This window comes from Kitasatospora sp. NPDC001664 (assembly GCF_053596675.1).
Map to the genome: position 1 here is coordinate 1 of NZ_JBSFGS010000014.1, position 223,812 is coordinate 223,812.

The following is a 223,812-nucleotide window of genomic DNA, read 5'->3' on the forward strand; positions in this document are numbered from 1 at the left end:
CCTTGCCGCCCTCGGGCCGCCCGGAGGGCGGTCAGGGGCGCGAGGAACTGCGCGAGACGGAAGAAGCAGACCCGTGTGCCGGGTACGGAGATCCACTTGCACGTGAGCCTCCGTACCCGGCACACGGGCCGGTACCTCCCGCAGCGCGCAGTTCCCCGCGCCCCCGGTATGACCACTTTCCGATCACGACCGGAGGTACGTCAGCACCGCGAGCACCCGCCGGTGGTCCTCCGGGCTCTGCCCCAGGCCCAGCTTCAGGAAGATGTTGCTGACGTGCTTCTCCACCGCCCCGTCGGAGACCACCAGCTGCCGGGCGACCGCCGCGTTGGTGCGCCCCTCGGCCATCAGCCCGAGCACCTCCCGCTCCCTCGGCGTCAGCCCCGCCAGCGCGTCGCCCTTGCGGCTGCGCATCAGCAGCTGCTGCACCACCTCCGGGTCCAGCGCCGTCCCGCCCCCGGCCACCCGCACCACCGCGTCGACGAACTCCCGCACCTCCGCCACCCGGTCCTTCAACAGGTACCCCACCCCCCGGGTGGACCCGGCCAGCAGCTCCCCCGCGTACTTCTCCTCGACGTACTGGGAGAGCACCAGCACCCCCAGCTCGGGGTACAGCCCGCGCAGCGCCACGCACGCCCGCACCCCCTCGTCGGTGTGCGTCGGCGGCATCCGCACGTCGGCGACCACCACGTCCGGCAGGGCGTCCTCCGCCGCGAGCCGCTGGACGGTGCGCAGCAGCGCCTCGCCGTCACCGACCCCGGCCACCACCTCCAGGCCCCGGTCGGTGAGGAGCCGGGTGAGGCCCTCGCGGAGCAGTACGGAGTCCTCGGCGATGACGACGCGCAGCATGACGGCCCTTCGGACGACGGCGACAGGTTTCGAACCCCAGTCTCCCCCACCCTGACAGCCCGTCAGCCCACAGGCGGAGGCCTGGCCGGGCCACGGCATACCGCGGGATGACCCCGGATCGTGCCTCGTGCCGTCTCCGGTCCGCCGCCCCGCTCCTAGCGTGGAAGCACGACCACGAGAGGGGGCGGCCGCCATGGCTTCGCTGGGGCGTTACACCGTCAAGGAGTTCCTGGGCCAGGCCCGCCAGCTGGTGCTGACCGGGGTGGCGGTGGCGGTCGGGGTGGCGTTCCTGGTGCTGTCGGTGGGGGCGAGCGGCGCCCTGGTGGACTCGTTCACGCAGACCGCCGCCACCGAGGTCGGCCCGGGCGCGGTGCAGGTGACCGCCGCCGAGGGCCGGGCCCGGGACGGCCTGCCGGCGGACGCGGCCCGCCGGGCCGCCCGAGTGCCGGGGGTGGCCGCGGTGGCCGAGCGGCTGACCGGCCGCGGCACGGTGCTCACCGCCTCGGGCCGCCCGCTGGACGAGGCCGCCGTGGTGACCTCGGTGGCCGCCGACCCGGCGCTGCGCTGGCAGCGGCTGGCGGAGGGCTCCTGGCCGTCCCGGGACGGTGAGCTGCTGCTGGACGGGGCCACCGCCGATCGCCTCGGCGTCTCCCCGGGCGGGCAGGTCACGGTGCTCCGGGCCGACGGCTCCTCCGGCCGGGCCACCCTGACCGGCCTGCTGGACACCGGAGGCTCGCCGACCCTGTCCGGCCACCCGGTGCTCGGCCTGCCGCACGACGCGGCCGCCGCCTGGGCGGCCCGCCTGACGGTCGCTCAGCTCGACCTGGCCCTGTCCCCCGGCACCGATCCGGCCGCCGCCGCGAAGGCGGTCGGGCAGGCGCTCGGCGACGGCGCGGCGGCCCGTACCCGGGCGGCCTCGGTGGAGGAGGCGAGGAGCGGCAGCAGGGCGATGTACTCGGTGGTACTGGCGGCCGCGCTCTCCTTCGTGCTGATCGCCCTGGCGGTGGCCCGGATGGTGGTCACCAACACCTTCTCCGTGGTGCTGGCCCAGCGCGCCCGGCAGTTGGCGCTGCTGCGCTGCGTGGGCGCCTCGCGGCGGCAGGTGCGGCGGATGATCCTGGTGCAGGGGCTGATGCTCGGGGTGCTGGCCTCGGCGGCCGGGCTGGTGGCCGGTGCGCTGGCCTGCCTGCTGGGCACCGGGGTGCTGGCCCTGCTCGACCTCGGGCCCGTCTCGGTCTCGCTGCTGCCGTCCTGGCCGGTCTTCCTGACGGCGGGTCTGTTCGGACTGCTGCTGACCGCGCTGGCGGTGCGGCGCCCGGCGAGGCTGGCCTCCGCGGTACCGCCGGTGGCGGCGCTCTCCGAGTCCGGCGCGGCCCTGCCCGAGCTCGGCAACAGGTACCTGCGCGGGGCGGTCTCGGCGCTGCTGCTCGGCTTCGGCGTGCTGATGCTGGTGATCGGCGGTCAGGGCGGTTCGGCCGTCGCCCTGCTGGCCGTCACGGTGGGCGCGGTCTCCAGCTTCTTCGGCGTCCTGCGGCTGGCCCGCTTCCTGCTGCCGCCGGTGGTCTCGCTGCTCGGCCTGCCGGCCCGCCGGGCCTTCGGCACCACCGGGCGGCTGGCCGCCCAGCAGCTGCGCGCCAACCCCGGCCGCACCGGCTCGGCCGCCTCGGCGCTGCTGGTCGGGGTCACGGTGGCGGTCTCGGCGGCCACCGCCATCTCGGTGGCGGGCGGCTCGCTGGAGGAGATGCTGAGCGCCCGTCAGCCCGGGGCCTTCGCCCTGGCCACCGACGACGGCCGGATCCCGGCCGGCACGCTGGCGGCCCTGGAGCGCCGGCCCGAACTGTCCGTCACCTCCGTGCTCGCCGCCACCGTCCGGCTCGGCGGCAAGGACACCGTGGTGGCCGCCGCCGACCCGGCCCGGCTGAACGGCTCCTCCGAGGGCGTCGGCGAGGCCCGCGCCCTGCGCGACGGCGAGGCCCTCGCCACCGGCCCCGCCGCGGCGCTCCGGCTCCCGGACGGCACCTCCTGGCAGACCCGCCCCGGCCCCTCGGCCCTCCCGTACGCCCTGCTCCCCGAGGCCACCGTGTACGTCACCCCGGCCACCCTGGCGAAGGCCGCGCCCGACGCCGCCGTGGCCACCGCCTGGGTCTCCGCCGCCGGCTCCGCCGACCGCGCCGCGGCCCGCCGCGCGGTGGACGAGGCCCTGGCCGGCTTCCCCTCCGTCCGGGTCGCCGACTCCGCCTCCGAGGCGGCGTACGTCCGGGACGTGCTGGACACCATGCTGACGGTCTCCACCGCGCTGCTCGGCTTCTCGATGGTGATCGCCGCGATCGGGGTGGCCGCCACCCTGACCCTCTCGGTGGACGAGCGCACCCGGGAGCTCGGCATGCTGCGGGCGATCGGCCTGACCGGGGAGCAGCTGCGCTCCCTGCTCACCCTGGAGGCCGCCCTGCTGGCCCTCGGCGGCGCCGTCGCGGGCACCGCCCTGGGCGGCCTCTACGGGGTCCTGGCGGCCCGCTCGGTGACCGGTGAGGGCCTCTCCCTGGCCTTCCTCCCCTACGGCACCGTCACCCTGGTCCTGGCTGCCGCGGCCCTCCTCGGCGTGGCGGCCTCGGTGCTCCCGGCCCGCCGCGTCCGGCGCATGCGCATCGTCCAGGCCCTGCACGCGCCCTGACCGGCCGGGCCTCGGGGCCGAAGGCCCCGGGGGCGCGAGGAACTGCGCGAATCGGAAGTCGGCCCAGCGTGAGATCGGGGCACGTCAGCCAGTTGCACGTGCTGCCGTACCCCCGCGCGCCCCGCGGCGGAGCCGCAGATCAGCAGGGCCTCGCGCCCCGGAGGTCGCTGCAACTGAACGTCGCGGCACCTACATGGTGCGGATGGCCACCGCGTCGCAGAGCCCCTGGAGGGCGGCCTTGGCCGGGCAGTCCGGCAGCGGGGCCAGCAGGGCGCGGGCCTCCTCCGCGTAGCCGAGGGTCTCGCGGCGGGCCCGCTCCAGCGCGGGGTGCCGCCGCAGCAGCCGCAGCGCCTCCGCGTGCAGCTCGTCGTCCTCGGCGAGGTCGAGCTCCAGCAGCTCCCGCAGCCGGACGTCCTCCGGATCGCCCTCCTCCACCGGCATCTGACGCAGCAGCAGGATCGGCAGCGTCGGCACGCCCTCGCGCAGGTCGGTCCCGGGGGTCTTGCCGGACTCGTGGCCGTCGCTGGCGATGTCCAGCACGTCGTCGGCGAGTTGGAAGGCGGTGCCCATCCGCTCGCCGTACTGCCGGAGGATCTCGACCGTCTCCGGCGTGGCCCCGGCCATCAGCGCGCCGAGGTGACAGGCGACGGCGACCAGGGAGCCGGTCTTGCCCGCGATCACGTCGAGGTAGTGCCGCAGCGGGTCGTCCCCGGGCCGCGGCCCGGCGGTCTCCAGGATCTGACCGGTCACCAGGCGCTCGAAGGCGTCGGCCTGGATGCGGACCGCCTCCGGCCCGAGGTCGGCCAGCACCTGGGAGGCGCGGGAGAACAGGAAGTCGCCGGTCAGGATGGCCACCGAGTTGTCCCAGCGGGAGTTGGCGCTCGGGGCGCCGCGCCGCACGGGCGCCTCGTCCATCACGTCGTCGTGGTACAGCGTCGCCAGGTGGGTCAGCTCGACCACCACCGCGGACGGGACCACCCCCGGCGCGTACGGGTCGCCGAACTGCGCTGCCAGCATCACCAGCAGCGGGCGGAAGCGCTTGCCGCCGGCCTCGATCAGGTGGCTCGCGGTGACCGTGATGAACGGCACCTCGCTCTTGGCGGCCTCCAGCAGCGAGGTCTCGACCGCGTCCATCCCGGCCTGGACGTCGCTGGTCAGATCGCGGTCCTGCACGGTCAGCCCGAAGGGCCCCACGACGGTCACGCAGACCACTCCTGTCCCTGGTCGATTAGCGGCCCGGTCCCTGAGTGCCGCCGCTGGCCTACTAGGAGGGTATCCGGTCGCGAGTCGATCACTGCACGGGCGTGCGGACCAACAGTCGACCGTGCACGGAACGGGGCCCGTAGCCAGCGGCTACGGGCCCCAGGGTGGTTCCTCAACGGGTGAAGACGGAGGCCGAGGAGGCCAGGTCGAGGAAGTACTGCGGGGCCAGGCCCAGGACCAGGGTGACCACCACGCCGAGGGCGATGGCGGTGCTGGTCATCACCGAGGGGACGGCCACGGCGGGGCCGCCGGGGCGCGGGTCGGAGAAGAACATCAGGACGATGACCTTGATGTAGAAGAAGGCGGCCACCGCGGAGGAGAGCACGCCGACGATCACCAGCGGGGTGGCTCCGCCGGCCGCCGCCGCCTGGAAGACGGCGAACTTGCCGGTGAAGCCGGAGGTGAGCGGGATGCCGGCGAAGGCCAGCAGGAAGAGGGCGAAGACGGCTGCCAGGAGCGGGGAGCGGCGGCCGAGGCCGGCCCAGCTGGAGAGGTGGGTGGCCTCGCCCTTGGAGTCGCGGACCAGGGTCACCACGGCGAAGGCGCCGAGGGTGACGAAGGAGTACGCCGCGAGGTAGAAGAGCACCGCCCCGACGCCCTGCTTGTTGGAGGCGATCACGCCGGTCAGGATGAAGCCGGCGTGGGCGATCGAGGAGTAGGCCAGCAGCCGCTTGACGTCCTGCTGGGTGACGGCCAGCACCGCGCCGACCACCATGGTCAGGATCGCCACGCCCCACATGACGGGCCGCCAGTCCCAGCGCAGGCCGGGGAAGGCGACGTAGAACAGCCGCAGGAAGGCGCCGAAGGCGGCGGTCTTGGTGGCGGCGGCCATGAAGCCGGTGACCGGGGTCGGGGCTCCCTGGTAGACGTCCGGGGTCCAGGAGTGGAACGGCACCGCGCCGACCTTGAAGAGCAGGCCGACCGAGAGGATCGCGAGGCCGATCAGCAGCAGCGCGTCGTTCTGGGTGGTGTTCGCCAGTGCGGGGGTGACCTGGGCGACGCCGGACACCACGTCGGCGATGCCGGACAGCCGGACCGTCCCGGCGTAGCCGTAGAGCAGTGCGGTGCCGAACAGGAAGAAGGCCGAGGCGAAGGCGCCGAGCAGGAAGTACTTGACGGCGGCCTCCTGGGAGAGCAGCCGCCGGCGCCGGGCCAGCGCGCAGAGCAGGTAGAGCGGGAGGGAGAAGACCTCCAGCGCGATGAACATGGTCAGCAGGTCGTTGGCCGCCGGGAAGAGCAGCATGCCGCCGACCGCGAAGAGCGTGAGCGGGTAGACCTCGGTGGAGGTGAAGCCGGCCTTGGTGGCCTGCCGCTCCTGCTCGCTGCCGGGCACCGTGGCGCCCTGGGCCGCGAAGGCGTCCACCCCGTGGCCGTTCAGGCGCGGCTCCAACCGCCGCTCGGCGTAGGTGAGGACGGCCATCACGGCGGTCAGCAGGATGACGCCCTGGAGGAAGAGCGCGGGGCCGTCGATGGCGACCGCGCCCATGGCCAGCAGCCCGGACTCGGTGGTGGCGTGGCCCTGGGCGGCCAGCACCACCACCGCCGCGAAGGAGGCCGCGAGGCCGAGCAGCGCGATGGTGACCTGGGCGCCGTAGCGGGCCCGCCGGGGCAGGAAGGCCTCGGCGAGGATGCCGAGCAGGGCCGCCCCGAGCACGATCAGCATCGGGGAGAGCTGGCCGTACTCGACGTGCGGGGCCGGGATGCTGGGGCTGTTGCCGCCGGCCGCTGTGAGCCAACCGGTCACTTGTGCTCACCTCCGGTGGTGGCGGCGACCGGGTGGGCCGGTGCCGGGTCGGTCTGGTGGACCTGGGAGAGCGTGGCGTCCACCGCCGGGTTGACCAGGTCGGTGAGCGGCTTGGGGTAGACGCCCAGGAGGATGGTCAGGGCCACCAGCGGTGCCACCACGGCGAGTTCGCGGACCTTCAGGTCCGGCATGCCCTCGACCTGGGGGGTGACCGGGCCGGTCATGGTGCGCTGGTAGAGCAGCAGCGCGTACAGCGCGGCCAGCACGATGCCGAGGGTGGCCACGATGCCCACCGCCGGGTACTTGGCGAAGGTGCCGACCAGCACCAGGAACTCGCTGACGAACGGGGCGAGCCCGGGCAGCGAGAGGGTGGCCAGGCCGCCGATCAGGAAGGTGCCGGCCAGCACCGGGGCCACCTTCTGCACGCCGCCGAAGTCGGCGATCAGGCGCGAGCCCCGGCGGGAGATCAGGAAGCCGGCCACCAGCATCCAGGCGGCGGTGGAGATGCCGTGGTTGACCATGTAGAGCGTGGCACCGCTCTGCGCCTGGCTGGTGAAGGCGAAGACGCCCATGATGATGAAGCCGAAGTGCGAGATGGAGGCGTACGCCACCAGCCGCTTGATGTCCTTCTGCCCCACCGCGAGCAGCGCGCCGTAGACGATCCCGATCAGCGAGAGCACCAGGATCGCCGGCCCGAAGTCCTTGGAGGCCTCCGGGAAGAGGCCCAGGCAGAACCGGAGCATCGCGAAGGTGCCGACCTTGTCGACGACCGCCGTGATCAGCACGGCCGTTCCGGCGGTGGCCTCGCCCATCGCGTTCGGCAGCCAGGTGTGCAGCGGCCAGAGCGGGGCCTTCACCGCGAAGGCGAAGAAGAAGCCGAGGAAGAGCGCCTTCTCGGCGGCCGGGTCGATGTTCAGCTTGCCGTCGGCGATGGCCGAGCTCAGCGTCGGCAGGTCGAAGGTGGGCAGGCCCTGGTCGGCGGCGACCACGTAGAGCCCGATCACGGCGGCCAGCATGACCAGCCCGCCGAGCAGGTTGTAGAGCAGGAACTTGACGGCCGCGTACGAGCGTTGGGCGCTGGCGTCCGGGCCGCCCGCGCGGTCGCCGAAGCCGCCGATCAGGAAGTACATCGGGATCAGCATGGCTTCGAAGAAGACGTAGAACACGAAGACGTCGGTGGCCAGGAAGGAGACCAGGACCATCGCCTCGACCGCCAGCACCAGGGCGAAGAAGCCCTGGGTGCGGCGCAGGTTCTCGAAGGTGCCGTCCGGGTTCTGGATCGGCTCGGCGTCGTGCCAGGAGGCCAGCATCACGATCGGCACCAGCACCGCGGTGAGCAGCACCAGCACCGCGCCGATGCCGTCGACGCCGAGCGAGAAGGTGATCCCGAAGGACTTGATCCAGCTGTACGACTCGGTCAACTGGTAACGGGCGCCGCCCGGTTCGAACTCGGTGACGACCAGTGCGGCCAGTGCGAGGGCGGCCAGCGAGACCAGCAGCGCGGTGACCTTGGCGGTCCGCCGGCGGGCCTCGGTGGAGCCGCCGGGCAGCGCCGCGGTGAGCACCGCCCCGACGGCCGGGACGGCACAGGTGGCGGTCAGCAGATAGCTCATCGCCTTACCTCCCAAGCGAATTCACGATCCATCACACGGACCTCATCAGGAGAGTGGTGGCGACCAGCACCAACGTGCCGCCGAACATGGAGAGCGCGTAGCTGCGCACGAAGCCGGTCTGGGTGCGGCGCAGCCGGGCGGAGATCCCGCCGATCGCGGCGGCCACGCCGTTCACCGTGCCGTCCACCACCTTGCTGTCCGCGTAGACCAGCGAGGCGGTGAGCGCGGAGCCGGGGCGGACCAGGACGGCGTGGTTGAAGTCGTCCTGGAGCAGGTCGCGGCGGGCCGCCCGGGTGAGCAGCGAGCCGACCGGCGGGGTGACCGGCACCGATCCGCGGCCGTACATCAGCCAGGAGACCAGCACGCCGCCGGCCACGCAGACCGAGGTGAGCACGGTGACGGTGGTGGCGTTCAGCGGCGAGTGGCCGTGGGCCAGGCCGGTGACGGGCTCCAGCCAGCCGACGAAGGACTCGTTCAGCGCGAAGATCCCACCGGCGAAGACCGAGCCGAAGGCCAGCACGACCATCGGCAGGGTCATGCTGGCCGGGGACTCGTGCGGGTGCGGCTCGTGGCCCTCGGCGTCGGGCTGCCAGCGCTTCTCGCCGAAGAAGGTCAGGATCATCACCCGGGTCATGTAGAACGCGGTGACGGCGGCGCCGACCAGGGTGCAGACGCCGAGGATCCAGCCCTCGGTGCCGCCCTTGGCGAAGGCCGCCTCGATGATCAGGTCCTTGGAGAAGAAGCCGGACAGGCCGGGGAAGCCGATGATCGCCAGGTAGCCGAGGCCGAAGGTCACGAAGGTGACCGGCATCTTCTTGCGCAGGCCGCCGTAGTGACGCATGTTCACCTCGTCGTTCATGCCGTGCATGACCGATCCGGCGCCGAGGAAGAGCCCGGCCTTGAAGAAGCCGTGGGTCACCAGGTGCATGATGGCGAAGGCGTAGCCGATCGGGCCGAGGCCCGCGGCCAGCACCATGTAGCCGATCTGCGACATGGTCGAGCCGGCCAGCGCCTTCTTGATGTCGTCCTTGGCGCAACCGACGATCGCACCGAACAGCAGGGTGACCGCACCGACCACCACGACCACGGTCTGGGCGTCCGGGGCCAGGTCGAAGATGGCCGAGGAGCGGGTGATCAGGTAGACCCCGGCGGTCACCATGGTGGCCGCGTGGATCAGGGCGGAGACCGGGGTCGGGCCCTCCATCGCGTCCCCGAGCCAGGACTGCAGCGGCACCTGGGCGGACTTGCCGCAGGCGGCCAGCAGCAGCATCAGGGCGATCGCGGTGAGCTTGCCCTCGCTCGCCTGGTCGGCGGTGCCGAACACCCCGGTGAAGGAGAGGTCGCCGAACTCGACGAACATCAGCATGATGCCGATCGACAGCCCGAGGTCGCCGACCCGGTTGACCAGGAAGGCCTTCTTGGCCGCCACGGCCGCGCTGGGCTTGTGCTGCCAGAAGCCGATCAGCAGGTACGAGGCCAGGCCGACTCCCTCCCAACCCGCGTACAGCAGCAGGTAGTTGTCCGCCAGCACCAGGAGCAGCATGGCGGCCAGGAAGAGGTTGAGGTAGGCGAAGAAGCGGCGGCGGCGCTCGTCGTGCGCCATGTACCCCATCGAGTAGATGTGGATGAGCGTGCCGACGCCGGAGATCAACAGGACGAAGGTGACCGAGAGTTGGTCCAGCTGGAAGGCCAGGTCGGCCTTGAAGCCGCCCACCTCGATCCAGGTGAAGAGCTTGGAGGTCAGCGTCCGGTGCTCGGCGTCCTTGCCGAGCAGGTCGAGGAAGAGCGTCAGGCCGAGGCCGAAGGAGGCGGCGGCTAGCGCGGTGGCCAGCCAGTGACCGAAGCGGTCGAGGAGCCGGCCGCCGAGCAGCAGCAGGGCGGCACCGGCCAGCGGCGCTGCCACCAGCAGCGGAATGAGTGAGTTCACCGTGGGCCCTCCGCCTACAGCTTCATCAGGTTGCTGTCATCGACCGAAGCCGAGTGCCTGGACCGGAAGATGGACACGATGATGGCGAGGCCGACCACGACCTCGGCCGCCGCGACCACCATGGTGAAGAACGCGATGATCTGGCCGTCCAGGTTGCCGTGCAGCCGGGAGAAGGTGACCAGGGCCAGGTTCGAGGCGTTGAGCATCAGCTCGACGCACATGAAGAGCACGATCGCGTTGCGCCGGATCAGCACGCCGGAGGCGCCGATGGTGAACAACAGGGCGGAGAGGTAGAGGTAGTTGACGGGGTTCACTCCGCCTCCTCCTTGCTCAGGACGGGCGTGACGGCCTTGCGCGGGCCGGCCACCGCGGGCCGGGCCGACGGGGCGCGGCCCAGGTACTCGGCGGTGCGGCCCTCCAGCTCGGCCATCCGCTCCAGCATGTCGTGGCTGACGTCGCGGATCTGGCCGCGCTCGCGCAGCGTGCCCATCACCGAGTCCTCGCTGATGGTGCCGTCCGGCAGCAGGGCCGGGATGTCCACCGCGTTGTGCCGGGCGTACACGCCGGGGGCGGGCAGCGGCGGCACCTGGATGTTGTCGCGGACCCGCTGGTCGGCCAACTGCCGCTGGGTGAGCGGTGCTTCGACGTGCTCGCGGTGGGTCAGCACCATCGCGCCGATGGCCGCGGTGATCAGCAGCGCACCGGTGAGCTCGAAGGCCCAGACGTAGTCGGTGAACAGCAGCCGGGCCAGGCCCTGGACGTTCCCCTCGGCGTTGGCCTCGGCCAGTCCGCTGAAGGAGGAGAGCTTGGCGTTGGAGATGCCGGCGATCAGCAGCACGCCGAAGCCGAGGCCGCAGAGCACCGCGGCGATCCGCTGGCCCTTGAGCTGCTCCTTCAGCGAGTCGGCGCTCGTCACGCCGACCAGCATCAGCACGAACAGGAAGAGCATCATGATCGCGCCGGTGTAGACGACGATCTGCACCACGCCCAGGAAGACCGCGCCCTGGGCCAGGTAGCAGACCGCCAGGGCCATCATGGTGGCGGCCAGGCAGAGCGCGCTGTGCACCGCCTTCTTGAGCAGCAGCATGCCGAGCGCACCGCCGACGGCGATCACGGCGAGGATCCAGAACTGGACCGCCTCTCCGGTGGAGGTCATGACTGCGCCTCCTTCTCCCGGTCGGTGCGCTCCTGCTGGACGGTGCCGGGAGCGGCCGCGGTGATCTCGCCCCGGTAGTACGCGCCCTCGTCGGCACCCGGGTAGTAGGCGTGCGGCGCCTCGACCATGCCCTCGGTGAGCCCCACCAGCAGCTGCTCCTTGGTGAAGATCAGGTCGGCCCGGGAGGAGTCGGCCAGCTCGTACTCGTTGGTCATGGTGAGCGCCCGGGTCGGGCAGGCCTCGATGCAGAGCCCGCAGAGGATGCAGCGGGCGTAGTTGATCTGGTAGACCGCGCCGTAGCGCTCACCCGGCGAGTAGCGCTCCTCGTCGGTGTTGTCCGCGCCCTCGACGTAGATCGCGTCGGCCGGACAGGCCCAGGCGCAGAGCTCGCAGCCGACGCACTTCTCCAGGCCGTCCGGGTGCCGGTTCAGCTGGTGCCGGCCGTGGAAGCGGGGAGCGGTGGGCTTCTTCTGCTCCGGGTACTGCTCGGTGAGCCGCTTCTTGAACATGGCCTTGAAGGTCACGCCGAAGCCAGCGGCCGGGCCGAGGATGGACGGCTTCTCAGCCTTCTCGTCCGACATCGTCTCAGCTCCCTTCCGCGGAGTTGGAGTTGGCGCCGTTCAGGGCGTCCTGGAGTTGCGGGGCCCGGCTGCGACGGCGGGGCACCGGGGGGAGCTGCTGACCGGGCAGCGGCGGGACGGGGTAGCCGCCCGCCATCGGGTCGAACTCGGTCTCGGCGGCGGCCGGCTGCTCCGGCTCCTTGGCCTTGACCACGTCGCGGAGCAGGAACAGCAGCAGCACCACCAGCACCGGTGCGCCGACGTACAGCACCACCTGGCCGAAGTCGTAGCCCTCGTTGCGCAGCGCGCGGACGGTGGCCACCATCACCAGCCAGACCAGCGAGACCGGGATCAGCACCTTCCAGCCCAGCTTCATGAACTGGTCGTAGCGGAACCGGGGCAGGGTGCCGCGCAGCCAGATGAAGAAGAACAGCAGCAGCTGGATCTTCAGGGTGATCCAGAGCATCGGCCACCAACCGTGGTTGGCGCCCTCCCAGAAGGTGGAGATCGGGTACGGGGCCCGCCAGCCGCCCAGGAAGAGGGTGGAGGCGACCGCCGAGACGGTGACCATGTTGACGTACTCGGCCAGCATGAACATCGCGAACTTCAGCGAGGAGTACTCGGTGTTGAAGCCGCCGACCAGCTCGCCCTCGGCCTCGGGGAGGTCGAACGGGGCGCGGTTGGTCTCACCGACCATCGCGATGATGTAGACGATGAACGACACCGGCAGCAGCACCGCGAACCAGGTCGGCTGCTGGGAGGCGACGATCTCCGAGGTGGACATCGAGCCGGAGTAGATGAAGACCGCCGCGAAGGACAGGCCCATCGCGATCTCGTAGGAGATCATCTGCGCCGAGGAGCGCAGCCCGCCGAGCAGCGGGTAGGTCGAGCCGGAGGACCAGCCCGCCAGCACGATCCCGTAGATGCCGACCGAGGCCACCGCCAGGATGTAGAGCAGGGCGATCGGCAGGTCGGTCAGCTGCATCGGGGTGCGGGTGCCGAAGATGGAGACCTCGTTGCCGGCCGGGCCGAACGGGATCACCGCGAAGGCCATGAAGGCCGGGATCGCGGCGACGATCGGTGCCAGGACGTAGACCACCTTGTCGGCGCCGGTGACCACCAGGTCTTCCTTCAGCGCCAGCTTCACGCCGTCGGCCAGCGACTGCAGCATGCCCCAGGGGCCGTGCCGGTTGGGGCCGATGCGCAGCTGCATCCAGGCCACGACCTTGCGCTCCCAGACGATCGCGATCAGCACGGTGCCGACCAGGAAGGCGAAGACGAACACCGCCTTGATCAGCACCAGCCACCACGGGTCGCGCCCGAAGAAGCCGAGGGTCTCGTATGCGGCCAGCGTCATGACTCCTCCGCCGGGGCGATGGTCACCAGGTGTCCGGTGGTGGTGCCGAGGGTGCGGAAGGCGCCGCCCGGCGTGGAGTTGAGGGGCAGCCAGACGGTGCGGTCGGGCTGCTCGGGGTTGAGCTCCAGCGGCAGGGTGAGCGAGCCGCCGGGGCCGGTGATCCGCAGCGCCTCCTCCGCGCCGATCTCGGCGGCGGTGGCGGGCGAGATCCGGGCCACCGCGGCGTGCCGGGTGCCGGCCAGGTGCTCGTCACCGGTCTGCAGGGTGCCGTTGTCCAGCAGCATCCGGTGGCCGGCCAGCACGGCCTGGCCGGTGGCCGGGCGGGGCAGCGGGGCGGGGGCGGCGTTCGGAGCGGAGGGCAGGTCGCCCTCCCACGGGGCGAAACGGTCCAGCTCCAGCCGGGCGGCCCGGACGTCGCCGAGGGCGATCGGGCGGCCCAGGGCGTCGGCCAGCATGCTCAGCACCCGGACGTCCGGGTGCAGTTGGCGGGCCATCAGCTGGTCGGGCTTGAGCGCGGCCTCGAACATCCGCACCCGGCCCTCCCAGTCGAGGAAAGTGCCCGCCTTCTCGGTGACCGCGGCCACCGGCAGCACCACGTCGGCCTGCGCCGTGACGGCGGAGGGGCGCAGCTCCAGCGAGACCGTGAACCGGACCCGGGCCAGCGCCTCGTCGGCCAGCGCCGGGTCGGCCAGGTCGTCCGGGTCGAGCCCGCCGATCACCAGCGCGTCCAGGTCGCCGTGGGCGGCGGCCGCCAGGATCTGGTCGGTGTCCCGGCCGAGGCGGGCCGGGAGTTCGGCCGCGCCCCAGATGCCGGCTGTCTCGGACCGGGCGTCGGTGGAGCTGACCGGACGGCCGCCGGGCAGCAGGCCGGGCAGCGCACCGGCCTCCACCGCACCGCGCTCACCGGCCCGGCGCGGCACCCAGGCCAGCCGGGCGCCGGTGGCGGCGGCCAGCCGCAGCGCGGCGGTCAGCCCGCCGGGCACGGTGGCGAGGCGCTCGCCGACCAGGATCACCGCACCGTCCTGGCGCAGGAGTTGACCCGCGCGGCCGGCGTCGTCGCCGAGCGCGGTGTCCTCCGCGAGGGCGGTCAGCCACTCGGCCTCGGTGCCGGGCGCGGCCGGGAGCAGCGCGCCGTGCAGCTTGGCCAGGCCCCGGCTGCGGTGCGAGGCGACCGAGAAGACCTGGAGCCCCTTGGCCCGGTTCGCCTTGCGCAGCCGCAGGAAGACGATCGGCGACTCCTCCTCGGGCTCGAAGCCCGCGAGCAGCACGGCCGGTGCGGCCTCCAGTGCCTCGTACGAGACGCCTTCGCCGTCCAGGTCCACGCCGGTGCCGGCCACCTCGGAGGCCAGGAAGTCGGCCTCCTCGGCGGAGAGCGGGCGGGCCCGGAAGTCGACGTCGTTGGTGCCGAGCGCGACCCGGGCGAACTTGCCGTAGCCGTAGGCGTCCTCGACCGTGACGCGGCCGCCCGCCAGGACGGCGGCCTTGGCGCCGCGCAGCCCCTCGGCGGCGAAGGCCAGTGCCTCCGGCCAGGAGACGGCGACGAGTTCGCCGTCCTTGCGGACCATCGGGCTGGTCAGCCGGTCCCGCTGCTGGGCGTAGCGGAAGGCGAAGCGGCCCTTGTCGCAGTTCCACTCCTCGTTCACCGCCGGGTCGTCCCCGGCCAGCCGGCGGAGCACCTTGCCGCGGCGGTGGTCGGTGCGCTGGGCGCAGCCGGAGGAGCAGTGCTCGCAGACGCTGGGCGAGGAGACCAGGTCGAACGGGCGGGAGCGGAAGCGGTAGGCGGCCGAGGTGAGCGCGCCGACCGGGCAGATCTGGATGGTGTTGCCGGAGAAGTAGGACTCGAAGTCGTCCCCGGCCCCGGTGCCGACCTGCTGGTTGGCGCCGCGCTCCAGCAGGTCGATGAACGGGTCACCGGCCACCTGCTCGGAGAAGCGGGTGCAGCGGGCGCAGAGCACGCAGCGCTCGCGGTCCAGCAGCACCTGGGTGGAGACCGGCAGCGGCTTGGGGTAGGTGCGCTTCATCCCGTCGAAGCGGGTGTCGCTCTCGCCGGTGGACATCGCCTGGTTCTGCAGGGGGCACTCGCCGCCCTTGTCGCAGACCGGGCAGTCCAGCGGGTGGTTGATCAGCAGCAGCTCCATCACACCGCGCTGGGCCTTCTCCGCCACCGGGGAGCTGACCTGGGTGCGGACCACCATGCCCTCGGCCACCGGGATGGTGCAGGAGGCGACCGGCTTGCGCTGGCCCTCGACCTCCACGATGCACTGGCGGCAGGCCCCGGCCGGGGCGAGCAGCGGGTGGTCGCAGAAGCGCGGGATCTGGGTGCCGATCTGCTCGGCGGCCCGGATCACCAAGGTCCCCTTGGGGACCTGGAGTTCGACCCCGTCGATGGTGAGCGTGACGAGGTCGGTGCTGGTCTTCGGCGGCTCGGTCACGGTCATGCGTGCACCTCCCTCTCGGTGGTGTGGTCGTGGGCGGTGCGGTCGGCCCAGACGGTGGAGGCGGAGTGGTCGAACGGGCAGCGCCGCTCGGTCAGGTGCCGCTCGTACTCCTCGCGGAAGTACTGGAGCGAGGAGACGATCGGGCTGGCCGCGCCGTCGCCGAGCGCGCAGAAGGACTTGCCGTTGATGTTGTCGGCGATGTCCAGCAGCTTCTCCAGGTCGCCGTCGGTGCCCTCGCCGGCCTCGATCCGCTTGAGCAGCTGCACCAGCCAGTAGGTGCCCTCGCGGCACGGGGTGCACTTGCCGCAGGACTCGTGGGCGTAGAACTCGGTCCACCGGGTGACCGCCCGCACCACGCAGGTGGTCTCGTCGAAGACCTGCAGCGCCTTGGTGCCGAGCATCGAGCCGGCCGCGCCGACGCCCTCGTAGTCCAGCGGCACGTCCAGGTGCTCGTCGGTGAACATCGGGGTCGAACTGCCGCCCGGGGTCCAGAACTTCAGGCGGTGCCCGGCCCGGATGCCGCCGCTGATGTCGAGCAGCTGACGGAGCGTGATGCCGAGCGGGGCCTCGTACTGGCCGGGGTTGGTGACGTGCCCGGAGAGCGAGTAGAGGGTGAAGCCGGGGGACTTCTCGGTGCCCAGCGACTTGAACCACTCGTTGCCCCTGGCCAGGATCGGCGGCACCGAGGCGATCGACTCGACGTTGTTCACCACCGTCGGGCAGGCGTACAGGCCGGCGATCGCCGGGAACGGCGGGCGCAGCCGGGGCTGGCCGCGGCGGCCCTCCAGCGAGTCCAGCAGCGCCGTCTCCTCGCCGCAGATGTACGCCCCGGCGCCCGCGTGCACGGTGATGTCCAGGTCGATCCCGGAGCCGAGGATGTTCTTGCCGAGGTACCCGGCCTCGTACGCCTCGGCGACCGCCGCGTGCAGCCGGCGCAGCACCGGGACGACCTCGCCGCGCAGGTAGATGAAGGCGTGCTCGCAGCGGATCGCGTAGGACGCGATGACCATGCCCTCGATCAGCGAGTGCGGGTTGGCGAACAGCAGCGGGATGTCCTTGCAGGTGCCCGGCTCGGACTCGTCGGCGTTCACCACCAGGTAGTGCGGCTTGCCGTCGTTCTGCGGGATGAACTGCCACTTCATGCCGGTCGGGAAGCCGGCCCCGCCGCGGCCGCGCAGGCCGGAGTCCTTGACCTGGGCGATCACCTCGTCGGGCGCCATCGCCAGGGCGTTGCGCAGGCCGACGTAGCCCTCGTGGCGGCGGTAGGTGTCGAGGCTCCAGGGGCGGTGGTCGCCCCAGGAGGCGGACAGCACGGGCGAGAGCAGCTTCTCGGCCGGCTCTGCGGAGGTCATCACGCTTCGGTCCCTTCGTGCCTCGGAGCCACGACCTTGGTGCCGGGGGTGCCGGGCAGCGCCTCGCCCTTGGCGAGCCGCAGGCCGGCCAGCGAGGGCGCGCCGCCCGCGCCGGAGGCGTCCACCGCGCCGGGGCGCTCGTCCGGGAAGCCGGCCAGGATGCGGGAGGTCTCCTTGAAGGAGCAGAGCCGGGCGCCGCGGGTCGGCCGCACCTCCTGGCCGTCCTTCAGCTGGTCGACCAACTCCCGTGCGCTCTGCGGGGTCTGGTTGTCGAAGAACTCCCAGTTGACCATCACCACGGGGGCGTAGTCGCAGGCCGCGTTGCATTCGATCCGCTCGATCGAGACCTTGCCGTCCGGGGTGGTCTGGTTGTTCTCCACGCCCAGGTGCTGCTTGAGCTCGTCGAAGATCTCGTCGCCGCCGAGCACCGCGCAGAGCGTGTTGGTGCAGACGCCGACGTGGTACTCGCCGGCCGGGCGGCGCCGGTACATGGTGTAGAAGGTGGCCACCGCGGTCACCTCGGCCGTGGTCAGGTCCAACTGCTCGGCGCAGAACCGGATACCGGTCGGCGTCACGCAGCCCTCCTCCGCCTGCACCAGGTGCAGCAGCGGAAGCAGGGCGGACCGGGCCACCGGGTAGCGGCCGATCAACTCCTTGGCGTCCTCGGCCAGTCGGGCCTCGACCTCGGCCGGGTACGGCTTGGCGGGGAGGGCCGGCATCCCCAGTTGGACGTCGCTGCTCACCGGTCCACTCCTCCCATCACCGGGTCGATCCCGGCCACCGCGACGATCACGTCGGCGACCTGGCCGCCCTCGCACATCGCCGCCATCGTCTGCAGGTTGGTGAAGGACGGGTCCCGGAAGTGCACCCGGTACGGGCGGGTCCCGCCGTCGCTCACCACGTGCACGCCGAGCTCGCCCTTCGGGGACTCGACGGCCGCGTAGGCCTGGCCGACCGGCACCCGGAAGCCCTCGGTGACCAGCTTGAAGTGGTGGATCAGGGCCTCCATCGAGGTGCCCATGATCTTCCGGATGTGGTCCAGCGAGTTGCCCATCCCGTCGGGGCCGACGGCCAGTTGGGCGGGCCAGGCGATCTTCTTGTCGGCCACCATCACCGGGCCGGGCTTGAGCCGGTCCAGGCACTGCTCGACGATCCGCAGCGACTGGTGCATCTCCTCCAGCCGGATCAGGAACCGGCCGTAGGAGTCCGCGGTGTCCGCGGTGGCGACCTCGAAGTCGTAGTCCTCGTACCCGCAGTACGGGTCGGTCTTGCGCAGGTCGTGCGGCAGTCCGGTGGCCCGCAGGATCGGGCCGGTGGCGCCGAGCGCCAGGCAGCCGGGCAGGTCCAGGAAGCCGACGTCGACCAGACGGGCCTTGAAGACCGGGTTCCCGGTGGCCAGCTTGTCGTACTCGTGCATCCGCGAGCGGAGCGTCTTCACCGCCTCGCGGATCTGGTCCACCGCGCCGGGCGGCAGGTCCTGGGCGAGGCCGCCCGGGCGGACGTACGCGTGGTTCATCCGCAGGCCGGTGACCAACTCGAAGACGTCCAGGATGAGTTCGCGGTCCCGGAAGCCGTAGATCATCAGTGTGGTGGAGCCGATCTCCATACCGCCGGTGGCCAGGCAGACCAGGTGGGAGGAGATCCGGTTGAGCTCCATCATCAGCACCCGGATCACGCTGGCGCGGTCCGGGATCTGCTCGGTGATGCCGAGCAGCTTCTCGACCGCGAGGCAGTACGCGGTCTCGTTGAACATCGGGGTCAGGTAGTCCATCCGGGTCACGAAGGTGGTGCCCTGGACCCAGTTCCGGAACTCCATGTTCTTCTCGATGCCGGTGTGCAGGTAGCCGATCCCGCACCGGGCCTCGGTCACCGTCTCGCCGTCGATCTCCAGGATCAGGCGCAACACCCCGTGGGTGGACGGGTGCTGGGGGCCCATGTTGACGATGATGCGCTCGTCGTCGGCCCGGCCGACGGCCTCGACCACCTCGCCCCAGTCGCCACCGGTGACGGTGAAGACCCGTCCCTCGGTGGTCTCCCGTGCTTCCTCGTAGTGAGTGGTCATCAGCTGTACGACCTCCGCTGGTCGGGCGCCGGGATCTGGGCGCCCTTGTACTCGACGGGGATGCCGCCGAGCGGGTAGTCCTTGCGCTGCGGGTGCCCGGTCCAGTCGTCCGGCATCATGATCCGGGTCAGTGCCGGGTGGCCGTCGAAGACCAGGCCGAAGAAGTCCCAGGCCTCGCGCTCGTGCCAGTCGTTGGTCGGGTAGACGCTGACCACCGAGGGGATCACCGGGTCGGCGTCCGGCGCGGTGACCTCGATCCGGAGCAGCCGGCCGTGGGTGATCGAGCGCAGCGGGTAGACCGCGTGCAACTCCCGTCCGGTGTCGCCCGGGTAGTGCACGCCGTTGACGCCGAGGCAGAGCTCGTAGCGCAGCGCCGGGTCGTCGCGCAGCGTGCGGACGGCCTTCAGCAGGTGCTCGCGGGCGATGTGGAAGGTGAGCTCGCCGCGGTCCACCACGGTCTTCTCGATCACCTCGGCCGGGTCGAGCCCCTGCTCCTCCAGCGCACCCTCGAACTCGTCGGCGACCTCGTCGAAGCCGTGCCCGTAGGGGCGGCTGCTGGCCGGCGGCATCACGATCGGGGCGGCCAGGCCGCCGAAGCCGGAGGTGTCGCCGGTGCCCTTGGCACCGAACATGCCCTGCCGCTTGCCGATCACCTCGACGGGGATCTCCTTGCGGGTGGCGGGGACCGGGCTCTCGCCGCTCGTCTGCTCGCTCATCGCAGCAGCCCCCGCATCTCGCTGGTCGGGGTGGCCTCCAGGGCCAGCTCCTCCGCCAACTCCTCGGCCCGGAGCCGGTTCACGCCCAGCGGCTCGTGCTGGATCTTCTCGTGCAGCTTGATGATCGCGTCCATCAGCATCTCCGGGCGGGGCGGACAGCCCGGCAGGTAGATGTCCACCGGGACGATGTGGTCCACGCCCTGGACGATCGCGTAGTTGTTGAACATCCCGCCGGAGGAGGCGCAGACGCCCATCGAGATGACCCACTTCGGATTGGCCATCTGGTCGTACACCTGGCGCAACACCGGCGCCATCTTCTGGCTCACCCGACCGGCCACGATCATGAGGTCGGCCTGCCGGGGCGAGCCGCGGAAGACCTCCATGCCGAACCGGGCCAGGTCGTAGCGGCCGGCGCCGGTGGTCATCATCTCGATCGCGCAGCAGGCCAGCCCGAAGGTCGCCGGGAAGAGCGACGCCTTGCGCACCCACCCCGCCGCGGCCTCCACGCTGGTGAGCAGAAAGCCGCTCGGCAGCTTCTCCTCGATACCCATCAGTTCCCTCTCAGTCCCTCAAGTCCGGTGGCTTGCCCCCGTGTTCACAAGCGGCCCGCACCGTCACGGGGAGCCGCCCGACCGGGGCGTTCAGTCCCACTCGAGACCGCCGCGACGCCAGACGTAGGCGTAGGCGACGAAGACGGTGGCGATGAACAGGAGCATCTCGACCAACCCGAAGATCCCCAGGGCGTCGAAGCTGACCGCCCAGGGATAGAGGAAGACGATCTCGATGTCGAAGACGATGAACAGCATCGCCGTGAGGTAGTACTTGATCGGGAACCGACCGCCGCCCACCGGCTGCGGGGTCGGTTCGATGCCGCACTCGTACGCCTCCAACTTGGCCCGGTTGTAACGCTTCGGGCCGGTCAGTGAGGCCATCACGACGGAGCCGACCGCGAACGCCGCCGCGATGGCACCGAGTACGAGGATCGGCGCGTAGGCATTCATAGCCCCCGCTCCCTCCGTCCAGTCTTCCGTGACTGCAGATCGGAACTGCCGGATCACGCTCCGCGCGACCCGCTTCCAGCCCGTGAGATCCACCTATGTGAGGCAGTTCACAAGGCTTGGAACGAGCGCATCCTATGCCCGTCGGCTTGTGACGTGCGACACGCGGTTCTGAACGATCTTTGTGATCTACGCCACCTCGCAAAGGATCACGGAGGGGCGGAAGGCGTGATCAATCAACCCAGTGCAGGCAAGTGGTCACAAACCGTCGCAATCGCCTGTGAAGTGACTGGTCAGCGAGCCATGCGCATATCAACTCAGCTGGTGATCATGCAAATTTCTGACCGCGCGGTTGACGTGATAAAGGGACCACCCGGGAGGGTGGCCCCTTCGGAACGGCCGCTTGACCCTTCGTTCACAAGCGCACGAACGCCCGGTTCCGCTACCGGCGTTCGCCCCAGACGTGGGCGGCGACGCCGACCCGGTTCCGGACGCCGAGCTTGCGCTGGATGTTGGCGAGGTGGTTCTTCACCGTGCCCGGCGAGATGAACAGCCGGGCGGCCACCGCCGCGTTGGTCGCCCCGTCCGCCACCAGGGCGGCGATCTCGGCCTCCCGGGGCGTGAGGTGCTCCACCGCCGCCTGTGCCGCTGCCGGAGATGGAGGCGGAGGCGGTCCGGCCGGCTCCGGCGGAGCGATCATCCGCAGCAGACGGACCGTCACCTCCGGGCTGATCAACGCGTCCCCCGCCACCGCCGACCGGACCGCCTCCACCAGCAGCGCCGGGCCGGAGCGCTTGAGCAGGAAGCCGGCCGCGCCGCTCCGCAGCGCGGCGTGCACGTACTCGTCCAGGTCGAAGGTGGTCACCACGACCACCCGCAGCGGGTCCGGCACCCCCGGCCCGGCCAGCCGCCTGGTCAGCTCCAGCCCGTCCAGCCCGGGCATCCGGATGTCCGCCAGCACCACGTCCGGCCGCAGCCGCCGGGCCAGTTCCAGCGCCCGCTCCCCGTCGGCCGCCTCGGCCACCACGGTCAGGTCGGGCTGCGCGTCCAGGATGATCCGGTACGCCGTGCGGATGTCGGCGTGGTCGTCCGCCAACAGGACGGTGATCGTCACAACTCCCCCTCGATCGGCGGCAGGTACGCCCTGACCCGCCATCCCGCTCCGGTCCGGGACGCCTCCAGCGTCCCGTCCACCGCCTCCACCCGGGCGGCCAGCCCGCGCAGCCCGTGGCCGCCGCGGCGGCGGGTCCGGGCCGGGGCGGCCCCGCCGTCGTCGGTGACCAGCACCTCCAGGCCGCCCCCCGGCCCCGGCCGGACCGCCACCTCCACCAGGGTGGCGTCCGGCGCGTGCCGCCGGACGTTGGTCAGCGCCTCCACCACGATCCGGTGCACGGTCGCCCCGGCCTCCCGGCCGACGGCTCCGTCCGGCAGCTCCAGCCGGACGTCCGCCGGGCCGGAGGCGGCGAACCGCTCGACCACGCCGGTGAGTTCGGCCAGGCCGGGCTGCGGCTCCCGCCGCGCTGCCTCCTCGGTGCGGAGCAGATGCACCGTACGGTCCAGCGCGGCCAGCGCCTGCTGCCCGGCCTCCTCGATCCGCCGGAACAGCTCCTGCTGACCCTCCGTCACGAGGCCGCCCGCCTGCGCCAGCGCCACCATCCCGCTCACGTCATGGGCCACGAAGTCGTGCAGATCGTGCGCGAGTTCGACCCGCTGGGCGTGCCGGGCCGCCTCCACCTCGCGCCGCCGCCGCTCGTCCAGTGCCCCCAGGTACAGCCCGACCGCCCCTGCCAACAGACCTGCCAGCAGCCCGAATCCGAGCAGACCGGCCAGCTCCGGCAGCCGTTCCGGCACGGTGTACCGGAGCGGCCAGAGCACCGCCGCCAGGGCTGCCGCCACCGCCGTCGGCCAGGCCCTGCCTCGCACCGCGGCCGCCACCAGGCCGAGCAGGCCCAGCAGTTCGACCACCACCAGCACCCCGACGGCCCGGCCCGCCTCCCCGAGCCCGCCCAGCCACCACCCGACGGCCGTCACCGCCAGTGACGCCGGCGCCCCCGCGCTCCCCCACCTCACGATCATCCGATCACCCTACGGGCCCGCTGCCGGTGACCACCCGTGCCGAACGGCACATGACGGCCCGTCCGAACCTCCCGTTCGGCATCTGCCGCCGCTCCCCCAGCCCCGGGAGGCTTGAGCCGTTCCCGAGCGACCCACCACGAAAGGCAGCCCGATGCCCACCACCCTTCTCGCCGGCACCCCCGCCCCCACCCTCGCCGTCGTCCGTCCGCCCGCTCCGTGGGCCGTCCGCGCCGCCCGGCTCGCCGCCCTGACCGCCCTCCCCTCCGGCCTCTGGCGGATCGCCCTCGGCGTCGGCATCCCGGTCGGCTTCTCCGGCACCCTGGAGGCCCAGATGACCGCCCACATGCCGGGCTGGGGCACCGTCTACGTGCTCGCCCTCTCCGCCCTCGCCGAGGCACTCGCCTTCCTCACCCTCGGCCTGGTCCGCCCCTGGGGCCAACGCGCCCCCCACTGGCTCCCGTTCATCGGCGGCCGCCGCATCGCCCCGGCCACCGCCGCCGTCCCGGCCGCCCTCGGGGCCCTCGCCGTCACCCTGATCACCCTCTACGGCGCCACCACCTGGTACGACCCCGCCGCCATGGGCAACCCCGAAGCCCCGCACGGCCTGGCCGGCTTCCTGATGACCGCCGCCTACACCCCGCTCCTCCTCTGGGGCCCGCTCCTCGCCGTCGTCACCGCCGACTTCTGGCGCCGCTCGCGGCGGTGATGTTGGTAATGTGGAGATGCTGCCAACATCACCACCATCGGAGGCTCTGATGAGCGTGACGCAGATCGACATCGACGACGAGGCACTGGCCGCCGCGATGCAACTCATGGGCACCACCACCAAGAAGGACACGGTGAACACCGCCCTCCGTGAGTACACCCAGCGGATACGGCGGTTGGAGGCTGCCGAGCGGCTCGCAGCCCGCGGTGCCCGCGGCGAGTTCGACGAGGCGGCGACCGCCCACGCGGCCGGAAAGCGGGCCCGCCGCGAGGCCGCCGGGTGATCGGCTACCTGGTCGACACCTCCGCCCTGTGGCAGCTCTTCCGCAGACCGGAGACGTTCGCCGCCTGGGAGGGGCACATCGCCGAGGGCGCCCTGCACCTCTGTGAGCCGAGCCGGGCCGAGTTCCTCTACTCCGCGACCGGCCCGGCCCACCGGGACGAGCTGGCGGCGGACCTGGACACCGTCCTTCGGCCCGTCGCCGTCCCGAAGGGCGCCTGGCGGTGGGTCGACAGCGCGCAGTACAGGCTCACCCAGCAGGGGCAGCACCGATCGGCCGGTGCGATCGACCTGTTGGTCTGCGCGACCGCCGTCCACCACGACCTGACCGTGCTTCACCTGGACAACGACTTCAGCACCGTGGCCTCCGTACTCACCGACCTCCGAGCTCGGGACATCCGGGCCTGACGGTCAGACGGGCTCGGGCTGCACGACCGGCGGCGCCTTGCCTTCCGACACCGCCGCCGGGGCGGCGGTGCGGCGGCCCCACTCGGTGCCGGCCAGGACGCAGAGGGCGCCGAGCAGGCCGAGCGTGCCGAGGTGGTCACCGGCGAGGGTGATGCCGAAGACGGCGGCCCAGAGCGGCTCGGTGCCGAGCAGCAGCGAGACCCGGGAGGGCGAGGTGGTCCGGACCGCCCACATCTGGACCACGAAGGCGAAGATCGTGCAGACCAGCGAGAGGTGCAGCAGCACGGCCCAGTCGGCGGCGCCGTAGGAGGCCGCCAGGGTCAGCGGGGAGGTGCCGGTGAACGGCGCGATCACCGCGAACACCAGGGTGGCGGTGGCCAGTTGGACCCAGGTCAGGGCCCCCGAGTCGGCCTCCCGGATGGACTTCAGCCGGGCCATGGTGAGCACGTGCGCCGTCCGCACCAGCGCTGCCCCCAGCACCAGCAGGTCACCGAGCCCCGGCATCCGGAGGCCGCCGCCCCCGGTCAGCAGCGCCACCCCGAGCACCGAGAGTCCGGCCGCCGCGACGAACGGCCGGGGCAGCGTGGTCCGGGCCAGCGCGCTCTCCGCGAGCGGGGTGAAGACCATGGTGAGGCTGATGACCAGTCCGGCGTTGGTCGCCGAGGTGTGCACCGCCCCGTAGGTCTCCAGCAGGAAGACCGCCCCGAGCACCAGCCCCAGCGAGGCCCCGCCCAGCCACTGCCTCGGCCCGAAGCGGCGCAGCCCGCGCCAGGTGAACAGCGCCAGCAGCGGCAGCGCCACCCCGAAGCGCAGCACCAGCATGGCCACCACGCTCTGGTCGGTGGCCACGTTCTTGACCGCCAGGAAGCTGGACCCCCAGGCCACCGCCACCCCGAGCACGGGCAGGTCACGGACGAACGGGCCGAACGGGGCGAGGGACGGAGCACGCATGCGGTCTCCTCCGAGGAGCGGGAGCGGGAGCCGTGCGACGCCGAACGGTCTGGTCGCGGGCATCGTCCCGCACGCCCGCGCAGGCGATCAACACCATTCCACCCACCGGTCAACCGGCAGCTTCACGAAGCAACCTGACGACGTGCATACCGAACGGGCGTCCGGGCATTGATGATTGCGCCATGCCAACTCCCCGCCGCTCCCCGGAGGCACCTCAAGTGCTGCGCAAACACTGGGCCCTGCTCACCGCCGCCACCACCCTGCCGCTCGCCCTCACCACCTCGGTCGGCGTCGCGGACGCCGCCCCCGTGGCCACCGCCAGCTGCACCTACACACCGGCCGTGCCCGCCGACAACTTCAAGGGCATCCCGGTCTTCGACGCCAAGAAGGCGGCCCAGCCCTACAGCGCCACCCTGAGGACCACTCAGGGCACCATCACCTTCCAGGCCTTGACCGACAAGGCGCCGTGCACCACCTTCTCGTTCCGCTTCCTCGCCGAACGGGACTACTTCGACAGGAGCCACTGCCACCGGCTCACCACCGAGCGGATCTTCGTCCTCCAGTGCGGCGACCCCACCGGCACCGGCAGCGGCGGCCCCGGCTACTCCTTCCCCGACGAGAACCTCACCGGCGCCACCTACCCCGCCGGCACCGTCGCGATGGCCAACGCCGGCCCGAACACCAACGGCAGCCAGTTCTTCTTCACCTGGAAGGACACCAAGCTCTCCCCCGCCTACACCCCCTTCGGCCGGGTCACCGCCGGCCTCGACGTCCTCCAGAAGATCGCCGCCGCCGGCTCCGACTCCCAGAACAACCCCGGCGACGGCTACCCCAACCTCGTCCCCACCTTCAAGAACGTCAAGATCACCAAGCGCTGACCCCCGCCCGCTCCCGTCCGGCACGGCCCCCGCCCGCCGGACGGGAGCATTGCCGTCCGCCGACGCCCCCAGCAGAATCCGGGGCACCGCGAGGGCTGCCCTGGAGCAGGCCAGGACGACGGCCGCGGCGCAGCGGGCGCAGCGGGCCTCCGGCCGGGCCTTCCACCTCCTGGAGGCGGCCGTCCACGACACCGAGCGCGCCGGCCAACTCGACCGCGCCGTCATCGAGTTCTGGGACGCGGTGTCGGCCTTCGCCACCACGGCCCGCACCGCCCTGCATCCCTGATCGGTACGGGCCCGGCGAGAGTCAGGCGTTGGGGGCGACCTTGGCGAGGCCGTTGATGATGCGGTCCATGGCGTCGCCGCCCTGGGGGTCGGTGAGGTTGGCGAGCATCTTGAGGACGAACTTCATCAGGACCGGGTGGGTGAGGCCGCGCTGGGTGGCGAGCTGCATCACCTTGGGGTTGCCGATGAGCTTCACGAAGCCGCGGCCGAGGGTGTAGTAGCCGCCGTAGACGTCCTTGAGGATGCGCGGGTAGGCCTGGAGGGCGCGCTCGCGGCCCTCGGGGGTGATCCGGGCGTGGGCCTGGACGATGACGCCGGCCGCGATCTGGCCGGACTCCATGGCGTAGGCGATGCCCTCGCCGTTGAAGGGGTTGACCATGCCGCCCGCGTCGCCGACCAGCAGCAGGCCCCGGGTGTAGTGCGGCTGGCGGTTGAAGGCCATCGGGAGGGCGGCGCCGCGGATCGGGTCGGTCATGTTCTCGGGGGTGTAGCCCCACTCGGCGGGCATCGAGGCGCACCAGGCCTTGAGCACCTCGCGCCAGTCCAACTCCCCGAACGCGGGCGAGGAGTTGAGGATGCCGAGGCCGACGTTGGAGGTGCCGTCGCCCATGCCGAAGACCCAGCCGTAGCCGGGCAGCAGCTTCTTCTCGCCGCCCCGGGTGTCCCAGAGCTCCAGCCAGGACTCGAGGTAGTCGTCGTCGTGCCGGGGCGAGGTGAAGTAGGTGCGGTAGGCGACGCCCATCGGGCGGTCCTCGCGGCGGTGCAGGCCCATCGCCAGCGAGAGCCGGGTGGAGTTGCCGTCGGCCGCGACCACCAGCGGGGCGCGGAAGACCACCGGGCGCTTCTCGTCGCCCAACTTGGCGGTGACGCCCACGATCCGGCCGCTGCGGTCGTCCAGCACCGGGCCGGTCACGTTGCACTTCTCGTACAGCCGGGCGCCGGCCTTCTGGGCCTGACGGGCCAGCAGCTCGTCGAAGTCGGCGCGCTTGCGGACCAGGCCGTAGTCCGGGTACGCGGAGAGCTCCGGCCAGTCCAGCTCCAGCCGGACGCCGCCGCCGATGATCCGCAGGCCCTTGTTGTGCAGCCAGCCGTTGGAGGTGGAGACGTCGATGCCCATGTCCACCAACTGCTTGGTGGCGCGCGGGGTCAGACCGTCGCCGCAGACCTTCTCGCGCGGGAACTCGGTCTTCTCCAGCAGCAGGACGTCCAGCCCCGCCTGGGCCAGGTAGTAAGCGGTGGTGGCCCCGGCCGGGCCGGCCCCGACCACGATCACGTCGGCGGTGCTCTCCACCGTCTCGCTGGACTCGCTGCTCAGGTCAACTGCGGTGTCGGACACGGCTGGGCACACTCCACTACGTCAAGACTGCGGGCTCGGTCGAGTCTAGTCAGGCCTTACGCCTTGAAGCCCCGGTGCAGCGCGACGATGCCGCCGGTGAGGTTGCGCCAGGCGACGCGCTGCCAGCCGGCCTGCTGCAGGCGGGTGGCCAGGGCGGGCTGGTCCGGCCAGGAGCGGATGGACTCGGCGAGGTAGACGTAGGCGTCCGGGTTGGAGCTGACGGCGGTCGCCACCGGGGGCAGGGCGCGCATCAGGTACTCGGTGTAGACGGTCCGGAACGGCGTCCAGGTGGGGGTGGAGAACTCGCAGATCACCACCTTGCCGCCGGGCTTGGTGACCCGGTGCAGCTCGCGCAGCGCGGCGTCGGTGTCCTGCACGTTGCGCAGGGCGAAGGAGATGGTGGTGGCGTCGAAGCTGTCGTCGGCGAACGGCAGCTTGGTGGCGTCGCCCGCGGTCAGCGCCAGCTCGGGGTGGCGCTTCTTGCCCTCGCCCAGCATCCCGATCGAGAAGTCGCAGGGCACGACCTCGGCCCCGGCCTCGGCGAAAGGCAGCGAGGACGTCCCCGTGCCGGCCCCCAGGTCGAGCACCCGCTGCCCGGGCCCGGCACCCACCGCCTCGGCCACCGCGCGGCGCCAGGCCCGCGCCTGGCCGAGGGAGAGCACGTCGTTCGTACGGTCGTACTTCGCGGCGACGTCGTCGAACATCGCGGCGACTTCGTGCGGCTGCTTGTCCAGGGAGGCTCGGGTCACGACCCCATTGTTCACCACCGGCGCGCGGACCTGGGAGGAGGTCCGGCGGCGGGGCGGTGAAGGCTGCCCCGAGGGGCGCTGCCGGACGGCCGACGGACGACCGCGAAGCGTCCGACAGCGGGTCAGCGCAGCGCGCGGCGGCCGGACTTGCGGCGCCGCCGGGAGCGCTTGCCGTGGCTGATCGCGGGCATCCCGGTCCCGAAGGACTCGGAGGCGAAGGCGACCGTGGTGCGCGGCCGGCTGCGCCGCGACCGGGCGGCTCCCCGGCGGTGCAGCCAGATCCGGTGGCAGCTGAAGGCGAGCAGCAGCAGCGCGACCGGGACGCTGATCCGGGCCAGTCCGACCCCGGCGGGCTGCGGGTAGCGCTTGCCGCAGGCGCGGACCGCGCCCGGGTCCTCGCCCGCGTACTCCAGGCAGATCCGGTCGCCGACCCGGGCGTCCTCGGGGAGCCCGAGGTCGGTGGCGGTCAGGGTGCGGCCCGCGGCCTGGTAGTTGACGGAGCTGTAGGTGCCGGTGCCGGCGGCGAGCTGGGTGACGGTGCCCTGCACCTTCACCGGGTCCGCGTTGATCCGGTCCGCCTGGTCGGCCTGGCGCCAGCCGAGCAGGCACATGCCGGTCGCGAGCACCGCGCTGAGCACGGCGGCGAGGTACCAGCCTCGACCGAGGCGCGAGCTGCGCGGGTGGGTTGCGGTCGGGGGTCGCATGGTTCCTGTCGGGGCTTGCCGGACCGGGTTGGGGACGACCCGGTGCTCAGGATGGTAACCGCTGACGGTCCCTCCGGTCACGACGAGGGACCATCAGTTCACGTGGACGAAGCGAGGGTTGGTGCGGTTATGTCCAGTTGACGGCCCGTCGAACGACGCCCCACCTGACGGAGTTCCGCCGGCCCCGTGGCAGACCGCTGGACGTCGCTCAGCGGCGGCGGTAGAGCAGCCGCCCGCCCAGGACGGTGGCCAGGCAGGCCGCCCCGCCGCGCTCCAGCTCGGCGACGGACGGCACGTCGAAGACCGCGAAGTCGGCCGGCCCGCCGACCACCAGCGGCCGGTGCACGGCCCGGGCGAGCGGACGGTCCGTCAGGGGGTCGAGACCGCCCCTGGCCCCGTCCCCCGGCACCGCGTGCAGCCCGGAGCGGGCCACCGCCGTCCGCACGGCGGGCAGCGCGAACGGCCCGGCCACCGCCGTCACCCCGTGCCCCAGCAGCCGCTGCAGCCCCAGCCGGGCGCTCGGCCCGCGCCGCTCCGGCGCCACCTCCGGCAGCTCCAGCGGCTCGCTCCCCAGCCCCTCGCGCGGGTCCGGGTGGTACGCGGTCCCCAGCAGCCACCCGGCGTACGGGTTGAGCAGACCGGGCGTCAGCAGCCCGCCCCACAGCCGCTCCCGGGCGCCTTCGCGGGCGAGGGGGGCGAGGGAGCCGTACGGGCCGAGCGCCAGCACCGTGCCGCCGTCGACCAGCACCGCCCCGTCGGGGACCGGCGGGGCGGTGGGGTCGGCCGGGTCGGCCAGCAGGAGGGCCGCACGGTGCAGCGTGCGCATCAGGTGGTGACCCCGGCTCAGGTGGTGGAGAGGATCTTCAGCTCGGGGTGCGCGGTGCCGCCCTCGATCGCCGTGGAGGCGATGTGCGAGGCCACCCGCGGGTCGACCGGGTCGTTGGCCGGGTCGTCCAGCACCCGCAGGTGCTGGTAGGTGGTGGAGCGCTGGGCCGGAGTGCGGTCGGCGGTGCGGATCAGGTGGATCAGCTCGGTCAGGTTGGACCGGTGCTTCGCCCCGGCGGCCGAGACCACGTTCTCCTCCAGCATCACCGAACCGAGGTCGTCCGCCCCGTAGTGCAGCGACAGCTGGCCGGCCTCCTTGCCGGTGGTGAGCCAGGAGCCCTGGATGTGCGCCACGTTGTCGAGGAACAGGCGGGCGATCGAGATCATCCGCAGGTACTCGAACACGGTGGCCTGGGTCCGGCCCTTGAGGTGGTTGTTCTGCGGCTGGTAGGTGTACGGGATGAACGCCCGGAACCCGCCGGTGCGGTCCTGCACCTCGCGGATCATCCGCAGGTGCTCGATCCGCTCCGCGTTGGTCTCGCCGGTGCCCATCAGCATGGTGGAGGTGGACTCCACGCCCAGGTTGTGGGCGGCCTCCATGATCTCCAGCCAACGCTCGCCCGACTCCTTCAGCGGGGCGATCGCCTTGCGCGGACGCTCCGGCAGGAGCTCGGCGCCGGCCCCCGCGAAGGAGTCCAGACCCGCCTTGTGGATCCGGGTGATGGCCTCCTCGATCGAGACCTTCGAGATCCGCGCCATGTGCTCGACCTCGGAGGCGCCGAGGGAGTGGATCACCAGCTGCGGGAAGTCCTTCTTGATCGCGGCGAACGCGGTCTCGTAGTACTCCACCCCGTAGTCCGGGTGGTGGCCGCCCTGGAACATCACCTGGGTGCCGCCCAGTTCGACGGTCTCGGCGCAGCGGCGCAGGATCTCGTCGAGGTCGCGGGACCAGCCCTTGTCGCTCTTCGGCGCCACGTAGAAGGCGCAGAACTTGCAGGCCGTCACGCAGACGTTGGTGTAGTTGATGTTCCGCTCGATGATGTACGTCGCGATGTGCTCGGTACCCGCGTAACGGCGGCGGCGGACGGTGTCGGCGGCGGAGCCGAGCGCGTGCAGCGGGGCCGACCGGTAGAGGTCCAGCGCCTCTTCCGGGGTGATCCGGCCACCGGCGGCCGCACGGTCGAGGACGGCCTGCAGGTCAGTGGCGGAAAGGTTGGTCTCGGACACCTTCGCTGGCCCTTCTTAATCTCCGACGTCGGACCGGCCCAGCCTACGCCAGCACCTGCGGACGGCCGGGCCCGGGAGGACGTGGTGCCGGGGGCGCGGGTTGGTGGTCATGCCGGGGGCGCGGGGAACTGCGCGCGGGGGAACGGCAGCACCTGCAACCGGCTGACGTGCCCTCAGTCGCAGGTGGACCGCCTTCCGACTCGCGCAGTTCCCCGCGCCCCCGGGTCGCTGCCCTGCCGAGCGCCGGCCGTCAGACGGTCTGGAGGAGCGTCAGCTGGACGTCCGGGGCGAAGCCGGAGTCGTGGCCGACCCGGCGGGCGAACTCGGCGATGCCGGCCAGTTGGCGCTCGCCCAGGGAGAAGTCGAGGGCCTCGGTGAAGTAGCGCTCCAGCAGCGGGGCGTCGAACTCCTCCCACCGCGCCGCCTGTTCGGCGACCAGCGGAGCCTCCGTCAGCGAGAGGTCCCGCGACTCCAGGAAGGCCCGGTGCACGGCGGCCACCACCTCGGGGTGGCTCTCCGCGTACTCCCGCCGCGCGGCCCAGACCGCGAAGACGAACGGCAGCCCGGTCCACTCCTTCCACATCTCGCCGAGGTCGTGCACCGCGAGGCCCTGCTGCGGCGCCTGCTCCAGCGAGGCCCGCAGCGCCGGGTCGCCGATCAGCACGGCGGCGTCCGCGTCGGCGAGCATCAGCTCCAGGTCCGGCGGGCAGGAGAAGTACTCGGGCCGGACGCCCTCGCGCTCCTCCAGCAGCAGCCGGGCCAGCCGCACCGAGGTCCGGGAGGTGGAGCCGAGGGCGACGCGCTTGCCGTCCAGCTCGTGCAGCGGAAGCCTGCTGACGATCACGCAGGACATCACCGGGCCGTCGCTGCCGACCGCGATGTCGGGGAGGACGACCAGCTGGTCGGCGTGCCGCAGGTACTCCACGCAGGTGATCGGGCCGATGTCGAGCGCTCCGTTCACCAACTGGTCGCTCAGCTTCTCGGGGGTGTCCTTGCTGAGGTCGAGGTCGAGCAGGTTGCCGGTTCTCGCCAGGCCCCAGTACAGGGGAAGACAGTTGAGGAACTGGATATGTCCCACTCGGGGCCTTACCGCGACGGTCACGTTGATCCTTCCGAGCTGCCCGTTTGAAGCACTGTTCGCAGGGTATGCCTGCCCGGCTCCGCACCGGTCACCGGGCACCCACGACACACACGCGACACACACCTGACGTGGCTTTGGTCACCCCTGGTCGGGGCCGCCTCTGCGTGCTACGGTTCCACTCAGTTGCAGTTTGATTCCCCTTGCAGTACTTGAAGCCTGCGGAGCATGTAACCGCGGGCTTTTTGTAGTTTTTCAGCTTTATCGAAAAACTCCGGACCCACTCCGGAGGCGGGGCGATCAGCGCAGCGGACCGGATGCCACACGGTGTGGTCTCCGAAACGTCCCTCGCAAGGAGAACGGCATGGCTCAGGGAACCGTCAAGTGGTTCAACGCTGAGAAGGGCTTCGGCTTCATCGCCCAGGATGGCGGCGGCCCCGACGTCTTCGTCCACTACTCCGCCATCAACGCGAACGGTTTCCGCTCGCTGGAGGAGAACCAGGCGGTCTCGTTCGACGTCACCCAGGGCCCGAAGGGCCCGCAGGCGGAGAACGTCACCGCTATCTGATTCATCCTCCCGATGATCTGATCGCTCTGGACCCCTGTTTGGGTCCGGCAACGGCCCGACGGGCCGTCAAGCAAGAGCATGACGAGCAGTACCAAGGGGGCCCACCGCGTCTTCGGACCCGGCCGGGCCCCCTGCCTTTTCCCGACGCGGCCTCAGGACCGGGCGAACGGCGTCCCGGTGGCCAGCCCGCGCAGCACCAGGACCGCCGACTCCCCCAGGAAGCTGACCCCGAGGCCGAGTTCGGTCGGCCGGGCCTCGTGGTGCAGACCGAGGCGGGTGGCGAGCACGCCGTAGCCGGCCATCGTGGCGGCGGAGAGCAGCAGCACCGCGAAGGTGCGGACGGTGTAGTGCTGGTGCAGCACCCCGTTCCTGACGGAGAGCCGGACGGTGGCGCCGCGCAGCGCGCCGGAGCCGAGGCCGAGCAGCAGGCCCGGGACGGCCAGGGCGTAGTCGGCGGCCGTGAGCCCCTCGGCCCGGACCAGCGAGGCGAGACCGAGGGCGGTCAGGACGGCGGGCACCGCCACCAGGCCCCGCAGGTCCAGCACTTCACCGCGCACCCGCCGCACCGACACGACCACCACCCCGGCGAGCACCAGCGCAGCCACCAGCCAACCGTTCACGTCACACCCCCGTTTTCGTAGCACGACCGTGCCACGAAGAAGGAATGTAGCTCACCCGTGCTATAACGACAACATGCCGAAGATCGTGGACCCGGACGAGCGCCGCGCCGCCGTCGCCGCGGCCGTCCTCCGGGTCGCCGCCCGGGACGGCCTGGCCGCCGCCTCGCTGCGCAACGTCGCCGAGGAGGCCGGGCTGGCGATCGGCTCGGTCCGGCACTACTTCGCCGACCACGACGAGCTGATCCTGTTCACCATGCGGGAGTTGGTCGGCCGGATCGACGCCCGGGTCACCGCCGCCGTCCGCCGGCTGCTGGCCGACGCGGGCACGGACCACCGGCTACGGGCCGAGGCCCTGCTCGCGGAGTTCCTGCCGCTGGACGCCACCCGCCGCGAGGAGGCCGAGCTCTGGCTCGCCTTCACCACCGCCGGCCACACCCGCCCCCACCTGCGGCCCTACGCCCGCGAGCTCCAGGACTCCCTGCGCACCGTGCTGGCCAAGGTCCTGACGGGCGGCATCGCCTCCGGCGCCCTCCCCGCCTCGCTGGACGTCGAGTTGGAGGCGCACCGCCTCTCCGCCCTCCTCGACGGCCTCACCTTCCAGGCCGTCCTGGAGCCGGACCGCGTCACCCCCGCCCTGATGCGCCGCGTCCTGCACTCCCACCTGCGCTTCGGCTGACCGCCTGCTGACGGGCCGCCGGCGGCCACAGCACGACGGCCCGCCTCCCCGGTGGGGAGACGGGCCGTCAGGCGAGGGAGCGTCAGGCCGCGACGGCGACCTTCTCGCGCGGGGCGTCCTCGGTGAGGAGGTCGCCCGTCGGGTTGTTGTAGGCGGTGAGGTCGAGGGTCTTCTCGCGGGCGGAGACCAGGATCGGGACGACCGACTGACCGGCCACGTTGGTGGCGGTGCGGATCATGTCGAGGATCGGGTCGATGGCCAGCAGCAGGCCGACGCCCTCCAGCGGGAGGCCCAGGGTGGAGAGGGTGAGGGTCAGCATCACGATCGCGCCGGTGAGGCCGGCGGTGGCCGCGGAGCCGATGACCGAGACGAAGGCGATCAGCAGGTAGTCGCCGATGCCGAGGTCGATGCCGTAGACCTGGGCGACGAAGATCGCGGCCAGCGACGGGTAGATCGAGGCGCAGCCGTCCATCTTGGTGGTGGCGCCGAAGGGGACGGCGAAGGAGGCGTACTCGCTCGGGACGCCGAGCCGCTCGGTGACCCGGCGGGTGACCGGCAGGGTGCCGACGGAGGAGCGGGAGACGAAGGCCAGCTGGATCGCGGGCCAGGCGCCGCGGAAGAAGTTGACCGGGTTGAGGCCGCCGGCGAAGCGCAGCAGCAGCGAGTAGACGCCGAACAGGACGATCGCGCAGCCGACGTAGATGTCGATGGTCAGCGTGGCGAACGGGCCGAGCAGGTCCCAGCCGTACTTGGCGACGGACTTGCCGATCAGGCCGAGGGTGCCGAGCGGGGCGAGCCGGATGACCCACCACAGGGCGGTCTGGGTGAGGTCGAGGACGGACTCGCTGAGCTTGCGGACCGGCTCGGCCTTCTCGCCGATCTTCAGGATGGCGGCGCCGACCACCACGCCGAGGAAGACGATCTGGAGGACGTTCACCTCCAGGAAGGCGTCGGCGATGTTGGTCGGGACGATGCCGGTCAGGAAGTCGACCCAGGTGCCCGCGTCCTTGGGGGCCTTGAGGCCCTCGGTGGAGAGCGAGGCGCCCTTGCCCGGGTCGGTGAGCAGGCCGAGGCCGAGGCCGACGCCGACCGCGATCAGCGAGGTGATCAGGAACCAGAGCAGGGTGCGGCCGGCCAGCCGGGCGGCGTTGGTGACGTTGCGCAGGTTGGCGACCGAGACCACGATCGCGGTGAAGACCAGCGGCGGGACGGCCAGCTTGAGCAGCTGGACGAAGGTCTTGCCGATGGTGTCCAGGGTGGTGGTCAGCCAGGACACGTCCTGGACCCGGGCGACGTAGCCCAGGAGGAGGCCGAGGACCAGGCCGCCGACGATCTGCACCCAGAACGGGGTCTTGCGGACCTTCTGCAGGAAGGAGGGCGCGGGGGCTGCTGTGGACATGGGAATGCGGCTCCGGGGGGAGTGGGGTGGGGAGAGTGACCTGGGGCGACGGGCGACACGGCTGTACGGAGAGCGGGTAGGAGCTCAGGCGCGACGTGCCGCCGGGATACAGCTGACGCAGCGACAGCCGTTGTCCACAGCGGTGAGCAGGCACGCGGAGGGCGCGAGCGGGGTGCTCGCGTCACGCATCCGGAAGGCGCCTGGGGTGGTCATGGCCAGTACAGTAGCAACAAACCTTTGAGATGTTCAAAGTACTACTTTCAAATGTGACCACGAACCACCCAGGGACGGTCAGGTCCGCTCGTCCACTACCTCAGGTAGGCCTGGGTCATGGCCTTGGTCACCGGGCCCGCCAGCCCGCCGCCGGTGATCTCGTCCCGGTCCTTGGAGCCGTTGAGCACCACGGCCGCCGTGGCGATCTTCTTGCCCTTGCCGTCCTCCGCGTAGGAGGTGAACCAGGCGTACGGGATGCCGGAGTTGTCCACGCCGTTCTGCGCGGTGCCGGTCTTGCCTCCGACGGTGAGGCCGGGGACCCGGGCCGCCCTGCCGGTGCCCTGCTCGACCACGGTGGCCATCGCCGAGCGCAGCTGCTCCGCCGTCCGCGCGCTCATCGCCTGCGACTGCCGCTCGGGGTCGAACTGCTGGACGGTGCGGCCGGAGTGGTCGGTGAGGCGGTCCACCTCGAAGGGCTTCATCAGCACCCCGTCGTTGGCGATCGCCGCCGAGACCATGGCCATCTGCAGCGGGGTGGCCGTCACCGAGAACTGCCCGATGCCGGTGAGCGCCACCTGCGAGGGCTCCATGCCCGAGGGGTAGACGCTGGTGGCGGCCCGCACCGGGACGTCCTGCTTGGTCAGGTTGAAGCCCAACTTCTTTGCCTGGTCGGTGAGTTTCCCCTCGCCGAGGTCGGCCGCCGCCTTGGCGAAGACGTTGTTGCAGGAGTACTGCAGCGCGGTCCGCAGGGTGGCGTTCAGACAGGGCGCGGAGGCGTTCTCGTTGGTCAGCACGGTGCGGGTGTTCGGCAGGGTGTACGGGTTGGGGCTGTCGGTCGGGGTGTCCACGTCCCGGTAGAGGCCGTTCTCCAGCGCGGCCGCGGCCACCACCAGCTTGAAGGTGGAGCCGGGGGCCAGCGTGGTGCGCAGCGCGCCGTTGACCATCGCCTTCCCCTGGTCCGCACTGAGCCGCTGCCACTCCCGCCCGGCCGCCCCGTCCCGCCCGGTGATCCCTGACGGGTCGTAGGACGGGGTGGAGACCAGCGCCAGGATGCGGCCGGTCGCCGGGTCGATCGCCACCGCCGCGCCCTGCTTGCCGCCGAGCGCGTCCCAGGCGGCCTTCTGCACCGCCGGGTCGATGGTGGTCACCACGTCGCCGCCGGCCGGGCGGGTCCGGGTCAGCTGGTCGGTGAGCCGGTCGACGGGGCCGGCCAGCCGGGGGTCGGAGCCGTCGAGCAGGTCGGCGTAGAGGTTCTCCAGCTGGTTGCTGCCGTAGGCCTGGGAGGTGTAGCCGGTGACGGGGGCGTAGAGCGGGCCGTCCGTGTAGCTGCGCTTGTGGGCCAGCGTGCCGTCGGTGGCGGTCGAGCCGGTGACGGGCTGCCCGCCGACCAGGATGTTGCCGAGCGGCTGGGAGTAGCGGTCGATCGTCGTCCGCGCATTGGCCGGACTGCCCGCGTACTCGTCGGCCTTGGCCACCGCGAGCCAGGTGGCGCGGGCCATCAGGGCCAGCACCAGCAGCAGGCAGAACAGCGAGGCCCGCCGCAGCGGGGTGGCCATCGAATCCCGGCTCGCGCTCTTCTTCATCCGTTCCGTCCCGCCGCCCGGCCGCGGCTTCCCTTCCGCGCGGCGGCTGGTCGCGGCCGGTGTCCCTGGCGGCCTGGTGCGTCATCAGCTGTCGGGTTGTCAGACGACGAACGACCGGGCCCGGTTCCCGGCCGGGGGCCGGGGCTCGATTGACCGCAGTGTGGTTATACGTATAACTTGAGGGCTCACCACCCCTTGCCACCCCCGTGCCCACGCCTGCCCCGGGAGACCGAATCCGATGGGCTACCTCGCCCTGCTCCGCGCCCCCCACGTCACCCGTCTCCTGGGCGGCACCCTGCTCGGCCGCCTCCCCGCCGGGATGACCGCCCTGGTGATCGCCCTCGCCCTGCGCGAGGCCGGCACCCCGTACAGCCGGATCGGGCTGGCCACCGCCGCGTACGCGATCGCCGCCGCGATCGGCGGGCCGGTGCTCGGCCGGATCGTCGACCGGACCGGGCAGCCCCGGGTGCTGCTGGCCTCCGCCGTGGTGGCCGGCGGCGGCTACGCGCTGCTCGCCCTGGCCCCCGGCTCGGCCTGGGCCGCCCCGCTCGGAGCAGCGGTGGCCGGGCTGGCGATGCCGCCGCTGGAGCCCTGCCTGCGCTCGCTCTGGCCCGAGGTGGTGACGGAGGACCAGCTCGACACCGCCTACGCCTTCGACTCCGCCACCCAGCAACTGCTCTACGTGGCGGGCCCGTTGGCCGTCGCCGGGATCGCCGCCGGGGCCTCCCCCACCGTCGCCCTGTGGACCGCCGCCGGGCTCGGCCTGCTCGGCGCCCTGGTGGTCGCCACCTCCGCCCCCTCCCGCGCCTGGCGCGCCCCGGCCCGGCACGCCTCCTCCGGCCTGCTCGGCCCGCTGCGCTCCCCCGGCCTGGTCCTGCTCCTGCTCGGCCTGGCCGGCGCCGGCTGGGCGGTCGGCGCGCAGAACGTGCTCTTCATCGCCTACGCCGAGCAGCACCCCGGCGCACTCCCCGGCGGCGCCGGGACCCTGCTGGCGCTGGCCGCCCTCGGCGGGCTGCTCGGCGCCCTCGGCTACGGCGCCGTGAAGTGGCGCAGCTCCACCGCGACCCGCACCTGGGTGCTCGCCCTGGCCATGGCCGCCTCCTACCTGCCGCTGCTGCTGCTCCCCTCCCCCGGCGTGATGGCGGCGCTGGCGCTGCTCTCCGGGATCGGGCTCGCCCCGCTGCTGGCGGCCGCCTTCGTACTGATCGCCGAGCTGGCGCCGACCGGCACCGTGACCGAGGCCTTCGCCTGGCTGATCACGCTGTTCGCCACCGGCAACGCGGCGGGCTACGCCGTCTCCGGCGCGCTGGCCGAATCCGCCCTGGCCGGCGTCGCCCTCTGCGCGGCCGGCGGCATCGCCCTCGGCGGCCTCCTCCTACTGGCCGCCCGCCGCCTCTTCCACCCGATGCCGGCTCCCGCGCTGGTCGCGGCCGCATGACGAGAGTGGTCACACCGGGGGCGCGAGGCTCTGCTGATCTGCGGCTCCGCCGCGGGGCGCGCGGGGGAACGGCAGCAGCTGCAACTGGCTGACGGAGCCTCAGCTGCAGGTGAGCCGCCTTCCGATTCGCGCAGTTCCTCGCGCCCCTGGTGGCGCAGCCTCGTGTGCCCCTTCGGGTGCGTCAGCCGTGGCGGCCCCGGCGGGGGGTCAGGCGACCGGCCGGGTGGAGCTCCGTTCGACCAGCCGGGTGGCCAACGGCGGTACGGGCTCGGCCGGCTCGCCCCGCAGCAGCGCGGCCAGCGCGGCGGCCCCGGCCCGGCCCAGCTCCTCGCCGGGCAGGTCCACGGTGGTCAGCGGCGGGGCCAGCAGGTCGGCCACCGGGATGTTGTCCATGCCGACCACCGAGACGTCGTCGGGGATCCGCAGGCCCAGCTCGGCCGCCGCCTGGTACAGCCCGGAGGCCACCACGTCGTCGTCGCAGACCACCGCGTGCGGTCGGTCCGGCCGGGAGAGCAGCTCGCGCGCGACCGCCCGGGCGGCCCGCTGACCGTCGTTCAGGGTGACGCCCAGCTCGATCACCTCCAGCCCCCGGGCGGCCTGCTCGAAGGCGGCCTGGCGGACCCGGAAGGTGTACGCGGAGTGGGTCGAGCGCAGGTGGCCGATCCGCCGGTGGCCGAGCCCGGCCAGGTGCTCCACGGCCGCCCGCATGCCGCTCGCCACGTCCAGCTCCACGGTCGGCCGGGTGCGGCCGGTCTCCGGATCGGCCAGTGCCGGGTCCGCGTCCAGGAAGACCACGGGGGTGCCGGAGGGCAGCGCGCCCAGTTGGCTGTCGTCCGGCGAGCAGACCAGCAGGCCGTCGAAGCGGCTGGTGGTGGCGGCCTCGGCCAGCGTCGCGCTCCCCCAGCCCGAGCTGACCACCACGGCCAGCCCGTGCCGGCCGGCCTCCTCGTGCACCCCGACCAGCACCCGGCCGAAGAACGGGCCGAGCATGTTCGGCACCGCCAGCAGGATCATCCCGCTGCGGCCCAGCCGCAGCTGACGGCCCGCCGCCTGCGGGCGGTAGCCCAGCTCCCGGGCCGCCTCGCGGACCCGCTCCCGGGTCGCCGGGGAGACCCGCTGCCCCGCCTCCGAACCCGAGAACACCAACGAGACCGTGGCCTGCGACACCCCGGCCAGCCGGGCCACGTCCCGCCCGGTCGGACGGCGCGGCGCGGCGCGGGGTTCGGGGGCCGGCTCGGGGATCGGCCCGGACGGGGGCACGGCGGTGGTCATCGGGCGGACGGGAGCGGTCAGTTGGCGGCGGTGCTGCGGGCCGCCTCGGCGGCGCGGGCCGCGTCGTCGGCCGCGTCCTCCTGCGCCGCGACGGCGGCCGAGCGGGCCCGGCGGGCCGCCACCTTGTCGGCCAGCTGCGCCGACATCGCGTCCCGCTGCTTGCTGAGCAGGATGTAGCTGAGCGGCGCCGAGACCACACCGGCGATCAGCACCAGGAAGACCACACCGGTGTTCCCGGTCACCGGGATGATCCCGTAGTGGCCGAGCACCAGGGAGATCAGCAGGCAGGAGAGGAAGATGCTGACCCGCATCGAGGTGTAGCGGAGCGTGGCGTGCTTCTGGCTGCTCACGGTGGTGTCCTTCACGGCGGGGGTACGGCTGGCACGGCAGTCCAGTGAAACACGACCTGACGGCCCGGAACCGCCAGGGTCCCGTGGCGGCCACCGTTCAGGCGAGCGGCAGCCACATCGTCACGTCGTCGCGGTCGTCGCCGGGCCCGACCCGGATCGCCCCGGGCACCCGGCCGACCTCGGTGTATCCGCAGCTGCCGTAGAACGCCTCCAGCCCGTGCCCGCCGCGCAGGGTCAGCCGAAGGCCCGTCAGCCCCCAGCCGGTGGCCACCCGGGCCGCCTCGCCGAGCAGCTCCGCCCCGTACCCGCGCCCCTGGAAGTCGGGGTGCACCATGACGCGCTTGAGCATCCGCCAGTGCTCCATCAGGTCGAAGCGCATCGACTCGAAGAAGAGCAGGGCCGCCAGCCGTCCGCCCTCCGGCTCGCGGCCGATCAGCAGCACGTCCGGCTGCCCCGGGCCGGTGCCGCCGAACTGCTTCTCGGCCGTCACCCAGACCTGGTCCTCCGTCACCGGCGGCACGAAGCCGACCGCGCCGCCCGCGTTGGTGACGTCCGTCCAGAGCGTGATGACCTCGGCGCGCAGCTCGGGCGTCAGCTCGGGGGCCAGGGTGAAGGAGAGCGTCATGATCCCCGAGCCTAGTCGGCGGCGACGGCCGCCTTGGGGGTGGCCTCGGCGTGTGCGTCGTGCACGTCGTGGTGGGCCTCGTGGTGCGCGTCGGCCGGGGCGGCGGGCTTGGAGATGCCGGGGCCGAGGGCCAGGCAGAGCACCACGGCCACCGCGCAGAGACCGCCCGCGGCGTACCAGGTCAGGTCGTAGTTCCCGAAGCTGTCGCGGGCCAGGCCGGCGAGGCCGGCCACCACCGCGGCGCCGATCTGGTGGCAGGCCAGCACCCAGCCGAACACCACCGGGGCGTCCGCGCCGAACTCGCGGCGGCAGAGCGCGATGGTCGGCGGCACGGTGGCCACCCAGTCCAGGCCGTAGAAGATGATGAAGGCCAGGATCGGCGGCTGGAGCGAACCGGCGAACAGCTGCGGCAGCAGGAGCAGCGAGACGCCGCGCAGACCGTAGTAACTGACCAGCAGCACCCGGGAGTCGAAGCGGTCCGTGAACCAGCCGCTGGCCACCGTCCCGACCACGTCGAAGACCCCGACCAGGGCGAGCAGGCTCGCCGCCGTGGTGACCGGCATGCCGTGGTCGTGCGCGGCCGGGATGAAGTGGGTCCCGACCAGCCCGGCGGTGGTCGCCCCGCAGATCGCGAACGAGCTCCCCAGCAGCCAGAACGCCCGGTCGGTGAGGGCGTTGCGCAGCACCCGCAGGCTGCGCAGGATCGCGCTGCCCTCCACCTTCTGAACCTCGGGCGCCTCGGTCGCGCCGTACGGCAGCAGGCCGAGGTCGGACGGGCGCTCGCGCATCAGCAGCAGCACCGGGACGGCGACGACGGTCGCGCTGATCGAGACCACCACGACGGCGGTGCGCCACCCCTGGGTCTGCACCATCCAGGCGAGCAGCGGCATGAAGACCAGGTTGCCCGCGGCCCCGGCGGCCGTCAGCACACCGGTGACCAGGCCCTGCCGGGCGGCGAACCAGCGGCCGGTGACGGTGGTGGCGAAGGCCCCCGCCATCGAGCCGGAGCCCAGGCCGACCATGACGCCCCAGCAGAGGATCAGCTGCCAGCTCTCGGTCATCATGATGGTGAGGCCTGCCCCGACCGAGATCGTCAGCAGGGCGCAGACCACCACCAGGCGGACGCCGAAACGGTCCATCAGGGCGGCGGCGAACGGGGCGGTCAGGCCGAACAGGGTGAGGTTCACCGAGACGGCGCTGGCCACGGTGGCGTGGGACCAGCCGAACTCCGCGTGCAGCGCGTCCATCATCAGACCGGGCGTGGACCGGAATCCGGCCGAGCCGACCAGCACCAGGAGGGCGACCGCCGCCACCACCCAGGCGTAGTGGAGACGTGGGGCGCGGGTGCGTTCACCGGTTCTGGTCACGGCCGACAGCGTAGGGAGCGTCGTCCGCGACGTACACGGGATATCCGTTCAACGTGCAGTCCACGACCGGTTTCCCCGGGGCGCGAGGAACTGCGCGCAGGGGAACGGCAGCACCTGCAACTGACTGACGGCGCATGAGTTGCGGGTGGGCCGCCTTCCGATTCGCGCAGCCCCTAGGCCACTCGCCGTAGCTTTCGCACCGGGCGTGCCAGCAGGAGCGCCGCGACGGTCAGGAGGGCGACCAGGATGCCGAGTTCGAGGGTGCGGGTGGTGCCGAAGGCGGTCGTGGCCGGGCCGGCGAGGGCGCTGCCGACGGGGAACATGCAGACGGAGCCCGCCACCTCGTAGGCGTGGATGCGGTTGAGGACCTCGCCCGGGACCTGGGTCTGGACGCTGGTGGCCCACATGACGCTCCAGAAGGTGAGGCCGACGCCCACCACGAACTGGGCCACGCCGAGCAGCCAGACCGGCCAGCCGGCCACCAGGCCGATGGGGTAGAGCGGGAACACGGCCATCGCCACCGCCCCTGCCGCGAGCGGCCGTTCGGGCTTGTAGCGGATGGCCAGCAGCCCGCCGGCCACGGTGCCCGCACCGAGGGCGCAGTTGAGCACGCCGAACACGGTGGAGCCGTGCGCGGGCACCACCAGCCCGGCCGAGATCGGCTGCAGCGGCCCCCAGGAGAAGACCGTGAAGGCCATCCAGATCAGGATCACGCCCCAGAGCCAGCTGCGGGAGCGGAACTCGTGCCAGCCGACCACCAGGTTGCGCCAGAGGCTGTCCCCGGGCGGCGGGGCCGGGACGGGGCCGAGCCGGAGGAGGAAGAGGCAGATCGCGCTGATGCCGAAGGTGACGGCGGCGATCACCATCACCCAGCCGGTGGCGGCGGCACCGACCAGGACGCCGGCCAGGGCCGGGCCGATCAGGGTGGTGAGGGCCTCGGCGGTGCGGAGCACGCCGTTGGCGCCCTGGACGTCGCGGGCCACCAGCGGGACGGTGGAGGCGGCGCCCGGCTGGAACATCGCGGCGGCGGTGCCGGCCAGCGCGAGCAGCACGTAGAGGTGCCAGAGCTGGTCGATGCCGCGGAAGAAGAGGACCGCGAGCAGCGCGCGGGTGGTGAGGTTGGTGAGGTCGGCGGCGATCATCATCCGCCGGGCGGTGAAGCGGTCGGCCAGTACGCCGCCGAAGAGCACGAAGCCGGCGAACGGGGCGAACAGGAAGGCCAGCGCGAAGCCGACGGTACCGAGGCCGTGGCCTGCACCGATCAGTCCGGCGGAGACCGCGACGGGGAGCATCGCGTCACCGAGCAGGCCGGAGCTGCGGGCGGTGAAGTAGTAGCGGAAGTTCCGGGACCAGATGGCGGGTTGGTCATCGGCGGGCGGGGCGGCGACGGCGGGGGCCTGTGTTTCGGGGAGCGTCACCCCAGCAGTTTTGGTCCAGACCACTTCGACACGCCAGCGATTTAGGGTCACGATCCCGCAGCTTCGGAGGCCGGGCGGCGGCCGCTGTTCCGCCGCCGCCCGACCGTGGGCGCGGGCCCTGAATCCCGCGCTCCGAGCGCTCCGTGCTCGCCGAGGAAGGGCCGACCGGGCGCTCGGCAGCTGCTGATCCCCCATGCTGACCGCACCCGGTGATCCCTCGGCGTCCCCTCACGACGGAGAACTGCACCCAAGAGTGATCAGTCGGATACGTCACGTCAATGGGTTGTCGGAAATTCGGAATGGTTGCGGAGCATTTACCGGGCGCGGGGGGCGCACTCCCGGTCGCTAAGCGATCAGTGCGCCCCCGGGGCCGCCCGCGCCCTCCAGCGCCGGAAGGCCCGCCGAGCAGCCCGCGATCTCGCACCAGACCCGCTTGCCGGAGCCGTCGGGGTACCAGCCCCAGCTCTCGCAGAGCAGCTCGACCAGCTCCAGCCCGCGCCCGTTGGTGGCGTCCCCGGAGGCGTGGCGCGGCACCGGGGCGCTGGTGCTGCCGTCGGCCACCTCGACCCGGACCCGGCTCGGCGCCGACGCACCGTCACCTTCGGCCAGCGGCACGGAGAGCCGGAGCACCGCCGGGGACCCGGTGTGCACCACCGCGTTGGTGACCAGCTCGGAGACCACCAGGACCAGCGTCTCGGCCAACGGGGCGTCCGGATCGAGCCCGTGGCCCTGGAACCGCGACCGCACCCACCGGCGGGCGCGCCCGACCTCGGCCGGGTCGGCCCGCACCGCCAGCTGGACCTGAAGTACCTGCACCGCTCACCACCCGCACTCGCAGTTCGAGGCCCGGTCGGACCGGCCTCGGCCCCGTCACGAATACGCCTCAGAATGGTCCGGCCGGACATTCGCAGCAAGCGCTTCGGGCATATTCCAGCGTCAGAGGGACAGAGCAGTGCATACTGTCCCGCTCACCCTGGCGACCGTCGCACCGACGGTCGTCCGGCCACCCGTGCCCACCTGCTCGTCGCAGGGTGCCCCGGGCATGACGAAAGGTACCGCGCGGTGGCTCGGATCTGACGGCCGCCACGAGCGAACCACCCTTCCTACATGTGTCCACCACCACTCGAACATCGAATGGCGGTACGACCGCCACCAACTGACGAATCGAAACTTCTTCGTACGATTCCCCCCACCGGTCCACGGCTACGGGCTACCGTGGCCCGGTGGACAGCGCCGCACCGCCCCCGAGCTGGGACGAGCGGATCCAGTGGCGCCTCGCCCGCGGCGAGGAGACCGCCCTGGCCGAGCTCTACGACCGGACCGCCCCACTGGTGCACGGCCTGGCCGGCCGCATCCTGGCCGACCAAGACGCCGCCGAGCGGCTCACCCGCGAGGTCTTCGCCCACCTCTGGGAGCACCCCGAGGCCTTCGACCCGGGCCGGGGATCGCTGCGGGCCTGGCTGGCGGCGCTCACCCGGCGGCGGGCACTGGACCGCTTGCGGCTGGAGCAGGGGCCCGAGGGGCCGCCACCGCGCGGCCTGGCCTCCGGCCTGGTCGAGCTGCTCCCCGGCGAACTGCGCGAGACCGTCGCCCTGGCCTGGCTGGAGGGCCACGACTACCGCGAGACGGCCCGCCGCCTGGGCATCGACGAAGCCACCGCCAAGGACCGCCTCCGGCTGGCCCTGCAGCAGCTGAGCGGTGATGACGTACGTGGTGATGCCTTCGGGGGCGCAGCCTCGTGCACCCCCGCGACGAGTGGTGATCCCGCGGCGAGTGGTGATCCCGCGGCGAGTGGTGATCCCGCGGCGAGTGGTGATCCCGGGGGCGCGGGGAACTGCGCGAATCGGGAGGCGGACCAGCGTGAGGTCGGGGCACGTGAGCCAGTTGCACGTGCTGCCGTTCCCCCGCGCGCAGTTCCCCGCGCCCCCGGAGGCGTAGCCACCTTCCCCGAGGCGTCCACGTGACTGTCGGAGACCGGCCGCACGAGGAGTACCGGTCCCTGCTCGGGGCCTGGGCCCTGGAGGCGTGTCCGCGGCGGGAGGCGGCGGCGGTGGGCCGCCACCTGGCGGGGTGTCCGGAGTGCGCCGAGGAGGCGGCGCGGCTGCGGGAGGCCGCCGGGCGGCTGGCCGCGGAGGATCCGCTGGAGCCGTCCGAGACGCTCCGTCAGCAGGTGCTGGACTGGTGCCTGGCCCGCCGCGCGCCCGAACTCCCGGTCCCCGCCTGGGCGGCGCCCTACGCGGCGGAGACGGCCAAGCTGGACGCCCTGCTGCGCGACCTCGGCCCGCTGGAGTGGCTGGAGGTGGCCGAACTCCCGTGGCACGGCGGGGTGGAGCGCTGGCGCCCGGCCGAGGTGCTGGCCCACCTGACGGCGGTGGACGGCTATCTGGCCCCGGCGCTCGGCCTGCCCGATCCCGTCCCCCGGGCGGAGCCGCCGAGGGTCCCCGCCCAGCGCTCCCCCGCGGTGGCCGTGCTGGAGCGCACCGAGCGGCTGCTGGCCGCCCGGCCGGCGCGGGAGGCGGTCGCCGTCCGGGCCCGCTGGCGGGAGCAGGGCCACGCGTTGGTGCGCGCGGCCGCGCTGCGGCCACGGGGTTCGGCCGCGGTGGACTTCGGCTTCGCCCGGCTGCCGCTGCGGGACGCCTTCGTGGACCGCGCCTTCGAGACCTGGGTGCACGGCGAGGACGTCGCCCGCGCGGTGGACTACCCCTACCCGCCGCCACTGGCCCGGCACTTGCGGCTGATGGTGGACCTGGCGGCCCGGATGCTGCCGCTGGCCCTGGCCGCCGCCAACCCGTCGGACGGCCCGCCGCAGGACGGCCGGCCCGGTCGGGTGGTCCGCCTGGTGATCGACGGACCGGCCGCCGGGGAGTGGCTGGTGCCGCTGGACGGGACGGTGCCCGAGGGGCCGCCGGTGGCCGAACTGGTGCTGGACGGGCTGGAGTTCTGCTCCCTGGCGGCCGCCCACCGGAGCCCGGAGCGGATCCCCGCCGGGCAGCACGGGGACCGCGGCGCGATCGCCGAACTGCTCAGGGCCGCGCCGCTGCTCTCCCGTCCGTGAAGCCGCGGGCCCCGGGCCGACGGGCCGTCAGGCGAAGACCACCGTGCGGCTGCCGTTGAGCAGCACCCGGCGCTCGCTGTGCCACTTGACCGCCCGGGCCAGGGCCTGGCACTCCACGTCCCGGCCGAGCGCGACCAGCTGGTCCGGCGTCACGTCGTGGGTGACCCGGGCCACCTCCTGCTCGATGATCGGGCCCTCGTCCAGGTCGGCGGTGACGTAGTGGGCGGTGGCCCCGATCAGCTTCACGCCCCGGGTGTGCGCCTGGTGGTAGGGCTTGGCGCCCTTGAAGCTCGGCAGGAAGGAGTGGTGGATGTTGATGACCCGTCCGGCCAGCGCCTTGCAGAGGTCGTCCGAGAGCACCTGCATGTAGCGGGCCAGCACCACCAGGTCGACCTGCTCGGCGGCGACCAGGTCGAGCAGCTGCTGCTCGGCCTCGGCCTTGTTCTCCCGGTTCACCGGCAGGTGGTGGAAGGGGATGCCGTAGGACTCGGTGAGCTCGCGGAAGTCGGTGTGGTTGGAGACCACCGCGGCGATCTCCACCGGCAGCGCGCCGATCCTGGTGCGGAACAGCAGGTCGTTCAGGCAGTGGCCGAACTTGGAGACCATCAGGACCACCCGCATCCGCTCGCTGCTCGGGGTGATCTGCCAGTCCATCCGGAACGAGGCGCCGATCGCGGCGAAACTGGCGCGCAGCTTCTCGGTGCTGACGGGGTGTTCGGCGGCGAAGTGCACCCGCATGAAGAACAGCCCGCTGTCGGCGTCGCCGAACTGCTGGCTGTCGATGATGTTGCATCCCGTCATGAACAGGTAGCTGGAGACCGCGTGCACGATCCCCTGCTTGTCCGGGCAGGACAGCGTGAGGACGTACTGGGCGCTGGCGGTCTGCTGGTCCACGGGACGTTCCGTTCTTCGGTCGCGGGGCGGGTCGTCCAGGCTTTCACATTCCGGACGCGCCCCGCCCCGCTGACCGCACTCCGGACGCCACGCCGACGGGGTTCCGCTCAGCCGACCCGGGTCAGGATCCGCAGCACCTCCAGCGAGCGCGGCGGCTCGGCCGGGTCCTCGCCGTCCGCCAGCGTCAGCCGAACGTGTGCCTCGCGGGCGGCCGCCACTGCGGCCGGCCAGCCGGGGTGGCCGAGGTAGGCGCCGGCCGGGGCGTCCGCACCGACCTCGTGCAGCACCCGGAGCACCGCCAGCACGGCGGCGTCCACCAGGGCGGCCTCCTCAGCGTCCCGCAGGACGCAGCCCACGTACTTCTCGGCCGGCCAGCGGTCCAGCCAGCTGTCCTCGACCAGGCGGTAGACGGCGTCGGTCACGTCGCCGTAGCCCTCCTGGCCGACCAGCCAGGTGCGCTGCTGGAAGTCGTGGTCGGCGAGCATGTGGAGGGCCGAGCGGATCCGGGCGCGCCAGCGCCACCACGGCAGGTCGTTGATCGGCATGCCGCCCATGGTGCTGGAGCCGTGCCCGGTCCGAGAAGGGGTTCGGGCCGAACGATGCGAAGAACTTGTACTCGCGGACATGGGGATCGATGCTACGTGCCCGGACATTGCACGTTCTACCCGCGTCGCGCAACGAAAGCTCCCGGAGTTCCGTCCCCGTTTGCCGGTCGTTCGCTTTTCATCCCCTCCTGCGCACCCTGACCGGTCGAGTCTGAACCGGGGCCGACCAGGCCTGCACGTCCGAGGAGGGGCAGAGCATCATGAGGCGCAGCGGATCGCCCGACCACACGCCGTCGACCGGCACCGCAGGTCCGGGCGGCCGGGGCCGCCGGACCGCCGCCGCGGTCACCGCCGCGCTGCTGCTGCCAGCCCTGCTCTCCGCCTGCGGCGGCCCCGCCGACGCGGCCGGCACCGAGGAGGTGACGGTGATGACCTGGGCCCCCTCCGGCACCGGCACCACCGACCGCCCCGGCATGACCCTGCTGGCCGAGGCGATCGGCCGCGAGCTCAACTCCACCGGCGGCCTGTTCGGCCGCAAGGTCAGGGTGCTCACCTGCAACGAGCAGAACTCCGCCGACGGCGCGGCCGCCTGCGCCGAGCAGGCGGTGGCCGAGCACGCGCTGGCCGTGGTCGGCTCGTACAGCCAGTACGGCGACAGCTACATCCCGGTGCTGGAGAAGGCCGGCATCCCGTACATCGGCGGGTACGGGCTCTCCACCCCGGAGTTCAGCAGCCCGCTCTCCTACCCCGTCTCCGGCGGCACCCCCGCGCTGATCGCCGGCAGCGGCAAGCAGCTGACCGAGGCGGGCTGCAAGAACATCGCGCTGATCCGCCCCGACACCCGGGCCGGCGACACCCTGCTCGGCTACCTGGCCGGGGCGCTCAAGGGCTCGGGCATCAAGATCAGCGACATCAAGGCGCCGGAGCGGTCGAACGACTACACCGGCATCGCCAAGAAGGCCATCGGCGACGACCGGGCCGGCGGCTGCGTGGTCGCCGCGCTCGGCGCCGAGCCGACCGCCAACCTGCTCGACCCGTTCCGCCGCCTGGAGCCCAAGCGCACCCAGCTGGCCTCGGTGATCGGCAGCTTCCAGCAGTCCGTGGTCGACTCCACCGGCGGCGACAGCGGCCCGCTGGGCGGCGCCTACGCCACCGGCTGGTACCCGCCGGAGTCCTCGCACGTCTGGAACGTGCTGCGGACCACCGTGCGGCAGCAGGCCAACGGGGCCGTGATCGACGTCTCCGACCCCGGCGTGCAGACCACCTGGGTCGCCTACGAGGTCCTGCGGACGGCGGTCGAGCGGGCCGGCAACGAGAAGCAGCTGACCTCGAAGGCGCTGCGCAACGTGCTGGACAGCGGCGAGCCGATCGAGACCGGCGGCGCCACCCCGGCCCTCAGCTGGGGCATGACCAACATGCTCCCCAGCGCCGACTCGCCCCGCCTGGTCAACACCTCCGTCACCTTCCAGCGCGTCCAGGGCGGCCGCCTCACCCTCCAGCGCGAGGGCTTCGTCGACGTCCGCACCACCCTCGCGGGCTGACGGGCATCCGCCCGGGGCAACGACAACACACGTGGTGACCCCGGGACGCCAGGAACGCACGCGGTGACCCCGGGACGCCAGGAACGCACGCGGTGACCCCGGGGCACCAGGAACGCACGTGATGATCCCGGGGCGCCAGGAACGCACGCGGTGACCCCGGGGGCGCGAGGAACTGCGCGAGTCGGAAGGCGGCCCACCTGCAACTGAGGGCACGTCAGCCAGTTGCAGGTGCTGCCGTTCCCCTGCGCGCAGTTCCCCGCGCCCCTGCGGGGCCTTCGGCCCCGGGGCGCGCTGCCCTGCCGGGCCGGAGTGCCTAGAGCTCGATGGCGGACTTCGTCGGGAGGCCGGTCTGGGCGGCGATCGCGTTCCAGAGGGTGCTGGCCTGGTTCTTGGCGGTGGTGGCGGTGCCGCTCGCCGCGTCGCCGTTCTTCAGGTGCTGGTTGTCCTTCTTGGCCGGGTCGCAGGCGGCGATCGAGTCGGCCGCCCAGAGGGCGTACTCGCTGTCGGCGGTGGCCGAGGCCTCCCAGGCCTTCTTCAGCTGCTCGGCCAGCGCCGCCCCGCTCGGCAGCTGGTCGACCTTGAGCGCGGCCAGCCCGTTGACCAGCTTGGTGCGCTGCTGGGCCGCCTGGTCCAGTGCGGCCTGGGACTCCGGGAGCTTCTCGCACTTGCGCACCGACGCGACGGCGTTGACCACCGCCGTGCGGCTGGCGTTGGCGTCGCCGAGCAGGGCGGAGAGCGCCTCGGCCTGGGCCTTGGTCTCCGGGCTGACGGCCGCGCCGGAGCCCGCGGAGGCACCGGAGCTGGGCTTGGCGGAGGAGGAGGCCGCGGCCTTCTTGTCGCCCGCCCCGCCCTTGTCCTCGTCACCGCCGCCGGACAGCGCGATCACGATGCCCACGACGGCCAGCGCGGCCACCACGCCGCCGCCGATGACCACCCGCTTGTCGAGCCCGCGGCGCCCGGGCTCGGGGGCCTGGGCCCCGTAGGACGGCGCCGCCGGGTACTGCTGGGTCGCGGCGGCCGCAGGGAAGCCCTGCTGCCCGCCGAAGCCCTGACCGCCGTAGGACGGCTGCGGCTCGCCGTACTGCTGCGGCTGCTGCTGGGGCTCGCCGAACTGCTGGGCGTCACCGAACTGCTGCGGCGCGCCGAACCCCTGCCCGCCGTACGTCTGCTGACCCTGCATCGGCTGACCGCCCGCCGGCTGGGAGGTCGGGTACGGCGGCAGGTACTGGGTGGCCTGGGAGGCGTCGGCCGGGGCCGCCGGGGCCGCCGCCTGCGGCGGGACCCCGTACGTCGGCGCGGCGTACTCCGGGCCGCCCTGGAACTGCCCCGTCGGGAAGCCCTGCTGGACCGGCGGCGCGGACTGCTGAGCCGCCTGCTGAGCCTCCTGCTGGGCGGCGTCGGGCTCCGGACGGAACAGATCGTCCAGGTTGAAGTCGCCGGAGTTGTTGTACGAGCGGCGCTGGCTCAACGGGTTTCCTCACCTGTGCACGGCCTGCGTCCGCACCGCGGGCCTCTCTCGGTCTACCGCGCGCTCGCTGTGCCCCTGACCGCGCCGGAACGCCGACTATCGGCCCCAACCTACCCCGTACCCCTCAGCCGTGACTACGCGCCCCGGCACCTCTCACGCGGCCTCCACCTCGATCCTGGCCTGGAACTCCCGCACCGCGCGGTGGCTGCGGTACGGCTCCAGACGGCGGCGGAACTCGTCCAGGTACTCCACGCCCCGGTTGGAGCGCAGCCCGCTGAGCAGCCGGACGGCCTGGGTGCCGGTCTCGCAGGCCCGCTCCACGTCCCGCTGCTGGAGCTGGGCGGTGGCCAGCAGCACCAGGTCGACGGCGCGGCGCCGGACCCGGGTGGGCGGGTGCAGCTCCAGGGCGGTGCGGGCGTACTTCTCGGCCTGCACGGCCTGCTCCAGGTCCCGGTGGCAGTGCGCCAACTCGTCGGCCAGGTAGGCCTCGTCGAAGTGCACGATCCAGTCCGGGTCGTCCTCGGGGTTGCGCTGCTCCATGGCGGCCAGCGCCTTGGCGGCCACCGCCTCGCAGGAGCGGACGTCGCCGAGCAGGGCGTGGCCGCGGGCCTCGGCCGCGTAGAACATCGCCATCGCCGTCGGGGTGGCCACCGAGCGGGCGCCCTCCTGGGCGGCGCGGGCGAGTTGGGCGATCTCGCGCGGGTTGCCGAGCGCGGCGGCCAGGTGGCTCATGGAGGCGGCCAGCACGTATCCGCCGTAGCCGCGGTCGTCGGCGGCCTGGGCCAGCCGCAGGGCCTGGATGTAGTAGCGCTGGGCCAGCCCGGGCTGGCCGGTGTCCACCGCCATGTAGCCGGCGAGCTCGGTCAAGCGCGCGACCGCGGCGAAGAGTTGACGGCCGGTCTGCTCCCGGTAGGCGCCGCCGAGCAGGCCGGAGACCACGCTGTTGAGGTAGTGCACGACCACGGGGCGGACGTGGCCGCTGCCGAAGCGGTGGTCGAGGTCGACCAGCATCTGGGTGGTGGCCCGGATCGCCGCCACGTCGGCCGGGCCGACCCGGGGGCCGCCGGCCCGGGCCACCGAGGGGTCGGGCGGGGTGATCAGCCAGTCCCGGCTGGGCTCGACCAGGGCGGAGGCGGCCACGGTGGCGCCGGAGAGGAACTCCCGGCGGCCGACGTCGCTGCGCCAGAGCTCGCAGACCTGGTCCAGTGCCCCGCTGAGGGTGGCGGCGAACTGCAGCCCGATGCCCGAGCTGAGGTTCTTGCCGTCGGCCATGCCGATCTCCTCGACCGTGACGCTGCGGCCGAGCTTGCGGCCGAGCGCCTCGGCGATGACCGCCGGGGCCTGGCCGCGCGGCTGCTGGCCGCGTAGCCAGCGGGCGACCGAGGTCTTGTCGTAGCGCAGGTCGAGCCCGTGCTCGGCGCCACAGAGGTTCACCCGGCGGGCGAGGCCCGCGTTCGAGCAGCTCGCCTCCTGGATCAGCTGCTGCAGACGCTCGTTGGGCTGCCGTGCGACGAGTGCTCTTGCGGCCATGGGCTTCGCCTCCCCACGCCCCCGGCCCTGACCGGCGGGCGACGATTATGCTGCTCGGTTGCCGACGTGCCGACCGGTTAAGGCATCTGAGTGCAGGTTAGCGATCAGCAACGCCAGCGGGATACCCACGGTGACTGGCCCGACCCCCACGCGCCCTGCCAAATGCCCCTGTGCGCCCCCTGTTGCGCCGTCAGGAGCCTGTTCCACCTCTACCCCGCCCCGAACGCCCGGAACCCAAGCGGCAGTTGCGTTCCGGCGCGGACTCCGCCGTGCGCCGGTCCCGGCGCGTCACCGGTTGGGGTGACATCGGGGCCGGAGCGAAACCGGGCCCGGCACAGCCCGTAACCCCACTCACGGACGGTAGTTGAGCAGCACGTGGAAGAGACCCCTCAAACGCCCAGGTCGGGCCTGCCCCCGCTGCTCATCGAGGCCGTCAGCTACGTCGAGGACCGGCACTGGGAGGTGGCGCAGGGCTGCTGGCTGATCGAGGGCGACGGCCCGGCGCGCTGCTCCTGCGGCGACCCGCGCTGCGAGCTGCCCGGCGCCCACCCGACCGGCCCGGAGTGGCGGCGCAAGGCCAGCGCGGGCCCCGGGATCGTCCGCAAGTGGTGGACGGAGAACCCGGAGGGCTCGATCCTGCTGCCCACGGGCAGGTTCTTCGACGTGCTGGACGTGCCGGAGATGGCGGGCTGCCTGGCGCTGGCCCGGATGGAGCGGCTCAGCCTCCAGCTCGGTCCGGTGGTCTCCACCCCGGCCACCACCGGCACCACCGGGCGGCGGCTGCTCTTCCTGGTGCTGCCCGGCGTGGTCGCCAAGCTGCCCGACATGCTCCGCCGGCTGGGCTGGGGCCCGGGGCGGCTGGACATGGTGGCGCGCGGCGAGGGCGACTGGATCGTCGGCCCGTCCTCCCGGGTCGGCCTGTTCAGCTCGGCCCGCTGGGCCCGGCCGCCGTCCGAGATGAACCGCTGGCTGCCGGACGCCCAGGACCTGATCAGTCCGCTGGCGTACGCCTGCGGCCGGGAGGCGGCCCCCCTGCGGCCGCAGGGCGCCCCGGCCACCGCTGGCCGCTGACGGTCCGTCGGCCCGGCGCCGCTCGAACTGCCGTCCCGCACCCATCTGGTGGGGGGCGCGCACCGCGCGGGACCACCGCGCACCGCTGACGGGCTCCGTCCCCCACCGGGGGCGGGGCCCGTCACGCGTCGGTGCAGGTGGGGAGGCGGACGAGAGAGCGGATAAGACACCGGTCTACCCGGTGATCACCCGGGGAAGCCGCTCGTACGAGTGACGACGCTCAAGGATTGCCGGGATCTGCCGAGGGGAGGAACTCCTCCGAGAGGAACGCCGGAGGGGCGCTCGGACGGGGAAGCCGAGTGTGGCGGATCGGGGGGGGCTCTCGAGGGAGGGGCCGGGGGACCGGAGGGGAAGCGGGGGGCAGAGGGCCCGGTGCGAAGGGGACGCACCGGGCTCACGAGCTTCCCGGGCCGGCCGGCCCGCCGCCGGGATCAGGCCTCGGCGACGAAGAGGTGGGCGGTGATGTCCTTGGGGAGCTCGGCCGCGTCCTCCCCCGTGCCGACCAGCAGGCCGCCGACGCCGGCCGAGACCCTGACCGTGCTGCCCGGGCGGATGCCGGCCCGGCGCAGGGTGAGCATCAGGCCCTCGTCGTTCTGGATCGGCTCGCCGATCCGGCGGACCACCACATCCACACCGGCCTCACCGGGGCGGACGGCGTCCAGGGCCACCAGCGAGGCGTCGTGGCCCTCGCCCTCGGCCCGGGTGTCGCCGAGCTCGTCCAGACCGGGGATCGGGTTCCCGTACGGGGACTGGGTGGGGTGGCCGAGCATGGCGAGCACCTTGCGCTCGACCGTCTCGCTCATCACGTGCTCCCAGCGACAGGCCTCCTCGTGCACCTGCTCCCACTCCAGGCCGATCACGTCGACCAGCAGGCACTCGGCGATGCGGTGCTTGCGCATCACCCGGACCGCCAGCAGGCGGCCCTCCTCGGTCAGCTCCAGGTGGCGGTCGCCCGCGACCTGGAGCAGGCCGTCGCGCTCCATCCGGCCGACGGTCTGACTGACCGTCGGGCCGCTCTGCTCCAGCCGCTCCGCGATCCGGGCCCGCATCGGGACGATGCCCTCTTCCTCCAGCTCCAGAATGGTGCGGAGGTACATCTCTGTGGTGTCGATCAGCCCAGACATCGCCGCTGGCTCCCGTTCTTCGGTGTCCTCACCGACAATTCTGACGTACCCCGGCGACAACGACGGCCGCCGGACCCCATGTTCCCGGGCCTTTCCGTAACACCTGCGGCGATTTCGTCACTGTTGACAGCCGCCGCCCCCAGGCCGCACCGTGCTCGCCGTAGCTTTCTCCCAAACTGCGGTCTGGACCACGGGCCGCCCCCACGGTACGGAGATCTGATGAGCGACCTGGTCGGGCAGTACTTCGACGCGGCGGTGGAGCACCTGCACCGGATCCGGACGGAGGAGGCGGACGCCATCGACCGGGCCGCCGCACTGCTGGCCGAGGCGGTCGAGGACGGCCGCCGGATCTTCGCCTTCGGGGCCGGGCACTCCTCGCTGGCCGCCCAGGACGTGGTCTACCGGGCCGGCGGCCTGGTGGTGGTCAACCTGCTGAACGTGCCCGGCATGACCGGGGTGAACGTGATGCCGGCCAACCTGGGCAGCGCCCTGGAGCGGGTGTCCGGCCTGGCCACCACCACCCTGGACCTCACCCCGGCCCGCTCGGGGGACCTGCTCTTCGTGATCTCGCTCTCCGGCCGCCAGGTGATGCCGGTGGAGCTGGCCCAGCACGCCCGGGCCCGCGGCCTCTCGGTGATCGGCGTGACCTCGCTGGCCTATCCGGCCGAGGTGACCTCCAACCACCCCACCGGCACCTACCTCAAGGACCACTGCGACGTGGTCCTGGACAGCAAGATCGCGGTCGGCGACGGCGAGCTCACCCACCCCGGCGCCGGCACCACCTTCGGCTCCGTCTCCACCATCGTCACCAGCGCGCTGATGCAGTCCGTGGTGGCCTCGGCGGTCGGCAAGCTGGCCGACCGGGGCGTCACTCCCCCGCTCTTCCGCTCCGGGAACGTCGACGGCGGCACCGAGTGGAACGTCAAGGTGATGGCGGACAACGCGGAGCGCATCTACTACAGCTTCTGACCCCCTCGATTCGCCACCTCCCTTGTGATCATCGGGAGTTGAGCCCCCCGACGGGCGTAGCGGGGCTCCGCCCGGGGCAGTAGGTAGAGAGGGGAAGACGCGAGCGACGGGGGTCCGGATGGCGGTGGCCGGTGGCGGGCGGTCGATGGGCTGGGTCCGGGAGGACGAGCTGCTGCCCGAGCTGTTCTGGACGGCGGACTCCTCCTCGCTCCAGGGGCAGCGGCGGGCCGTCTCGCTCTCCCGCTGGGGGCTGGTGCTCCTGGTGGTGGCCGCCTTCGCCGGCTCCGCCGACGGCACCCTGCCGGCCTGGCTGGCGGCGGCCGCCTACCTGTTCACGGTGGCGCTGGCCGCCGTGGCCGGGCGGCAGAACCCGCAGGGGCTCTGGTACGAGGGCCGGGCCGCCGCCGAGTCGGTCAAGACGCTCTCCTGGAAGTACGCGGTGCGGGCCGACGCCTACCAGCCGCCGCCGAAGACCCTGCCCGATGCCGAGCGGCTCTACGACGTCCAACTCGGCGGCATCCTCGGCCAGTTCGGCACCAGCCGGGCGATCCCCCAACTGGCCCGGGTGCAGGCCGAGCTGCAGAGCTGGCGCGGACCGCTGGCCGGCCGGCCGGCCCGGCACCCGCAGATCACCGACAGCATGCGGCAGCTGCGCGAGCAGCCGCTCTCGGTCCGTCGCGAGGTCTACATCAGGGAGCGGGTGAAGACCCAGCGCGAGTGGTACCGGGCCAAGGCCCGCTCCTGCACCAACGCCACCCGCTGGGCCGACCTGCTGGGCGTGGTGCTGCCGCTGGGCGGCCTGGTGCTGGCGGTGCTGCGGGCGCTCGGCGAGTTCAGCTTCGACGCGCTCGGCGCGGTCTCCGCGGTGGCCGCCTCGGTGGCCGCCTGGGCCCAGCTGCGCCAGTACCGGCCGCAGGCCGCCGCCTACTCCATCGCCGCCTCCGAACTCGCGGTGATCGAGGCCCAGTTGAGCCAGCTCCCGCTGGACACCCCGGACGCCGAGGAGACCTGGGCCCGGCTGGCCCGGGACGCCGAGGACGCGATCTCCCGGGAGCACACCACCTGGCAGGCCCGCCGCGAGGTGCGCACCACCGACCCGTTGGGGATGTGACACCGGCGGGCGCCCACCACCGGACGCCCGAGGGCGTCCCCGACCCCGAGGAGCCCGATGGCGTCGTCACAGCTGGTGCAGGTGGGGGACGGTCGCACACTGGCGGTGGAGACCTGGGGCGACCCGGACGGCAGACCCGTCTTCCTGCTGCACGGCACCCCCGGCAGCCGGGTCGGCCCCAGCCCGCGCAGCTCGGTGCTGTACCGGCTCGGCGTCCACCTGATCTCCTTCGACCGGCCCGGCTACGGCGAGTCCACCCGGCTGCCCGGCCGCAAGGTCGCCTCGGCGGCGGCCGACGTGGAGGCGATCGCCGACGCGCTGGGGATCGACGGCTTCGCGGTGCTCGGCCGCTCCGGCGGCGGGCCGCACGCGCTGGCCTGCGCGGCGCTGCTGGCCGGACGGGTGCGGCGGGCCGCGGTGCTGGTCAGCCTGGCCCCGCGGAACGCGGACGGCCTGGACTGGTACGCCGGGATGACCGCCTCCAACGAGCGCGCCTACCACGAGGCCGAGCTCGGCCCGCACCGCTTCGCCGCCTCCTTCCAGGCCAAGTCCCGCCGGATGAAGGCCGACCCGGCCGCCGTGATCGACGGCCTGGTGCCCGAACTCCCGCTCACCGACCGGGTGGTGGTGACCGATTCGGGCATCCGGCGCCGCCTGCTCTCCACCTACGCGGCCGCCTTCCACTACAGCGCGGACGGCTGGATCGACGACGCCCTGGCCTTCACCACCGACTGGGGCTTCAAGGTCGAGGACATCACGGTGCCGGTCCGCCTGTGGCACGGCGCGGACGACCAGTTCTCCCCGGTGGAGCACTCCCGCTGGCTGGCCGAGCACATCCCCGGCGCCGAGCTCTACCTGGAGCCCGGCGCCGCCCACTTCGGCGCGCTGGCGGTGCTGACCGAGGCGTTGCGGTGGGCGGCGGGCTGAGGCGCCGTCAGGCCACCGGAGTGACGGGGGCCTTGCCGTTCAGCACCGCGAGCACGTTGTCGACGGCGAGGTCACCCATGGCGCGGCGGGTCCGGACGGTGGCGCTGCCGAGGTGCGGGGCCAGCACGGCGGTGGGCTGCGCCAGCAGCTCGGCCGGGACGGCCGGCTCGCGCTCGAAGTTGTCCACAGCGGCGGCGGACAGGTGACCGGAGGCGAGCGCGGCGGCGAGGGCGAGCTCGTCGACGATCCCGGCCACCACGCTCACCAGTACCGCGCCGGGCGGGAGTTGGGCGATGCTGGTGGCGTCGAGGAGGTGCCGGGTCGCCTCGGAGAGCGGGCAGGTGACCACCAACACGTCGGAGGTGGCGAGGAGTTCGTCGAGGCCGACCCAGCGGGCGCCGTGCTCCTGCTCCGCCGGGAGCCGGGAGCGGTTGTGGTACGCCAGCTCCATCCCGAAGCCGACCGCCCGTCGGGCCACCGCCTGGCCGATCCGGCCCATGCCGAGGATGCCCAGGCGGGCGCCGCTGAGCTCGGTGCCGAGCATGAAGGTGGGCGCCCAGGCCCAGGGCTCGCCGGAGCGGATCAGGCGCTCGCCCTCGGCGAGGCGGCGGGTGGCGGCGAGCAGCAGCGCCCAGGTGAAGTCCGCGGTCGCCTCGGTGAGCACACCGGGGGTGTTGGTGACGGTCACCCCACGGGCGGCACAGGCGGCCGTGTCGACGTTGTGGAACCCCACCGCGTGGTTGGCCACCACCCTCAGCCCCGGCCCGGCGGCGTCCAGGAACTCCCCGTCCACCACGTCGTCCAGCGTGGTGACCACGGCCGCCTTGCCCGCGACCGCCGCCAGCAGCTCCGCCCGGGCCATCGGCGTCTCGCTGTCGTGCTGCTCCACCCGGCAGTACGGCGCCAGCCGCTCCACCACACCGTCGACGAGCCGCCGCGTCACCAGTACCTGATCCATGCCGCGAGGCTACCCCTTTGGAAATTGGTCACTCCAGGGGCGCGGGGAACTGCGCGCGGGGGAACGGCAGCACCTGCGACTGGCTGACGGTGCTTCAGCTGCAGGTGAGCCGCCTTCCGACTCGCGCAGTTCCCCGCGCCCCTGCCGGGGCGCAGCCACCTTCGTCAGACGGGCTGGGGTTCGAGGTCGCGGTTGATGCGCTTCCAGCCGCGGCAGGCCACGGTGTTGGGGTGTTCCTCGCCGAAGAGCCTGAGCAGTTCGGTGAGGGCGTGTTCGCGCAGTTCCGCCGCCTGGCCGGGGTTGGACTTGCGGAGGGTGACCGCCAGGTTGGACTCGCAGGCGATGGCGTCGGGGTGGCCGGGGCCGTAGCGGTTCACCAGGCCCGCGTAGGCGGCCCGTTCGAGCTCCTCGGCCTTCGCCGCCTGGCCGGCGTCGCCGTACGCGTTGGCCAGGTTGATCATCGCGTTGAGGGTGTAGTGGTGGTCGGGCCCCAGCACGGACCGCAGGGCGTCCACGGTGTGGCTGCCCCGGCGGATCGCGGCCTCGACGTCACCGCTGCCGCGCAGGTAGATGCCGAGGTTGTTCTCGCAGGCCAGGGTGAAGGGGTGCTCGTCGCCGAACAGGCGCTGGTGGCCCTCGTAGACGGCGGTGGCCAGGTCGCGGGCGGCCTCCTTGTCGCCGGAGGCGCTGTGGTCGGCGGCCAGGTTGAGCGCGCAGGCCAGCGTCTCGGCGGCCTCGGAGCCGTAGCGGTCGAGGTAGCGCTCGTAGGTCTGCATGGTGAGCTGGCGGGCCTCCCGGAGGTGGCCCTCCCGGCGCAGCGATACGGCCAGCGACTTGGCGTTGCGCAGGTTCTCCGGGAGGTCGGGCTGGAGGACGTCGGCCAGTTCCTCCGTCACCTCCCGCAGCAGCTCGATGGAGCCCTTGTAGTCGCCGATCTCGCGCAGGTCGCGGGCCAGGTTGGACTTGCTGGAGAGGGTGTAGGGGTGGCGGGGGCCGAGCACGGCCTGGCGGCGGTCGAAGGTGTCCTGGTCGAGGTCGCGGGCGGCGGAGGAGTCGCCGACCAGGCGGTAGTCGATGGCGAGGTTGTTGGCGGCCGAGAGCGTGCGGGCGTTCTCCTCGCCGAAGAGTTCGCGGAACTGGCCGTAGGTCTCCAGGTCGAGGTCGAGCGCCTCCTGGAAGCGGCCGAGCGCGCGCAGGTCGGCGCCGAGCGAGCCGGCCGTCATCAGGGTGTAGGGGTTGTGCTCGCCGAGCAGCTCCTTCTGCCCGGCCAGGGTGCGCTCGTCGAGCGCCCGGGCGTCGGCGAAGTTGCCCTGGGAGCGGACCACGTTGGCGAGTTGGAAGTTGAGGCTGAGCACCTGGCGGCGCAGGTGCCGGGCCTCGAGTTCGTTGGCCTCGCCGGCCAGCCGGGTGGTCCAGGTGAGGTCGAGCTGTTCGGCCAGGGCGCGGGCGCGGTCCAGGTCGGAGCGCTTCCAGAGGTAGCGGACGCGGTCGATCATCAGCTCGCGGGTCTCGCGCTCGTCGCAGTCCTGGGCCCGGGAGGGGACCAGGTGCGGCCAGATCTTCTCGAAGCGGGGCCAGTTGGCGGGGTTGTCGGTGTCACCGAGCACGGGGCGGGCGCCGACCAGGATGCGGTGCACCTCGTGCATCGCGGCCTCCCGGGCGGGGTCGTCCATCTCGGAGCGGACCACCGCCTGCACCAGCCGGTGCACCTGGAAGGAGTTGGAGCCGGCGTCCACCTTGGCCAGTGCGTACCGGCCGACCGCCTGGATCACCTTGCCGAGCATGAAGGTGTCGCTGAGGTCCTCGTCGTAGCGGACCAGCGAGCGGATCATCTGGTCGCTGTAGAACAGGTCCATGGAGATCGGCTCGGGGGCCATGAAGGCGCACAGCTGGAGGAGGCGCACCGCCGCCGGGGACTGCTCGCGCAGGCGGGCGATGGAGACGTTCCAGGTCGCGCCGACCGGGGTCGGGTAGTCGGCGGGGCGGCCGACGGCGAGGGCCCGGGTGGCCTCCTGGTGGAGCTGGGCGACGTAGGTGTCGACGGGGGTGCGGGTGGTGTCGAGCCAGGCGGCGGCGACCTCGACGGCCAGCGGGAGGTCGCCGACGGCCTCGGCGACCCGGTCGGCGTCGGCCCGGGACAGGCCGCGGGTGCGGCGGGTGAGGTGCTCGATGGACTCGCCGCGGGTGAAGACGTCGACCCCGAGCACGCCGGCCTGGCCGGACCAGGCCTGGTTGCGCGAGGTGACCAGGACGTGGCCGGAGCCGCCGGGGAAGAACCGGCGGATCTCCGACGGTTCGTCGGCGTTGTCGAAGATCAGCAGCCAGCGCGGGGTCGGGGTGCCCTTGCGCAGCGCCTCCCGGGCCGCCTCCGCCGCCTCGTTGACGGAGTCGCCGACCCGCAGGCCGAGCCGGTTGGCGAGCTCGGCCAGCGCGGTGGAGATCAGGTCGGTCTGCTCGGCGTCGATCCACCAGACCAGGTCGTAGTGGGACATGTAGCGGTGGGCGTACTCCATGGCCAGCTGGGTCTTGCCGACGCCGCCGAGGCCGTAGAGGGTCTGCGGGGTGGGCAGCACCACCATCGGACCGCCGACCAGGCTGTCCCGCAGCTCCTCCAGCACCCGCGCCCGGCCGGTGAAGGAGGGGTTGCGCTGGGGCACCGACCAGTAGGCCGGCTTGGTGCCGGGGAAGCGCGGGATCACCACCTCGGGGTCGGCCTCGGTCTCGGCCCGGCCGAGGGCGCGCAGCAGGATGGCGGCGGCCTGGGTCTCGTCGCGGCCGACCAGGTCGATCGGGTTGCGGCCGCTGAACGGGGCGGTGAGGCGGACGTCGCCGACCCGGACCGGGACGATCTGACGGCGGGTGCCGGAGGGGTCGAAGCCGCCCATCGAGTCCCACAGCGCCCGGGCCTGAGGGGCCCTCAGGTAGCCGGCCGAGAGCACCGCGACGGTCCGGGAGGCGGCGTCGATGCCGCGTTCGGTCTCCAGCCGGGAGTCGGCCCCGGCGCCGATGTCCCGGGGCACCACCCGGAAGCCGGCGCTCTCCAGGACGGCGGCGATCCAGTCGGCCCAGATCCGGTCCTCGGGGACGAAGGAGAGGTAGAGGTCGGCGGGCGCGGTCGGGCGGCGCCGGGTGTAGGCGTCCACCCAGTGCAGCCGGACCTCCTCGTCCATCGGCGGCAGCGCGGAGATCCGGCCCCGGGTGAGCACGGTGGTGAGCCGCTCGCAGGCGGCCAGCATCGAGGTGGGGGTGCCGGGCTGGTCGCCGAAGGTGGCCAGGATCTCCTCGTAGGCGTAGAAGGGCCGGTACGGGATCTCCACCGAGCCCCAGTAGTGGGACAGGTCCTCGTCGGCCAGGCCCTCGGGCAGTCCGGCGAAGCGCAGCCGGGCCAGCGCGCGACCGGCGTCCGCCTTCTCCTTCTCGCCCTCGTCGATGCGCATCGGCACCGGCAGGATGCGGATGCCGCGCTCGCGGTAGCGGTCGTTGATGTGCTGGGCGATCTTGGAGGCGCCCTCGATGCTCTGGTCGCTGAGGGTGAAGCAGACCACCAGGTCGTCCGGCATCTGCACGGTGCAGATCTCGGCGATGTCGGAGAGGCCGGTGCGGCTGTCGATCAGCACGTAGTCGTAGCGGCGGCTCATGTCGCGCTTGAGGGCGTCGAAGAACTGGCCGCCGTCGAAGCGGTCGTAGAAGAGGTCCCAGTCGAGCCGGCCGACCACCTCGGAGTAGTCCCGGTTCAGCTGCCCGGCGGAGAGGAAGTCCAGGCTGCCGCCGGCCGGGAAGCCCGGCCAGGAGAGCGAGAGCACGTGCGGGTGGACGCGGGCGAAGTCCCGGTGCCAGCCCGGCGGGTGGTCGACCTCGCGCAGGGCCTCCTCCCGGTAGTCGGTGATCAGGTCCATCATCCCGGTGGTGCCGGCCAGGGCGCCCTGGTCAAGGAAGGGGCGGAAGAACTTGGCCAGGCCCGGGGCCTCCAGGTCCCAGTCCACGGTGAGCACCCGGAAGCCGTTGGCGGCCAGGATCCAGGCGGTGTTGGCGAGCGCCATGGTGCGGCCGGTGCCGCCCTTGTAGGAGTAGAACGTCACCACCCGGCCCTGGCGGTCCTCGCCGCCGGCGGGCCGGGCCTCCTCGGCCGGGGCGGCTGCCTGGCCCGGCAGTCGCAGCTTCCTGGTCGGGTTGTCGGTCATCGGTGTCCTCCCCCGAAGCGGCCCGGCTGGGGCCCCTCCTCCTCGTCGTCCGGCGGCTCGTCGTGCGGGTCGTACGAAGGTCTTCCGCGGTCCCTCGGCGGGTCCTGGTCGAAGGCCTCCCTCAGGCGGGGGCGGAAGCGGCCCGAATCCCGTTGCTGCCCGGGCGGGGTGGTCTCCGCGGCGGTGCGGTCCTCGAAGGCGTACTTGGCCCGCATCACCGCGCGCGGCAGGGCCTCCTCGAAGTCGGCCAGCGAGCTCAACTCGCCCGATCCGTCCCGGAAGCTGGGCTTGGACTCCCGGCGCTTGTACCGCAGGGTGCGGGCGCTCAGCTCGGTCAGCGGCCGGTCCTCGGCCACGCAGTCCGGGTCGTCGGCGTTCCAGGGCTCCAGCACGCTGACCCAGGGCGGGTTGCGCTGGTCGAAGCGGGCCACCGCCTGCCGGCGCTCGTCGTCCTTGAGCGCCCAGCGGTCCAGCAGCACCAGGCCGGGCGCGTTGGGCGGGGCGCCGGCGAGCAGCTCGGCCTCGTCCTCCTCGAACTCGTGCACGGTCGGCTCGAAGCCCAACTGCCGTGCCACCCTGGCCGCGTGCTCGGCCACCGGCCGGGCGGAGGCCGGCTGGTACGGGTGCCAGTCCTGCCGCCGGGTTCCGTAGTAGTCCGGATTGCGACCCTCGGGGAGCTCGGACTGCGCGTACGAGTAGACCGAGATCCGCAGCTGCTTGGTGCGCGGCATCGGGAAGGCGCTCGGCTGGGCGTTGAAGTCCAGCGCGCGGCCGGGCGGGATGACGGTGTTCTCGGCCACCTCGACGATCCGCCGGGCCAGCCGGAAGACGGCCAGCTCGTAGGCCTTGCGGAAGTAGCCCAGGCGCATCAGCGCGTACAGGCCCTCGTCCTCGTACTCACGGCCGAACCCCCGGTGGTTGAACTGGAGTTGGCGGGCCACCTCGGGGAGCTGACGGTCGCTCATCGGCACCCAGAGCACCGGCACGATGCCACTGGTGCGCTCGGAGGTCTGCCGCGCCGGGAAGACCGGACGCTGGGTGAAGGAGTGCCACTCCTGGCCGCAGGCCAGGCTGGAGAAGTAGCGGGGCGAGTAGAGCGGGACGAACACCCGGCAGGTGGCCAGCTCCTGGGACAGCCGCTTGGCCCAGAGCTGGCCCTGGTGCATGGACTGGTCCATGAAGCCGACCGGGCGGCCGGAGCGGTAGTCGGTCAGGGCCAGGACCGCCTCGCAGAGGTCCTCGTAGAGCTGGCTGACCCACTGGTTCGGGTCGCCGGCGCCCTTGGTCCTGGCCCGCGGTACGTGGGCGTAGCTCAGGAAGAAGTACGGCCGCTCCGCTCCCTCGTCCCACCCACCAGATTCCTCGTCGTACACACGCGCCTCCCCCGAGACATCCGGTGTGTTCTCTCTCCCAGGTGTGCCGTTCCCCCACAGAGGGCCTTCAGTGTAGGAAGGGCTGGTTCTCCAATGGAATAGGGCCGTCAGCCGCGCAGGTGCCGGTCGGCCACCGCCACGCCGTCCGCGACGTCCATCAGGAAGCAGTCCGCCTCGCCCAGCGGGCCCGTGACCAGGCTCGGCATCCGCTCCAACGCGCCGGTCATGCCGGGGAAGTGTTCGTCCCTCAGGTGCACCGCCTCGAAGGAGGTCCAGTTCCCGTCCGGCAGCACGCAGCCGTAGGTCTGCATCGGGGGGTCGGGCTGGAGGTACTCGGCCAGGTGCAGCGCGGTGCAGCACCAGACCGGGACGCCGATCAGCAGCGCCCTGGACCGCCAGGCCCGCAGCCGCCCGACCGGCGAGCCCTCGCCCAGGTGGCTGTCGAGCGGGTGACCCTCCGTCAGTTCGACGGCCCGGCGGCCGAGGGCGGCGAAGGAGGTCTGGGGGTGGTGGCTGCGGACGGCGCCCGGGGCCAGCCGGACCACCTCGGAGAAGTGGCCCAGGATGCGGGAGGTGGGGGTGGTGTCGGGGTTGAACGGGGGGCGTGTGCGCCAGTGCTCCCGCTTCTGCTCGTCCGTCATGCCCAGGGTGGGGGCGAGCGCCAGCCGGGAGGTGTTGGAGTTCTCCGGGGTCGCCGTGTAGACCACCAGGGTGCCGCTCTCGCCGAGCACCGCGAGCAGCGCCTTGAGCAGCGCCTCGGGGCCGCCGTCCAGCTCGCCCAGCGAGCGGAGCGAGGACTGCACCAGCAGGGTCTCGCCCTCCTCGACGCCGAGCTCCCGCAGGCCCCGCTCCAGCTCCGCCGCGCCGATCACCCGACGGCCGCCGACCGCTCGGCGGCGGCCCGCTCGGCCGCCCGGCCGGCCTCGACCGCCAGCCAGGGCTCCACGGTGGCCCGCATCCCGTCCGCGAACCGCAGCCCGAGGGCGGTCAGCGAGCCGGAGCCGGCCAGCGTCTCCACCGCCCGGGCGGTGTGCGCGCGCCAGGTGGCCAGCTGCACCCGGGCGTGCTCGGCCGCCGCGCTGGCCAGGCCGTCGTAGGCGCGCACCCGGGTGCCCCAGTACGCCGTCACCGCGAGGTGGGCGTAGGTGCCCTGGAGCAGGCCCTCCAGCGGGCGCGGATCCGGCCGCCAGGGGGCGTGGTAGGTGCGCTCGTCGGCCGGGTCGTACAGCTCGTGGAAGTCCAGCACCGCACCCAGCTTGACGTGCTGGAACTCGTGGGCGAGCAGCAGCGCCAGGGTCGGGGCGGTGGCCGGGCGGGCGATCCCGACCGCGCCGAAGGCCTGCCGGGCGGCCGCGCTGACGTCCCGTCCGTCCGGGCCGGGCCGCAGCGGGGTGACGGTGGACAGCCCGGCCGGCAGGCCCTCGGCGTACTCCGGCAGGTCCCGCCGGAGCAGCTCCCAGGCCTCCCGCAGGGCGCCCGTCCAGCCCAGCAGTTCGTCCTCGGGCAGCCGCCCGGCCACCGGCCACTGGTGGGCGTCCCGCTGCGGGTCGGTGTCCTCCAGGGCGAGCGTCGGGCCGCCGGGCAGCTCCACCCGGCGCACCGGCTGCCAGGCCGCGCTCCCCGGCGCGTCCCAGCCGACCGTCACCCCGCGCACCGCGAAGCCGTCGGCGGTGCCCTGCAGCACCGCCTCGCCGCCTCCGCCGACCAGGACCCGGCCGAGGGTGGGCAGGTGCACCGCCCCGTCCCGGACCGGCACCGGGAGTGCGAACTCCCGCCCGGCCCGCAGCGCGGCCGCCGCCGCCAGCTCGGCGAAGCCGCCGAGGTCGCCGCCGGGCTCGCGCTCCAGGCAGCGCACCGCCCAGGACCGGGCGTACGGGTGGGCCAGCACCGCGTCCAGCGCCCGAGGCGCGTCGGTGTCCAACTCGGCCAGCAGCGCCCAGGGTTCGGGAGCGCCGGCCGAGAGGGCGGCCAGCAGCCTCCTGGTCAGCCCGAGTTGGGCGGCGGCCAGCGCGCGGACGGTGCCGGCGCCGCCCAGGCCGTGCGCCAGCTCGTCCAACTGAGCCTCGGTCAGCGGCCGTTCGGCCGAGCCGGGCTGGGCCGGGACGGCGGCCACGGGGGTGATCCGGTCCCGGATGGTGGTGATCAGCTTCATCAAGTCCCCGCAGAAGACGGAGGGGTTGTCGAATCCGCGGCCGCTCCGGTAGCGGTGGGCGTACAGGCCCCCGCCGCAGGAGCGGACCACGGGGCAGGCCCGGCACTGCTCGCTCAGCCCGGCCAGGCCCGACTGGCGCTCCCGCATGCCCGGGTGGTCGGCCACCTGGTCCAGGGTGTGCGCGAAGACGTCGAAGCCGGTCTCGGGCGCACCGTCGAAGGCGGTCTTCAGGCTGTCGGCCTGCTCCAGGGTGCCGTCGGTCTCCACCACCACCAGGTCGGCCGGGTCCAGGCCGAGCGACTCGGTCAGGCTGGAGCGCCCGCGCAGGGTGCGGTACACCGAGTCGAAGACCCGCACCGGCACCGGGCGGCCGTGCGCCGTCCAGCGCTCGTGCACGGCCAGCAGCCAGTCCGCGTAGGGGGTCGGCCCGAGCGCCTCCGGGCGCTTGGGCGGCTCGTCGTGGGTGGCGTGCGGGAGCAGGAAGTCGATCCGGGGCGGGGCGAGGGCGACCAGCGCGTCGTAGACGGCGACGGGGTCGTTCTCCACGTCGACGGTGCAGAGCAGCCCGGCGTACAGGTGGCGGAAGGCGGGGCGGCGGAGCAGCTCGACGGCGGCCAGCACCTTGGCGTGGCTGGAGCGGCCGTCGGCGTAGCGGCGGTGGCGGTCGTTGGCGGCCCGGTCCCCGTCGAGGGAGACGCCGACCTTGATGCCGAGCTCGTCGAAGAGTTCGCAGAACTCCTCGGTCAGCCGGACGCCGTTGGTGTGGATGCGCAGGTCCAGCGCGCAGCCCTCGGGGAGCGCGGCGGCCAGCAGTTCGGCCGCCCGGCGCAGCACGGCGGGGCCCGCGAGCAGCGGCTCCCCGCCGTGCAGCACGACGTGGACGGCCGTCAGCCGGTGGGCCAGGGCGTGCTCCCCGATCCTGGCCGCCGCAGCTGCCAGCACGGGCTCCGAGACGGTGCGCGGCTTGCCACGCCAACTGGTGTCGGCGTGCTCGTACACGTAGCAGTGGTCACAGGCCAGGTCGCAGCGGCTGTGCACCTTGAGGACGAACTGCGTGAACGGGACCTGCGGCGGGGCGGGGGGCATGACCGGGCTTCGACTGTGCGGCGACCGTCAGATGGACGAGTTGAAGGCCGCCACGGCGACCTGGCCGGTGTCCCCGCCGGGCAGCGCCCGGTGCAGATCGGCGGTGAGACGGTCGGTTCCCAGGGCGGCGAGGGCGGCGAGCGAGGCCCGTGGGGCGGGCTCCTCGACGGAGTCGCGGTCAGCAGGCCGGATGGCGAGTGCGGTGACCATTGCAGTCTCGTTTCTGCGCATGAAACGCGGGGGAAGCGGGGAAACCCGCGGGGGCGGGCCCACCCGATTACCGCCAAGTGAAGCAGCAGGACACCCCCGCGCACCGTGCAAATGGCCAGAAATCCATCACTTCAGGCTAGTTGCCGCTACTGCGATTGACGTAGGGTCAGCGCACGCACGATCAGGGGCAGAGCCGCTCCACCCGCCAGCCGCCCGGACCGGCCGCGTAGCGCAGCCGGTCGTGCAGCCGGTTCTCCCTGCCCTGCCAGAACTCGACGGTGTCCGGCACCACCCGGTACCCGCCCCAGAACGGCGGCACCGGCACCCCCTCGCCCTCCGGGTAGCGCCGCTCCAGCTCGGCGTAGCGCTGCTCCAGCACCTCGCGGGAGCTCACCGGACTGGACTGCTCGCTGGCCCAGGCACCCAGCTGCGAACCGTGCGGGCGGGTGCGGAAGTAGGCCGCCGTCTCGTCCCGGCCGACCTTCTCCACCCTTCCGCTGACGATGACCTGACGGGAGATCACGATCCACGGGAAGAGCAGCGAGGCCCACGGGTTGGCGGCCAGCTCGGTGCCCTTGCGGGAGCCGTAGTTGGTGAAGAAGACGAAGCCGCGGTGGTCGTACCCCTTGAGCAGCACCGTGCGCGAGCTCGGCCGCCCCTGCCCGTCGGCGGTGGAGAGCACCATCGCGTTGGGCTCCGGCACGCCCGATTCGTCGGCCTGCTGGAACCACTCGGTGAACTGCGCCACCGGGTCGGCCGCGAGCTGCTTCTCGCCGAGCCCCTCGTGCTGGTAATGCCGGCGCATCACGCTCGGGTCCGGCGCGGGCCGGGGCTCGGCCGGGGTTCCGGCGGTCGGCTTGGTCGGAGGGGTCGGGTGACGATCCGCGGTAGGCACGGCAACATCATCCCGTACGACAAGCGTCGGATACCGCTACGTCCCGGCAAACCCGGGTGGGAGATAAGGTGTCTCGCCACCGCTCCGCCCCTGGTCGGCCGGAGTAACCTCCGGTTCCGTCCGGAAATGCCCAGATGGTCCGTCAGCGCCGCCGGACCCGGCAGGAGCGTCCGCAGGGAACATCACCGTGGTGGTGTCTGGCGCAATGCACTCCGTGCCTGCCACTCTGACACCGAGTGCCAATCCACCAACGGTCACCGGCGCGGCCGCCCCACCATCGGCGGCCCGTCCAACGGATCACTGAAGGAGCCGTCCATGTCCGACTTCGTACCCGGGCTCGAGGGAGTCGTCGCGTTCGAGAGCGAGATCGCCGAACCCGACCGGGAGGGCGGCGCACTCCGCTACCGCGGTGTGGACATCGACGAGCTGGTGGGCAGCGTCTCGTTCGGCCACGTCTGGGGCCTGCTGGTGGACGGCAAGTTCAACCCCGGCCTGCCCGCCGCCGAGCCGTTCCCGATCCCGGTGCACTCCGGTGACATCCGGGTCGACGTGCAGTCCGCGCTCGCCATGCTCGCCCCGGTCTGGGGCCTCAAGCCGCTGCTCGACATCTCCGCCGAGCAGGCCCGTGACGACCTCGCCCGGGCCGCCGTGATGGCGCTCTCCTACGTGGCCCAGTCGGCCCGCGGCCAGGGCCTGCCGATGGTCCCGCAGAGCGAGATCGACAAGGCCGAGACCGTGGTCGAGCGCTTCATGATCCGCTGGCGCGGCGAGCCGGACCCGAAGCACGTCAAGGCGATCGACGCCTACTGGACCTCGGCCGCCGAGCACGGCATGAACGCCTCCACCTTCACCGCCCGGGTGATCGCCTCCACCGGCGCCGACGTGGCGGCCGCGCTCTCCGGCGCGGTCGGCGCGATGTCCGGCCCGCTGCACGGCGGCGCCCCGTCCCGCGTGCTCGGCATGATCGAGGAGATCGAGCGCACCGGCGACGCCAAGGCCTGGGTCAAGAACGCGCTGGACAAGGGCGAGCGCCTGATGGGCTTCGGCCACCGCGTCTACCGCGCCGAGGACCCGCGCGCCCGCGTGCTGCGCCGCACCGCCAAGGAGCTCGGCGCACCGCGCTTCGAGATCGCCGAGGCGCTGGAGAAGGCCGCACTGGAGGAGCTGCACAACCGCCGCCCCGACCGCGTGCTGGCCACCAACGTGGAGTTCTGGGCCGCCATCATGCTGGACTTCGCCGAGGTCCCGGCGCACATGTTCACCTCGATGTTCACCTGCGCCCGCACGGCCGGCTGGTCCGCGCACATCCTGGAGCAGAAGCGCACCGGCCGCCTGGTCCGCCCGGCCGCCCGCTACATCGGCCCCGGCCCGCGCAGCCCGCGCGAGGTCGAGGGCTACGAGTCGATCGCGCACTGACGCGCAGTCACTCTTTCGAGCGGGCCCGGCGGCTGTCGCCGGGCCCGCTCCGCACCTGCGTCACTCCCCCACCCCTCCACCCCGCCCCCGCCGGAGGCGGCTTCCGCCTGCCCGGGCCGGGCCGGCCGCAGGCCGCTGAGCGGGGAAGATCACATCTCAGCGGGCGGACGGCGGTGCCCAGTTGACGAGCCCGGGCAGTAGGCTGCGGGCGTGGCTCAGATCCAGATCCCCGCTGACATCAAGCCCGCCGACGGCCGTTTCGGCTGCGGCCCTTCGAAGGTGCGGCCCGAGGCCCTGAAGGCCCTCGCCGACACCGGTACCTCCCTGCTCGGCACCTCCCACCGGCAGGCGCCGGTGAAGAACGTGGTGAAGCGCGTCCGCGAGGGCGTGTCCTCCCTGTTCTCCCTCCCCGAGGGCTACGAGGTCGTGCTGGGCAACGGCGGCTCCACCGCCTTCTGGGACATCGCCGCCTTCGGGCTGGTGCGCGAGAAGTCCCAGCACCTCAACTTCGGTGAGTTCTCCAGCAAGTTCGCGTCCTCCGTCAAGGCCGCGCCCTGGCTGGCCGACCCCTCGGTGATCAAGACCGAGCCGGGCACCCACCCGCTCCCGGTCGCCGAGGCCGGCGTGGACGTCTACGCGCTCACCCACAACGAGACCTCCACCGGCGTGGCGATGCCGATCGCCCGCCCCGCGGGCGCGGACGCGGGCTCGCTGGTGCTGGTGGACGCGACCTCGGGCGCCGGCGGCCTGCCGGTGGACATCACCGAGACCGACGTCTACTACTTCGCGCCGCAGAAGTCCTTCGCCTCCGAGGGCGGCCTCTGGCTGGCCACCTTCTCCCCGGCCGCCCTGGAGCGCGCCGCCGAGATCGCGGCGTCCGGCCGGTACATCCCGCCGTTCTTCGACCTGCCGACCGCGATCGACAACTCCTCGAAGGACCAGACCTACAACACCCCCTCGATCGCCACCCTCTTCCTGCTGGCCGACCAGCTGGAGTGGATCAACGGTCAGGGCGGTCTGGACTGGGCGACGGCCCGCACCGCCGACTCGGCCGCGCGGCTGTACGGCTGGGCCGAGAAGTCCTCCTTCGCCAGCCCCTTCGTGGCCAAGCCCGAGGAGCGCTCGCAGGTCGTCGGCACCATCGACTTCGACGAGTCGATCGACGCCGCCGCGATCGCCAAGGCGCTGCGCGCCAACGGCATCGTGGACACCGAGCCCTACCGCAAGCTGGGCCGCAACCAGCTGCGGATCGCGATGTTCCCGGCCGTCGACCCGGCCGACGTCGAGGCGCTCACCGCCTGCGTCGACTACGTGGTCGAGCAGCTCTAGGCACGACACCGCGAAGACCCCCGGGGCACTGCCCCGGGGGTCTTCGCGTTCCGCCGCGTCAGCGCCGCAGCAGGGCGCTGACGATCACCACGGCCAGCAGCAGCGCCAGCGCGCCGCTCACGATTCGCATTCGGGTCTTGGGGTCCACGGTCATCGAGGTTACCCGGTGGCCCGGCCCGGCCCCCCGGTGGCCCGCTCCCGCCGCTCCGCCCCGCCCAGCTGGGCACCGCCCCGGTACTGCTGGGCGCGGAAGGCCGAGGGCGCCATCCCGACCCGGCGGGTGAAGATCCGGGTGAAGTAGGCCGGGTCCTGGTAGCCGACCCGGCGGGCCACCGCCGCGACCGGCAGCCCGCTGGCCGCGAGCAGCTGCTTGGCCTCGTTCAGACGGACCGTCAGCAGGTACTCCTTGGGCCCGACCGCGCCCACCGAGCGTACCGCGCGCCGCAGTTCGGCCACCGACAGGCCGGCCCGCCGGGCGTGCTGGGCGATCGACAGCGGCAGGCAGGCGTCCCGCCGGAGCACCTCCAGCACCGGCTCCCCCGCCACGTCCACGTCGGCCCGGTGCCGGCGCAGCTCGACCAGCAGCTGGTGCACCTCGGCCGAGCTCTCCACGTCCACCAGCGGGCCGCCCCGGCGGCAGGCCGCGGCGATCCGGGACACCACCCGCTGGGCCGGCTCGGCGGTGGTCAGCGGGGTGACCCGCAGCGGCGGCAGCAGGCCCAGCTCGGCGTAGCCGGCCAGCCCGGAGCCGGTGAAGTCCACGAAGCACTCCGACCAGCCCTCCGCGTCCGGCGCGTAGTGGTGCGGCTCACCGGGGCGCAGCCAGAGCACGGCCGGGGCGGCCACCGGATGCCGGGCGCCGTCCGGGCTCTCGTACCACCCGCGGCCGCTGGTGACCACCACCGCCACCCAGTGGTCCAGGGTGCGCGGCCCCACCGTCGGCAGCACCCCGCTCTGCAGGCCCACCCCGAGGCAGGCCAGCCCGGTCGCCAGCTGGGCCGGAGCGGGCGTCAGGTACCACCACCACTGCTCCACCGTCACCTCCTCGCGCCGTGCGCGGCACGGGACCGCCGCCGGACTCCGACAGTCCAACACACCCAGGGGTTTGTCCATGGCTTCGACCTGCCGCTCTGGGGCAGGCTGGAGTGCATGCTCACCTACGACTCCACCGGCTTCCGTCTCGACGGCGGTCCGCTGCGCATCCTGTCCGGCGCAGTGCACTACTTCCGCACCCGCCCCGAGCAGTGGCCGGCCCGGCTGGCCGCCCTGCGCGCGATGGGCCTGAACACGGTCGAGACGTACGTCCCGTGGAACCTGCACGAGCCCCGCCCCGGCGAGTACCAGCGGCTGGACGAGCTGCCCGCCTTCCTGGACGAGGCGGCCCGCCAGGGCCTGTGGGCGATCGTCCGCCCCGGCCCGTACATCTGCGCCGAATGGGACAACGGCGGGCTGCCGGGCTGGCTGACCGCCCGGGTCGGCCGCCGGGCCCGCACCTCGGACCCGGAGTACCTGGCCGCGGTCGACCGCTTCTTCGACGCGCTGCTGCCGGCGGTGGTGGAGCGTCAGACCACCCGGGGCGGGAACGTCCTGATGGTCCAGGTGGAGAACGAGTACGGCTCCTACGGCAGCGACGCCGCCTACCTGCGCCACCTCGCCGACGGGCTGTCGGCCCGGGGTGTCGACGTCCCGCTGTTCACCTCGGACGGCCCCGAGGACCACATGCTCACCGGCGGCACCCTGCCCGGCGTGCTGGCCACCGTGAACTTCGGCTCCGACCCCGAGGGCGCCTTCGAGGTGCTGCACCGGCACCGCCCCGAGGACCCGCCGTTCTGCATGGAGTACTGGAACGGCTGGTTCGACCACTGGGGCAAGCCGCACCACAGCCGGGACGCGGCCGACGCCGCCGACACCCTGCGCCGCATCCTGGCCGCCGGAGGCTCCGTCAACCTCTACATGGCGCACGGCGGCACCAACTTCGGCACCGGCGCCGGAGCCAACCACGCCGACCCGCCGTTCAACTCCACCGACTGGACCGACTCGCCGTACCAGCCCGTCACCACCTCCTACGACTACGACGCCCCGCTGGACGAGCGCGGCGCCCCGGCCGCCAAGTACGCCCTCTTCGCCGAGGTGCTGGCCGAGTTCGCCGCCGCCCATCCCGAGCAGGCCCGGTTCCTGGGCGAGGCGCTGCCGTACGAGCTGCCGCCGGTGCTCGCGCCGCGCACGGTCGAGCTCACCGGGCGGGCGCCGATCCCGTTCGGACCGGCCGCCGCGCACCCGGTGCCGCCGAGCTTCGAGGAGCTGGGCCTGGAGCACGGGGTGGTCCGCTACGTCTTCCGGGTCCCCGCCGAGCGGCCCGAACTCCCGCTCACCGTCGAGGGCCTGCACGACCGCGCGGAGCTGCGGGTGGACGGCAAGCGGGTCGCCGAGCTGCGCCGGGGCGCGGCGGACGAGCCGGTCGTGGTGCCCGGCGGGGTGGAGCTGGAGCTGCTGGTGAGCTCGCTCGGCCGGGTCAACTACGGCCCGCTGACCGGGGACTCGAAGGGGATCACCGGCGGGGTGCGGCACGAGCGGCAGTACCTGCACGGCTGCGAGGTGGCCGCCTTCGACCTCCACGCCCCGCTGCCCGCCCTGGAGTTCACCGGCGAGGGCCCCTTCGCCCGGGGCACGCTCACCCTCGACGCCACCGGCGACACCTGGCTGGCCGTCCCCGAGGGCCGCCACGGCTACCTCTGGGTCAACGGCTTCCTCCTCGGCCGCTACGACGCCCGGGGCCCGCAGACCGCCCTCTTCTGCCCCCAGCCCCTCCTCCGCCCCGGCGCCAACACCCTCCTCCTCCTCGAACTCGGCGACGCCACCCCGACCACGGTCGACCTCCTGGACGCCCCTGCGCTGTGAAGGTGCGGTGCGCCCCGTAGGGGCGCGAGGAACTGCGCGAGTTCGGAAGGCGGACCAGCGTGGGATCGGGGCACGTCAGCCAGTTGCACGTGCTGCCGTTCCCCTGCACGCAGTTCCTCGCGCCCCTGCGGGCGCAACCACGTGCGCCGGCCCGCCTACCGGCGGGCGCGCCAGGCGGTGTAGGAGGGGCTGCGGCCGGCCGCCTCGGTGTGGGCGCGCCGCGCGTAGCGGGTGACCTCGGCGGCCGTGCCCGCCTCGGCCGACTCCGGGTGCCAGCCGAGGAGGTGGCGCCAGGTGAGCGGGTCCCCCGCGAGGGGGACCGTCACCACGCCGGAGGTGGGCGGGAAGGTGGCCCGGGCCAGGCCGACCGCGCGGCCGACCTGGACCAGGTGGACGCAGGAGGCGGTGTCCGTCTCGTACATCGCCGCCGGGGCGAAGCCGGCCCGGCTGCAGGCCGCCGAGAAGCAGTCGGCGAAGCAGCCCTCCCCCGGCACCACCGCCCACTGCTCCCGCGCCAGCTCCTCCAGCCCCAACTCCGCGCGCCCGGCCAGCGGATGCCCCTCCCCGAGCATGGCGAACACCGGGTCGGTGCCCACCTCCCGCCAGGCGAGCTGCGCCGCCCCCGCCGGACGGCTCTGCCCGCAGACCCCCACCAGGGCGTAGTCCAGCCGTCCGCTGGCCACCTGGCCGGTCAGCTCCTGGGTCGACCAGGAGGTCGCGGTGTTCACGGCCGCTCCCGGGTACTCGGCCACCAGCCGGTCCACCAGGGCGCCGAGCAGCGGCCCGTGGGTCGCTCCCAGTCGGAAGCGGCGCCGTCCGCCGTCCGCGTTGGCGAACCGGACCGCCTCCTCCTGCAGCTCCTGCGCCGCCGGGAGCAGCACCTTGGCCCGGTCCAGCACCAGCTCACCGAGCGGGGTCGGCCGTACTCCGCTCCGACCGCGCTCGAACAGCTGGCCTCCCAACAAGCGCTCTATCCGCTTGAGTTGAGTACTCAGAGCGGGTTGGGCCAATCCCATGGCCACCGAGGCCTTGGTCAGACTGCCCGCCTCGGCGATGGCCCGGACGGTCCGCAGGTGACGCAGCTCCAACTCCATGGCGACGAACGTAAGGGCGTCGACGGATTCTCCACAAGAGATGGTCACCGGCTCCAGTTGGCCAGATTCCACCGGCGCAGCACCGTGTACCGCGCCGGGCCGTGGTCCAACTCGCTGCGCATCAGGCAGAGTTCGTCCGCCTGCCAGTCACTGCCGCGGAAGCCGTCCAGGGCGGTGGCCAGGGCCCGGAGGTCGGCGGCGTCGGTGCGGCGGTCCGCGCGTCGGCGGCCGTGCGAGGAGCCGGCCCGGGCCAGCGTCAGATGCGGATGGAACCCGAACTGGTCACTCTCGCCTCCGAGTTGGCCCACCGCCTCGCGGACGCCCTCGGCCAGCCGGCGGAGCGCCCACACCTCGCCGTCCACCCCCGCCCACAGCACCCGGTCCCCGAAGCACCCGCCACCGGCCAGCCGCAGCCGGTGCGCCCCGTGCTCGCCCGCCACCCGCCCGAGCGCCTCCTCCAGGGCGGGCACCTCGGTGACCGGCACCTCCCCCAGGAAGGCCAGCGTCAGGTGCCACCCCGCCACCTCGCTCCACCGCAGCCGCCCCGCCCCGGGGGCCTCCCGCAACGGCGCCGCCGCGTCGACCAGTTCCCGCACCGCCACCGCCGGCGGGTTCACCGCCACGAAGAGCCTCATGGTCCCCATGATCCACGCTGTCGGCGGGACTCTGGTAGAACGGCCGGCATGGAGATACGTACCGGAACCACCGCCGACGCCCCCGGGGTCGTCGCCCTGCTGGACCGGACCATGGGCTGGCTGATCGACCAGGGGCGGACCGGGCAGTGGGGTGACCGACTCTGGAGCGAGCGGCCGGAGTTGGTCGAGCGGATCGAACGCTACCTCGGCACCATGCACGCCCGGGTGGCGGTGGCCGGGGACGGATCCCCGCTGGGGATCTGCGTGGTGGACGAGGAGGGGCCGCAGTACGCGCTGCCGGCGCCCGGGCCGGAGCTGTACCTGCGGTTCCTGGCGACCGAGCGCGCCGCGAGCGGCACCGGGGTCGGCGCCGCGCTGGTCGCCGACGCGCTCGCGGAGACCGCGCGGCGCGGGCTGCCGACCCTGCGGGTGGACTGCTACGGGGGCGACGACCGCCGGCTGGTGGGCCAGTACCTGAAGCTGGGGTTCACCCCGTGCGGAACCTTCGCCGTCCCCCGGCCCGACGGCAGCGAGTGGCCCGGGCAGTTCCTGGAGATCAGGCTCTGACCGGGCCGCCCGCCGGGCGTCAACAGGCCGTCAGCAGGCCGTCGCCAGGGCCCGCTCGCGCAGCGGGGTGCGCGGCACCAGTGCGACCACCCGGCTGCCCCGGTGCAGGTCCACCCGGACCTTGAGGTCGGCGACCCGGGCCAGCACCAGGCCGACCACCACGGCCGCCACCGCGGAGACCGCCCCGCAGGCCAGCAGCCCGAACCGGGGCCCGTACTCGGCCGTGACCCAGCCGACCACCGGGGCGCCGATCGGCGTGCCGCCGGTGAAGACCAGCACCAGCAGGCCCATCACCCGGCCGCGCAGCGCGGGGTCGGTGGCCAGCTGGATCGCCGAGTTGACCGAGGTGTTGAAGGTCAGGCCGAACATGCCGACCACGGTCAGCAGCGCGGCGAAGGTCCAGTACCCGGGCGCGAACGCGGCCAGCACCTGGAGCGCGCCGAAGGCCAGCGCGGCACCGACCAGCCGGCGCAGACGCGGTGCCCCGCGCCGGGCGGCGATCAGCGCACCGGCCAGCGAGCCGACCGCCATCGCGGTGTTGAGCAGGCCGTACTGGCCCGCCCCGACGTGGAAGGTGTCGTAGGCGAAACCCGACAGCAGGGTCGGGAAGTTGAACCCGAAGGTGCCGATGAATCCGGCCAGCACCATCGGCCACAGCAGCTCCGGACGCTCCTTCACGTACCGCAGCCCCTCCCGGAGTTGGCCCTTCTCGCGGGCCACCGGGGTGATCGGCCGCAGCTCGGACTCGCGCATCGCGAGCAGGCCGCCGATCACCGCCACGAAGGAGAGCGCGTTGACCGCGAAGGCCCAGCCGCTGCCCACCGCGGCGATCAGCAGACCGGCGACCGCCGGGCCGACCAGCCGGGCGGTCTGGAAGTTGGCCGCGTTCAGGCTGACCGCGTTGGCCAGGTCCCCGGCCGGGACCATCTCGCTGACGAAGGCCTGCCGGGTCGGGTTGTCGACCACCGTCACCAGGCCGAGCAGCAGGGCGAAGACGTACACGAAGCCGGCGGTGGCGGCCCCGGTGACGGTGAGCACCGCGAGGCCGGCGGCCAGCAGGCCCATCGCGCCCTGGGTGGCGATCAGCAGCCGCCGCTTGGGCAGCCGGTCGGCGAGCACGCCGCCCCAGAGGCCGAGCAGCAGCATCGGGAGGAACTGCATCGCGGTGGTGATGCCGACCGCGAGCGGGCTGCCGGTGAGGCTGAGCACCAGCCAGTCCTGGGCGATCCGCTGCATCCAGGTGCCGGTGTTGCTGACGACCTGTCCGGCGAAGTAGTAGCGGTAGTTGCGGATCCGCAGCGAGGAGAACATCCCGCCGGGCCGGGTGAAGCGGGCCCCGGTGGGGCCGTCCCCGCGAGGCGGGGCGGATGCGGCGGGGAGCTCCGCCGCGGTGCGTTCGTCGGGGTCGTCGTCGCCGGTGCCCGGCAGGCCCACGGGGGTGGGCTCGGGGCTCTCGACGGCGGCGGCGCCGGGCGCCGCGAGGTCGGTGGTGGAGTCGTCGGTACGGATGGCGGCGCTGACGGCGGCCGACGGTGTCAAGGTGGGCTCCCCTCCTGGCGCGACCGTGGTGCGTCCCCCGGTCGCGCTGCTGGTGTGTCGTGTCGGTCCTGCGGTGATGCGGTGCTCCTTCTCTCGATGCCTCGATGCGCTGACGGGTCGTCGGCTACAGGTGGGCCAGCTTGTAGAGGACCGGTGCGGCCTCCTTGAGCTGCGCCCACTCCTCCTCGGTCAGCCCTTCGGCCAGTTCGGCCAGCCAGACGTTCCGACGGCGGCGGCTCTCCTCGAGGATGGCCTCGGCCTCCTCGGTGGAGCTGACCACCACCTGCCGGCGGTCCTCGGGGTGCGGCTCGCGCCGCACCAACCCCTTCTCCTCCAGCATCGCGATGATCCTGGTCATCGACGGCGGCTGGACGTGTTCCTTCCTGGCGAGCTCACCAGGGGTGGCCTTGCCGCAGCGGGCCAGGGTGCCGAGCACCCCGATCTCGGTGGGGCTCAGCGATTCCTCGACCCGCTGGTGTCGCAACCGGCGGGCGAGGCGCATCGCGGCCGACCTGAGCTGACTGACGGCAGCGAGGTCGGCCTCGGACATCTCGGGCATGTTCTTAGCCTATCTCATTACTCTCGCTAACAAAAACGGGTATCGGCGGGATTGGTGAGCGTGTCTTGCACCGCCCGTGAAGGACCACCCCTGGCCTGCGACTTCACAGAAACCACCGTGGTTGCCCACGTTCCGTCAGGGGTGGTTGGGTCGTGTTGTCAGGAACACAGCATGCCTAGGAGCTCTCTTGGGTCACATCGACCACACGGTCCACGGCTGGGTCACCCCGGCGATCTCGTACCTGGCCGCCTGCCTGGGCGCCCTGCTCGCCCTGCGCTCCACCCGCTGGGCCCTGCTCACCGAGGGCCGCACCCGGCGCAACTGGCTGTTCTTCGCCTCGGTCTCGCTCGGCGTCGGCATCTGGAGCATGCACTTCATCGCCATGCTCGGCTTCGCGGTCCAGGGCGCGGAGATCCGCTACGACGTACCGCTCACCGTGGTCAGCCTCCTCACCGCCATCGGCGTGGTGGGCGTCGGCATCTTCACCGTCGGGTACAGCCGCCGGCGCAACGCCTCCCTGCTGGCCGGCGGGGTGGCCACCGGACTCGGGGTGGCGGCCATGCACTACCTGGGGATGGCCGCGATGCGGATCAACGGGACGCTGGTCTACGACCGCGCGACGGTGGCCGCCTCGGTGGGCATCGCGGTGTTCGCGGCGACGGCGGCGCTCTGGGCCGCGCTCAACGTCCGGGCCACGGGCGCGGTCCTGGCCGCTGCGCCGGTGATGGGCGTCGCGGTCTGCGCCATGCACTACACCGGCATGGCCGCCGTCCAGGTCGAGCTCTCCGGGGTCCGCACCACCCCGCCGGGCGTGGTCGCCCTCCAGTTCGTCTTCCCCCTCGCGGTCGGCCTCGGCTGCTACGTCTTCTCCAGCGCCCTCGCCTTCGCCGTCGCCCCCGACAAGGTCACCGTCCGCCCGGCTTGACGTACGTGGCTACGCCTCTGGGGGCGCGGGGAACTGCGCGATTCGGAAGGCGGCTCACCTGCAACTCATGCACCGTCAGCCAGTTGCACCTGCTGTTCCCCCTCGCGCAGTTCCCCGCACCCCCGGTGTGACCACTATCCGCGGATGTGCGCCGGGGTCTCGGTGGGGCAGGTCTTGTGGACGAAGGCGCGGCGCAGGGCGTGGTAGGGCTCCTCGGGGGCGAGGAAGTTGTGCCGCATGTGGGCCAACTCCTCGGCGCGGTAGGCCGCCAGCGGCTTGGCCGCCTCGTCCGCGCCGCGCCGCCGCTTCTTCTCCACCAGCCAGTCCTCCAACTCCCCGGAGCGGGCCAGCTGTTCGGCCTCGTGGTCGACCCAGCGGCGGAAGCCGGTGGAGTCGCCCCCGGCCACCCGGTCGGCCAGGCCGATGGCCAGCGCCTCGCGGGCGCCGATCGGGAGCGCGGCCGTGGTGAGCCGCGCGGCCTGGTCGGTGCCGACGCGGCGGGGCAGCGTGTAGGTCCAGTACTCCGAGCCGTACAGACCCATCAGCCGGTAGTGCGGGTTGAGGACCGCGGAGGCCCGGCACCACACCTCGTCCGCCGCGAGGGCCAGCATCAGGCCGCCGGCCGCCGCGTTGCCGGCCAGCGCCGAGACCACGTAGGTGTCCGTGGTGGTGAGGACGGCCTCGACCAGGTCGTCCATCGCGTTGATGTTGGCCCAGGACTCGGCGGCCGGGTCGGCGGCGGCCTCGATGACGTTGAGGTGGATGCCGTTGGAGAAGAAGTCCCGGGACGGCCCGAGCACCAGCACCCGGACCGGCCGGGCCACCGCCGCCCGGTAGGCGCGGAGCAGGCGGCGGCACTGCGCGGTGCTCATCGCCCCGCCGGGGAAGGCGAATTCGAGGTGACCGACCTCGCCGTGCTCCCGGTAGCGGATCTCCGACCAGGTCTCCCGCCCGGCGGCCTCCTGCGGGGTGACGGGCACCTCGGGCACCCCGGCCAGGGTCAGCTGGGGCCCGAGCACGGTGGCCGCGGGCAGTTTGTAGGTGGCGGGGCCGCCCGGCGTCCGACGCGGCCTCAGCTGCGATATCCAGACCGCCCCGTCCACCGTGGCCCGGCAGACGGCGCCGTCCCGGCTCGCGATCAGCTCACCGGGGCGCCCGCGCAGCCGGTCCTCGGCGCAGCCGCCGTGCAGGTAGTACGCGCGGCCGTACAGCTCGTCCAGCACGCCGGGCTGGCTGTCCGCCGCGCGGAGCTTGCGCAGCACCGTCGCGGTGGTGTCCACCGCCCAGTCGATCCGGCGGAACTCCTGGGCGTGATAAGGGCGTTCGCGTCCGATCCGGCCGGCCGCCAGATCCGGGGCGTACCAGCCGCCGGCGAACCGCTCGACCGCCTGGAGCACCGCCTCGACGGCGGCGTCCGCCACCTCGTTGCGGTAGACCTCGCTCTTGCCGCCGGCCCGGAGCGGGAACGGCACGCTGGCCCAGACCGGGCCGGCGTCCAGCTCGGCCACCGCCTGGAGCACCGTCACGCCCCACTCGGCGGCACCGTCGTGGATCGCCCAGTCCAGCGAGGACGGGCCGCGGTCCCCGGCCGGGCCGGGGTGCACGATGAGGACCGGGTACGTCCGCCAGACGTCCTCCGGGACCGTCCGGGTGAGCATCGGCGCCACGATCAGGTCGGGCCGGAACCGGGCCGCCCCGGCCCGCAGGGCCTCGTCCCCCAGCGCGAGTTCGACCCCGACGTGGTGGCCGCGTTCGCGCAGCTCCACGTGGACCCGCTGGGTCAGACTGTTGAAAGCGCTGGCGACCAGCAGTACGCGCAAGGTGCCCTCCGACGGCATGTCAGTGCGGTGACCCCCCGTGAATCGGGATCATCCAAACACGGTCATGCGCACGTCAGAGGTTTCCCCGCACGACCCTCACCCAGCCCACCCGGGCCGTCGACGAAACCTCCCGATCGGCCCCGCCGACCCCACCGGCCGCCCCACCGGTCACCCCGCCGGTCACCCCGCCGCGCGGCGTTCCAGCAGCCGGTACGCCGGGGCCGTGGCGGCCGTGGTGAGCACCGCCATCAGCACCAGCACGGTGGCGCCGAGGTCGTTCACCAGCCCGGCCTGGTAGCCGATGGTGATCACCACCAGCTCGGTGACGCCCCGGCAGTTCATCAGCACCCCGAGCCGCAGCCCCTCGGCCCGCGGCGTCCCCGCCACCGCGGTGCCCAGCACCGCACCCAGCAGCTTCCCGCCGACCGCCACGGCCAGCACCGCGAGCAGCAGCAGCCAGCCCACCGGATCGCCGAGCACCGCCCCGGCCGAGGTCCGCAGCCCGACGCCGACGAAGAACAGCGGCAGCAGCACCGCCGAGGTGAAGCCCTCCAGCTGCCGGCAGATCCGCCGCACCGCCGGGTGCCCGCCCGGGGTGGCCGCGCCGAACAGCAGCGCGCCGACCACCGGGTGCAGCCCGAGCCACTGGGTGAGCGCCGCCAGGCCGAGCAGTCCGGCCAGCAGCGCGGAGAGCAACTGGCCGTTCCGGGACTCCGGTTCGCGCTCGGCCCAGTCGACCAGGGCGGCCAGCGCGGGCCGCAGCCCGTACCGGACGGCGGGCAGCAGCACGACCAGGGCGGCCAGCGTGAGCGGGGCGCCACCGGCCCGGCCGCCGGTCAGGGCCAGCAGGACGGTCAGCGCGCCCCAGCCCACGCCGTCGCCCAGCGCGGCGGCGCCGAGGGCGAGTTGGCCGTGCGGGCGGTCGGTGAGGCGGAGCTCGGTGAGGATCCGGGCCAGCACCGGGAGGGCGGTGACGGAGAGGGCCAGACCGAGGAAGAGGGCCTCGGCGGCCGGGCGGGTGCCGCTCGCGAGGCGGTCACCGAGGAGCAGGGCCAGACCCAGGCCGCCCACGAAGGGTGCCAGCAGGCTGCCCACGCCGAGGCCGAGCAGGGCGCCGCCGCGGGCCCCGAGCTCCTCGGGGCGGATCCGGCATCCGACCAGGAACATGAACACCGCCAGGCCCAGGTCGGCGGCGGAGCCCAGGCCCTGACGGACCGGCGCGGTGAACAGCCACTGCTGCCCGGCCGGCCAGAGCAGGCCGAGGGCGGACGGACCGAGCAGCAGCCCGCCGACCACCTCGCCGACCACCTGGGGCTGCCCGAAGCGCCGGAACAGCGCGCCCAGCAGATGCGCCGTCAGCACCACCACCGCCGCAGCGACCAGGAACCGCGCCAGCGGATCGTTCACCCCGTCCCGGGCCCACGCCGCCCCGCCCAGCGCCACCACCGACACGGCGCCCACCACCCCGCGCCACCGCGACCGCGGCACGGCCGCACTGATCACCATCGACGAACCTTTCGTGATGCCGGGGGCGCGAGGAACTGCGCGAGTACGGAAGGCGGACCAGCGCGAGATCGGGGCAGGCGAGCCAGTTGCACGCGCTGCCGTTCCCCCGCGCGCCGTTCCCCGCGCCCCCGGGGTGACCACGTACGTTCCTCGCGGCCGGCGCCTCAGAGCAGGTTGCCCTCGGGGACGACGATGCGGGGGCGGCCCTGGCTGAGGACCTTCGCGGCCTGGCGTTCGGCGAAGACCGGGCCCTCGATGGTGGCGATGCGGTAGTTCTCGGCGGTCTGCCGGGCGATGGCCTTCCAGCTGTAGTCGCGGATGACCATCTCCCGGGCCCGCTGCGCCATCTCCAGGGCGTTGTCGCGGTCGCTGAGCAGACCCGAGACGGCCTGCGCGAGCGAGCGCGGGTCGCCGGCGTTGAAGGTGGCGCCGGTGCGGCCGGGCCGGATGATCTCCATCATGCCGCCGGTGGAGGCCACCGCGACCGGGGTGCCCGCCGCCGCCACCTCGAGGGCGATCATGCCGAAGGGCTCGTACCGCGAGGGCAGCGCCATCACGTCGCAGGCGGCGATCATCGTGGAGAGCTCGCGGTCCAGGAAGCCGGTGAACTGGACCCGGTCGCCGACCCCCAGGTCCCGGGTCAGCGCCTCCAGTTCCTGCCGGTAGGGCCCGTCGCCGGCGATCATCACCTTGGTGCCGGGGTGCCGTGCGGAGAGCTCCGGCACGGCCATGATCAGGTCCTGGACGCCCTTCTCGTAGACCAGCCGCCCGGCGAAGCCGACCAGCGGGCCCTCGGCGTGGTGCCGGCGGCGGAAGTTCTGCACCTGCTCCGGATCGGTCTCCCAGCGGTGCGGCTCCACGCCGTTGGCCACCACCTCCATGCGCCGGTAGGGCACGCTCATCAGGCGGTTGACCTCCCAGGCCATGTACTGGGAGCAGACCACCAGGCGGCAGGCCTCGTGCGCGAGCCACCACTCCACCGAGTGGATGGACTTGTTCATGTTCTCGGGCAGCCAGCCCTGGTGGCGTCCGGCCTCGGTGGCGTGGATGGTGGCGATCAGCGGGACGTTGAGCTGCTCCTTGAGCGTGACCGCGGCGTGCGCCACCAGCCAGTCGTGGGCGTGCACCACGTCGAAGTCGTGGCCGATCGAGGCCCGCAGGGCGGCCCGGGTGAGGGTGTGGTTGAAGGCCATCGTCCAGGCCAGGAAGCTGTCCTGGGACTCGGCGAACAGCGGCGGGTCCTCCATGGCGTGCACGACCCGGACGCCCTCCTGCCACTCCTCCAGCGGGTGGCCGGGCGCGTAGCGGGTGACCACGGTGATCTCGTGGCCCTCCTTGACCAGTGAGGTCGCCAGGGCGTGCACGTGCCGCCCCAAGCCGCCGACCAGCACCGGCGGATACTCCCAGGACAGCATCAGGATCTTCATGGACCGTCTCCCCCGTCGTCTCTCGGTTCAGTGGTGCGTTGGTACTCGCCGGGACCGGCGGGGTGCCGGAGCAGACCGAGCATCGTGATGTCGTCGAACTGCTCACCCACACCGGCGTGTTCGGCCACCGCCTTGCGCATCCGCTCGATCACGGTGGCCGCCCGGCCGGGGTCGGCCAGCATGGCCAGCATCCGGCCCTCTCCGAGGAACTCCCCTGCCGGATTGCGCGCCTCCGGCACTCCGTCGGTGTAGAGGTAGAGCAGGTCGCCCCGCTCCAGGGTGGCGAACCCCAGGTCGAAGTGGGCGTCCCGCATCAGCCCGAGGGCCGGGCCGGTGGGCAGCAGCGAGAGCTGCTCGCCCGTCGCGCGCTGCACGACCGGTGCGTTGTGGCCGCAGTTGATGTAGATCAGCTCACCGGTCCTGGTGTCCACGACCCCGAAGAACAGGGTGGCGAAGTACGCCTGGTGCAGGTGATTGGTGGTCAGGTAGTCGTTGGTGGTGCGGACGGCGCGCAGCGCCAGTGCCGCGCCGGGGAGCGGCCGCCCGGCCGAGCCGACCGGCTCGGGGACGGCGGTCAGGCCCTCGTCGGCCACCGCGGCCTGCCGGAGCAGGCTGCGGATCAGGGCCATGAACAGGGCGGCCCCGATGCCCTTGTCGCAGACGTCCGCGATGGCGAAGGCGAGGAAGTCGCCGTTGATCACGTCGTACGCGTCGTAGAAGTCGCCGCTGACCTCTCGGGCCGGCTCGAAGTAGGCCGCGATGTCCCACTCGTCCAGCTCCGGCAGGTTCTCCGGCAGGAAGCCGCGCTGGATCTCCCGGCCGATCTGGAGCTCCCGCTCGAAGCGGCTCTCGTCCACGGCCGAGTGCATCTCGTCCAGCACGTAGGCGAGGTCGCGGTTCTGCCGGCACATGTCCAGCCGCTTGCGGACCAGGTAGGGCAGGAAGGGCTCGGACAGGAAGTCCAGCCCCTCCTTGAGGTGCTGCTCGATCTGGCGAACGTCGCCGCTGCTGAAGGCCACCACGGCGGGCGGGCGGCCGGTCTTGCGGCTGAGTTCGCGGATCAGCCGGCGGACCGTCTCGACGTCGAGCGCGGCGTCCACCAGCAGCAGGTCACAGGCGGGGGCGTCCGGCCAGCGCGCCGCCAGTACCGAGGAGGGGTAGGACACCGTCGCCGGGATCCCGACCTCCGCCAGGGTCTGCCACAGCTCCAGCGCCGCCGCGCTGGGGCTGGGTTGACTGACGATCAGTGCTTTCTCGGACACGCTCGACCCGCCCATCGTATTCCGGTGCGATCCGCCGCATGGCGATCGTGGTGTGGTTCGCACCGTGCACGTACTCGTGAAACGACCTGTCCACCGCGTGGTTGACCAGATAGAGCCCCAGTGAGCCCGGCTCGCGCTCGTGCAGGGGGAGGTCGAGACCACGCGGTGGCCGGGCCGTGAACGGGTTGAACGGTGGTGCGGTGTCCGTCAGCCGGATCGAGACCTCCGTGTCGGTGACCACCCCTTCGAGCCCGATCCGGCCCCGTCCGGAGCCGGAGTACCCGTGCACCACGATGTTGACGACCAGCTCCTCGGTCGCCAAGCGGAGCAGGTGGGACCGGGCCGGAGTGAGCCCGGCCTCGGTCGCGAGGTCCTCCACCAGGGAGTTGACCAGCTCCAGGGAGCTGACGTCCGCCGACACGTCGATCTTCTTCATGGCATGCCTACGCCGGGATCGAGTCTGCGAAGGTGACGCTCTGGTCGAAGCCGACGAGCCGGATGGTCTGCTCCACGGCGCTGTTGACGCCCACCAGGACGACGCGGACGTCGTCGTCCATCTTCTGGCGGGTGTAGACGATCTGGCGCAGGCCGGCCGAGGAGATGTAGTCGACCTTGCTCATCTCCAGGACGAGCTCCTTCGGGCGGGCCTCGATGACCGACTCGGCGGCCTTCTGGAAGGCCGGCGCGCTGGCCGCGTCGAGGTCACCGCCGATGGTCACGACCGCCGTGGTGCCGCGGAAATCCACTGAGACGTCAAAACTCATTTGGTCCACTCCTGGTCAGTTGCCTCGGCGACGCGTTGCCGAATGAGCATTGCGACGCCCTCGGAACAACTCTCGACAATATGGAAGAGGCGGAGGAAGCCGGTCACCCGGAGCGCATTCCGAAGATGCGACGAAAGACCGGCGAGAGCCACCTCGACCTCGGCGCCCTGAGCCCGCCGGTGCACCATGAGCAGCACCCGCAGACCGGCGCTGGAGATGAACGGGACCCCTGAGAGGTCCAGCAGCAGCGGCGTTCCCTGCGGCATGACGTCCACGATCCCGCTGAACACGCCCTGCGCCGATCTGGCGTCCAGGTCACCGGTCAGTTCGACACAGGTGACGCCGTCGGCCATGCGCGTGACGACCTCCATTGCCGGGCCCCTCGGTCGAAATTGCTCCAGATTCCCTTTCCCCTGCTATTTTCCGGGGGGTGGTGAGGGACCGTCAATGAACTGTCCGCCCAGGGGAATCCACGTTCGAGTCGCGGATCGGAGTCCGTCAAGTCCCTGTGTCAGGTCGGTGCGCGGGGCGTGGAAATGCCGATGGCCGGCCCCGGGGAAGGGGGCCGGCCATCGGCTCGGAAACGGGGCGGCTACTCAGCCGGCTGGGCGCGCCGCAGGCGCTGCGGCACCCGCACCAGCGGCAGCGAGCGGTGGGTCTCCACGATGAAGGCCTCCGCCCCGTTGACGGCCGCCAGCACCAGCAGCACCACGACGGCGGTGACCAGTTGGGGCAGCAGCGGGGCCAGCGCGGACAGCACGGCCAGCGCGACGGCACCGGAGAACCGGGGCACCGCGGCCGCGCCGAACATCCGCCAGCGGGCGTAGCAGAACCCGAGCAGGTAGAGGCCGGCTCCGGGAGCGAGCATCAACTGCGGCAGTTCGTGCGGCACTTGTGTCGGATGGGCGATCAGCTCCTCCAGGCCGACCGCCATCAGGATGATGGCGACGGCGTACAGCAGGTGCGCGTAGCTGAACACGTCGCGGACGATCCTGGCCTGCACCGGGTCGCTGCCCAGGCTGTGCCGGGCCGCCGGTGCCCCGTAGTGGAAGTACGCCCACCAGAGCAGCACGATCAGCACGAAGGCCAGGCCCAGCGTGCTCAGGGTGAGTGCGTCCATCACATGGGCGCCGGTGACGTGGCTGCCGGCCGCGATGACCGTCTCGCCCAGCGCCATGATGACGAACAGGCCGAAGCGCTCCGGGAGGTGGGAGGTCTCGAAGCGGGCCTGGTCGAGCTTCTTGCCCAGCACCGCGGTGCCCAGCACCTCGATCACCGCACCGACCGCCCACAGGACGTGGCGCGGCTCGCTGTCCAGGAAGCTGCCGACCAGGAAGAGCGGCCCGCTGGCCAGCAGGCTGACCGAGAACGGCTCGATCCGCAGCCCGCCGAAGCTGGGCCAGCGCCGCATCCGCTGCCACAGGATCAACCGCAGCAGCACGTAGCAGACGCCGTACAGCGGCCCGCTGGTCCCGAAGGCGTCCGGCACGGCCACCGCCATGCCCAGGCCGCAGGCGGCCAGCCCGAAGACCAGCACCCGGCCGTGCACCCCGTCGAGGTTCTCGCCGCTGGTGTTGCCCAGCAGCGCGGCGCCCACCCAGCCCATCCAGAGCGGCAGGAAGAGCAGGATCGCGGCGCCGGCGTCCACCAGCGAGTGCGAGTGGGCCAGCAGGACCGAGATCTGGGTGATGGCGAACACCCAGACCAGGTCGAAGAACAACTCGGCCCAGGTGACCCGCTGTTCCTGGGTCTCCGTGGCCTCCGCGTCCGCGGTCATGCGCCGTCCCCGCCCTCGATGTGGCGGTGGGCGCCCACCTCGAGGCCGTCGGTCAGACGGCCGGCCTCGCCGTAGACGAAGCCCTTCATGGACTTGATGAAGTCGGCCGGGAAGCCGAGCGGCACCTCGCTGGCGCGGTTGAGCCGGGCGACCGCCTCGTCCGGGAGCCGGACGTCGACGGCGGCCAGGTTGTCCTCCAGCTGCTCCAGCTTGCGGGCGCCGACCACCGGGTGGACGTGCGGGCCGTGCTGCATGACCCAGGCCAGCGCCACCTGGGAGGAGGAGACGCCGAGTTCGTCCGCGACGGCGTCCACCTCCTTGGCGACCGCGAGGTCCCGGGCCGAGATGTCCCGCTGGTTCACCCGGGTGTGGCCGGTGGCCCGGCCGCGGCTGAACTTGCCGGAGAGCAGGCCCCCGGAGAGCGGCGACCAGGCCGCCACCGAGAGGCCCATCGCGTCGACCATCGGCATGATCTCCCGGTCGGCGTCCCGCTTGACCAGGCTGAACGGCACCTGGACGCCCACGAAGGGGGTCCAACCGCGCCACTCCGCAAGGGTGTTGGCCCGTGCGACCACCCAGCCCGGGGAGTCCGAGATGCCGATGTACTGCACCTTGCCGGCCCGGACCTGGTCGTCCAGGGCCCGCATGGTCTCCTCGATCGGCGTGCCCGGGTCCCAGATGTGCACCCAGAGCAGGTCGATCCGGTCGGTGTTCAGCCGCTTGAGGCTCTGGTCCAGCGAACGGACCAGGTTCTTGCGGTGGTTGCCCGAGGCGTTCGGGTCGGTGCCGTCATCGGTGAGGGTGTACTTGGTGGCCAGCACGAAGCGGTCGCGGTCCGCGCCGAGCAGCTCGCCGAGGATCTTCTCGCTGGTGCCCTCGGTGTAGCGGTTGGCGGTGTCGATCACGTTCCCGCCGGCCTCGGCGTAGGCCTCGAAGAGCTTGCGGCTCTCCTCGACCGAGGCACCGAAGCCCCAGTCCTCGCCGAAGGTCATGGTGCCGAGGAACAGCTCGGACACCCTCAGACCACTGCGTCCCAGAAGTCGGTAACGCATCTGGTAATCCCTCCCCTGATGATGGCCCGTCGCGGCCGGGTCAGTGCGCGTGGGTGTGCGCGTGGGCCGACGGATCGTCCCGGTACCCCTCGCTGACCTCGACCACCACGCCGTCCGGGTCGGTCAGCCAGACGCTGCGCCACCCGGGGATGAAGTCGTCGAAGGAGAGCGGGCCCAGGGAGACCGGCACGTCCTCGTCCAGCCCGGACAGGAACTCTGTCAGGTTCTCGGTCTGGAAAGCGAGGTGTCTCACCGTTCCGGGGGTGGAAGGGCCGTCCTTCGTTACGTCGAGCGGCTCGCCGGCCCCCGCCGCGAACAGTTCCAGGTAGACCTGACCCTGCTTCACGAAGACGATCTGCTGGTCGCCCAGGTCCACCGTGCGGGCCCGCTCGAAGCCGAACCAGCGGTGGTAGAACTCCTCGGTCACCTTCTGGTCGGCGCAGTTGAGCGCGGCGTGCGACCAGCGCAGCTCCAGCCCGCTCACGCCGCACCGCCCTGCGCGGCCTTGCGGTCGACCAGGATGTCGATGATCTGACGGGCGAACAGATGGGCGTGCTGCCCGGTCCGGCCGGTCACCAGGTCGTCGCCGTCCAGCACCACGTCGGAGTCCACGTACTCGGCGCCCATGTTCCGGACGTCGCCCACCAGGTTGTTGTGGCAGACCACCTTGCGTCCCCGGATGGTCTCCGGGACGGTGGCCAGCAGCCAGAAGCCGTGGCAGATGATGCCCTTGAGCACCGAGGGCTGGTCGAAGGCGCGCTTGACGAACTCGGCCGCCGGGGCCAGCACCTCCACGTCCTCGGTGTAGCGCAGCCGGTCCGAGACCATGCCGGAGGGCACGATGACCGCGGCGTAGGAGCGCAGCTCCTCGTCGCTCAGGCCCTCGAAGGACTCGGTCGCGGTGAACGGCACCCGCCACTCGTGGCCGGTGAAGGTGATCGCGTCCTGGCCCCAGAGCCGGGTGAGGAAGTGGACCTCGGCGCCCTCCTCGGCGAAGCGGCGCTGGTAGTAGTGGATCTCGGGCTCGAAGTAGTCGCTCTCGATCAGCACGGCGATCTTCGTGCCGGTCAGCGGGCCCTCGCGGAGCACCAGGTCACCCACGGCGCGCCTCCTTGATCAGGTCGGACGCGCGCTCGGCGATGGCGACGATCGCGCTGTGGCAGTTGCCGGACGGGACGGCCGGCATCACGCTGGCGTCCACCACGCGGACGCCCTCGACGCCGCGCACCCGCAGCTGCGGGTCGACCACGGCCAGGTCGTCGATGCCCATCCGGCAGGAGCCGGCCTGGTGGTGGTAGCAGTCCGCGCGGTCGCGGACGAACTGCTCGATCTCCTTGTCGGTGCGCACGTCCGGGCCGGGCAGCAGCTCGCCCTTGAGGTGGCCCTTGAACTCCGGGGCGGCGAAGATGTCGCGGGCCAGCTTGAAGCCCTGGACCATCCGGTCCACGTCCGACCGGTCCCCCAGGTAGTTGGGGTCGACCAGCGGCTTGGCGAAGGGGTCGTCGCTGGCCAGGCGGATCGAGCCGCGCGAGGTCGGGCGGACCACGCCGGGCAGGATGGAGACCGCGTTCGGGTGGCCGGCGCCCACGATGATGTCGAACGACACGTGCACGAAGGCGAGTTGCAGGTCCGGCGCGATCATGCCGGGCTGCGAGACCGCGAACAGCGCGGACTCGGAGAGGTTCTGGTGGCCCTCCCGGGGCGGATCGACGGTCTCCGCGATCAGGCCGGTGAGGACGTGGTTGTGGAAGTTCTCGCCCACGCCCGGCAGGTCGGCGACGACCGGGATGCCGTGCTCGGCCAGCAGCTTGGCCGGGCCGAGCCCGGAGAGCTGGAGCAGCTTGGGCGACTCGATGGCGCCCTGGCAGACGATCACCTCGCGGGTGGCCCGCACGGTGTGCACGCCGGGCTCCGCCTGGGTGGCGGCGGAGAGCAGGCGGCCCTCGCCCTCGGCGGGCTTCTCGGCCTCCTGGCGGTACGTCACGCCGACGCAGCGGGTGCCCTCGAAGACCAGGTTCATCGCCGTGGCCGAGGTGCGCAGGGTCAGGTTGGGGCGGGGCAGGGCCGGCTCCAGGAAGGACTGGAGGGCGCCCTTGCGGCGGCCGTTCTCCACGTCGATGTGGTGCCAGCCGGTGCCGATCATCTCGGGGCCGTTGAAGTCGTCCACCTCGCGGTGGCCGAGCCCCTTGGCGGCGTCGATGAAGGTCCGGGACAGCGGGTGGGGGTTCCCGTCGGCCGCGGAGGTGACGGTCTGGAGCTCCTTGAGCTTGGCGAAGTACGGCTTGAGGTCCGCGTAGGACCAGCCGGCCGCGCCCTGGTAGGCCCAGTTGTCGAAGTCCGAGGGGTGACCCTCGATGTGCATCATGATGTAGAGGTTGCTGGAGCCGCCGGGCAGCTTGCCGCGCGGCTCGTAGACCGTCCGGCCGTTCAACCCCGCCTGTGGCACGGTCTGGTAGCCCCAGTCCACCGGGGACCCGAGCAGTGTGTACCACAGTGGTGCGGTGTCCACGTTGGCCGGGACGAACGCGCCGCCGGCCTCCAGCACCAGGACCTTGACGTCCGGGTCCTCGGACAGCCGGTTGGCGACCACCGACCCGGCGGTGCCACCACCGACGACGATGTAGTCGTACTCCACCGGGGCGCTCATGACGCACCGTCCGGGGAGCCGAGGACGGCGCGGAAGGGCACCGTGTCGTGGAAGTTGGCCATGTAGGTGATCAGGCCGTCCACCACCTGGAAGTAGTTGACGACGTTCGCCTCGACCCGGCCGCCGGCCGGCGTCTCGGCGGTGATCTTCGAGACCACGGCCGCCTGCTCGCCGTCCACCACGAAGTGGGCGGGAACGTTCTGGAACGAGGCGTACATCTCCGGGAAGCCCTTCATCATCTCCCGGAGCGTCTCCCGCCCCTCGACGTGCCCTGCGAGCTGCTCGTCCATCACCTGGTCCACCGCGAACAGGTCGCACCAGGCGTCCCAGTTCCCGGCGTTCGCAAGCTGGTAGTACGAGGTCACTACTTCCCTGGTGTCCACCACGGTGCCCTTCCGCATCTGTGTGAGCCCGAACCGGGCCTGTGCTACCCGGCGCTCAGACGCGCACGGCGTTGGTCGCGAGCTGCGACCAGAACTGGTTGAACTGGGTGGTGCCGTCGCCGAAGATGGCGCCGCGGCCCTCGACGACCTTGCCGTTCTCCCACTTGAGCAGGTGGATGACGTCGATCTCCAGGCGGTCGTACGGGGAGAGGCTCCCCTCCTCCGCGGTGACCCGGGTGCCCAGGTTGTAGGAGACGTCGGCCGACCAGCCGGGAGCGGTGCAGATGGCGCTCCGGGTCATGATGAAGCTGCCGCCGGAGAGCTCCCCGACGCGCGTCATGAAGTCGAAGAAGCCGTCCAGGCCCTCCCACCAGCCGGCCAGCTGGTGGTTGCCGGGGACCAGCCAGCGCATGGACTCGTCCCAGTACTTCTCGATCTGGCCGCGGTCGCCCGTGGCGAGCGCCTCGTAGGCCGCGTTGACCAGCTCGGGGGTGACGTCGTCGGCCATGGCTCAGCCCGCCAGACGGGCGGCGATGCCCTTGAGCTGGAAGCGGCTCCACATGTAGCGGTCCACGCCGTGCTGGTCGGCGGTGTGCACCTGGACCTCGCGGATCTTGCCGTCCTCGATGCCGTAGGTGGTGCAGGTCGGGAAGAGGTACTGGACGCCCTCGGACTCGCCGTGGCCGCTGTGCTTCTCCACGACGGTGCCGTTGTCCAGCTCGCCGAAGTGCACGTTGTCGACCGAGATGCCGGCCTGGAAGAGGTCCGCGAAGAAGGCGATGACCTCGTCGGCGCCCTTCATCGAACCGGACAGCGGGTGGTGGCCCGGCATGTTCCAGACGATCTCCTCGTGGAAGAGCTCGCTCTTGATCTTGTCCATGTCGCCGGTGCCGAAGTACTCGTACATCTTCAGGATGATGTCGGTGTTGGACATGTGACTGCCTCTCGGTTCGGTGGTGCGATAAGGGAGTTGGAGCGAGGAGGGACTCTCAGAGCGAGGCCGAGCCCGGCATCGGGTCGAGGGAGTCCACGATGTAGATCTTGATCTGCGGGGCGCCGTCCGGGCCGGCCGAGACCACCCAGGTCTGGTAGGCGTCGAAGCCCAGCCAGGCGCTCTTGGGGCCCGGGGCGTCCCAGATCTTGGCCTGCCAGTTGACGACCACCTTGACGTCGGCGGAGGTCTCGGTCAGGTTGCTCACCTCGGTCGAGGTGACGGTGTGCACCTCGTCGAAGAAGCGGTTGGTGACGGCCTTGTACCAGTCGGCGAAGCCGGCGTGGCCCCGGGAGGTGGTCTCCGGGAAGCGCATCTCCAGGCCCTCGTCGACCAGGTAGGTCAGCGCGGTCTCCAGCGGAACGTGCTGGTCCAGCGCGCGGTACCAGTCGGCGACCATGGTCTTGATCGCCGTCTCGGTCAGTGCCATTTCTTCTCCTGCTGCGAAGGACTGCCGGTCAGCGGGTGACGGTCAGCGGGTGTCGTCGGTGAGCAGCTCGACCAGCAGCGGCCGACGGGTCGTCAGCATCCGCTCCACCACGTCGTCGATCTGGTCCGGCTTGTCCAGCCGGACGGCGTCGGCGCCCAGCGAGCGGGCCAGGCCGACGAAGTCGATCTCCGGGTGGGAGAGGTCGAAGGAGTGCGGGAACTCGTGCTTCTCGATGTCCCGCTCGACCCAGTACTGGTCGATGTTCTTGTTCAGCAGCTCGTACCGGTGGTTGTTGCAGACCACGAAGACGGCCGGCACCTCGTGCCGGGCGGCGGTCCACAGCGCCTGGTAGGTGTACATCGAGCCGCCGTCGCCGGTGAAGCCGACCACGGTCTTCTCCGGGTGGGCGATCTTCATGCCCACCGCGCCCGGGATGCCGACGCCCAGCGAACCGCCACGGGTGGCGAAGTAGTGCCCGGGCAGGCGCGGGTTGAGGTACCGGGTGATGTACGGCGAGGCGGTCAGCGCCTCGTCGAAGACCATCAGGTCCTCCGGGGCCCGCTCGCCCAGCTTCGCCAGGAAGGCACCGATCAGGGTGTCGTCCGGCGCCGCCGCGCGCTCGGCCTGCTCGGCCCGCCGGCGCTCGATGAACTCACGTGCCGCCGCGTCCTGTTCGGGCGTTCGCAGCCCGTCCAGCGCGGTGGCCAGGGCGTCCAGGGTGAGCTTCGGGTCAGCGACCAGGCCCAGCGTGACGGGGTGGTTCTTGGCGATCTCGTAGTCGTCGAGGTCGACGTGCACGATGGCCGCGCCCTCGGCGAACGGGGTGACCAGGTCCGGGAAGACCTCCGGGAACACGTACGTCCCCACGATCAGCACCGCGTCCGCCTCGCGCACCGCCGCCCGGCTGACCATGCCGAACATGTGGCCGATGGCACCGCGGGCCAGCGGGTGGTCGGCCGGCAGGTGCGCCTCCGAGGAGTCCACGAACCACACGTCGGCGCCCAACTTCTCGGCGACGCGCAGCAGTTCGGGCTCGGCCCCGGAGACGGAGACGCCGTCGCCGACCAGCAGCAGCGGACGCTTCGCCGGCGCCAGCAGCGCCGCCGCCTCGGCCACCAGGGCCGGGGCCGGCAGCGTCCGACGGTCGGGGATGACCGTCGGGACGACCGGCTCGTCGTTCGGGGCGTCCAGGATGTCCATCGGCAGCGAGACGAAGACCGGGCCGCGCGGCTCGGTCATCGCGGTCTTGATCGCGCGACGGAGCACCCGCAGCAGGGACCGCGGATCGACCACCCTGGTCGCCCACTTGGTCACCGGCCTGGCCATAGCGACCAGGTCGGCGGCCATCTGGGCGTCCATCGAGTCGTACTCGATGCCCGACTCGCCGGCGATGACCACCAGCGGCGCGTGACCGCGCTTGGACTGGTACATCATCCCGATGCCGTTGCCGAGGCCGACCCCGCTGTGCAGCTGGAGCAGCGCCGGGCCACCGGTCGCCCGGGCGAACCCGTCGGCGATGCCGGCCGCCACCGTCTCCTGCAGCGTCAGGATGTACTGGAAGTCGGGGTACTCCTCCAGGGCGTCGAGGAAGCCCTGCTCCACCGTGCCCGGGTTGCCGAACATGTGGGTGATGCCGTCGGCGAGCAGCTGCTCGATGATGGCGTTCTTGCCGAGCCTGGTCACAGGAACTCCCTTACCAGCCGTAGCGGGTCAGGCCGTCTTCCAGGACCTCGACCATCTTCTCGCCGGTGCGGTAGGAGTCCGGGGTCGAACGGCCCGTGATGAACGGGTAGTCGACGATCACCGAGATCTCCTTGCCGAAGTTGCCGTGGTAGCGGCCCTCGGGGGCGGTGGCGTCGCGGAGGATGTACTCCAGCGGGTACGGCGGCGGGCCCATCACGAAGTCGGTGCCGAGGAAGCCGGTGCCGTCCTTGTAGTCGTACTCCTTGCAGTGCCCGGTGACGTGCTTGCCGGAGATGATGCTCTTCCGGTCCTCCCAGTCACGGGCGAACGCGAGGCAGGCCACGCCGTAGCACTCGGCGCCGATCGGCTTGTCCGCGCGCAGGAAGTTCAGGATGACGTCGTGCACCCGGCCGTTGTTGGCGAGGTCCACGATCGGGCCGCTGCCGCCGACGATGAGCAGCGCGTCGTACTCGGCCAGACGCTCCGTCAGCTCGTCGCCGACCGCGTTGTTGTAGGCCTCCAGCTTGCGGAGGTAGTCCTCGTCGCTGGTGTACGGGCGGGTCGGGATCCAGGAGGACAGGTCCTCCGGGCTGTCCAGACGGTCCGAGGCCTCCAGGTCCACGACCACCTTGGCGACCTCGGCGGAGACCACGCTGCGGCCCAGCGGCGGGTCGACGAAACCCGGGTCCATGCTCGGCGGCAGGGCGTGCGCCCGCTTGCCGGTGGGGGTCGCGAAGGTCACCTCGTAACCCTGCTTGTCGAATGCGTACAGCGGGCCGACGAGTTCCTCGCCCCAATAGCCGTACTCCGAGAGGAGTACGAGAACTTTCTTCGTCATGGCTACTCCGTTTTCGAGGCTTGTCACTGCCTGCCCTCAGAGACTGGGGCAGGCCGGGGGCAGGGTCAACGGCCGTGCGGGCCGGTCGGCACTCCCCCCGGAATGGGCCCGCACATTACGTCAAGTCCCGTGCGCCGCATTGTCGGAGTGCACTTTTTCCACTCGGAAAACTCCCCAAGGAATGCCCTGGGCTGCGACAATTCCGAGGTGTCGCCGACCAAAGGAATTGCCGTGCTTCAGTCAATCGCCGCGTCCGCGGAGGCGCCCGCGGAGCTGCCGGCTTCCGGGCCCGGCCCGCTCGACCTGCACCTGCTCGCCGAGGGGAAGCACCAACGCCTCTGGGAGGTGCTCGGCGCCCACCCCGGCGCCGACGCGTCCGGCCGGCCCGGGGTCTCCTTCACCCTCTGGGCCCCGCGCGCGCACGAGGTCGCGGTGGCCGGCCAGGTGACCGGCGGCCGGGCCCCGGTCCCGCTGCGCCGGATCGGCACCACCGACTACTGGACGGTCTTCGTCCCCGGCGCCGAGGCCGGCCAGCGCTACCGCTTCGAGCTCCTCGGCGCCGACGGCGTCCGCCGCGCCAAGGCCGACCCGTGCGCCCGGTCCGCCCCGCTGCCCCCCGGCCCGGACAGCGTGGTGCACGCCTCCGACCACCGCTGGGGCGACCGCGAGTGGATGATCCGCCGGGCCGCGGCCGACCCGCGCCGCCGCCCGCTCAGCGTCTACGAGGTCCACCTCGGCTCCTGGCGACCCGGCCTGAGCTACCGTCAGCTCGCCGTCGAGCTCACCGCCTACGTCCGCGAGCAGGGCTTCACCCACGTCGAGCTGCTCCCCGTCATGGAGCACCCCTACGGCGGCTCCTGGGGCTACCAGGTCACCGGCTTCTACGCCCCCAGCTCCCGCTTCGGCTCCCCCGACGACTTCCGGTACCTGGTCGACTCGCTGCACCGGGCCGGGATCGGCGTCATCCTCGACTGGGTCCCCGCCCACTTCCCCCGCGACGACTTCGCGCTCGGCCGCTTCGACGGCCACCCGCTCTACGAGCACCCCGACCCGCGCCGCGGCGAACACCCCGACTGGGGCACCCTCGTCTTCGACTACGGCCGCCCCGAGGTCGCCAACTTCCTGATCGCCAACGCCCTCTACTGGTGCGAGGAGTTCCACGTCGACGGCCTGCGGGTGGACGCGGTCGCGTCCATGCTCTACCTCGACTACTCCCGCCCGCACGGCCAGTGGGAGCCCAACCAGGAGGGCGGCCGGGAGAACCTGGAGGCCGTCGCCTTCCTGCGCTCCCTCAACGAGGCGGTGCACGGCCGCTTCCCCGGCGTCCTCACCATCGCCGAGGAGTCCACCACCTGGCCCGGCGTCACCGCCCCGCTGCGCGACGGCGGCCTCGGTTTCGACTTCAAGTGGAACCTCGGCTGGATGCACGACACCCTCGACTACTTCCAGCAGGACCCGGTCTACCGCGAGCACCACCACCACGGCATCACCTTCTCCACCACCTACGCCTGGACGGAGAACTTCGTCCTGCCGCTCAGCCACGACGAGGTGGTGCACGGCAAGGGCTCGCTGCGCAGCCGGATGCCCGGCGACGAGGCCGCCCAACTCGCCAACGTACGGGCCATGTTCGGGCTGATGTGGGCGCTGCCCGGGAAGAACCTGCTCTTCATGGGCGGCGAGAACGGCGACCAGGGCGAGTGGAGCGAGGCCTACGGCCTCCAGTGGCCCGGCCCCGAGGAGGCCGGCCGGCTCGGCGTCCGGCAGCTGGTCTCCTCGCTCAACCGCGCCTACCGCGACACCCCCGCCCTCTGGGCCCAGGACCCGGTGCCCGAGGGCTTCCAGTGGCTCGACGCCGACGACGCCGGCCACAACGTCTACGCCTTCCTCCGCCGCGCCCCCGACGGCACCCCGCTGGTCTGCGTCGCCAACCTCTCCGGCGCCACCTGGGACTCCCTCCGCATCGGCCTCCCCCGCCCCGGCCGCTGGCACGTCCTCCTCGACACCGACCCCACCACCGCCCGCCCCACCTCCCTCCGCGCCACCGCAACCCCTCACCACGGCCAACCCTGGTCCGCAGAGCTGTACTTGCCCGCCCTCTCCACCTGCTGGCTGGTGGCCGGCGCCCGGAAGGGCAGCGACCCAGGGGCGCGAGACTCTGCTGATCTGCGGCTCCGCCGCGCGGGCGCGCTGGGGGACGGCGGTACGACCGGGTAGCCGTCGAAGGTGGTCACCCCGGGGGCGCGAGGAACTGCGCGCCGGGGGACGGCAACTCCTGCAACTGGCTCACATGCCCCGATCTAACACTGGTCCGCCTTCCGAACTCGCGCAGTTCCCCGCGCCCCCAGAGGCGTAACCACTATCCACAAAGGAGTGACCGCAAGATGAAGCGCATCCTCGTCACCGGCTCCGCCGACGGCATCGGCCGTCAGACCGCCACCATGCTCGTCGCCCAGGGCCACGAAGTGGTCCTGCACGCCCGGAACGCCCAGCGCGCCGAGGACGCCCGCCGCGCCGTCCCCGGTGCCGCGGACGTGGTGGTCGGCGACCTCGCGTCCCTCTCCCAGACCGTCGAACTCGCCAAGCAGGCAACCGCCGTGGGCCCCTTCGACGCCGTGATCCACAACGCCGGGATCTCCCGCACCGGCAGCCCCCGCCAGGCCTCCGAGGACGGCCTGGAGACCACCTTCCAGGTGAACGTCCTCGCCCCGTACGTGCTCACCGCGCTGATCCCGCTGCCGCAACGCCTGGTCTACCTCTCCTCCGGGATGTCCGACGGCGGCACCATCGACCTCTCCGACCTCCAGCGCACCCGCCGCCGCTGGGACGGCACCTCCGCCTACTGCGACTCCAAGCTGGCCGATCTGGCGCTGGCCTTCGCGGTGGCCCGCCGCCACCCCGAGGTGCACAGCAACGCCGTCTGCCCGGGCTGGGTGCGCTCCCGGATGGGCGGCAGCTCCGCCCCCACCGACCTGGCCACCGGCGCGGCCACCCAGGTCTGGCTGGCCGGCTCGGACGACCCGGCGGCCCAGGTCTCCGGCAGCTACCTTCGCCACATGCGCTTCCTCGACGAGGCCAAGCCGGAGACCGAGGACCCGGAGGTCCAGGAGGCCCTGCTCGCCGCCTGCGCCGAGCTGAGCGGCATCCGACTCCCCTGAGAGGCAACGGAGAAGGGCCCCGGTACCGAGGTACCGGGGCCCTTCTCGTGACGCCTCGTCAGGCCGCCGCCTCGCCGTCGTGGTCGGTGAGCTCCAGGCCGCGCTGGAAGCCGGCCAGCCGGAGCGTGCGCCCGACGGGCTCCTGCACGCCCGCGAGCGCGATCGACACCGGCTCCGGGAAGCGCTGGCGCAGGTAGAGCAGCGAGCGCAGCCCCGCCGAGGAGAGGTAGCGGACGGTGCTCAGGTCGAGCACCAGCCGTCCTATCTCGCGGCGTTGGGCCAGGGTGTCGAGCTGGCGGCGGAAGCCCGGCGTGCCGAGCGCGTCCAGTTCACCGCCGACCCGGATCTTCACCGTGCTGCCGCCGTGCCGTCTCGGACCGGCCGCATCACCGTTCATCGTGGTCATGGTCATCCCCCTTCTCCCCCCTCGCCGCGCTCAGCCGTCGTTCCGGCGTCCGACCAGGACCACCGCGGAGCGCGGGCCGATCGGGAAGCGCAGCTGGTCCTCCAGTGCGGGCTCGGCGCCCGGCGCGCTGATGTCCTCGGGCTCCTCGGCCGAGGTGTCGACCGCCCGGTGCCAGCGCATGTCGCCCGGCAGGTCCGGGAGTTCGAGCTCCAGGCCCTCCCAGTGGGCGTTGGCGGCGACGTAGACGAAGTCGGCCGAGCCGTCCTCGTGCTCGCCGCAGCGCATCACGGCCAGCACCCGGTCGCCCTCGGACCAGTCCGGCTGCCAGGCCCGGGTGCCGTGCCAGCTCACGTCCGGGTAGCCCGGGATGGCGTCGGCGCCGGTCGGGTGGGTGGCCCGGCGGAGCACCTCGTGCTCCTGCCGGAGGCGGATCAACTGGGTGGTGAAGCGCCGGAGTTCGTCGGCCTCGTCGGTCTTGGGCCAGGTCAGCCAGGAGATCTCGCTGTCCTGGCAGTAGGCGTTGTTGTTGCCGCCCTGGGTGTTCCCGAACTCGTCGCCGGCCAGGATCATCGGGATGCCCTGGCTGGTGAGCAGCAGCACCATCGCGTTCTTGGCCTGCCGCCGCCGCAGCGCCAGCACCTCCTGGTCGTCGGTCGGGCCCTCGGCCCCCGAGTTCCAGGAGTCGTTGTCGCTGTTGCCGTCCCGGTTGTACTCGCCGTTGGCCTCGTTGTGCCGCTCGTTGTACGAGAACAGGTCGTTGAGGGTGAAGCCGTCGTGGCAGGTGACGAAGTTGACCGAGGCGGTGGTGCCGCGGCTGCCGTAGAGGTCGGGCGAGCCGACCAGGCGGGTGGCCAGCTCGCCGACGGTGCCGGGCTCGCCCTTGAGGAAGCGGCGCAGCACGTCGCGGTACTTGCCGTTCCACTCGGCCCAGCGGCCGTAGTTGGGGAAGGCGCCGACCTGGTAGAGGCCGCCGGCGTCCCAGGCCTCGGCGATCAGCACGCAGTCCTTGAGCAGCGGGTCGTAGGAGAGCGCCTCCAGCAGCGGCGGGTTCTCCAGCGGCGCGCCGTCCTCGCCGCGGTCCAGGATGGAGGCCAGGTCGAAGCGGAAGCCGTCGACGTGGTACTCGCTGGCCCAGTACCGCAGGCAGGACAGGATGTAGTCGCGGACCACCGGGTTGTTGCAGTTGAAGGTGTTCCCGGTGCCGCTGAAGTTCTGGTAGTAGCCCTCGGGGGTGAGCTGGTAGTAGGTGCTGTTGTCCAGCCCCCGGAAGTGGATCGTCGGGCCGTGCTCGTTGCCCTCGGCGGTGTGGTTGAAGACCACGTCCAGGATCACCTGGATGCCGTTGGCGTGCAGGTCCCGGACCAGCTCCTTGAACTCCTCGCGCTGGCGGCCGGCGGCGCCGCCGGCCGCGTAGCCGGCCTTGGGGGCGAAGAAGCCCACCGTGGAGTAGCCCCAGTAGTTGAGCAGCAGGTCGCCGGTGGTCGGGCTGGTCCGGCTGTTCTCGAACTCGTCGAACTCGAAGACCGGCATCAACTCGACGCAGTTGATGCCGAGTTCCTTGAGGTAGGGGATCTTCTCGCGCAGGCCGGCGAAGGTGCCGGGCTCGGCCACCCCGGCCGACTCGTGCTTGGTGAAGCCGCGCACGTGCAGCTCGTAGACCACCAGGTCCTTGGCGGGCAGCCGGAGCGGGTGGTCGCCCTGCCAGTCGAAGTGGTCGGCGGTCAGCCGGGCCCGGTACTGGTTGGGGTTGTTCCAGTCCGGCTCCTCGCCCCAGGTGTCCCGGCCGGTGACGGCCTTGGCGTAGGGGTCGAGCAGCACGGCGGCCGGGTCGAAGCGGTCGCCGGGGGCCGGCTGCGGCGGGCCGAAGACCCGGTAGCCGTAGTCCACGTCGCCCTCGCCGATGCCCAGCACCGTGATCGCCCAGACCCCGCCGACCCGGTACTCGTCCGGGATCGGGATCTCGGCGACCGGTACCGGGTCGCCCGGCTTGAAGAGCACCAGCGAGACGTCGTCCGCCCGGCTGGAGTAGACCGAGAAGTTCACCCCGCCCGGCACGTAGGTCGCGCCGAAGGGGTAGGGGGTGCCGGGGCGTACGTCGTACCCCGCGATCCGATCGGTGGCGAACTCCTCCGCCGCCACCGTGCCTCTGTCTTCCGTTGCCACGTCGGTCCCTCCCAGAGCCGTGTGTCGCGTCGCGTCCGCCGTGCGCGCCCGTCGTGCCTGTTGTCGTGTCGTGTCCCCGTCGAAAAGTCCCGGGGAAGCGTCAGGGGCTGTCGTTCCCGGGGCCCGCATGCCCCGGGAGCGACAGCCCCTGACGAGTACTCAGCCGACCGGGGTCAGCTCCACCTTCACCGTGAGCGAGTAGGCCGAGTCGGGCAGGTCGACGGTGAGGTTCTTGGCGTCGAACTTGTCCCACTCCTTGCCCTCGATCTCGACCCGGGTCAGCTCGACCCGGCCGGCCGGCAGCAGGTCCGGCGACACCCGCAGGGTGCGGTCGGCGTCGGGCCGCGGCTTGAACCAGAGGTTCAGCGGCTGACCGGTGTTGAGCAGGTTGGTGTACACCGCGGCGAGGTAGCAGAGCTCCGCCGAGTGGTACATGCTCATCGAGTGGCTGCCCTTGAGGCGCTCGGTGCCGAGCAGGTAGGGCAGGCCGTTGGCCAGCACGTTGAAGTAGACCGCGCCCTCGTCGTGGTCGAGGAAGTTGGTGTTGTAGAAGCCGGTCGCCTGGCGGGCCTCCTCGCGGTAGGCGTCACCGCCGACCGTGCCGCTCAGGATCAGGTAGGCCAGGATGGCCTGCTCCTGCTGCCACCAGGCCTTGCGGTCGTGCCACGCGAAGCGGTGGAACTCCTGGCCGTCGGCCAGCTTGCGCTCGACCACGTCGTACCAGCCGCCGCGCTGCTGGTCGCTGCCGACCGCCGGCATGATCTGGCCGATCTTCTCGGCGAGCTCCTTGTAGGAGTCCTTGTCCTTGTAGGAGTTCATCCGCATCAGGTTCCAGGCGATCTTCAGGTTGTGCCCGACGACCGCGCGGTCCTGCTGCCAGGTGTGGCCGAGGTCCTGGGACCAGTCGGTGTTGAACCGCTCGTTGACGAACGGGCTGGCCTGGTAGTCCGGGAAGTGCTCGACGATGGTGTCGAAGGTGCGCTCCAGCATTTCCGCGTGGCGCTCGTCGCCGGTCGCCAGCAGGAGGTTGATCAGGTACGCCGGGGCGTGGTCGCCGACCGAGTTCCAGTTCTTCCGCGACTTGTTGAACTTCAGCGAGTCGTGGTGGGGGGAGAGCAGGACCGGGTCGATGTGCGAGAAGTAGCCGCCGCCCTCGTAGTCGCGGTAGTACTGCTCGAACAGGCGCATGGTGGAGTCGATGTCCGAGGCGATCCGGCGGTCACCGGTGACGCGGAAGGTCTGGGTGGGGCCGGCCAGCGCGTAGATCTGCTCGTACATCGGGATCGCGTCGTAGTCGTCGTCGAACTCCGAGGTGAGCAGCTTCTTCTCGTAGTCGCCCTCGACCTTGATGCCGTGGTACCAGTACACGACGTTGGAGTCGCGGTCCACGAAGCGCATGTGGTCGCGCAGGTACTTGGTGCCGAGCTCGGCGACCTCGAGGTAGTCCTCGTTGCCGGTCAGCATGTAGGCCGAGGCCATGCCGTAGACCATCCGGGAGATCGTGTCGGTCTCCTGGACGTGGCTGGCGGCCTTGTCGCCGCCGAGGCGGATGTTGGTGCGGTAGTCCTTGTAGTCGATCTTGCCGTCGCCGAACTGCGCACGCCGGTAGAACCGGGCCAGCGAGTCGATCTGGTTGATCCACCAGTTGGACTTCTCGAAGTTGTAGTCCTCCGGGCCGCGGCCGACGAAGGTCAGCTTCTTGGCCTCGTAGTTGTACTCGCCGCCCTCGGGGTAGAAGACGCCGTAGACGAAGACCTGGGCACCGGGCTGGAGCAGGTCGTCGACGTGGCCGCCGGCGTCCGCGTAGGGCTCGTCCAGGTTGCGCAGGAGCTCCGCCGACATCCCGTCACTGAGCTTGACGTCGAAATCACGGCCGTCGATGGTCTTCAGCTTGAAGATCCGGTCCTCGGACCGGAATTCGACGACTCGTCCGGCGATGGCGTCCATGAACGTGAAACGCATGACCTCGGACTTCACGTGCAACCTCCATGTCGATGGCACCGGGATACCGGCGGACAGCTTGACCGAATTCATCATCCCCATCGGAATTCTGTTCGGTCAATCACGTTGCGAGCCCGGGGAATTCACCCCGGACTCGCACGTGAATGTCCGTCAAGTCGCCTTCGCTACTCCATTGGCTGCGGCGAAGTCGAGCAGGTCCACCAGCGTGAAGCCGTCCCCGGAGGAGGGCAGCGTGGGCTGCCAGCCCGGGTCCGCCGAGAGGTAGGACTCGGCGTCGGCGCGCAGCAGGCCGATCAGCACCTCGCCGACGATCCGGCCGCCCACCTCGCCGAGGCGGTCGCCCTCGTGGCGCACCTGCGCCTCCTTGAGGATGTAGAGCCACAGCGGCGTGCCGCCGGCCCACTCCGGCCCGACCTCCTCCGGCGTGAGCACCTGTGCGCCGAACTGCTCGGCCACCGACTCCCCGGAGGGCAGCGCGGTGGCCTGTCCGCGCAGCAGGTCGCGGACGGCCAGCGAGCGCAGCTCGGCCTGGTCCACCTCGCCGGTGATGTCCTCCGGCAGCGAGATCAGACTGGTCGGCAGCCCGCCGTCGATCCGCTTGGCCCGCTGGGCGGGCGGCTGGCCGGGGACGTCGAAGAGCATCGACCAGTCCACCACGTGCTCCGGCGGGATCGGCCCGTGGCCGAACAGGTGCGGGAACAGCGGGTACTGCAGCCCGTCCCTGGTCATCCGGTACCGGTGCCGGATCTGGCCGTGCCCGTAGCGGAACGCGGCGTCCGCGAACTCCAGCGGGATGAAGGCCTCGCCCGGCGCGGGCGCGAAGAACTTCGGCCCGGCGTCCAGGATCTGCGCCGTCAGCTCGGCGCCGATCAGCCGCGGCAGGTAGTCGTGGACGACGATCCACTGGTAGTGCCAGGTGAGCGCGCGGCGGGCCTCGTCGAACAGCTCGGCCTCCGGCGCGCCGTCCTCGCGGAGCCGGTCCACCAGCCCGTTGTGCGCGTTCAGGAACGCCAGGTGGAGCTGGGCGGCGAAGCGGTGCACGTCGTTGCGCGGGTCGCCGATCAGCGCGGTGCCCTGCCAGTTGCGCGGCACGTCGGTGCCGTCCTGGGAGGTGATCAGCTTCGACGGGTCGGCCGCGTCGTACAGGTACGGCGAGCCCACCGGGCCGTCCGCGTGCACCAGTTCGAGGTTGAGCTTGGGCGAGCGGACGTTGCGCAGCGCCGCCACGTCCGCCTGCGCCGAGATCGGCGAGCGGTCGGCGGTGATGTCGTGCGCGATGAACTGCCCGAAGAACGGCCAGCCGGCCGCGCCGACCGCGTCGTCCACCCCGGCCCGCAGCGGGAAACGGGCGGCGTCGCAGACGCCGCCCGGGGAGCCGGCCCGGAAAAGCTCCTCCGGACGGGAGTTGAGCGCGGGGAGCTCCGGCAGCATCCTGCTGTACCGGGCGCCGCTCGGCGGCGCGTCCACCGGACGGCCCGGCGCGAGGCAGTGGTCCCTGACCACCTGGTGCTTGCTCATGCCAGCTCGGCGGGGAGCAGGAAGAGCGAGTCGGGGTAGCACCAGGCCCAGTCCTCGTCCGGCTGGAACGAACGGACCAGCGGGTGCTTGGTGGCGTGCCAGTGCGCGGTGGCGTGCCGGCGCGGCGACTGGTCGCAGCAGCCGACGTGGCCGCAGACCAGGCACTCCCGCAGGTGCAGCCAGCGGGTGCCCTCGCGCAGGCAGTCCTCACAGCCCTCCAGGGTCGAGGGCTTGACGTCGGCCGCCTCGCCCAGGTGCCCACAGGTGGCGGTGGTGGGGTAGCCGTTGGAGTCCCCCACCACGGTCCAGTCGGTCATCTCGGTTTCCTTCCGCATCACTTGAGCCGGCCACCCGGAATCGGGTGGCCGGTCGTACGTACGTCGTCCGGTGGCTGACGTGCCGTCAGTCCGCCTTGAGCTCCGGCGGGTACAGGAAGTAGTTGGCCGCCGAGGCCGCCTGGGCGCCCTCGTGGACGGCGGCGGTCACCTGGTGGGAGTGCAGCGCGGTGACGTCACCGGCCGCGTACACCCCGGCCACCGAGGTCTTCTGCTCGGTGTCCACGGCGATGTAGCCGCTGGGGGCGAAGTCGATGCCGAGCTGGTGGGCCAGCTTGGTCTCCGGGTTGGCGCCCTGGATGGAGAAGAGCGCGTCCAGCGGGAGGCGGCGGCCGCCCTTGGTGAAGACCGCGGTCATCTGGCCGTCCTCGCCCTCGACCTTGTCGATCCGGTCGTCGATCACCGGGATGCCGGCCGCGGCCAGCCGTGCGGCGAACTTCGGGCTGATGTCGTTGCTGTTGCTGTTCAGCAGCAGCTGGACCTGGTCGGTCAGGCCGTGCAGCTGCATCGCCTCGCCGGCCGCCGCGTCGGTGTGGCCGACCACCAGGATGCGCTTGCCGCGGTTCTCGTAGCCGTCGCAGGTGATGCACCAGAACATCGACCGGCCGACGTACTCCTCCCAGCCCTCGAAGTGCGGGAAGTGGTCGAGCACCCCGGTGGCCAGCACGATCACCTTGCCGTGCCAACTGCCGCCCTGCGCCTTGACGGTGAAGCCGATGTCGCCGTTGCCGGAGACCTCGTTGATGGTGTGGTGGACGATCCGCACCTGCTCGTACGGCTCCAGCTGGCGCCGCGCCAGCTCGCGCAGCTCGACGGTGGCGATGCCCTTCGGGAAGCCGAGGTAGTTGTGGTTGGTCTGGTGGTGGGTCGACCGGCCGTGACCGCTGTCGAAGACCAGCACCGAGCGGTTGTAGCGCGCCAGGTACAGCGCGGCCGAGAGCCCGGCGGGCCCGCCGCCGACCACGATGGCGTCGGCGGTGTGTGCGGGACCTGTCATTGAAAACCTCCCGTGTGGCACGGCTCCGCACGCCGTCCCAGTCGAAATGCGGCTAGTCCAGAGCGCAGGCTAGTCAGCGCTCCGCGCCCCTATACGGGGCCGAACATCCACCTGACGCACTGCGTCAGGTCAACGGACGAGTTCGGTGAGCTCGGGGCCCGGACTCTCCTCGAATTCGTCCCGGCCCAGGTGGGCACCGTTGAGAATGTCGTAATCCAGTGCGGCGCTCACCATCGTGGCGTGGTGGTGCCAGCCGTTGAACGTGCGGCCCTCGTAGTCGAACAGGCCGTAACCGGAAGCGAGTTCCGCCGCTTGCGGGGTCGCGGTGGACACTTGTTTGGCCAACCGGACCAATTCGCGCAGCGAGGCGCCCCGGATGTTGGTGAGCCAGTATCCCCGCGGACTCGGCTTGCCGAGCGGCCATTCCACGATGAGCAGCCGATTGGCCAGCAGGGCCTTGCTCCCGGCCGGGCGGCCGCTGCCGACCAGCACCTGGACCGGAATGACCAGGAATTGGGAGCGCAGCGTGTGACCGCCGGCGTCCCGCCAGTAGAGCGTCTCGGGCGTGACGTTGCCGACGCTCGCCGCGATGTCGGCCACCGTCCGGGCCCGGGCGCGGGCGCCCTGGCTGTTGACGATCCGTCCGCTGCCGCGGGCCCAGCTCGCGTCGGCCGGCTGCACCAGTTCGTTCGGGCTCACCTGGGCCAGGTAGGTCTGGGCGCGCATCTCCAGCGCGGCCAGGTACCACTCCAGCGGGCGGTGCCGGGCGTCCAGCAGGATCGGCGCCTCGGGAACGCCCCAGTCCAGGGCCATGTCGTCGAGGAGTTCGACGTGGTACTGCCAGTAGGGGCGGGGCAGCTCGCTGTCGGGCACCTTCGCCCGGGAGCGCCGCTCGTCGTCCTGCCCCCACTGCTCGGGGATGGTCAGGCTCCAGTTCACCGGGACGGTGACTCCGCCGACCTGCATGCCGACCATGATCGCCAGCTGGCAGTTGCGGACCCGTCCGTGCGAGTGGACGTACTGCCGCTCCACCGCCGCCGAGTACCGGCCGTGCTTCGGGAAGGCCAGCTCGCCGACCACCCAGGCCTCCGGCCGGAAATCGCGGACCATGCGTTCCGCCAGCCATTTCCGGACCGGCCCGTGCTCCCAGGGGCTCTGATTGATGAACTGCTGGAGCGACTGCTCGCTCCGGCCGGGCGATGCCACCGCGAGGCGCGGGATCGTCTTCCGTCCGTCGCAGTTCAGCAGGCCCCGGACGTAGGTCTCCGCCGCGTTCCTCTGGTCCGCCCGGCCGAGTGAGGCGAAGGCCTCCGAGCAGAATTCCGGCAGCCCCGTGCAGTCCACTTGGCCGACTCGTTCCTGTGCCATTCTTCCATCCCCCGTCCGGGTCCGTTTCAGGTCAGCAACAGCCGGGGTCACCCGGGTCCGCGAGATAAACCGGCGCCTTGACCTCGAGTCCGTCATAAGAAGCGGCCCACATGGCGCCAACGGCGATTATCAACATGCAAATGAGCGCACTGAACCGAAGGCCGAAGCGGGCCATTTTTATCCCCCAGGAAAGTGACGAATCTGCGTTCGTTCTCTGTCAGATTCAATGGTGCCTTCCCTGGTCACACGGAGGCAACGAAACCCGGGGACATGATCACGCCCTGTCGCAAAGACGACACGTTGGGCGGCGGGTCCTCGCCGGAGCACGGTCAAAGCCTAATCTGATCTATCGTCAGACGGGAGTCATTCCCAAGAATTCCCCATGGAATAGTAAAATGACCATGCACGGTCAATATCCCCCTGGCTACCTCACCGGGTCCATTCGCACAGGTGGATGAGTACGCGGGCCGGAGCACCGGCCCGTGGGCGGCGGCCCCACCGCCGGGCTACGGTCCCGGCCATGACCACACCCCGCAGAGGAATCAGCAAGGCGGTCATCCCCGCCGCCGGGCTGGGCACCCGCTTCCTGCCCGCCACCAAGGCCACCCCCAAGGAGATGCTGCCGGTCGTGGACCGGCCCGCGATCCAGTACGTGGTGGAGGAGGTGGTGGACGCCGGCATCCAGGACGTCCTGATGATCACGGGCCGGAACAAGCGCCCGCTGGAGGACCACTTCGACCGCAACTGGGAGCTGGAGGAGGCCCTCCGGCAGAAGGGCGACCTCGGCCGGCTCGCCCAGGTCCAGCGCGCCACCTCCCCCGCCGCCATCCACTACGTCCGCCAGGGCGACCCGCGGGGCCTCGGCCACGCCGTCCTCTGCGCCCAGCCGCACGTGGGGAACGAGCCCTTCGCCGTCCTGCTCGGCGACGACCTGATCGACCCGAGGGACCCGCTGCTCAGCAGGATGATCGACATCCAGGCCGAGCACGGCGGCAGCGTGGTGGCCCTGATGGAGGTGGACGCGAGCCAGATCGGCCTCTACGGCTGCGCCGCCGTCAGCTCCACCGGCCAGGCCGACGTGCTCCGGGTGGAGGGCCTGGTGGAGAAGCCGGCCCCCGGCGAGGCCCCCAGCAACTACGCGGTGATCGGCCGCTACGTGCTCGACCCGGCCGTCTTCGACGTGCTGGCCAGGACCGAGCCCGGCCGCGGCGGCGAGGTGCAGCTCACCGACGCCCTGCAGCAGCTGGCCACCGACCCCACGATCGGCGGCCCGGTGCACGGCGTCGTCTTCCGCGGCCGCCGCTACGACACCGGCGACCGGCTGGAGTACCTCCGGGCCGTCGTCCAACTCGCCTGCGAGCGGGACGACTTGGGCGACCCGTTCCGCCGCTGGCTGCAGGAGTACGTCACCGCCTCGATGCCCTTCTATGCGGACGACGCCGTGCCGGTTTAGCCCCAGAAGAGCGCATTCCGACGCCCTGGCGCTATTTGCGGCAGCTCACCCCGGGATAGGAACCCGTCAGATTTTCTCGTCACCTAGGCATATCCCTCGGACACTCTCCGTCGCGCTATCCTGACCGACGGGAGGACGATAGAGACTGGGGGAACGGTGAATACGGAGTCGATCAGGGAGAAGAGCGGCAGGGCCACGCGGAGCGGCAGAACCGACAAGGAAATCGCCGCGAGCATTTACGGCGCCATGGAGCAGCGCGGCTCCTGGCAGATCCAGCAGGCCGCCGAGGCGGTCGGCCTGGAGCCGGAGGACGCCCGCCGCGGGATCGACTACCTGGCCTCGCTCGGACTGGTGGAATTCCCGTCCGACGAGACCCCCGAGTTCGTGCTGCTCGGCTCGCAGGTCGCCGCGATGCGGCTGATCAACGACGCGGAACGCGAACTGGCCGCCAACCTCGAACAGATGGCAGCCGCCCGGGCCGGTCTGGCCGAGATCCTCAGCAGCTTCATGCCGCTGAACTTCTGGTCACCCGGCCCGGTCGCGGTCGAGATGCTGACCGACCTGCGCAGCGTCGCGGTCTACCTCAACAAGGCCACCGAACTGGCCCGCGAGCAGATCCTCACCATGCACCCCGCCCCGGCCATGGCCCCGGCCCAGTCCGCCGAGGCGGCCGCCCGGACGAAGAGCCTGGTCGACCGCGGGCTGGACCTGCGGACCATCTACCAGCAGAGCCTGGCCAGCGTGCCGAGGATCGCCAAGCACCTGACCGACATCCGGATGGCCGGCTACGAGGTGCGGCTCTCCCCCACCGTGCCGTTCCGGATGATCATCTTCGACCGGCGCCGGGTGATCATCCCGATCGACCCGAACAACGGCAAGGCCGGCGCGATGGCCATCGAGGGCGAGGCCCTGGTCCGCGCCCTGATCTCGGTCTTCGAGTACTGCTGGCAGCACTCCAGCTACGAGGAGTCCAGCACCCTGACCACCGAGCTCAACCTCGGCCCCCAGGAGCAGGCGGTGCTCCGGATGCTGGCCACCGGCGCCACCGACGAGACCATCGCGCGCAACCTCACCGTCTCGCTGCGCACGGTCAACCGGGTGGTCTGCCGGATCATGAAGGCCATCGGGGCCGACAGCCGCTTCCAGGCCGGAATGATCGCAGCCCGGCTCGGCCTCATCCACTGAGGCGGAGCCGGGCTGTGGTCCGAGCGGCCCGAAGGGCCCCTGACGGGCCGTCAGCCGAGGCCGAGGGCCGGCATCAGGTAGTAGAAGGCGAAGACGCCGGCCACCACGTAGAGCGCCACCGGCACCTCGCGGCCGCGGCCGGTCGCCGCGCGCAGCACGCAGAAGGCGATGAAGCCGAAGCCGATCCCGTTGGTGATGCTGTAGGTGAACGGCATCATGATCATGGTCAGGAAGGCCGGGATCGCGAGGGTGAAGTCCGACCAGTCGATGTCCCGGACCGAGTTGGCCAGGATCAGGAAACCGACCGTGACCAGCGCGGGGGTGGCCGCCTGGGCCGGGACCATGGTGGCCAGCGGGGTCAGGAAGAGCGCCACCAGGAAGAGCGCGCCGGTGACGATCGAGGCGAAGCCGGTCCGGGCCCCCTCGCCGACGCCCGCGGTGGACTCGACGAAGCAGGTGTTGGCCGAGGAGGAGGTCGCACCGCCGGCCGCGGTGGCGATGCCGTCCACCATCAGGACCTTGTTGATGCCGGGCAGGTCGCCCTTCTCGTCCAGCAGGTGGGCCTCGTCGGCCACGCCGAGGATGGTGCCCATCGCGTCGAAGAAGCAGGACATCAGCACGGTGAAGACGAACAGACAGCCCGTCAGGACGCCGACCTTCGAGAAGCCGCCGAACAGGCTGACCTGACCGACCAGCCCGAAGTCGGGCGCCGCCACCGGGTTGCCCGGCCAGCTCGGCACCGTCAGGCCCCAGTTCATCGGGGCGATGGTGGCCGCCTCGTTGATGATCACGGCCAGGCCGGTCATCACCACGATGGAGATCAGGATGGCGCCCGGCACCTTGCGGACCACCAGCACCAGGGTGAGCAGCAGGCCGAGGATGAAGACCAGCACCGGCCAGCCGTTGAGGTGGCCGTTGCTCCCCAGCTGGAGCGGGACGGTGGTGTGCGCGGCGTCCGGGATCCGGCTGACGAAGCCGGCGTCCACCAGGCCGACCAGGCTGATGAAGAGGCCGATGCCGATCGCGATGGCCTTGCGCAGGCCGAGCGGCACCGCGTTCATCACCCGCTCGCGCAGGCCGGTGGCGACCAGGATCATGATCGCGAAGCCCGCCAGCACCACCATGCCCATGGCGTCCGGCCAGGTCATCCGGGGGGCCAGCTGGAGGGCCACGATGGTGTTCACCCCGAGGCCGGCCGCCAGGCCGATCGGCACGTTGCCGATCACGCCCATCAGCAGGGTGGTGAGACCCGCGGTCAGCGCGGTCGCGGTGACCAGCTGGGCGCTGTCGAGGTGCGTCCCGTTCATGTCCACGGCGCTGGCCAGGATGATCGGGTTGAGCACCAGGATGTAGGCCATCGTGAAGAAGGTGGCGACGCCGCCACGGACCTCGCGGGCGAGCGTGGAGCCGCGCTCGGAGATCTTGAAGAAACGGTCCAGCGGTCCGCCGGGCTGCGGCGACGTGGACGGCTCGGGCGACACGGAGGTCGGCTGGGCCTGCGGAGACATCGGGGGGCCTCGTCAGATGTGGGGGAGGTGAGGAGGGCACAAGTATGTGTTTCTCGGTCGTGCACGCGCCATCTCCGCGCGTAGAAAACGACCATTACGAGCAGCCTGCGACGGCTTCCGCTTGGAGCTTCCTCCAGGCGCGGACCCGGAGCGGGGCGCACCCCTTACCCTGGGCCGCATGCCGAAGACCGCTGTCCGCCCCTCTCCCCCGCCCCTGGAAGCCAACGACGTCGCGATCGTCGGCGGCGGCACGGCGCTCTGGTTCCTCGCCTTCCTGGTGCTCGTCCCCTTCCACTCGACGCTGGAGCAGAACGGGCACGGGCGCTGGCCGTGGATCTGCCTGGCCGGCGCCGGTCTCGGGCTGATCGGCCTCTGGTACTGCCGGGCCCGCCGCGACGCGATCCGCCGGGCCCGGGCCGCCGAGGCCGCCGGGGCCGACGGGGCGTCCGCGACCGAGGGCTGACACCCCGCCACTCGGACGGACCGAATAGCACCTCAGGAGGGCGCACCGGACAAATCGCCCACCTAGAGTCGGTCCCATGACCCATCCCGCGGAGAACACGGCGACCGACCCCGACGGGGACGCCCGGCCTGAAGGTGCGTCAGCGATCGGCGGCGGACCGGCCCGCCGGGGCGGGCTGAGCTCCGCCGAGGTCGCCGAACGGGTGGCCCGCGGTCAGGTCAACGACGTGCCGGTGCGCTCCAGCCGGTCCGTCAAGGAGATCGTCCGGGCCAACGTCTTCACCCGGTTCAACGCGATCATCGGGATCATGTTCGGCATCATCCTGGTGGTGGGGCCGATCCAGGACGGTCTGTTCGGCCTGGTCATCGTGGCCAACACGGCGATCGGCATCATCCAGGAGCTGCGCGCCAAGAAGACCCTCGACGGGCTGGCGCTGATCGGCGAGGCCAAGCCGCAGGTCCGCCGGGACGGCACCGCCCAGCAGGTCCCGGTGGCCGGGATCGTGCTGGACGACACCGTGCTGCTCGGCATCGGCGACAAGGTGATCGTCGACGGCGTGGTCACCGAGGCGGACGGCCTGGAGATCGACGAGTCGCTGCTCACCGGCGAGCCCGACCCGGTGCTCAAGCACCCCGGCGCCCAGGTGATGTCCGGCAGCTTCGTGGTCGCCGGGGCCGGCGCCTTCACCGCCACCAAGGTCGGCCGGGAGGCCTACGCGGCCCAGCTGGCCGAGGAGGCCAGCCGGTTCACCCTGGTCAAGTCGGAGCTGCGCAGCGGCATCGACTCCATCCTCAAGTTCATCACCTGGCTGCTGGTGCCGACCGCGATCGGCCTGATCGTCAGTCAGCTCGCGGTGGAGAAGAACGACTGGCGCGAGGCGGTCCGCCGGATGGTGGCCGGCATCGTGCCGATGGTCCCCGAGGGGCTGGTGCTGCTCACCTCGGTGGCCTTCGCCATCGGCGTGATCCGGCTCGGCCGCAAGCAGTGCCTGGTGCAGGAGCTGCCCGCGATCGAGGGGCTGGCCCGGGTGGACACCGTCTGCCTGGACAAGACCGGCACCCTCACCGAGGGCGGCATGGACGTGGTCGAGCTGCGCACCCTGGACGGTGCCGACCCGCACCTGAGCCCCGAGGCCCCGCTCGCCAACCACCTGCTGAACGACCCGGACGTGCTCCGGCAGGCGCTCGGCGCGATGGGCGGCGCGGACGCCCGGCCCAACCCCAGCATGCAGGCGGTCATCGACGCCTACGGCAACGGCGCGGGCGAGCGCTGGCGGGTGCTGGAGGCCGTTCCGTTCTCCTCCGCCCGCAAGTGGAGCGGGGTGCGGATGCTGGAGCCGGCCGGCACCGAGGCCAGCTGGCTGCTCGGCGCCCCGGACGTGCTGCTGCCCGCCGGGCACCCGGCGCTCACCGAGGTGGACGAGCTGGGATCGCGCGGACTGCGGGTGCTGCTGCTCGGCCGCAGCGAGAGCGCGCTGGACGAGGACCCGGCCGCCGCCCTGCAGCCGCTCGGCCTGGTGGTGCTCCAGCAGCGGCTGCGCGGCGACGCCGCCGACACCCTGCGGTACTTCGAGAGCCAGAAGGTCGAGGCCAAGGTCATCTCCGGCGACAGCGCCGTCTCGGTCGGCGCGGTCGCCGCCCACCTCGGACTCCCGGGCGCGGAGCGGCCGTTGGACGCCCGGACACTGCCGACCGACCCGGAGGAACTGGCCGAGGTCGCCGAGAACACCACCGTCTACGGCCGGGTGACGCCCCAGCAGAAACGCGAGCTGGTCGGCGCGATGCAGTCCCGCGGCCGCACCGTGGCGATGACCGGCGACGGCGTCAACGACGTCCTGGCGCTCAAGGACGCCGACATCGGCGTGGCGATGGGCTCCGGCAGCGAGGCCACCCGGGCGGTGGCCCAGATCGTGCTGCTGAACGACTCCTTCGCCACCCTGCCCTCGGTGGTGGCCGAGGGCCGCCGGGTGATCGGCAACATCGAGCGGGTGGCCAACCTCTTCCTGGTGAAGACGGTCTACTCGGTGCTGCTCGCCCTGCTGGTGGTCTTCACCCACGTGCCGTACCCGTTCCTGCCGCGGCACTCCACCGTGCTCTCCTCGCTGACCATCGGCATCCCGGCCTTCTTCCTGGCGCTGGCCCCCAACAACGAGCGGGCCAGGACCGGCTTCGTCCGCCGGGTGCTGCGGCTCGCCGTCCCGGGCGGGGCGATCGCCGGGACGGCCACCTTCACCGCCTACATGCTGGCCCGGGCCAACCACGCCACCGACCTCAAGGCCGACACCAGCGTGGCCACCCTGACCCTCTTCCTGGTCGCCATCTGGGTGCTGGCCATCGTGGCCCGCCCCTACACCTGGTGGCGGCTGGCCCTGATCGGCACCATGGGCGGCGCCTTCGCCCTCGTCCTGTGGGTGCCGTGGCTCTCCGACTTCTTCCAGCTCTCGCTGGCCGGCACCCGCGACCCGTGGATCGGCGTCGCCATCGCGGTGGCGGCCGGGCTGCTGCTGGAGGTGGTCTGGCGGGTGATCGTCAAGCGCACCGGCGAGGCGGGCTAGCCGCCGGCCAGTACGGAGGCGAGCTTCTCCTGTTCTCCCAACCGGCCTGCCAGGTCGGTGAGTTCGGCCACCGCGGCGGCCCGCGTCTCCGGCTCGGCCGCCGCCGCGTGCCGCCGGTAGGCCGAGCAGAGCGCCCGGAAGGCCGCCCGGTCGTCGTTCTTGAACTCGACCAGGATCCGGGCGTTGTCCAAGGCCTTTGCCAGGCCGGTGAGTTCGGACGATCCGCCGTACTCCAGCTCCATCGGCTCGTCCCGCTGGATGAAGATCAGCGAGTTGCCGGACGGGTCCACCAGGGTGAACCGGCTGGCGCCCTCCCGGTAGCGGGTGATCCGGGGCCGGCCGGTGGAGGGCACCCGGCCGTAGTGCGCCTTCAGCCCGGCCTTGAAATCCGCGTGGTACGGGGCCACCCGGTCGACGAACACCAGGCAGGCGCCGCCGTCCTCGGCGGCGGGGTCGTGGCCCACCGGCGGCTTGGCGTAGTGCAGGTGGACTCCGCCGCGCTCGAAGGCCAGGTAGAGGTAGGGGCGGGTCTGGCGGTACGTCACCTCGAAGCCGAGGGCTTCCAGGAACTCCACCGTCTCGTCGACGGCGGCACAGGGGAGGACGGGGACGGTCGTCTCGTTCGCGCTCGTCATGCCCGCGAAGCTAGCCGAACCGTCCCCCTCCGCGCACATGAAGGTTCGTGTGCGCACCCCTCTCACTCGTAGTCGCGCGCCGCCAGCAGCTCGTACGCGCGCTCCGGCTCGGTGAGCGCGGCCAGCACCTCGAAGCGGCGGTGCCACTGGCCGACCGACCAGGCCAGGCCGGCCGCCAGCCCCTCGGGGGTGGCGGCGTGCAGCAGACCGGGCACCGGCGGGACCTCGAACTCGTCGTCCTCGTCGCCGGCTTCGGCCTCCTCCGGGTCGTAGGGCAGCTCGGGCGCCTGGCCCGCGCCGTCCCAGCGCCAGGCCACCGCCGCCTCGCCGCCGTCCGGGCCGACCACCAGGAGCTCCTCGTGCTCCTCGTAGACGGCCGGGCAGCCGGGCAGCAACTCCCGCACCACCGGCGGGGTCCGGTGCAGGGTGCCCTCGGAGAGCACCCGGCCGCCGGCCACCTCGCTGGCCAGCGAGACGTGCAGCCGCTCGGCCAACTCCGGTGCCAGCGAAGGGTCCACCGGCAGCAGCGGGTGGTCGTGCAGCAGCTCCACCAAGTCCGGGGCGTCCGCCACCACCGCCTCGGTGGCGTCCACCAGCACGGTCTCGTCCGGGCGGCGGCCGGTCTCCGGATCCATCGGCGGCACGGCCCGCACGGTGTCCAGCGGCTCGATCCGCTCGGCCGCCACCGACGCCAACGCCGTGTGGATGCCGTGCAGCTGACGGTGGCTCACGAAGGAGGCCGGATCGGTCAGCCGGTCCAGCAGCTCCTCCGGACCGTGCGGCTCGGCCAGCAGCGCGGCCAGCGTGGTGCGCACCCCGAGCGCGTGCAGGAAGGTCTCGTCCAGCGTGGTGCGGGCCTCGTCGTACAGGCCCCGCAGCAGCGGGTCGGCCCCGGCCGCGCGCAGCCCGGCGGGCTCCCGGCCGTCCAGCACCGGGTGGTCGCGCAGCCACCAGGCGGTGTACGGCGGGAGGTCCACGTACCGGCCGTCCGGCAGCAGGGTCCGTACGGGGGTGACCACCGCGTCCCGGTACGGCGGGCGGGCCAGCAGGGCCAGCGCCTCGGGCCAGGCGGCGTCGTCCACCAGGTCCAGGTCGCGCACCGCGAGCAGCTCGGCGGCCACCGGCGGCACGCCCAACTCCCCGCTGTCGTCGGCATGCAGGGACTCCAGAGCGTCCTCGCACCACTCGGCCAGACCGTCCGGGGCCTCGTCCAGCAGGCCGGTCGGACGGCCACCCGCCGCGCGGTCGGCGGGGGCGGTCGGGTCGAGGCGCTCCAGGTCGTCCGGGTCGAGCACCACGTCCTCGGCCCGCACCAGCACGAAGGCGCTCAACGCGCCCGCCGCGGCCAGGACTTCGGGGCCCCAGCGCTCCAGCAGGTCCTCGTCCACGTACCCGGCGTCCTCCTCCCGGGCCAGCGCGGCGAGCGGGGAGTCGGGCAGGATCAGCTCACCGGCGCGGGACAGCTCGCCCTCGTCGTCCGGCAGCGCCAGCCGGGCCAGCCACGGGTGCTCGCCCGCGGTGGCCCCGGCCGCCTTCACCAGGGCCAGCACCGCGTCGGCCAGGTCCACCGCGGCCTCGAAGTCGTCCTCGCCGAGCTCCAGCGAACGGGCCACCGCGGCCCGCACCTCGGGGGTGTCCAGCACCCCGGCCGGGGTGGCCGTGCCCGCGCCGAGCTTGGCCAGCAGCGGGTGCGCGGCCTCCGGGTGGGCCAGTCGCAGGTCCAGCAGCCCGAGCGCCTCGGCCAGGCTCTCGGGGTAGCCCTCGTAGCCCTCCCAGTCGGACGGCTCCGAGGGCAGCAGCACCCGGCGCGGCCCGGTCACCGTCCGGCCGTCCGCCAGCGGCACCGGCAGCGCGCCCAGCGCCTCGGGATCGGCCCCGCCGAGCGCCGCGTAGAGGTTGCGCCACCAGGCCGGCTCGCGCTCCAGGCCGCCGAGCTGGTCGACCACCTCGGCCAGCGGCACCCGGCGCACCTCCAGCACCCGCAGCTCGGTCCGCCGCTCCAGGCCGGCCGGCAGCAGGCCCGGGAAGATCGGCGCCAGCGCCTCCACCACACTGCGGTCGGCACCCTCCAGCACCGTCGCGTCACGCGGGCGCAGCGCCGGGGTGCCCTCCTCCACCGGGGCCGGGTGCGGCAGGAACGGGGTGCCCGGCAGCCGCCGCAGGATCGCGGCGCGCAGCCCGTTGTCCAGCGCGCCCCCGCCCAGCGGGCCCGGCACCAGGCCGAGCGACCCGAGGTCCGCGCCGCGGGCCCGGAGCAGGTCCGCGTAGGCGTCGGCGGCCCGCTCGGTCAGGAAGTCGGTGAGCGGGCCGGGCGCGACGTGCCGGCGGGTGGAGTCCAACGGGTACCCGGCGATCAGCAGCGCCGGCACGCCGAGCGGCTCGTCGCTGGGCGTCGGCGCGTGCACCACCGGCGCGGTGGTCAGCGGCTGCGGGACGCCCGCCGCGTCCACCGGCACCGCCCAGGTCACCGACCAGAACGGGCGGGCCCGCTCCTCGGTCGGACGGTCCGTCAGCAGCTCGGCGGCCGTGGCGCCCGACAGGGTGACGGTCTGCCAGGTGGTGGTCCGGTCGCCGTCGGTCAGGGTGACGGTGCCGATACCCTCCGGCTGCTGCCCGTCGGCCTCCCTGGTCAGGCTGCGGACGCCCTCCGGCGTCTCCACGGTGACCTCGCCCAGACCGGGCAGGGTGAGCAGCAGCGCGTCGTCGATCCCGGCCAGCAGGCGGCGGGTCAGGTCCTCGGCGGCGGCGTCCCGCAGCGGCAGCACCACCACCGTGTCGTACCCGGACGGCGCAGCCCCCTCGGCCGGGAACGGCAGCCGCAGCAACGGGACGTGGCCCTCCCGGCGGCGCAGCTCCTCCGCCAGCTCGGGCCGGGCCTCGGTGAGCGCCTGCGCCTCCGCGAGGTCCCAGCGGACGCCGCCGTGCGAACCCAGCACCGCCGGCTCGTCGGTGACGGCCAGCACCGCCGAGAACCCGACGCCGAACCGGCCGACGGTCGGCGCCCCGTCCGAGCGCTTGGAGGAGGCCCGCAGGGTGGAGAGCGACTCCACCGCGGCGGCGTCCAGCGGGGCGCCGGTGTTGGCCGCGGCGAGCACGCCGTCCCGCAGCGTCAGCCGCAGCCGGCCGGGGCCGGTGCCGGCCCGGGCCGCCGCGTCGGCGGCGTTCTGCGCCAACTCCACGATCAGCCGGTCCCGGTAGCCGCCGAGCGCCAGCTCCTCCTCGGCGTTGGCGTCCTCCCGGAACCGGGCCGGGGCGTCCGTCCAGGCGTCCAGCACCCGGCGCCGCAGGGTGGCCGTGTCGAAGGGATCGGCCGCCTGACCGTCACTACCGCTGCCGATGATCCGAGGCTCCACTGCACTGCCGCCTTCCCCTGGACTGCTGAGGGAGGCATTCTCCCCCGCCGGGGAGGCGCGGCCGCACACGGAGCTGGCTACGCGCGGGAGAACGTGATGCCGGGGGCACGGGGAACTGCGCGCTTCGGGAGGCGGCTCACCTGCAACTGAACCATCGTCAGCCAGTTGCAGGTGCTGCCGTTCCCCCGCGCGCAGTTCCCCGCGCCCCTGCGGGGCGCAACCCGGTGCGGCCGGTCAGGAGTGGCCGAGCTCCTCGGTGGGGGCGTCGGGTTCGACGGAGCCGCTGGTGCGGTCGGGGTGGAGGTGGAGGGGTTCGACCTGGAGCTCGTCGAGGATGAGCTCGGCCGGGGCGGGCGGGGCCGGGATGACGGCCGCCTCGGAGTGGCCGCCGCAGCCGTAGGCGAGGGAGACGACCTGGCCGTCGGCGGGGCCGAACTCGTTGCCGCAGATGCCGAAGGCCTGCCCGAGCGAGCCGCCGATCGGGATCAGGAAGCCGCAGCTGGTGCAGTTCGCGGGGGCGGCCTGCGCCATCGGGGTCTGCGGGCCGTGGGCGGTCTCCCAGCGGTCGGCCGCCTGGTGCAGGCCGATCCGGGAGAGCACCCGGGAGCGGCCGAGGCCGAGCTCCTCGGCGAGCGCGCCGATGCTGCCGCGGGCGGGGGTGACCGCGCTGTCGGCGGCGGCGACCACCAGGTCCTCGGCGGCGTCGAGGGCGGCCACCGAGTTGGGGGCCGGCTCGTCCTCGCCCGTCCAGCCCGGCTCCAGCCGGAGGTCGTCCGCGTCGGTGGGCAGCAGGTCGCCCGGCCCCATGTCGCCGGGCCGCAGCCGCTCGCTCCACGGCACCCACTGCGGGGCGAGCACCGCGTCGGGGCCGGGCAGCAGCACGGTCTCGTCCAGGGTGACGTTCTTGGCGCGCGGGGCGCGGGCCACCGTCACGGCCCAGTGCCAGCCGCGGTAGGCCGCGTCCAGGCACTCGAAGGTGTGGGTGACGACCCGCTCGCCGTCGGCGCGGGCACCCAGGTGGGCCCCGACGCTCTCCTGGCCGACCGTCTCGACGGCGGACTGACGGGCGAGTTCGACGGCCTCGGCACAGAGCCGGTCGGGGGTACGGCTTCGCATCGCAGCACTCACGGCGTCGATTCTCTCCCAAGTTCGGTGGCCTGCGGCCCATTTGCCCACGGTCTGTCGGCGCCGCCCCGTACGGGTCGGCCTGCCGGGAGACCCGGCCGCACGGGCACCGTCACCCCTATTCTGCGCGACCCGCTTCCTTCCGGTGACCGGCCGCGCCGCCCACCGGGCAGTGCACGCGCGTAGTGCAGGCTACCCGCCGGTCGGCCACCCGGGACAGTCCGGCTCCGCGACCGGACCCGACGGAGCTCCGCGTCCGGACCCGACGGAGCCCCGTGGATCTCCGCGCCGTCCCGCGTCACCGGGCCCTTTCTCGGGCAGGATGGGCTGTGTGGCGGACGAGACCCCACCGATACCCGTCCCGCCGACCGGCGACGACGGGTCGCCGTCGGAGGGCGGCAGGACGCCGCCCCGACGCGGTCTGCTGCTGCGCGGCGCCTCCGCCGCCGGGTCCAGGACCGGCAAGGTGGTGCACGGCACCGGGCGGCGGATCCGCCGGGCCACCTCCGCCGAGGGCGCGGGCGAGTCGGGCCTGGCCAAGCTGATCGAGCTGCACGCCCTGAACTCCTTCGGCGACATGCTGATCGCCATCGCGCTGGCCTCCACCGTCTTCTTCTCGGTGCCGACCGGCGAGGCCCGCGGCCGGGTGGCCCTCTACCTGCTGGTCACCATGGCCCCGTTCGCGCTGCTGGCCCCGGTGATCGGGCCGCTGCTGGACCGGATGCCGCACGGCCGGCGGTCCGCGGTGGCGATGTCGATGCTGGCCCGGGCGGTGCTCTCGTGGACCATGGCCGGGCCGGTGATCAGCGGGAGCCTCACCCTCTACCCCGCCGCGCTCGGGGTGCTGGTCGCCTCCAAGGCGTACGGGGTGGTGCGCAGCGTGGTGGTGCCCCGCCTGCAGCCACCGGGCCTGTCCCTGGTGAAGGCCAACTCCCGGGTGACCCTGGCCGGGCTGATGGCCGGGATGCTGGGCGCCGGGGTGGGCGGGCTGCTCCACCTGATCGGACCGGCCTGGCCGCTGCGCGGGGCCTTCCTGGTCTTCGTGGCGGGCACCCTGATGGCCTTTCACCTCCCGCACCAGGTGGACTCGGCCAAGGGCGAGCAGCGGGCCGTGCTGCACACCCCCGAGCACGCCCCGGGCCGGGCCCGGCTGCGCACGGTCGGCCCCTCGGTGATCCTGGCGCTGCGCGCGGTCTCCTCGCTGCGGGCGCTGGTCGGATTCCTGGTGATGTTCCTGGCCTTCCTGCTGCGCAGCGATCCGGTGGCCGGGCTGCGGCCGACGGTGGCGATCGGCGTGGTGGCGGCCTGCGCCGGGCTGGGGAACGCGCTCGGTTCGGCGCTCGGGTCCTGGCTGCGCACCCGGCGCTCGGAGGCGATCGTCACCGTCGCGCTGCTGCTGGCCACCGCGGCGGCCTTCGCGGCGGCCCTCTGGTACGGGCTGCTGACGGTGGCCCTGGTCGCGGCCACCGCCGGGGCGGCCGCCTCGCTGGGCAAGCTGGCGCTGGACGCGCTGATCCAGCGGGACGTCCCGGAGGCGGTCCGGACCTCGGCGTTCGCCCGGTCGGAGACGCTGCTCCAGCTCAGCTGGGTGGCGGGCGGCGCGCTGGGCATCACCCTTCCGCTGGACGGCTCGCTCGGGCTGGGGGTGGCGGCCGCGCTGCTGACGGTCGCACTGCTCTGGACGCTCTGGTCGCTGCTGCGCCTGAAGGGGTCCTCGCCGCGCCCGTCGGCACGGCCGCGCTCGGTGGGCTGACGGTCCGGCAGACGGCGGCGCGTTCCTGATGTTGTGCTCGCCGTTCGGGCGACCCGGACGTTCGCGGGGAGGGTGTGGCCGGTAGTCTTCGGGCCATGAGCCTCAGCACCCGTGTCATCGCCGCCCTCGGCGCCGTGGTCGTGATCGGCGCCGGCACGGTCGGCGGTTCCATCGCCTACGCCTCCGGGAAGGACGAGCCGTCCGCCCCCAAGGCCACCCTGGTGGTCGGCCGCTCCTCGATCGAGGCCGCGCCGCTCTGCTACAACGACGGCAAGCCGCTGGACGAGGCCGCGCAGACCAAGTGCCAGGCCGCCGCCCTGAAGGCCAAGGCCAAGGGCGAGCTGCCGGTCTCGGACGTCACCGTCTCCGACAAGATCGGCGTCGGCGTCGACCCGGAGGTGGCCGAGAAGGGCTGGTTCGCCTTCACCGACGGCGGCCAGCAGCAGCGCGCCACCCTGTCGGCGACCCGCACCGGCTCCACCTACTCCGGCTCGCTGCCGGCCATCGGCCTGCTCGCCTCCGGCGAGAAGACCCTGGTCACCGTCGTCGAGGCGAACGAGAAGACCGGCGACATCCTGGGCGTCTGGTACTTCCAGCTCAAGAACAAGGACGCCGCGGGCGCCCCGGCCGGCGGCGGCGCCGAGCAGCCGGGCGCCGGCACCGAGCAGTGACGAGTCCTCAGGAAGACGGCGGCCAGCGGCCGGGAACCCCCCGGCTGCTGGTCGCCGTCGCCGTTGCGGCGGAGGCCGAGGCGGTGCTGCGCGGCCTGCGCGACGGCGCCCGGCCGATCCCCCTGGAGGGCCCCGCGGCCGCCGGGGAGCTGCGCCGCAGCGAACACGCGAGCGGCACCGAGGTGGACGTGCTGGTGGCCGGGGTCGGCCCGGTCGCGGCCGCCGTCTCGGTGGCCGCCGTGCTGGCCGCGCACCCGTACGACCTGGTGGTCTCGGCCGGGATCGCCGGCGGCTTCGCGCCCCGGGCCCCGATCGGCTCGACCGTGCTGGCCGAGGAGATCGTGGCCGGCGACCTGGGCGCCGAGACCCCGGAGGGCTTCCGCAGCGTCGCCGAGCTGGGCTTCGGCGCCGTCCGGCACGTGCCCCCGGCGGGCGCCGTCCGGCTGGCCGCCGACGCGCTGGACGCCGCCACCGGCACCGTGCTGACCGTCTCCACCGTGACCGGCACCGCCGAGCGGGCCGCCGCACTGACCGCCCGTCACCCGCACGCGGTGGCCGAGGCGATGGAGGGCCACGGGGTGGCCGAGGCCGCCGCCCGCTACGGGGTGCCGGTGCTGGAGCTGCGCACCGTCTCCAACGCGGTCGGCCCCCGGGACCGCGACGCCTGGCGGATCGGCGAGGCGCTCGGCGCCCTGGAGCGCGCCTTCCTGCACCTGCCGTACCGCGCCCTGATCGAGGAGGCCTCCCGGTGACCCTGCGCGTCGCGTACTCGCCCTGCCCGAACGACACCTTCGTCTTCCACGCCTGGGCCCACGGCCTGGTGCCGGGCGCCGAGGCGCCCGAGGTGACCTTCGCGGACATCGACGTGACCAACGGGATGGCCGAGCGCGGGGAGCTGGACCTGCTGAAGATCAGCTACGGCCAGCTGCCCTGGGTGCTGGACGAGTACGCCCTGCTGCCCTGCGGCGGGGCGCTGGGCCGGGGCTGCGGCCCGCTGGTGCTCACCTCCGGGGAGCTGACGCCGGAGCAGCTGACGGGCCGTACGGTGGCGGTGCCGAGCGAGCGCTCGACCGCCTACCTGCTGTTCCGCCTCTGGGCCGCGCAGGCGGTGCCCGGCGGCTTCGGCGAGATCGTGGTGCTGCCCTTCCACGAGATCATGCCCGCCGTCCGGGACGGCAAGGTGGACGCCGGCCTGGTGATCCACGAGGCCCGCTTCACGTACCGGAACTACGGGCTGCACAAGCTGGCCGACATGGGCGAGGCCTGGGAGCTGGCCACCGGCCTGCCGATCCCGCTGGGCGCCATCGTGGCCCGCCGCTCGCTCGGCGCGGAGCGGCTGGCGGAGCTGGCGGAACAGATCCGCACCTCGGTCCGGATGGCCTGGGAGGACCCGGAGGCCTCCCGGGAGTACGTGCTGGCGCACGCGCAGGAGATGGACCCGGCGGTGGCGGACCAGCACATCGGGCTCTACGTCAACGAGTTCACCGCCGACCTGGGCGAGGCCGGCTACGCGGCGGTGCGCGGCCTGCTCACCCGGGCCGCCGCCGAGGGGCTGGTGCCCGCCATCGGCCCGGGTGCGCTGGACTTCTGACCGCTGCTCGCGGGTCGGACGCCTACACGTCGAACTGGTCGGCCACCGCGCGCAGCAGCACGGCCAGCTTCTGGCCGGTCGGCTTGGCCGGGTAGCGGCCGTGCTGGAGGCCGGGCAGCACCGCGTCGAGGGTGGTGATCAGGTCCTGCACGATCGGGGCCATGTCGTCCGCGCTCTTGCGCTGGGCCGCGGCCACCGAGGGCAGCGCCTCCAGCAGCTGGACGGCCATGGCCTGGTCACCCCGGTGACCGGCCACCACGCCGAACTCGACCCGCTGCCCCGGCCGGAGCGCGGTCACCCCGGCGGGGAGCGCCTTGGTGTGGACGAACACGTCCCCGCCGTCGTCGCGCGACAGGAAGCCGAAGCCCTTCGTCTCGTTGAACCACTTCACCTGGCCGGTGGGCATCTCGAAAAGTCCTCATGTGGGTACGGGGAGGCCCCGGCGAACGCCGGGGTCCCTGGGTGGATGGCGGGCCGACCGCGCCGAACGCGTCAGGCGTGCCCGGTCAGCATGCTAATGATCCGTCAGCTGCTCAGCGGCGCGCAGCCGGTTTCCGGTACACGGCTCTGACGGTGACCACGCCGGGCCTGGCACGGCCAGGGCGCGACTCGGCGCTCTCCACTGGCGGACACCCCCGGTCGGGACGGCGGGGCGCCGGACCGGCCCCGTGCGAGTCCTGCATACCCGGCCCACCAGCGGCCCGAAACACTCCGTCCCCGAGGAACTCCGCTGGGTGACGGGCCGTCAGGTCGCGGACGACCCTCCCCCGCCCGGGGCCGAGCTCCGGCGGCTGCCACACTGGGGAGGTCCGCCGGCCGCACCCGTCGAGGAGTCCCCCGTGAACAGCAGCACCACCGAGCGCGGAGACGTGCTGGTCAAGACCGGCGCCGTCGTCTTCCTGATCGGCGCGGCGGCCACCCTGGCGACCTTCGTACCGCTCTTCCTCCACCTCACCCCGCTGCCGACGGCCGCCTACTGGATCTCGATGCTGATGCCGCTCGGCCTGGGCCTCGCCCTGACCGGCATGTTCCGCCAGGCCCGGGCGAAGCGGCCCGCGAAGTCCTAGCGGACGGCCCCTAGCCGAGGTGGGCGGCCAGCCACTCCGGGAAGGCCGTCAGGTCCTCCAGGACCACGTCCGCCCCGGCCGCGCCCAGCTCGGCCGCCGTGTACGGGCCGGTGGCGACGGCCACCGCCACCGCGCCGGCCGCCCGGGCGCCCCGGATGTCGCCGTAGTGGTCGCCGACGTAGACGCTCGCTCCGTGCTCGCGCAGCGCGTCGCCCTTGGTCTCGGCCCAGGTGTCGCCGACCAGCACGTCGACGGTCAGGCCGACGTGGTCCAGCTGGAGCCGGGCGTTGGGCTCGTACTTCCCGGTGACCACCGCCACCCGGCCGCCCGCCGCCCGGACCGCCGCCAGCGACTCGTTCGCGCCCGGCAGGACCAGGGTGCCGGGCAGCGCGTGCTCCCGGTACAGGCGGCGGTAGAGCGTGGCCGTCTCGGCGACCGCCTCGGCGGGGAACCAGTTGGCGATCTCCCGCTCCAGCGGCGGGCCGAGCCTGCTGACCACCAGGTCGCTGTCGATCGCCACGCCGGTCATCGCCGACAGGACGTCGTAGGTGGCCTTGATGCCCGGCCGCGTGTCCAGCAGCGTCATGTCGAGGTCGAACCCCACGGTGAGTGCCATGCCTCCACCCTAGGCACTGCCGTCGACCGCCCCGTGAACCGCCCGGCACGCTTGCGGACTGACGGCCTTTCACCGCCATCAATACCGGCAATTCGGACATAATCGGCTGCGACCCCCGCCGCCGCCCCGCCCGAGGTGCCCCGATGCCACGTCAGCTCACCCGCCGCGCCGCCCTCGCCGGGCTCGGCGCGGTCCTGCTGACCGGCTGCACCGACCAGCGGCCGGACACCCGCGCCACCGACCCCGTGATCGAGATCTCCCCCTCCCCCACCCCGTCCGTCACCGTGGACACCCCGAACGGCCCGGTCCAGGTGCCCGGCGGGCCGACCCGGCTGGTGGTCCTGGACACCGCGGAGCTCGACTCCGCCTTCACCCTCGGCATCCCCCCGCTCGCCGCCTCCCGCCCCGCGGCCGACCCCGGCCTTCCCGACTACTTCCCGGCCGCCTGGCTGGCACCCGTCCGCTCCGCCGGGACGGTCGGCAGCCCCGACTACGCGGCGATCCGGGCCGAACGCCCCGAGCTGCTGCTCGGCAACCAGACCCGGGACGCCGCCCACTACGAGGACCTGCGGGCCATCGGCCCCACCGTCCTCACCGCCACCACCGGGTACCCGTGGAAGGACAACTTCCGGGTGCACGCCCGCGCCCTCGGCCGCGAACAGCAGGCCGACGCCGTCACCGCCGAGTACGGGCGGCACATCGGCCGGGCCGCCCAGGCGATCGGCGCGGCGGGGAACGGCGGCGCCCGGATCAGCCTGGTCCGCTTCGTCGAGGGCTCGCCGACCGTCCGGCTCTACGGGCGGCAGAACTTCCCCGGCACCCTGCTCGCCGACCTCCGGCTCGGGCGGCCCCCGGAGCAGGACGTGGACGCCTTCGACGTGGAGGTGACGCCCGACCAGATCGGCCGGGCCGACGGCGACTTCCTGCTCTACGCCACCTACGGCGACCCCGCCCGGGCCGGCACCGACGCCGTCCTGGCCTCCCCCGCCTGGCAGTCCCTCGGCGCCGTCCGGGCCCACCGCGCCTTCCCCGTCGACGACCGCCTCTGGTACCAGGGCATCGGCTACACCGGCGCCAACCTGATCGTCGCCGAACTCCAACGCCTCCTCACCGGCTGACGCCGGATCCGTGTGGCAGGGGGCGCACCGCACCAGGTGGTGATCCCGGGGCGCGAGGCTCTGCTGATCTGCGGCTCCGCCGCGCGGGCGCGCACGGGCAGCAAGACCCGAGGGCTGGGCACGTGGTCACACCAGGGGCGCGAGGAACTGCGCGCGGGGGAACGGCAGCACCTGCAACTGGCTGACGTGCCCTCAGTTGCAGGTGAGCCGCCTTCCGACTCGCGCAGTTCCTCGCGCCCCCGGGGTGGCCTCCGGCGTCACGCCTCTGCCGCGGGCTTGCGGCGGCGCAGGGTGACCACCAGCAGGAAGACCGCCGTGAGGGCACCGGCCAGGCGCAGGACTCCCGGGGCGCCGTCCCAGACGGCGCGGCCCAGCTCCTCGGCCGGCGCCGGTTCGCCCCAGCGGCCCTGGGTGCGGCCCCACTGCCAGACCGAGGAGGCCGTCATGGTGCCCAGCGGGATCACCAGGGCGGCGAACTTGCGGGTGAGCGGGCCCAGGCGCGGGGCGATGTAGGCCAGCCCCCAGCCCGCGAGCAGGGCCAGCAGCTGCCCGGTGACGACTCCGGCGACCAGCACCGCGGCGGCCAGCAGCACCAGCGGCGAGGGCCGACGCCCCGTCAGGAACGAGCGTCGGGGGGCCGGAGAAGCCCCGGCACCGTCCGCATCGGCCGCCGCCGAGGGCTCCGGCTCCGCCGTCCGCTGCTCCGGGACCACCGGGGCGGGCGCGGCGGCCCGCTCGTCCGGGAAGTCGAAGACCACGCTGTCCCAGCCGGGGAAGTCCGCCGCGGACAGCGGCGGGCCACCGCGCTCGGCCCGGGCGATCAGGAAGGCGCTCTGCCCCGGCGGCACGGACGGCACGGACGGCACGGACGGCTCGGGGGACGCGGACGGCGCGGGCGGTTCCGAGGGACGCGGCGGCACCGCCGGAGGCGTCACCGGCGCGGCCGGCGCCGGCACCTCGGGCGCGTACACCGAATCGGACACCCCGTCAGGACCCGCCGCCCCGGCCGGCTCCCCGGCCGGCTCCCCCGAGCGCTGTCCGCCGAGCACCCGCCAGGGCCCGTCCACCCGCCACCACTCACCATCCGCCACACGGCAGACCGTACCCCCGGCACCACCGATCAGTCAGCGGGTCGGCCACCCGGTCGGGATTGTCCCCAGCCTGTGGACGGAGCCCGCCGCCGCACGGCCCCGCACCGGCCGTGCGACCGCCGTTTCTGTCCTCTTAACCCTGCGGCGACTAGTCTGGGTCGGATGACCGGTCAGCAGAGCAAGGCGCCCCGCACCCTCGCCGAAGAGCTGCGCGCCCGCAGCGACGAGGCGCTGGCCACGCTGCTGCACGCCCGCCCCGACCTGCTCAACCCGGTGCCCACCGACCTCACCCAGCTGTCCGCCCGGCTCTCCTCCCGGGCCTCCGCGCTGCGCGCGCTGGAGCGGCTGGACCGCTTCACCCTGCAGACGGCCGAGGCGCTGGCCGCCGCGCCCGACGGCTGCCCGGAGGCGACGCTCCGTCAGCTGCTGGCCGGCCCGGCCCGGGTGAAGCCGCATCCGGGCGCCGCCCCGGCCGACCGCGCCGCGATCACCGCCGCGCTGCCCGCGGCCCTGGAGACGCTGCGCTCCCAGGCCCTGCTCTGGGGCCCGGACTCGGCGCTGCGCCTGGTGATCGCGGTCCGCGAGGCCCTCGCCCCCTCCGCCGCCAACCCCGGCCGCACGGGCCTGGGCCCGACCCTGGCCGACGCCACCGCCGGGATGTCCCCGGCCCGGCTGCAGCAGCTGCTGCACGGCGCCGGGCTGCCGGCCACCCCCGATCCGGTCACCGCCGTGGCCGCGCTCACCGCGCTGCTCCAGGACCGCAAGCGCTGCACCGCCCTGCTGGAGCAGGCACCGGCCGGTGCGCTCGCCCTGCTGGAGAAGCTGGTCTGGGGGCCGCCCTCCGGCACCGTGCCGGACGCGGCCCGGCAGGTCACCGCCGAGGAGGCCCGCAGCCCGGTGGAGTGGCTGCTGGCCCGCGGCCTGCTGCTGCCGAGCAGCCCCGGATCGGTGGTGCTGCCACGGGAGTTGGCGCTGCACCTGCGCGGTGGCCGCAGCCACCGCGAGGTCGAGCCCGCCCCGCCGGTGCTCACTCCCACCGCCGAGCGCGATCCGCTGGCCGTGGACTCCACCGCCGCCGGGCAGGCGTACACCGCCGTGCGCACGGTCGAGGAGCTGCTGGAGGCCTGGGGCCTGCAGCCGCCGCCCACCCTGCGCGCCGGAGGCCTAGGCGTCCGGGACCTCAAGCGGGCCGCGCTGCTACTGGACTGCCCCGAGCCCACCGCCGCCTTCTGGCTCGAACTCGCCTACACCTCAGGCCTGTTGGCTCCTGACGGGGAGGCGGACGAGCGCTGGGCACCGACCCCCGCCTACGACCTCTGGCTCCAGCAGCCGACGCCCGAGCGCTGGGCCCTGCTGGCCCGCAGCTGGCTGGCCGCCACCCGGGTGGCCGGGCTGACCGGCACCCCCGACGGCAAGGGCAAGACCCGGGCCGCGCTCGGCCCCGAGCTGGACCGCACCCTGGCCCCCTCGGTGCGCCGGGCCGCCCTCACCGCGCTGGCCTCGCTGCCGCCCGGCTCGGCGGCCGACGCCGGGGCCCTGCTGCCGCTGCTGCGCTGGCAGCGCCCGCTGCGCGGCGGCCCGGCGGGCCCCGACGGCCGGGACTTCCGCGACCACCTGACCGAGTGGGCGCTCCAGGAGGCCGAGTCGCTCGGCGTCACCGGCCGGGGCGCGCTCGCCTCCCCCGCCCGCGCGCTGCTCACCGGGGCCGATCCGGAGCCCGTCCTGGAACCGCTGCTGCCGCAGCCGCTGGACCACGTCATCCTCCAGCCCGACCTGACCGCGATCGCCCCCGGCCCGCTGCTCACCCCGCTGGCCCAGGCGCTGGCGCTGTGCGCCGAGATCGAGTCCAAGGGCGGCGCCACCGTCTACCGCTTCACCACCGACTCGGTCCGCCGCGCCCTGGACGCCGGGCGGACGGCGGGCGACCTGCACGCCTTCCTGGCGCAGCACTCCCGCACCCCGGTGCCGCAGCCGCTGAGCTACCTGATCGACGACGTGGCCCGGCGGCACGGCGTGCTCCGGGTCGGCGCCGCCTCCTCCTACCTGCGCTGCGACGACCCCGGCCTGCTCGCCGAGGTGCTGGCCGACCGGCGGGCCGGGGAGCTCCGGCTGCGGCTGCTGGCCCCCACCGTGCTGGCCGCCCAGGCCGGGCCGGAGACACTGCTCTCGGTGCTCCGCTCGATGGGCTACGCCCCGACCGCCGAATCGGCCGAGGGCGACGTGCTGCTGACCCACCCCGACAGCCACCGCACCCCGCCGCGCTCCGCGCCCGTACCGGTGCCGGACGGCCCGCCGGTGCCGGACGAGGTGCTGCTCGCCGCCGCCGTCCGGGCCGTCCGGGCGGGGGACCTGGCCGCCACCGCCGTCCGCCGCGAGACCGTCGCGGGGCCGGCCGCGGACCGGCCGCAGACCGGTCCGGCCCGCACCGACCTGCGCCAACTCCCGCGCACCGCCGCGGCGGACACGCTGGCCGCGCTGCAGACCGCGGTGCTGCTGGGCGAGCGGATGTGGATCGGCTACGTCAACGCCGAGGGCCTGGCCTCCCAGCGGGTGGTCGACCCGGTCAAGGTCGAGGGCGGCTTCGTCACCGTGTACGACCACCTCAGCGACGAGGTGCGCACCTTCGCCCTGCACCGGATCACCGGCGTGGCCGAACTCGCCGACCAGTAGACCGCCCTCCAGCCCTAGGAGCCCAGCCATGGAGCAGCTCGCACCCGGTATCCGGTACGCCGTGATGGACCGTCACGGCGGGGTGAGCCGGGCCCCGTTCGACTCCCGCAACCTCGGCGGCCGCACCGCCGACGACCCGGAGAACGTCCGCCGCAACCGCGAGCTGACCGCCCGCGAGCTCGGCCTGGACCCGGCCCGGGTGGTGATGATGCGCCAGGTGCACGGCACCGAGGTCGCCTACGTCACCGAGCCCTACGACCCGCGCACCGCACCGCCGTTGGACGGCATCGTCACCGACCGGCCGGGCCTCGGCCTGGTCGCGCTGGCGGCCGACTGCGCGCCGGTGCTGATCGGCGACCCGGTCCGCCGCCTGGTCGGCGCCGCGCACTCCGGCCGGGCCGGGACGGTGGCGGGCATGGCGCCCGCGCTGGTCGCCGCGATGACGGCCCGCGGCAGCGAACCCGCCGACCTGGTCGCCCTGGTCGGCCCGCTCGCCTGCGGCCGCTGCTACGAGGTGCCGCAGGCGATGCAGGACGAGGCCTGCGAGGCGCTCCCCGAGCTGCGCTCGACCACCCGCCGGGGCACCCCCGCCCTGGACGTCCGGGCCGGCATCACCGCCCAGCTCACCCGGGCCGGGGTCGGGGAGATCCGGCACGACGACCGCTGCACCATCGAGGACGAGGACTTCTTCTCGCACCGCCGGGAGCAGGAGACCGGCCGGTTCGCCGCCTACGTCTGGCTCGACTGACCTACTTCTGCTGCTGCTTCTTCGCAGCCTCTTCCTGCTGCTGCTTCTTCGCCTGCTCCATCAGCGTCTCCGGGTCCGGCGGGGTCGGGTCGACACCGGTCAGCAGCTCGGCCCCGGTGAACGCCACCAGCCCGAACACCCCGCCGGCCTTGGAGACGTCCGGCATCCCGGCGGGCGCCGCCGCCGAGGCGGGAGCGGCGGCGGCGGCCAGCGCGGCCCCGGAGAGCGCGACGGCGGCGAACAGACGATTCGTCTTCTTCATGCCCTGCCCAACGACGGTTCCGGGCACCCGTCACCCTTTTCCACCCGCATGCGGGACACTGGAAGGTCTGCGCCCGAGAACCGGAGGACTTCCCGCGTGAACGACGGACCGCTCATCGTCCAGAGCGACAAGACGCTGCTGCTGGAGATCGACCACCCGAAGGCCGCCGACTGCCGACGGGCCATCGCGCCGTTCGCGGAGCTCGAGCGGGCGCCGGAGCACGTGCACACCTACCGGGTGACGCCGCTCGGCCTGTGGAACGCGCGGGCCGCCGGGCACGACGCCGAGCAGGTGGTGGACGCCCTGGTGAACTACTCGCGCTACCCGGTGCCGCACGCCCTGCTGGTGGACGTGGCCGACACCATGGCCCGGTACGGGCGGCTGCAGCTGTCCAAGCACCCGGTGCACGGCCTGGTGCTGACCACCACCGACCGGCCGGTGCTGGAGGAGGTGCTGCGGTCGAAGAAGATCGTGCCGCTGGTCGGCCAGCGGATCGACCCGGACACCGTGGTCGTGCACCCCTCGGAGCGCGGCCAGATCAAGCAGGTGCTGCTGAAGCTGGGCTGGCCGGCCGAGGACCACGCCGGGTACGTGGACGGCGAGGCGCACCCGATCGAGCTGGACCAGGACGGCTGGCAGCTGCGGCCGTACCAGCAGCAGGCGGTGGAGGGCTTCTGGCACGGCGGCAGCGGCGTCGTGGTGCTGCCCTGCGGCGCGGGCAAGACGCTGGTGGGCGCGGCGGCGATGGCCGAGGCCAAGTCGACCACGCTGATCCTGGTGACCAACACCGTCTCGGCCCGGCAGTGGAAGCACGAGCTGGTGAAGCGCACCTCGCTGACCGAGGACGAGATCGGCGAGTACAGCGGGACGAAGAAGGAGATCCGCCCGGTCACCATCGCCACGTACCAGGTGATGACGACCAAGCGGAAGGGCGTGTACGCGCACCTGGAGCTGTTCGACGCGCGGAACTGGGGCCTGGTGGTCTACGACGAGGTGCACCTGCTGCCCGCGCCGGTCTTCAAGTTCACCGCCGACCTGCAGGCCCGGCGCCGGCTCGGGCTGACCGCCACCCTGGTCCGCGAGGACGGCCGGGAGGGCGACGTGTTCTCGCTGATCGGGCCGAAGCGCTTCGACGCCCCGTGGAAGGAGATCGAGGCGCAGGGCTACATCGCCCCGGCCGACTGCTGCGAGGTCCGGGTGACGCTCACCGACTCGGAGCGGCTGGCGTACGCGACCGCCGAGCCCGAGGAGCGGTACCGCTTCTGCGCCACCACCGCGACCAAGCGGCGGGTGGTGGAGGCGCTGGTCAAGAAGCACGAGAAGGACCAGACCCTGATCATCGGTCAGTACATCGACCAGCTGGACGAGTTGGGCGAGGTGCTCGGGGCGCCGGTGATCAAGGGCGAGACCAGCAACGCGCAGCGGGAGAAGCTGTTCGACGCGTTCCGGTCCAAGGAGATCAGCGTGCTGGTGGTCTCCAAGGTGGCCAACTTCTCCATCGACCTGCCGGAGGCGACCGTCGCCATCCAGGTCTCCGGGACCTTCGGCTCCCGGCAGGAGGAGGCCCAGCGGCTGGGCCGGGTGCTGCGGCCGAAGGCGGACGGGCACTCCGCGCACTTCTACTCGGTGGTGGCGCGGGACACCGTGGACCAGGACTTCGCGGCGCACCGCCAGCGCTTCCTGGCCGAGCAGGGCTACGCGTACCGGATCGTGGACGCGGACGACGTGCTCTGAGGCTCTGACCGGTCGTCAGTACTTGACGCCGTCGCGGCCGAGGAAGACCACGCGGGCGGCGGTGTCGAGGGCGATCCCGACGTTGCGGACGGCCGCGGCGAACGGGCTGCGGCGGCGGCCGGGGGCGACGGGGCGGTGGGTGTGCCGGGTGCTGTTCATGCCTCCACGGTAGGGACCGCCCGGCGCCCCGGGCGTCAGCCCGCAGGGCGCTCCGCTCTCGTCCTTCCGGCGTACCGGCCCCCGACCTCGGGGGGACCGGGCTCCGGGTGAACCCCGAGCAAATGATTGGCATCGCGGCCGGGGGCGGGTCTAGGATCTCCGGTCTTGCCCCCTCCCGAACCGTGGTGCCGTCGTCGCGGCAGCCGTGGGAGCCCGTCCCGGTCGGAAACCGGGCGGCCCACCGTGAGCCAACGACGATCCGCCACCACGAGGTGGCCGGGAAGGTTTGCCGTGCACACCGCCGCTTCTCCCGGGGCCGCTCCCCTCGGGGCCGATCCGCTCCAGCTCGAACGCGACCACCTGGCCTCCTCCCGCGCGGCCCTGCGCGCGATGCGCGAGGACGCCGAATCGCTGGACCTGCGGGACGTGACGGGGACCTGGGTCTCCGCCGCGGTCCTCCAGCGCCAGGTGGAGCAGCGCATCGCCGCGCTCGCCGACATGGCGCACACCCCGCTGTTCTTCGGCCGCCTGGACTACCTGCACGCGATCAGCGAGGAGCTGGCCGAGGGCGGCAAGGGCGAGCGCTTCTACATCGGGCGCCGGCACGTGCACGACGCCGGGGGCGACCCGATGGTGATCGACTGGCGCGCGCCGGTCTCCCAGCCCTTCTACCGGGCCAGCCGCACCGAGCCGCTGGACGTCGAGAAGCGCCGCCGGTTCGGTTACACCGGCGGGGAGTTGACCGCCTACGAGGACGAGAACCTGTCCGACCCGGCGGAGACCGACACCGCCTCCGCCCTGCTCGCGGCCGAGATCGAGAAGCCCCGCGTCGGCCCGATGCGCGACATCGTGGCCACCATCCAGCCCGAGCAGGACGAGATCGTCCGGGCCGAGATCGGCGGCACCATCTGCGTCCAGGGGGCGCCCGGCACCGGGAAGACCGCCGTCGGCCTGCACCGGGTGGCGTACCTGCTCTACGCGCACCGCGAGCGCCTCGCCAAGTCCGGCACCCTGGTGGTCGGGCCGAACAGCTCCTTCCTGCACTACATCGAGCAGGTCCTGCCCGCCCTGGGCGAGTTGGACGTCGCCCAGGCCACCGTGCAGGAGCTGGTGAAGCACGTCGAGGTGCGCGGCGAGGACTCCGCCGAGGCGGCCTCGGTCAAGGGCGACGCCCGGATGGCCGAGGTGCTGCGGCGGGCCGTGCGCTCCGGCATCACCCTGCCCACCGAGCCGCTGGTGGTGCAGCGCGGCTCCCGGCGCTGGCGGCTGCCGACGTACGAACTGGCGGAGATCGTCGAGGAGTTGACCGGCCGGGAGATCCGCTACGGGGCGGCCGGCGAGGCGCTGCCGCAGCGGATCGCGCACGCGGTGCTGCTCAAGATGGAGCAGGGCGGCGAGGCCCCCGACGACCGGGTGCAGGACGCGGTGGCCCGCAACCCGCAGGTGAAGGCGGCGGTCAAGGCCTGCTGGCCCCCGGTGGACCCGGCCAAGCTGGTGCACCGGCTGCTCTCCGACGCCGCCTTCCTGGCCGCCTGCGCGGAGGGGATCCTCACCGAGGAGGAGCAGGCGGTGGTGCTCTGGCCCAAGCCGGGACGCTCGGTGCGGACCGCCCCGTGGACCGCCGCCGACGCGGTGCTGGTCGACGAGACCACCGACCTGGTGCGGCGCACCCCCTCGCTCGGCCACGTGGTGCTGGACGAGGCGCAGGACCTCTCCCCCATGCAGTACCGGGCGGTCGGGCGCCGCTGCTCCACCGGCTCGGCCACCGTGCTGGGGGACCTCGCGCAGGGCACCACCCCCTGGGCGACCGGGAGTTGGGCCGAGGCCCTGCACCACCTGGGCAAGGAGGGCGCCCACGTGGAGGAGCTCACCAAGGGCTTCCGGGTGCCGGAGGAGGTCATCGCCTACGCCTCCCGGCTGCTGCCCGCCATCGCCCCCGGCCTGGCCCCCGCCACCTCGGTCCGCGACGCCCCCGGCTCGCTGACCATCGCCCGGGTCTCCCCCGAGGCGCTGGACCCCGCCGTGGTCGAGGCCTGCCGGGCCGCCCTGGAACGGGAGGGATCCACCGGCCTGATCGCCGCCGACGCCCGGATCGACGCCCTCGGCGAGCTGCTCACCGAGGCCGGCCTCCCCTTCCTCGACCCCGGCACCGAGACCAGCGCCGAGGCCCGCCTCACCCTCGTCCCGGCCTCGCTGGCCAAGGGCCTGGAGTACGACTACGTGGTCCTGGAGGAGCCCGCCGCCGTGGTGGCCGGCGAGCCCGACCTGCGCACCGGGCTGCGCCGCCTGTACGTCGCGCTCACCCGCGCCGTCTCCGGGCTCGCGGTGGTGCACGCCGAACCGCTGCCGGCCGAACTCGGCTGAGGCGCACGCGAGAGGGCCCGGAGCGCAGCACTCCGGGCCCTCGTCGATCAGGGGTGGTTCAGCCGTCGATCAGGGCGCGCCACTCGGCGACCTTCGCCGGGTCGACCGGGGTGTCCCAGCCGTTCGCCCGGACCGGGCCGCCGACGTGGAAGGCGTCGAAACCGGCCGCGCGCAGGCCCGGGACGTGCTCGGCCCGCAGGCCGCCGCCGATCAGGATCCGCTGGCGGTAGCCCGGGTCACCGGCCTTGGCGAGCTCGCCGGCCAGCACCTCCTGACCGTCCGTCACACCGGTGGCGGCACCGGAGGTGAGGAAGGTGTCCAGGCCGGGCAGGTCGGCGACGGCGGCGCGCAGGGCGTCCCGGTCGGCGCTGTGGTCGATCGCGCGGTGGAAGGTCCAACGGCACCCGGCCACCGCCTCCGCCACGGCCGTGGTGGCGGCCAGGTCGACCGCGCCCTCGGCGTCCAGGAAGCCGAGCACGAACTCCTCGGCGCCCTCGGCGCGCAGCGCGGCGGCACGCTCGCGCAGCTCGTCCACGCTGCCGGGGGTGAAGCCGTCGCGGATCCGGAGCATCACCCGCAGCGGGATGGAGACGGCGGCGCGGATGGCGGCGAAGTCGGCCAGGGCGGGCGTCAGACCGTCCGCGGCCATGTCGGCGACCAGTTCGAGCCGGTCGGCCCCGCCCGCCTCGGCCGCCTGGGCGTCCTGCACCGTCAGGGCGATCACTTCGAACATTGGTCTAGACATATCGCTAACCCTGCCACATCCGGAGGCCACTGGGCGAGCCCCCTGCACGGTAAACGGAAGGGCCCGCCGGGCGGCGGACCTGGACTCCCAGCATCCGCACCGCCCGGCGGGCCCGCATCCCGCGTCCGTCCGTCCGCCGGGTCAGAGCACCGGCACCCCGGCTCGTCGCCCGCCCGCGAGCAGCCGGGCCGCCAGGAGCAGGGTGGCCCCGACCAGCAGCGCCGCCGGAGCCAGCCGCCACACGCCGCCGACCTGCTCCCAGAGCGAGAACAGGCTGAACGCGGCGGTCAGCGGCAGCACCGCCAGACCCACGGCCGCGGGCAGCAGCCTGTCCCGGGCGGCGAACAGCAGCAGCACCAACGGGACCAGCAGGAGCGCCACCGGCCACCAACCATCCATCAGGTTGCGGGTGCTGTAACCCCCCTGGGCCCGGGTCACGGCGAACCCGGCGGCGGCCCCGGCCAGGATCAGCAGCCGGTCGGCCCGGCCCCGTCCGTCCAGCAGCGCGGCCGGGGCCGCGGCCACCATCGCCCCGCCCACCAGATGGGGCACCACCGCGGTGGCGCCGTAGCAGAAGAACCAGGCGTCCCAGCCGTCCGGCCCCCACAGCCCGGCCGCGAGATCACCGAGCCGGACCACCGCGAGCAGCGCGACCACCACGCCCAGCGTCCGGGCCGCCCGCCAGGCACCGGTGGCGGCGGCCAGCGCCAGCAGCACCGGGACGACGGCCAGACCCAGCAGCGCGAGGTTCCCGGTCAGCTCGCCCCAGGGGGCGTGCAGACCCGACCGGGCCGCCTGCCCCATCCGGAACGCCCGCTCGTCGCCGATCCCCGGCAGCACGCTCAGACCGACCAGCGCCCCCGCCAGCAGCGGGGCGCCCGCCGCGAGCAGCCGGCCGCCGAGCGCGGTGTCGGTCAGACCCGTCCGCATCCGCAGACCGTAGGCCGCCAGGTCGAACGCCTCCCGGGCCGTGGCCAGCCGGCCGGCCCCCGCCGTGACGTCGGCGAACACCTCGGCCAGCTCGTCCCCCCGGTCCCGGCGGTAGCGGGCGGGGTAGAGCGCGAGGGCGGTGCGCAGCGCGACGCTCATGCCGTCGCCCCCTTCGGCGCGGCGACGCCCCCGAGGCGGCGGCGCGCCTCCGTCGCGACGGTGTGCAGCCGCTCGGCCTCGGCGGCCAGCACGCCGCGCCCGCCGTCGGTGAGGGCGTAGGTGCGGCGGGCCCGGCCGTCGACGACCTCCTCCGCGGAGACCTCGATCAGGCCCTGCTGGAGCAGGCGGTCCAGCGCTCCGTAGAGGGTCCCGGTGCGCATCTTCACCCGGCCCCCGGAGATCGCGTCGATCTCCTGGATCAGCGCGTATCCGTGCCGGGGGGCGTCGGCGAGGGCGGTGAGCAGCAGCAGCGTGGGCTCCTGCATGGCACGTTCGGTCATGCACCTACATATATCGCCGGACTGCCTATCCGCGCCACCCCTGCCGCAGCGGGAGGCCGGTGGCCCCGCAGGGGCCTCAGGGGCGCGAGGAACTGCGCGCGGGGGAACGGCAGCACCTGCAACTGGCTGACGTGCCCTCAGTTGCAGGTGAGCCGCCTTCCGTACTCGCGCAGTTCCTCGCGCCCCCAGGGTGACCACTTTCGGCTGCCGGAGGGTCAGGCGTCGCGGCGCGCTGCTCCGAGGAGTCCCGCCAGCAGCGGGAGCGCCAGGGCCAGGAGGGCGATGCTCGTCCACGGGACGTCGGACGGGCTGAGGACCGGCGGTGCGCCCATCACCCCCGCCACCCGGGAGCGCAGCAGGGCGTACGCCGGGACGAAGCCGCTGACCGTACCGAGCAGTGCGCCGAGCAGCACGATCAGTCCGGCCTGGAGGCCGGCGACGGTCCGCCGGGTGCGGGGCCGGGCCCCGACCGCCGAGAGCACCGCGCGCTCGCGCCGCGCGTCCGCCGCGGCCAGCGCGGTGGAGACCAGCGCGGCGCCGAGCACCACGACCGCCGCGAAGCCGGCGATCGCGATCTGCATCACGCCGTCCTTGGCCCGGAAGCCGCGTTCCACCACGAACTCGGAGTGCGGGGCGAGCCGGGCGACGGTGGCGGCGGCCCGCTGCTCGGCGCGCTCGGTGACCGGTCCGGCAGGCCGCCAGATCACCCCGGCGGGCGCGACGGCCAGGCCGAGCTGACGGACCGTCCGTTCGCCGATCACCAGCGGCACGTAGCGCTGTCCGGCGGGGAGGTCGACCAGGACGGCGTCCACCGGAACGGTCTTGTACTCCATGGCGGCGCCCTGCATCTGGAGCTCGGCCTTGCCGTCGTGCAGGTACGCCGGATCGGTCACCACCGCCTTGCCCGCCGCCAGCGCGGCCTCGGCGGCCGGGTCGTGCAGGGCCAGCAGGTTGCGCAGCACGGCGGCGTCGCCGACCACCGCCCGGTCGAGCCCGCCCCGGCCGAAGCGATCGGGGCCCTTGGCCTGCACGACGGAGCTGCAGGTGTCGCAGAACCTGTACTCGGCCTGGAAGAGGTCCGCCCGCTCCCCCAACTCGGGGAGGTCCTGGGGCAGAGCGGTGCGCAGCTGCGGCATCGCGTCCTGGTCGCCGTAGAGGTTGACCCGGACCGAGTTGGCCGGCTGGAGCATCCGGTAGCCGGCCCGGTCCTGGGCCTCGGCGCCCGAGGTGTGCACACCGACCGCGACGGCGCCGGCCACCGCGGCGAGCACCGCGGCGACGGCCGGGGCGGTCCGCGAGCGGTGCCGGGAGGCGTCCCGCAGGGCCAGCCGGGGGCCGACCGGGAACCAGCGGGCCAGCTTCCCGAGCCCGGCCAGCAGCAGCGGGGTGACGAGCAGCAGCCCGAGCTCGGCCAGCACGCCGCCGCCCAGCACCGTGAGGGTCCGGACCGACAGCCCGGCCAGCACCGGCATCCCGCCGACCGGCGCGAGCACCGCCCCGCCGATCGCCAGTGCGGCCCCGGCCACGCCCAGGGCCAGGCCCGCCAGCGGCACCCAACGGCCGGAGCGGCGCACCGGGTCACGGTCGGCCAGCCCGGCCAGCACCTCGCGGCGTCCGGCCTGGAGGGCGGGTTGCAGGGCGGCGGCCAGGGCGGTGACCACGCCGACCAGCAGGATCAGCAGCAGGTCGGACGGACGGATCGTCAAGGTGCCGAAGCGGCTGCCGCCCCAGGCCTCGATCTGCGGGCGGAGCGCGGAGACCAGCAGGATGCCGAGCACCCCGCCGGCCGCGGCGCCGACCGCGCCGAGCACCAGACCGCCGCCGAGCACCACGGTGCGGACGTGACCGGGGCGACCGCCGGCCGCGCCCAGCAGGGCGAGTTGGCGGCGGGCCCGGCGGGCGCCGACCGCGAAGGCCGGGCCGGCCAGCAGGGCGACCTCCAGCAGCGCCATCGCGGCGGTGACGGCGATGGTCATCACCCGGCGCTCGCGCTCGCCCTGGGCGTCGACCGCCTCCTCCTGGGCCATCGCGGCGGCGGGCGGGTCGGCCGCCACCTGACGGCTCGCCATGGTGTAGCCGTGCCGGTTGAGTTCGGTGACCCGGTCCCAGCCCAGGGTGGCCCCGGCGGGCAGCGTGACCAGCCAGGCGGCCTTCCGGGCGGCGGCCTGCTCGGCGCTCTCGGTCTTCGGGGCGACCCCTGCGGCGGCCAGGGCGGCGTCCAGCGGCTGGTACAACTCGCCCGGGCGGGCGACGAGTTCGGTCTTGTTCAGGTCGCCGGGGTGCTCCACGGTGCCGGTCAGCACGAACGGCGTGGACTCCAGTCCGCGCACCGTCACGGTGTCGCCGATCCGCTTGCCGGTGGCCGCCAGGAAGCCCTCGGTGGCGGCCGCCTCGTGGGCGGCGGCGGGCGCCCGGCCGGAGACCAGGTCCAGCCGGCCCTGCCAGAGCCGCCCGGTCAGATCGGCCTCGAAGGTCTCGACCGAGGCCATCCCGTCCTTGCTCCCGACCACCGCGACCGGGCCGGTCCTGGCCGGGGTCAGCACGCTGCCCTTGGGGAGCAACTCGCCCAGCAGCTCGGTCGGTTCGGCGGACACGGCCCGCTTCTGCTCGGGGGTCGACGGCACATCCGGCCGCTGCGGCAGCACCCGCACGCCGTCCGCCGGGAACACCGCCTGCTCGACCACGCGCCCGAGGTCGTACGCGCCGATCAGCGCGTCGGCCCGGCCCATCAGCCGGTCGGACCGCTCGGCGGCGGTCAGCTGGGTGGAGCGGTGGACCACGTCCACCCCGGTCGCGCCGAGCACCGGCAGCGCGATCATCGCCGCCACCAGCGCACTGCGACCCTTGGCCCGCAGCGCGTCCCGGCGGGCCATCCTGAGCAGCGGACGCCAGGAGCTCATCGGGCCGCTCCCGCCGACTGCGGGGCGCGCACGGCCTCGTCGACGATCCGGCCGTCGCGCAGCGAGACCACCCGGTCCGCCCAGGCCGCGTGCGAGGGGTCGTGGGTCACCATCACGGCCGCCGCCCCCGCGTCGCAGCGGGCCCGCAGCAGGGCGAGCACGGCGTCCCCGGTCGCGGTGTCCAGCGCACCGGTCGGCTCGTCGGCCAGCACCAGCCGGCGCTCGCCGGCCAGCGCCCGGCCGATCGCCACCCGCTGCTGCTGACCACCCGACATCTCCTCCGGGAAGCGGTCCGCCAGCTCGGCGATGCCCAGCTCCTCCAGCGCGACCAGCGCCTCGGCGCGGGCCGTGCGGGCCGGGATGCCGTCCAACTCCCGTGGCAGCGCGATGTTCTCGGCCGCCGTCAGGGACGGGATCAGGTTGTACGACTGGAACACGTAACCCACCGAACGGCGGCGGACGTCGGCCAGCCCGGCCCGGCTCAGGCCCTCCAAGGGCGTGCCCTCGACCAGCACCCGGCCGGTGGACGGCCGGTCCAGGCCGCCGGCCAGCGCGAGCAGCGTCGACTTGCCGGAGCCGGACGGCCCCATCACGGCCAGGAACTCCCCGGCGCGCACCTCGAGGTCGATCGGGTGCAGCGCGTGCACCTCGGCGGCGCCCTTGCCGTGCACGCGGCCGACGCCCTCCAGCCGCAGCACGGCCCCTGCGTGTGATCCGGATCCGGACATGGCCCCCCCTCGGGACGACGGAACGTCTTGCATACCGAGTATGTATAGCCGCCGCGCGCCGATGACTCAAGTGTGCGACATAAGTCGGTGAACGGCATATAGTCTGGATCACACCGGCCGGAGAGGAGCAGAATGACCGTCATGACCGCCTCGCTGTCCGCCCGCTGGCACGACCTGCTCACCCGCTGCGGCGCCACCGCCGACCCCGGCCCGTACGCCGAGGACCTGCTCGGCCGCTGGGCCGAACCCCAGCGCCGCTACCACACCACCGCCCACCTGGCGGCGGTGCTGGACGTGGTCGACGAGCTGGCCGGGCACGCGGAGGACGCCGACGCCGTCCGGCTGGCCGCCTGGTTCCACGACGCGGTGTACCGGCCGGACCGCTCCGAGAACGAGGAGCGCTCCGCGGCACTGGCCGTCCGCGCCCTGCGGGAGGCGGGCCTGGGCGGGGAGTTGGTCGAGGAGGTGGCCCGCCTGGTCCGCCTGACGGTCGGCCACCACCCGGCCGAGGGCGACCGCAACGGCGAGGTCCTCTGCGACGCCGACCTCGCGGTGCTCGGCGGCACCCCCGAGCAGTACGCCGCCTACGCCGCCGCCGTCCGCGAGGAGTACGCGTTCGTCCCCGAGGACGCCTTCCGGGCCGGCCGGGCGGCGATCCTGCGCCAACTCCTCGACCTGCCCGCGCTCTACCGCACCCCCGAGGCCCGCGAACGCTACGACGCCGCCGCCCGCCGCAACCTCGGGGGCGAACTGCTGCTGCTCGGCGGCTGACGCCGGGCCGGCCGGCCGCCGGCCGCGCGGACCAGGACCCGGCGAGAGCCGGTGCCCCCGGGGTGCGGGCCGTCGCCGGCCGTCGGACGGGGCGGGGCCGCCGGAGAGGTCCGGCGAACCTCTGGGCCGGCCGCGCCGACCGAGCCGTCGGCAGGCCGGTCCGACGGGCCGTCAGGCCGGGCGCGGGCCCCGGACGTCCGCCTTGCGGCGGCGCAGGCCCGCCGCGCTGAGGCGGGCGACCAGCTCCTTGCTGCCGACCGGCTCCGCGCCGAGGGCCACCGCCTTCTCGTACCAGTGCGCCGGGATGTCGTAGTGGTCCCGCTCGAAGCCCCTCGCGGGGGCGCCCAGCCGCTCCGCGAAGGCGTGCAGCTCCGCGTACGAGACGTCGCTCACCAGGTGCGACCAGTACTTCCCGTGCCCCGGCCAGGTGGGCGGGTCGACCAGGATCACGTCAGCGACCCCACCGGGGCCACCGCCACGCCCTCCTTGCCGCACACCCAGTGCGGCTCCGGCCCCAACTCCGGCTCCACGCCCAGCGCGTGCGGATCCCCCTCGGCCGCGCACGACCGGCACACCGGCCACCGTCCGTACCCCTCCAGCAGCGCGTCCTGCACGTCCTGCGCCACCAGCCCCGCCAGGTACTCCACCCCGTCCGGCCACTGCTCCACCCACCACCGCCGCTTGGTGAGCACCTCCTCCACCAGCGACACCACCTGCGGATCGGCCACGTCACGCGCCGTCAGATCGGCCAGGATCAACGCCCGCGCCGCGTGCAGCGCACTCTCGATGCCATCGGAACTCATCCCCCCATTGTCCCCTCCCCCACCCGCCGCAGGAACCGGACCGGGCGAGTGACCGGGCGGCTCTCCGTCAGGTCCGTCCGGCCGCCACCGCGGTCCCCCGGGTCGGTGAAACGCCGCAGGGCGGCCTCCCCGGTGAGGGGAGACCGCCCTGACGGACGTTCCGGAGCTTGCCGATCCTCGGGAGGATCAGAAGTCCATGTCACCGCCCGGCATGCCGCCGCCGGCGGCCGCGGCGGCCTTCTCCGGCTTGTCGGCGATGACGGCCTCGGTGGTGAGGAAGAGCGCCGCGATGGAGGCGGCGTTCTGGAGGGCGGAGCGGGTGACCTTGGCCGGGTCGATGATGCCGGCGGCGATCAGGTCGACGTACTCGTTGGTCGCGGCGTTGAGGCCCCAACCGGACTCGAGGTTGCGGACCTTCTCCACGACGACGCCACCCTCGAGGCCGGCGTTGGTGGCGATCTGCTTGATCGGGGCCTCGAGCGCGACGCGCACGATGTTGGCACCGGTGGCCTCGTCGCCGGTCAGCTCCAGCTTGTCGAAGGCGACACCGGCCTGCAGCAGCGCGACGCCACCACCGGCGACGATGCCCTCCTCGACGGCGGCCTTCGCGTTGCGGACGGCGTCCTCGATGCGGTGCTTGCGCTCCTTGAGCTCGACCTCGGTCGCGGCACCGGCCTTGATGACGGCGACGCCACCGGCGAGCTTGGCCAGGCGCTCCTGGAGCTTCTCGCGGTCGTAGTCCGAGTCGGAGTTCTCGATCTCGGCGCGGATCTGGTTCACGCGGCCGGCGACCTGGTCGCTGTCGCCGCCACCGTCGACGATGGTGGTCTCGTCCTTGGTGATGACCACCTTGCGGGCGGTGCCCAGCAGGTCGAGACCGGCGTTCTCCAGCTTGAGGCCGACCTCCTCGGAGATGACGGTGCCACCGGTGAGGATGGCGATGTCGCCGAGCATGGCCTTGCGGCGGTCACCGAAGCCCGGGGCCTTGACGGCGACGGACTTGAAGGTGCCACGGATCTTGTTCACGACCAGGGTCGACAGGGCCTCGCCCTCGACGTCCTCGGCGATGATGACGAGCGGCTTGCCGCTCTGCATGACCTTCTCCAGCAGCGGGAGCAGGTCCTTGACCGAGCCGATCTTGGAGTTGGCGATCAGGATGTACGGGTCCTCGAAGGAGGACTCCATCCGCTCCAGGTCGGTGGCGAAGTAGGCGGAGATGTAGCCCTTGTCGAAGCGCATGCCCTCGGTGAGCTCGAGCTCCAGACCGAAGGTGTTGCTCTCCTCGACGGTGATGACGCCTTCCTTGCCGACCTTGTCCATCGCCTCGGCGATGAGCTCGCCGATCTGGGTGTCGGCGGCGGAGATGGAGGCGGTGGAGGCGATCTGCTCCTTGGTCTCCACGTCCTTGGCCTGGGCCAGCAGCTGGTCGGAGACGGCCTGGACGGCCTTCTCGATGCCGCGCTTCAGGGCCATCGGGTTGGCGCCGGCGGCGACGTTGCGCAGACCCTCGCGGACGAGCGCCTGGGCGAGCACGGTGGCGGTGGTGGTGCCGTCACCCGCGACGTCGTCGGTCTTCTTGGCGACCTCCTTGACGAGCTCCGCGCCGATCTTCTCGTACGGGTCCTCGAGCTCGATCTCCTTGGCGATGGAGACGCCGTCGTTGGTGATCGTGGGGGCGCCCCACTTCTTCTCAAGGACGACGTTGCGGCCCTTGGGGCCCAGCGTCACCTTGACGGCGTCGGCAAGCTGGTTCATGCCGCGCTCGAGTCCGCGGCGAGCTTCCTCGTCAAAAGCGATGATCTTGGCCATCGGAAGTGGTCCTCCAGGACACGTCGACTGCGCCGGACCGGAGGGCGCCCGCGACGGACGGCCCTGGTGTGCGGGGGTCTTGTCCCCTACCGCTCCCGGGGGCCTCACCGACCCGGTCCGTTGTCACTCTCATGCTGTGAGTGCTAACGCCAATGATTAGCACTCTCGGGTATCGAGTGCAAGCCCAATCGTGATACGGGCACCCGCGCCGCCGCCCCGCGCGCACACGACGACAGGCCCGTACGACGTGGTGTCGTACGGGCCTGCCGGCGAAGCGTGGAGACTGCCAGCCCGAAGCCGAGCCGAGGTCCGCAGGTGCGGAAGGTCAGACCGCCGCGCGGACCATGTCCGCCTGCGGGCCCTTCTGCCCCTGGGAGATCTCGAACTCGACCCGCTGGCCCTCCTCGAGGGTGCGGTAGCCGTCCATCTGGATCGCGCTGTAGTGGACGAACACGTCCGCACCACCGTCGACCGCGATGAAGCCGTAGCCCTTCTCCGCGTTGAACCACTTGACGGTGCCCTGAGCCATTCCGAACTCCCCTTGTGCTGTGCTGGCCCTTCGCGGGTCCACAGGATGCGGACCCAGGTCTGTACCGGCACACGCCCGAGGGAACCCCCCCTGGGCGTAGCCGCGGTCATTGCTTGAACGCGCCGACCGCCGCTGAATGTATCCGGACAGACGCCCTCTGCAACAGGGTCAACTTCGCCGAATTCACCGTGTGACGAAAGGGATGTGACGGGAGGAAAGCCTCAGGGAGCGGCAATTCGCTCCGGGCATAGCGGACCAATCGGGAGGAGACGCTGTCAGATTCCTGACGCTGGCCTGACACTTCCCGTCCCACCGCGGGCGCCCGACGTCTCAACCGACGGACGGGCCCTGCGTGCACGACTCAGCCGTACCGCCGGACGGGATTCGAAACCTCCGATCCGACTCCGCACTCTACCCCCTGGCACCTGACGGAAATTCACCGCGACATGCGGCGGGCCGCCACCGAATAACCGGAATCATTCGTTCCGGTCGCGGTGACGGCCCGTCGATTGCGCCGTACTGCGGAGCAGCCGGTTCAGCAGCCCCCGGCCACGGCCGGAATGATCGAGATGCTGGTGCCGTCCTTGATCTCGGTCTCCAGGCCCTCGGCGAAGCGCACGTCGTCGTCGTTCACGTAGACGTTCACGAAGCGGCGCAGCTTGCCGGCGTCGTCCAGCACCCGGGCGGCGATGCCGGGGTGGTTGGCGTCCAGGTCGGCGATCACGGCGGCCAGGGTGGCGCCCTCGGCGGCCACCTCGGCGGCGCCGCCGGTGTAGGTGCGCAGGATGGTCGGGATGCGGACGGTGGCGCTCATGGGGGTACTCCTAAACCGGTGCTGAGGGGGGATCAGGCGGAGGCCAGGCCGGCCGCGCGGAAGGACTCCAGGGTCGGGCGGATGGTGGCGGTCAGACCGGCGTCGGAGACGGCGTCCAGGGTCTTCAGGCCGTCACCGGTGTTGATCGCCACGGTCTCCTTGGCCGGGTCGAGCTGCCCGGTCTCCACCAGCTTCTTCAGCACGCCGATGGTCACGCCGCCCGCGGTCTCGGCGAAGATGCCCTCGGTGCGGGCCAGCAGCTTGATGGCCTCGACCACCTCGGCGTCGGTGACGTCCTCCACCGCACCGCCGGTGCGGCGGGCGATGTCCAGCACGTACGGGCCGTCGGCCGGGTTGCCGATCGCCAGCGACTTGGCGATGGTGTCGGGCTTGACCGGCTTGATCACGTCGCGGCCGGCCTTGAAGGCGGCGGAGACCGGGGAGCAGCCCTCGGCCTGGGCGCCGAAGATCTTGTAGGGCCGGTCCTCGACCAGGCCGAGCTTGATCAGCTCCTGCAGACCCTTGTCGATCTTGGTGAGCTGGGAGCCCGAGGCGATCGGGATGACGATCTGCTCCGGCAGGCGCCAGCCGAGCTGCTCGCAGATCTCGTACGCCAGGGTCTTGGAGCCCTCGCCGTAGTACGGGCGGAGGTTGACGTTGACGAAGCCCCAGCCCTCGCCGGCCGGGTCGCCGATCAGCTCGGAGCAGAAGCGGTTCACGTCGTCGTAGTTGCCCTCGATGCCGACCAGCTCGCCGCCGTAGACACCGGCCATCACGACCTTGCCCTGCTCCAGGTCGTGCGGGATGAACACGCAGGACTTGAAGCCGGCCCGGGCCGCCGCCGCGCCCACCGCACCGGCCAGGTTGCCGGTGGAGGAGCAGGACAGGGTGGTGAAGTTGAACGCGCGCGCCGCCTCGATGGCGCAGGCCACCACGCGGTCCTTGAAGGAGTGGGTCGGGTTGCCCGAGTCGTCCTTGACGTGCAGCTGGGCGGTGAAGCCGAGCTCGCGGCCGAGGTTGTCGGCCTTCACCAGCGGGGTCCAGCCCGGGTTGAGGTTGGGCTTGGAGGCCACGTCGGCCGGGACGGGCAGCAGCGGGGCGTAGCGCCAGATGGAGGCCGGGCCGGCCTCGATCCGCTTGCGCAGCGCCTCGGCGTCCGCGGAGCCGAAGTCGTAGGCGATCTCCAGCGGGCCGAAGCACTCGAGGCAGGCGAAGCTGGGGCCGAGCGGGAACTTGGTGCCGCACTCGCGACAGGACAGCTGGTCGGCGGGCCCGAGGTCGACGGTGGGTGCGGCGGAAACAGCGGTAGCCATGGTGGCGGAGGCCTCTCTCCTCATCTTCCCCGTGACGCGGTCGCGCCACAGGCCGGAATTGGCACCTGTCCCGCCGTGGCCGCAGATGGGCCTGATCGCGCGAGAAGGTTGCCGGGACGTCAACGGGCCGTTCCCTCAGTCCCTCTGGATGAGCTCTGTGAAGTTGTGGTCCTGCTCTCCGGCCGACCCCGACGTGCGAAGGTCTGACCGCAGTACGAAGACTGTATCCGAAGGCGCCGGAGCGGGAACCGGCCGTCCGAGGTACGAGATGCGAAGCGCGAGGAGACGAGACAGTGCCCGACCAGCCTCAGCCGTCCGACCCTGCCGAGGAGTTGCTGCCGGAGGTGTCCGACTGGCTGTGCCGGCGCTCCTGGAGCGCCGGCGACCGGCCGTTGGAGGCACTGCTGGCGGCCAAGCGGGCGGCGGGGCCGGCCGGGACGATCAGCGTGGTGCTGCCGGCCCTGGACGAGGAGTCGACCGTCGGCGGGATCGTCCGGGTGATCCGCCGCGAGCTGATGGAGCGTCTGCCGCTGGTGGACGAGCTGGTGGTGGTGGACTCCGGCTCGGCCGACGGCACGGCCCGGATCGCGGCGGAGGCCGGCGCCCGGGTGGTGCACCGGGACGAGGTGCTGCCCCGGCTGCCGGCGGTGGCGGGCAAGGGCGAGGTGCTCTGGCGCTCGCTGCTGGCCACCTCCGGGGAGATCGTCTGCTTCGTGGACGCGGACCTGCGCGAGTTCGACCCGGCCTTCGTCTCCGGGATCGTCGGGCCGCTGCTGACCGACCCGTCGATCCACCTGGTGAAGGCGATGTACGACCGGCCCCTGGAGACCGACGGGGCCGTCGTCCCGGCCGGCGGCGGGCGGGTCACCGAGCTGGTGGCGCGCCCCCTGCTGAACCTCCACTGGCCCCAACTGGCCGGATTCGTCCAGCCCTTGGGCGGCGAGTACGCGGCCCGCCGGTCCCTGCTGGAGCGGCTGCCCTTCCCCACCGGCTACGGGGTGGAGCTCGGCCTGCTGGTGGACGCGCTGGAGCTGGCCGGGCTGGACGCGCTGGCCCAGGTGGACGTCGGGGTGCGGCACCACCGGCACCAGGACGGCCAGGCCCTCGGGCGGATGGCGGCGACGATCTACCGCACCGCGCTGGAGCGGCTGGACCGGACCGACCGGCTGAAGAGCACGCAGGACCTGGTCCGTCCGCTGCTCACCCAGTTCACCCGGGACCCGGCCAGCCGGGAGTTCACCGCCCACACCCATCCGGTCGGCGCACTGGAGCGGCCGCCGATGGTGACCGTGCCGGAGTACCACCGACGGTGAGCCCCCGTGTGCCGACTGGTTTGCCCCCGGGGGTGCGAGGCAAGGTTGGTGACATGGCCGATCTCGCGACCGAACGTTCGAATCAGACCGGGGCCGCCCCCATCCTGGTGGCCTCCAACCGGGGGCCGGTGTCCTTCACCGCCGAGGACGACGGGTCGCTGACGCTGCGCAGAGGCGGCGGCGGGCTGGTCTCCGGGCTCTCCGCGATCGACGACCCGTCCGCCGTCTGGGTGTGCGCCGCCCTCTCCGAGGCGGACCGCACCGCCGCCCGGCAGGCCCCCGACGGCCGGCTCGACCTGGCCGGGCACCAGGTCGGCGGTCAGGCCGTCCGGATGCTCGACATCGACCCCGGCACATTCGCCCGGGCGTACAACGGGGTGGCCAACTCCACCCTCTGGTTCGTCCACCACCTGCTGTACGAGACCCCGGTGGCACCGGTCTTCGACGACCGCTTCCGCCGCGAGTGGGACTCCTACCGGGCCTACAACACCGCCTTCGCCGAGGCCCTGGCCGCCGAGGCCGCACCGGACGCCGCGGTCCTGGTGCAGGACTACCACCTCTCGCTCGCCCCCGCCCTGCTCCGCGAGCTGCGGCCGGACCTGAGGATCGGTCACTTCTCGCACACCCCGTGGGCCCCGCCCGAGTACTACCGGCTGCTGCCGGACGACGTGGCGGCCGACGTGCTCACCGGCATCCTCGGCGCGGACCGGGCCGGCTTCCTCACCCGGCGCTGGGCGCTGGCCTTCGCGGACTGCTGCGAGGCGGTGCTGGGCGCCGTCGTGGACCGCGCGGCACTCACCGTCACCCACGCCGGGCGGACCACCGCACTGGGGGTGCACGGGCTGGGCGCGGACGCCGACTTCCTCCGCGAGCGGGCCCACCAGCCGGACGTGGACGCCAGGTTGGCCACCCTCCGGGAGGCCGTCGGCGACCGTCGGACCATCGTCCGGGTGGACCGCACCGAGCTCAGCAAGAACATCGTCCGCGGTCTGCTGGCCTACCGGCACCTGCTGCGCACCCGCCCCGAGTGGCAGGACCGGGTGGTGCACGTCGCCTTCGCCTACCCCTCCCGGCACGACCTGCCGGAGTACCGCGAGTACACCGCCGCCGTGCAGCGGACCGCCCAGGAGATCAACGACGAGTTCGGGACGGCGGGTTGGCAGCCGCTGATCCTGCACGTGAACGACGACTTCCCGCGCTCGCTGGCCGCCTACCGGCTGGCCGACGTGGCCCTGGTCAACCCGATCCGGGACGGGATGAACCTGGTCGCCAAGGAGGTCCCGGTGGTCTCCGACGCGGGCTGCGCCCTGGTGCTCTCCCGGGAGGCCGGCGCCCACGCCGAGCTGGGCGAGGACTCGGTGGTGGTGAACCCCTACGACGTGATCGCCACCGCCGAGGCGCTGCACCGCGCCCTCACCATGCCGGAGGCCGAACGGGCCGACCGCACCAAGCGGTTGGCCGCCGCGGCCACCGCGCTGCCGCCGCAGCAGTGGTTCCTGGACCAGCTGCACGCGCTGCGCGGCGAGTGAGCGGGCCGTCCGGGCCGGTGGGGGGCTGATCCCCACCGGCCCGGACGGGTCGTCAGACCGCGACCGAGACCGTCTGCCCCGCCGCCACCTTGACGGTGAGGTAGGTGTAGGTGACCCCGTGCTCGACCTTGGTCCGCGCCTTGCGCGCCACCCCGTCCACGCTCAGCGTCGGGTGGCTGCCGGCGAACCGGGCCTCCCAGGTGTAGGTGCGGCTCGCCGAGTGGTTGGTCAGGGTGGAGCGGTTGACCCCGTCCTGACGCAGGCCGATCCGGTCCTTGCCGACCGGGATGTCGTCCACCTGCAGCCAGTCCATCCCGGCGGGCAGCCGGGACTGCGTGGTGAGCCTGCGGTTCGGGGCGTCCGGCTCCAGGCCGAGCAGGCCGGAGACGGTCTGGCCGACCAGGGTGAAGGAGACCTCGGGGTAGTCGCCGTTCGGGCCCTGCGAGGCGTTCACGTGCTGCACGTCGCGCTGGTCGTAGACGTACTTCATCCACTTCCAGGCGGCGTCGTTGCGGTTGTTGGCGAAGAAGGTGTCCGGCAGGTAGGTGAAGGCCTCGATGTTGGACGGGCCGTCGGGGCCGGCCGCCTGGGTGTCCACGTAGTCCAGGTAGGCCTCGTTGCGCGGGCCGGCCTCGATGATCCGCTTCATCGGCATGAACCAGCTGTTCTCCAGCCCCCAGCCCTTGAACGCGGTGCCGTCCAGTGAGTACGCCCGGACCATGTCCGCGCCCGAACCGGCGCCGCTCCACTCGGAGTTGAAGTACTGCTTGAGGGCGGCGGCCTGCTGCTCGGCCCTGGCGGCCAGCGCCGTGTCGCCCTTGCCCCGGGCCAGCGCGGCCAGGCCGAGGTAGGCCTGGTACTGGGCGGCTATGCCGTCACCGGCCTCGGCCAGCTTCTCGTTGCCCTGCTCGTTGTAGCTGGCGGTGCCGGAGAAGATGCCCTTGCCGGTGCCCTCCGCGACGGCCACCCCGCCGTTCGGCTTCGCCTGGTTGTGCAGGGCGACGAACTCCTCCGTGGTGTGCCGGTAGAAGTCCCAGAACACCTCGTCCTCGACGTAGGCCTTGTCCCCGCTCCAGCGGTACGCCTGGGCCGCCTTCTCCACCAGCTCGAACGGGGCCGGCACCTCGCGGACGAAGAGGTCGGGGCGGCGGTAGTCGATGCTCAGGTAGGTGCCGGTGTCGAAGTTGTGCGCCCAGACCGGGTAGTACTTGTGCGCCTCGGTGGCCGAGGCCGCGAACGAGCGCAGCATGGTGCGGTTCTCGGCGGTCAGCCCGAGCACCTGGGCGCCGACCACCTGGTGGGCCATGTCGCGGGAGTAGTAGCCGCTGCGGTTGGCGTAGCCCGCCCAGTACGAGGGGCCGTAGACGGCGGCGCCGGTGCCGAAGCGGTTGTTCTCGTCGACGTTCACCGGGCCGGTCGAACCGGCGAGCAGCACCCAGGAGTTGGCCTTGCGCTTGGCCCAGTCGAACATCTCCACGACCCGCGGGTCGGAGGAGGTGGCGACCGGGTCGGCCGGGGCCGCCGGGGAGATCATCACGTCGTCGATGTTGAGCCAGGCGTCGCCGGACTCGAAGGCGATCTCCAGCTTGTCGCCCTTGTGCACCCCGACCCGGCTGACGGTGTGCCGGGCGTACTCGAAGCGGGCCGGAACGGTGACCGATCCGGCCTCCGCGCCGTTGACCTTCACCGCGAAGCGGCCACCCTGGCCGCCGGCCGCGATCCAGGCCGAGATGTCGTACCGGCCGTCCACCGGGGCGGTCAGCGTCTGGCTGATCCGGAACCCGGGGCCGCCGTCGAGGTAGGCGAGCTTGGCGCCGCCGTGCGGGTAGTTGGTGGCCACTCCGGAGCCGGAGGTGAAGTTCCAGCCCCGGGTGCCGAGTTCGAAACCGGGGTTGACCACGGTCGGCACCTTGGCGGTGGCGGCTTCGGCCACCGCGAAGGTCTGTGGGGCGAGCGGTGCGAGCAGTGCGAGAGCAGTGAGCAGCGTCGTTGAGGCGCGTCGCATCAGGGTCTCCTGGGTCGCCTGTAGAGGGTGCAGCGAAGCTAACAGCCCGCGCTAAGGCTTTCAATCCTCTTGCACACCGGCGAAGAAAGTTTTCATCACGCCATTGCAAGTCTGCTGGCAGCGTTGCTAACGTCCAGCCGTCACCCACCCTCGAAAGGCAGACACCATGGACCTCGACAGACGCGGACTGCTCAGACTCGGCGGCGCCATCACCGTGGGCGCCGGGCTGACCGGCCTCACCACCGCGTGCTCCGGCACCGGCGCCGGCACCGACGCCAAGGGCGGCGGCGCGGGCGACGCCAAGAAGGGCGAGATCTCGGTCTGGAGCTGGCAGGGCCCCGCCGCCCAGCTCAAGGCGCTCCTGCCGGAGTTCAACAAGGCGTACCCGGACATCAAGGTCACCGTCCAGGACATCGGCAACCCCGCCATCTGGGACAAGATCACCACCGGCATGGCGGCCGGCGGCGCCGGCCTGGCCGACGTCCTGCACATCGGCGTCGACTACCTGCCGAGCTACGTCGAGAAGTTCCCGAACGGCCTGGCCGACCTCGGCCCGCTCGGCGCCACCAAGTACCAGAACGCCTTCGCCGCCGGCCTGTGGGAGACCGTGGCGCCCAAGGGCCGGGTCAACGCCCTGCCGTGGGAGGCCAACTCGGGCGGCTTCTGGTACCGCGCCGACCTGTTCGAGCAGGCCGGGGTGGACGTCGAGGGGCTGCAGACCTGGGACGAGGTCATCGAGGCGGGCAAGAAGCTCAAGGAAAAGACCGGCAAGTACCTGCTGGGCATCGACAAGCCCGCCTCGCAGGCCGACGCCGCCAACTTCTTCCAGCTGCTGCTCCAGCTCCAGGGCGCCTTCTACTTCAACATGGACGGCGCGATCACCCTGGACTCGCCGCAGGCGGTCACCGCGATGACCATCATCAAGAAGCTGAACGACGCGGGCCTGGTCGCCGACCTGTCCGGCGGCTGGAGCGCGCTGGAGAACTCCATCAAGGACACCACCTCCGCGGTGCTGCCCTGGCCGACCTGGTTCGGCGGGATCATCGAGGGCCTGGTACCGCAGGAGGCCGGCAAGTGGAAGGTCCGGCTCCCCCCGGCCGTCCGCCAGGGCGGCACCAACGCGGCCACCGTGAACTCGACCCACCTGGCCGTCTCCGGTTCCAGCAAGCAGCAGGCCGCCGCCTGGAGCTTCATCGAGTTCGTGCTGACCCGCCCGGCCTCCCAGGTCGCCATCTACAAGGGCAAGGGCATCGCGCCGGCCCTGATGTCCGCCTACGAGGACTCGGCCTTCCACACCCCGTCGCCGTTCTTCAGCGGCCAGAAGCAGGGCGAGATCTTCCTCAAGGCCCTGCAGACGCCGTCGCCGGCCACCAACTACTCGGCCGACTACGCCCGTGCCCTCAAGGTGGTGACGGACGCTCAGACCAAGGTCCTGCTCAAGGGTGCCGACCCGGCCGAGGTCCTGAAGCAGGCCGCCGACCAGCTCGCCCAGCAGACCGGGCGCAAGGTCGTTCGATGACCCCGGCGAGGCGGCGTGCGCTGCCGTACCTGTTCGTCCTCCCGGCGCTGCTGTTGTTCGCGGCTTTCAAGGTCTACCCGATCGCCGCCTCGTTCCGGCTCAGCCTGTACCGCTCCACCGGAGGCACCGAGACCTTCGCCGGCCTGGACAACTACGCCAGGCTGCTCGACGACCCGCTGTTCTGGACCTCCCTCGGGAACAGCGCGGTCATCCTGGCGATCCAGGTGCCGCTCATGCTGACCCTCGCGACCGGCCTCGCAGTGGCGCTCAACTCCTCGCTGCTGCGGGCCCGGTCCGTGTTCCGGCTCGGCTTCTTCCTGCCGATGATCACCGGCCTGGTGGCCTACGGGATCATCTTCTCCGTCCTGCTCAACCAGCAGTACGGCCTGGTCAACTGGCTGCTCGGGGCGGACGTCCCCTGGCTGACCGACCCGCTCTGGGCGAAGATCTCGCTCGGGCTGGCACTGACCTGGCACTACACCGGTTACAACGCGGTCATCCTGCTCGCCCGCCTGCAGTCCGTCCCCGCCGAGCTGTACGACGCGGCCGCGGTGGACGGGGCGGGCGCCTGGAAGGCGTTCCGGCACGTGACCCTGCCCGGCATCAAGCCGGCCCTGCTGCTCACCACGGTGCTCTCCACCATCGGCACCCTGCAGATCTTCGACGAGCCGTACGTCCTCACCGGCGGCGGGCCCGACAACGCGACCCTGACCATCGGCATGTACCTGTACCAGAACGCCTTCAAGTACTTCGACTTCGGCTACGCCTCGGCGATCGCCTACGCGCTGGCGCTGATCATCGGTGCCCTCGGCCTCGTCCAGTTCAAGCTGCTGGGGGACAAGTCATGAGCGCCCGCACCGAGCACCGCACCGCCAAGTCGATCGGCCTGACCTGGTCGCTGGCCATCACCCTGGCCGCCGTCCTGGTCCCGTTCTACTGGCTGATCATCGCCGCCACCCACAGCTCCAAGGAGATCTTCACCTCCCCGCCGCCGCTGCTGCCCGGCGGGCACCTGCTGGACAACCTCAACTCGCTGCAGGAGAAGGCCGACTTCGGCCGGGTGGTGGGCAACTCCCTGGGCATCGCGGTGGTCTACACGCTGACCGCCGGGGTGATCTGCACCCTGGCCGGCTACGGCTTCGCCAAGTTCGAGTTCAAGGGCAAGGAGGCGCTGTTCGGCCTCCTGATGCTGGGTCTGGTGATCCCGTCCCAGGTCACCCTGGTGCCGCTGTTCCGCCTGATGGCCGAGCTGACCTGGCTGGACACCTACCAGGCCGTCATCCTGCCCAACCTGGCGCTGCCGTTCGGCATCTTCCTGATGCGGCAGTCGATGTCCACCCTCCCGAACGAGCTGCTCGACTCCGGCCGGGTGGACGGCTGCGGCGAACTGCGGCTCTTCCTGCGGGTGGCGCTGCCCCCGATGCGGCCCGCGCTGGCCGCGCTGGCCATCTTCCTCTTCCTCTTCCAGTGGAACGAGTTCATCTGGCCGCTCACGGTGCTGCGCAGCGAGAGCGCGCTCACCATCCCGGTCGCGCTGGCCTCGCTGCAGGGCGTGGACGACACCGACTACGGCGCCATCCTGGCCGGCACGGCGATCGCCGCCCTGCCGATGGCGGCCCTCTTCCTGGCACTTCAGAAGCACTTCGTCTCCGGACTCCTCGCAGGGGCGGTGAAGGAATGACCATCAACCACATCGACCAGATCGGCCAAGAGGCAGTCACCACAGCCGAGTTGGCCCCGGCCACCTTCGAGCCGCTGCTCGACCTGGTCTCGGTCGCGGTGCCCGGCGGGCACTGGTCCAGCACCGAACTCCCCTCCGGCATCCGGATGGTGGCGGTCGACTCGGCCGACGGCGGGCCCGTCGAGGTCCGGCTCTCGGTGCCGCTCGGCGACGCCGCCGGCTACTGGCACCCGCAGGGCGGCTGGCGCCGGACCCTGACCGCGGACTGGGAGGGGAAGGCCGCGGTCTCGCTGGTGGACGCACTCGCCACCGGCTGCCTCTACGACCACGCCGGCACCACCCTGCTCACCTTCGCGGCCGCCGACCCGGTGCCCGAGGCGCGGCTGCGGTTCGGGGTCTCCGAGGAGACCGACAGCTTCGTGGTGCAGCTGCTGCTGCCCCCCGCCCCCGGCGGGCACCGGCTGCTCTTCGTCCCGCGCTCGGCCTCGGTGGCCACCGCGATGCGCACCCTGCGCGCGTGGTACGCCGCCGGGATCACCCCGATGCCGGTGCCGGACGGCGCCCGCACCCCGGTGTACTCGACCTGGTACGCCTTCAACCAGCAGGTGGACGCGGACTCCGTGACCGCCGAGGCCGCGCTGGCCACCACCCTGGGCTTCGGCGCGCTGATCCTGGACGACGGCTGGCAGCTCGGCGGCCACGGCCGCGGCTACGCCGGCTGCGGCGACTGGCGGCCCGACCCGGCCAAGTTCCCCGACCTGACCGCGCACGTCGCCGAGGTGCGCGGCCTGGGCCTGCACTACCTGCTCTGGGTCGCCCCGCTGCTGGTCGGCCCGGACTCCGAGGCGTACGACAGGTGGCGGCCCACCGTGCGGGCCGGCGTCCCCGGCGCCTACGTGCTGGACCCCCGGCTGCCCGAGGTCCGGGCGCACGTGGTCGCGCTCTGCGTCCGGCTGGTCCACGACCACGGGCTGGACGGCCTCAAGCTGGACTTCCTGGACGAGGCGATGGTGCACGCCGGCGACGGCGGCCCCGACGTCGGCCGGGCCATGACCGAGCTGCTGGCCGAGGTCCGCCGCGAGCTGGAACTCGTCCGCCCCGGCCTGCTGCTGGAGCTGCGCCAGCCGTACACCGGCCCCGGCATGGCCCCGTACGGGAACCTGCTGCGCTCCTTCGACTGCCCGGCGGACTCCACCGCCAACCGGGTCCGCACCATCGACACCGCCTTCCTGGCGATCGGCGGCGCGGTCCACTCGGACATGCTGCTCTGGCACCGCGAGGCGCCCGCACACAGCGTGGCCCGGCAGTTGATCGGCGCCCTGCACTCCGTCCCGCAGGTCTCGGTGCGGCTCACCGAGGTGCCCGAGGACCACCGGGCCGCGATCGCCTTCTGGCTCGGCCAGTGGACCAGGCTGCGCGGCGTGCTGCTGGACGGCGTGGTGGAGCCCGGTCGCCCGGACGAGCTCTACCCCGTGGTCCGCGCCGACCTGGACGGCACCGGTCTGGTCAGCGTGCACTCCGAGCAGGTCGTCCCGGTCGACCTGACCTGGCGTCAGGAACTGGTGCTGGTGAACGGTTCGGCCTCCGACCGGATCGTCCTGGAGGTCGCCGAGCCCGGGGGCGAGACCGAGCTGACCGCCTACGGACCGTCCGGCCGTATCATCGAGCGCAGGCCGCTGGGCCTCGCGCCCGGCCTGCACGCGCTGCCGGTGCCGAGGTCCGGACTCGCCGTGCTCAGTGGTCCGGTGGGGGCCACCGAGGTGGAAGGGGCGGAATGAAGGTCGGCATCACCGAACTCGCGGCTCGCGCCGGTGTCAGCGAGGCGACCGTCAGCCGGGTGATCAACCGGCGGCAGGGCGTCGCCAAGAAGACCCGCGACGCGGTCGAGCGGGCGATGTCCGAGCTCGGCTACGAGCGTTCCACGCCCGGCCAGTTGGTCGCCGTGGTGACGGAGCGGGTGTCCAACCCGTTCTTCGCCGACGTGGCCGAGCGGATCGAGTCCGCGCTCGCCCCGCACGGGCTGAAGATGGTGCTCTGCCCCGCCTTCCCCGGCGGGGTGCAGGAGCGCGAGTTCGTCTCCGCCCTGGTCGACCGCGGCATCGCCGCCGTGGTCTTCCTCTCCGCCAGCAACACGGTGGACGGCGCGGACGTCGAGACCTACGAACTGCTGCGCGACCGCCGGGTGCCCTACCTGGGCATCAACGGCGAGTTCGCGGACGGGCATCCGGCGCCGGTGTTCTCCACCGACGACGCGCTCGCCGCCGAACTCGCGGTGGACCACCTCCACCGCCTCGGCCACCGCCGGATCGGCATGGCCTCCGGCCCGGCCGGCAACCACCCGGCCGACCGCCGGGTGGAGGGCTTCCTCGCCGCCATGGAGCGGCGCGGCCTGGCCGACGCCGAGAGCTGGGTCTTCCGCCAGTCCTACACCGTGGAGGGCGGCCAGGCGGCCGCCGCCGGCCTGCTCAAGCAGGGCGCCACCGCGATCGTCGCGGCCAGCGACTTCATGGCCCTCGGAGCGATCCGCGGCCTGCGCCGACACGGCCTCTCCGTCCCGGACGACGTCTCGGTGGTCGGCTACGACGGCACCATCATCACGGAGTTCACCGACCCGCCGCTCACCACCGTCCGGCAGCCCGCCGACCGGCTGGCGCTCGAAGTGGGCCGCAGCGTCCTCGCCCTGGTGGCCGGACGGCCCGTCCCCACGGGCGAGTTGCTCTTCGACCCCGAGCTGGTGATCCGCTCCACCACGGCCCCGCCGCGGGCCTGAGACCGCCGCCGCGCGCCCGTACCCCCACTTCGGGCACGGGCGCGCGGCGCTTCAGCGCAGCGCGCCCGCCAGGGCCTGCAGCAGCTCGGCGACACCGGTCGGTCCGGGGACCAACAGGTCGGCCCGGTCGGCGAGTTCGGCGACCTGGCGCTCGCCCGTGACGGCCGAACTGCAGACCAGCACGGCCGGGCCACCGCCCTTGCGGCGCAGCTCCAGCGCCTCGTACGCGGGCAGGTCACCCAGGTCGTCACCGGCGTACAGCACCGCCGCCCCCGGACGTCCCGCCAGGTACTCCGTCAGCGCCCCGCCCTTGTCCACACCCGGTGGACGCAGCTCCAGCACGTACCGGCCCGGCTCCACCATCAGCCCGTGACGGTCCGCCAACCCGGCGAGCGGAGCCCGGAGTTCCTCCAACAGCGCCTGCGGGTCGGCCGTCCGGCGGGTGTGCACCGCCAGCGCCCGCCCCTTGTCCTCCACCCAGGCGCCCGACTCCCCCACCACCGACGGCAGTTCCGCCCGCGCCGCGGCCACCCCGGGCGGCGGCTCCGGCGCCGTCAGCACCCCCGCCTCCCAGCGCTCCGCCCCGTACTGCCCCAGCACGGTCAGCCCGAGGCCCTCGAACCCCCCGTACTCCACCGCCACCGCCGCCGGACGGCCGGTCACCACCACGACCCCGCCCACCAACGGCAGCAGCGCCCGCAGCGCCGCCACCGCGGCCGGCTCGGCCCGCGCGGCGGCCGGATCGGCCACGATCGGCGCCAACGTCCCGTCGAAGTCCAGGGCGACCACCGCACTCCGCGGCTCCTCGACCAGGGCACGCAGCCCCACCCGCCCGGCTTCCGTCCTCGGCTCAGGGATACCCATGTCTCCGACCCTAACCGGGCGACGGACGGCTCACACCGGAACGCGAGGTCCAGTTGCAGCGCCCCAGGGGCGCGAGGAACTGCGCGAGTACGGAAGGCGGCCCAGCGCGAGATCGGGGCAGGCGAGCCAGTTGCACGTGGTGCCGTTCCCCTGCGCGCAGTTCCCCGCGCCCCTGCGGGGCGCAACCTCGTCCGCCATCAACGTTCTGCTCGTTTGCGCTCTCTGACCCGCCGTAGGCGGTTGACCAGGACCGGGTCGGCCGCGAGGGCCTCGGGGCGGTCCAGGAGGGCGTTGAGGAGCTGGTGGTAGCGGGTGGCGGAGAGGTCGAGCTCCTCCCGGACGGCGCGTTCCTTGGCGCCGGCCGTGCGCCAGCCGCGGCCCTCCAGGGCGAGCACCGCGCGTTCGCGGTCGGTCAGGTCGGGCATGTCGGCCACCTCCACTTACGGGGTGTCATTCTGCCCGGCCAGGGCGACACAGTCTGCTCCCCCGCCCGTCGCGCCGCCCGGGTTAGCGTCGACCCCATGGACCACAGCTTCGCTCTCAGCATCCCCGACGCCGACCTCGAGCCCGACCCGCTCGACCCCTCGCAGATCGTCTCCGGCGCCCCCGAGGTGTCCGGCAAGCTGCTCTGGGAGTCGCCCGACGGCCGCCGGCTGCGCGGCATCTGGCAGATCACCCCGGGCGTGGCGACCGACACCGAGGCGGACGAGATGTTCGTGGTGGTGAGCGGCCGGGCCACCGTCGCGGTGGAGGGCGGCGAGACCCTGGAGCTGGCCCCCGGCACCGTCGGGATCCTGCGCGAGGGCGACCGCACCACCTGGACGGTGCACGAGACCCTCCGCAAGGCCTACGCGATCGACCTCGGCCCCGAGGCCCCCGAGGCCCCCGAGGCCCCCGAAGGGGCCTGAGCGGCCGTCAGCCCCCCGAGGTGCGCCGGCTCTGCTCGGCGGCCTCCGCGGCGGCGCCCTGGAGACCGGACAGGACCCCCTGTCCGTCGTTCTTCACGGCGCCGCCGAGCTGCTTCTTGAGCAGGCCGCTGACCCGGTCCCAGGAGGTCTCGCCGTAGGGGTAGAAGCGCGCGTTGGTGAGCGCGTCCAGGAAGGGCTTGATGTTGTGGCCGGAGGCCGCCATCTCCTCGCGCGCGTCCTGCGTCACCGGCAGGAGGTTGTACATCGACGCGAACTTGATGACGTTCTCCTTCTGGTAGACGTGGCTGAGGAACTTCTTGATCTCGGCCCGGTGCCCGTTGGCCTTGAAGGCCATCATCCAGTCGGCCACGCCCATCGAGGAGGCCTTGCCCTGGGCGTCCCTGCGGGGCAGCGGGGCGGTGCCGTACTGGACGCCCGACTTGTCGGAGTTGAGGGCCAGCTGCGGGTGGCCGTTGAGCATCGCCACCTTCCCGGCCGCGAAGTCCTCGAAGGCGGTGGCCCGGTTGACCGCGCCGGGGTCCTTGTAGGTCAGGCCCGGGTTGACCAGCGAGGTGCGCAGCCAGTCGAAGGTCTTCTGGTTGGCGTCGCTGTCGATGCTGTAGTTGCCCGCGTCGTCGGCGAAGCCGCCGCCTCCGGAGGTGGCCCACATCAGGCCCTCGGCCTGGGCCTCCTCCGGGCCGAGCGGCAGCGCGTACGGGGTGACCCCCGGCACCTTCTCCTTGATCTTCTTGGCCGCCTTGACCAGCTCGTCCCAGGTGGCGGGCGGGGCGGTGACGCCCGCCTTCTCGAAGATCGCCTTGTTGTAGAAGAACAGCCGGGAGGAGGTGGTGAAGGGAATGCCGTACTGACTGCCGAGCACCTGCCCGGCCTGGGAGATCGAGGCCAGCATGTTGGCCTGGGTCTCGATGGTCAGCACGTCACCGGCGGGGTAGAGCCGCCCGGCCGCGACCTGGTCTGCGTAGCCGCCGGTCTGCACCAGGTCGGGGGACTTGCCGCTCTTGATCAGCTCGGCGACCCGGGTGTCGATGTCGGTCCAGGAGACCACCTCGACCTCGACCTTGATGCCGGGGTTGGCCGCCTCGAAACTCTTCGCCAGCTCCTGCCAGTACGGCTCGGTGCTGGTGGCCCGGTTGGTGCCGTAGTCCGGCGCGACCAGCTTGAGCGTCACGTCGCCCTCCTCCCCCAGGCCGAGCGCGCCGCAACCGCTGAGCAGCAGCGCGGCGGTGACGGCGAGGGCCGTCGAGGAGAGGAAGGACCTGCGGGCGGCGCTGGACAACGGTGGACCAACCTTCGGGCGGAGACGGAGCGTCGGCCACCTTTCCAGCGCGGACCATCAGTGGTCCAGACCTGTACACACGGTAGTTACCGAATCTCGGCTGACGTTGCATCAGGCGCAACGCGCTAATGGGTGAAGGCCGTTCAGGCCGTGATCACCTGCACGCCGGCCTCCGTGAAGGCCGCCGTCAGCTCCGCGGAGATGCCGTCGTCGGTCACCAGGACCGAGATCCGCTCCGCTCCGCAGATCCGGGCGAAGGCCCGGTGGCCGAGCTTGGAGGAGTCGGCCGCCACCACCACCCGGCGGGCCCGCTCGGCGAGCAGCCGGTTGACGCTCGCCTCGCCCTCGTTGTGGGCGGTGGCGCCGTGCTCGGCGTCCAGCGCGTCCACGCCCAGGACCGTGACGTCCAGGGCGAGTTCGTTGAGCACCAGGGTGGCCAGCGGGCCGATCAGCTCGTAGGACTGCGGCCGGGCCACCCCGCCGGTGAGCACGATCTTCACCTGCGGACGGACCGTCAGCTCGTTGGCGATGTTGACCGCGTTGGTGACGATGGTCAGCGCCTGGCCCGACCCGCCGTCCGGCTCCGGGCGCACGGCCAGCGCGCGGGCCACCTCGGTGGTGGTGGTGCCGCCGTTCAGGCCGACCACCTCGCCCGGGGCGATCAACTCGGCCACCGCGGCGCCGATCCGCTGCTTGGCGTCGGCGTTGCGGGCGGTCTTGTAGCGCAGCGGCAGGTCGTAGCTGACGTTGTGCGCCACCGCGCCGCCCCTGGTCCGGGTGACCATCTGCTGGCGCGCCAGCTGGTCCAGGTCACGGCGGATGGTGGCGGCGGAGACGTCGAGCGCCTCGGCGGCCTCCTCGACCTCCAACTTGCCGTGCTCGTTGAGCAGTTCCAGCAGTGCGTTCCACCGCTCGTACCTGGACACGCTTGGTGCCGCCCCTCTCCCGCAGCGCCCGCGCCGGAGGTCTCCGGCGCGGCTGGATCAGCTTCCCACAGTTCATCTCGCGCGAGTGCTCTTGCGCAATCCTGCGCGAAACATCTATAAATCAATCAGCTTCAAGCATCCATGCCTGGATTCCCCGGAGGGGCCGTACCCATGTCTTCCCTGACTGCCCAGGAACTGGCCACCCAGCCCGCCAACTGGCGGCAGGCCGCCGCCCTGGCCGCCACCGTCTCCCCCGCCCTGCCGCGGCGCGGCGAGCGGGTCGCGGTGGTCGGCTGCGGCACCTCCTGGTTCATGGCGCAGGCCTACGCGGTGCTGCGCGAGAGCGGCGGGCACGGCGAGACCGACGCCCTGGCCGCCTCCGAGTTCCCGCTCGGGCGCCGCTACGACCGGATCGTGGCGATCACCCGCTCCGGCACCACCACCGAGGTGATCGAGCTGCTCGACCGGCTCAAGACCCCCTCCACCGTGCTCACCGGCACCCCCGGCAGCCCGGTGCTGGAGGTGGCCGACCAGCACGTGATGCTGGAGTTCGCCGACGAGCACTCGGTGGTGCAGACCCGCTTCGCCACCACCGCCCTCGCCCTGCTCCGGGCCCACCTGGAGCTGGAGGACGCCCTGCCGGCCGGCGTGGCCACGGTGGCGCAGGCCGCCGCCGACGCCGAGCGGGCGCTGGCCTGGCAGCTGCCGGCCACCCTGGTCACCGCCGAGCAGGTGAGCTTCCTCGGCCGCGGCTGGACGTACGGGCTGGCCCAGGAGGCCGGCCTGAAGATGCGCGAGGCGGCCGGCGCCTGGACCGAGTCCTACCCGGCGATGGAGTACCGGCACGGGCCGATCGCCATCGCCGCGCCGGGCCGCGCGGTCTGGGCCTTCGGCGGCCTGCCGGAGGGCCTGCCCGAGCAGATCGGGGCCACCGGCGCCGAGCTGCTGGACGAGCCCGGTCTGGACCCGATGGCGGACCTGGTGCGGGCCCAGCGGCTCGCGGTGGCGACCGCCGAGGCGCGCGGTCTGAACCCGGACGAGCCGCGCGCGCTGACCCGCTCCATCATCCTGGTCTGATCCCTTTTCCTTCCCAACTCCCTTGCCGACAATAGGAAAGAAGGTTGACAAAGCCCGAACAAAGGGCCTTAAGACACCCTTAAAGGCGACAAACCTCACCACCATGGACCAGACCAATCACGCAACTGGACTAGACCTCTCCGACAAGTCCAAGGGAAACTGTCCCCCGTGAAGCACGTCATCGCACTCGATGTAGGCGGCACCGGCATGAAGGCCGCGCTGCTCGCCCAGGACGGCTCCGTGCTGTTCGAAGCACGCCGACCGACCGGGCGGGAGCACGGCACGGACGCCGTCGTCGCCACCATCCTCGACTTCGCCGCCGAGCTGGCGCAGGAGGGCCGCAGCCGCTTCGGCACCGGCCCCCTCGCCGCCGGCGTGGCGGTGCCGGGGACGATCGACGAGAAGAACGGGATCGCGGTCTTCTCCGCCAACCTCGGTTGGCGGGACCTGCCGATGCGCAAGCTGCTCGGCGAGCGCCTCGGCGGCCTTCCGGTCGCCCTCGGCCACGACGTCCGCTCCGGCGGGCTGGCCGAGGGCCGGATCGGCGCCGGGCAGGGCGTGGACCGCTTCCTCTTCATCGCGCTGGGCACCGGCATCGCCGGGGCTATCGGCATCCACGGGGCGATCGAGGCGGGCGCGCACGGCTACGGCGGCGAGATCGGCCACGTGGTGGTCCGCCCCGGCGGCCCGCAGTGCGGCTGCGGCGCCAAGGGCTGCCTGGAGACGCTGGCCTCGGCCGGCGCCGTCTCCCGGGCCTGGGCCGAAGCGAGCGGCGACCCGGAGGCGGACGCGGCGGCCTGCGCCGCGGCGGTCGACGCCGGGGACCCGCGCGCCCTGGAGGTGTGGCGGACCGCGGTCGACGCGCTGGCCGACGGGATCGTGCTGGCCCAGAGCCTGCTCGACCCCTCGACGGTGATCGTCGGCGGCGGGCTGGCCGAAGCCGGTGACACGCTCTTCACACCCTTGCGCGCAGCGGTGTCCGAGCGGCTGACCTTCCAGATGCCCCCGAAGGTCGTTCCCGCCATGCTCAAAGACACCGCCGCATCCCTGGGCGCGGGCCTGCTCGCCTGGGATCTGCTCTCCATGGAGGTGACCGCGTGAGCGCGGACCGAACTGCACTTGCCGGAGCCCGACTGGTCCTGCCGGGCGGTGTGATCGAGCACGGGCGGCTGTCCGTCGAGGGTTCGCGGATCGCGGGCCTCGGCGGGGAGACCGAGCCGGGCGACGTGGACCTCACGGGCTACACCGTCGTCCCCGGCTTCGTGGACCTGCACGTGCACGGCGGTGGCGGCGGCTCCTACGCCTCGGGGATCGCCGAGGAGGCGCTCACCGTGGCCCGCACCCATCTGGCCCACGGCACCACCACCACCATGGCCTCCACCGTCACCGGGGAGATCGACGAGCTCTGCCACCAGGCCGCCGTGCTCTCCGAGCTGGTCGAGGACGGCGTGCTGGCGGGCGTGCACTTCGAGGGCCCGTTCATCTCGCACAACCGCTGCGGCGCGCACCGCCCCGACCTGCTGCGCGACCCCGACCCGGCCGTGGTGCGCAAGCTGGTGGACGCCGCCCGCGGCACCGCGAGGATGTTCACCCTGGCGCCGGAGCTGACGGGTGGTCTGGAGTCCGTCCGGATGCTCGCCGACCTCGGCGTGATCGCGGCCGTCGGCCACACCGACTCGGACTACGACAAGACCCTGGAGGCCGTCGAGGCCGGGGCCACCGTCGCCACCCACCTGTTCAACGCGATGCCGGGCATCCAGCACCGCGCCCCGGGCCCGATCGTGGCCCTGCTCGAGGACGAGCGGGTCACCGTCGAGCTGATCAACGACGGCGTGCACCTGCACCCCTCGGTGCTCGACCTCGCCTACGGCACCGCCGGTGCCGAGCGGGTCGCCCTGATCACCGACGCGATGGGCGCGGCCGGCATGGGCGACGGCCTCTACCCGCTGGGCCCGCTCCAGGTCCGGGTGGAGAACGGGGTCGCCCGCCTGGTCGAGGGCGGCTCCATCGCCGGCTCCACCCTCACCCTGGACGTCGCCTTCAAGCGCTCGGTCACCGTCAACGGTCTGACGCTCAACCAGGCCGTCACCTCGCTGTCGACCGTCCCGGCCCGCCTGCTCGGCCTTGACGACTCGATCGGCACCCTGGAGGCCGGCAAGAACGCCGACCTGGTCGTGCTCGACTCCGAGACCTACGACCTCGTCGCGGTGATGCGCCGCGGCGAGTGGATCGTCGGCGCGGACCGCTTCAGCCGGGCCCACGCGGCCTGACCGGGGCCTCCTGACCCTCCGGGAGAGGTGAGCAGCGGATCTGCGTCCCGCTGCTCGCCTTCGGCCCGGACGGTCACGGACTCCCTCGCGGTCACAGACCGGGGTCGACGCCGTTCGGGGTGACCGCGATCTGGTCGAAGAGCACCGCTCCGGCCGGGCTCGCGGGGAGCGACTCGATCGTTATCGTGTGCTCGCCCGCGCTCGGGACCTCGGCGCTTATCCAGGAGCCGAACCAGGCCTGCTCCGGTTGGAGGCCGGCCTTGTAGTTCCTCAGGTTGATCGGGGTGTAGGTGGGCTTGCCGTCCACCTTCACCACCGCCTGGGCGTCCGCGCCGGTGTTGTTGAAGCGGATCGACACCCGGTAGGTGGCCGCCTGCGGGACGGTGACCTTCCAGCTCACCACCGCGCCGCCGGCCAGGCCGGTGACGTAGCCGCCCTTGCCCTTGGCCCCGGCCACCGAGTTGGCCACCGCCGCACCGCCGGAGAGCTGCAGACCGCTGAAGTCGGCCACGCCCGCGCCGTTGACCAGCGGCGAGGCGCTCGGGTTCGGCGAGGCGGACGGCGACGGGCCGGAGCTCGGCGTGCTCGCCGCGGCGCTGCCGGTGGAGCCGGAGGCGTTCTTGTCGCCCTTGCCGGCGTCACCCATGGAGAGCGCCACGCCGGCCCCGATGGCGATCGCCGCCACCACCGCGATGGCGCCGATGACCACGCCCTTGCTCCGCCCGGCCGGAGCCTGCTCGCCCGGCTGCGGGCGGGAGTGCTCGGCGTACCGGGCGTGCTGCTGCGCCCCCTGCTGGTGCGGGAGCTGCTGCTGCGCCGTCGGCTGGTAGGCGGCCTGCGGCTGCGGCGGCGGGTACTGGGCGCGGCCCACCTCGACCGGGCGCGAGTACCCCGCGGACCTCGGCTGCTCGGCGGCGGACTCGCCGTCGGCGGGCCGGTAGAGGTACGCGAAAGGGTCCTCCTCCGTCCGGTCCTCGGACGCTCCGTCACTTCCGGCCGTCGTCACGGTGGTCAACTCCCCATCGCAGCACACGTGCGGCGGCCCGTCGCCGCACGGGCGAATGAACGCTCGTACCGGGGAACCCTACCTGCCCGGCCCGATGCCGGGGAAAGCCGTCCACCGCCGCGCACACGGTCGGGGGAACGGGTGGAGAAACGGTGCGCCTGACGCTCCGTCAGGGCGTACCCCGGGCGGCCGCCCGCCGTTCGGACCCCGTCCGACCTGCCGCTTTCACCCCGCGCGCCGGTGCGAACGCTCGCCCCGCGCGCCCCGCGGACTGCCGCCGCGCGCCCGCTTCTCGTCGTACATCCGCTCGTCGGCGACGTGCAGCACCTCTTCGATCGACATGCCGCAGCCGGCCCAGCCGATGCCGAGGCTGACGCCGACCCGGGTGGTCCGGTTGTCGATCCGCATCGGCGGGATGATCGCGTTGCGCAGCCGCCCGGCCAGGTCCTTGGCCTCCTCGCGGCCGATCCCGTCGGCCAGCACCACGAACTCGTCGCCGCCGAGCCGGGCCACCGTGTCGCCCTCCCGGACCACCTGCTGGAGCCGCCGGGCCACCTCGATCAGCACCCCGTCGCCCGCCTTGTGGCCGAACCGGTCGTTGATCGACTTGAAGCCGTCCAGGTCGCAGAAGAGCACCGCCAGGCCCTTCTCCGCGGCCGGGCCGCGCGGCCCGGAGCCCCAGAGGTCGCCGCCGGCCGGCAGCTCGGAGGGGATCACCGTGTGCACGTGGTCGGCCGGCACCTCGACGTGCTCGCGGACCCGCCCGAAGGCCTCCCGGTCCAGGCCGAACGCCTCCCGCTCCAACCCCCTGGCGGGCCCGTCAGCGGCCCCGTGGCCGTGCGGCAGGGCGACCGGGCCGCCCCCCACCTCGAAGCCGCCGTACGAGGCCACCTGCCCGGCGTACGCGGGCTCGCCGTCCAGGCGCTCGGGGCCGGCCTCGTGCGCCGCCGCGCCCGCCGGGTCCAGCGGACAGATCCGGCGGCCCAGCCTGGCCCGCAGCTCGGCGCTGTTCGGCAGCCCGGTCAGCGCGTCGTGGCTGGCGCGGTGCGCCAGCTGGAACTCGTGGCGCTTGCGCTCCTCGATGTCCTCGACGTGGGTCAGCAGGAAGCTCGGCCCCTCGGCCGCGTCCGCCACCACCGAGTTGCGCAGGCAGACCCACTGGTAGCCGCCGTCCCGCCGGGACAGCCGCAGCTCGGCCCGCCCGCCCTCGGCGCTGGTGCGCTGGAGCAGCTCCAGGTCGTCCGGGTGCACCAGGTCCGCGAAGCGCTGCTGGCGCAGCGTCGCCCGGGGCCGCCCGAGCAGCCGGCAGAGCGCGTCGTTCACCCTGGTCAGCTGGCCCATCGCGGCGCCGTGCAGCTCGGTGATGGCCATCCCGCTGGGCGCGTACTCGAAGGCCTGCCGGAAGCTCTCCTCGCTGGCCCGCAGGGCCTGCTGCTCCTTCTCCAGCCGGGCCAGCGCGCGCTGCATCTCGGCCCGCAGCCGGGCGTTGCCGATCGCGATCGAGGCCTGCAGGGAGAACATCTCCAGCGCCTCCCTGGTCCACGCCCCGGGCCGCTTCCCGCTGCGCGGGCGGTCCACCGAGAGCACGCCGAGCAGGTCTCCCCCGGCGCTGTACATCGGGGCCAGCAGCACGTCCTGCGGGTGCCAGTCGTTCACGTACACCGGCAGCGGGCCGTCCCCGGTCCAGCTCGGGATGTCGGTGCCGATCGCCCAGCCCCGGTCGTACGGCAGGAAGCGCAGGGTGCCCCAGTGGTCGCTGACGCTCAGCATCCGCTCCCAGGACTCCCGCGAGCCGACCTGGCCGAGCAGCACCGCGGGCCCGCCGAAGGCGCTCTCCTCCAGCTCCCAGACCGCCGCCACCACCAGATCGCCGTCGGGCCGCACCAGGCTGACCGCCGCCGCGTCGAAGCCGAGCCCGTGCACCGCGCCCTCGACCACCGCCTGGAGCGTCCCCGCCAGGCTGCGGGCAGCGTTGAGGTCCGCCACGACCCGGTGCAAGGTGCGGAGGGTCGCGAGGCGGACGTAGGGCTCCGACTCGGCTTCCATGCGGGGGCTCCCCGGCTGCTTCGGATAGGTCTTGATGGTTATCGTCCGATTGCCAGAAGAACTGAATCACAGGGAGCACAACGTTCGGCACGCTCGGTCAACAATAGGTCACCACTTGTGACCCAAATCACACCATGCGCATGACCGTAAGCGCAGCTCACAGGCCCTGTGCGGAACATCACTGGACAATCCGGACCATTGGGTGGTCGGCTCTTCGCCACCACCGCTGAAGCCCGCTGCCCGCCGTAGGGCCCCGCGTCCTCACCCCCAGGGGTGAGGACCTGCGCCGCCCGGGGAGCACCGCTTCAGTCCTCCGGCCCATCGGTCCTAAGACCACTGCCCGATGCCGCCCACCCGGTCGGCCGACTACCGTGCGGTACGTGCAGACGTCCCCGCAGTCCACCGTCACCCAGGCCGCCACCCCCGACGAGTTCCGGGCCGCGCTCGGCCACCTCGCCTCCGGCGTCACCCTGGTCACCGCCCACGACCCCGAGGACGGCGAGGACGCCGGCATGACCGCGACCTCGTTCCTCTCGGTCTCGCTGGAGCCCCCGCTGGTGCTCGTCTCGGTCCGCACCGACTCCCGGATGGACGAACTGCTCGCCCGCACCGACCACTGGGCGGTCTCCCTGCTCGGCGAGGCGCACCGCACCGTCGCCTCCCGGTTCGCCATGAAGGGCCGGCTCGGCGACCGCCTGCTGTTCGCCGACACCCCGCACCACCGCGGCCCGCACTCCGGCGCCCCGCTGATCGACGGCGCCCTGGCCACCGTCGAGTGCCGCACCGTCCAGCGCGTCGCCGCCGGCGACCACACCCTGCTGATCGGCCACGTCCTCGCCGCGGCCGTGCCCGCCCCCGGCGCCGCACCGCTGCTCTACCACCGCGGCGGCTACCGGCACCTGGCCTGAGGCCCCGTCAGTAGTCGGGACGGCTCCGGCCCTGCTTGAGCTGCGAGCGGTGGCGCTTGTTCTCCAGCCGGCGCTCGATCATCCCCCGGGTGGGCTTGGTCCGGCGGCGGGTCTTCGGCGGCGGCGCGGTGGCCTCGCCGAGCAGCGCGGCCAGCCGGGCCACCGCCATCTCGCGGTTGCGCAGCTGCGACCGGTGCTCGGACGCCTTCACCACCACGAACCGGCCGTCCACCAGCCGGCCCGCGAGGCGCTCCAGGGCGCGCTCCTTCCACACCGGCGGCAGCGCGGCCGACCCCGCGAGGTCGTAGCGGAGCTCCACCTGGGTGTCCGAGGTGTTGACGTGCTGGCCACCGGGGCCGGAAGAACGGGAGAAGCGCCACAGCAGCTCGGCGTCGGGCACGACCACCGATCCCCGGACGCGCAGAGGCTCAGGCATACCGCCATCATCCCGCCCGGGTCACCCGGTCGAAAGTGGTTATCCCGGGGGCGCGGCGAACACCGGTCCGGGACGGCCGACGGAAGTGGTGATGCCGGGGGCGCGAGGAACTGCGCGAGTGCGGAAGGCGGACCAGCGCGAGATCGGGGCAGGTGAGCCAGCTGTACGTGCTGCCGTTCCCCAGCGCGCAGTTCCCCGCGCCCCCGGGGTGACCGCCTCCGTGGGGGAGAATGTCGGCGTGATCGAGCTCGGGTACTCCCTTTCCAACCGCTTCCCCGACCCGCCCCAGACGGACTACCGGACCGCCCCCGTGCGGGCGCTGCGCCACGACCTGTTCTGCGGCGACGTCTACCTGGACGCGGACGGGGCCGAGTTCTCCACCAACTGGAGCTGGGTGCCGGTGCTGGACTTCGCCTGGGCGCTCTGCGACACGGTCGAGGAGCTCGACCGCGACCCGCGCGGCAGCCGGTCCGCACTCGTCCAGACCTACGACCTGGACTTCACCCAGAACACCGAGCTGCTCCGCTTCGCCCGCCGCTTCGGCCTGGTCGAGGTCAGCGCCACCTGGCTGCCCGAGGAGCCGCCGGCCGTCGTCCGCCACGAGGACCTGCGCCGGGAGGCCCGGGACTTCCTCCAAGACGTGCTGGCCGACCTGTTCGACCTGCACGAGGGCCTGGCCGACAACCCGAACATCTGGACCGTGCAGGGCCGCTTCCCCCGGATCTGACCCCTCGTCGGCCCCCGCCGTGAGAGATTTGCCGCGCGGCCGGAACCACCACCCCCGCCGCCCGCGTTCTCACGGGCAGAAGCGACGAAGGGACACCGAAACCATGCCAGTCAGCCTCTCCAAGGGCGGCAACGTCTCGCTGACCAAGGAGGCCCCGGGCCTGACCGCGGTCAACGTCGGCCTCGGGTGGGACGTCCGGACCACCACGGGCGCCGAGTTCGACCTGGACGCCAGCGCCATCGTGCTGAACGCGGAGGGCCGGGTGCTCTCCAACGGGCACTTCGTCTTCTTCAACAACACCAGCTCCCCGGACGGCACCGTGGTGCACACCGGTGACAACCGCAGCGGCGAGGGCGCCGGCGACGACGAGGCGATCAGCGTCAACCTCGCCAACCTCCCCGCCGAGGCGGCCCGGATCACCTTCCCGGTCTCGATCTACGACGCCGACAACCGCAAGCAGAGCTTCGGCCAGGTCCGCAACGCGTACATCCGGGTGCTCAACTCGGCCGGCGGCGCCGAGATCGCCCGCTACGACCTCTCCGAGGACGCGGCCACCGAGACCGCGATGGTCTTCGGCGAGCTCTACCGCAACGGCGCCGAGTGGAAGTTCCGCGCCGTCGGCCAGGGCTACGCCTCCGGCCTGGCCGGCATCGCCCAGGACTTCGGCGTCCAGATCTGAGACGCGGTCCAGCACGAAGGGGCGCCCCCGAGGGGGCGCCCCTTCCGCGTGTGCGCGCGGTCCAGCGGTCTAGCGGAACTCGGCCCGGAGCTCCGCGACCGAGATCACCTCGGTGTCGTCGTGCGGCGTCAGGTCGACCACCTCGGGCCGTCCGTGGGCGGCCGCGACCTCCTCCGCCGGGGCGGCCGTCACCGGCTGCTCCACGGAGGGCTGCGGGGCCGCGTAGCGGGCGCTCTCGGCCACCGCCTCGTCGCCCACCACGTCCGCCAGGTCGGCCAGGTCCTCCACCCCGGACGGGGCGGCCGGGGCCTTGGCGGCCAGCTCGGTCACGCTGCCGACCGAGGGCGCCGGAGCGGCGGCCCGGACGGCGGCGCCGGCCGCACCGGCGCGGCCGAAGAAGCTGAAGTTCTGCCCCCGCGCGGCCGGCCGCGGCCGCTGCCGCACCACCGGAGCCGCGGCCACCGCAGTGCCCTCCGCCGCGCCCGCCGCGGCCAGCACCGGACGCTCCGGCACCGCGCCCAGCTGACGGACCGTCGCCTGCACCGGCGCGGCCGCGGGTGCCGGGGCGGCACCGGCCGGCAGCGCGGGCGGACGCGCCGCCCCGGCGGCCCGCTCGGCGGCGGCCCGGCGCTCCTCGGCCCGGACGGCCTCCCGCTCCAGCTGCCGCAGCACCGAGGCCGCGCGGACGTACGCGGCCGGCGAGGCGGGGTACTTGGGGCGCGCGGCGGCCAGCGCGCGCTGGTGCGCCTCGGCCTCCTTGAGGGCCTGCTCGGCCACCAGCACGGCGCGCTCGCGGAGCAGCCGGGCGATCTCGGTCTCGGCCTTGGCCAGCCGGGACTTCTCGGCGGTCAGCCGGCGGCCGAAGCGGGTGGCCCGCTCCTCGGCCACCTCGGCGGCGTACTCGGCCTCGGCGAGCTGCTCCTCGAAGCGCTCCTCGGCCCGCAGCCGCCGGGTGGCGGCCAGCTCGGCGGCCAGCCGGGCGGCGCGGTCGCGCTGGCGCAGCAGCAGGGCGATCCCGACCGCGGCGAGCACGGCGGCGACGCCCAACGAGCGCACCACGAGGGTGTCCGGACTGGCCACCAGGGAGGCCAGGGCGGCGACGACGAGCACGCCGGCCGCGACCGGCGGCCCGGTGCGGCCGAGGAGGGACGAGTGACGGTGGCGTCCGCGAGACATGCCAAAGAAACTAGCGTGCGAATCGGGGCGCTGTCAGCCTGGCCCCCCATTCCGCCCTTGACACGCCGTCACCGACACTCCCGGTGACGGCGGCCTGACGTGCCGTCAGTACCGGAACGGTGCGGTCAGCGCGCCGACGGTGCGGGCCCGGCCGGCCCGTCGTGGTCCTCCGGCAGCCGGCAGACGTGCTGGAGCCAGAGCGCGGCCGCCACCACGGCGGCCGCCGCGAGCACGGCCAGTCCGGCGGTGATCGCCTGGGAGGCCCGGGCCGGATCGTCCAGCTGGCTCAGCAGGTGGATGCCGGTGCCCGCGTAGACCCCGGCCATCACCGCCGAGACCAGGGCGCTGGCCTGGCCGAGCACCACCGCCCGGGCCGCCCCGATCGGGTCGACCCCGCGGGCCCCGTGCTGCCGCTCACGGGCCGCCTTCAACCGGGACCGCAGCGAGAGCGCGGTGGCCAGCAGCACCACCGCGACCGCCGCCAGCACGATCGGCGCGGCGGCGGGCACCCCGGGCAGGTGCCCGAGCGAGTCCCACAGCCGGGCACCCGCCCAGGCCAGCGCGGTGGCCACGGCGGCGATCAGCAGCAGCAGACGGAGGCGGAGCGGCTTCACACGGGTCCTTCCAGCGGAGATGACGCCCAGTCAAGCAGAGACCGGCCGGGCGCGGACCGGACAGCAGGGCCAACGTGCGCCCCCGCCGCCCGGTTCCGGGGAGGCCGCCCCGACCCCGGCTACTCCGGCAACCGGAGCTGGATGTCGTCGCGCCGCAGGACCTCCTGGCCGGGCTCCTCGGCGACCGTCTTCAGCAGGTCGGCCACCCGGCCGAGGCCGGGCAGCTCGGCGTCCGGGTCGGCGTCCTGCCAGGGGGCGAGCACGAAGGCCCGCTCGTGGGCCCGCGGGTGCGGCAGCAGCAGCACCGGGTCGTCACTGGTGACGCCTTCGTAGGCCAGCACGTCCACGTCCAGGGTGCGCGGGCCCCAGCGGACGGTGCGGACCCGGCCGAAGGCGTCCTCGACCGCGTTGGCCCGCTCCAGCAGGGAGCTCGGCGGCAGGGTGGTCTTCAGCAGCACCACGGCGTTGAAGTACGAGGGCTGCTCGTCCGGGCCGCCGACCGCGGCGGTCTCGTACACCGCCGAGACGGCGCAGACCTTGAGCCCGGGGGTGTCGGCCAGCGCGTCGACGGCGCCCTGGAGGGTCTCCAGCCGGTTGCCGAGGTTGCTGCCGAGGGCCAGGGCCGCGCGGCGCGGGTCGTGCAGGGTGGATTCGGCGGTGTCGACCCGGCGCTCCAGGTCGAACGTGGTCGGCGAGGCGGTCGGGTCGCTGGTGCTCATCGGTATCCCTCTGCAGGTTCGGTCTGGACGGCGGCGGGCCGCACCGCGAAGGTCATCCGCGGCGCCGGTGGATGGTGATCGTGACGTCGTCGAACGGCACCGTGATCGGGGCGTCCGGCTTGTGCACGGTGACCTCGACCTCCTCCACCGCCTCGTGCTTCAGGCACTGGTCGGCGATCCGCTGGGCCAGCGTCTCGATCAGGTCGACCGGCTCGCCGGCGATGATCGCGGTGACCTCCTCGGCCACCACCCCGTAGTGCGCGGTGCGGGTCAGGTCGTCGCCGGAGGCCGCCGGGCGGGTGTCCAGGTACATCACCAGGTCGACCACGAAGGTCTGGCCCTCGACCCGCTCGCGCTCGAAGACACCGTGGTGGCCACGGGCACGCAGGCCCCGCAGAGTGACGCGGTCCAGCAACTCACTTCTCCCATGTGGACAGGCTCCGCACACGGCGGAGCACCGGGCCGCCCGGCCCGCAGCTCTCGAATCTACCCGCGGACGACGACGAACCCCGACCGTCCTACCCGGCACCGCGCGCCGCCACGCACGCCGGAACGGCCATTGACGTGAACAGTCGGTGCACGTTCCGCAACAACACCGCGGCCCGGCGGATTCCCGCCGGGCTGACGGAGCCTCAGCCCCGTCTCACTCCTCGTCCTCGTCGTCCCCGCTGGTCAGCACGGGCGAACCGTGGTGCGACCAGAGCTTCCAGCCGTCCGGGCTACGCCGGAACAGGTTGGTGGAGACCACCTTGCCGCCGACCAGCGGACCCAGCTCGCCCTCCTCCTCGGCCTCGCCGCCGGAGAGGATGTTCTCGGTGCAGGTGAGCAGGGCCGTGTCGCCCTGCACCTCGCACTCCACGTCGGTCAGGAAGAACTGGATGTACTCCGTGTTCGCCATGATCAACATGTAGGAGCGGGTCACCTGCGCCCGGCCGCGCAGCACCGGCCAGCCGGGGTGCACGCAGACCGCGCCGTGCTTGTCGTCGGCGTCGTCCGGGCCGAGCCAGGCGTTCTCCACGGCCTCCAGGTCGCCGTTCTCCAGGGCCTCGTACAGCGCCTGGTTGGCCGCCAGCACCGCCAGCCTGTCCAGCTCCGCCTCCGCCGAGGCCCGGTCCCCGACCGACCTGCCGTCACCCGCCATGGTCACTCCCGCCCTTCGCCAAACCGCTACCCCCGGATAGGTCACCGCGCGGCCGCCCGCTGCCAGGCCGCCACCACCCTCACCGCGTCGGCCGTCCCGGCCACGTCGTGCACCCGGACCGCCCACGCCCCGGCCCGGGCCGACAGCACCGAGACGGCCGCCGTGGCGTCGTCCCGCTCCCTGGCCGGGCGCAGCTCGCCCGTTTCCGGGTTGGCCAGCAGCGTACCCAGGAACCGCTTGCGCGAAGCCGCCACCAGCACCGGGCGGCCGAGACCGGTCAGCGCGTCCAGCCGGCCGAGCAGTGCCCAGTTGTGCTCCGGGGTCTTGGCGAAGCCCAGACCCGGGTCGAGCACCAGCTGCTCCTCCTTGACCCCGGCGGCGGTCAGCACCGCCACCCGGGCCGTCAGCTCGGCCACCACGTCCTCGACCACGTCCCCGTAGACCGCCAGGGCGTCCATGTCCGCGGACTGCCCGCGCCAGTGCATCACCACGAACGGGGCACCCGTCTCGGCCACCACCGCGGCCATCTCCGGGTCCGCCAGCCCGCCCGAGACGTCGTTCACCAGCCGGGCCCCGGCCTCCACCGCCCGGGCCGCCACCGCCGCCCGCATGGTGTCCACCGACACCACCACCCCGGCCGCCGCCAGCTCCTCCACCACCGGGATCACCCGGCGCAGCTCCTCCGCCTCCGTCACCCGCTGCGCCCCCGGCCGCGTCGACTCCCCGCCGACGTCCACCAGGTCCGCCCCCCGGGCGGTCAGCGCCAGCCCGTGCGCGACGGCCTTCGCCGGGTCCAGCCACAGCCCCCCGTCCGAGAACGAGTCCGGCGTGACGTTGACCACCCCCATCACGGCGCAGCGGTCGAGATCAGGAAGGCCGGGCAGCTTGTTCATGGGCCCCATTATCGACGCGACGCCCGAGCCGGGACGCCCGGCAGGGCAGCGACCCAGGGGCGCGAGGAACTGCGCGCGGGGGAACGGCAGCACCTGCAACTGGCTGACGGAGCCTCAGTTGCAGGTGAGCCGCCTTCCGACTCGCGCAGTTCCCCGCGCCCCTGGGTCGCTGCCCTGCCGATGCGCCGCTTTCGGCCTCAGGCGGCCTTGGTGAGCCGCGGAGCGTCCGGCATCAGGCCCTGCCGCTGCTTGCGGCGCCACGGCGTCGGCAGCCCCAGGGTGATGAAGGCCTCCGCCTGCATCGCGGCGAAGCCGATCCGCGGGAGGTCCCGGGTCTGCGGGTAGACCAGGAACCGCGGCTCCCACTCCGGCTGGAACTTGGCGTTGAACTTGTACAGCGACTCGATCTGGAACCACCGCGAGAGGAAGACCAGCAGCCCGCGCCAGGCCCGCAGCACCGGCCCCGCCCCGATCCGCTCCCCGCGCGCCAGCGCCGAGCGGAACATCGCGAAGTTCAGCGACACCCGCCGCACGCCGAGCGCCGGCACGGCCTGCAGCGCGGCCACGATCAGCAGCTCGTTCAGCCCCGGGTCGGCCGCCCGGTCACGCCGCATCAGCTCCAGCGAGATCCCGTCCGGCCCCCACGGCACGAAGTGCAGCACCGCCTTGAGGTCGTCCGCGTCGGCCGGCTCGCCCTCCTCGGGGGCCTTGTGCGCGGTGACCACCACGCAGGCGTCGTCGCCCTGGTCGCCGAACCGGCCGAGCGCCATGGAGAAGCCGCGCTCGGTGTCGGTGCCGCGCCAGCGGGCGGCGGCGTCGGCGATCCGGCGCTTCTCCTCCAGGGTCAGGTCACCGACCCGGCGGACCTGGCAGAAGTACCCGTTGCGCTCGATCCGCTTCACCATCTGCCGGACGTTGCGCATGGCGCGCCCGGAGAGCGAGAAGGCCTCGGTGTCGACGATGGCCTCGTCGCCGAGCTCGATCGCGTCGAGGCCGGCCTCCCGGGTCCAGATCTCGCCGCCCTGCTCGGAGCAGCCCATCACGGCGGGGACCCAGGCGTGGGCGCGGGCCTCGGCCATGAAGACCTTGATGGCGCCGGGCCAGGCCTCGGGGTCGCCGACCGGGTCGCCGGAGGCGAGCATCACGCCGGAGACCACCCGGTAGGAGATGGCGGCCTTGCCGGTGGGCGAGAAGAGCACGCTCTTGTCGCGGCGCAGGGCGAAGTAGCCGAGCGAGTCCCGCTCGCCGTGGCGCTCCAGCAGCTGACGGACCTTCACCTCGTCCTCGGCGGTGAGCTCGGGCTCGGGCTTCTCGGGGCGCAGCGCCAGGTAGGCGGTGGTGCCGGCGGTGATCAGGCCGAGCGCGCCGAGGGAGTAGCCGACGTACCAGGCGACCCGCTCGGAGCGGTAGTCGACCGGGCCCTCGAAGCCGACCAGGCCGTAGAGGACGTGCTGGAGCCGCTCGGCGAGGCCGGGGGTGTTGACCTCGGCGCCGTGGCGGACGCCGACGATCAGCAGGCCGAGGCCGACCGAGACGGCGGCCAGCAGGACGAAGGCGGCACCGGCGCGCCAGCGGGTGCGCGGGTCGGCCTTGGCGTAGAACTCGCGGTGGTGGACCAGCATGACCACGAACAGCACCAGCGAGATCACCGCCGGGCCGATCTGGTGCCAGCGCAGCAGGTGCAGCCCGGCGCCGATCGGCAGCAGCACGCAGACGGCCCGCCAGGCGCGGCGCTTGCGGCGGCGCAGCGCGTGCGCCAGCATCACCAGCAGCAGGCCGACCATCAGGGTGCCGGCGGCGGCCAGGGTGGTGGTGCCGCCGGGGAGCTGGCCGGCCAGCCACTGCATCTTGGTGCCGCGCAGCTTCGGGAAGACGGCGCAGGCGATGTCCACCAGGCCGATCAGCAGACAGGTGTACCCCACGGCGCCGGGCAGCCAGGCCCGGGGCACGGCCGCCGCCTGGGTGCGCAGCGTCTGGAGCCGCCGGCGGGGCTGCTCCTGGGTCGGTTCAACGGACACGGGCGTACTCACGGGGTGTCAGCGTAGGGGCTGCCGCGGGCAGTTCCGCCCCTCCGGTGGGGGCGTCGTGCGGAACCTTCATGACAAATCCTTGTTCTGGCAATCGGACCGTCAGATGAGCTCCCGGACAGGCTCGTTCCGGGTGCGCGGCGGACGGTGGTGCCCTGGGGACGGGTGGGCGTTGCGACCTGACGGATGCTCGGCCGACGCGTGCGCGGATCGGCACCCGCAGGCGTGCCGCACACCGTGGACGCAGCATTCTAGGCCCCCGGTTGCACCCCTCCTCCCCACCGGTCGGCCACACCCCCGGGCACCCGCCCGGCGCAGCACCGGTGGCCCGCCCGGAGCGCCCCGGCACAGGATGGATCCCCCGACCGGAGGAGAGGCTCCGCCATGCTCAGCACCCGATCGCTGTTCCAGCAGATCTACGCGGACGACCGCGCCTACCAGTTGTTCTGCTCGGTGGCGGCCGGCGGTGAGGACCAGGGCGGCTGGGAGAACGAGCGGATCACCGAGCTCACCGCCGATCCGGTGCTGGCCCCCAAGGTGGCCCGGCACGGCGCGGACGAGCGCAAGCACGGCCGGATCTTCACCCAGCTGCTGCGCAAGCGCGGCCTGGAGAAGGTGGAGGTCCCGCCGGAGACCGACTACTGCATGCTGCTGGAGCGTCAGGGCATCGGCCTCTCGCACGACCGGCTGACCTCGGGCGCCCCGCTCTCCGACCGCGAGATCATCACCTACCTGGCGCACAGCCGGGTCACCGAGCAACGCGCGTCCGAGCAGATGCGCCAGCTGGCCAAGGCCTACGCCGGCAACCCCGACCTGGACCGGGCGATGCGGATGATCTCCGCCGACGAGGACGACCACCTCGCCTACTGCCACGAGGAGCTGCTCCGGCTGGCCGCCCGGGGCCACGGCCCGTACATCCGGCACACCCTGGAGTCGATCGCCCGGGGCGAGATCCGCACCCACCGGGACGTCGGGCTGGCCGTGATGACCGCGCTGGGCCGGATCCTGGGCTGGCCCCGGCACCAGCGGCTGCTGCTGGCCGCCGGCGTGTACGGCCTCTACCTGTACGACCGGCTCTGGGGCTGGCGCCGGATGGTCACCCTGCGGATGCCGGCCAAGCGCAACGCCCTGGGCTGACGTCTCGTCAACCCAGGGCGTTGCGGGGGGATCAGCGACCGGTTCGGCGACCGGCTCAGCGACCGATGATGAGGCTCATCGCCTCGGCCCGGGTGGCCGGGTCGCGGAGCTGGCCGCGGACGGCCGAGGTGATGGTCTTGGCGCCGGCCTTCCGGATGCCGCGCATCGACATGCACATGTGCTCGCACTCGATCACCACGATGGCGCCGCGCGGCTCCAGGATGCGCATCAGCGAGTCGGCCACCTGGCTGGTGAGGCGCTCCTGGACCTGGGGGCGGCGGGCGTAGACGTCCACCAGCCGGGCCAGCTTGGAGAGGCCGGTGATCTTGCCGCTGGTGGACGGGATGTAGCCGACGTGGGCGACGCCCCGGAACGGCACCAGGTGGTGCTCGCAGGTGGAGTACACCTCGATGTCCTTGACCAGCACCATCTCGTCGTGGCCCAGGTCGAAGGTGGTGGAGAGGACGTCCTCCGGCTTCTGCCACAGGCCCGCGAATATCTCCTGGTAGGCCCGGGCCACCCGGGCCGGGGTCTCCAGCAGGCCCTCGCGGTCCGGGTCCTCGCCGATCGCCAGCAGCAGCTCACGCACGGCGGCCTCCGCGCGCTTCTGGTCGAACTCCCCGATCGCGGGGTCCTGGTCCAGAGTCACCGGGTCGATCATGCGGGCCTCGCAAGCTGGTCAGTGGAGTCAGTGGGAATGGGTCCGAGCAGCACGGATGCCGCGCCTCCAGGGTACAAACCCGGGTGGCGCGGCATCCATTCCGATCGGCCGTCAGGCGGTGTCAGGCCTCCGGGGAGGTCTCCGGCAGCTTGACGATGTCGACCTGCGGGGCGGCCTCCGCCTGAGCGGCGTTGTTCATCGCCAGCTCCTTCGGGGACTGCACCGGCGGGCGGGTGGACGGCGTCCGGCGGGCGGAGCCCGTCCAGGCCGGCCGGGCCGGGCGCTTGACGATGGAGCTGAAGATCTCGGCGATCTGCTCCTTGTTCAGGGTCTCCTTCTCGAGGAGCTCCAGAACGAGGTTGTCGAGCACGTCGCGGTTCTCGACCAGGATCTCCCAGGCCTCGTTGTGCGCGGTCTCGATGAGCTTCTTGACCTCCTCGTCCACCAGCCCGGCGACCTCCTCGGAGTAGTCGCGCTGGTGGCCCATCTCGCGGCCCAGGAACGGCTCCGAGTCGCTGGAGCCGAACTTGATCGCACCCAGGCGCTCGGTCATGCCGTACTGGGTGACCATGGCCCGCGCGGTGGCGGTGGCCTTCTCGATGTCGTTCGAGGCGCCGGTGGTCGGGTCGTGGAAGACCAGCTCCTCCGCCGCGCGCCCGCCCAGCATGTAGGCCAGCTGGTCGAGCATCTCGTTCCGGGTGGTCGAGTACTTGTCCTCGTCCGGGAGGACCATCGTGTAGCCCAGGGCGCGGCCGCGGGACAGGATGGTGATCTTGTGGACCGGGTCCGCGTTCGGGGAGGCCGCCGCGACCAGGGCGTGGCCGCCCTCGTGGTACGCGGTGATCTTCTTCTCCTTGTCGGACATGATCCGGGTCCGCTTCTGCGGGCCGGCCACGACGCGGTCGATCGCCTCGTCCAGGATGGAGTTGTCGATCAGCTTCTTGTCCGAACGGGCCGTCAGCAGGGCGGCCTCGTTGAGCACGTTGGACAGGTCGGCACCGGTGAAGCCGGGGGTGCGCTTGGCGACGGCCGAGAGGTCGACGTCCGGGGCGACCGGCTTGCCCTTCTGGTGGACCTTCAGGATCTCCAGACGGCCCATCAGGTCGGGGCGGTCCACCGCGATCTGGCGGTCGAAGCGGCCCGGGCGCAGCAGCGCCGGGTCCAGGATGTCCGGCCGGTTGGTGGCGGCGATCAGGATCACGCCGCCCTTCACGTCGAAGCCGTCCATCTCGACCAGCAGCTGGTTGAGGGTCTGCTCGCGCTCGTCGTGACCGCCGCCGAGGCCGGCGCCGCGGTGGCGGCCGACCGCGTCGATCTCGTCGACGAAGACGATCGCCGGGGCGTTCGCCTTGGCCTGCTCGAACAGGTCGCGGACCCGGGAGGCACCGACACCGACGAACATCTCGACGAAGTCCGAGCCGGAGATCGAGTAGAACGGGACGCCCGCCTCGCCGGCCACGGCACGGGCCAGCAGGGTCTTGCCCGTCCCGGGCGGGCCGTACAGCAGCACGCCCTTGGGGATCTTGGCGCCGACCGCCTGGAACTTGGCCGGCTCCTGCAGGAACTCCTTGATCTCGTGGAGCTCCTCCACCGCCTCGTCCGCGCCCGCGACGTCGGCGAAGGTGGTCTTCGGGGTGTCCTTGGTGAGCAGCTTGGCCTTGGACTTGCCGAACTGCATGACCCGGGAGCCGCCGCCCTGCATCTGGTTCATCAGGAACAGGAAGACCAGCACGATGATGACGATCGGCAGCATCGACAGCAGCAGGCTGACGAAGGTCGACTGCTTCTCGGGCACGACGGTGTAGCCGTTCGGCACGCTGGTCGGGTTGGCGGTGAGCCACTCGGCCAGGGTCGCGCCCTGGTCGCCGACGTACGAGGCCTGGAACTTGGAGCCCGAGGGCACCTTGCCGTTGCTGCCCGCGGGCAGCTTCTGACCGTCCCTCAGCTCGACCTTGATCAGATTCGAGTCGCCGGTGGTGATCTGCACCGACTGCGCCTGGTTGTTCCTGATCGCGGAGACGACCTGGCTGGTGTCCGCCGTCTTGGAGCCGCTGGAGTCGGAGACGACCTGCATCAGCACAATGACGGCGAGGACGGCCAGCACGATCCACATGATCGGCGCACGGAAGTATCGCTTGACGTCCATCCATGCGGGGCGTTGCCGCCCCGTCCCTCCTGCCACTCAACAGCGCTGATCGGCTGTGGCCGTCGGCGCATCCGGTATGTGCTCATGAGAAGAGCGGTTTATGGGACCGTACCGCAGCCTTCACCGCCGACGGCGGGAGCACGACGACTACGACGTATTTTCCTACCCCGGCACAACGGGCGGGAACATCGCACTGTTCCCGCCCGTCGCCCGATCGGGGCACTCTCTTCCGACGGCCCGTCAGCCGCCGTACACGTGCGGGGCCAGGGTGCCGATGAACGGCAGGTTCCGCAGCTTCTCCGCGTAGTCCAGGCCGTAGCCGACCACGAACTCGTTCGGGATGTCGAAGCCGACGTACTTGACGTCGATCTCGACCTTGGCGGCGTCCGGCTTGCGCAGCAGGGTGCAGACCTCCAGGGAGGCCGGGCCGCGCGAGCGCAGGTTGTTGAGCAGCCAGGACAGGGTCAGGCCGGAGTCGATGATGTCCTCGACGATCAGGACGTCCCGGCCCGAGATGTCGGTGTCCAGGTCCTTGAGGATCCGGACCACGCCCGAGGACTTGGTGCCCATGCCGTAGGAGGAGACCGCCATCCAGTCCATGGTGACCTTGGAGTGCAGCACCCGGGACAGGTCGGCCATCACCATGACGGCGCCCTTGAGGACGCCGACGATGAGCAGGTCGCGGCCGGCGTAGTCCTGGTCGATCCGCTCGCCGAGCTCCAGGAGCTTGGCGTCGATCTCGTCCTTGCTGATGAGCACCTTCGCCAGGTCGGCGCCCATGTCGTTGTGATCCACCGGGGATACGTCCTCAAACGTTCGGGGTCCTGTGTCTGCGGCAGCCCTGCGACCTGGTGTTCACCCGTCAGTCGCCCTGGCGCCGGAACACCAGCGTGCCACACGTGCGGGTGACCTCCACCCCTCCGGGTAGGTGCAACGGCCCCTGACCACGCCATCCGGTGACCAGCAGGTCCACCGTTTCGAGGTGACGGGCGAACAGGTCACCGGCCGGACAGCCCGCCCGCAGCGCGGCCCGGCGCAGCAGCCGGCGGCGGACGGCGGACGGCAGTTCGGCCAACCTCGTGACGTCCAGGGCCCCTTCGGCCGTCCGGAGGTCGCGCTCGGCCAGCGCGGCCCACTGGTCCAGCGCGTCGGCGTCGTCCCGGAACAGCCGAGCGGTCCGCGCCAGCGCCTCGACCACCCCGGTGCCCAGGTGCTTCTCCAGCACCGGCAGCACCTCGTGCCGCACCCGGGCCCGGGTGTAGGCCGGGTCGGAGTTGTGCGGGTCGTCCCAGACCGGGATCGACTGCTCCTTGCACGCCTGCCGGGTCGCCGCCCGGTCCAGCTCCAGCAACGGCCGCCGGTAGCGGCCCTTCTGGGCCGGCATCCCGGCCAGCGACCGGGCGCCCGACCCGCGGGCCAGGCCCATCAGCACCGTCTCGGCCTGGTCGTCCCGGGTGTGCCCGAGCAGCACCGCCACCGCGCCGAAGCGCTCGGCTGCCTCGTCCAGCGCGGCGTACCTGGCCTCCCGGGCGGCGTTCTCCGGGCCGCCCTGACGGCCCACCAGCACCTGGACCGCCTCCACCGGGTCCAGCCCCAGCTCGGCGAGCCGGTCCGCCACCTGGCGGGCCCGCTCCTCGGAGCCGTCCTGCAGTCCGTGGTCCACCGTCACCGCGCCCACCCGCAGGCCGAGCTTGGGCGCCTCGAAGGCGGTGGCGATGGCCAGCGCCATCGAGTCGGCACCGCCGCTCACCGCGACCAGCACCAGCGGCGAACCGGGGGCGGCGGGGGTACGGGGCAGCCCGGAGGGGTGGCGGCGGGCGTTGCCGATCAGCGCGGTGGCGGTGCCGGCCGGCTCAGGGGCCGGGGCCCCGCTCAGCGCGAGGGCGGCGGGGCGGCCGCGCGGCGAGCGGGCGGCGGGGGTGATGTCGCCCAGGTCTGCGGCGAGTTCGGCGAGGGTGCGGCGGACGGCGAGGCGTATCGCCGCGACGGCGGGGTGTGGTCCCACGGGGAGGCACTCCTTGGCACGGGGGCGGAGCGGGAACGGTGACGCGGCGTCAGCCCACGGTCACCGGATGCTCACAGATGGTCGCAGAATCCGGGCACCGGCCACGCCACCCTCGCCACCGGTACGACCACGGTCCCACGTACGAGTGAATGAAGAAACGTTCCCTCACCGCCATCGGGTCAACCTGACGGCACCGGTGTACGACCCCCGCGTGGGTGCGCCCCGCAGGGGAACGGCAGCCCGGCGAAAGCGGCTACCCCGGGAGCGCGAGGAACTGCGCGAGTCGGGAGGCGGGGCACCGGCAACTGAACCTCCGTCAGCCAGTTGCAGGTGCTGCCGTTCCCGAGCGCGCAGTTCCTCGCGCCCCTGCGGGGCGCCTACGGCGTGACGCGGGCGACGCCCCTCCCCCATCCGGCAAGCCCGCCGCAGGCGAACTCCGTCCCCTTCGCACGAGCCCGCCGCAGGCGACCCCCGCTACGGCGCGACCCGGGTCACCCAGGCGGCGGGGTTGTGGATCTCCTCCTTGGTGGGGAGGGTGTTCGGGGAGGTCCAGACACGGTTGAAGCCGTCCATGCCGACGCGGTCCACCACGCCGCGGACGAAGACCGCGCCGTCCTGGTACTGGCGGAGCTTGGCGTCCATCCCGAGCAGCCGACGGATCACCAGGTCCAGCCGCCCCGCCCCGAGCTGACGGCGCTGCTGGAACTTCTCCCGGATCTCCCCCACGCTCGGCACCACGACCGGCCCGACCCCGTCCATCACCACGTCCGCGTGCCCCTCCAGGAGGGACATCACGGCCGTCAACCGGTTCAGGGTCTCGCGCTGGCCCGGCGACTGCACGACCTCCATCAACGAGCCCCGCTCGCGCTCCCCCTCGCCGCGCCCGCCGAGCAGCCCGCGCGCCCGCTCCAGCAGCGCCACCGGGTCGACCTCGGTCTGCGCCAGGAAGGACTGCACCTCGGACTGGATGTGGTCGCGCAGCCACGGCACCGCCGTGAACTGGGTCCGGTGGGTCTCCTCGTGCAGGCAGACCCAGAGCCGGAAGTCGTGCGGGTCGACGTCGAGTTCGCGCTCCACCTGGACGATGTTCGGCGCGACCAGCAGCAGCCGTCCGGGGGACGGCGGACGGAGCCCGACGCGGGGCGAGTCCATGATCCCCTCGGGGCTGTCCGGGGCGCTCGGCAGCGGGCCCGGGTACTCGGCCGGAGCGAAGGTCTCGTACTGGCCGAGCACCTTCCCGGAGAGGAAGGCCAGCACCGCGCCGATCTCGACGCCGGTGGCCTTCTCGCCGATCGAGCCGAACACGGCGGCGCCCGGGGTGTCGGTGCGGCGGGCCTGGAGCTTCTCGACCAGCGGGCGCACGACGGTGCGGAAGCCCGCCACGTTGGCCCGCACCCAACCGGGCCGGTCGACCACCAGCACGGGGGTGGAGTCGGCGGCGAGCAGGCTGGAGGACGCCATCCGGGTGTAGGCGCGGACGTGCTCCTCCGCTTCCAGCGCGTGGCGCCGGAGTTCGGAGACCACCTCGCGGGCCTCGGCGCGGGTCACCTCCGGGCCGGGCCGCACCAGCCGGGTCGCCGTAGCGACCGCGAGATCCCAGTCGACCATCCCAGCCCCACCGCTCGCGCTCGTCATGCCCTCACCGTACGGGAACCCCCGCCCGGGGCACACGCTTGCGGCCCGGTGGCCCCGCAGGGGCCTCAGGGGCGCGGGGAACTGCGCGCAGGGGAACGGCAGCACCTGCAACCGGCTGACGTGCCCTCAGGTGCAGGTGAGCCGCCTTCCGTACTCGCGCAGTTCCCCGCGCCCCTGCGGGACGCAGCCCGTGTGCCTCAGCGGCAGCCGCAGGCGGCGAGGCGGGCGATGACGCGGTCGATGGCGGCGCGGGCGGCGTCGCCCGAAGCGGTGGTGCGGGTCATCAGGGCGAAGGTGAGCGGACGGCCGTCGGCGTTCATGACGGTGCCGGCCAGGGTGTAGATGCCGCTGCCGGCCAGGGTGCCGGTCTTGGCCCGGACGATGCCGATGCCCTCGGGGGACTTAGCGAAGCGGCCGGCCATGGTGCCGGTGAAGCCGGCGATCGGGAGGCCGGTCAACACCGGGCGCAGCCGGGGGTGTTCGGGCGAGGAGGCGAGGGCGAGGACCTTGGCGAGGACCAGCGGGGAGAGCTGGTCGCCGGTGTGCAGGCCGCTGCCGTCGTTGAGGACGACGCCGGCCATCGGGACGCCGAGCGACTCCAGGGTCTGCCGGGTGGCGAGCGAGGCGCCCTCGAAGCTCGCGGGCTGCTTGGCGGCGAGGGCGACCTGACGGGCGATCGTCTCGGTGAGGAGGTTGTCGGAGGTGGTGAGGAAGCGCTCGACCAACCGGTCGATCGTCGGCGACTTCACGGCGGCGAGTTCGGCCGCGCCGGCCGTGGCGGTCCTGGCGACGGGCTTGCCCTGGACGGTGATCCCGAGCCCGCCGAGGAGGGCGGCGAAGGCCTCGGTGGCCTTGGTCGCGGGTTCGGCGACCCGGACGGGGGCCTCCTCCTGGGAGCGCGGGTCGTTCTTGGCCTCGTCCACCATCAGCGGGGTGACGTCGGCGATGTTGGTGGCGTCGTGCTGGGCGTGCCGGATCGGACCGGTGAAGAGCGAGGCGTCGAAGCCGAGCTTGACCGAGGTGACCCCGGCGGACTTGAGGGCGGCGGCGGTCCGCTGGGCGAGGTCGGCGAGCGAGGCGGGGGCGGTGTCCTCGTCCACCGGCATGCCGCCGACCCGGACGTCGGCCACCGGCAGGGTGGAGAGCGTCGGGTCACCGCCGCCGACCAGCACGATCTCGTCGGGGGTGGCGCCCTGCACGACCCGGGTGGAGAGCCGGGTGTCGCCGGGGACGAGGTGCAGCGCGGCGACCGCGGTGAGCAGCTTGGTGGTGGAGGCGGGGGTGGCCGCGGTGTTCTCGTTGCCGCCGTAGAGCAGGGCACCGGTGACGCCGTCGGTGACGGCGAAGCTGAGGGTGCCGAGCGCCTTGTCCTGCACCAGGGCGCCCAGGTCGCGCTGGAGTCCGGCGGTGGTGGGCAGCCCGGTGTCGCCGGTGACGCTCGCGGCGAGCACGGCGCCGCCGGTGGCGGCCAGCTTCGGCCCGGCGGGGGCCGGCGGCCTGGGCGCACCGGTGGCCGACGCCCCGGAGGCCGGGGCGGACGGACGTCCGCTGCTCTGGCCCGCCTTGGGGCTCGGCGCGGCGGAGGCCGCCGTCAGACCGCCCGCGGTGAGCGCGACCCCGAGCACTCCGGCCACCGCCGCCGTGCGGCCACGCCGCACCCCCGTCCCTCGCTGCACCACCGGGCCCCTTTCCTGAGCACACCCTGCCGTAGGAGACACTAGATCCTGTCAGTCCCTACCTTGGAGGAACCGTTGGAGTTCGACGTCCTGATCGAGATCCCGAAGGGCTCCCGCAACAAGTACGAGGTCGACCACGAGTCGGGTCGCCTCCGTCTTGACCGGATGCTCTTCACCTCGACCCGCTACCCGGCCGACTACGGCTACGTCGAGGGCACCCTCGCGGACGACGGCGACCCGCTGGACGCGCTGGTCATCCTGGAGGAGCCGACCTTCCCCGGTTGCCTGATCAAGTGCCGCGCCATCGGCATGTTCAAGATGACCGACGAGGCCGGCGGCGACGACAAGCTGCTCTGCGTCCCGGCGACCGACCCCCGCTGGTCGCACCTGCAGGACATCCAGCACGTGTCGGAGTTCGACCGCCTGGAGATCCAGCACTTCTTCGAGGTCTACAAGGACCTGGAGCCCGGCAAGTCGGTCCAGGGTGCCGACTGGGTCGGTCGCACCGAGGCCGAGGCCGAGATCAACGCCTCGATCAAGCGCTTCGAGGAGAACGGCGGCCACTGAGGCCCCGTCACTCCCGGGACCGGGGCGAGCAGCTGACTGCTCGCCCCGGTCCCTTTTTTCATCCACGCTCTTACCGACAAGCTGTCGGCATCACGTTGACTTAGGTAAGGCTAACCATAGAGAATCGGGATCGTCTTCCCCCCACCACGGAGGTCCTCATGACCAACCCCGAGCCCACGCCGTTCTCCACCGTGCTGCGCACCGCGAGCGCCGCCGAGCACGAGGCCGCAGAAGGCTCGGCCTTCATGGGGCACCTGCTGAACGGACGGCTCGGGGTGGACGCCTACGCCGAGCTGTCGGGCCAACTCTGGTTCGTCTACCGGGCCCTGGAGGGCCGGGCGGCCGAGCTGGCCGAGCACCCGGTGGTCGGTCGGTTCATCGACCCGGCGCTGTTCCGCACCGCCGCCCTGGAGGCCGACCTGCTCCACCTGCGCGGCGCCGGCTGGCGGGACGGGCTGGTCGCGCTGCCCGCCACCGCCGCGTACGCGGCCCGGCTGGAGGAGCTCGTGGAGCAGTGGCCGGCCGGGTACCTGGCCCACCACTACACCCGCTACCTGGGCGACCTGTCGGGCGGTCAGATCATCCGCGGCATCGCGGAGAAGACCTGGGGCTTCGAGAAGAAGGGCGCGGGGGTGCACTTCTACGTCTTCGACGAGGTCGGCAACCCGGCCGCGTTCAAGCGCGACTACCGGGCCAAGCTGGACGTCGCCGGCCTGGAGCTGGACGAGGTCGAGCGCCGCCGGGTGGTCGAGGAGACCAAGCGGGCCTTCGGCCTGAACAGCGCGCTCTTCGCCGACCTCGACCTGCGCTACCCGCTCAGCGCCTGAGCGGGACCGTACGACGGTGCCCCCGCCGGGAGTTCGACTCCCGGCGGGGGCACCGTCATGTCGTCAGCGGGTGCGGCGCCGGACCAGCACCGTGGTGCCGGTGCCGAGCAGCAGCAGCCCGGCCGCGGTGGCGACCAGCGGGACCACCGGGGTGTCCATGCCGGTCGAGGCCAGCTGGCCGTTCGAGCCGAGCGAGCCGCCGCCGTCACTGGTCAGCACCGCACCGCCGCCGGTCGAACCACCGGTGGTGGTGCCGCCGTTGACGGCGCCCGTACCGGCCGAGGGGGCCGGGGTGGAGGGCTTCGCCGAGGAGGTCGGCAGGGTGGCGTCCTTGTCGAAGGAGAGCACGGCGTTGACCGGGTCCAGCGCGTCGCCCTCGTTGTAGAAGCCGGCGAAGGCGGTGGCGCCCTCCTTGGTCAGGGTGGCGGGCAGCTGATCGAGCGTCACCAGACCGTTGACCGGGGCGAAGCTCGCCTTGGAGACGTCCAGTGCGGCCAGCTTCATCCCCTTCCACTGCGCGGTCGTGCCGTCGGTCGCCTTGGAGGTGAGGTCGGCGGTCAGGAAGGCGCCGGCCCGCTCGATCGACACACCCGGGTTGGCGATGGTCAGGTCCAGCTCGTACGCGTCGCCCTTGGGGTGGGCCAGGAAGCGGACCGAGCCCTGGAAGCCGGCGGTGACGCCGTGGGTCTTGGTGTTGTACGAGCCGCTGCCCTTGCCGAACCGGTAGTCGGCCGCGCCGCCGCCGAACTCCACCTTGCCGCCGCTGGCCGGCATGGCCAGGTACTTGCGGAAGGACTCCTTGACGCCCCACTCCAACCGGCCGTCCACGATCGGGAGTTCCGTCGGAGCGGTGCTCGGCGAAGCGGAGGCCGACGCCGAGGCCGAGGGGCTGGGCGAGGAGGACGGGGATGCGGACGCGGAGGGCGAGGCCGACGCCGACGGGGACGCCGAGGCGGAGGGCGACGCGGAGGCGGACGGGGACGCGGAGGCGGACGGCGAGGAGGACGGGCTGGTGGAGGGCGAGGGCGAGGTGGTGGGCGTGGACTTGGCGAGCACGATCTTCACCGGGTCCATCGCGGCGCCCGCCTGGTAGAAGCCGCCGAAGACCGCCGAACCGTCCGCCGTCAGGGTGGCCGCCGCCGGCACGCCGGCCGTGGTGTCCCGGCCGACCGCGAAGGTGACCAGCGGGGCGTCCTCGCGCTTGACCACCTTGGGCGACTTCGCCTTGGTGGCCGGGTCCTCGACCAGCTCCACCGTGGAGGCGTCGGCGGTGATCGAGCCGGTGGTGCCGCTGGTGGTGAGCTTGAAGTCGGTCAGGGTGATGTCCATCTGGCCGCCGTGGGCGGTGAACCGGACCCCGCCGGTGAACGTGCCGGAGAGCGCGTGGGTGGTGGGGTCGTACTCGCCCGCCCCGTCGAAGTGCAGCGTGCCGTCCGCGTTCCGGCCCGCGCCGCCGGTCAGCTCGACCTTGCCGCCCTGGGAGGCCGGGCCCTCCAGGTACTTGAGGAAGCTGCTCTTCACTCCCCAGTCGAACGAGCCCTGGTCGTAGACCACCTTGGCCGGAGCCCCGAAGGCCAGGCTGGGCACGCCGACGGCCGTCAGGCCGAGGCCTATCGCGGCGGCGGCCAGGGCCGGGAGCGGGGTGCGGTTGCGACGGGTGGCGGTGGGAGTGACGGGCATGACGGTGATGCTCCTTCAAGCGGGGGGAGAGGAAGGGGAGTTCAGGCGGCCCGGCGGCGGCGGACCAGCAGGGTGGTGCCCACGGCGGCTCCGGCCACCAGCACGCCGCCGATCACGGCGGACGGCACCCAGCCGGAGGAGGAGTCCGAGGCAGCGGCCACGGGGGTGGCCGGGGCGCCCGTGGAGGGGCTCGCCGGGGCGGTGGGCGGGACGGAGCCGAGGTCCGGCAGCGGCGGCAGGGCGGCGGCCGGGTCGAGGGCCACGGCGAAGCCCAGCGGGTCCATGGCGGTGCCGGCCGGGTAGAGCCCGCCGAAGGCCTTGCTGCCCTCCTCGGTGAGGGCGAGCGGGAGTTCGGCGGCCTTGAGCAGACCGCCCTCGGGCTTGAGGCCGGCGGCGTCGAAGGTGGCCAGCACCACGCCGGACAGCTGCTGGGCCTCGCCGTTGGCGGTCCTGCCGGAGACGTCGGCGGCCAGCGTGCCCTTTCCGCCCGCGACCTTCACGGTCGGGGCGGTCAGCGCCAGGTCGAGGCCGTACGCGCCGCCGCTCTCCATGCCCCGGAAGCGGACCGTGCCGGTGAAGGCGGCGGCCAGTTCTCCGGTGGCCGGGTCGTACGAGCCCTTCGCCGGGGTCCAGCGGAAGTAGGCGCCGCCGTCGGCCGCACCGCCGTCCAGCTGCCAGCCGCCCTTGGCGATGGTGCCGGTGACGTAGTCCCGGAAGGTGCGCCGCACGCCCCAGTCCAGCGCGCCGTTGGCGAACTCGGTGCGGGTCGAGGCAGGTGCCGCGGTGGCGCTCTCGGACGGGGCGGTGGTGGCCGCCGGGGTGTCGGCGGGCTTGGCCGTGGCGCTCGGCGTCGGGGTCGCGCTCGGGGTGGGCGCGGCGGCCGCCTTGACGTTGACCGAGAGGGTCAGCGGGTCGAGCTCCGTCCCGGCCGGGTAGAAGTTGCCGAAGGCGGTGGCCCCGGAGCCGGTGAGCGTGGCGGGCACCTTGGACAGGGTGATCGTGCCGCCCTGGCCGCGCAGGTCGATCCCGCCGAGTCCGAGCTCGGCCAGCTTCACCTGACTCGCGCTGCTCACCGTGCCGGTGTCCTTGGCCTTGCTGACCACGTCCGCGTAGAGCCCGCCGCTGCCGGAGCCGGCCTTCACGGTGAACCGGCTCAGCTTCATGTCGAGGGCGAAGGTGCCGTTGGTCTCGTGGCCCTTGAAGGTGACCCCGCCGGAGAGCGCGGCGGTGAGTGCACCGCTCTCCGGGTCGTACGTCCCGGTGGCCGAGTGGAACCGGAAGGTGTCCCCGCCGACCGTGGCGGCGCCGCCGGTCAGGCTCCAACTGCCCTTGGCGATCGGGCCGGTGACGTAGCTGAGGAAGGAGTGCTTGATGCCCCAGTCGAGCCGTCCGCCGGAGACCGTGCCGGGGGCGGCGGAGGCCGTCGGCACCGCCAGGGTCAGCAGGGCGGCGAGCGCCGCGACCAGGGTCGCGGCGAGGGTCGCGGCGAGGCGGCGCAGGCGGGACGAGAAGGGCATGGCGGAGCGCTCCAGGTCGGCGGGGTGCGGCAAGGCACGGCGGGTTCCGAGGGAACCCCCCCTTGCTTATCTGAGGTAAGGCTAACCTAATATATGCGTCAAGAGTCACCCCGGGTCCACCCCGCGTTCAAGCGCCCGGAGGTGCCCAGCACCCCTACGAGGAGCAGCAGTTGACGGCGAACCACCGAATCCGCGCCCGCGCGCTGGGCCTCGCCCTGCTGCTCGCGACCGCCGTCGGCTGCGGCGCCGCCGGCGCCGGGACGCCCACCCCCACGTCCGCCGCGGCCGCCGCCCCGGACCGGGTCGAGCCGCTGGCCGCCACCCCCGCTCCGACCCTGCCGGTCACGGTCGACTCGGCCGACGGCCGCCAGGTCACCGTCACCAGCGCCGAGCGGATCGTGCCGCTCAACGGCAGCCTGGCCGAACTGGTCTTCTCCCTAGGCCTGGGCTCCAAGGTGGTGGCCCGGGACGTCTCCACCACCTTCGAGCAGGCCGCCGCCCTGCCCGTGATCACCCAGGCCCACGACGTCTCGGCCGAGGGCGTGCTCTCGCTGCGCCCCACCCTGGTGCTGGCCGACCGCTCCACCGGCCCCGCCGAGGCGGTGGCCCAGATCCGGGCCGCCGGGGTGCCGCTGGTGGTGCTGGACGACGCCAAGCGGCTCTCCGACGTGGACCTGCGGATCGCCAAGGTGGCCGCCGCCCTCGGGGTCCCGGACGCCGGACGGCAGTTGACGGAGCGCACGGCCGCCCGCACCGCCGAGGTCCGGGCCGGGATCAAGGCCGACGGCAAGCACCCCAAGGTGGCCTTCCTCTACCTGCGCGGCAGCGCCTCGGTCTTCCTGCTCGGCGGTCCGGACTCCGGCGCCGTCTCGCTGATCGAGGCCGTCGGCGGCAGCGACGCGGGCACCGCCGCCGGGCTGACCGGCGACTTCACGCCGCTCACCGGCGAGGCCCTGGTCAAGGCCGCCCCGGACGCCGTCCTGGTGATGGGCAAGGGCCTGGAGTCGGTCGGCGGCGTGGACGGGCTGCTCAAGCTCCCCGGCGTGGCCCAGACCCCGGCCGGGCTGGACCGCCGGGTGGTCTCGATCCCGGACGGCGAACTGCTCAGCTACGGCCCCCGCACCCCCGGGGTGCTGACCTCGATCGCCTCCCAGCTCTACGGGGCCGGGAAGTGACCGCCCTTCAGGACCGCCCGCTCGCGGCCGCCACCGCCCCCTCGAAGGCCCGGCGCCCGGACCGCTCCACCCTGCTCACCGCCGGCCTGGCCCTCGCCCTGCTGCTCGCCGCCCTGCTGGCCGCCGGGACCGGCGCCTACCAGGTGCCGCTGGGCGACGTGCTGGCCTCCGTCGCGCACCGCCTGGGCCTCGGCGGCCACGCCCTGGAGCGGGTCCCCGAGTCGGTGCTGTGGAACGTGCGCTTCCCCCGGGTGGTGCTGGCCCTGCTGGTCGGTGCCTCCCTGGGCTGCGCCGGCGCGCTGATGCAGGGCGTCTTCGGCAATCCGCTGGCCGAGCCCGGCGTGATCGGGGTCTCCTCCGGCGGCGCGGTCGGCGCGGTGGCCTGCATCGTGCTCGGCCTGGACGCGCTGGGCGGCTGGACCGTCACCGTCTTCGCCTTCGGAGCCGGCCTGGCCACCGTCTTCGCGGTCTACGCCCTCTCCCGCTCCGGCGGCCGGACCGAGGTGGTCACCCTGGTGCTCACCGGCGTCGCGGTGAACGCCTTCTGCGGTGCGCTGATCGGCCTCTTCCTGTTCACCGCCGACTCCGCCGCGATCAGCCAGGTGACCTTCTGGCAGCTCGGCTCACTGGCCCAGGCGACCTGGGGCAAGGTGCTCGCCGTGCTCCCCTTCGCCCTGCTCGGGCTGGCCGTCGCGCCGCTGTACGCACGGAAGTTGGACCTGCTGGCGCTCGGCGAGCGCCCGGCCCGGCACCTCGGCGTGGACGTGGAGCGGATGCGCCTGGTGCTGATCACCGTGGTCGCGCTGCTGACCGCCGCCGCCGTCTCGGTCAGCGGCGTGATCGGCTTCGTCGGCCTGGTCGTCCCGCACCTGCTGCGGATGCTGGCCGGCCCCGGCCACCGCTTCCTGCTGCCCGGCAGCGCCCTGGCCGGCGCCCTGGTGCTGCTGCTCGGCGACCTGGCCGCGCGCACCCTGGCCCAGCCCGCCGAGCTGCCGCTCGGGGTGCTCACCGCGCTGATCGGGAGCCCGTTCTTCTTCTGGCTGCTCCGCAGGACCCGTACCAAGCAGGGAGGTTGGGCATGAGGCGGCCACGGCGGCAGGTGCCGGAGCGCCCCGCACCGGGCACCGAGGTGCTCGTCACCGAGGGGCTGCGACTGAGCCTCGGCGGACGCGAACTCCTGGGCGGGGTGGACCTGGTGGTGCGCGCCGGGGAGGTGCTGGCGCTGCTCGGCCCGAACGGGGCGGGCAAGTCCACCCTGCTCTCGGTGCTGGCCGGGGACAACGCCCCGACGGCCGGCGAGGTGCGGCTGCTGGGCCGCCCGCTCGGCTCCTACCGGCCGGCCGAACTCGCCCTGCACCGTGCGCTGCTGCCGCAGTCCTCGGCCCTCACCTTCCCGTTCACGGCCGGGGAGGTGGTCCGGATGGGCCGCGCCCCGTGGGCCGGGACGGCGGCCGAGGCGCAGGACGAGGCGGCGGTGGCCGAGGCGCTGGCCGCCACCGAGTCCACCGCCTTCGCCGAGCGGCCGTTCACCGCGCTCTCCGGCGGCGAGCGGGCCCGGGTGGCGCTGGCCCGGGTGCTGGCCCAGCGGGCCGCCGTGCTGCTGCTGGACGAGCCGACGGCGGCGCTCGACCTGCGCCACCAGGAGCTGGTGCTCCGGGTGGCCAGGGAGCGGGCCGCCGCCGGGGACGCGGTGGTGGTCGTGCTGCACGACCTCTCGCTGGCCGCCGCCTACGCGGACCGGATCACCCTGCTCGCCCGGGGCCTTCCGGCGGCCGACGGGCCGGTGGCCGAGGTGCTCTCCGCGGGGCTGCTCAGCGAGGTCTACGGCCACCCCGTGGAGGTCCTCCCCCACCCCGGGACCGGCGCGCCGCTGGTGCTGCCGGCCCGGGAGCCGAGGAGCTGACCTCCCGTCAGCCCTCAGTCCTCGTCGTCGAGGCGGAAGCCGACCTTCAGGCCGACCTGGAAGTGCGCCACCTCCCCGTCGGCGAGGTGGCCCCGGATCTGCGTCACCTCGAACCAGTCGAGGTTGCGCAGGGTGCGGGCGGCGCGGCCGACGCCGTTGCGGATGGCGGCGTCCACGCTCTCGGTGGAGGATCCGACGATCTCGGTGACCCGGTAGACGTGGTCGGTCATGGCTGGCTCCCTGCTCTGCGGACGGCGAGTCCGTGGACGGTCCCCCGACCAACCCACCGTGCCCCAGCCGGGTGCCCGCCGCACGTGCACGCGGCCGCACGTGCACGCGGCCGCCCGGGTCGGGTCGCCCCGGTCGGCCTCCGGTCAGCCCCCGGCCAGCAGGTCGTCCACCCGGGCCTCGCCCTCCCGGTACCGGCGGGTGATCTCCGCGCTGCAGTCGTCGGCCCGCCGCTGGAGCGCCTGGCGGCGTCCGGAGACCTCCCGCTCGTGCACGGTCAGCCGCTCCACCGCGGCCAGCAGCTCCTCGGTGCCGTGCGCCCCGAGGTCGGCCAGCTGGACGTCGCCCATCAGGGCGTCCGCCTCCCGCTGGTAGCGCTCGCCGCGCGGCGGGCCCATCCGCAGGTGCCGGGCGGGCCGGCGCACCCCTGACGGGGCGTCGGCCAGGATCGACGGCAGCCGGCCGAGCAGGTCGTCCGCCTCCGGGCGGTCGGTGGCCAGCCGGCGGCGCTCCAGCTCGGCCCGCAGGATGTCCAGGCGCCCGTGCAGCAGCCGGCGCAGGTAGGAGAGGTCGGCCTCCTGGTCCTGGGCGTCCCGGCGGATCAGCCGCAGCCGCTCCAGCCCCAGGCCGGTGAGCCCGTACGCCTGCTCGTCGTGGGCCGTGCTGCTCGCGTCCATCAACCAACCACCTGCCGCTGTTCCGGTCACCGTACCTCCCCCTGACGCCCCGTCACCCCGTGCACGACCGCCCGGTGCCGAGGGTTCCCGGCGGAGGAGGAGACCACCCGTGCGAGGGATGCGTGCGTTCGAAACCTCCGAACAGGGGCCGCCCGCGCGCCGTCCACAGCGTGCCATCCGCAGCCGTCCCTCGCACCGCCCGTACCCCCGAACGGCCCCCTGGCGAAGGGGGGTGGCTGATACGACGAGGACAATCCGCAGGCCGCGCGGGGGCTCGTCCGCCGGGCTCCGCGCGCCCCCGGCGTGCGGGGCCTGTCCACGCGCCGGGGGCGCGCTGTGACGCCTGGGGCAGAATGTGCCGCATGCGAGCAGTGGTGCAGCGGGCCGCCGAGGCGGCCGTGACGGTGGACGGCGAGACGGTCGGCGCGATCGAGGGCCCGGGGCTCTGCGTCCTGGTCGGCGTGACGCACGAGGACACCCCGGAGAAGGCGGCCCAACTGGCCCGCAAGCTCTGGACGCTGCGGCTGTTCTCCCACGGGGACACCGAGGAGAGTTGCTCGGACATCGACGCGCCGCTGCTGGTCATCAGCCAGTTCACGCTCTACGGCGACGCCCGCAAGGGCCGCCGCCCCACCTGGAACGCCGCCGCGCCCGGCCCGAAGGCCGAGCCGCTGGTGGACGCCGTGGTGGCCGAGCTCCGGGCGCTGGGGGCCACCGTGGCCACCGGGCGGTTCGGCGCGGACATGAAGGTCAGCCTGGTGAACGACGGGCCGTTCACCGTGCTGCTGGAGATCTGAGGGACGGTCAGGCGGGGACGATCACGTCCTGGCTGCCCGGGACGCCGTCCGCGAGCAGCACCTCCTCCACCGGCACGTTCCGCTTCACCAGGGCCAGCGCGATCGGGCCCAGCTCGTGGTGGCGGGCCGAGGAGGTGACGAAGCCGACCGGGCGGTCCTGGCCGGGCCGCAGCACCTCGGCGCCGTGCGCGGGGAGCTTCTCCTCGGTGCCGTCCAGGTGCAGGAAGACCAGCCGGCGCGGCGGGCGGCCGAGGTTGTGCACCCGGGCGACCGTCTCCTGGCCCCGGTAGCAGCCCTTCTGCAGGTGCACGGCGCTGGTCAGCCAGTCCACCTCGTGCGGGATGGTCCGGTGGTCGGTCTCGAAGCCCAGCCGGGGCCGGTGCCCCTCGATCCGCAGCGCCTCGTACGCCCAGACCCCGGCCGCCGGGCCGTAGCCCGCCGCCAGCGACTCCAGCTCGGCGCGCGGCACGAACAGGTCCCGCCCGTAGGGGAGTTCGCGCACCGCGAGGGCGCCCTCGGCGGAGGCGGCCGAACCGGCCGGCAGGTGCACCACGGCGAGCTCGCCGGTGCGGTCGGCGACCTCGACCCGGTAGAAGAACTTCATGCTCTCCAGGTAGGCGATCAGCGCCTCCTGGGTGCCCGGCTCCACGTGCGCCCAGGTGGTCTCGCCGTCGTCCACCAGGTAGAGCGCGTGCTCGACGTGCCCGTTCGGGGAGAGGATCAGCGCCTCGGTGGCCTGCTGGGCCGGGAGCGCCGAGACGTGCTGGGTGAGCAGCAGGTGCAGCCAGGAGAGCCGGTCGGCACCGGTGACGGTGACCACGCCCCGGTGCGAGAGGTCCACGAAGCCGCGCCCGGCGGCCAGTTCGCGCTGCTCGCGGAAGAGGTCGCCGTAGTGCGCGGCCACCCCCTCGTCGGCTCCTTCGGCGGGGACGGCACCGGGCAGGGCAAGCAGCGGACTCTTCATGCCCGCAAGCTTACGACTGCTCCCGTTCGAGTTTGGCGGTGCAGTCGGCGCAGCGGCCGAAGATGGCGAAGTGCTTGAGGTCGGTGTCGAAGCCGTGCGCCGCCTTCAGGCTCTCCACCAGCGGCGCGGCGATCGCGGTGTCGGTCTCGATGACCGAGTCGCAGTCCCGGCAGACCAGGTGGAGGTGGTGGTGACGGCCCGCCAGGTGGTAACTCGGGGCGCCGTGGCCGAGGTGCGCGTGCGAGACCAGGCGCAGCTCCTCCAGCAGCTCCAGGGTCCGGTAGACGGTGGAGATGTTGATGCCGCTGGCGGTCTTGCGGACCTCGTGCAGGATGTCGTCCGGGGTCGCGTGGTCCAGCCGGTCGACCGCCTCCAGCACCAGCTGGCGCTGCGGAGTGAGCCGGTACCCGCGCTCGCGCAGGTCGGCCTTCCAGTCGGAGGGGGTCTCGGTGTCCGCCACGGTGCCTGCCCTGGGTCTCGTCGAGGTCGTGGCGACAAGTGTAGGGACCGGCCGACGGGCCGGTCCCTACCTCGTCGGGCTTGCAGCCGGACGGCTCAGCGGAAGAACGCGATGCCGTCGTCCGGCAGGTCCGCGATGTCCTGGATCAGCTTCGCCGGGTTGAGCACCTTCTTGAGCTGCGCCGACATGTACGGGCGCAGCGGCACCTCGGGCGCGGACTTCTCGCCGACCCAGGCCAGGTCCTCGCCGTTGACCAGCCCGTACAGGCGCTTGCCGCCGGAGTAGCGGACCTCGTCGCTGATCCGGGCGACCGCGTCGGTGGCCAGGTCGATCTGCGGCTTGCCGTCGTGCAGCTTGCCGTACCAGATCTCCACGGTGCCGTCGTCGCGGACCGAGGACACCTCGATCTCGCGCTCGCCGCTGGTGCCGTGCTGGTTGGTGGTGACCCGCCAGAAGGCGTGCTCGGTCTCGAGCGGGCGGATCTTCTCGCCTTCGGCGTCCAGCTCCCAGCTGCGGGAGCGGAACTCGAGGAAGGCCCGGCCGTCGTGCCGGAACACGATCTCCTGGCCGAAGTTGCACTTCTCCGTGCCGGGGCCCTCCTCATTGGGCAGAGGGGCGTAGACGCCCGCGCCCTCCCAGGTGCCGAGGAGGAAGGCCAGCGAAACGACGTCCGGGTGGAGGTCAGAAGGGATCTCGATCATGTTCCTGGTCGCTGTCGTCGGTGTGGTGCCTCAACCGTACGGCAGTGGTCAGCGCTGGCCCTGGTAGAGCTTCATGACGGAGAAGATGGCGAACCAGGTGATCAGGACGGCCATCAGGACGAGCAGGCCGTCGAAGAAGTATTCCAGACCGGACACGAGGCGCTCCCAGTTGCGGCGTTGCGGAGACTGAACAGGACGGCCACGAGTCTATCGGCCCGTTGTGCGGGGATCTCGGTGAGCCCCGCCACCTGGCCCGAACCGACTTATAGGGTGTCAGCATGCCGAAGAAGCTGGTCATCAAGGTCACCGCCGGTCCCGAGGCTCCGGAGCGCTGCTCGCAGGCCTTCACGGTGGCGGCGGTCGCCGTCGCCAGCGGCGTCGAGGTCTCGCTCTGGCTGACCGGCGAGGCCTCCTGGTTCGTGCTGCCGGGGAGGGCTGCCGAGTTCGAGCTCCCGCACGCCGCACCGCTGCCGGACTTGTTGGAGTCGGTGCTGGCGGGCGGTCAGGTCACCCTCTGCACCCAGTGCGCGGCGCGTCGGGGCATCGAGGAGAAGGACCTGATCGAGGGCGCCCGGATCGCCGGGGCGCAGGTCTTCGTGCAGGAGGTCATGGCCGAGGACGTCCAGGCGCTGGTCTACTGACCGTCCTCCCTACTGACCGTCCTCGTGGTCGGGGTGGTCCCGGTCGTGGCCGGGATCGTCCCACTTGGGGTCGTCCCAGCGCGGGTCGTTCCACCAGTCGTCCTCGGGGTCGCGCTTGTTGGCGAAGACCGCGGCCACCGGCGGGATCACCGCGGCGAACACGCACATGCCGATCGCGGCCGGCACGGACCACAGGCGCACCACGCCCCAGGCCAGGACGAACGTCCCCAGGCAGACGCCCATCATGACGAAGTACCAGAAGTGCCTCCGGCGTTGCCTCACCCCTCCACCGTACGGCCGTCGGCAAGGCCGCCGGGGTCAGACCCGGGTGGTGCACAGGACGGTGCCGCCGTTCACCTCCAACTGGCGGTAGACGGCCTGGTCGTCCGTGCCGCGGCGGCAGCCGCCGTCCGGCACCGGGCCCGGGTGCACGGCGGTGATCCGCAGCGCGCCGTCGTAGCCCTGGGCCCCGGCGGGCGCCCCGTCGCACGGCCAACTGCCGAGCAGGTCCTCCGCCCGCAGCTGCGGATCCCCGTCCGTGCCCTTCACCGGGAAACACTCGCCCTCCCGGTACTGGCGCTCCAGGCAGAGCGTGGTCTCGGCCATCGGCGCCGCGTGCACCCAGGAGCCCCGGCCCGCGCCGTCCGGACAGCCCTTGGCGCTGGTGCCCGGGAGGGCCGCGAGGACCTTGAGGCGCGCCTCGGCCGAACCGCACGGCACCTCCTCCGGGAACGGGGTGGACCAGGTGCCGCCCGGCAGCCGGTGGGTGCTCAGGCACTCGCCGGCCGCGACGCCCTGGAAGGCCAGGTTGGCGATCAGCCCCGGGTCGTCGGTGGGCGGGGTGGCCGGCGCGGAGACGGGCGGCGTGGTGCCGTGGGCCCCGGGGGTGTCGCCCGCCCCGCCGCCCTCGCCCCACTGCCACGGACGCAGCAGGACGGCACCGGCGGCGATCACGAACACCAGCACCCCGGCCAGCAGGACGGGCCACCAGCGGGCGCGCGGCCGCTCGGGCCGCTCGGGCCGCTGCGGCGGGCGGCTGTCCGGCCCGGGTGCCGCGGGCACCGGTGCGGGTGCGGGTGTCGGTGCCGGCCAGGACGGCGGCGGGAACTGGGACGGGACGGGAGACTGCGGCGGGACGGACGGCCGTCGGAGCGGGAGGGTGGTGACGGGCGGCGGCACCGAGGGCCCCTGGGCCGCCGCGGGCGGTCGGGCAGCGGACTGCGGCCGAATATCCGGGCTCGGCGCGGCAGGTGACGGCCCGGCAGGTGACGGCCCGACGGGTGCCGCAGGGGCGGGTGGCGGTGTGGCGGGCAGAGCCGGCGCCGGCTCAGGCGTCGGCACTGCGGGTGTCGGCGGAGCCGGGACGTACCCGGGGCGCCGGACCCGTCCGAGCCTGGTGGGTGCCGACTCGCCGCCGGACGGGTGGGCGAGCTCCAGCTCGCGGCCGCGCCGCTCGTACGCGTCGATCAGGGCGGTCCAGCGCGGTGGGAGCCAGCGGCTGCCGCTGGAGGAGACCGGGAGGCCGTCCAGCGAGGCGAGGAAGGCGGCGTGCAGCTCTGCGGGGGTGGGCCGGTCGCCGGGTGCGGCGGCCAGGCAGGGGCGGACCAGCGGGGTCAGTTCCTTGGGGAGGCCGGTCAGGTCGAGCCGGTTGTGCTGCACCAGGGCGAGCAGCTGGAGCGTGTCGTGGTGGTCCGGGTACGGAGGGCGGCCGACCGCGAGGTGGAAGAGCGTGGCGCCGAGCGAGTAGACGTCGGAGGCGGCCTCCGAGCGTTCGCCCCGGGCCTGTTCGGGCGAGGTGAAGGTGAGGGTGCCGAGGGTGAGGCCGGTACGGGTGAGGTCGGCGGCGTGCGAGATGCCGAAGTCGATCAGCCGGGGGCCGTCCAGCGGCAGCAGGATGTTGGAGGGCTTCACGTCGCGGTGCACGATGCGGTGCGCGTGCAGCACCATCAGCGCCTCGGCCGTCCCGGCGGCCAGCCAGCGGACGGCGGAGCCGGGCAGCCGCCCGGCGGTGCGGACCAGTTCGCCGAGCGAGGGCGCCGGTACGTAGTCGAGGGCCAGCCACGGCGGGTCGCCGTCCGGATCGGCGCCGCGCACCCGGACGGTGTGCTCGCTCTCCACCCGCTGGGCCAGCCTGGCCTCGCGGGCGAACCGGTGCCGGTCCACCTCGTCGCGGCTGCCCTCCGGCAGCAGCGTCTTGACGGCCGCCAGCCTGCCGTCCGGCCCGTCCTCGCGGGCCAGGTAGACCCGGCCCATGCCGCCCGCACCCAGCCGCCCGAGCAGCCGGTACGGCCCCAGCCGGACCGGGTCGTCCCCGGCCAACGGCGCCACCCTTGCCCCCGTCATCGCACTCCCCCGTGTCCCCCGGTTCTCTCCCCTCCAATGAGAACCGGCGGGTAGGTCGCGGGGCAACCACCCTACGGGGTGCGGGAACCGACGCCCGGCACGCGGACGGCCCCGCCTCCCCCTGCGCGGGGGTGACGGGGCCGCCGTCTGCCACGGGTGGCGCCGTGGTCGTGACGGGTCCTCAGACCGCGATCGCGACCTCGGTCTGGGCGCCCTGGGAGGCGACCACGACGCGGTCCACGGTCGCGCCCGGGACCAGCGCGCGCAGCGTCCACTTGCCCGGACGGGCGAAGAAGCGGAACTGCCCGGTCGCCGAGGTGGGCACCTCGGCCGTGAACTCGCCGCCCTCGTCGAGGAGGCGGACGTAACCGTTGACGGGCTCGCCGTCGCGGGTCACGGAACCCTGGATGATCGTCTCCTTGGCCACGTCAACTCCTGCCAGGTCGGGGCCGCCGGCCTTCGCACCGCACATGTCTGTCTTCCTTCCTTACGGTTCGAGCGCCGAGGCTCAGTTGTCGCCGAGCTCGATCGGAACGCCGACCAGGCTGCCGTACTCGGTCCACGAGCCGTCGTAGTTCTTGACGTTGGTCTGGCCGAGCAGCTCGTGCAGCACGAACCAGGTGAGCGCGGAGCGCTCGCCGATGCGGCAGTAGGCGATGGTGTCCTTCGCCAGGTCGACGCCCTCGGCGGTGTAGAGCGCCGCGAGCTCGTCGTCCGACTTGAAGGTGCCGTCGTCGTTGGCGTTCTTGGCCCACGGGATGTTGCGGGCGGACGGGACGTGGCCCGGGCGCTGCGACTGCTCCTGCGGCAGGTGGGCCGGGGCGAGCAGGCGGCCGGCGAACTCGTCGGGCGAGCGGACGTCGACCAGGTTGAGGGTGCCGATCGCGTTCACCACGTCGTCGCGGAAGGCGCGGATGGACTTGTCCTGCTCCTGGGCCTTGTACTCGGTCGCGGCGCGCTCGGGCACCTCGGCGACCAGCTCGCGGGCGTCCAGCTCCCACTTCTTGCGGCCGCCGTCCAGCAGGCGGACGTCGCCGTGGCCGTAGAGCTTGAAGTACCAGTAGGCGTACGAGGCGAACCAGTTGTTGTTGCCGCCGTAGAGCACCACGATGTCGTCGTTGCCGATGCCCTTCTTGGAGAGCAGCGCCTCGAAGCCGGCCTGGTCGACGAAGTCGCGGCGGACCGGGTCCTGCAGGTCCTGCTTCCAGTCGATCCGGACGGCGTTGCGGATGTGGTTCAGGTCGTACGCGGCGGTGTCCTCGTCGACCTCGACGACGACGACCTTCGGGTTGTCGAGGTTGGCCTCGACCCAGTCGGCGTCGACCAGGACGTCACTGCGGCTCATGGTGGTGTCTCCATCCGGGGGCGGTACTGCGGAAGGTGTGTGCGGGCAGCGCCCGGCGGCAGCCCGTACCGAACGTCGTCTCGTATGACGAGACACGGGTGGGTGCAGCCGGGATGGGGCAAGAGATCGGGAGGCCGAGTCGGCCACGGCAGGAAATACCAGGCCAGAGGTGCTCGGCGGGGTGGACGGGGCCGGACGTACCGGTCAGAACCGCCCGGTCAGCGCATTCGACACAGGCAGGCGGACACGCGGCACAGGTCTACCGCCCGCCGCTTCGTGAGGTCCGCCTGTCGCTTCATGCCGACGATGCTAGGGAACCGAAACGGCCGCTGTCATCAGCATGTCGAATGCTGAGACGAATCCGCTCACATTCCGGGATTCCGCCGGACTGCGCCGCTCAGCGGCACGGCCCGGGCCGCCCGGCGGGGCACCCGGAGGCCGCGGCGGCGATCGTCATGGACACCGCGTCTCGACAGGCGGACGTCAGAGCGGGAGCGCGGACCCGATCCAGGCCAGCGGGGCGGCCACCGCCACCGGCAGCACCACCCCGGCGGTGAAGTGCACGAACCTCGACGGGAAATCGTACGAGGCCACCCGCCGCCCGACCAGGGCGCCGACCGTCACCAGCACCGCCTGCACCGGCGGACCGCCCGCCAGCACCCCGGCGGTGGCGCCGAGCAGCAGCGCCGCCGCGACGGCCACCGCCGCCGGGGCCGGGGTGGCGGCCAGCAGCACCGCGACCGCCACCGCCAGCAGCGCGGCCGGGGTGTGGCCGCCCAGCAGCAGCGAGGCCTCCAGCCCGGCCAGCACCACGCCGGAGGCCAGCACCGTCAGGGCGTAGAACCGCTCGGCCGGATCGGACGGCCGGAAGGTCTGCCAGACCAGCACCGCGACCAGGTACGTCCCGAGCGCGCCCAGCAGCCCCACCGCCCCGGCACCCAGCACCGCGAGGTCCGCCACCACGCCCGCCAGCGCCACCGCCGCGATCCCCTGCCGGGCCGGCCACATCCCGTGCAGCCTGAACCACCCCACCGCGGTCAGCCCCTGAGCCACCGTCAGCGCTGCCGCCAGCCCCCATCGCCCGCCGGCCAGCGAGGCCGCCGCCAGCACAGCACAGAGCCCGGCCGTCAGCCCGGCCACCGGCAGGCCCGGCTCGACGATCGGCGTCCCGCTCCGACGGACGGGATCTGCGGTGAGGGTCATGTGGTGCTCCTGAGATTGGGGATGAGATCCGGCAGGGCAGCGACCCAGGGGCGCGAGGAACTGCGCGGGTACGGAAGGCGGACCACCGCCAGATCGGGGCACGAGAGCCAGTTGCACGTGGTGCCGTTCCCCTGCGCGCAGTTCCTCGCGCCCCTGACCGCCCTGCGGGCAGCTCGGGGCGCAGCCCGTCAGCCGCCGGCGAAGGGCGGGAGGGCCTCGACGGTGGCGCCGGGCGGGAGGTCGACGGTGGCGTGGTCGCGGTTGCCGACCTGCTCGCCGTCGACCAGGTAGGAGCAGTGCGCCAGCACCTGGTGCAGGCGGGCGTTGCCGGGGTGGCGCCCACGGACGGCCGAGAGGGCCTCGGCGAGGGTGGCCGCGGGCACCTCCTCCTCCGCCAGCCCGGCCGCGGCCTTGGCCGCCGCCCAGTACCGCACGGTCACCCGGGCGGCCCCCGGGTCCGTCACCCGCGGGGTGGAAGTGTGGTCCGCGGTCGCCGTCATGGCTGTCCTCCTCCTACGTCCCCGCCCGGTGCGGCACCCCGGCCCTGCTGCCGGGGCACCCACGCCAAAGGTGTACACGTACGGTGCGGCCGGTGCGGCTCCCATGATGGACCGGCCCGCCCCGGATGCCGCAATGCCGCTGCTCGCGCACGGCGCGCGCGGCACCGGGAGAACGGCGCGGAGCGCCCCCGGGTCACGCCCGAACGGCCCCGGTGTGGCCCAGGCATCGTCGCGCGCCCCTCCCCCGGCGAGGGGTGGTCGGCTATTCTCGTGCGCAGAGAGGGACCTGGGCAGAGTCGCCCCCGGGTCCTTTTGTGCTTTCAGGACGTCACGTACGGATGGCCTCCGGAGGCCGGCGCCCCACCCGCGCCGGCCGTCCCGGGGGGCCGCCCGGCCCAAACCGCACAAGGACGTGCGGGGCGCGGACGGGCGGTGTGCGGCGGGAGCAGACCGGAAGGTTCGCGGATGAGCAGGGCAGTGACGGAGCACCAGGGGTTGCGGGACCCCGCGCGTGCGCCCCTGCCCGCACTGTTCACCCCCGAACCGGTCGTGTCTCGCCCCTCGGACGTCCCCACCCCCACCTGCTCCGTGGCCGACGCTCCGTCAGGACCGCCGGCCACGTCCGCGACGACCCGGAAAGGGGACCACCGGGTATGAGTTCACTCCTGCTCCTCACCAACGCCCTGCAGCCCTCCGCCGAGGTGCTGCCCGCCCTCGGACTCCTGCTGCACAACGTCCGCGTCGCCCCCGCCGAGGGCTCCGCCCTGGTGGACACCCCCTCGGCCGACGTGATCCTGGTCGACGGCCGGCGCGACCTGCCGCAGATCCGCAGCCTGTGCCAGCTGCTGCGCTCCACCGGCATCGGCTGCCCGCTGATCCTGGTGGTCACCGAGGGCGGCCTGGCCGCCGTCACCGCCGAGTGGGGCATCGACGACGTGCTGCTGGACACGGCCGGCCCGGCCGAGGTCGAGGCCCGGCTCCGGCTCGCCATGGGCCGCCTCCAGGTGGCCGTCGACGACAGCCCGATGGAGATCCGCAACGGCGACCTCTCGGTGGACGAGGCCACCTACTCGGCCAAGCTCAAGGGCCGGGTGCTGGACCTCACCTTCAAGGAGTTCGAGCTCCTCAAGTACCTGGCGCAGCACCCGGGCCGGGTCTTCACCCGGGCCCAGCTGCTCCAGGAGGTCTGGGGCTACGACTACTTCGGCGGCACCCGGACGGTGGACGTGCACGTGCGGCGGCTGCGGGCCAAGCTCGGCGTCGAGCACGAGCAGCTGATCGGCACCGTGCGCAACGTCGGCTACCGCTTCGTCGTCCCGGACAAGGGCGAGCGGGCGGCCGAGCGGACCACCCAGGACGCCTGACGGCCCGTCGGATTCCCGCCGGACCGAGCGACCGCGCGTCCGATCTGTCCGACTGTGCCCCGGCTCGTCCGGGGCCGGTCGGCCGGACGGCGGGTATCCCCCCTTCCGACCGCGAGCCACCCGCGTAGACTCCCCCCGTGGCCAAGGTGACGCGCGACGATGTAGCCCGACTGGCTGGGACTTCGACCGCGGTCGTCTCCTACGTCATCAACAACGGGCCGCGCCCGGTCGCGCCCGCGACCAAGGAGAAGGTGCTCGCGGCGATCGAGCAGCTCGGCTACCGGCCGAACAGCGTCGCCCAGGCGATGGCCTCCCGGCGCACCAACCTGATCGGCATGGTCGTCCCCGACGCCCGCCAGCCCTTCTTCGCCGAGATGGCGCACGCGGTGGAACGCGCCGCCTCCGAGCGCGGCAAGCTGGTGCTGATCGGCAACTCCGACTACGTGGACGACCGCGAGGTGCACTACGTCCGCGCCTTCCTCGGCATGCGGGTCTCCGGCCTGATCCTGGTCAGCCAGGGCCCCTCGCAGCGGGCCGCCGAGGAGTTCGCCGCGATGGAGGGCGCCAAGGTGGTGCTGCTGCACCGCCGCCCCGAGGCGATCGACGACGTGGCCGTCACCACCGACGACGTCGGCGGCGCCGAGGCGGCCGTCCGCCACCTGCTGGAGGAGCACGGGCACGCCTCCGTGGTCTGCTTCGGCGGCCCGGTCGAGTCCCCCGCCCCCGGCGACCCGGTCATCGACCACGTCGAGGGCTGGGAGCGGGCCATGCGGGCCCACGAGCTGCCGGTCGAGCCCAACCTGGTGGACGCCCCGTTCCACCGCTACGGCGCGTACGAGGTGGCCGTCGAGCTGCTCCGCTCGCCGGAGCGTCCGACCGCGATCTTCTGCTCCACCGACGACCAGGCGATCGGCGTGCTGCGGGCCGCCCGCGAGGTCGGCCTGCGGGTGCCGGAGGACCTGGCGGTGGCCGGCTTCGACGACATCCCCGAGGCCGCCCTGGCCGACCCGCCGCTGACCACCGTCGCCTCCGACCGGGACGCGATGGCCCGGGCCGCGGTGGACCTGGTGCTGGACGAGTCGCTGATGGTGCCGGGTTCGGAGACCGAGCGGGTGCGGACCTTCCCGTCCCGGCTGGTCATCCGCCGTTCCTGCGGCTGCGGGGGCCCCACCGGCGCCTGACCCGGGCTGAGCAGGCTTTATGAGAAGTCAACGGGCTTCTCGGCCGCCTCTGATCCCGCTCTCATCCGGCTCTCATCGGACGGGCGGAGCTTGGAGGGCATGAGCGACCAGCAGCGAAGCACCGAAGACCAGGGTCCTTACGCCTACGCCGACTGGACCACCACCCCGCAGCCCGCCGCCGAGGCCCCCGTGAGCCACGCGCGGAAGGGCTTCCTCAAGGGCCGCCTCGCCCTGGTGACCGCCGTCGCGGCGGCCGCCGCCCTGATCGGCGGCGTCACCGGCGGCGTGGTCGCCGGCGACCGCTCCACCGCCACCGCCTCGGGCTCCGGCTCCACCGTGGTCAGCCCGGTCTCCTCCAACTCCGACGGCACCGCGAACGTCGCCGCGATCAACGCCGCCGTCTCCCCCGCCGTCGTCCAGATCACCGTGAAGACCGCCACCGGCACCGCCACCGGCACCGGCGTGGTGCTCACCGCCGACGGCCAGATCCTGACCAACTACCACGTGATCTCCGGCGCCGTCAGCGGCGGCGGCCAGGCCACCGTCACCTTCAAGGACGGCTCCACCGCCAAGGCCACCGTCACCGGCACCGACGAGTCGATGGACGTCGCCGTGATCACCGCCTCCGGCGTCAGCGGCCTCAAGACCGCCACCCTCGGCGACTCGGACTCCATGCGGGTCGGCGACTCGGTGGTCGCCATCGGCAACCCCGAGGGCCTGACCGGCACCGTCACCTCCGGCATCATCAGCGCCAAGGACCGCCCCGTCACCGTCCAGGTCGACGACTCCACCACCAGCGGCAACGGGGGCTTCGGCTTCCCGCAGCTGCCCGGCCAGCGGTCCAGCGCCTCGAACAGCGGTGCCACCGCCAGCTACAAGGCCCTGCAGACCGACGCCGCGCTCAACCCCGGCAACTCCGGCGGCCCGCTGATCAACGCCTCCGGCCAGGTCATCGGCATCAACTCCGCGATGTACTCCGCCAGCGGCTCCAGCGCCACCGCCGGCTCCGGCAGCGCCGGCAGCGCCGGCAACGTCGGCCTCGGCTTCGCCATCCCGATCAACGACATCAAGCAGATGCTGCCCAAGCTCCAGGCAGGGCAGCAGCTCTGACGGAGAATGACAGCAGCCAGACCGCCCGAGGAAAGGCCCCGCGCCGATGACCCCGCCCGCCGACGACCGCACCCCTGCCGAGGCACTCCAGGGCCCCACCGCCCGGATCCTCGTGGTCGACGACGAACCCGCCCTCCGGGACGCCCTGGAGAGCAGCCTCGCCTTCGAGGGCTACGAGGTGACCACCGCCACCGACGGCTTCGAGGCCCTGGACGCGGTCGAGCGCGACCGCCCCGACCTCGTACTGCTCGACATCATGATGCCCCGGATGGACGGCCTCACCGCCGTCCGCCGCATGCGGGCCCGGGGCGACAGCGCCCCGGTCCTGATGCTCACCGCCCGCGACGCCGTCGGCGACCGCGTCACCGGCCTGGACGTCGGCGCCGACGACTACCTGGCCAAGCCCTTCGAGCTCGACGAACTCCTCGCCCGGGTCCGGGCGTTGCTCCGCCGCTCGGCCCTGGCCAGCGAGGCCGCCGCGCGGGCCTCGGCCGAGGCCGAGTCCAGCGAGGTGCTGGCCTTCGCCGACCTGCGGATGAACACCGCGACCAGGGAGGTCACCCGGGACGGCAAGCCGATCGAGCTGACCCGCACGGAGTTCATGCTGCTGGAGATGTTCCTCGCCCACCCGCGGCAGGTCCTGACCCGGGAGCAGATCCTCAAGGCGGTCTGGGGCTTCGACTTCGAGCCCTCCTCCAACTCCCTGGACGTCTACGTGATGTACCTGCGCCGCAAGACCGAGCAGGGCGGCCTGCCGCGCATCATCCAGACCGTCCGCGGCGTCGGCTACGCCCTCCGCACCCCCACCGGCGCCGCGACGTGAACCGCCTCGCGGGCTGGTACCGGGGGCGCTCGCTGCGCAGCCGGCTCGCGATGCTCACGGCCGCCGCGGTGGCGGTGGCCATCGCGCTGTCCGCGCTGGCCTGCTGGTTCATCGTCAGGCAGAAGCTCAACGACCAGATCACCCAGACCCTCTCCCAGGCGCCGCTGCGGCTGGGGCCGGACACCGGGATCTTCACCTGCGCCGCCAGCCCGGAGGCCGCCCTCGCCAGCGTCGCCGAGCACCGGCGACCGGTGCCGAACCGCTGGGACATCGAGCTGGTGGCGACGGACGGGTCGGCCTGCCTCCCGGGCGGCGCGGACCGGATCGTCAGGAGCCAGCCGTCCGACTTCACCACCACCGGGGTGACCTACCGGGACGGCAGCTACGCCAACGGCACCTCGGCGAGGGTCCGGGTGTCCCAGATCCGGGTGTCCGTCACCGGGCAGGGCCCGAAGGACTTCACCATGCTGACCGCCGTCGCGGTCGACGGCGTCGAGGAGTCGCTCCAGCAACTCGCCCTGCTCCTGGCGGGCGTGGCCGCGCTCGGCGTGGTCGGGGCCGGGATCACCGGGCGGCTGGTGGCGCGTTCCGCGCTCAAGCCCGTCGACCAGCTCACCAACGCGGTGGAGCACATCGCCCGCACCGAGGAGGTCGGCACCACCATCCCCGTCCGGGGCCACGACGAACTCGCCCGGCTGTCCTCCTCGTTCAACTCGATGTCGACCGCCCTCGCCAACTCCCGGGAGCGGCAGACCCGGCTGATCGCCGACGCCGGGCACGAGCTCCGCACACCGCTCACCTCGCTGCGCACCAACGTCGACCTGCTGATCCGCTCCGACGACACCGGCCGCCCGCTCCCCCCGGCGACCAGGACCAAACTGCTGGGCAGCATGAAGGCCCAGATGCAGGAGCTCACCCTGCTGATCGGCGACCTGCTCCAGCTCTCCCGCCCGGAGACCTCCCGGCCCGAGCGCGAGCACTCCGTGGTGGCGCTGCACGAGCTGGCGCACCGCGCGGTCGAGCGGGCCCGGCTGCGGGGCCCGGGGCTGGAGTTCGCCCTGGTGGTGGACCCCTGGTACGTGCACGGGGACGGCCCCGGGCTGGAGCGGGCGGTGATCAACCTGCTGGACAACGCGGTGAAGTACTCCCCGCCCGGCGGCACCGTCCAACTCGCCCTCCAGGACGGCCGGCTGACCGTCCGCGACCACGGGCCGGGCATCCCGCCGGACGAGCTCCAGTACGTCTTCGACCGCTTCTGGCGCTCCCCGTCCTCCCGCCAGCTCCCCGGCTCCGGGCTCGGCCTGTCGATCGTGGCGCAGGCCGTCCAGGACGCCGGCGGCGAGGTCGCGCTCGGCCCGGCGACCGACGGCGGCCCCGGCACGGTGGCCACCGTCCGCCTCCCGGGGCAGTCCACCCCGCCGTAGGAACGCGGACGGGGCTCCCCTCCGGAAGGAGGGGAGCCCCGCAGCGCGGTTCAGCCGGGCGTCAGTTGACGTCCTCGCCGATGCCGATGACCTTGATGCGGTCCTGGGCCGGGACCTTCAGCGGGGCCGAGGCGGTGGAGTTCGCGCCCAGGTAGGCCGCGAAGACGTCCAGGTCGGAGGCGCCGACCAGCTTGTCGGTGCCGGCGGTGAAGGTCGGGAAGCCGTCGCCGCCGCCCTGCAGGAACTCGTTGGCCGCGACGCGGAACTTGGCGTTGACGTCGATCGGGGCGCCGTTGAACTTGACGTCCGCGATCCGGTCGGCGCCGGTCTTGTTCAGGTTGAGGGTGTAGGTCAGGCCCTTGGAGATCTGGAGGATCTTCGGGGCGGCCTGGTTCGGGCCGCTGACCTGCTCCTGCAGGACCTTGACGATCTGAGCACCCGTCAGGGTCTTGACCTGCATCATGTTGGTGAACGGCTGGACGGTGAACGCCTCGCCGTAGGTCACCACGCCGTCGCCCTCGGCGCCGCTGGCCTTGTAGACCAGGTCGGAGCGGATGCCGCCGGGGTTCATGAAGGCGATCTGGGCGCCGCCCTTGTCGGCCGGGGAGAGACCGGCGAGCTGGGCGTCGGCGATCACGTCACCGAGCGGCTTCTCGTAGGCGGTGGAGCCGCGGCCGTTGATGTCGGCGCCGATGAAGCCGAGCGGGCGGTTGGCGATCGGGGCGGCCAGCTTGCTGTAACGGCCGATCAGCTCGGTGACGTCCGCGGCCTTGTCGACGGTGCGGCGCACCACGTGGTTGGCGGCGGTCACCGAGGGGCGGACGATGGCGCCGGTGCGCTTGTCCAGCTTGAGGTTGATCTCGGTGTACAGCCGGCCGAAGGAGGCGGCGCTGGTGACCGAGCGCGGGACGCCGTTCGGGTCCGGGATCGCGCAGGCGTAGGCGTTGTGGGTGTGGCCGGTGACGATGGCGCCGATCGCCGGGTCCAGGCCCTTGGCGATGTCGACGATCGGGCCGGAGATGCCCTCGCCGGCCGCGCCGCAGTCGTAGTTGTAGGTGGTGGAGGCCGGGTAGCCGCCCTCGTGGATCAGCGCCACGATCGAGTCCACGCCCTGGCGCTTGAGCTCCTTGGCGTACTTGTTGATGGTCTCGATCTCGTCGCCGAACTTCAGGCCCTTGATGCCCTCGGCGGTGACGATGTTCGGGGTGCCCTCGAGGGTCGCGCCGATGAAGCCGACCTTGGTGCCGCGGACGTTCTTCACCCAGTACGGCTTGAGGATCGGGCGGCCGGTCTTCTCGTTGGTGACGTTGGCGGCCAGGTACTCGAAGTCGGCGCCGCGGAACTTGCGGCCCTTCTCGTAGCAGCCGTCGGTCGGGTGGCAGCCGCCGTTCTGCAGGCGCAGCAGCTCCTTGTAGCCCTCGTCGAACTCGTGGTTGCCCACCGAGGTGACGTCCAGGCCGACCTTGTTGAGCGCCTCGACGGTGGGCTCGTCGTGGAACAGCGCCGACACCAGCGGGCTCGCGCCGACCAGGTCACCGGCCGCCACCGTCACCGTGTTGCGGTGGCCCTCGCGGGCCTGGCGCAGCGCGGTGGCCAGGTACTCCATGCCGCCGGCGGGGGTGTCGACCACCTTGCCGGTGGCCGGGTCCACCTCCTTGATGTTTCCGGAGGAGCCGGCCGGGGGCTCGAGGTTCCCGTGCAGGTCGTTGATGGCGAGGATCTGGAGGTCCTCGGTCTTCGGCTTGTGCCAGTTCCAGTCCCAGTCCCAGCCGTGTGCCGAGGCAGTGCCCGGCACCAGCAGGGTCCCGAAGAGACCGATGGCGGCGGCCGCGGCGTACGCCGGGCGACGGAAACGGCCGGTGCGGCCGGAGTTGGACATGAGGGTTCCCCTGCACCGTTGGGGCTCCGCCGTGGGACCGGAGCCGAAGAGGTGGTGTGACCACCGCAGCCTAGGGTCAACGCGCGTAGCTGTCAGGACCCCGCGAGTAACGAGAGGGTTTCCATCCCCCGAAGAACCGTCAGCCGCCGGGCACCACCACACGCCTGGACGGTGCTACGCCGACCTCCTCGGCGACATCAAGGCCGAGATCCAGGCGACTCGCTGCGCGGCTCCACCCAGCCGATGGCGGTCAGCACCTACGCCACCCTGCCACCGGAGATGCGGGCGCTGCTGCCCACCGAGGCGGACCTCGCGCGGGTCGCGCACGAGGTGCTGGACGGCAAGCGCTAGCCCAGGCGCCAATTGGGCAACAGGCTGCTGCCCGATTGGCGGGGCGTCAGACCCCCGGCTCCGCCGCGAGTTGGCGCTCCGCCCGGTGGCGTTCGGCGACTGCGTCCTCCGTCATCGCACGGTCGGTGTAGACCAAAGGTCGTTCGGTCTCGGTGATGATGTGTTTGACGACTTGGACGTTGCCGTTGACGTCCCAGACGGCGATGCCCGGGGAGAGGGTGGGGATGATCTCGACGGCCCAGCGCGGGAGGCCGAGGACGCGGCCGGTGGCTCTGGCCTCGTCGGCCTTCTGCATGTAGATGGTGCGGGTGGAGGCCATCTTGAGGATCGCGGAGGCCTCCTTGGCGGCGGCGCCGTCGACCACGTCGGAGAGGTGGTGGACGACCGCGACGAAGGAGAGGCCGAGGCGGCGGCCGAACTTCAGCAGGCGCTGGAAGAGCTGGGCCACGAAGGGGCTGTTGATGATGTGCCAGGCCTCCTCGACCAGGAAGATGCGCTTCTTCCGGTCGGGGCGGATCCAGGTGTGCTCCAGCCAGACGCCGACGATGGCCATCAGGATCGGCATCGCGATGGAGTTGCGGTCGATGTGCGAGAGGTCGAAGACGATCAGCGGGGCGTCGAGGTCGATGCCGTCGGTGGTGGAGCCGTCGAACATGCCGCGCAGGTCGCCGTCGACCAGACGGTCCAGCACCAGCGCCACGTCCAGGCCCCAGGCCTGGACCTCGTCGACGCCGACGCCGAGCGACTCCACCGAGGAGAGTTCGGGGCTGCGCAGGGTGTCGATGATGTCGTTCAGGACCGGCTGACGGCCCGTCACGGTCGCGATGACGTGGGCGTGGGCGGCCTTCAGGGCGAAGCCGGAGCGCTCGTCGAGGCCGCGTCCCATCGCCACCTCGATGATGGTGCGCAGCAGCGAGAGCTGGCCGGTGGTGGTGATCGCCGGGTCCAGCGGGTTGAGCTTGACCCCGCCGTCCCGGGCCGCCATCGGGTCCAGGCGGATGGACTTTATCCCCAGCGCGTCGGCGATCAGGTTCCACTCGCCGACGCCGTCCTCGCCCTGGGCGTCGAGGACGACCACCTGGCGGTCGCGGAAGCGCAGCTGTCGCAGCACGTACGTCTTCTCCAGCGCCGACTTGCCGTTGCCGGATTCGCCGAGCACCAGCCAGTGCGGGGCCGGGAGCTGCTGCCCGTAGAGCTGGAACGGGTCGTAGACGTACCCCTTGCCGGAGTACACCTCACGGCCGATGATCACCCCGGAGTCGCCCAACCCCGGTGCGGCGGTGGGGAGGTAGACCGCCTGGGCCTGGCCGGTGGAGGTGCGGACCGGGAGGCGGGTGGTCTCCACCTTGCCGAACATCAGGCTGGTGAAGGCGTCGGTGATGCTGCCGATGGCCATGGGAGGACTCCAGACGAGGTCAGCGGCGGATGCCCGTGGCGAACGGGAGGGTGTTGACGAAGGCCCGGTGGTGCTCGCGGTCGCACCACTCCAGCTTGAGGAAGCTCTTGCCGGCCGAGGCCCGGATGGTCCGCTTGTCGCGGGCCAGCGCCTCGGGCGAGCGGGAGGAGACGGTGATGTAGCCGACCAGGTTGACCCCGGCGGCGCCGGAGGCCAGGTCGTCGCCGCGCTGGTCGACCCGGCCGGTGTGGGCCAGGTCGCGCGGGTCGATGGTGCGGTTCATCTTGGCGGCCCGGCTGGCCTCGGCCTCGTCGTTGGTCTTCTCGGTGAGCATCCGCTCGATCGCGACGTCGGTCGGCTCCAGGTCCATGGTGACGGCCACCGTGCGGATCACGTCCGGGGTGTGCACCAGCAGCGGGGCCAGGAAGTTGACGCCGACCGGGGTGAGCGGCCACTCCTTGACCCAGGCGGTGGCGTGGCACCACGGCTCCCGGGTGGTGGACTCGCGGGTCTTGGCCTGGAGGAACTGCGGGTGGGTGGCGTCGAGTTCGGCCGGCCAGGCGTTCCGCCGGGACATCGCCTGGATGTGGTCGATCGGGTGGTCCGGGTCGTACATCGAGTGCAGCAGCGAGGAGAGCCGGGCCTGGCCGAGCGGCTGGCGGACCCGGATGTCCGCCTCGGCGAGCCGGGCGCAGATGTCGGTCAGCTCACGGGCCATCACGGCGGCCAGGCCGTCGTCGTCCCGGGACTTGGCGCCGCCCGCCGTCCGGCCCATCGCGTGCGCCTCGGAGGCCAGGTCGCGGGTGTAGTGCATGCAGGCGACCAGGTAGGCCCGGTGCTGCTCGGAGGAGGTGGAGACCATCGACTGCAGCTGGTCGTAGGAGTCCTGCAGCCAGCCGGGCGAGGAGTGGTCGCCCCGGCGCTCCACGTCCTTGGCGTGCGCGTCCGGGTCGGCCGGCAGGGTGCGGGCCAGGATCTGCAGGCGCGTCACGAAGCCGTCGCCGTTGGCCACGTGCTTGAGCAGGGTGCCGAAGCGGTCGACCAGGGCCTCCTGGTCCTCCGAGTCGCGCAGGCCCACGCCGGGGCCCTCGATCTCGATCGCGGCGGTGACGGTGCGGCGCTCCAGGTGCATCAGCACCCCGACCTCGTCCGGGCCGAACGGCGCCGTCAGCCAGTGCAGCCGGCCCACCCCGGGCGGCGGGCCGATCTCCACCTCGCGGCCGTCCAGCCGGGTGCCGGCGTCCACCACCTCGGACTTCCAGACCGCGCGGCCGCTGCGCAGGGTGCGGCGGTAGGTGCGGTTGATCTCCACCCACTTGTAGAAGGTGCGGCGCCGGTACGGCACGTAGACCGCGGCGATCGCGAGCAGCGGCAGACCGAGCAGGCCGGCGATCCGCAGCGGCAGGATCGGCATCGCCAGGCCCCAGACCATGCCGAGGAAGGCCCCGAAGATGATCAGCACGATCTCCCCGGACTCCCGGTTGCGCCCGATCGGCGCGTTCGGCCGAGCCTTGCCGATCAGGTAGGTGCGGCGCTGGTGGGCGTACGGGGCGCCGTACTGGCCGAGCGGTTCGCTGCTCACGCGCGCATCACGCTCCCTTCACTGGGTTGGCGGCCGGGGCCTGGGCGGGGGTCTGCGGCGGGGGTGCCGGAGTGCGGGAGCCGTGGGCGGCGATGCCGGCCGCGGCGGCGCCGGTGCCGGTGGAGGCGTTGGCGGTGGCGGGGCCGCCGCCTCCGCCGCGGGCGCCGTGGGTGGAGATGCCCTGCTTGACCAGGTTGGCCGGGCCGTTGATCATCGCGGAGCCGGCCGAGACGGCGCTGGCGCGGGCGTGCCGCATCTGCATCAGCTCGTCGCCGAAGCCCGGCACGAAGCGGTAGACGGCGGCGCTGGCGAAGATCGACAGGAACAGGATGGCCAGCCCGGAGAGCACCTTGGCGAAGTCGTCGGTGGCCCCGGCGCCGGTGGCCACCGCCCCGGCCAGGCCCAGGATGATCACGATGATCGGCTTGGCCAGGTCCACCGCGAGCATCACCCCGGCCCACCGCCGGACGTGCTTCCACAGCTGCTTGTCGACCAGCCCGGCGTAGACCGCGGTGCCCAGCAGCGCGCCGACGTAGAGCATCGCGGCCCGGATCAGCAGCTCGATCCAGAGCACCGCGGCGGCCAGCACCGCGACCAGCGAGACGATGATCAGGATCAGCGGGCCGCCGCCCAGCGAGCCCTTCTCCAGGGTGTCCGCGAAGCCGCCCAGGTAGGTGCCGGTGTCGGACTTGGTGCCGGCCGCGATGGCGGCGGTCAGCCCGTCGGTGGCGGAGACCAGGGTGAAGAGCACCAGCGGGGTGAAGGCGGAGGCGATGACGGTCAGCCAGAGGAAGCCGATGGCCTCCGAGATGGCGGTGGTCAGCGAGGCGCCGCGGACCGCGCGCTTGGTCACCGCGAGCAGCCAGAGCACCAGGGTGATCACCGTGGAGCCGGCGAACACCACCGCGTACTGCTGGAGGAAGGAGGCGTTGGTGAAGTCGACCTGGGTGGTGGAGTCGATCGCGGTGGCCAGCTTCCGGGTGACCCAGGCGGCCGCCTCGGCGCAGCCCTTGGCCAGCGAGCCGAGCGGGTCGGTGACGCCGCCGAGGGTGCCGCCGCCGGGGCCGGTGACCACCACGCCGGGGGCGTCGGGGGCGCAGGCCCGGTCGGCGCCGGGCACCGGCAGGTTGCACTTGGCGGTCTGCGAGGGCGAGGGCGTCGGGTCGGCCAGCGCCCGGGCCGCCGTCAGCAGCACCAGCGCGGGGAGCGATCCGAGCACCGCCCCGGCCCGGAGCAGGCCGCGGCGGGCGGCTGTGGCAGCGTCAACGGGCATAGCGGAAGCCTCCGAAGTCCTGGACGGCGCCGGTGATCTCGTCGGCGGTGGCGGCCTGCTGGTCGCCGGGGAGGGGGGCCGGGCCCGTGCGGCGGGTGAAGTCGGTGAGCTTCCAGTCGCTGCCGGTCCAGCGCATGGTGAGGGTGAGGGTGAACCAGTTCTCGGAGACCGGCTGGGTGGAGCCGGGGCCGGCCAGGCCGAGCAGGCCGGTGCACCAGACCTCGACCACGGTCGCGGTGTCCGCCTGGTTGGTGAGCTTGGTGCCGACCGGCACGGTGCGGCTGACGAAGGTCAGTCCCTTGGCCGGCTTGCCCTTGTCGTCCAGGCCGAAGCCGGCCAGCTGCTGCGGCCCGAAGGCGGAGTCCAGCCGGGCCTTCAGCCCGGGCAGCGCGGTCGGGTCGGCCAGCGTGGTCAGCAGGGTGGCCCGGGTGTCGGCCCGGAACATCTCCTCGGAGCCCATCGCCACCGCGTAGTTGGCGGCGGCCGACTGGGCGCCCTGCGAGGTGTGCGGGTGCCCGACGCCGATCCCGTTGGAGGCGGTGGCCACCGGGAGCTGCCCGCTCGGCGCGGTGGTGGCGGGCTTGGGGGAGGCCGAGGCCGCCCCGTCGGAGGAGCCGGCCGGAGCGCTGCCCCCCGGGTCCGGCTTGTCCCGGTTCGCGATCGATACGGCGACCACCAGCAGGGCCACCACCAGCAGGACCGTCAAGAGCGTCCGCACCGGCCGGGCCTGACGCCCCGTCTGCTGCTGGTAGACGGACTGCTCGCCGACCGGCAGCCGCGTCCGGGTGTGCGGCTGGTCGTCGGACACCGGCACGGCGGCCCTCCTGGTACGGGGAGACCCCTGGGCCCCCTGGCTGGTACGAGCTGGTACGAGCGGTCCGCGCGGGAAGCGCGACACCCCGGCGGGGACGGCCGCTGCGAGGCCGCTCCGCCGGGGCAATTCTGTCTGATCGTCAGATGGCCATGCCGTACACAATGGTGAACAGAGTGGTGAGCGAACCGATGATGAACACGCCGGTCAGGCCCGCCACGATCAGCCCCTTGCCCTGCTCGGCACTGAAGCTGTCCCGCATCGCGGTCGCGCCGATCCGCTGCTTGGCCGCCCCCCAGACGGCGATGCCCAGGCAGGCCAGGATGGCGACCGCCATGACCACCTGGATCATCGTGCGGGCCTCGGCGCCCAGGCTGGAGAACGGACCCCAGTCCGGCGCGATGCCACCGATGATCGTGTCGATGTTGGCCTTCTTCGGTGGGTCCTCCGCCAGGAGCCGGACCCGGTCACTCTGCACCACGCTGCTCAGGTTCATTCGTCTCACCGCCCGATCAGGCAAATTCAAGGCCCAGGACCGGGGTGGCGCGAAGGGCCGTACCCCATTCTTGGCCAGATCCGACTTCGACTTGGCTGCTTCTCGCGGATTGGTCGTGGAGCACGGGGCCCGTCCGCCAGGATGTCCACCGTACGAAGGATACCGCTCACCCTTTGTATCTGCGATGATTGCGATGAGCAATGCCTTCTGGGACACGGGAAACTGACGGTTCGTCGGGACGGTGCTGATGGTACTCCGGAAGGCGGGCGCGGCAGCGGCCGCGACCGGTCTGGTGGGTGTCGGTTTCGTCGGCGTGGTGGTGCTCGGCACCTTCGCCGCCAGCGGTACCCCGCAGGCCGTCCAGCCCAAGCTCGCGGGCCGCACCGTGCCGGCCGCCTACCAGCCGATGTTCCAGCAGTGGGGCTCCCTCTGCCCGGAGATCTCGCCCCCCATGCTGGCCGCGCAGCTCTACCAGGAGAGCGGCTTCAACCCCCGCGCGCAGAGCCCGGTCGGCGCCCAGGGCATGGCCCAGTTCATGCCGGGCACCTGGCCCGGCTACGCCACCGACGGCGACGGCGACGGCAAGAAGGACGTGTGGAACGCGGCCGACGCGATCGCCTCCGCCGCGGTGTACGACTGCTCCCTCGCCAAGGACATAGCGAAAATCCCCGGCGACCGGCAGTCGAATCTGCTCGCCGCCTACAACGCCGGGCCGTACGCGGTCATCAAGTACAACGGGGTCCCGCCGTACCGGGAGACCCAGGGGTACGTGAAGAACATCAAAACCCTCGCGGCCAACTTCACCGCGCCCGCCGAGGCCTCCCCCGGTGCGCCGGTGGTGACCCAGGCGATCTCCGCGCAGGCCTCCGGGGCGATCTACTTCGCCCAGACCACCCTCGGCACCCCCTACCTGTGGGGAGGGAACGGCTGGGAGTCCCAGGGCGGCCGCTTCGACTGCTCCGGCCTCACCGTGGCCGCCTTCGAGAGCGTCGGCATCAAGCTGCCCCGGGTGGCCAACGACCAGTGGAACGCCGGGCCGCACATCGACCGCAGCCAACTCCGGCCGGGCGACCTGGTGTTCTTCGCCACCGACCAGGGCGACCCGCGCTCCATCGACCACGTCGGCATCTACGTCGGCGGCGGCTACATGATCAACGCTCCGCACACCGGCGCGGTGATCCGCTACGACAAGATCGACCGCCCCAAGTACTACGGCGCCACCCGGGTCACCCCCGACGGCGCCCTCTCCCTGCCGCGCTACCAGGCCGACGGCCAGATCGCCAGCGGCGGTCAGGGTACCGGCCGTGACCCGAAGGACAGTTGACGCACCGTCCGGAGCCAGGTTGACCGTGGACGTCCAGTGGACGGTCAGTCAAGTTTTCATAACGGTGCGTGAAACCTGAAACCGGTGCCGGGGTTCTCGCGTTGTGCCCCTTGTCAGTCAAATGATCAAGGGGCCGCGAGGGCCACGACGGAGGTGCGGCGTGTCGACGCTGCTGGGCGACACCGCCGGGCCCGACCTGGACCTGCTCAAGGCCGTGAACGGCCTCGCCGGATCCGCCCCCTCCTGGGTCGACTCCACCGTCGCCTGGCTCGGCGAGTACGGCCTGCTGCTCGGCCTCGCCCTGCTCCTCGCCGTCGGCTGGCTCCAGGCCCGCCGCCGCCCCGACGCCCCGGTGGCCGTCGCCGGCCTGCTCTGGGCCCCGCTCGCGGTGGCCCTGTGCGAGCTGGCCAACCTGCCGATCTCCGCGATCGTCGACCGGCCGCGGCCGTTCGTCGACCACCCCGAGCTCGACGTGCTGGTGCACGGCAAGGAGGGCACCCTCTCCTTCGTCAGCGACCACTCGGCGATGGCGATGGGGATCGCCGTCGCGCTCTACCTGGTGAACAAGCGGCTGGGGCTGGCCGCCGGGGTGCTCGCCGTGCTCCAGGGCTTCGCCCGGATGTACGTCGGGGTGCACTACCCCACCGACGTCCTCGGCGGGTTCGCGCTGGCGGCCGCGGTCGTCCTGCTGCTCGCCCCGCTCGCGATGGCCGTCCTGGTACCGCTCACCCACGCCCTCGGACGCACCGCCCTGCGGCCCCTGTTCGTCGCCGAGCCCCGCCGCACCGGCCGCCGCCGCATCGAACGCGACCTCGCGGCCTAGGCGCTTCCCTCGGGCAGCTGGGCCACCAGGCAGCGCCCCAGGGGCGCGAGGAACTGCGCGAGTCGGAAGGCGGACCAGCGCGAGATCGGGGCAGGCGAGCCAGTTGCACGTGGTGCCGTTCCCCTGCGCGCAGTTCCCCGCGCCCCTAGGCCCCTGCCGGGTGGCCGTCGGCCGGATGCTCGGCGAGGTGTTCGGCGGCGTCGCGGCGGGACTTGTCGCGGCTGCGTCGGGCGGGGGCATGCCAGCCGCAGGTGCAGCGGGCGGTGGAGAAGGAGCCTCGTTCTTCGACCGTCACCCGGTGCTCGACGTTCACGCTCCTCACCGTAACGGCTCAACCGGACGGCGTGAAACGGAAGCCGCGCGCCGGTCGACCCGTAACCTCACCGACCCTCAACTCGTTGGCTCTGGAAGAGCTCTGAGGGGGTTGTACCCGATCGTGAAGCACACCGTCCGCACCACCGCGTCCGCCGCCACCGCCGCCCTGCTGGTCGCCGCCCTGGCCGCCTGTGGCGGCGGCGACGCCCACAAGCCCGGCAGCTCGGCCGACCAGCTCTCGGCCGACCCGCTGACCGCCGTCCGCAGCGCGGCGGACATCACCGGCCGCACCGGCTCCGCCAAGGCCGCCACCGAGCTGACCACCGAGTCCGCCGACAAGAAGGCGGTCTTCAGGGGCGCCGGCGGCTACGACTACGTGAAGCGGATCGGCCGGCTGGACATCGACGTGCCGCCCGGCGCCACCACCACCGGCAAGATCGTGGAGGTCGTGCTGCCCGGCACGGTCTACCTGCAGAACAGCGGCGCCAAGATCCCCGAGGGCAAGTGGGTGAAGCTCGACATCCGCCAGCTCCCGGACGGGAACCTGGTGAGCAGCGGCGCCACCGATCCGGCCAGCGCCGCCGGGGCGCTGCGCGGGGCTGTCACCGCCGAGCTGGTCGGCACCGAGACGGCGGGCGGGGCGGAGCTCAAGCACTACAAGGGCACCCTCGACCTCACCAAGGCGGCGGAGGCGACCGGCGGCCGGGGCGGGGACGGGCTGCGGATGGCGGCCCAGACCTTCACGGTCAAGGAGGTGCCGTACGAGGCCTGGCTGGACGGGCAGGGTCGGCTGCACAAGGTGACGCAGACCTTCTCGTTCGCCGGGGTGGCCGGGTCCAAGCAGCCCAAGGACCAGGTCCGGGTGGTCTCCACGGTGGCGCTCTCCGAGTTCGGGCAGCCGGTGCAGGCCGCGGAGCCGGCCGCCACCGAGATCTACTCGATGAAGCCGTCCTCGTCCCCGGCCCAGTAGTGCGCCCGGGTGGTGCGCAGAGATGGCCCGTTGGTGCCATGGGGTCTGACGCCCCGTCTGCCTACGCTTGAGTAGGGGGCGGCAGCTCTGCCGGGTCGGACGGGTCCATGGGGGTGGAACGGATGGTGTCCTCGACGCCCCGTGACGGTGGCGGACAAGAGCAGGCCGCGCTGGACGAGATCGAGCTGGCCGGCGAGCTGATGATCGCCGCCGCGGCCGGGGAGGGCGAGCGGCTGGCGCCCGAGCTGATCGACGAAGTCCTGCTCGCGGGCGAGAACTGAGCCGGCGACGGCTGAGCGGCCGTCAGGCGGCCCCCGGTGAGCGGCCGCTGCCCGGGCCGGCCACCGGGGGCCGCCGGTGCCGGGTGCGGAGCCCCGGGCCTCAGGTGCGCAGCAGGCGGGAGATCGCGGCCGTGGCCTCGGCCACCTTGGCCTCCAGCTCGGCCCCGCCCTGCTCCGCGGCGGCGGCCACGCAGTGCCGCAGGTGCTCCTCCAGGAGCGAGAGGGCGAAGGCCTGGAGCGCCTTCGTCCCGGCCGAGACCTGGGTGAGTACGTCGATGCAGTAGACGTCCTCGTCCACCATCCGCTGGAGGCCCCGGACCTGGCCCTCGATCCGGCGCAGCCGCTTGAGGTGCTCGGCCTTGCGGGCGCTGTAGCCGTGGGGCCCGTGGCTGTCGCAGCACTGGCCCGCGTCGCCCGCGGCCTCGGTGGCCTCGGCGGCCGCCGGCGCGGTGGTCTGCTCGTGCGTCTCGGTGCTGGTCATTCGGCCCGCCTAGGTCTCGGTCTCCACCCGTCCACTGGGCTCAAGTGTCCAACACCCCGGGCCCGCCGGGTGTTCCTCCGTCCGAGCGGCGCGACCGGATCTCCGTGCCCGGGACGGACGCAATCCGGCCGACTTCCGTCAGACTGAGGGATCGTGACCATCACCCCGTTTGCGCAGTTCTGACGGCTTGCGCCTAGCATCGTTCAGTCCCTCCCCCGCACATCGGAGAATTCCGTGCGTTTTAGCCTGACCCCGAAGGAGACGAGCTTCTACGACATGTTCGCCGCGGCCGCGGAGAACCTCGTCGTCGGATCGAAGCTCCTGCTGGAACTGCTGGGTGCAGACGTGTCGGCCCGCGCGGAGATCGTCGAGCGCAT

General features: G+C 72.8%; 209 protein-coding genes and 1 riboswitch (1 of these 210 only partly in view). Of the genes, 70 read left to right on the top strand and 139 right to left on the bottom strand.

The annotated features are described in order from the left end of the window. Positions 1–183 precede the first annotated feature (183 nt). Entirely contained in the window at positions 184–843 is a 660-nt protein-coding gene (locus ACWCYY_RS20600) for a response regulator transcription factor (protein ID WP_345283982.1), read from the bottom strand. Between the two features lie 196 nt (positions 844–1,039). Here ACWCYY_RS20600 and ACWCYY_RS20605 point away from each other — a divergent pair, with 196 nt between their 5' ends. Continuing rightward, complete coding sequence (locus ACWCYY_RS20605; RefSeq protein ID WP_449796883.1) at positions 1,040–3,517, top strand: FtsX-like permease family protein; 2,478 nt, start codon at positions 1,040–1,042, stop codon at positions 3,515–3,517. Positions 3,518–3,706: 189 nt separating this feature from the next. On the opposite strand, the gene ACWCYY_RS20610 is transcribed toward ACWCYY_RS20605, so the two are convergent. The 17 genes from ACWCYY_RS20610 to ACWCYY_RS20690 form a co-directional block, all read right to left on the bottom strand. Then, positions 3,707–4,720, bottom strand: a complete 1,014-nt coding sequence (locus tag ACWCYY_RS20610; protein WP_345283932.1) for a polyprenyl synthetase family protein — start codon at positions 4,718–4,720, stop codon at positions 3,707–3,709. Between the two features lie 172 nt (positions 4,721–4,892). Beyond that, entirely contained in the window at positions 4,893–6,524 is a 1,632-nt protein-coding gene (nuoN, locus tag ACWCYY_RS20615) for an NADH-quinone oxidoreductase subunit NuoN (RefSeq protein WP_345283930.1), read from the bottom strand. Beyond that, positions 6,521–8,137, bottom strand: a complete 1,617-nt coding sequence (locus tag ACWCYY_RS20620) for an NADH-quinone oxidoreductase subunit M (protein WP_345283928.1) — start codon at positions 8,135–8,137, stop codon at positions 6,521–6,523. Before ACWCYY_RS20620 ends, nuoN begins: the two co-directional genes overlap by 4 nt. Before the next feature lie 31 nt (positions 8,138–8,168). Next, positions 8,169–10,064, bottom strand: a complete 1,896-nt coding sequence (gene nuoL, locus ACWCYY_RS20625) for an NADH-quinone oxidoreductase subunit L (protein ID WP_345283926.1) — start codon at positions 10,062–10,064, stop codon at positions 8,169–8,171. A gap of 14 nt (positions 10,065–10,078) precedes the next feature. After that, on the bottom strand, positions 10,079–10,378 hold the full coding sequence (gene nuoK, locus ACWCYY_RS20630) for an NADH-quinone oxidoreductase subunit NuoK (RefSeq protein WP_057227572.1): 300 nt from the start codon (positions 10,376–10,378) through the stop codon (positions 10,079–10,081). After that, positions 10,375–11,220, bottom strand: a complete 846-nt coding sequence (locus tag ACWCYY_RS20635; protein WP_345283923.1) for an NADH-quinone oxidoreductase subunit J — start codon at positions 11,218–11,220, stop codon at positions 10,375–10,377. The genes nuoK and ACWCYY_RS20635 overlap by 4 nt, the downstream gene beginning before the upstream one ends. After that, positions 11,217–11,801, bottom strand: a complete 585-nt coding sequence (nuoI, locus tag ACWCYY_RS20640) for an NADH-quinone oxidoreductase subunit NuoI (protein WP_449796884.1) — start codon at positions 11,799–11,801, stop codon at positions 11,217–11,219. The genes ACWCYY_RS20635 and nuoI overlap by 4 nt, the downstream gene beginning before the upstream one ends. A 4-nt stretch (positions 11,802–11,805) precedes the next feature. Continuing rightward, positions 11,806–13,137, bottom strand: a complete 1,332-nt coding sequence (nuoH, locus tag ACWCYY_RS20645) for an NADH-quinone oxidoreductase subunit NuoH (RefSeq protein ID WP_345283919.1) — start codon at positions 13,135–13,137, stop codon at positions 11,806–11,808. Then, a complete protein-coding gene (locus ACWCYY_RS20650; RefSeq protein WP_449796885.1) occupies positions 13,134–15,575 on the bottom strand; it encodes an NADH-quinone oxidoreductase subunit G in 2,442 nt (813 codons plus the stop codon). Before ACWCYY_RS20650 ends, nuoH begins: the two co-directional genes overlap by 4 nt. Next, positions 15,572–16,927 carry an NADH-quinone oxidoreductase subunit NuoF gene (nuoF, locus tag ACWCYY_RS20655; RefSeq protein WP_449796886.1) on the bottom strand — a complete coding sequence of 452 codons (1,356 nt, stop codon included), beginning with the start codon at positions 16,925–16,927 and terminating at the stop codon, positions 15,572–15,574. Before nuoF ends, ACWCYY_RS20650 begins: the two co-directional genes overlap by 4 nt. Then, positions 16,927–17,646 carry an NADH-quinone oxidoreductase subunit NuoE gene (nuoE, locus tag ACWCYY_RS20660; RefSeq protein WP_345283980.1) on the bottom strand — a complete coding sequence of 240 codons (720 nt, stop codon included), beginning with the start codon at positions 17,644–17,646 and terminating at the stop codon, positions 16,927–16,929. Before nuoE ends, nuoF begins: the two co-directional genes overlap by 1 nt. Positions 17,647–17,666: 20 nt before the next feature. Then, positions 17,667–18,989 (bottom strand): NADH-quinone oxidoreductase subunit D, encoded by a 1,323-nt coding sequence (locus ACWCYY_RS20665; RefSeq protein WP_345283913.1) that lies wholly within the window; start codon positions 18,987–18,989, stop codon positions 17,667–17,669. Next, on the bottom strand, positions 18,989–19,705 hold the full coding sequence (locus ACWCYY_RS20670; RefSeq protein ID WP_449796887.1) for an NADH-quinone oxidoreductase subunit C: 717 nt from the start codon (positions 19,703–19,705) through the stop codon (positions 18,989–18,991). The genes ACWCYY_RS20665 and ACWCYY_RS20670 overlap by 1 nt, the downstream gene beginning before the upstream one ends. After that, positions 19,702–20,256 carry a NuoB/complex I 20 kDa subunit family protein gene (locus ACWCYY_RS20675; RefSeq protein WP_345283909.1) on the bottom strand — a complete coding sequence of 185 codons (555 nt, stop codon included), beginning with the start codon at positions 20,254–20,256 and terminating at the stop codon, positions 19,702–19,704. The genes ACWCYY_RS20670 and ACWCYY_RS20675 overlap by 4 nt, the downstream gene beginning before the upstream one ends. Positions 20,257–20,346: 90 nt before the next feature. Next, complete coding sequence (locus ACWCYY_RS20680) at positions 20,347–20,706, bottom strand: NADH-quinone oxidoreductase subunit A (protein ID WP_014137597.1); 360 nt, start codon at positions 20,704–20,706, stop codon at positions 20,347–20,349. Between the two features lie 439 nt (positions 20,707–21,145). After that, positions 21,146–21,859: a response regulator gene (locus ACWCYY_RS20685; protein WP_449796888.1), complete on the bottom strand. Its 714-nt coding sequence runs from the start codon at positions 21,857–21,859 to the stop codon at positions 21,146–21,148. Next, positions 21,814–22,779 (bottom strand): sensor histidine kinase, encoded by a 966-nt coding sequence (locus ACWCYY_RS20690; protein WP_449796889.1) that lies wholly within the window; start codon positions 22,777–22,779, stop codon positions 21,814–21,816. The genes ACWCYY_RS20685 and ACWCYY_RS20690 overlap by 46 nt, the downstream gene beginning before the upstream one ends. A gap of 151 nt (positions 22,780–22,930) precedes the next feature. Between ACWCYY_RS20690 and ACWCYY_RS20695 the strand changes: the two genes are divergently transcribed. Genes ACWCYY_RS20695 through ACWCYY_RS20705 form a run of 3 tightly spaced genes read left to right on the top strand, consistent with a single transcriptional unit; the run spans position 22,931 to position 24,172 of the window. Next, positions 22,931–23,485, top strand: coding sequence for a hypothetical protein (locus tag ACWCYY_RS20695; RefSeq protein WP_449796890.1), 555 nt, complete (start codon positions 22,931–22,933; stop codon positions 23,483–23,485). A gap of 49 nt (positions 23,486–23,534) precedes the next feature. Beyond that, the gene (locus tag ACWCYY_RS20700; RefSeq protein ID WP_345283900.1) at positions 23,535–23,768 is read left to right on the top strand and encodes a type II toxin-antitoxin system VapB family antitoxin; all 234 of its coding nucleotides are present in this window, start codon (positions 23,535–23,537) and stop codon (positions 23,766–23,768) included. Further along, positions 23,765–24,172, top strand: coding sequence for a PIN domain-containing protein (locus ACWCYY_RS20705; RefSeq protein WP_345283898.1), 408 nt, complete (start codon positions 23,765–23,767; stop codon positions 24,170–24,172). Before ACWCYY_RS20700 ends, ACWCYY_RS20705 begins: the two co-directional genes overlap by 4 nt. A gap of 3 nt (positions 24,173–24,175) precedes the next feature. On the opposite strand, the gene ACWCYY_RS20710 is transcribed toward ACWCYY_RS20705, so the two are convergent. Beyond that, on the bottom strand, positions 24,176–25,123 hold the full coding sequence (locus ACWCYY_RS20710; protein ID WP_449796891.1) for a DMT family transporter: 948 nt from the start codon (positions 25,121–25,123) through the stop codon (positions 24,176–24,178). A gap of 182 nt (positions 25,124–25,305) precedes the next feature. Between ACWCYY_RS20710 and ACWCYY_RS20715 the strand changes: the two genes are divergently transcribed. Then, positions 25,306–26,001, top strand: coding sequence for a peptidylprolyl isomerase (locus ACWCYY_RS20715; protein ID WP_449796892.1), 696 nt, complete (start codon positions 25,306–25,308; stop codon positions 25,999–26,001). 49 nt (positions 26,002–26,050) lie between these two features. Then, the gene (locus ACWCYY_RS20720) at positions 26,051–26,287 is read left to right on the top strand and encodes a hypothetical protein (protein WP_449796893.1); all 237 of its coding nucleotides are present in this window, start codon (positions 26,051–26,053) and stop codon (positions 26,285–26,287) included. A 21-nt stretch (positions 26,288–26,308) separates the two neighbouring features. Here the strand turns inward: ACWCYY_RS20720 and ACWCYY_RS20725 are convergent, their stop codons facing one another. The 6 genes from ACWCYY_RS20725 to ACWCYY_RS20750 all read right to left on the bottom strand — a co-directional run bounded on the left by ACWCYY_RS20725 (position 26,309) and on the right by ACWCYY_RS20750 (position 32,235). Continuing rightward, a complete protein-coding gene (locus tag ACWCYY_RS20725) occupies positions 26,309–27,577 on the bottom strand; it encodes a geranylgeranyl reductase family protein (protein WP_380149460.1) in 1,269 nt (422 codons plus the stop codon). A gap of 101 nt (positions 27,578–27,678) precedes the next feature. Further along, on the bottom strand, positions 27,679–28,371 hold the full coding sequence (locus ACWCYY_RS20730; RefSeq protein WP_345283890.1) for a demethylmenaquinone methyltransferase: 693 nt from the start codon (positions 28,369–28,371) through the stop codon (positions 27,679–27,681). A 122-nt stretch (positions 28,372–28,493) separates the two neighbouring features. Further along, a complete protein-coding gene (locus ACWCYY_RS20735; protein ID WP_345283888.1) occupies positions 28,494–29,075 on the bottom strand; it encodes a hypothetical protein in 582 nt (193 codons plus the stop codon). Positions 29,076–29,283: 208 nt separating this feature from the next. Beyond that, complete coding sequence (locus tag ACWCYY_RS20740) at positions 29,284–29,901, bottom strand: amidohydrolase family protein (RefSeq protein ID WP_449796894.1); 618 nt, start codon at positions 29,899–29,901, stop codon at positions 29,284–29,286. A gap of 17 nt (positions 29,902–29,918) precedes the next feature. Further along, a complete protein-coding gene (mqnC, locus tag ACWCYY_RS20745; RefSeq protein ID WP_345283884.1) occupies positions 29,919–31,127 on the bottom strand; it encodes a cyclic dehypoxanthinyl futalosine synthase in 1,209 nt (402 codons plus the stop codon). Between the two features lie 250 nt (positions 31,128–31,377). Beyond that, complete coding sequence (locus ACWCYY_RS20750; RefSeq protein ID WP_345283978.1) at positions 31,378–32,235, bottom strand: menaquinone biosynthetic enzyme MqnA/MqnD family protein; 858 nt, start codon at positions 32,233–32,235, stop codon at positions 31,378–31,380. Between the two features lie 334 nt (positions 32,236–32,569). Between ACWCYY_RS20750 and ACWCYY_RS20755 the strand changes: the two genes are divergently transcribed. Further along, the gene (locus ACWCYY_RS20755; protein ID WP_345283882.1) at positions 32,570–32,773 is read left to right on the top strand and encodes a cold-shock protein; all 204 of its coding nucleotides are present in this window, start codon (positions 32,570–32,572) and stop codon (positions 32,771–32,773) included. Positions 32,774–32,925: 152 nt separating this feature from the next. On the opposite strand, the gene ACWCYY_RS20760 is transcribed toward ACWCYY_RS20755, so the two are convergent. Continuing rightward, positions 32,926–33,378, bottom strand: coding sequence for a DUF1453 domain-containing protein (locus tag ACWCYY_RS20760; RefSeq protein ID WP_449796895.1), 453 nt, complete (start codon positions 33,376–33,378; stop codon positions 32,926–32,928). A gap of 88 nt (positions 33,379–33,466) precedes the next feature. Between ACWCYY_RS20760 and ACWCYY_RS20765 the strand changes: the two genes are divergently transcribed. Then, positions 33,467–34,069 (top strand): TetR/AcrR family transcriptional regulator, encoded by a 603-nt coding sequence (locus ACWCYY_RS20765; RefSeq protein WP_449796896.1) that lies wholly within the window; start codon positions 33,467–33,469, stop codon positions 34,067–34,069. 82 nt (positions 34,070–34,151) lie between these two features. On the opposite strand, the gene ACWCYY_RS20770 is transcribed toward ACWCYY_RS20765, so the two are convergent. Continuing rightward, the gene (locus ACWCYY_RS20770; RefSeq protein WP_345283876.1) at positions 34,152–35,468 is read right to left on the bottom strand and encodes a dicarboxylate/amino acid:cation symporter; all 1,317 of its coding nucleotides are present in this window, start codon (positions 35,466–35,468) and stop codon (positions 34,152–34,154) included. A gap of 308 nt (positions 35,469–35,776) precedes the next feature. Continuing rightward, the gene (locus ACWCYY_RS20775) at positions 35,777–37,237 is read right to left on the bottom strand and encodes a peptidoglycan D,D-transpeptidase FtsI family protein (RefSeq protein WP_449796960.1); all 1,461 of its coding nucleotides are present in this window, start codon (positions 37,235–37,237) and stop codon (positions 35,777–35,779) included. Positions 37,238–37,502: 265 nt separating this feature from the next. Here ACWCYY_RS20775 and ACWCYY_RS20780 point away from each other — a divergent pair, with 265 nt between their 5' ends. Further along, positions 37,503–38,702, top strand: coding sequence for an MFS transporter (locus ACWCYY_RS20780; RefSeq protein ID WP_345283874.1), 1,200 nt, complete (start codon positions 37,503–37,505; stop codon positions 38,700–38,702). 207 nt (positions 38,703–38,909) lie between these two features. On the opposite strand, the gene ACWCYY_RS20785 is transcribed toward ACWCYY_RS20780, so the two are convergent. The 6 genes from ACWCYY_RS20785 to ACWCYY_RS20810 form a co-directional block, all read right to left on the bottom strand. Then, positions 38,910–39,974 carry a LacI family DNA-binding transcriptional regulator gene (locus ACWCYY_RS20785; RefSeq protein WP_345283872.1) on the bottom strand — a complete coding sequence of 355 codons (1,065 nt, stop codon included), beginning with the start codon at positions 39,972–39,974 and terminating at the stop codon, positions 38,910–38,912. Positions 39,975–39,991: 17 nt separating this feature from the next. Beyond that, a complete protein-coding gene (locus tag ACWCYY_RS20790) occupies positions 39,992–40,324 on the bottom strand; it encodes a DUF4229 domain-containing protein (protein WP_345283871.1) in 333 nt (110 codons plus the stop codon). 97 nt (positions 40,325–40,421) lie between these two features. Next, positions 40,422–40,949 carry a GNAT family N-acetyltransferase gene (locus ACWCYY_RS20795; RefSeq protein WP_345283869.1) on the bottom strand — a complete coding sequence of 176 codons (528 nt, stop codon included), beginning with the start codon at positions 40,947–40,949 and terminating at the stop codon, positions 40,422–40,424. 11 nt (positions 40,950–40,960) lie between these two features. Next, positions 40,961–42,316 (bottom strand): MFS transporter, encoded by a 1,356-nt coding sequence (locus tag ACWCYY_RS20800; protein WP_380149442.1) that lies wholly within the window; start codon positions 42,314–42,316, stop codon positions 40,961–40,963. Positions 42,317–42,489: 173 nt separating this feature from the next. Then, a complete protein-coding gene (locus tag ACWCYY_RS20805; RefSeq protein WP_345283867.1) occupies positions 42,490–43,734 on the bottom strand; it encodes an MFS transporter in 1,245 nt (414 codons plus the stop codon). A 345-nt stretch (positions 43,735–44,079) separates the two neighbouring features. After that, positions 44,080–44,550, bottom strand: coding sequence for an ATP-binding protein (locus ACWCYY_RS20810; protein ID WP_345283865.1), 471 nt, complete (start codon positions 44,548–44,550; stop codon positions 44,080–44,082). Positions 44,551–44,957: 407 nt separating this feature from the next. Between ACWCYY_RS20810 and ACWCYY_RS20815 the strand changes: the two genes are divergently transcribed. Together ACWCYY_RS20815 and ACWCYY_RS20820 are read left to right on the top strand one after the other, a co-directional pair. Continuing rightward, positions 44,958–45,698 (top strand): RNA polymerase sigma factor, encoded by a 741-nt coding sequence (locus tag ACWCYY_RS20815; protein ID WP_449796897.1) that lies wholly within the window; start codon positions 44,958–44,960, stop codon positions 45,696–45,698. Next, complete coding sequence (locus ACWCYY_RS20820) at positions 45,695–46,789, top strand: zf-HC2 domain-containing protein (protein ID WP_449796898.1); 1,095 nt, start codon at positions 45,695–45,697, stop codon at positions 46,787–46,789. The genes ACWCYY_RS20815 and ACWCYY_RS20820 overlap by 4 nt, the downstream gene beginning before the upstream one ends. 27 nt (positions 46,790–46,816) lie before the next feature. Here the strand turns inward: ACWCYY_RS20820 and purU are convergent, their stop codons facing one another. Next, positions 46,817–47,683: a formyltetrahydrofolate deformylase gene (purU, locus tag ACWCYY_RS20825; RefSeq protein ID WP_345283861.1), complete on the bottom strand. Its 867-nt coding sequence runs from the start codon at positions 47,681–47,683 to the stop codon at positions 46,817–46,819. Between the two features lie 107 nt (positions 47,684–47,790). Next, positions 47,791–48,228, bottom strand: a complete 438-nt coding sequence (locus tag ACWCYY_RS20830; protein WP_345283860.1) for an SCO4402 family protein — start codon at positions 48,226–48,228, stop codon at positions 47,791–47,793. A 260-nt stretch (positions 48,229–48,488) separates the two neighbouring features. Here ACWCYY_RS20830 and ACWCYY_RS20835 point away from each other — a divergent pair, with 260 nt between their 5' ends. Beyond that, positions 48,489–49,769 (top strand): ABC transporter substrate-binding protein, encoded by a 1,281-nt coding sequence (locus tag ACWCYY_RS20835; protein WP_345283858.1) that lies wholly within the window; start codon positions 48,489–48,491, stop codon positions 49,767–49,769. A gap of 313 nt (positions 49,770–50,082) precedes the next feature. Here ACWCYY_RS20835 and ACWCYY_RS20840 read toward each other — a convergent pair whose 3' ends face one another. After that, positions 50,083–51,237: a hypothetical protein gene (locus ACWCYY_RS20840; RefSeq protein WP_449796899.1), complete on the bottom strand. Its 1,155-nt coding sequence runs from the start codon at positions 51,235–51,237 to the stop codon at positions 50,083–50,085. 153 nt (positions 51,238–51,390) lie between these two features. Next, positions 51,391–52,767 carry a transcriptional regulator gene (locus tag ACWCYY_RS20845; protein WP_345283854.1) on the bottom strand — a complete coding sequence of 459 codons (1,377 nt, stop codon included), beginning with the start codon at positions 52,765–52,767 and terminating at the stop codon, positions 51,391–51,393. A gap of 375 nt (positions 52,768–53,142) precedes the next feature. Between ACWCYY_RS20845 and ACWCYY_RS20850 the strand changes: the two genes are divergently transcribed. After that, positions 53,143–53,838, top strand: a complete 696-nt coding sequence (locus tag ACWCYY_RS20850) for a bifunctional DNA primase/polymerase (RefSeq protein ID WP_345283852.1) — start codon at positions 53,143–53,145, stop codon at positions 53,836–53,838. 431 nt (positions 53,839–54,269) lie between these two features. On the opposite strand, the gene ACWCYY_RS20855 is transcribed toward ACWCYY_RS20850, so the two are convergent. Continuing rightward, entirely contained in the window at positions 54,270–54,962 is a 693-nt protein-coding gene (locus tag ACWCYY_RS20855; protein ID WP_345283850.1) for a metal-dependent transcriptional regulator, read from the bottom strand. A gap of 219 nt (positions 54,963–55,181) precedes the next feature. Between ACWCYY_RS20855 and ACWCYY_RS20860 the strand changes: the two genes are divergently transcribed. The 3 genes from ACWCYY_RS20860 (at position 55,182) to ACWCYY_RS20870 (ending at position 57,969) form a co-directional block, all read left to right on the top strand. Beyond that, a complete protein-coding gene (locus tag ACWCYY_RS20860; RefSeq protein WP_345283848.1) occupies positions 55,182–55,931 on the top strand; it encodes an SIS domain-containing protein in 750 nt (249 codons plus the stop codon). Positions 55,932–56,049: 118 nt separating this feature from the next. Next, a complete protein-coding gene (locus tag ACWCYY_RS20865; protein WP_345283846.1) occupies positions 56,050–57,042 on the top strand; it encodes a DUF4231 domain-containing protein in 993 nt (330 codons plus the stop codon). 57 nt (positions 57,043–57,099) lie between these two features. Next, positions 57,100–57,969, top strand: coding sequence for an alpha/beta fold hydrolase (locus ACWCYY_RS20870; protein WP_345283844.1), 870 nt, complete (start codon positions 57,100–57,102; stop codon positions 57,967–57,969). 7 nt (positions 57,970–57,976) lie between these two features. Here ACWCYY_RS20870 and ACWCYY_RS20875 read toward each other — a convergent pair whose 3' ends face one another. The 7 genes from ACWCYY_RS20875 to pdxH all read right to left on the bottom strand — a co-directional run bounded on the left by ACWCYY_RS20875 (position 57,977) and on the right by pdxH (position 68,734). Further along, positions 57,977–58,927, bottom strand: coding sequence for a 2-hydroxyacid dehydrogenase (locus ACWCYY_RS20875; RefSeq protein WP_449796900.1), 951 nt, complete (start codon positions 58,925–58,927; stop codon positions 57,977–57,979). Positions 58,928–59,091: 164 nt separating this feature from the next. Continuing rightward, entirely contained in the window at positions 59,092–63,108 is a 4,017-nt protein-coding gene (gene fxsT / locus ACWCYY_RS20880; protein WP_345283840.1) for an FxSxx-COOH system tetratricopeptide repeat protein, read from the bottom strand. Then, positions 63,105–64,481: a TIR-like protein FxsC gene (locus tag ACWCYY_RS20885; protein WP_449796901.1), complete on the bottom strand. Its 1,377-nt coding sequence runs from the start codon at positions 64,479–64,481 to the stop codon at positions 63,105–63,107. Before ACWCYY_RS20885 ends, fxsT begins: the two co-directional genes overlap by 4 nt. Before the next feature lie 107 nt (positions 64,482–64,588). After that, complete coding sequence (locus tag ACWCYY_RS20890) at positions 64,589–65,353, bottom strand: aminoglycoside N(3)-acetyltransferase (protein WP_449796902.1); 765 nt, start codon at positions 65,351–65,353, stop codon at positions 64,589–64,591. Continuing rightward, positions 65,350–67,719, bottom strand: coding sequence for an FxsB family cyclophane-forming radical SAM/SPASM peptide maturase (locus ACWCYY_RS20895; RefSeq protein ID WP_345283834.1), 2,370 nt, complete (start codon positions 67,717–67,719; stop codon positions 65,350–65,352). Before ACWCYY_RS20895 ends, ACWCYY_RS20890 begins: the two co-directional genes overlap by 4 nt. 27 nt (positions 67,720–67,746) lie before the next feature. Continuing rightward, positions 67,747–67,929 (bottom strand): hypothetical protein, encoded by a 183-nt coding sequence (locus ACWCYY_RS20900; protein ID WP_345283832.1) that lies wholly within the window; start codon positions 67,927–67,929, stop codon positions 67,747–67,749. A 181-nt stretch (positions 67,930–68,110) separates the two neighbouring features. Continuing rightward, on the bottom strand, positions 68,111–68,734 hold the full coding sequence (gene pdxH / locus ACWCYY_RS20905; RefSeq protein ID WP_345283972.1) for a pyridoxamine 5'-phosphate oxidase: 624 nt from the start codon (positions 68,732–68,734) through the stop codon (positions 68,111–68,113). Between the two features lie 405 nt (positions 68,735–69,139). Here pdxH and ACWCYY_RS20910 point away from each other — a divergent pair, with 405 nt between their 5' ends. Together ACWCYY_RS20910 and serC are read left to right on the top strand one after the other, a co-directional pair. Further along, positions 69,140–70,240, top strand: coding sequence for a citrate synthase 2 (locus ACWCYY_RS20910; RefSeq protein ID WP_345283830.1), 1,101 nt, complete (start codon positions 69,140–69,142; stop codon positions 70,238–70,240). Positions 70,241–70,450: 210 nt separating this feature from the next. Continuing rightward, the gene (gene serC, locus ACWCYY_RS20915; protein WP_345283828.1) at positions 70,451–71,569 is read left to right on the top strand and encodes a phosphoserine transaminase; all 1,119 of its coding nucleotides are present in this window, start codon (positions 70,451–70,453) and stop codon (positions 71,567–71,569) included. 159 nt (positions 71,570–71,728) lie between these two features. Here serC and ACWCYY_RS20920 read toward each other — a convergent pair whose 3' ends face one another. After that, positions 71,729–72,604, bottom strand: a complete 876-nt coding sequence (locus ACWCYY_RS20920) for an AraC family transcriptional regulator (protein ID WP_449796903.1) — start codon at positions 72,602–72,604, stop codon at positions 71,729–71,731. Between the two features lie 114 nt (positions 72,605–72,718). Here ACWCYY_RS20920 and ACWCYY_RS20925 point away from each other — a divergent pair, with 114 nt between their 5' ends. Then, the gene (locus ACWCYY_RS20925) at positions 72,719–74,467 is read left to right on the top strand and encodes a glycoside hydrolase family 35 protein (RefSeq protein WP_449796904.1); all 1,749 of its coding nucleotides are present in this window, start codon (positions 72,719–72,721) and stop codon (positions 74,465–74,467) included. Positions 74,468–74,622: 155 nt separating this feature from the next. On the opposite strand, the gene ACWCYY_RS20930 is transcribed toward ACWCYY_RS20925, so the two are convergent. Both ACWCYY_RS20930 and thpR read right to left on the bottom strand, forming a co-directional pair. After that, positions 74,623–75,561: a LysR family transcriptional regulator gene (locus ACWCYY_RS20930; RefSeq protein ID WP_345283822.1), complete on the bottom strand. Its 939-nt coding sequence runs from the start codon at positions 75,559–75,561 to the stop codon at positions 74,623–74,625. 44 nt (positions 75,562–75,605) lie between these two features. Next, positions 75,606–76,196, bottom strand: coding sequence for an RNA 2',3'-cyclic phosphodiesterase (gene thpR, locus ACWCYY_RS20935; RefSeq protein ID WP_345283820.1), 591 nt, complete (start codon positions 76,194–76,196; stop codon positions 75,606–75,608). Positions 76,197–76,244: 48 nt separating this feature from the next. On the opposite strand from thpR, the gene ACWCYY_RS20940 reads away from it, so the two are divergent. Continuing rightward, positions 76,245–76,763 carry a GNAT family N-acetyltransferase gene (locus ACWCYY_RS20940; protein ID WP_345283818.1) on the top strand — a complete coding sequence of 173 codons (519 nt, stop codon included), beginning with the start codon at positions 76,245–76,247 and terminating at the stop codon, positions 76,761–76,763. A gap of 30 nt (positions 76,764–76,793) precedes the next feature. Here the strand turns inward: ACWCYY_RS20940 and ACWCYY_RS20945 are convergent, their stop codons facing one another. Continuing rightward, positions 76,794–78,302 (bottom strand): MFS transporter, encoded by a 1,509-nt coding sequence (locus ACWCYY_RS20945; RefSeq protein ID WP_449796905.1) that lies wholly within the window; start codon positions 78,300–78,302, stop codon positions 76,794–76,796. A 124-nt stretch (positions 78,303–78,426) separates the two neighbouring features. Then, positions 78,427–78,861, bottom strand: a complete 435-nt coding sequence (locus ACWCYY_RS20950) for a MarR family winged helix-turn-helix transcriptional regulator (protein ID WP_345283814.1) — start codon at positions 78,859–78,861, stop codon at positions 78,427–78,429. A 187-nt stretch (positions 78,862–79,048) separates the two neighbouring features. Between ACWCYY_RS20950 and ACWCYY_RS20955 the strand changes: the two genes are divergently transcribed. Continuing rightward, positions 79,049–79,786 carry an MHYT domain-containing protein gene (locus ACWCYY_RS20955; RefSeq protein WP_345283813.1) on the top strand — a complete coding sequence of 246 codons (738 nt, stop codon included), beginning with the start codon at positions 79,049–79,051 and terminating at the stop codon, positions 79,784–79,786. A 134-nt stretch (positions 79,787–79,920) separates the two neighbouring features. On the opposite strand, the gene ACWCYY_RS20960 is transcribed toward ACWCYY_RS20955, so the two are convergent. The 18 genes from ACWCYY_RS20960 to ACWCYY_RS21045 form a co-directional block, all read right to left on the bottom strand. After that, positions 79,921–81,606 (bottom strand): hydrogenase maturation protein, encoded by a 1,686-nt coding sequence (locus tag ACWCYY_RS20960; RefSeq protein WP_449796906.1) that lies wholly within the window; start codon positions 81,604–81,606, stop codon positions 79,921–79,923. Positions 81,607–81,786: 180 nt separating this feature from the next. Further along, positions 81,787–83,112 (bottom strand): cation:proton antiporter, encoded by a 1,326-nt coding sequence (locus tag ACWCYY_RS20965; protein ID WP_449796907.1) that lies wholly within the window; start codon positions 83,110–83,112, stop codon positions 81,787–81,789. A gap of 164 nt (positions 83,113–83,276) precedes the next feature. Then, complete coding sequence (locus ACWCYY_RS20970) at positions 83,277–84,539, bottom strand: glycosyltransferase family 4 protein (RefSeq protein ID WP_345283808.1); 1,263 nt, start codon at positions 84,537–84,539, stop codon at positions 83,277–83,279. After that, a complete protein-coding gene (locus ACWCYY_RS20975) occupies positions 84,536–85,450 on the bottom strand; it encodes a PP2C family protein-serine/threonine phosphatase (RefSeq protein ID WP_380149461.1) in 915 nt (304 codons plus the stop codon). Before ACWCYY_RS20975 ends, ACWCYY_RS20970 begins: the two co-directional genes overlap by 4 nt. Positions 85,451–85,649: 199 nt before the next feature. Continuing rightward, positions 85,650–86,237, bottom strand: a complete 588-nt coding sequence (locus ACWCYY_RS20980; protein ID WP_345283806.1) for an ATP-binding protein — start codon at positions 86,235–86,237, stop codon at positions 85,650–85,652. A gap of 7 nt (positions 86,238–86,244) precedes the next feature. Continuing rightward, positions 86,245–86,565, bottom strand: coding sequence for an STAS domain-containing protein (locus ACWCYY_RS20985; protein WP_345283804.1), 321 nt, complete (start codon positions 86,563–86,565; stop codon positions 86,245–86,247). Further along, entirely contained in the window at positions 86,562–86,936 is a 375-nt protein-coding gene (locus ACWCYY_RS20990; RefSeq protein ID WP_345283802.1) for an STAS domain-containing protein, read from the bottom strand. Before ACWCYY_RS20990 ends, ACWCYY_RS20985 begins: the two co-directional genes overlap by 4 nt. Before the next feature lie 221 nt (positions 86,937–87,157). Then, positions 87,158–88,342, bottom strand: coding sequence for a low temperature requirement protein A (locus ACWCYY_RS20995; protein WP_345283800.1), 1,185 nt, complete (start codon positions 88,340–88,342; stop codon positions 87,158–87,160). Continuing rightward, positions 88,339–89,394, bottom strand: coding sequence for an aldo/keto reductase (locus ACWCYY_RS21000; RefSeq protein WP_345283798.1), 1,056 nt, complete (start codon positions 89,392–89,394; stop codon positions 88,339–88,341). Before ACWCYY_RS21000 ends, ACWCYY_RS20995 begins: the two co-directional genes overlap by 4 nt. A gap of 40 nt (positions 89,395–89,434) precedes the next feature. After that, positions 89,435–89,878 carry a VOC family protein gene (locus ACWCYY_RS21005; protein WP_345283796.1) on the bottom strand — a complete coding sequence of 148 codons (444 nt, stop codon included), beginning with the start codon at positions 89,876–89,878 and terminating at the stop codon, positions 89,435–89,437. After that, positions 89,875–90,495: a DJ-1/PfpI family protein gene (locus tag ACWCYY_RS21010; protein ID WP_449796908.1), complete on the bottom strand. Its 621-nt coding sequence runs from the start codon at positions 90,493–90,495 to the stop codon at positions 89,875–89,877. Before ACWCYY_RS21010 ends, ACWCYY_RS21005 begins: the two co-directional genes overlap by 4 nt. Continuing rightward, positions 90,488–92,041, bottom strand: a complete 1,554-nt coding sequence (locus ACWCYY_RS21015) for a GMC family oxidoreductase (protein ID WP_449796909.1) — start codon at positions 92,039–92,041, stop codon at positions 90,488–90,490. Before ACWCYY_RS21015 ends, ACWCYY_RS21010 begins: the two co-directional genes overlap by 8 nt. Beyond that, positions 92,038–92,442, bottom strand: a complete 405-nt coding sequence (locus ACWCYY_RS21020; protein ID WP_345283790.1) for a nuclear transport factor 2 family protein — start codon at positions 92,440–92,442, stop codon at positions 92,038–92,040. Before ACWCYY_RS21020 ends, ACWCYY_RS21015 begins: the two co-directional genes overlap by 4 nt. A 37-nt stretch (positions 92,443–92,479) precedes the next feature. Then, positions 92,480–92,932 carry a nuclear transport factor 2 family protein gene (locus ACWCYY_RS21025; RefSeq protein WP_345283788.1) on the bottom strand — a complete coding sequence of 151 codons (453 nt, stop codon included), beginning with the start codon at positions 92,930–92,932 and terminating at the stop codon, positions 92,480–92,482. Between the two features lie 3 nt (positions 92,933–92,935). Then, positions 92,936–93,358 carry a nuclear transport factor 2 family protein gene (locus ACWCYY_RS21030; protein WP_345283786.1) on the bottom strand — a complete coding sequence of 141 codons (423 nt, stop codon included), beginning with the start codon at positions 93,356–93,358 and terminating at the stop codon, positions 92,936–92,938. A gap of 55 nt (positions 93,359–93,413) precedes the next feature. Then, a complete protein-coding gene (locus ACWCYY_RS21035) occupies positions 93,414–93,845 on the bottom strand; it encodes a nuclear transport factor 2 family protein (protein WP_345283784.1) in 432 nt (143 codons plus the stop codon). A gap of 42 nt (positions 93,846–93,887) precedes the next feature. Then, positions 93,888–95,528 (bottom strand): thiamine pyrophosphate-binding protein, encoded by a 1,641-nt coding sequence (locus ACWCYY_RS21040; protein WP_345283782.1) that lies wholly within the window; start codon positions 95,526–95,528, stop codon positions 93,888–93,890. 10 nt (positions 95,529–95,538) lie between these two features. Further along, positions 95,539–96,366: a type 1 glutamine amidotransferase domain-containing protein gene (locus ACWCYY_RS21045; protein WP_345283780.1), complete on the bottom strand. Its 828-nt coding sequence runs from the start codon at positions 96,364–96,366 to the stop codon at positions 95,539–95,541. A 231-nt stretch (positions 96,367–96,597) separates the two neighbouring features. On the opposite strand from ACWCYY_RS21045, the gene glgB reads away from it, so the two are divergent. Together glgB and ACWCYY_RS21055 are read left to right on the top strand one after the other, a co-directional pair. After that, on the top strand, positions 96,598–98,580 hold the full coding sequence (gene glgB, locus ACWCYY_RS21050; protein ID WP_449796910.1) for a 1,4-alpha-glucan branching protein GlgB: 1,983 nt from the start codon (positions 96,598–96,600) through the stop codon (positions 98,578–98,580). 167 nt (positions 98,581–98,747) lie between these two features. After that, positions 98,748–99,521, top strand: a complete 774-nt coding sequence (locus tag ACWCYY_RS21055) for an SDR family NAD(P)-dependent oxidoreductase (RefSeq protein WP_449796911.1) — start codon at positions 98,748–98,750, stop codon at positions 99,519–99,521. A 58-nt stretch (positions 99,522–99,579) separates the two neighbouring features. Here ACWCYY_RS21055 and ACWCYY_RS21060 read toward each other — a convergent pair whose 3' ends face one another. The 7 genes from ACWCYY_RS21060 to ACWCYY_RS21090 all read right to left on the bottom strand — a co-directional run bounded on the left by ACWCYY_RS21060 (position 99,580) and on the right by ACWCYY_RS21090 (position 108,270). Next, positions 99,580–99,927 (bottom strand): STAS domain-containing protein, encoded by a 348-nt coding sequence (locus ACWCYY_RS21060; protein WP_380149445.1) that lies wholly within the window; start codon positions 99,925–99,927, stop codon positions 99,580–99,582. Between the two features lie 30 nt (positions 99,928–99,957). Beyond that, positions 99,958–102,090, bottom strand: coding sequence for a glycogen debranching protein GlgX (glgX, locus tag ACWCYY_RS21065; RefSeq protein WP_345283775.1), 2,133 nt, complete (start codon positions 102,088–102,090; stop codon positions 99,958–99,960). Between the two features lie 159 nt (positions 102,091–102,249). Further along, positions 102,250–104,052: an AGE family epimerase/isomerase gene (locus ACWCYY_RS21070; RefSeq protein WP_449796912.1), complete on the bottom strand. Its 1,803-nt coding sequence runs from the start codon at positions 104,050–104,052 to the stop codon at positions 102,250–102,252. Between the two features lie 150 nt (positions 104,053–104,202). Continuing rightward, positions 104,203–105,570, bottom strand: coding sequence for a peroxidase family protein (locus ACWCYY_RS21075; RefSeq protein WP_449796913.1), 1,368 nt, complete (start codon positions 105,568–105,570; stop codon positions 104,203–104,205). Beyond that, on the bottom strand, positions 105,567–105,887 hold the full coding sequence (locus ACWCYY_RS21080) for a UBP-type zinc finger domain-containing protein (RefSeq protein ID WP_345283770.1): 321 nt from the start codon (positions 105,885–105,887) through the stop codon (positions 105,567–105,569). The genes ACWCYY_RS21075 and ACWCYY_RS21080 overlap by 4 nt, the downstream gene beginning before the upstream one ends. An 85-nt stretch (positions 105,888–105,972) precedes the next feature. Beyond that, positions 105,973–106,902: an NAD(P)/FAD-dependent oxidoreductase gene (locus tag ACWCYY_RS21085; RefSeq protein WP_345283768.1), complete on the bottom strand. Its 930-nt coding sequence runs from the start codon at positions 106,900–106,902 to the stop codon at positions 105,973–105,975. 129 nt (positions 106,903–107,031) lie between these two features. Continuing rightward, a complete protein-coding gene (locus tag ACWCYY_RS21090; RefSeq protein WP_345283766.1) occupies positions 107,032–108,270 on the bottom strand; it encodes an IS701 family transposase in 1,239 nt (412 codons plus the stop codon). Between the two features lie 520 nt (positions 108,271–108,790). On the opposite strand from ACWCYY_RS21090, the gene galU reads away from it, so the two are divergent. Then, a complete protein-coding gene (galU, locus tag ACWCYY_RS21095) occupies positions 108,791–109,723 on the top strand; it encodes a UTP--glucose-1-phosphate uridylyltransferase GalU (RefSeq protein WP_345283764.1) in 933 nt (310 codons plus the stop codon). Between the two features lie 246 nt (positions 109,724–109,969). Beyond that, positions 109,970–110,908 (top strand): helix-turn-helix transcriptional regulator, encoded by a 939-nt coding sequence (locus ACWCYY_RS21100; protein ID WP_345283762.1) that lies wholly within the window; start codon positions 109,970–109,972, stop codon positions 110,906–110,908. Between the two features lie 50 nt (positions 110,909–110,958). Here ACWCYY_RS21100 and ACWCYY_RS21105 read toward each other — a convergent pair whose 3' ends face one another. Then, a complete protein-coding gene (locus tag ACWCYY_RS21105; RefSeq protein WP_449796914.1) occupies positions 110,959–112,416 on the bottom strand; it encodes an NCS2 family permease in 1,458 nt (485 codons plus the stop codon). A gap of 178 nt (positions 112,417–112,594) precedes the next feature. Between ACWCYY_RS21105 and ACWCYY_RS21110 the strand changes: the two genes are divergently transcribed. Together ACWCYY_RS21110 and ACWCYY_RS21115 are read left to right on the top strand one after the other, a co-directional pair. After that, positions 112,595–112,879 (top strand): DUF2530 domain-containing protein, encoded by a 285-nt coding sequence (locus ACWCYY_RS21110; protein WP_345283758.1) that lies wholly within the window; start codon positions 112,595–112,597, stop codon positions 112,877–112,879. A 76-nt stretch (positions 112,880–112,955) separates the two neighbouring features. Next, entirely contained in the window at positions 112,956–115,433 is a 2,478-nt protein-coding gene (locus tag ACWCYY_RS21115; protein ID WP_345283757.1) for an HAD-IC family P-type ATPase, read from the top strand. On the opposite strand, the gene ACWCYY_RS21120 is transcribed toward ACWCYY_RS21115, so the two are convergent. From ACWCYY_RS21120 to ACWCYY_RS21130, 3 genes are all read right to left on the bottom strand, one after another. Continuing rightward, on the bottom strand, positions 115,430–116,068 hold the full coding sequence (locus ACWCYY_RS21120; RefSeq protein WP_449796915.1) for a glyoxalase: 639 nt from the start codon (positions 116,066–116,068) through the stop codon (positions 115,430–115,432). The genes ACWCYY_RS21115 and ACWCYY_RS21120 overlap by 4 nt on opposite strands. A gap of 62 nt (positions 116,069–116,130) precedes the next feature. Continuing rightward, positions 116,131–119,421, bottom strand: coding sequence for a sacsin N-terminal ATP-binding-like domain-containing protein (locus ACWCYY_RS21125; protein WP_449796916.1), 3,291 nt, complete (start codon positions 119,419–119,421; stop codon positions 116,131–116,133). Positions 119,422–119,655: 234 nt separating this feature from the next. After that, on the bottom strand, positions 119,656–120,537 hold the full coding sequence (locus ACWCYY_RS21130) for a DUF3027 domain-containing protein (protein WP_345283752.1): 882 nt from the start codon (positions 120,535–120,537) through the stop codon (positions 119,656–119,658). A gap of 331 nt (positions 120,538–120,868) precedes the next feature. On the opposite strand from ACWCYY_RS21130, the gene ACWCYY_RS21135 reads away from it, so the two are divergent. The 4 genes from ACWCYY_RS21135 to ACWCYY_RS21150 all read left to right on the top strand — a co-directional run bounded on the left by ACWCYY_RS21135 (position 120,869) and on the right by ACWCYY_RS21150 (position 124,561). Then, positions 120,869–122,299: an MFS transporter gene (locus tag ACWCYY_RS21135; protein WP_380149446.1), complete on the top strand. Its 1,431-nt coding sequence runs from the start codon at positions 120,869–120,871 to the stop codon at positions 122,297–122,299. Positions 122,300–122,394: 95 nt separating this feature from the next. Next, positions 122,395–122,970, top strand: a complete 576-nt coding sequence (locus tag ACWCYY_RS21140; protein WP_449796917.1) for a hypothetical protein — start codon at positions 122,395–122,397, stop codon at positions 122,968–122,970. Further along, positions 122,967–123,722: a futalosine hydrolase gene (locus ACWCYY_RS21145; protein ID WP_345283748.1), complete on the top strand. Its 756-nt coding sequence runs from the start codon at positions 122,967–122,969 to the stop codon at positions 123,720–123,722. The genes ACWCYY_RS21140 and ACWCYY_RS21145 overlap by 4 nt, the downstream gene beginning before the upstream one ends. Continuing rightward, positions 123,719–124,561, top strand: a complete 843-nt coding sequence (locus tag ACWCYY_RS21150) for a 1,4-dihydroxy-6-naphthoate synthase (RefSeq protein WP_449796918.1) — start codon at positions 123,719–123,721, stop codon at positions 124,559–124,561. The genes ACWCYY_RS21145 and ACWCYY_RS21150 overlap by 4 nt, the downstream gene beginning before the upstream one ends. Positions 124,562–124,583: 22 nt before the next feature. On the opposite strand, the gene ACWCYY_RS21155 is transcribed toward ACWCYY_RS21150, so the two are convergent. Further along, complete coding sequence (locus ACWCYY_RS21155; protein WP_345283744.1) at positions 124,584–124,967, bottom strand: cold-shock protein; 384 nt, start codon at positions 124,965–124,967, stop codon at positions 124,584–124,586. 433 nt (positions 124,968–125,400) lie between these two features. On the opposite strand from ACWCYY_RS21155, the gene ACWCYY_RS21160 reads away from it, so the two are divergent. Next, positions 125,401–125,628, top strand: coding sequence for a hypothetical protein (locus tag ACWCYY_RS21160; RefSeq protein ID WP_345283742.1), 228 nt, complete (start codon positions 125,401–125,403; stop codon positions 125,626–125,628). 10 nt (positions 125,629–125,638) lie between these two features. Here the strand turns inward: ACWCYY_RS21160 and ACWCYY_RS21165 are convergent, their stop codons facing one another. Further along, a complete protein-coding gene (locus ACWCYY_RS21165; protein ID WP_345283740.1) occupies positions 125,639–126,244 on the bottom strand; it encodes an HAD family hydrolase in 606 nt (201 codons plus the stop codon). A 143-nt stretch (positions 126,245–126,387) separates the two neighbouring features. On the opposite strand from ACWCYY_RS21165, the gene ACWCYY_RS21170 reads away from it, so the two are divergent. Continuing rightward, the gene (locus tag ACWCYY_RS21170; RefSeq protein WP_449796919.1) at positions 126,388–127,362 is read left to right on the top strand and encodes an ABC transporter substrate-binding protein; all 975 of its coding nucleotides are present in this window, start codon (positions 126,388–126,390) and stop codon (positions 127,360–127,362) included. A gap of 257 nt (positions 127,363–127,619) precedes the next feature. Here the strand turns inward: ACWCYY_RS21170 and ACWCYY_RS21175 are convergent, their stop codons facing one another. Continuing rightward, on the bottom strand, positions 127,620–128,453 hold the full coding sequence (locus ACWCYY_RS21175) for a hypothetical protein (RefSeq protein WP_449796920.1): 834 nt from the start codon (positions 128,451–128,453) through the stop codon (positions 127,620–127,622). 162 nt (positions 128,454–128,615) lie between these two features. On the opposite strand from ACWCYY_RS21175, the gene ACWCYY_RS21180 reads away from it, so the two are divergent. After that, a complete protein-coding gene (locus ACWCYY_RS21180) occupies positions 128,616–131,123 on the top strand; it encodes a helicase-associated domain-containing protein (protein WP_449796921.1) in 2,508 nt (835 codons plus the stop codon). A 28-nt stretch (positions 131,124–131,151) separates the two neighbouring features. Next, on the top strand, positions 131,152–131,871 hold the full coding sequence (gene pgeF / locus ACWCYY_RS21185) for a peptidoglycan editing factor PgeF (RefSeq protein ID WP_345283732.1): 720 nt from the start codon (positions 131,152–131,154) through the stop codon (positions 131,869–131,871). Between the two features lies 1 nt (position 131,872). Here pgeF and ACWCYY_RS21190 read toward each other — a convergent pair whose 3' ends face one another. Then, a complete protein-coding gene (locus ACWCYY_RS21190) occupies positions 131,873–132,133 on the bottom strand; it encodes a hypothetical protein (RefSeq protein WP_345283730.1) in 261 nt (86 codons plus the stop codon). Between the two features lie 96 nt (positions 132,134–132,229). Here ACWCYY_RS21190 and ACWCYY_RS21195 point away from each other — a divergent pair, with 96 nt between their 5' ends. Continuing rightward, positions 132,230–133,867 carry a DNA repair helicase XPB gene (locus ACWCYY_RS21195; RefSeq protein ID WP_345283728.1) on the top strand — a complete coding sequence of 546 codons (1,638 nt, stop codon included), beginning with the start codon at positions 132,230–132,232 and terminating at the stop codon, positions 133,865–133,867. Between the two features lie 15 nt (positions 133,868–133,882). On the opposite strand, the gene ACWCYY_RS21200 is transcribed toward ACWCYY_RS21195, so the two are convergent. Further along, positions 133,883–134,026 (bottom strand): hypothetical protein, encoded by a 144-nt coding sequence (locus ACWCYY_RS21200; RefSeq protein ID WP_345283726.1) that lies wholly within the window; start codon positions 134,024–134,026, stop codon positions 133,883–133,885. A 291-nt stretch (positions 134,027–134,317) separates the two neighbouring features. Between ACWCYY_RS21200 and ACWCYY_RS21205 the strand changes: the two genes are divergently transcribed. Beyond that, positions 134,318–136,390, top strand: coding sequence for a HelD family protein (locus ACWCYY_RS21205; protein WP_449796922.1), 2,073 nt, complete (start codon positions 134,318–134,320; stop codon positions 136,388–136,390). A gap of 58 nt (positions 136,391–136,448) precedes the next feature. Here ACWCYY_RS21205 and ACWCYY_RS21210 read toward each other — a convergent pair whose 3' ends face one another. The 5 genes from ACWCYY_RS21210 to ACWCYY_RS21230 all read right to left on the bottom strand — a co-directional run bounded on the left by ACWCYY_RS21210 (position 136,449) and on the right by ACWCYY_RS21230 (position 142,193). After that, positions 136,449–137,123 carry a copper homeostasis protein CutC gene (locus ACWCYY_RS21210; protein ID WP_449796923.1) on the bottom strand — a complete coding sequence of 225 codons (675 nt, stop codon included), beginning with the start codon at positions 137,121–137,123 and terminating at the stop codon, positions 136,449–136,451. A gap of 153 nt (positions 137,124–137,276) precedes the next feature. After that, positions 137,277–138,224, bottom strand: coding sequence for a hypothetical protein (locus ACWCYY_RS21215; RefSeq protein WP_449796924.1), 948 nt, complete (start codon positions 138,222–138,224; stop codon positions 137,277–137,279). Then, positions 138,221–138,565, bottom strand: coding sequence for a PadR family transcriptional regulator (locus ACWCYY_RS21220; protein ID WP_345283718.1), 345 nt, complete (start codon positions 138,563–138,565; stop codon positions 138,221–138,223). The genes ACWCYY_RS21215 and ACWCYY_RS21220 overlap by 4 nt, the downstream gene beginning before the upstream one ends. Before the next feature lie 215 nt (positions 138,566–138,780). Further along, positions 138,781–141,465, bottom strand: a complete 2,685-nt coding sequence (locus ACWCYY_RS21225; RefSeq protein WP_449796925.1) for an FtsX-like permease family protein — start codon at positions 141,463–141,465, stop codon at positions 138,781–138,783. Then, on the bottom strand, positions 141,462–142,193 hold the full coding sequence (locus ACWCYY_RS21230) for an ABC transporter ATP-binding protein (RefSeq protein WP_449796926.1): 732 nt from the start codon (positions 142,191–142,193) through the stop codon (positions 141,462–141,464). The genes ACWCYY_RS21225 and ACWCYY_RS21230 overlap by 4 nt, the downstream gene beginning before the upstream one ends. A 132-nt stretch (positions 142,194–142,325) precedes the next feature. Between ACWCYY_RS21230 and ACWCYY_RS21235 the strand changes: the two genes are divergently transcribed. Beyond that, on the top strand, positions 142,326–142,964 hold the full coding sequence (locus tag ACWCYY_RS21235; protein WP_449796927.1) for an HD domain-containing protein: 639 nt from the start codon (positions 142,326–142,328) through the stop codon (positions 142,962–142,964). 171 nt (positions 142,965–143,135) lie between these two features. Here the strand turns inward: ACWCYY_RS21235 and ACWCYY_RS21240 are convergent, their stop codons facing one another. The 6 genes from ACWCYY_RS21240 to thrC all read right to left on the bottom strand — a co-directional run bounded on the left by ACWCYY_RS21240 (position 143,136) and on the right by thrC (position 148,232). Continuing rightward, on the bottom strand, positions 143,136–143,414 hold the full coding sequence (locus ACWCYY_RS21240) for a DUF4031 domain-containing protein (RefSeq protein WP_345283712.1): 279 nt from the start codon (positions 143,412–143,414) through the stop codon (positions 143,136–143,138). After that, positions 143,411–143,767 carry a hypothetical protein gene (locus tag ACWCYY_RS21245; RefSeq protein ID WP_449796928.1) on the bottom strand — a complete coding sequence of 119 codons (357 nt, stop codon included), beginning with the start codon at positions 143,765–143,767 and terminating at the stop codon, positions 143,411–143,413. Before ACWCYY_RS21245 ends, ACWCYY_RS21240 begins: the two co-directional genes overlap by 4 nt. Before the next feature lie 186 nt (positions 143,768–143,953). Next, positions 143,954–145,576: a chaperonin GroEL gene (gene groL / locus ACWCYY_RS21250; RefSeq protein WP_345283708.1), complete on the bottom strand. Its 1,623-nt coding sequence runs from the start codon at positions 145,574–145,576 to the stop codon at positions 143,954–143,956. 325 nt (positions 145,577–145,901) lie between these two features. Then, positions 145,902–146,105, bottom strand: a complete 204-nt coding sequence (locus ACWCYY_RS21255) for a cold-shock protein (RefSeq protein WP_030289665.1) — start codon at positions 146,103–146,105, stop codon at positions 145,902–145,904. Between the two features lie 535 nt (positions 146,106–146,640). Further along, complete coding sequence (locus ACWCYY_RS21260) at positions 146,641–146,919, bottom strand: ubiquitin-like small modifier protein 1 (protein ID WP_345283706.1); 279 nt, start codon at positions 146,917–146,919, stop codon at positions 146,641–146,643. Positions 146,920–146,951: 32 nt separating this feature from the next. Next, entirely contained in the window at positions 146,952–148,232 is a 1,281-nt protein-coding gene (thrC, locus tag ACWCYY_RS21265; RefSeq protein WP_345283703.1) for a threonine synthase, read from the bottom strand. A gap of 17 nt (positions 148,233–148,249) precedes the next feature. Next, positions 148,250–148,387, bottom strand: a riboswitch (SAM riboswitch). A gap of 177 nt (positions 148,388–148,564) precedes the next feature. On the opposite strand from thrC, the gene ACWCYY_RS21270 reads away from it, so the two are divergent. Next, positions 148,565–149,545 carry a glucosyl-3-phosphoglycerate synthase gene (locus ACWCYY_RS21270; protein WP_345283964.1) on the top strand — a complete coding sequence of 327 codons (981 nt, stop codon included), beginning with the start codon at positions 148,565–148,567 and terminating at the stop codon, positions 149,543–149,545. Positions 149,546–149,598: 53 nt separating this feature from the next. Beyond that, a complete protein-coding gene (locus tag ACWCYY_RS21275; RefSeq protein ID WP_345283701.1) occupies positions 149,599–151,074 on the top strand; it encodes an alpha,alpha-trehalose-phosphate synthase (UDP-forming) in 1,476 nt (491 codons plus the stop codon). A 52-nt stretch (positions 151,075–151,126) separates the two neighbouring features. On the opposite strand, the gene ACWCYY_RS21280 is transcribed toward ACWCYY_RS21275, so the two are convergent. Further along, positions 151,127–153,079 (bottom strand): hypothetical protein, encoded by a 1,953-nt coding sequence (locus ACWCYY_RS21280; RefSeq protein WP_449796929.1) that lies wholly within the window; start codon positions 153,077–153,079, stop codon positions 151,127–151,129. Between the two features lie 166 nt (positions 153,080–153,245). Between ACWCYY_RS21280 and ACWCYY_RS21285 the strand changes: the two genes are divergently transcribed. From ACWCYY_RS21285 to ACWCYY_RS21305, 5 genes are read left to right on the top strand one after another with little or no spacing between them, the layout of a single operon-like run. After that, positions 153,246–154,598 carry an ABC transporter substrate-binding protein gene (locus ACWCYY_RS21285; RefSeq protein WP_345283697.1) on the top strand — a complete coding sequence of 451 codons (1,353 nt, stop codon included), beginning with the start codon at positions 153,246–153,248 and terminating at the stop codon, positions 154,596–154,598. Next, positions 154,595–155,446 (top strand): carbohydrate ABC transporter permease, encoded by an 852-nt coding sequence (locus tag ACWCYY_RS21290; protein ID WP_449796930.1) that lies wholly within the window; start codon positions 154,595–154,597, stop codon positions 155,444–155,446. The genes ACWCYY_RS21285 and ACWCYY_RS21290 overlap by 4 nt, the downstream gene beginning before the upstream one ends. Then, the gene (locus ACWCYY_RS21295) at positions 155,443–156,279 is read left to right on the top strand and encodes a carbohydrate ABC transporter permease (RefSeq protein ID WP_449796931.1); all 837 of its coding nucleotides are present in this window, start codon (positions 155,443–155,445) and stop codon (positions 156,277–156,279) included. Before ACWCYY_RS21290 ends, ACWCYY_RS21295 begins: the two co-directional genes overlap by 4 nt. Further along, positions 156,276–158,057: a glycoside hydrolase family 36 protein gene (locus ACWCYY_RS21300; protein WP_449796932.1), complete on the top strand. Its 1,782-nt coding sequence runs from the start codon at positions 156,276–156,278 to the stop codon at positions 158,055–158,057. Before ACWCYY_RS21295 ends, ACWCYY_RS21300 begins: the two co-directional genes overlap by 4 nt. Next, positions 158,054–159,049: a LacI family DNA-binding transcriptional regulator gene (locus ACWCYY_RS21305; protein ID WP_345283689.1), complete on the top strand. Its 996-nt coding sequence runs from the start codon at positions 158,054–158,056 to the stop codon at positions 159,047–159,049. Before ACWCYY_RS21300 ends, ACWCYY_RS21305 begins: the two co-directional genes overlap by 4 nt. Before the next feature lie 51 nt (positions 159,050–159,100). Here the strand turns inward: ACWCYY_RS21305 and otsB are convergent, their stop codons facing one another. Together otsB and ACWCYY_RS21315 are read right to left on the bottom strand one after the other, a co-directional pair. Further along, the gene (gene otsB, locus ACWCYY_RS21310) at positions 159,101–159,913 is read right to left on the bottom strand and encodes a trehalose-phosphatase (protein ID WP_345283687.1); all 813 of its coding nucleotides are present in this window, start codon (positions 159,911–159,913) and stop codon (positions 159,101–159,103) included. A 197-nt stretch (positions 159,914–160,110) separates the two neighbouring features. Beyond that, entirely contained in the window at positions 160,111–160,338 is a 228-nt protein-coding gene (locus ACWCYY_RS21315; RefSeq protein WP_449796933.1) for a DUF3263 domain-containing protein, read from the bottom strand. A 96-nt stretch (positions 160,339–160,434) separates the two neighbouring features. On the opposite strand from ACWCYY_RS21315, the gene ACWCYY_RS21320 reads away from it, so the two are divergent. Next, positions 160,435–160,821 carry a cupin domain-containing protein gene (locus ACWCYY_RS21320; protein ID WP_449796934.1) on the top strand — a complete coding sequence of 129 codons (387 nt, stop codon included), beginning with the start codon at positions 160,435–160,437 and terminating at the stop codon, positions 160,819–160,821. A gap of 7 nt (positions 160,822–160,828) precedes the next feature. On the opposite strand, the gene ACWCYY_RS21325 is transcribed toward ACWCYY_RS21320, so the two are convergent. Both ACWCYY_RS21325 and ACWCYY_RS21330 read right to left on the bottom strand, forming a co-directional pair. Further along, complete coding sequence (locus ACWCYY_RS21325; RefSeq protein ID WP_345283680.1) at positions 160,829–162,118, bottom strand: extracellular solute-binding protein; 1,290 nt, start codon at positions 162,116–162,118, stop codon at positions 160,829–160,831. Between the two features lie 143 nt (positions 162,119–162,261). After that, the gene (locus ACWCYY_RS21330; RefSeq protein ID WP_345283678.1) at positions 162,262–163,044 is read right to left on the bottom strand and encodes a DeoR/GlpR family DNA-binding transcription regulator; all 783 of its coding nucleotides are present in this window, start codon (positions 163,042–163,044) and stop codon (positions 162,262–162,264) included. A 171-nt stretch (positions 163,045–163,215) separates the two neighbouring features. On the opposite strand from ACWCYY_RS21330, the gene ACWCYY_RS21335 reads away from it, so the two are divergent. From ACWCYY_RS21335 to nagA, 3 genes are all read left to right on the top strand, one after another. Continuing rightward, positions 163,216–164,121, top strand: coding sequence for an SIS domain-containing protein (locus tag ACWCYY_RS21335; RefSeq protein ID WP_345283676.1), 906 nt, complete (start codon positions 163,216–163,218; stop codon positions 164,119–164,121). A gap of 168 nt (positions 164,122–164,289) precedes the next feature. After that, the gene (locus ACWCYY_RS21340) at positions 164,290–165,222 is read left to right on the top strand and encodes an ROK family protein (protein WP_345283674.1); all 933 of its coding nucleotides are present in this window, start codon (positions 164,290–164,292) and stop codon (positions 165,220–165,222) included. Further along, positions 165,219–166,391, top strand: coding sequence for an N-acetylglucosamine-6-phosphate deacetylase (nagA, locus tag ACWCYY_RS21345; protein WP_345283671.1), 1,173 nt, complete (start codon positions 165,219–165,221; stop codon positions 166,389–166,391). The genes ACWCYY_RS21340 and nagA overlap by 4 nt, the downstream gene beginning before the upstream one ends. Positions 166,392–166,482: 91 nt before the next feature. Here nagA and ACWCYY_RS21350 read toward each other — a convergent pair whose 3' ends face one another. Further along, positions 166,483–167,406, bottom strand: coding sequence for a carbohydrate-binding protein (locus ACWCYY_RS21350; RefSeq protein WP_345283669.1), 924 nt, complete (start codon positions 167,404–167,406; stop codon positions 166,483–166,485). Between the two features lie 216 nt (positions 167,407–167,622). Beyond that, complete coding sequence (locus ACWCYY_RS21355) at positions 167,623–169,443, bottom strand: diguanylate cyclase domain-containing protein (protein ID WP_345283667.1); 1,821 nt, start codon at positions 169,441–169,443, stop codon at positions 167,623–167,625. Between the two features lie 380 nt (positions 169,444–169,823). On the opposite strand from ACWCYY_RS21355, the gene ACWCYY_RS21360 reads away from it, so the two are divergent. After that, the gene (locus ACWCYY_RS21360) at positions 169,824–170,351 is read left to right on the top strand and encodes a flavin reductase family protein (RefSeq protein ID WP_345283665.1); all 528 of its coding nucleotides are present in this window, start codon (positions 169,824–169,826) and stop codon (positions 170,349–170,351) included. Between the two features lie 7 nt (positions 170,352–170,358). On the opposite strand, the gene arfB is transcribed toward ACWCYY_RS21360, so the two are convergent. Then, positions 170,359–170,787, bottom strand: coding sequence for an alternative ribosome rescue aminoacyl-tRNA hydrolase ArfB (gene arfB, locus ACWCYY_RS21365; RefSeq protein WP_345283663.1), 429 nt, complete (start codon positions 170,785–170,787; stop codon positions 170,359–170,361). A gap of 238 nt (positions 170,788–171,025) precedes the next feature. On the opposite strand from arfB, the gene ACWCYY_RS21370 reads away from it, so the two are divergent. Both ACWCYY_RS21370 and ACWCYY_RS21375 read left to right on the top strand, forming a co-directional pair. After that, positions 171,026–171,514: a hypothetical protein gene (locus tag ACWCYY_RS21370; protein ID WP_345283661.1), complete on the top strand. Its 489-nt coding sequence runs from the start codon at positions 171,026–171,028 to the stop codon at positions 171,512–171,514. 103 nt (positions 171,515–171,617) lie between these two features. Further along, on the top strand, positions 171,618–172,193 hold the full coding sequence (locus ACWCYY_RS21375; RefSeq protein WP_345283659.1) for a TerD family protein: 576 nt from the start codon (positions 171,618–171,620) through the stop codon (positions 172,191–172,193). A gap of 69 nt (positions 172,194–172,262) precedes the next feature. On the opposite strand, the gene ACWCYY_RS21380 is transcribed toward ACWCYY_RS21375, so the two are convergent. The 7 genes from ACWCYY_RS21380 to ACWCYY_RS21410 all read right to left on the bottom strand — a co-directional run bounded on the left by ACWCYY_RS21380 (position 172,263) and on the right by ACWCYY_RS21410 (position 178,706). Next, positions 172,263–173,369 carry a hypothetical protein gene (locus ACWCYY_RS21380; protein ID WP_345283657.1) on the bottom strand — a complete coding sequence of 369 codons (1,107 nt, stop codon included), beginning with the start codon at positions 173,367–173,369 and terminating at the stop codon, positions 172,263–172,265. A 125-nt stretch (positions 173,370–173,494) separates the two neighbouring features. Continuing rightward, complete coding sequence (locus ACWCYY_RS21385; protein ID WP_345283655.1) at positions 173,495–173,983, bottom strand: DUF3180 domain-containing protein; 489 nt, start codon at positions 173,981–173,983, stop codon at positions 173,495–173,497. A gap of 119 nt (positions 173,984–174,102) precedes the next feature. Continuing rightward, positions 174,103–174,702 (bottom strand): 2-amino-4-hydroxy-6-hydroxymethyldihydropteridine diphosphokinase, encoded by a 600-nt coding sequence (gene folK, locus ACWCYY_RS21390; RefSeq protein WP_345283653.1) that lies wholly within the window; start codon positions 174,700–174,702, stop codon positions 174,103–174,105. A gap of 52 nt (positions 174,703–174,754) precedes the next feature. Beyond that, positions 174,755–175,114, bottom strand: coding sequence for a dihydroneopterin aldolase (folB, locus tag ACWCYY_RS21395; protein WP_345283962.1), 360 nt, complete (start codon positions 175,112–175,114; stop codon positions 174,755–174,757). 231 nt (positions 175,115–175,345) lie between these two features. Continuing rightward, positions 175,346–175,843 (bottom strand): nuclear transport factor 2 family protein, encoded by a 498-nt coding sequence (locus ACWCYY_RS21400; protein WP_345283651.1) that lies wholly within the window; start codon positions 175,841–175,843, stop codon positions 175,346–175,348. Between the two features lie 41 nt (positions 175,844–175,884). Continuing rightward, positions 175,885–176,745: a dihydropteroate synthase gene (folP, locus tag ACWCYY_RS21405; RefSeq protein WP_345283650.1), complete on the bottom strand. Its 861-nt coding sequence runs from the start codon at positions 176,743–176,745 to the stop codon at positions 175,885–175,887. Between the two features lie 188 nt (positions 176,746–176,933). Next, a complete protein-coding gene (locus ACWCYY_RS21410) occupies positions 176,934–178,706 on the bottom strand; it encodes a phosphatidylglycerol lysyltransferase domain-containing protein (protein WP_449796961.1) in 1,773 nt (590 codons plus the stop codon). 441 nt (positions 178,707–179,147) lie between these two features. Between ACWCYY_RS21410 and ACWCYY_RS21415 the strand changes: the two genes are divergently transcribed. Further along, positions 179,148–179,900: a ferritin-like domain-containing protein gene (locus ACWCYY_RS21415; protein ID WP_449796935.1), complete on the top strand. Its 753-nt coding sequence runs from the start codon at positions 179,148–179,150 to the stop codon at positions 179,898–179,900. Positions 179,901–179,955: 55 nt separating this feature from the next. Here ACWCYY_RS21415 and folE read toward each other — a convergent pair whose 3' ends face one another. From folE to dacB, 6 genes are all read right to left on the bottom strand, one after another. Beyond that, complete coding sequence (folE, locus tag ACWCYY_RS21420) at positions 179,956–180,561, bottom strand: GTP cyclohydrolase I FolE (RefSeq protein WP_345283646.1); 606 nt, start codon at positions 180,559–180,561, stop codon at positions 179,956–179,958. 121 nt (positions 180,562–180,682) lie between these two features. Beyond that, positions 180,683–182,707 (bottom strand): ATP-dependent zinc metalloprotease FtsH, encoded by a 2,025-nt coding sequence (gene ftsH, locus ACWCYY_RS21425; RefSeq protein WP_345283644.1) that lies wholly within the window; start codon positions 182,705–182,707, stop codon positions 180,683–180,685. A gap of 240 nt (positions 182,708–182,947) precedes the next feature. Beyond that, on the bottom strand, positions 182,948–183,487 hold the full coding sequence (hpt, locus tag ACWCYY_RS21430; RefSeq protein ID WP_380149463.1) for a hypoxanthine phosphoribosyltransferase: 540 nt from the start codon (positions 183,485–183,487) through the stop codon (positions 182,948–182,950). An 82-nt stretch (positions 183,488–183,569) separates the two neighbouring features. Beyond that, complete coding sequence (gene tilS, locus ACWCYY_RS21435) at positions 183,570–184,712, bottom strand: tRNA lysidine(34) synthetase TilS (protein ID WP_345283640.1); 1,143 nt, start codon at positions 184,710–184,712, stop codon at positions 183,570–183,572. A gap of 474 nt (positions 184,713–185,186) precedes the next feature. Then, positions 185,187–186,347, bottom strand: a complete 1,161-nt coding sequence (locus ACWCYY_RS21440; protein ID WP_345283638.1) for a zinc-dependent metalloprotease — start codon at positions 186,345–186,347, stop codon at positions 185,187–185,189. Between the two features lie 197 nt (positions 186,348–186,544). After that, positions 186,545–188,023, bottom strand: a complete 1,479-nt coding sequence (gene dacB / locus ACWCYY_RS21445; RefSeq protein ID WP_449796936.1) for a D-alanyl-D-alanine carboxypeptidase/D-alanyl-D-alanine endopeptidase — start codon at positions 188,021–188,023, stop codon at positions 186,545–186,547. Positions 188,024–188,098: 75 nt separating this feature from the next. Between dacB and ACWCYY_RS21450 the strand changes: the two genes are divergently transcribed. Both ACWCYY_RS21450 and ACWCYY_RS21455 read left to right on the top strand, forming a co-directional pair. Next, complete coding sequence (locus tag ACWCYY_RS21450; RefSeq protein ID WP_345283634.1) at positions 188,099–188,590, top strand: inorganic diphosphatase; 492 nt, start codon at positions 188,099–188,101, stop codon at positions 188,588–188,590. Positions 188,591–188,748: 158 nt separating this feature from the next. Beyond that, positions 188,749–189,417 carry a biliverdin-producing heme oxygenase gene (locus ACWCYY_RS21455; protein WP_449796937.1) on the top strand — a complete coding sequence of 223 codons (669 nt, stop codon included), beginning with the start codon at positions 188,749–188,751 and terminating at the stop codon, positions 189,415–189,417. A gap of 63 nt (positions 189,418–189,480) precedes the next feature. On the opposite strand, the gene ACWCYY_RS21460 is transcribed toward ACWCYY_RS21455, so the two are convergent. Together ACWCYY_RS21460 and ACWCYY_RS21465 are read right to left on the bottom strand one after the other, a co-directional pair. Continuing rightward, the gene (locus ACWCYY_RS21460) at positions 189,481–191,097 is read right to left on the bottom strand and encodes an HtaA domain-containing protein (protein WP_449796938.1); all 1,617 of its coding nucleotides are present in this window, start codon (positions 191,095–191,097) and stop codon (positions 189,481–189,483) included. A 41-nt stretch (positions 191,098–191,138) separates the two neighbouring features. Further along, on the bottom strand, positions 191,139–192,614 hold the full coding sequence (locus ACWCYY_RS21465; RefSeq protein WP_449796939.1) for an HtaA domain-containing protein: 1,476 nt from the start codon (positions 192,612–192,614) through the stop codon (positions 191,139–191,141). A gap of 170 nt (positions 192,615–192,784) precedes the next feature. Here ACWCYY_RS21465 and ACWCYY_RS21470 point away from each other — a divergent pair, with 170 nt between their 5' ends. The 3 genes from ACWCYY_RS21470 to ACWCYY_RS21480 are packed head-to-tail and all read left to right on the top strand — an operon-like array spanning position 192,785 to position 195,692. Then, on the top strand, positions 192,785–193,789 hold the full coding sequence (locus ACWCYY_RS21470) for a heme/hemin ABC transporter substrate-binding protein (RefSeq protein ID WP_449796940.1): 1,005 nt from the start codon (positions 192,785–192,787) through the stop codon (positions 193,787–193,789). Next, positions 193,786–194,871 (top strand): FecCD family ABC transporter permease, encoded by a 1,086-nt coding sequence (locus ACWCYY_RS21475; RefSeq protein ID WP_449796941.1) that lies wholly within the window; start codon positions 193,786–193,788, stop codon positions 194,869–194,871. The genes ACWCYY_RS21470 and ACWCYY_RS21475 overlap by 4 nt, the downstream gene beginning before the upstream one ends. Beyond that, on the top strand, positions 194,868–195,692 hold the full coding sequence (locus ACWCYY_RS21480) for a heme ABC transporter ATP-binding protein (RefSeq protein ID WP_449796942.1): 825 nt from the start codon (positions 194,868–194,870) through the stop codon (positions 195,690–195,692). The genes ACWCYY_RS21475 and ACWCYY_RS21480 overlap by 4 nt, the downstream gene beginning before the upstream one ends. A 14-nt stretch (positions 195,693–195,706) precedes the next feature. Here ACWCYY_RS21480 and ACWCYY_RS21485 read toward each other — a convergent pair whose 3' ends face one another. Beyond that, positions 195,707–195,922, bottom strand: a complete 216-nt coding sequence (locus tag ACWCYY_RS21485; protein WP_345283622.1) for a dodecin — start codon at positions 195,920–195,922, stop codon at positions 195,707–195,709. A 144-nt stretch (positions 195,923–196,066) separates the two neighbouring features. Then, positions 196,067–196,597 carry an RsiG family protein gene (locus ACWCYY_RS21490; RefSeq protein WP_449796943.1) on the bottom strand — a complete coding sequence of 177 codons (531 nt, stop codon included), beginning with the start codon at positions 196,595–196,597 and terminating at the stop codon, positions 196,067–196,069. Positions 196,598–196,959: 362 nt separating this feature from the next. Between ACWCYY_RS21490 and dtd the strand changes: the two genes are divergently transcribed. Continuing rightward, positions 196,960–197,394 carry a D-aminoacyl-tRNA deacylase gene (gene dtd / locus ACWCYY_RS21495; RefSeq protein WP_345283619.1) on the top strand — a complete coding sequence of 145 codons (435 nt, stop codon included), beginning with the start codon at positions 196,960–196,962 and terminating at the stop codon, positions 197,392–197,394. A gap of 7 nt (positions 197,395–197,401) precedes the next feature. Here dtd and ygfZ read toward each other — a convergent pair whose 3' ends face one another. The 3 genes from ygfZ to ACWCYY_RS21510 form a co-directional block, all read right to left on the bottom strand. Further along, positions 197,402–198,358 (bottom strand): CAF17-like 4Fe-4S cluster assembly/insertion protein YgfZ, encoded by a 957-nt coding sequence (gene ygfZ / locus ACWCYY_RS21500; protein WP_449796944.1) that lies wholly within the window; start codon positions 198,356–198,358, stop codon positions 197,402–197,404. A gap of 10 nt (positions 198,359–198,368) precedes the next feature. Next, the gene (locus ACWCYY_RS21505; protein WP_449796945.1) at positions 198,369–198,818 is read right to left on the bottom strand and encodes a Fur family transcriptional regulator; all 450 of its coding nucleotides are present in this window, start codon (positions 198,816–198,818) and stop codon (positions 198,369–198,371) included. 95 nt (positions 198,819–198,913) lie between these two features. Continuing rightward, positions 198,914–199,519: an FABP family protein gene (locus ACWCYY_RS21510; RefSeq protein WP_449796946.1), complete on the bottom strand. Its 606-nt coding sequence runs from the start codon at positions 199,517–199,519 to the stop codon at positions 198,914–198,916. A gap of 278 nt (positions 199,520–199,797) precedes the next feature. Between ACWCYY_RS21510 and ACWCYY_RS21515 the strand changes: the two genes are divergently transcribed. Further along, positions 199,798–200,160, top strand: a complete 363-nt coding sequence (locus tag ACWCYY_RS21515; protein WP_345283611.1) for a DsrE family protein — start codon at positions 199,798–199,800, stop codon at positions 200,158–200,160. A gap of 9 nt (positions 200,161–200,169) precedes the next feature. Here ACWCYY_RS21515 and ACWCYY_RS21520 read toward each other — a convergent pair whose 3' ends face one another. The 7 genes from ACWCYY_RS21520 to ACWCYY_RS21550 all read right to left on the bottom strand — a co-directional run bounded on the left by ACWCYY_RS21520 (position 200,170) and on the right by ACWCYY_RS21550 (position 205,551). After that, positions 200,170–200,442 (bottom strand): DUF3099 domain-containing protein, encoded by a 273-nt coding sequence (locus tag ACWCYY_RS21520; RefSeq protein ID WP_345283609.1) that lies wholly within the window; start codon positions 200,440–200,442, stop codon positions 200,170–200,172. A 36-nt stretch (positions 200,443–200,478) separates the two neighbouring features. Further along, complete coding sequence (locus ACWCYY_RS21525) at positions 200,479–202,503, bottom strand: serine/threonine-protein kinase (protein ID WP_449796947.1); 2,025 nt, start codon at positions 202,501–202,503, stop codon at positions 200,479–200,481. 181 nt (positions 202,504–202,684) lie between these two features. Beyond that, entirely contained in the window at positions 202,685–202,975 is a 291-nt protein-coding gene (locus tag ACWCYY_RS21530) for a DUF1416 domain-containing protein (RefSeq protein ID WP_057227860.1), read from the bottom strand. Positions 202,976–203,011: 36 nt separating this feature from the next. Beyond that, entirely contained in the window at positions 203,012–203,848 is an 837-nt protein-coding gene (locus tag ACWCYY_RS21535; RefSeq protein ID WP_345286861.1) for a sulfurtransferase, read from the bottom strand. Positions 203,849–204,066: 218 nt separating this feature from the next. After that, positions 204,067–204,147, bottom strand: a complete 81-nt coding sequence (locus ACWCYY_RS21540) for a putative leader peptide (RefSeq protein ID WP_350529122.1) — start codon at positions 204,145–204,147, stop codon at positions 204,067–204,069. Positions 204,148–204,331: 184 nt separating this feature from the next. Then, positions 204,332–205,051: a hypothetical protein gene (locus tag ACWCYY_RS21545; protein WP_449796948.1), complete on the bottom strand. Its 720-nt coding sequence runs from the start codon at positions 205,049–205,051 to the stop codon at positions 204,332–204,334. A 188-nt stretch (positions 205,052–205,239) separates the two neighbouring features. After that, entirely contained in the window at positions 205,240–205,551 is a 312-nt protein-coding gene (locus ACWCYY_RS21550; protein ID WP_345286858.1) for a MoaD/ThiS family protein, read from the bottom strand. Positions 205,552–206,204: 653 nt separating this feature from the next. On the opposite strand from ACWCYY_RS21550, the gene ACWCYY_RS21555 reads away from it, so the two are divergent. From ACWCYY_RS21555 to ACWCYY_RS21575, 5 genes are all read left to right on the top strand, one after another. Further along, positions 206,205–206,915 carry a response regulator transcription factor gene (locus ACWCYY_RS21555; protein WP_345286856.1) on the top strand — a complete coding sequence of 237 codons (711 nt, stop codon included), beginning with the start codon at positions 206,205–206,207 and terminating at the stop codon, positions 206,913–206,915. A gap of 137 nt (positions 206,916–207,052) precedes the next feature. Continuing rightward, positions 207,053–208,096: a LacI family DNA-binding transcriptional regulator gene (locus ACWCYY_RS21560; protein ID WP_449796949.1), complete on the top strand. Its 1,044-nt coding sequence runs from the start codon at positions 207,053–207,055 to the stop codon at positions 208,094–208,096. A 99-nt stretch (positions 208,097–208,195) separates the two neighbouring features. After that, on the top strand, positions 208,196–209,206 hold the full coding sequence (locus ACWCYY_RS21565) for a S1C family serine protease (protein ID WP_449796950.1): 1,011 nt from the start codon (positions 208,196–208,198) through the stop codon (positions 209,204–209,206). 46 nt (positions 209,207–209,252) lie between these two features. Beyond that, a complete protein-coding gene (locus tag ACWCYY_RS21570) occupies positions 209,253–210,029 on the top strand; it encodes a response regulator transcription factor (RefSeq protein ID WP_345286850.1) in 777 nt (258 codons plus the stop codon). Beyond that, a complete protein-coding gene (locus tag ACWCYY_RS21575; RefSeq protein ID WP_449796951.1) occupies positions 210,026–211,453 on the top strand; it encodes an ATP-binding protein in 1,428 nt (475 codons plus the stop codon). Before ACWCYY_RS21570 ends, ACWCYY_RS21575 begins: the two co-directional genes overlap by 4 nt. A gap of 61 nt (positions 211,454–211,514) precedes the next feature. Here ACWCYY_RS21575 and ACWCYY_RS21580 read toward each other — a convergent pair whose 3' ends face one another. The 6 genes from ACWCYY_RS21580 to ACWCYY_RS21605 all read right to left on the bottom strand — a co-directional run bounded on the left by ACWCYY_RS21580 (position 211,515) and on the right by ACWCYY_RS21605 (position 219,241). Next, a complete protein-coding gene (locus ACWCYY_RS21580) occupies positions 211,515–213,332 on the bottom strand; it encodes a bifunctional metallophosphatase/5'-nucleotidase (protein WP_345286847.1) in 1,818 nt (605 codons plus the stop codon). A gap of 397 nt (positions 213,333–213,729) precedes the next feature. Beyond that, positions 213,730–215,079, bottom strand: coding sequence for an ATP-binding protein (locus ACWCYY_RS21585; protein ID WP_380149451.1), 1,350 nt, complete (start codon positions 215,077–215,079; stop codon positions 213,730–213,732). 19 nt (positions 215,080–215,098) lie between these two features. After that, the gene (locus ACWCYY_RS21590; RefSeq protein ID WP_345286846.1) at positions 215,099–216,661 is read right to left on the bottom strand and encodes an SCO6880 family protein; all 1,563 of its coding nucleotides are present in this window, start codon (positions 216,659–216,661) and stop codon (positions 215,099–215,101) included. A gap of 7 nt (positions 216,662–216,668) precedes the next feature. Beyond that, the gene (locus ACWCYY_RS21595; protein ID WP_449796952.1) at positions 216,669–217,934 is read right to left on the bottom strand and encodes a hypothetical protein; all 1,266 of its coding nucleotides are present in this window, start codon (positions 217,932–217,934) and stop codon (positions 216,669–216,671) included. Further along, a complete protein-coding gene (locus ACWCYY_RS21600; protein ID WP_345286843.1) occupies positions 217,924–218,748 on the bottom strand; it encodes a hypothetical protein in 825 nt (274 codons plus the stop codon). Before ACWCYY_RS21600 ends, ACWCYY_RS21595 begins: the two co-directional genes overlap by 11 nt. A gap of 139 nt (positions 218,749–218,887) precedes the next feature. Continuing rightward, positions 218,888–219,241 (bottom strand): hypothetical protein, encoded by a 354-nt coding sequence (locus ACWCYY_RS21605; protein ID WP_345286842.1) that lies wholly within the window; start codon positions 219,239–219,241, stop codon positions 218,888–218,890. A 247-nt stretch (positions 219,242–219,488) separates the two neighbouring features. Here ACWCYY_RS21605 and ACWCYY_RS21610 point away from each other — a divergent pair, with 247 nt between their 5' ends. Further along, on the top strand, positions 219,489–220,565 hold the full coding sequence (locus ACWCYY_RS21610; RefSeq protein WP_345286865.1) for a C40 family peptidase: 1,077 nt from the start codon (positions 219,489–219,491) through the stop codon (positions 220,563–220,565). 160 nt (positions 220,566–220,725) lie between these two features. Beyond that, a complete protein-coding gene (locus ACWCYY_RS21615; protein WP_449796953.1) occupies positions 220,726–221,388 on the top strand; it encodes a phosphatase PAP2 family protein in 663 nt (220 codons plus the stop codon). Positions 221,389–221,533: 145 nt separating this feature from the next. Here the strand turns inward: ACWCYY_RS21615 and ACWCYY_RS21620 are convergent, their stop codons facing one another. Further along, positions 221,534–221,701, bottom strand: a complete 168-nt coding sequence (locus tag ACWCYY_RS21620; protein WP_449796954.1) for a hypothetical protein — start codon at positions 221,699–221,701, stop codon at positions 221,534–221,536. Positions 221,702–221,824: 123 nt separating this feature from the next. On the opposite strand from ACWCYY_RS21620, the gene ACWCYY_RS21625 reads away from it, so the two are divergent. Continuing rightward, positions 221,825–222,673, top strand: a complete 849-nt coding sequence (locus ACWCYY_RS21625; protein WP_449796955.1) for a hypothetical protein — start codon at positions 221,825–221,827, stop codon at positions 222,671–222,673. A 122-nt stretch (positions 222,674–222,795) separates the two neighbouring features. Further along, positions 222,796–222,954, top strand: a complete 159-nt coding sequence (locus ACWCYY_RS21630; RefSeq protein WP_345286834.1) for a hypothetical protein — start codon at positions 222,796–222,798, stop codon at positions 222,952–222,954. 100 nt (positions 222,955–223,054) lie between these two features. Here ACWCYY_RS21630 and ACWCYY_RS21635 read toward each other — a convergent pair whose 3' ends face one another. After that, the gene (locus ACWCYY_RS21635; protein ID WP_345286832.1) at positions 223,055–223,435 is read right to left on the bottom strand and encodes a metal-sensitive transcriptional regulator; all 381 of its coding nucleotides are present in this window, start codon (positions 223,433–223,435) and stop codon (positions 223,055–223,057) included. A gap of 234 nt (positions 223,436–223,669) precedes the next feature. Here ACWCYY_RS21635 and ACWCYY_RS21640 point away from each other — a divergent pair, with 234 nt between their 5' ends. Next, on the top strand, positions 223,670–223,812 hold the 5' portion of the coding sequence (locus ACWCYY_RS21640; protein ID WP_345286831.1) for a DUF47 domain-containing protein. Its footprint extends 478 nt past the window's final position; only the first 143 of its 621 coding nucleotides appear in the window; it begins with the start codon at positions 223,670–223,672; the stop codon falls past the right edge of the window.

Coding starts and splice junctions, on each gene's coding strand:
- ACWCYY_RS21550 (WP_345286858.1), bottom strand. CDS start 205,551: ATGACGGCGACCGCGGACCACACTTCCACCCCGCGGGTGACGGACCCG.
- ACWCYY_RS21465 (WP_449796939.1), bottom strand. CDS start 192,614: ATGCCCTTCTCGTCCCGCCTGCGCCGCCTCGCCGCGACCCTCGCCGCG.
- folE (WP_345283646.1), bottom strand. CDS start 180,561: ATGATCGACCCGGTGACTCTGGACCAGGACCCCGCGATCGGGGAGTTC.
- ACWCYY_RS21280 (WP_449796929.1), bottom strand. CDS start 153,079: ATGCGACGCGCCTCAACGACGCTGCTCACTGCTCTCGCACTGCTCGCA.
- thpR (WP_345283820.1), bottom strand. CDS start 76,196: ATGAGGCTCTTCGTGGCGGTGAACCCGCCGGCGGTGGCGGTGCGGGAA.
- ACWCYY_RS20795 (WP_345283869.1), bottom strand. CDS start 40,949: ATGACGCTCTCCTTCACCCTGGCCCCCGAGCTGACGCCCGAGCTGCGC.
- ACWCYY_RS20925 (WP_449796904.1), top strand. CDS start 72,719: ATGCTCACCTACGACTCCACCGGCTTCCGTCTCGACGGCGGTCCGCTG.
- ACWCYY_RS21585 (WP_380149451.1), bottom strand. CDS start 215,079: ATGGCCATCGGCAGCATCACCGACGCCTTCACCAGCCTGATGTTCGGC.
- ACWCYY_RS21015 (WP_449796909.1), bottom strand. CDS start 92,041: ATGAGCGCCCCGGTGGAGTACGACTACATCGTCGTCGGTGGTGGCACC.
- ACWCYY_RS20765 (WP_449796896.1), top strand. CDS start 33,467: ATGCCGAAGATCGTGGACCCGGACGAGCGCCGCGCCGCCGTCGCCGCG.
- ACWCYY_RS20770 (WP_345283876.1), bottom strand. CDS start 35,468: ATGTCCACAGCAGCCCCCGCGCCCTCCTTCCTGCAGAAGGTCCGCAAG.
- ACWCYY_RS21355 (WP_345283667.1), bottom strand. CDS start 169,443: ATGGAAGCCGAGTCGGAGCCCTACGTCCGCCTCGCGACCCTCCGCACC.
- ACWCYY_RS20780 (WP_345283874.1), top strand. CDS start 37,503: ATGGGCTACCTCGCCCTGCTCCGCGCCCCCCACGTCACCCGTCTCCTG.
- ACWCYY_RS21635 (WP_345286832.1), bottom strand. CDS start 223,435: ATGACCAGCACCGAGACGCACGAGCAGACCACCGCGCCGGCGGCCGCC.
- fxsT (WP_345283840.1), bottom strand. CDS start 63,108: ATGACCGACAACCCGACCAGGAAGCTGCGACTGCCGGGCCAGGCAGCC.
- ACWCYY_RS20690 (WP_449796889.1), bottom strand. CDS start 22,779: ATGATCGTGAGGTGGGGGAGCGCGGGGGCGCCGGCGTCACTGGCGGTG.
- folK (WP_345283653.1), bottom strand. CDS start 174,702: ATGAGCACCAGCGACCCGACCGCCTCGCCGACCACGTTCGACCTGGAG.
- ACWCYY_RS20675 (WP_345283909.1), bottom strand. CDS start 20,256: ATGGGTATCGAGGAGAAGCTGCCGAGCGGCTTTCTGCTCACCAGCGTG.
- nuoI (WP_449796884.1), bottom strand. CDS start 11,801: ATGTCGGACGAGAAGGCTGAGAAGCCGTCCATCCTCGGCCCGGCCGCT.
- ACWCYY_RS20735 (WP_345283888.1), bottom strand. CDS start 29,075: ATGCGACCCCCGACCGCAACCCACCCGCGCAGCTCGCGCCTCGGTCGA.
- ACWCYY_RS20930 (WP_345283822.1), bottom strand. CDS start 75,561: ATGGAGTTGGAGCTGCGTCACCTGCGGACCGTCCGGGCCATCGCCGAG.
- ACWCYY_RS21415 (WP_449796935.1), top strand. CDS start 179,148: ATGCTCAGCACCCGATCGCTGTTCCAGCAGATCTACGCGGACGACCGC.
- ACWCYY_RS20970 (WP_345283808.1), bottom strand. CDS start 84,539: ATGAAGATCCTGATGCTGTCCTGGGAGTATCCGCCGGTGCTGGTCGGC.
- ACWCYY_RS20980 (WP_345283806.1), bottom strand. CDS start 86,237: ATGAAGAAGATCGACGTGTCGGCGGACGTCAGCTCCCTGGAGCTGGTC.
- ACWCYY_RS21190 (WP_345283730.1), bottom strand. CDS start 132,133: ATGAAGAAGACGAATCGTCTGTTCGCCGCCGTCGCGCTCTCCGGGGCC.
- ACWCYY_RS20845 (WP_345283854.1), bottom strand. CDS start 52,767: ATGGCCGCAAGAGCACTCGTCGCACGGCAGCCCAACGAGCGTCTGCAG.
- ACWCYY_RS21440 (WP_345283638.1), bottom strand. CDS start 186,347: ATGACGAGCGCGAGCGGTGGGGCTGGGATGGTCGACTGGGATCTCGCG.
- ACWCYY_RS21035 (WP_345283784.1), bottom strand. CDS start 93,845: ATGGCACTGACCGAGACGGCGATCAAGACCATGGTCGCCGACTGGTAC.
- ACWCYY_RS21460 (WP_449796938.1), bottom strand. CDS start 191,097: ATGCCCGTCACTCCCACCGCCACCCGTCGCAACCGCACCCCGCTCCCG.
- groL (WP_345283708.1), bottom strand. CDS start 145,576: ATGGCCAAGATCATCGCTTTTGACGAGGAAGCTCGCCGCGGACTCGAG.
- ACWCYY_RS20740 (WP_449796894.1), bottom strand. CDS start 29,901: ATGCGCACGCTGCACCGTGCGGCCCTCCTGCTGGCCGACCCGGCCGAC.
- ACWCYY_RS20695 (WP_449796890.1), top strand. CDS start 22,931: ATGCCCACCACCCTTCTCGCCGGCACCCCCGCCCCCACCCTCGCCGTC.
- ACWCYY_RS21165 (WP_345283740.1), bottom strand. CDS start 126,244: ATGGCACTCACCGTGGGGTTCGACCTCGACATGACGCTGCTGGACACG.
- ACWCYY_RS21545 (WP_449796948.1), bottom strand. CDS start 205,051: ATGACCCTCACCGCAGATCCCGTCCGTCGGAGCGGGACGCCGATCGTC.
- ACWCYY_RS21290 (WP_449796930.1), top strand. CDS start 154,595: ATGACCCCGGCGAGGCGGCGTGCGCTGCCGTACCTGTTCGTCCTCCCG.
- ACWCYY_RS21535 (WP_345286861.1), bottom strand. CDS start 203,848: ATGAGCCGCAGTGACGTCCTGGTCGACGCCGACTGGGTCGAGGCCAAC.
- folP (WP_345283650.1), bottom strand. CDS start 176,745: ATGGGGCCCATGAACAAGCTGCCCGGCCTTCCTGATCTCGACCGCTGC.
- ACWCYY_RS20950 (WP_345283814.1), bottom strand. CDS start 78,861: ATGCCCGAGATGTCCGAGGCCGACCTCGCTGCCGTCAGTCAGCTCAGG.
- ACWCYY_RS21030 (WP_345283786.1), bottom strand. CDS start 93,358: ATGTCCAACACCGACATCATCCTGAAGATGTACGAGTACTTCGGCACC.
- pdxH (WP_345283972.1), bottom strand. CDS start 68,734: ATGCGCCGGCATTACCAGCACGAGGGGCTCGGCGAGAAGCAGCTCGCG.
- ACWCYY_RS21510 (WP_449796946.1), bottom strand. CDS start 199,519: ATGATCGAGATCCCTTCTGACCTCCACCCGGACGTCGTTTCGCTGGCC.
- ACWCYY_RS21570 (WP_345286850.1), top strand. CDS start 209,253: ATGACCCCGCCCGCCGACGACCGCACCCCTGCCGAGGCACTCCAGGGC.
- ACWCYY_RS20835 (WP_345283858.1), top strand. CDS start 48,489: ATGAGGCGCAGCGGATCGCCCGACCACACGCCGTCGACCGGCACCGCA.
- nuoE (WP_345283980.1), bottom strand. CDS start 17,646: ATGCCGGCCCTCCCCGCCAAGCCGTACCCGGCCGAGGTCGAGGCCCGA.
- nuoH (WP_345283919.1), bottom strand. CDS start 13,137: ATGACGCTGGCCGCATACGAGACCCTCGGCTTCTTCGGGCGCGACCCG.
- ACWCYY_RS21455 (WP_449796937.1), top strand. CDS start 188,749: ATGACCAACCCCGAGCCCACGCCGTTCTCCACCGTGCTGCGCACCGCG.
- ACWCYY_RS20985 (WP_345283804.1), bottom strand. CDS start 86,565: ATGAGTTTTGACGTCTCAGTGGATTTCCGCGGCACCACGGCGGTCGTG.
- otsB (WP_345283687.1), bottom strand. CDS start 159,913: ATGGGTATCCCTGAGCCGAGGACGGAAGCCGGGCGGGTGGGGCTGCGT.
- ACWCYY_RS20710 (WP_449796891.1), bottom strand. CDS start 25,123: ATGCGTGCTCCGTCCCTCGCCCCGTTCGGCCCGTTCGTCCGTGACCTG.
- ACWCYY_RS21300 (WP_449796932.1), top strand. CDS start 156,276: ATGACCATCAACCACATCGACCAGATCGGCCAAGAGGCAGTCACCACA.
- ACWCYY_RS21155 (WP_345283744.1), bottom strand. CDS start 124,967: ATGCCCACCGGCCAGGTGAAGTGGTTCAACGAGACGAAGGGCTTCGGC.
- ACWCYY_RS20635 (WP_345283923.1), bottom strand. CDS start 11,220: ATGACCTCCACCGGAGAGGCGGTCCAGTTCTGGATCCTCGCCGTGATC.
- ACWCYY_RS20965 (WP_449796907.1), bottom strand. CDS start 83,112: ATGGTGATCAGTGCGGCCGTGCCGCGGTCGCGGTGGCGCGGGGTGGTG.
- ACWCYY_RS21490 (WP_449796943.1), bottom strand. CDS start 196,597: ATGGACGCGAGCAGCACGGCCCACGACGAGCAGGCGTACGGGCTCACC.
- ACWCYY_RS21580 (WP_345286847.1), bottom strand. CDS start 213,332: ATGTCCAACTCCGGCCGCACCGGCCGTTTCCGTCGCCCGGCGTACGCC.
- ACWCYY_RS21170 (WP_449796919.1), top strand. CDS start 126,388: ATGCCACGTCAGCTCACCCGCCGCGCCGCCCTCGCCGGGCTCGGCGCG.
- ACWCYY_RS21530 (WP_057227860.1), bottom strand. CDS start 202,975: ATGTGCGGTGCGAAGGCCGGCGGCCCCGACCTGGCAGGAGTTGACGTG.
- ftsH (WP_345283644.1), bottom strand. CDS start 182,707: ATGGACGTCAAGCGATACTTCCGTGCGCCGATCATGTGGATCGTGCTG.
- ACWCYY_RS21200 (WP_345283726.1), bottom strand. CDS start 134,026: ATGAACAGCACCCGGCACACCCACCGCCCCGTCGCCCCCGGCCGCCGC.
- ACWCYY_RS21335 (WP_345283676.1), top strand. CDS start 163,216: ATGTCTTCCCTGACTGCCCAGGAACTGGCCACCCAGCCCGCCAACTGG.
- ACWCYY_RS20990 (WP_345283802.1), bottom strand. CDS start 86,936: ATGGAGGTCGTCACGCGCATGGCCGACGGCGTCACCTGTGTCGAACTG.
- ACWCYY_RS21075 (WP_449796913.1), bottom strand. CDS start 105,570: ATGAGCAAGCACCAGGTGGTCAGGGACCACTGCCTCGCGCCGGGCCGT.
- nuoF (WP_449796886.1), bottom strand. CDS start 16,927: ATGACCTCCGCAGAGCCGGCCGAGAAGCTGCTCTCGCCCGTGCTGTCC.
- ACWCYY_RS21595 (WP_449796952.1), bottom strand. CDS start 217,934: ATGCCCGTTGACGCTGCCACAGCCGCCCGCCGCGGCCTGCTCCGGGCC.
- ACWCYY_RS21080 (WP_345283770.1), bottom strand. CDS start 105,887: ATGACCGACTGGACCGTGGTGGGGGACTCCAACGGCTACCCCACCACC.
- ACWCYY_RS20665 (WP_345283913.1), bottom strand. CDS start 18,989: ATGACCACTCACTACGAGGAAGCACGGGAGACCACCGAGGGACGGGTC.
- ACWCYY_RS21320 (WP_449796934.1), top strand. CDS start 160,435: ATGGACCACAGCTTCGCTCTCAGCATCCCCGACGCCGACCTCGAGCCC.
- ACWCYY_RS20620 (WP_345283928.1), bottom strand. CDS start 8,137: ATGAGCTATCTGCTGACCGCCACCTGTGCCGTCCCGGCCGTCGGGGCG.
- ACWCYY_RS21295 (WP_449796931.1), top strand. CDS start 155,443: ATGAGCGCCCGCACCGAGCACCGCACCGCCAAGTCGATCGGCCTGACC.
- ACWCYY_RS20680 (WP_014137597.1), bottom strand. CDS start 20,706: ATGAATGCCTACGCGCCGATCCTCGTACTCGGTGCCATCGCGGCGGCG.
- thrC (WP_345283703.1), bottom strand. CDS start 148,232: ATGGCTACCGCTGTTTCCGCCGCACCCACCGTCGACCTCGGGCCCGCC.
- ACWCYY_RS20940 (WP_345283818.1), top strand. CDS start 76,245: ATGGAGATACGTACCGGAACCACCGCCGACGCCCCCGGGGTCGTCGCC.
- ACWCYY_RS20830 (WP_345283860.1), bottom strand. CDS start 48,228: ATGCCGATCAACGACCTGCCGTGGTGGCGCTGGCGCGCCCGGATCCGC.
- ACWCYY_RS20855 (WP_345283850.1), bottom strand. CDS start 54,962: ATGTCTGGGCTGATCGACACCACAGAGATGTACCTCCGCACCATTCTG.
- ACWCYY_RS21260 (WP_345283706.1), bottom strand. CDS start 146,919: ATGAGCGCCACCGTCCGCATCCCGACCATCCTGCGCACCTACACCGGC.
- ACWCYY_RS20910 (WP_345283830.1), top strand. CDS start 69,140: ATGTCCGACTTCGTACCCGGGCTCGAGGGAGTCGTCGCGTTCGAGAGC.
- ACWCYY_RS21400 (WP_345283651.1), bottom strand. CDS start 175,843: ATGGCGGGTGACGGCAGGTCGGTCGGGGACCGGGCCTCGGCGGAGGCG.
- ACWCYY_RS21605 (WP_345286842.1), bottom strand. CDS start 219,241: ATGAACCTGAGCAGCGTGGTGCAGAGTGACCGGGTCCGGCTCCTGGCG.
- ACWCYY_RS21140 (WP_449796917.1), top strand. CDS start 122,395: ATGAGCCTCAGCACCCGTGTCATCGCCGCCCTCGGCGCCGTGGTCGTG.
- ACWCYY_RS21105 (WP_449796914.1), bottom strand. CDS start 112,416: ATGTCTCCGCAGGCCCAGCCGACCTCCGTGTCGCCCGAGCCGTCCACG.
- ACWCYY_RS21045 (WP_345283780.1), bottom strand. CDS start 96,366: ATGACGAAGAAAGTTCTCGTACTCCTCTCGGAGTACGGCTATTGGGGC.
- ACWCYY_RS21060 (WP_380149445.1), bottom strand. CDS start 99,927: ATGACCACGATGAACGGTGATGCGGCCGGTCCGAGACGGCACGGCGGC.
- ACWCYY_RS21100 (WP_345283762.1), top strand. CDS start 109,970: ATGGAGCAGCGCGGCTCCTGGCAGATCCAGCAGGCCGCCGAGGCGGTC.
- ACWCYY_RS21245 (WP_449796928.1), bottom strand. CDS start 143,767: ATGAGTTCCGATGGCATCGAGAGTGCGCTGCACGCGGCGCGGGCGTTG.
- ygfZ (WP_449796944.1), bottom strand. CDS start 198,358: ATGAAGAGTCCGCTGCTTGCCCTGCCCGGTGCCGTCCCCGCCGAAGGA.
- ACWCYY_RS20685 (WP_449796888.1), bottom strand. CDS start 21,859: ATGGCGGGTCAGGGCGTACCTGCCGCCGATCGAGGGGGAGTTGTGACG.
- ACWCYY_RS20700 (WP_345283900.1), top strand. CDS start 23,535: ATGAGCGTGACGCAGATCGACATCGACGACGAGGCACTGGCCGCCGCG.
- ACWCYY_RS20670 (WP_449796887.1), bottom strand. CDS start 19,705: ATGAGCGAGCAGACGAGCGGCGAGAGCCCGGTCCCCGCCACCCGCAAG.
- ACWCYY_RS20715 (WP_449796892.1), top strand. CDS start 25,306: ATGCCAACTCCCCGCCGCTCCCCGGAGGCACCTCAAGTGCTGCGCAAA.
- ACWCYY_RS21085 (WP_345283768.1), bottom strand. CDS start 106,902: ATGACAGGTCCCGCACACACCGCCGACGCCATCGTGGTCGGCGGCGGG.
- ACWCYY_RS20975 (WP_380149461.1), bottom strand. CDS start 85,450: ATGTGCCGGCAGAACCGCGACCTCGCCTACGTGCTGGACGAGATGCAC.
- ACWCYY_RS20785 (WP_345283872.1), bottom strand. CDS start 39,974: ATGACCACCGCCGTGCCCCCGTCCGGGCCGATCCCCGAGCCGGCCCCC.
- arfB (WP_345283663.1), bottom strand. CDS start 170,787: ATGCCTGAGCCTCTGCGCGTCCGGGGATCGGTGGTCGTGCCCGACGCC.
- pgeF (WP_345283732.1), top strand. CDS start 131,152: ATGGAGCAGCTCGCACCCGGTATCCGGTACGCCGTGATGGACCGTCAC.
- ACWCYY_RS20900 (WP_345283832.1), bottom strand. CDS start 67,929: ATGGTCACCGCACTCGCCATCCGGCCTGCTGACCGCGACTCCGTCGAG.
- ACWCYY_RS21610 (WP_345286865.1), top strand. CDS start 219,489: ATGGTACTCCGGAAGGCGGGCGCGGCAGCGGCCGCGACCGGTCTGGTG.
- ACWCYY_RS20775 (WP_449796960.1), bottom strand. CDS start 37,237: ATGGCCACCCCGCTGCGGCGGGCCTCGCTGTTCTGCCTGCTGCTGGTG.
- ACWCYY_RS20995 (WP_345283800.1), bottom strand. CDS start 88,342: ATGACCGCGGACGCGGAGGCCACGGAGACCCAGGAACAGCGGGTCACC.
- dtd (WP_345283619.1), top strand. CDS start 196,960: ATGCGAGCAGTGGTGCAGCGGGCCGCCGAGGCGGCCGTGACGGTGGAC.
- ACWCYY_RS20865 (WP_345283846.1), top strand. CDS start 56,050: ATGGCGGTGGCCGGTGGCGGGCGGTCGATGGGCTGGGTCCGGGAGGAC.
- galU (WP_345283764.1), top strand. CDS start 108,791: ATGACCACACCCCGCAGAGGAATCAGCAAGGCGGTCATCCCCGCCGCC.
- ACWCYY_RS21285 (WP_345283697.1), top strand. CDS start 153,246: ATGGACCTCGACAGACGCGGACTGCTCAGACTCGGCGGCGCCATCACC.
- ACWCYY_RS20895 (WP_345283834.1), bottom strand. CDS start 67,719: ATGCCCCCCGCCCCGCCGCAGGTCCCGTTCACGCAGTTCGTCCTCAAG.
- ACWCYY_RS20870 (WP_345283844.1), top strand. CDS start 57,100: ATGGCGTCGTCACAGCTGGTGCAGGTGGGGGACGGTCGCACACTGGCG.
- ACWCYY_RS21540 (WP_350529122.1), bottom strand. CDS start 204,147: ATGAAGCGACAGGCGGACCTCACGAAGCGGCGGGCGGTAGACCTGTGC.
- ACWCYY_RS21480 (WP_449796942.1), top strand. CDS start 194,868: ATGAGGCGGCCACGGCGGCAGGTGCCGGAGCGCCCCGCACCGGGCACC.
- ACWCYY_RS21055 (WP_449796911.1), top strand. CDS start 98,748: ATGAAGCGCATCCTCGTCACCGGCTCCGCCGACGGCATCGGCCGTCAG.
- ACWCYY_RS21255 (WP_030289665.1), bottom strand. CDS start 146,105: ATGGCTCAGGGCACCGTCAAGTGGTTCAACGCGGAGAAGGGCTACGGC.
- ACWCYY_RS21525 (WP_449796947.1), bottom strand. CDS start 202,503: ATGACGGGGGCAAGGGTGGCGCCGTTGGCCGGGGACGACCCGGTCCGG.
- ACWCYY_RS21120 (WP_449796915.1), bottom strand. CDS start 116,068: ATGACGAGCGCGAACGAGACGACCGTCCCCGTCCTCCCCTGTGCCGCC.
- ACWCYY_RS20875 (WP_449796900.1), bottom strand. CDS start 58,927: ATGGATCAGGTACTGGTGACGCGGCGGCTCGTCGACGGTGTGGTGGAG.
- ACWCYY_RS20605 (WP_449796883.1), top strand. CDS start 1,040: ATGGCTTCGCTGGGGCGTTACACCGTCAAGGAGTTCCTGGGCCAGGCC.
- ACWCYY_RS21630 (WP_345286834.1), top strand. CDS start 222,796: ATGGTGTCCTCGACGCCCCGTGACGGTGGCGGACAAGAGCAGGCCGCG.
- ACWCYY_RS21135 (WP_380149446.1), top strand. CDS start 120,869: ATGGGCTGTGTGGCGGACGAGACCCCACCGATACCCGTCCCGCCGACC.
- ACWCYY_RS20860 (WP_345283848.1), top strand. CDS start 55,182: ATGAGCGACCTGGTCGGGCAGTACTTCGACGCGGCGGTGGAGCACCTG.
- ACWCYY_RS21000 (WP_345283798.1), bottom strand. CDS start 89,394: ATGCGTTACCGACTTCTGGGACGCAGTGGTCTGAGGGTGTCCGAGCTG.
- ACWCYY_RS21180 (WP_449796921.1), top strand. CDS start 128,616: ATGACCGGTCAGCAGAGCAAGGCGCCCCGCACCCTCGCCGAAGAGCTG.
- ACWCYY_RS21315 (WP_449796933.1), bottom strand. CDS start 160,338: ATGCCCGACCTGACCGACCGCGAACGCGCGGTGCTCGCCCTGGAGGGC.
- ACWCYY_RS21130 (WP_345283752.1), bottom strand. CDS start 120,537: ATGCGAAGCCGTACCCCCGACCGGCTCTGTGCCGAGGCCGTCGAACTC.
- ACWCYY_RS21485 (WP_345283622.1), bottom strand. CDS start 195,922: ATGACCGACCACGTCTACCGGGTCACCGAGATCGTCGGATCCTCCACC.
- ACWCYY_RS21230 (WP_449796926.1), bottom strand. CDS start 142,193: ATGTCCGGATCCGGATCACACGCAGGGGCCGTGCTGCGGCTGGAGGGC.
- ACWCYY_RS21215 (WP_449796924.1), bottom strand. CDS start 138,224: ATGAGCGTCGCGCTGCGCACCGCCCTCGCGCTCTACCCCGCCCGCTAC.
- ACWCYY_RS21210 (WP_449796923.1), bottom strand. CDS start 137,123: ATGTTCGAAGTGATCGCCCTGACGGTGCAGGACGCCCAGGCGGCCGAG.
- ACWCYY_RS21225 (WP_449796925.1), bottom strand. CDS start 141,465: ATGAGCTCCTGGCGTCCGCTGCTCAGGATGGCCCGCCGGGACGCGCTG.
- ACWCYY_RS21275 (WP_345283701.1), top strand. CDS start 149,599: ATGGCCGATCTCGCGACCGAACGTTCGAATCAGACCGGGGCCGCCCCC.
- ACWCYY_RS20650 (WP_449796885.1), bottom strand. CDS start 15,575: ATGACCGTGACCGAGCCGCCGAAGACCAGCACCGACCTCGTCACGCTC.
- ACWCYY_RS21235 (WP_449796927.1), top strand. CDS start 142,326: ATGACCGTCATGACCGCCTCGCTGTCCGCCCGCTGGCACGACCTGCTC.
- ACWCYY_RS21110 (WP_345283758.1), top strand. CDS start 112,595: ATGCCGAAGACCGCTGTCCGCCCCTCTCCCCCGCCCCTGGAAGCCAAC.
- ACWCYY_RS21555 (WP_345286856.1), top strand. CDS start 206,205: ATGAGTTCACTCCTGCTCCTCACCAACGCCCTGCAGCCCTCCGCCGAG.
- ACWCYY_RS21375 (WP_345283659.1), top strand. CDS start 171,618: ATGCCAGTCAGCCTCTCCAAGGGCGGCAACGTCTCGCTGACCAAGGAG.
- ACWCYY_RS20755 (WP_345283882.1), top strand. CDS start 32,570: ATGGCTCAGGGAACCGTCAAGTGGTTCAACGCTGAGAAGGGCTTCGGC.
- ACWCYY_RS21115 (WP_345283757.1), top strand. CDS start 112,956: ATGACCCATCCCGCGGAGAACACGGCGACCGACCCCGACGGGGACGCC.
- ACWCYY_RS21090 (WP_345283766.1), bottom strand. CDS start 108,270: ATGGCACAGGAACGAGTCGGCCAAGTGGACTGCACGGGGCTGCCGGAA.
- ACWCYY_RS21515 (WP_345283611.1), top strand. CDS start 199,798: ATGCCGAAGAAGCTGGTCATCAAGGTCACCGCCGGTCCCGAGGCTCCG.
- ACWCYY_RS21305 (WP_345283689.1), top strand. CDS start 158,054: ATGAAGGTCGGCATCACCGAACTCGCGGCTCGCGCCGGTGTCAGCGAG.
- ACWCYY_RS21380 (WP_345283657.1), bottom strand. CDS start 173,369: ATGTCTCGCGGACGCCACCGTCACTCGTCCCTCCTCGGCCGCACCGGG.
- hpt (WP_380149463.1), bottom strand. CDS start 183,487: ATGGGCGCCGACCTGGCGAAGGTGCTCATCAGCAAGGACGAGATCGAC.
- ACWCYY_RS21070 (WP_449796912.1), bottom strand. CDS start 104,052: ATGCGTTTCACGTTCATGGACGCCATCGCCGGACGAGTCGTCGAATTC.
- ACWCYY_RS21025 (WP_345283788.1), bottom strand. CDS start 92,932: ATGGCCGACGACGTCACCCCCGAGCTGGTCAACGCGGCCTACGAGGCG.
- ACWCYY_RS21020 (WP_345283790.1), bottom strand. CDS start 92,442: ATGCGGAAGGGCACCGTGGTGGACACCAGGGAAGTAGTGACCTCGTAC.
- ACWCYY_RS21565 (WP_449796950.1), top strand. CDS start 208,196: ATGAGCGACCAGCAGCGAAGCACCGAAGACCAGGGTCCTTACGCCTAC.
- ACWCYY_RS21220 (WP_345283718.1), bottom strand. CDS start 138,565: ATGACCGAACGTGCCATGCAGGAGCCCACGCTGCTGCTGCTCACCGCC.